The 218417-nt window shown below is 68.4% G+C and carries 225 protein-coding genes and 4 tRNA genes (1 of these 229 running past the window's edge); 101 read left to right on the top strand and 128 right to left on the bottom strand.

The window, feature by feature from the left end; translation table 11 throughout:
• The 10 genes from ACLBWH_RS09685 to ACLBWH_RS09640 all read right to left on the bottom strand — a co-directional run.
• Positions 1–129 carry the beginning of a hypothetical protein gene (locus ACLBWH_RS09685; protein ID WP_447798479.1) on the bottom strand. 228 nt of this gene lie to the left of the window's left edge, so the window shows 129 of its 357 coding nt (coding positions 1–129); its start codon is at positions 127–129; its stop codon lies beyond the left edge, outside the window.
• Positions 126–542, bottom strand: a complete 417-nt coding sequence (locus ACLBWH_RS09680; protein ID WP_447798477.1) for a hypothetical protein — start codon at positions 540–542, stop codon at positions 126–128. Before ACLBWH_RS09680 ends, ACLBWH_RS09685 begins: the two co-directional genes overlap by 4 nt.
• Positions 543–577: 35 nt before the next feature.
• Positions 578–1306, bottom strand: a complete 729-nt coding sequence (gloB, locus tag ACLBWH_RS09675) for a hydroxyacylglutathione hydrolase (protein WP_447798476.1) — start codon at positions 1304–1306, stop codon at positions 578–580.
• Between the two features lies 1 nt (position 1307).
• A complete protein-coding gene (locus ACLBWH_RS09670) occupies positions 1308–1757 on the bottom strand; it encodes a VOC family protein (protein WP_447798474.1) in 450 nt (149 codons plus the stop codon).
• Between the two features lie 108 nt (positions 1758–1865).
• Complete coding sequence (locus tag ACLBWH_RS09665; protein ID WP_447798472.1) at positions 1866–2654, bottom strand: hypothetical protein; 789 nt, start codon at positions 2652–2654, stop codon at positions 1866–1868.
• The gene (locus tag ACLBWH_RS09660) at positions 2651–3364 is read right to left on the bottom strand and encodes an alpha/beta hydrolase (protein WP_447798470.1); all 714 of its coding nucleotides are present in this window, start codon (positions 3362–3364) and stop codon (positions 2651–2653) included. The genes ACLBWH_RS09665 and ACLBWH_RS09660 overlap by 4 nt, the downstream gene beginning before the upstream one ends.
• Before the next feature lie 101 nt (positions 3365–3465).
• Entirely contained in the window at positions 3466–3669 is a 204-nt protein-coding gene (locus tag ACLBWH_RS09655) for a helix-turn-helix transcriptional regulator (protein ID WP_322850326.1), read from the bottom strand.
• Positions 3666–4112 carry a hypothetical protein gene (locus tag ACLBWH_RS09650; protein ID WP_322850327.1) on the bottom strand — a complete coding sequence of 149 codons (447 nt, stop codon included), beginning with the start codon at positions 4110–4112 and terminating at the stop codon, positions 3666–3668. The genes ACLBWH_RS09655 and ACLBWH_RS09650 overlap by 4 nt, the downstream gene beginning before the upstream one ends.
• A 75-nt stretch (positions 4113–4187) precedes the next feature.
• Positions 4188–4424, bottom strand: coding sequence for a DUF6356 family protein (locus tag ACLBWH_RS09645; protein WP_322850328.1), 237 nt, complete (start codon positions 4422–4424; stop codon positions 4188–4190).
• A gap of 24 nt (positions 4425–4448) precedes the next feature.
• On the bottom strand, positions 4449–5876 hold the full coding sequence (locus tag ACLBWH_RS09640) for a Mur ligase family protein (protein ID WP_447798468.1): 1428 nt from the start codon (positions 5874–5876) through the stop codon (positions 4449–4451).
• Between the two features lie 65 nt (positions 5877–5941).
• Between ACLBWH_RS09640 and ACLBWH_RS09635 the strand changes: the two genes are divergently transcribed.
• The 5 genes from ACLBWH_RS09635 to ACLBWH_RS09615 all read left to right on the top strand — a co-directional run bounded on the left by ACLBWH_RS09635 (position 5942) and on the right by ACLBWH_RS09615 (position 13177).
• Positions 5942–6757, top strand: a complete 816-nt coding sequence (locus tag ACLBWH_RS09635; protein WP_322850330.1) for an LD-carboxypeptidase — start codon at positions 5942–5944, stop codon at positions 6755–6757.
• A 206-nt stretch (positions 6758–6963) separates the two neighbouring features.
• A complete protein-coding gene (gene thrS, locus ACLBWH_RS09630; protein ID WP_447798465.1) occupies positions 6964–8955 on the top strand; it encodes a threonine--tRNA ligase in 1992 nt (663 codons plus the stop codon).
• Between the two features lie 10 nt (positions 8956–8965).
• Positions 8966–9532: a Uma2 family endonuclease gene (locus tag ACLBWH_RS09625; protein WP_447798463.1), complete on the top strand. Its 567-nt coding sequence runs from the start codon at positions 8966–8968 to the stop codon at positions 9530–9532.
• Positions 9533–9604: 72 nt separating this feature from the next.
• Positions 9605–10138 carry a translation initiation factor IF-3 gene (gene infC, locus ACLBWH_RS09620; protein ID WP_037534495.1) on the top strand — a complete coding sequence of 178 codons (534 nt, stop codon included), beginning with the start codon at positions 9605–9607 and terminating at the stop codon, positions 10136–10138.
• 204 nt (positions 10139–10342) lie between these two features.
• Positions 10343–13177, top strand: a complete 2835-nt coding sequence (locus ACLBWH_RS09615) for a TonB-dependent receptor (RefSeq protein ID WP_447798461.1) — start codon at positions 10343–10345, stop codon at positions 13175–13177.
• Between the two features lie 84 nt (positions 13178–13261).
• Here ACLBWH_RS09615 and ACLBWH_RS09610 read toward each other — a convergent pair whose 3' ends face one another.
• From ACLBWH_RS09610 to ACLBWH_RS09595, 4 genes are all read right to left on the bottom strand, one after another.
• A complete protein-coding gene (locus ACLBWH_RS09610) occupies positions 13262–16006 on the bottom strand; it encodes a [protein-PII] uridylyltransferase (RefSeq protein WP_447798459.1) in 2745 nt (914 codons plus the stop codon).
• A 217-nt stretch (positions 16007–16223) separates the two neighbouring features.
• Positions 16224–18803, bottom strand: a complete 2580-nt coding sequence (gene mutS, locus ACLBWH_RS09605) for a DNA mismatch repair protein MutS (protein ID WP_447798814.1) — start codon at positions 18801–18803, stop codon at positions 16224–16226.
• Between the two features lie 28 nt (positions 18804–18831).
• Positions 18832–19104 carry a type II toxin-antitoxin system RelE/ParE family toxin gene (locus ACLBWH_RS09600; RefSeq protein WP_447798457.1) on the bottom strand — a complete coding sequence of 91 codons (273 nt, stop codon included), beginning with the start codon at positions 19102–19104 and terminating at the stop codon, positions 18832–18834.
• On the bottom strand, positions 19097–19285 hold the full coding sequence (locus tag ACLBWH_RS09595) for a hypothetical protein (protein ID WP_038662940.1): 189 nt from the start codon (positions 19283–19285) through the stop codon (positions 19097–19099). The genes ACLBWH_RS09600 and ACLBWH_RS09595 overlap by 8 nt, the downstream gene beginning before the upstream one ends.
• 88 nt (positions 19286–19373) lie before the next feature.
• On the opposite strand from ACLBWH_RS09595, the gene ACLBWH_RS09590 reads away from it, so the two are divergent.
• A complete protein-coding gene (locus tag ACLBWH_RS09590) occupies positions 19374–21632 on the top strand; it encodes an NADP-dependent malic enzyme (protein ID WP_322850336.1) in 2259 nt (752 codons plus the stop codon).
• Between the two features lie 124 nt (positions 21633–21756).
• Here the strand turns inward: ACLBWH_RS09590 and ACLBWH_RS09585 are convergent, their stop codons facing one another.
• Both ACLBWH_RS09585 and ACLBWH_RS09580 read right to left on the bottom strand, forming a co-directional pair.
• Positions 21757–22545 (bottom strand): SDR family oxidoreductase, encoded by a 789-nt coding sequence (locus ACLBWH_RS09585; RefSeq protein ID WP_322850337.1) that lies wholly within the window; start codon positions 22543–22545, stop codon positions 21757–21759.
• A gap of 51 nt (positions 22546–22596) precedes the next feature.
• Positions 22597–23742 carry an acyl-CoA dehydrogenase family protein gene (locus ACLBWH_RS09580; RefSeq protein ID WP_322850338.1) on the bottom strand — a complete coding sequence of 382 codons (1146 nt, stop codon included), beginning with the start codon at positions 23740–23742 and terminating at the stop codon, positions 22597–22599.
• Between the two features lie 508 nt (positions 23743–24250).
• Between ACLBWH_RS09580 and ACLBWH_RS09575 the strand changes: the two genes are divergently transcribed.
• A complete protein-coding gene (locus ACLBWH_RS09575) occupies positions 24251–24811 on the top strand; it encodes a CHAP domain-containing protein (RefSeq protein ID WP_322850339.1) in 561 nt (186 codons plus the stop codon).
• Between the two features lie 140 nt (positions 24812–24951).
• Here ACLBWH_RS09575 and msrB read toward each other — a convergent pair whose 3' ends face one another.
• From msrB to ACLBWH_RS09555, 4 genes are all read right to left on the bottom strand, one after another.
• A complete protein-coding gene (gene msrB, locus ACLBWH_RS09570) occupies positions 24952–25446 on the bottom strand; it encodes a peptide-methionine (R)-S-oxide reductase MsrB (protein ID WP_322850340.1) in 495 nt (164 codons plus the stop codon).
• Positions 25447–25683: 237 nt separating this feature from the next.
• Positions 25684–26685: an endonuclease/exonuclease/phosphatase family protein gene (locus ACLBWH_RS09565; protein ID WP_447798453.1), complete on the bottom strand. Its 1002-nt coding sequence runs from the start codon at positions 26683–26685 to the stop codon at positions 25684–25686.
• Positions 26686–26846: 161 nt separating this feature from the next.
• On the bottom strand, positions 26847–28073 hold the full coding sequence (locus ACLBWH_RS09560) for an ABC transporter permease (RefSeq protein ID WP_447798452.1): 1227 nt from the start codon (positions 28071–28073) through the stop codon (positions 26847–26849).
• Positions 28070–29044, bottom strand: a complete 975-nt coding sequence (locus ACLBWH_RS09555) for an ABC transporter ATP-binding protein (protein WP_416222433.1) — start codon at positions 29042–29044, stop codon at positions 28070–28072. The genes ACLBWH_RS09560 and ACLBWH_RS09555 overlap by 4 nt, the downstream gene beginning before the upstream one ends.
• Positions 29045–29093: 49 nt before the next feature.
• Here ACLBWH_RS09555 and queG point away from each other — a divergent pair, with 49 nt between their 5' ends.
• The 3 genes from queG (at position 29094) to ACLBWH_RS09540 (ending at position 32197) form a co-directional block, all read left to right on the top strand.
• On the top strand, positions 29094–30152 hold the full coding sequence (queG, locus tag ACLBWH_RS09550) for a tRNA epoxyqueuosine(34) reductase QueG (RefSeq protein ID WP_447798450.1): 1059 nt from the start codon (positions 29094–29096) through the stop codon (positions 30150–30152).
• A 439-nt stretch (positions 30153–30591) separates the two neighbouring features.
• Positions 30592–31137: a hypothetical protein gene (locus ACLBWH_RS09545; protein ID WP_447798448.1), complete on the top strand. Its 546-nt coding sequence runs from the start codon at positions 30592–30594 to the stop codon at positions 31135–31137.
• 415 nt (positions 31138–31552) lie between these two features.
• Positions 31553–32197: a hypothetical protein gene (locus ACLBWH_RS09540; RefSeq protein WP_447798446.1), complete on the top strand. Its 645-nt coding sequence runs from the start codon at positions 31553–31555 to the stop codon at positions 32195–32197.
• A 259-nt stretch (positions 32198–32456) separates the two neighbouring features.
• On the opposite strand, the gene ACLBWH_RS09535 is transcribed toward ACLBWH_RS09540, so the two are convergent.
• Both ACLBWH_RS09535 and ACLBWH_RS09530 read right to left on the bottom strand, forming a co-directional pair.
• Entirely contained in the window at positions 32457–32822 is a 366-nt protein-coding gene (locus ACLBWH_RS09535; RefSeq protein WP_447798444.1) for a hypothetical protein, read from the bottom strand.
• Positions 32819–33508 (bottom strand): EI24 domain-containing protein, encoded by a 690-nt coding sequence (locus tag ACLBWH_RS09530; RefSeq protein WP_447798812.1) that lies wholly within the window; start codon positions 33506–33508, stop codon positions 32819–32821. The genes ACLBWH_RS09535 and ACLBWH_RS09530 overlap by 4 nt, the downstream gene beginning before the upstream one ends.
• 106 nt (positions 33509–33614) lie before the next feature.
• Here ACLBWH_RS09530 and ACLBWH_RS09525 point away from each other — a divergent pair, with 106 nt between their 5' ends.
• The gene (locus ACLBWH_RS09525) at positions 33615–34613 is read left to right on the top strand and encodes an adenosine kinase (RefSeq protein ID WP_447798443.1); all 999 of its coding nucleotides are present in this window, start codon (positions 33615–33617) and stop codon (positions 34611–34613) included.
• A gap of 117 nt (positions 34614–34730) precedes the next feature.
• Here the strand turns inward: ACLBWH_RS09525 and ACLBWH_RS09520 are convergent, their stop codons facing one another.
• From ACLBWH_RS09520 to hisB, 9 genes are all read right to left on the bottom strand, one after another.
• Positions 34731–36323 carry an amino acid permease gene (locus ACLBWH_RS09520; RefSeq protein ID WP_322850348.1) on the bottom strand — a complete coding sequence of 531 codons (1593 nt, stop codon included), beginning with the start codon at positions 36321–36323 and terminating at the stop codon, positions 34731–34733.
• Between the two features lie 148 nt (positions 36324–36471).
• Positions 36472–36849, bottom strand: a complete 378-nt coding sequence (locus tag ACLBWH_RS09515) for a histidine triad nucleotide-binding protein (RefSeq protein WP_322850349.1) — start codon at positions 36847–36849, stop codon at positions 36472–36474.
• Between the two features lie 8 nt (positions 36850–36857).
• Complete coding sequence (locus tag ACLBWH_RS09510) at positions 36858–37166, bottom strand: phosphoribosyl-ATP diphosphatase (RefSeq protein WP_322850350.1); 309 nt, start codon at positions 37164–37166, stop codon at positions 36858–36860.
• 32 nt (positions 37167–37198) lie between these two features.
• Positions 37199–37354, bottom strand: a complete 156-nt coding sequence (locus tag ACLBWH_RS09505; RefSeq protein WP_322850351.1) for a hypothetical protein — start codon at positions 37352–37354, stop codon at positions 37199–37201.
• Complete coding sequence (hisF, locus tag ACLBWH_RS09500) at positions 37351–38121, bottom strand: imidazole glycerol phosphate synthase subunit HisF (RefSeq protein ID WP_322850352.1); 771 nt, start codon at positions 38119–38121, stop codon at positions 37351–37353. The genes ACLBWH_RS09505 and hisF overlap by 4 nt, the downstream gene beginning before the upstream one ends.
• 166 nt (positions 38122–38287) lie before the next feature.
• Entirely contained in the window at positions 38288–39025 is a 738-nt protein-coding gene (hisA, locus tag ACLBWH_RS09495) for a 1-(5-phosphoribosyl)-5-[(5-phosphoribosylamino)methylideneamino]imidazole-4-carboxamide isomerase (protein ID WP_447798440.1), read from the bottom strand.
• 147 nt (positions 39026–39172) lie between these two features.
• A complete protein-coding gene (hisH, locus tag ACLBWH_RS09490; RefSeq protein ID WP_447798439.1) occupies positions 39173–39778 on the bottom strand; it encodes an imidazole glycerol phosphate synthase subunit HisH in 606 nt (201 codons plus the stop codon).
• Positions 39775–40092, bottom strand: a complete 318-nt coding sequence (locus tag ACLBWH_RS09485; protein WP_447798437.1) for a YciI family protein — start codon at positions 40090–40092, stop codon at positions 39775–39777. Before ACLBWH_RS09485 ends, hisH begins: the two co-directional genes overlap by 4 nt.
• Positions 40089–40676, bottom strand: coding sequence for an imidazoleglycerol-phosphate dehydratase HisB (hisB, locus tag ACLBWH_RS09480; RefSeq protein WP_137899362.1), 588 nt, complete (start codon positions 40674–40676; stop codon positions 40089–40091). The genes ACLBWH_RS09485 and hisB overlap by 4 nt, the downstream gene beginning before the upstream one ends.
• 75 nt (positions 40677–40751) lie before the next feature.
• Here hisB and ACLBWH_RS09475 point away from each other — a divergent pair, with 75 nt between their 5' ends.
• The 6 genes from ACLBWH_RS09475 (at position 40752) to gmk (ending at position 44380) form a co-directional block, all read left to right on the top strand.
• Entirely contained in the window at positions 40752–41237 is a 486-nt protein-coding gene (locus ACLBWH_RS09475; RefSeq protein ID WP_322850356.1) for an SspB family protein, read from the top strand.
• Positions 41234–41653: a GNAT family N-acetyltransferase gene (locus tag ACLBWH_RS09470; RefSeq protein ID WP_447798434.1), complete on the top strand. Its 420-nt coding sequence runs from the start codon at positions 41234–41236 to the stop codon at positions 41651–41653. Before ACLBWH_RS09475 ends, ACLBWH_RS09470 begins: the two co-directional genes overlap by 4 nt.
• Positions 41654–41729: 76 nt before the next feature.
• A complete protein-coding gene (fumC, locus tag ACLBWH_RS09465) occupies positions 41730–43118 on the top strand; it encodes a class II fumarate hydratase (RefSeq protein ID WP_322850358.1) in 1389 nt (462 codons plus the stop codon).
• A gap of 95 nt (positions 43119–43213) precedes the next feature.
• Entirely contained in the window at positions 43214–43429 is a 216-nt protein-coding gene (locus ACLBWH_RS09460; RefSeq protein WP_322850359.1) for a hypothetical protein, read from the top strand.
• Positions 43426–43623, top strand: a complete 198-nt coding sequence (locus ACLBWH_RS09455; protein WP_322850360.1) for a hypothetical protein — start codon at positions 43426–43428, stop codon at positions 43621–43623. Before ACLBWH_RS09460 ends, ACLBWH_RS09455 begins: the two co-directional genes overlap by 4 nt.
• Before the next feature lie 100 nt (positions 43624–43723).
• Positions 43724–44380, top strand: coding sequence for a guanylate kinase (gene gmk, locus ACLBWH_RS09450; RefSeq protein ID WP_322850361.1), 657 nt, complete (start codon positions 43724–43726; stop codon positions 44378–44380).
• Here the strand turns inward: gmk and ACLBWH_RS09445 are convergent.
• The 7 genes from ACLBWH_RS09445 to ACLBWH_RS09415 all read right to left on the bottom strand — a co-directional run bounded on the left by ACLBWH_RS09445 (position 44364) and on the right by ACLBWH_RS09415 (position 50003).
• Complete coding sequence (locus ACLBWH_RS09445) at positions 44364–45056, bottom strand: ATP12 family chaperone protein (protein WP_447798432.1); 693 nt, start codon at positions 45054–45056, stop codon at positions 44364–44366. The genes gmk and ACLBWH_RS09445 overlap by 17 nt on opposite strands.
• Positions 45053–45271, bottom strand: a complete 219-nt coding sequence (locus ACLBWH_RS09440; protein WP_447798430.1) for a hypothetical protein — start codon at positions 45269–45271, stop codon at positions 45053–45055. Before ACLBWH_RS09440 ends, ACLBWH_RS09445 begins: the two co-directional genes overlap by 4 nt.
• Positions 45268–45921: an HAD-IA family hydrolase gene (locus ACLBWH_RS09435; RefSeq protein WP_447798428.1), complete on the bottom strand. Its 654-nt coding sequence runs from the start codon at positions 45919–45921 to the stop codon at positions 45268–45270. The genes ACLBWH_RS09440 and ACLBWH_RS09435 overlap by 4 nt, the downstream gene beginning before the upstream one ends.
• 438 nt (positions 45922–46359) lie before the next feature.
• On the bottom strand, positions 46360–47487 hold the full coding sequence (locus ACLBWH_RS09430) for an RluA family pseudouridine synthase (protein ID WP_447798426.1): 1128 nt from the start codon (positions 47485–47487) through the stop codon (positions 46360–46362).
• A complete protein-coding gene (crcB, locus tag ACLBWH_RS09425; protein ID WP_447798424.1) occupies positions 47484–47873 on the bottom strand; it encodes a fluoride efflux transporter CrcB in 390 nt (129 codons plus the stop codon). The genes ACLBWH_RS09430 and crcB overlap by 4 nt, the downstream gene beginning before the upstream one ends.
• Positions 47874–47953: 80 nt before the next feature.
• Positions 47954–49030: an extracellular catalytic domain type 1 short-chain-length polyhydroxyalkanoate depolymerase gene (locus ACLBWH_RS09420; protein WP_447798422.1), complete on the bottom strand. Its 1077-nt coding sequence runs from the start codon at positions 49028–49030 to the stop codon at positions 47954–47956.
• Positions 49031–49283: 253 nt separating this feature from the next.
• A complete protein-coding gene (locus ACLBWH_RS09415) occupies positions 49284–50003 on the bottom strand; it encodes a hypothetical protein (RefSeq protein ID WP_447798420.1) in 720 nt (239 codons plus the stop codon).
• A 109-nt stretch (positions 50004–50112) separates the two neighbouring features.
• Here ACLBWH_RS09415 and ACLBWH_RS09410 point away from each other — a divergent pair, with 109 nt between their 5' ends.
• On the top strand, positions 50113–50334 hold the full coding sequence (locus tag ACLBWH_RS09410; RefSeq protein ID WP_038662840.1) for a hypothetical protein: 222 nt from the start codon (positions 50113–50115) through the stop codon (positions 50332–50334).
• A 63-nt stretch (positions 50335–50397) separates the two neighbouring features.
• Here the strand turns inward: ACLBWH_RS09410 and ACLBWH_RS09405 are convergent, their stop codons facing one another.
• The 8 genes from ACLBWH_RS09405 to ACLBWH_RS09370 form a co-directional block, all read right to left on the bottom strand.
• Positions 50398–50823, bottom strand: coding sequence for an OsmC family protein (locus ACLBWH_RS09405; protein WP_447798810.1), 426 nt, complete (start codon positions 50821–50823; stop codon positions 50398–50400).
• A 98-nt stretch (positions 50824–50921) separates the two neighbouring features.
• The gene (locus ACLBWH_RS09400; protein ID WP_038662836.1) at positions 50922–51227 is read right to left on the bottom strand and encodes a glycine zipper 2TM domain-containing protein; all 306 of its coding nucleotides are present in this window, start codon (positions 51225–51227) and stop codon (positions 50922–50924) included.
• An 85-nt stretch (positions 51228–51312) separates the two neighbouring features.
• Positions 51313–51465, bottom strand: a complete 153-nt coding sequence (locus ACLBWH_RS09395) for a hypothetical protein (protein ID WP_447798418.1) — start codon at positions 51463–51465, stop codon at positions 51313–51315.
• Positions 51466–51521: 56 nt separating this feature from the next.
• Positions 51522–51848 carry a 5'-nucleotidase gene (locus ACLBWH_RS09390; RefSeq protein WP_447798416.1) on the bottom strand — a complete coding sequence of 109 codons (327 nt, stop codon included), beginning with the start codon at positions 51846–51848 and terminating at the stop codon, positions 51522–51524.
• 57 nt (positions 51849–51905) lie between these two features.
• Positions 51906–52508 carry a TIGR02466 family protein gene (locus ACLBWH_RS09385; RefSeq protein ID WP_447798415.1) on the bottom strand — a complete coding sequence of 201 codons (603 nt, stop codon included), beginning with the start codon at positions 52506–52508 and terminating at the stop codon, positions 51906–51908.
• A 13-nt stretch (positions 52509–52521) separates the two neighbouring features.
• Complete coding sequence (gene pth, locus ACLBWH_RS09380; protein WP_447798413.1) at positions 52522–53088, bottom strand: aminoacyl-tRNA hydrolase; 567 nt, start codon at positions 53086–53088, stop codon at positions 52522–52524.
• 259 nt (positions 53089–53347) lie between these two features.
• Positions 53348–54031, bottom strand: a complete 684-nt coding sequence (locus tag ACLBWH_RS09375; protein ID WP_322850373.1) for a 50S ribosomal protein L25/general stress protein Ctc — start codon at positions 54029–54031, stop codon at positions 53348–53350.
• 386 nt (positions 54032–54417) lie between these two features.
• Positions 54418–55338, bottom strand: coding sequence for a TraB/GumN family protein (locus ACLBWH_RS09370; RefSeq protein WP_447798411.1), 921 nt, complete (start codon positions 55336–55338; stop codon positions 54418–54420).
• 95 nt (positions 55339–55433) lie between these two features.
• Here ACLBWH_RS09370 and ACLBWH_RS09365 point away from each other — a divergent pair, with 95 nt between their 5' ends.
• The 11 genes from ACLBWH_RS09365 to ACLBWH_RS09315 all read left to right on the top strand — a co-directional run bounded on the left by ACLBWH_RS09365 (position 55434) and on the right by ACLBWH_RS09315 (position 68073).
• Positions 55434–56303 carry a glycine--tRNA ligase subunit alpha gene (locus ACLBWH_RS09365; RefSeq protein WP_447798409.1) on the top strand — a complete coding sequence of 290 codons (870 nt, stop codon included), beginning with the start codon at positions 55434–55436 and terminating at the stop codon, positions 56301–56303.
• 171 nt (positions 56304–56474) lie between these two features.
• The gene (gene glyS / locus ACLBWH_RS09360) at positions 56475–58625 is read left to right on the top strand and encodes a glycine--tRNA ligase subunit beta (RefSeq protein WP_447798407.1); all 2151 of its coding nucleotides are present in this window, start codon (positions 56475–56477) and stop codon (positions 58623–58625) included.
• Positions 58626–58700: 75 nt separating this feature from the next.
• A complete protein-coding gene (gene ppdK / locus ACLBWH_RS09355; protein ID WP_447798405.1) occupies positions 58701–61358 on the top strand; it encodes a pyruvate, phosphate dikinase in 2658 nt (885 codons plus the stop codon).
• 187 nt (positions 61359–61545) lie between these two features.
• On the top strand, positions 61546–62253 hold the full coding sequence (locus ACLBWH_RS09350) for a CoA transferase subunit A (protein WP_447798404.1): 708 nt from the start codon (positions 61546–61548) through the stop codon (positions 62251–62253).
• Positions 62250–63197 carry an HAD family acid phosphatase gene (locus ACLBWH_RS09345; protein ID WP_447798402.1) on the top strand — a complete coding sequence of 316 codons (948 nt, stop codon included), beginning with the start codon at positions 62250–62252 and terminating at the stop codon, positions 63195–63197. Before ACLBWH_RS09350 ends, ACLBWH_RS09345 begins: the two co-directional genes overlap by 4 nt.
• The gene (locus ACLBWH_RS09340; RefSeq protein ID WP_322850380.1) at positions 63194–63517 is read left to right on the top strand and encodes a DUF5076 domain-containing protein; all 324 of its coding nucleotides are present in this window, start codon (positions 63194–63196) and stop codon (positions 63515–63517) included. The genes ACLBWH_RS09345 and ACLBWH_RS09340 overlap by 4 nt, the downstream gene beginning before the upstream one ends.
• On the top strand, positions 63517–64167 hold the full coding sequence (locus tag ACLBWH_RS09335; RefSeq protein ID WP_447798400.1) for a CoA transferase subunit B: 651 nt from the start codon (positions 63517–63519) through the stop codon (positions 64165–64167). Before ACLBWH_RS09340 ends, ACLBWH_RS09335 begins: the two co-directional genes overlap by 1 nt.
• 3 nt (positions 64168–64170) lie before the next feature.
• Positions 64171–64857, top strand: a complete 687-nt coding sequence (locus ACLBWH_RS09330; RefSeq protein WP_322850382.1) for a glutathione S-transferase family protein — start codon at positions 64171–64173, stop codon at positions 64855–64857.
• A gap of 67 nt (positions 64858–64924) precedes the next feature.
• Complete coding sequence (leuC, locus tag ACLBWH_RS09325; RefSeq protein ID WP_447798398.1) at positions 64925–66364, top strand: 3-isopropylmalate dehydratase large subunit; 1440 nt, start codon at positions 64925–64927, stop codon at positions 66362–66364.
• A 118-nt stretch (positions 66365–66482) separates the two neighbouring features.
• The gene (gene leuD / locus ACLBWH_RS09320) at positions 66483–67112 is read left to right on the top strand and encodes a 3-isopropylmalate dehydratase small subunit (RefSeq protein WP_447798396.1); all 630 of its coding nucleotides are present in this window, start codon (positions 66483–66485) and stop codon (positions 67110–67112) included.
• Complete coding sequence (locus tag ACLBWH_RS09315) at positions 67075–68073, top strand: NADPH:quinone oxidoreductase family protein (RefSeq protein WP_447798394.1); 999 nt, start codon at positions 67075–67077, stop codon at positions 68071–68073. Before leuD ends, ACLBWH_RS09315 begins: the two co-directional genes overlap by 38 nt.
• A gap of 4 nt (positions 68074–68077) precedes the next feature.
• On the opposite strand, the gene ACLBWH_RS09310 is transcribed toward ACLBWH_RS09315, so the two are convergent.
• Entirely contained in the window at positions 68078–68218 is a 141-nt protein-coding gene (locus ACLBWH_RS09310; RefSeq protein ID WP_322850386.1) for a hypothetical protein, read from the bottom strand.
• Between the two features lie 171 nt (positions 68219–68389).
• Here ACLBWH_RS09310 and ACLBWH_RS09305 point away from each other — a divergent pair, with 171 nt between their 5' ends.
• The 8 genes from ACLBWH_RS09305 to nadA all read left to right on the top strand — a co-directional run bounded on the left by ACLBWH_RS09305 (position 68390) and on the right by nadA (position 74265).
• Positions 68390–68719, top strand: coding sequence for a DUF1476 domain-containing protein (locus ACLBWH_RS09305; protein ID WP_447798392.1), 330 nt, complete (start codon positions 68390–68392; stop codon positions 68717–68719).
• The gene (locus ACLBWH_RS09300) at positions 68719–68949 is read left to right on the top strand and encodes a BolA family protein (RefSeq protein ID WP_322850388.1); all 231 of its coding nucleotides are present in this window, start codon (positions 68719–68721) and stop codon (positions 68947–68949) included. The genes ACLBWH_RS09305 and ACLBWH_RS09300 overlap by 1 nt, the downstream gene beginning before the upstream one ends.
• Positions 68950–68960: 11 nt before the next feature.
• The gene (grxD, locus tag ACLBWH_RS09295; RefSeq protein ID WP_322850389.1) at positions 68961–69287 is read left to right on the top strand and encodes a Grx4 family monothiol glutaredoxin; all 327 of its coding nucleotides are present in this window, start codon (positions 68961–68963) and stop codon (positions 69285–69287) included.
• 300 nt (positions 69288–69587) lie between these two features.
• Positions 69588–69956 carry a BlaI/MecI/CopY family transcriptional regulator gene (locus ACLBWH_RS09290; protein WP_322850390.1) on the top strand — a complete coding sequence of 123 codons (369 nt, stop codon included), beginning with the start codon at positions 69588–69590 and terminating at the stop codon, positions 69954–69956.
• Positions 69953–71494 (top strand): M56 family metallopeptidase, encoded by a 1542-nt coding sequence (locus ACLBWH_RS09285; RefSeq protein ID WP_447798389.1) that lies wholly within the window; start codon positions 69953–69955, stop codon positions 71492–71494. The genes ACLBWH_RS09290 and ACLBWH_RS09285 overlap by 4 nt, the downstream gene beginning before the upstream one ends.
• Positions 71495–71620: 126 nt before the next feature.
• Positions 71621–72478, top strand: coding sequence for an MBL fold metallo-hydrolase (locus tag ACLBWH_RS09280; protein ID WP_447798388.1), 858 nt, complete (start codon positions 71621–71623; stop codon positions 72476–72478).
• Positions 72475–73206 carry a DUF4230 domain-containing protein gene (locus ACLBWH_RS09275; RefSeq protein WP_322850393.1) on the top strand — a complete coding sequence of 244 codons (732 nt, stop codon included), beginning with the start codon at positions 72475–72477 and terminating at the stop codon, positions 73204–73206. The genes ACLBWH_RS09280 and ACLBWH_RS09275 overlap by 4 nt, the downstream gene beginning before the upstream one ends.
• 45 nt (positions 73207–73251) lie before the next feature.
• Positions 73252–74265, top strand: coding sequence for a quinolinate synthase NadA (gene nadA, locus ACLBWH_RS09270; RefSeq protein ID WP_447798386.1), 1014 nt, complete (start codon positions 73252–73254; stop codon positions 74263–74265).
• 3 nt (positions 74266–74268) lie between these two features.
• Here nadA and ACLBWH_RS09265 read toward each other — a convergent pair whose 3' ends face one another.
• The gene (locus ACLBWH_RS09265; protein WP_322850395.1) at positions 74269–74415 is read right to left on the bottom strand and encodes a hypothetical protein; all 147 of its coding nucleotides are present in this window, start codon (positions 74413–74415) and stop codon (positions 74269–74271) included.
• A gap of 77 nt (positions 74416–74492) precedes the next feature.
• On the opposite strand from ACLBWH_RS09265, the gene nadC reads away from it, so the two are divergent.
• The 3 genes from nadC (at position 74493) to ACLBWH_RS09250 (ending at position 76581) form a co-directional block, all read left to right on the top strand.
• On the top strand, positions 74493–75341 hold the full coding sequence (nadC, locus tag ACLBWH_RS09260) for a carboxylating nicotinate-nucleotide diphosphorylase (RefSeq protein ID WP_447798384.1): 849 nt from the start codon (positions 74493–74495) through the stop codon (positions 75339–75341).
• A 62-nt stretch (positions 75342–75403) separates the two neighbouring features.
• Complete coding sequence (locus ACLBWH_RS09255; RefSeq protein ID WP_447798382.1) at positions 75404–75871, top strand: hypothetical protein; 468 nt, start codon at positions 75404–75406, stop codon at positions 75869–75871.
• Positions 75865–76581: a ribonuclease T2 family protein gene (locus tag ACLBWH_RS09250; protein WP_447798380.1), complete on the top strand. Its 717-nt coding sequence runs from the start codon at positions 75865–75867 to the stop codon at positions 76579–76581. Before ACLBWH_RS09255 ends, ACLBWH_RS09250 begins: the two co-directional genes overlap by 7 nt.
• 3 nt (positions 76582–76584) lie before the next feature.
• Here ACLBWH_RS09250 and ACLBWH_RS09245 read toward each other — a convergent pair whose 3' ends face one another.
• The 7 genes from ACLBWH_RS09245 to aroA all read right to left on the bottom strand — a co-directional run bounded on the left by ACLBWH_RS09245 (position 76585) and on the right by aroA (position 82993).
• Entirely contained in the window at positions 76585–77013 is a 429-nt protein-coding gene (locus tag ACLBWH_RS09245; protein ID WP_447798379.1) for a DUF4112 domain-containing protein, read from the bottom strand.
• 5 nt (positions 77014–77018) lie between these two features.
• On the bottom strand, positions 77019–78452 hold the full coding sequence (locus ACLBWH_RS09240) for an ABC transporter substrate-binding protein (RefSeq protein WP_447798377.1): 1434 nt from the start codon (positions 78450–78452) through the stop codon (positions 77019–77021).
• A gap of 2 nt (positions 78453–78454) precedes the next feature.
• Positions 78455–78538: transfer RNA gene (locus tag ACLBWH_RS09235), tRNA-Leu, on the bottom strand.
• 63 nt (positions 78539–78601) lie between these two features.
• Positions 78602–78880, bottom strand: a complete 279-nt coding sequence (locus ACLBWH_RS09230; protein WP_322850464.1) for an integration host factor subunit beta — start codon at positions 78878–78880, stop codon at positions 78602–78604.
• Positions 78881–79012: 132 nt separating this feature from the next.
• The gene (gene rpsA / locus ACLBWH_RS09225; protein WP_322850401.1) at positions 79013–80734 is read right to left on the bottom strand and encodes a 30S ribosomal protein S1; all 1722 of its coding nucleotides are present in this window, start codon (positions 80732–80734) and stop codon (positions 79013–79015) included.
• Between the two features lie 268 nt (positions 80735–81002).
• The gene (gene cmk / locus ACLBWH_RS09220; RefSeq protein ID WP_447798375.1) at positions 81003–81665 is read right to left on the bottom strand and encodes a (d)CMP kinase; all 663 of its coding nucleotides are present in this window, start codon (positions 81663–81665) and stop codon (positions 81003–81005) included.
• Positions 81662–82993, bottom strand: coding sequence for a 3-phosphoshikimate 1-carboxyvinyltransferase (gene aroA / locus ACLBWH_RS09215; RefSeq protein ID WP_447798373.1), 1332 nt, complete (start codon positions 82991–82993; stop codon positions 81662–81664). Before aroA ends, cmk begins: the two co-directional genes overlap by 4 nt.
• A gap of 121 nt (positions 82994–83114) precedes the next feature.
• On the opposite strand from aroA, the gene ACLBWH_RS09210 reads away from it, so the two are divergent.
• Entirely contained in the window at positions 83115–83435 is a 321-nt protein-coding gene (locus ACLBWH_RS09210; RefSeq protein WP_037534617.1) for a TIGR02300 family protein, read from the top strand.
• Between the two features lie 83 nt (positions 83436–83518).
• Positions 83519–83594: transfer RNA gene (locus ACLBWH_RS09205), tRNA-Ala, on the top strand.
• Between the two features lie 244 nt (positions 83595–83838).
• Here ACLBWH_RS09205 and ACLBWH_RS09200 read toward each other — a convergent pair.
• Positions 83839–84054, bottom strand: a complete 216-nt coding sequence (locus ACLBWH_RS09200; RefSeq protein ID WP_037534615.1) for a cold-shock protein — start codon at positions 84052–84054, stop codon at positions 83839–83841.
• Positions 84055–84350: 296 nt separating this feature from the next.
• Here ACLBWH_RS09200 and ACLBWH_RS09195 point away from each other — a divergent pair, with 296 nt between their 5' ends.
• The gene (locus ACLBWH_RS09195; RefSeq protein WP_322850404.1) at positions 84351–84569 is read left to right on the top strand and encodes a hypothetical protein; all 219 of its coding nucleotides are present in this window, start codon (positions 84351–84353) and stop codon (positions 84567–84569) included.
• A 177-nt stretch (positions 84570–84746) separates the two neighbouring features.
• On the opposite strand, the gene ACLBWH_RS09190 is transcribed toward ACLBWH_RS09195, so the two are convergent.
• The 9 genes from ACLBWH_RS09190 to ACLBWH_RS09150 form a co-directional block, all read right to left on the bottom strand.
• Positions 84747–86093 (bottom strand): PQQ-dependent sugar dehydrogenase, encoded by a 1347-nt coding sequence (locus ACLBWH_RS09190; protein ID WP_447798371.1) that lies wholly within the window; start codon positions 86091–86093, stop codon positions 84747–84749.
• Positions 86094–86341: 248 nt separating this feature from the next.
• On the bottom strand, positions 86342–86827 hold the full coding sequence (locus tag ACLBWH_RS09185; RefSeq protein WP_447798369.1) for a hypothetical protein: 486 nt from the start codon (positions 86825–86827) through the stop codon (positions 86342–86344).
• Between the two features lie 28 nt (positions 86828–86855).
• Entirely contained in the window at positions 86856–87764 is a 909-nt protein-coding gene (locus tag ACLBWH_RS09180; RefSeq protein ID WP_322850407.1) for a hemolysin family protein, read from the bottom strand.
• Between the two features lie 10 nt (positions 87765–87774).
• Entirely contained in the window at positions 87775–88287 is a 513-nt protein-coding gene (gene ybeY, locus ACLBWH_RS09175; RefSeq protein ID WP_447798366.1) for an rRNA maturation RNase YbeY, read from the bottom strand.
• Positions 88284–88679 (bottom strand): type II toxin-antitoxin system VapC family toxin, encoded by a 396-nt coding sequence (locus ACLBWH_RS09170; protein ID WP_447798365.1) that lies wholly within the window; start codon positions 88677–88679, stop codon positions 88284–88286. The genes ybeY and ACLBWH_RS09170 overlap by 4 nt, the downstream gene beginning before the upstream one ends.
• Entirely contained in the window at positions 88676–88924 is a 249-nt protein-coding gene (locus tag ACLBWH_RS09165) for a type II toxin-antitoxin system VapB family antitoxin (protein WP_447798363.1), read from the bottom strand. The genes ACLBWH_RS09170 and ACLBWH_RS09165 overlap by 4 nt, the downstream gene beginning before the upstream one ends.
• Before the next feature lie 50 nt (positions 88925–88974).
• Positions 88975–89973, bottom strand: coding sequence for a PhoH family protein (locus tag ACLBWH_RS09160; RefSeq protein ID WP_447798361.1), 999 nt, complete (start codon positions 89971–89973; stop codon positions 88975–88977).
• Positions 89974–90089: 116 nt separating this feature from the next.
• Positions 90090–91430 carry a tRNA (N6-isopentenyl adenosine(37)-C2)-methylthiotransferase MiaB gene (gene miaB, locus ACLBWH_RS09155; protein ID WP_447798359.1) on the bottom strand — a complete coding sequence of 447 codons (1341 nt, stop codon included), beginning with the start codon at positions 91428–91430 and terminating at the stop codon, positions 90090–90092.
• 240 nt (positions 91431–91670) lie between these two features.
• Positions 91671–92228: a DUF4142 domain-containing protein gene (locus tag ACLBWH_RS09150; protein WP_447798358.1), complete on the bottom strand. Its 558-nt coding sequence runs from the start codon at positions 92226–92228 to the stop codon at positions 91671–91673.
• A 171-nt stretch (positions 92229–92399) separates the two neighbouring features.
• On the opposite strand from ACLBWH_RS09150, the gene ACLBWH_RS09145 reads away from it, so the two are divergent.
• Positions 92400–93200, top strand: a complete 801-nt coding sequence (locus tag ACLBWH_RS09145) for a MipA/OmpV family protein (RefSeq protein ID WP_447798356.1) — start codon at positions 92400–92402, stop codon at positions 93198–93200.
• Positions 93201–93213: 13 nt separating this feature from the next.
• Here the strand turns inward: ACLBWH_RS09145 and ACLBWH_RS09140 are convergent, their stop codons facing one another.
• The 7 genes from ACLBWH_RS09140 to ACLBWH_RS09110 form a co-directional block, all read right to left on the bottom strand.
• A complete protein-coding gene (locus tag ACLBWH_RS09140) occupies positions 93214–93933 on the bottom strand; it encodes a lysophospholipid acyltransferase family protein (protein ID WP_447798355.1) in 720 nt (239 codons plus the stop codon).
• 602 nt (positions 93934–94535) lie between these two features.
• The gene (locus tag ACLBWH_RS09135; RefSeq protein WP_037534772.1) at positions 94536–94958 is read right to left on the bottom strand and encodes a Fur family transcriptional regulator; all 423 of its coding nucleotides are present in this window, start codon (positions 94956–94958) and stop codon (positions 94536–94538) included.
• A 63-nt stretch (positions 94959–95021) separates the two neighbouring features.
• On the bottom strand, positions 95022–95489 hold the full coding sequence (gene rimI, locus ACLBWH_RS09130; protein ID WP_447798354.1) for a ribosomal protein S18-alanine N-acetyltransferase: 468 nt from the start codon (positions 95487–95489) through the stop codon (positions 95022–95024).
• Positions 95489–96130, bottom strand: a complete 642-nt coding sequence (gene tsaB, locus ACLBWH_RS09125; RefSeq protein WP_447798353.1) for a tRNA (adenosine(37)-N6)-threonylcarbamoyltransferase complex dimerization subunit type 1 TsaB — start codon at positions 96128–96130, stop codon at positions 95489–95491. Before tsaB ends, rimI begins: the two co-directional genes overlap by 1 nt.
• A gap of 357 nt (positions 96131–96487) precedes the next feature.
• On the bottom strand, positions 96488–97081 hold the full coding sequence (locus tag ACLBWH_RS09120; RefSeq protein ID WP_447798351.1) for a malonic semialdehyde reductase: 594 nt from the start codon (positions 97079–97081) through the stop codon (positions 96488–96490).
• On the bottom strand, positions 97081–97653 hold the full coding sequence (locus ACLBWH_RS09115; protein ID WP_322850465.1) for a NifU family protein: 573 nt from the start codon (positions 97651–97653) through the stop codon (positions 97081–97083). Before ACLBWH_RS09115 ends, ACLBWH_RS09120 begins: the two co-directional genes overlap by 1 nt.
• Positions 97654–97755: 102 nt before the next feature.
• The gene (locus tag ACLBWH_RS09110) at positions 97756–98550 is read right to left on the bottom strand and encodes an aspartyl/asparaginyl beta-hydroxylase domain-containing protein (protein ID WP_447798349.1); all 795 of its coding nucleotides are present in this window, start codon (positions 98548–98550) and stop codon (positions 97756–97758) included.
• 152 nt (positions 98551–98702) lie between these two features.
• Between ACLBWH_RS09110 and ACLBWH_RS09105 the strand changes: the two genes are divergently transcribed.
• Both ACLBWH_RS09105 and ACLBWH_RS09100 read left to right on the top strand, forming a co-directional pair.
• Positions 98703–101579, top strand: coding sequence for a M16 family metallopeptidase (locus ACLBWH_RS09105; RefSeq protein ID WP_447798347.1), 2877 nt, complete (start codon positions 98703–98705; stop codon positions 101577–101579).
• A gap of 63 nt (positions 101580–101642) precedes the next feature.
• Entirely contained in the window at positions 101643–102017 is a 375-nt protein-coding gene (locus ACLBWH_RS09100; protein ID WP_447798346.1) for an endonuclease domain-containing protein, read from the top strand.
• Positions 102018–102604: 587 nt separating this feature from the next.
• Here the strand turns inward: ACLBWH_RS09100 and ACLBWH_RS09095 are convergent.
• Genes ACLBWH_RS09095 through ACLBWH_RS09085 form a run of 3 tightly spaced genes read right to left on the bottom strand, consistent with a single transcriptional unit; the run spans position 102605 to position 107217 of the window.
• Positions 102605–104389: an AMP-dependent synthetase/ligase gene (locus ACLBWH_RS09095; RefSeq protein WP_447798344.1), complete on the bottom strand. Its 1785-nt coding sequence runs from the start codon at positions 104387–104389 to the stop codon at positions 102605–102607.
• Between the two features lie 43 nt (positions 104390–104432).
• The gene (gene ggt, locus ACLBWH_RS09090) at positions 104433–106151 is read right to left on the bottom strand and encodes a gamma-glutamyltransferase (RefSeq protein WP_447798342.1); all 1719 of its coding nucleotides are present in this window, start codon (positions 106149–106151) and stop codon (positions 104433–104435) included.
• 40 nt (positions 106152–106191) lie between these two features.
• Positions 106192–107217 (bottom strand): quinone-dependent dihydroorotate dehydrogenase, encoded by a 1026-nt coding sequence (locus tag ACLBWH_RS09085; RefSeq protein ID WP_447798341.1) that lies wholly within the window; start codon positions 107215–107217, stop codon positions 106192–106194.
• A gap of 301 nt (positions 107218–107518) precedes the next feature.
• Between ACLBWH_RS09085 and ACLBWH_RS09080 the strand changes: the two genes are divergently transcribed.
• The 7 genes from ACLBWH_RS09080 (at position 107519) to ACLBWH_RS09050 (ending at position 113741) form a co-directional block, all read left to right on the top strand.
• Positions 107519–107980, top strand: coding sequence for an SUF system Fe-S cluster assembly regulator (locus ACLBWH_RS09080; RefSeq protein ID WP_447798339.1), 462 nt, complete (start codon positions 107519–107521; stop codon positions 107978–107980).
• A gap of 2 nt (positions 107981–107982) precedes the next feature.
• On the top strand, positions 107983–109467 hold the full coding sequence (sufB, locus tag ACLBWH_RS09075; RefSeq protein ID WP_038661488.1) for a Fe-S cluster assembly protein SufB: 1485 nt from the start codon (positions 107983–107985) through the stop codon (positions 109465–109467).
• Positions 109468–109565: 98 nt separating this feature from the next.
• Positions 109566–110309 carry a Fe-S cluster assembly ATPase SufC gene (gene sufC / locus ACLBWH_RS09070; protein ID WP_322850425.1) on the top strand — a complete coding sequence of 248 codons (744 nt, stop codon included), beginning with the start codon at positions 109566–109568 and terminating at the stop codon, positions 110307–110309.
• 337 nt (positions 110310–110646) lie between these two features.
• Entirely contained in the window at positions 110647–111720 is a 1074-nt protein-coding gene (locus ACLBWH_RS09065) for a SufB/SufD family protein (protein ID WP_447798337.1), read from the top strand.
• The gene (locus tag ACLBWH_RS09060) at positions 111717–112919 is read left to right on the top strand and encodes an aminotransferase class V-fold PLP-dependent enzyme (RefSeq protein ID WP_447798335.1); all 1203 of its coding nucleotides are present in this window, start codon (positions 111717–111719) and stop codon (positions 112917–112919) included. The genes ACLBWH_RS09065 and ACLBWH_RS09060 overlap by 4 nt, the downstream gene beginning before the upstream one ends.
• Before the next feature lie 10 nt (positions 112920–112929).
• On the top strand, positions 112930–113388 hold the full coding sequence (locus ACLBWH_RS09055) for an SUF system Fe-S cluster assembly protein (RefSeq protein ID WP_322850428.1): 459 nt from the start codon (positions 112930–112932) through the stop codon (positions 113386–113388).
• Positions 113388–113741, top strand: coding sequence for a HesB/IscA family protein (locus ACLBWH_RS09050; RefSeq protein WP_322850429.1), 354 nt, complete (start codon positions 113388–113390; stop codon positions 113739–113741). Before ACLBWH_RS09055 ends, ACLBWH_RS09050 begins: the two co-directional genes overlap by 1 nt.
• A 47-nt stretch (positions 113742–113788) precedes the next feature.
• Here the strand turns inward: ACLBWH_RS09050 and ACLBWH_RS09045 are convergent, their stop codons facing one another.
• Complete coding sequence (locus ACLBWH_RS09045; protein WP_447798332.1) at positions 113789–114940, bottom strand: N-acetyltransferase; 1152 nt, start codon at positions 114938–114940, stop codon at positions 113789–113791.
• 144 nt (positions 114941–115084) lie between these two features.
• On the opposite strand from ACLBWH_RS09045, the gene ACLBWH_RS09040 reads away from it, so the two are divergent.
• Positions 115085–116188, top strand: coding sequence for a fatty acid desaturase family protein (locus tag ACLBWH_RS09040; protein ID WP_447798331.1), 1104 nt, complete (start codon positions 115085–115087; stop codon positions 116186–116188).
• A gap of 55 nt (positions 116189–116243) precedes the next feature.
• A complete protein-coding gene (locus tag ACLBWH_RS09035; RefSeq protein ID WP_447798330.1) occupies positions 116244–116783 on the top strand; it encodes a hypothetical protein in 540 nt (179 codons plus the stop codon).
• Between the two features lie 274 nt (positions 116784–117057).
• Here the strand turns inward: ACLBWH_RS09035 and lptG are convergent, their stop codons facing one another.
• The 8 genes from lptG to obgE all read right to left on the bottom strand — a co-directional run bounded on the left by lptG (position 117058) and on the right by obgE (position 126452).
• A complete protein-coding gene (gene lptG / locus ACLBWH_RS09030; protein ID WP_322850433.1) occupies positions 117058–118149 on the bottom strand; it encodes an LPS export ABC transporter permease LptG in 1092 nt (363 codons plus the stop codon).
• A complete protein-coding gene (gene lptF, locus ACLBWH_RS09025) occupies positions 118146–119342 on the bottom strand; it encodes an LPS export ABC transporter permease LptF (RefSeq protein ID WP_322850434.1) in 1197 nt (398 codons plus the stop codon). The genes lptG and lptF overlap by 4 nt, the downstream gene beginning before the upstream one ends.
• 80 nt (positions 119343–119422) lie before the next feature.
• A complete protein-coding gene (locus ACLBWH_RS09020; protein WP_322850467.1) occupies positions 119423–121303 on the bottom strand; it encodes an ATP-binding protein in 1881 nt (626 codons plus the stop codon).
• A gap of 144 nt (positions 121304–121447) precedes the next feature.
• Positions 121448–122722: a serine palmitoyltransferase gene (spt, locus tag ACLBWH_RS09015; RefSeq protein ID WP_447798328.1), complete on the bottom strand. Its 1275-nt coding sequence runs from the start codon at positions 122720–122722 to the stop codon at positions 121448–121450.
• Entirely contained in the window at positions 122719–122967 is a 249-nt protein-coding gene (locus ACLBWH_RS09010) for an acyl carrier protein (RefSeq protein ID WP_447798326.1), read from the bottom strand. Before ACLBWH_RS09010 ends, spt begins: the two co-directional genes overlap by 4 nt.
• A gap of 42 nt (positions 122968–123009) precedes the next feature.
• Positions 123010–123912 (bottom strand): SDR family oxidoreductase, encoded by a 903-nt coding sequence (locus ACLBWH_RS09005; RefSeq protein WP_447798324.1) that lies wholly within the window; start codon positions 123910–123912, stop codon positions 123010–123012.
• A gap of 145 nt (positions 123913–124057) precedes the next feature.
• Positions 124058–125161, bottom strand: a complete 1104-nt coding sequence (gene proB / locus ACLBWH_RS09000; protein ID WP_322850438.1) for a glutamate 5-kinase — start codon at positions 125159–125161, stop codon at positions 124058–124060.
• A gap of 244 nt (positions 125162–125405) precedes the next feature.
• Entirely contained in the window at positions 125406–126452 is a 1047-nt protein-coding gene (gene obgE, locus ACLBWH_RS08995) for a GTPase ObgE (RefSeq protein ID WP_447798322.1), read from the bottom strand.
• A gap of 122 nt (positions 126453–126574) precedes the next feature.
• Here obgE and ACLBWH_RS08990 point away from each other — a divergent pair, with 122 nt between their 5' ends.
• Entirely contained in the window at positions 126575–127561 is a 987-nt protein-coding gene (locus tag ACLBWH_RS08990) for a helix-turn-helix domain-containing protein (protein WP_447798320.1), read from the top strand.
• 326 nt (positions 127562–127887) lie between these two features.
• On the opposite strand, the gene ACLBWH_RS08985 is transcribed toward ACLBWH_RS08990, so the two are convergent.
• Complete coding sequence (locus ACLBWH_RS08985) at positions 127888–128472, bottom strand: TetR family transcriptional regulator (protein WP_447798807.1); 585 nt, start codon at positions 128470–128472, stop codon at positions 127888–127890.
• A 67-nt stretch (positions 128473–128539) separates the two neighbouring features.
• On the opposite strand from ACLBWH_RS08985, the gene ACLBWH_RS08980 reads away from it, so the two are divergent.
• Positions 128540–129391, top strand: a complete 852-nt coding sequence (locus ACLBWH_RS08980; protein ID WP_322850441.1) for a metal-dependent hydrolase — start codon at positions 128540–128542, stop codon at positions 129389–129391.
• Positions 129392–129442: 51 nt separating this feature from the next.
• Positions 129443–130099 carry a YoaK family protein gene (locus tag ACLBWH_RS08975; protein ID WP_322850442.1) on the top strand — a complete coding sequence of 219 codons (657 nt, stop codon included), beginning with the start codon at positions 129443–129445 and terminating at the stop codon, positions 130097–130099.
• Here the strand turns inward: ACLBWH_RS08975 and ACLBWH_RS08970 are convergent.
• The 4 genes from ACLBWH_RS08970 to hspQ all read right to left on the bottom strand — a co-directional run bounded on the left by ACLBWH_RS08970 (position 130096) and on the right by hspQ (position 131926).
• Complete coding sequence (locus ACLBWH_RS08970; protein ID WP_322850443.1) at positions 130096–130638, bottom strand: GNAT family N-acetyltransferase; 543 nt, start codon at positions 130636–130638, stop codon at positions 130096–130098. The genes ACLBWH_RS08975 and ACLBWH_RS08970 overlap by 4 nt on opposite strands.
• 174 nt (positions 130639–130812) lie before the next feature.
• Entirely contained in the window at positions 130813–131082 is a 270-nt protein-coding gene (gene rpmA, locus ACLBWH_RS08965) for a 50S ribosomal protein L27 (RefSeq protein ID WP_037534549.1), read from the bottom strand.
• A 29-nt stretch (positions 131083–131111) separates the two neighbouring features.
• Positions 131112–131408: a 50S ribosomal protein L21 gene (gene rplU / locus ACLBWH_RS08960; RefSeq protein ID WP_017979337.1), complete on the bottom strand. Its 297-nt coding sequence runs from the start codon at positions 131406–131408 to the stop codon at positions 131112–131114.
• A 137-nt stretch (positions 131409–131545) separates the two neighbouring features.
• Positions 131546–131926: a heat shock protein HspQ gene (gene hspQ, locus ACLBWH_RS08955; RefSeq protein ID WP_322850444.1), complete on the bottom strand. Its 381-nt coding sequence runs from the start codon at positions 131924–131926 to the stop codon at positions 131546–131548.
• Positions 131927–132051: 125 nt separating this feature from the next.
• Here hspQ and ACLBWH_RS08950 point away from each other — a divergent pair.
• Positions 132052–132141: transfer RNA gene (locus ACLBWH_RS08950), tRNA-Ser, on the top strand.
• A gap of 175 nt (positions 132142–132316) precedes the next feature.
• On the top strand, positions 132317–132781 hold the full coding sequence (locus ACLBWH_RS08945; RefSeq protein ID WP_447798317.1) for a hypothetical protein: 465 nt from the start codon (positions 132317–132319) through the stop codon (positions 132779–132781).
• A gap of 21 nt (positions 132782–132802) precedes the next feature.
• Here ACLBWH_RS08945 and ACLBWH_RS08940 read toward each other — a convergent pair whose 3' ends face one another.
• Positions 132803–133978, bottom strand: a complete 1176-nt coding sequence (locus ACLBWH_RS08940; RefSeq protein ID WP_322850923.1) for a helix-turn-helix transcriptional regulator — start codon at positions 133976–133978, stop codon at positions 132803–132805.
• Between the two features lie 322 nt (positions 133979–134300).
• Here ACLBWH_RS08940 and ACLBWH_RS08935 point away from each other — a divergent pair, with 322 nt between their 5' ends.
• From ACLBWH_RS08935 to ACLBWH_RS08915, 5 genes are all read left to right on the top strand, one after another.
• Positions 134301–135860 carry a beta strand repeat-containing protein gene (locus ACLBWH_RS08935; RefSeq protein ID WP_447798315.1) on the top strand — a complete coding sequence of 520 codons (1560 nt, stop codon included), beginning with the start codon at positions 134301–134303 and terminating at the stop codon, positions 135858–135860.
• Positions 135861–135927: 67 nt separating this feature from the next.
• The gene (locus tag ACLBWH_RS08930) at positions 135928–136281 is read left to right on the top strand and encodes a hypothetical protein (protein ID WP_447798313.1); all 354 of its coding nucleotides are present in this window, start codon (positions 135928–135930) and stop codon (positions 136279–136281) included.
• Positions 136278–136976, top strand: coding sequence for a C39 family peptidase (locus ACLBWH_RS08925; RefSeq protein WP_447798312.1), 699 nt, complete (start codon positions 136278–136280; stop codon positions 136974–136976). Before ACLBWH_RS08930 ends, ACLBWH_RS08925 begins: the two co-directional genes overlap by 4 nt.
• Position 136977: 1 nt before the next feature.
• Positions 136978–137685 carry a hypothetical protein gene (locus tag ACLBWH_RS08920; protein WP_322850919.1) on the top strand — a complete coding sequence of 236 codons (708 nt, stop codon included), beginning with the start codon at positions 136978–136980 and terminating at the stop codon, positions 137683–137685.
• A gap of 29 nt (positions 137686–137714) precedes the next feature.
• Positions 137715–139058, top strand: coding sequence for a hypothetical protein (locus ACLBWH_RS08915; RefSeq protein ID WP_322850918.1), 1344 nt, complete (start codon positions 137715–137717; stop codon positions 139056–139058).
• Positions 139059–139071: 13 nt separating this feature from the next.
• On the opposite strand, the gene ACLBWH_RS08910 is transcribed toward ACLBWH_RS08915, so the two are convergent.
• From ACLBWH_RS08910 to cobA, 6 genes are all read right to left on the bottom strand, one after another.
• Complete coding sequence (locus tag ACLBWH_RS08910; protein ID WP_447798310.1) at positions 139072–140700, bottom strand: histidine kinase famiy protein; 1629 nt, start codon at positions 140698–140700, stop codon at positions 139072–139074.
• A gap of 101 nt (positions 140701–140801) precedes the next feature.
• Positions 140802–141560 (bottom strand): phosphoadenylyl-sulfate reductase, encoded by a 759-nt coding sequence (locus tag ACLBWH_RS08905; RefSeq protein ID WP_447798309.1) that lies wholly within the window; start codon positions 141558–141560, stop codon positions 140802–140804.
• Positions 141553–141984, bottom strand: coding sequence for a DUF934 domain-containing protein (locus tag ACLBWH_RS08900; protein WP_322850915.1), 432 nt, complete (start codon positions 141982–141984; stop codon positions 141553–141555). Before ACLBWH_RS08900 ends, ACLBWH_RS08905 begins: the two co-directional genes overlap by 8 nt.
• A complete protein-coding gene (locus tag ACLBWH_RS08895) occupies positions 141977–143608 on the bottom strand; it encodes a nitrite/sulfite reductase (RefSeq protein ID WP_447798307.1) in 1632 nt (543 codons plus the stop codon). Before ACLBWH_RS08895 ends, ACLBWH_RS08900 begins: the two co-directional genes overlap by 8 nt.
• A 510-nt stretch (positions 143609–144118) precedes the next feature.
• A complete protein-coding gene (locus ACLBWH_RS08890) occupies positions 144119–144415 on the bottom strand; it encodes a DUF2849 domain-containing protein (protein WP_447798306.1) in 297 nt (98 codons plus the stop codon).
• On the bottom strand, positions 144412–145203 hold the full coding sequence (gene cobA / locus ACLBWH_RS08885; protein WP_447798304.1) for a uroporphyrinogen-III C-methyltransferase: 792 nt from the start codon (positions 145201–145203) through the stop codon (positions 144412–144414). Before cobA ends, ACLBWH_RS08890 begins: the two co-directional genes overlap by 4 nt.
• Positions 145204–145480: 277 nt before the next feature.
• Here cobA and ACLBWH_RS08880 point away from each other — a divergent pair, with 277 nt between their 5' ends.
• Positions 145481–146194: an EAL domain-containing protein gene (locus ACLBWH_RS08880; RefSeq protein WP_322850952.1), complete on the top strand. Its 714-nt coding sequence runs from the start codon at positions 145481–145483 to the stop codon at positions 146192–146194.
• Here the strand turns inward: ACLBWH_RS08880 and ACLBWH_RS08875 are convergent.
• The 4 genes from ACLBWH_RS08875 to ACLBWH_RS08860 form a co-directional block, all read right to left on the bottom strand.
• On the bottom strand, positions 146139–146711 hold the full coding sequence (locus tag ACLBWH_RS08875) for an AAA family ATPase (protein WP_447798301.1): 573 nt from the start codon (positions 146709–146711) through the stop codon (positions 146139–146141). The genes ACLBWH_RS08880 and ACLBWH_RS08875 overlap by 56 nt on opposite strands.
• 44 nt (positions 146712–146755) lie before the next feature.
• The gene (locus ACLBWH_RS08870) at positions 146756–146947 is read right to left on the bottom strand and encodes a hypothetical protein (protein WP_447798300.1); all 192 of its coding nucleotides are present in this window, start codon (positions 146945–146947) and stop codon (positions 146756–146758) included.
• 430 nt (positions 146948–147377) lie between these two features.
• A complete protein-coding gene (gene astD / locus ACLBWH_RS08865) occupies positions 147378–148790 on the bottom strand; it encodes a succinylglutamate-semialdehyde dehydrogenase (RefSeq protein ID WP_447798298.1) in 1413 nt (470 codons plus the stop codon).
• Between the two features lie 143 nt (positions 148791–148933).
• Positions 148934–150292, bottom strand: a complete 1359-nt coding sequence (locus ACLBWH_RS08860) for a protein adenylyltransferase SelO family protein (RefSeq protein WP_447798297.1) — start codon at positions 150290–150292, stop codon at positions 148934–148936.
• A gap of 37 nt (positions 150293–150329) precedes the next feature.
• On the opposite strand from ACLBWH_RS08860, the gene ACLBWH_RS08855 reads away from it, so the two are divergent.
• Genes ACLBWH_RS08855 through ACLBWH_RS08845 form a run of 3 tightly spaced genes read left to right on the top strand, consistent with a single transcriptional unit; the run spans position 150330 to position 153545 of the window.
• Positions 150330–151187 carry an alpha/beta fold hydrolase gene (locus ACLBWH_RS08855; protein ID WP_447798295.1) on the top strand — a complete coding sequence of 286 codons (858 nt, stop codon included), beginning with the start codon at positions 150330–150332 and terminating at the stop codon, positions 151185–151187.
• Positions 151184–152368: a DUF418 domain-containing protein gene (locus ACLBWH_RS08850; RefSeq protein ID WP_447798294.1), complete on the top strand. Its 1185-nt coding sequence runs from the start codon at positions 151184–151186 to the stop codon at positions 152366–152368. Before ACLBWH_RS08855 ends, ACLBWH_RS08850 begins: the two co-directional genes overlap by 4 nt.
• Before the next feature lie 43 nt (positions 152369–152411).
• Entirely contained in the window at positions 152412–153545 is a 1134-nt protein-coding gene (locus ACLBWH_RS08845; RefSeq protein WP_447798292.1) for a glycosyltransferase family 4 protein, read from the top strand.
• 139 nt (positions 153546–153684) lie between these two features.
• On the opposite strand, the gene ACLBWH_RS08840 is transcribed toward ACLBWH_RS08845, so the two are convergent.
• On the bottom strand, positions 153685–154143 hold the full coding sequence (locus ACLBWH_RS08840) for a hypothetical protein (protein WP_447798290.1): 459 nt from the start codon (positions 154141–154143) through the stop codon (positions 153685–153687).
• Positions 154144–154314: 171 nt separating this feature from the next.
• On the opposite strand from ACLBWH_RS08840, the gene ACLBWH_RS08835 reads away from it, so the two are divergent.
• Positions 154315–155718 (top strand): NAD(P)H-dependent flavin oxidoreductase, encoded by a 1404-nt coding sequence (locus ACLBWH_RS08835; protein ID WP_447798288.1) that lies wholly within the window; start codon positions 154315–154317, stop codon positions 155716–155718.
• A 16-nt stretch (positions 155719–155734) separates the two neighbouring features.
• Entirely contained in the window at positions 155735–156196 is a 462-nt protein-coding gene (locus ACLBWH_RS08830; protein WP_447798287.1) for a hypothetical protein, read from the top strand.
• Positions 156197–156221: 25 nt separating this feature from the next.
• On the opposite strand, the gene ACLBWH_RS08825 is transcribed toward ACLBWH_RS08830, so the two are convergent.
• Together ACLBWH_RS08825 and ACLBWH_RS08820 are read right to left on the bottom strand one after the other, a co-directional pair.
• Positions 156222–156419, bottom strand: a complete 198-nt coding sequence (locus ACLBWH_RS08825; RefSeq protein WP_038661201.1) for a hypothetical protein — start codon at positions 156417–156419, stop codon at positions 156222–156224.
• 93 nt (positions 156420–156512) lie between these two features.
• Positions 156513–157505, bottom strand: coding sequence for a 2-hydroxyacid dehydrogenase (locus tag ACLBWH_RS08820; protein WP_447798285.1), 993 nt, complete (start codon positions 157503–157505; stop codon positions 156513–156515).
• 99 nt (positions 157506–157604) lie between these two features.
• On the opposite strand from ACLBWH_RS08820, the gene ACLBWH_RS08815 reads away from it, so the two are divergent.
• A complete protein-coding gene (locus ACLBWH_RS08815; protein WP_447798806.1) occupies positions 157605–158093 on the top strand; it encodes an SH3 domain-containing protein in 489 nt (162 codons plus the stop codon).
• Between the two features lie 41 nt (positions 158094–158134).
• On the opposite strand, the gene ACLBWH_RS08810 is transcribed toward ACLBWH_RS08815, so the two are convergent.
• Complete coding sequence (locus ACLBWH_RS08810) at positions 158135–159322, bottom strand: acetyl-CoA C-acyltransferase (protein WP_447798283.1); 1188 nt, start codon at positions 159320–159322, stop codon at positions 158135–158137.
• A gap of 429 nt (positions 159323–159751) precedes the next feature.
• Here ACLBWH_RS08810 and ACLBWH_RS08805 point away from each other — a divergent pair, with 429 nt between their 5' ends.
• The 6 genes from ACLBWH_RS08805 to ACLBWH_RS08780 all read left to right on the top strand — a co-directional run bounded on the left by ACLBWH_RS08805 (position 159752) and on the right by ACLBWH_RS08780 (position 164623).
• Complete coding sequence (locus tag ACLBWH_RS08805) at positions 159752–159964, top strand: hypothetical protein (protein ID WP_447798281.1); 213 nt, start codon at positions 159752–159754, stop codon at positions 159962–159964.
• 1 nt (position 159965) lies between these two features.
• Positions 159966–160718 (top strand): prepilin peptidase, encoded by a 753-nt coding sequence (locus ACLBWH_RS08800; RefSeq protein WP_447798279.1) that lies wholly within the window; start codon positions 159966–159968, stop codon positions 160716–160718.
• Positions 160715–161143 carry a hypothetical protein gene (locus ACLBWH_RS08795; RefSeq protein WP_447798277.1) on the top strand — a complete coding sequence of 143 codons (429 nt, stop codon included), beginning with the start codon at positions 160715–160717 and terminating at the stop codon, positions 161141–161143. Before ACLBWH_RS08800 ends, ACLBWH_RS08795 begins: the two co-directional genes overlap by 4 nt.
• 129 nt (positions 161144–161272) lie before the next feature.
• Entirely contained in the window at positions 161273–162691 is a 1419-nt protein-coding gene (locus tag ACLBWH_RS08790; protein ID WP_447798275.1) for a carbohydrate porin, read from the top strand.
• A 96-nt stretch (positions 162692–162787) separates the two neighbouring features.
• Positions 162788–163750 carry a class II fructose-bisphosphatase gene (gene glpX, locus ACLBWH_RS08785; RefSeq protein WP_322850894.1) on the top strand — a complete coding sequence of 321 codons (963 nt, stop codon included), beginning with the start codon at positions 162788–162790 and terminating at the stop codon, positions 163748–163750.
• A gap of 138 nt (positions 163751–163888) precedes the next feature.
• Positions 163889–164623: a CPBP family intramembrane glutamic endopeptidase gene (locus ACLBWH_RS08780; protein ID WP_447798804.1), complete on the top strand. Its 735-nt coding sequence runs from the start codon at positions 163889–163891 to the stop codon at positions 164621–164623.
• On the opposite strand, the gene ACLBWH_RS08775 is transcribed toward ACLBWH_RS08780, so the two are convergent.
• The 4 genes from ACLBWH_RS08775 to ACLBWH_RS08760 form a co-directional block, all read right to left on the bottom strand.
• Positions 164595–165356, bottom strand: coding sequence for an ABC transporter permease (locus ACLBWH_RS08775; RefSeq protein WP_447798273.1), 762 nt, complete (start codon positions 165354–165356; stop codon positions 164595–164597). The two genes, ACLBWH_RS08780 and ACLBWH_RS08775, sit on opposite strands and share 29 nt — an antisense overlap.
• Positions 165353–166282 carry an ABC transporter ATP-binding protein gene (locus ACLBWH_RS08770; protein WP_447798271.1) on the bottom strand — a complete coding sequence of 310 codons (930 nt, stop codon included), beginning with the start codon at positions 166280–166282 and terminating at the stop codon, positions 165353–165355. Before ACLBWH_RS08770 ends, ACLBWH_RS08775 begins: the two co-directional genes overlap by 4 nt.
• 264 nt (positions 166283–166546) lie before the next feature.
• A complete protein-coding gene (locus ACLBWH_RS08765; protein ID WP_447798269.1) occupies positions 166547–167260 on the bottom strand; it encodes a DsbA family protein in 714 nt (237 codons plus the stop codon).
• Complete coding sequence (locus ACLBWH_RS08760) at positions 167257–168609, bottom strand: M48 family metalloprotease (RefSeq protein ID WP_447798267.1); 1353 nt, start codon at positions 168607–168609, stop codon at positions 167257–167259. Before ACLBWH_RS08760 ends, ACLBWH_RS08765 begins: the two co-directional genes overlap by 4 nt.
• 361 nt (positions 168610–168970) lie before the next feature.
• Between ACLBWH_RS08760 and ACLBWH_RS08755 the strand changes: the two genes are divergently transcribed.
• Genes ACLBWH_RS08755 through ACLBWH_RS08745 form a run of 3 tightly spaced genes read left to right on the top strand, consistent with a single transcriptional unit; the run spans position 168971 to position 173386 of the window.
• Positions 168971–171490 (top strand): penicillin-binding protein 1A, encoded by a 2520-nt coding sequence (locus ACLBWH_RS08755; protein ID WP_447798266.1) that lies wholly within the window; start codon positions 168971–168973, stop codon positions 171488–171490.
• A 55-nt stretch (positions 171491–171545) separates the two neighbouring features.
• Positions 171546–172673, top strand: a complete 1128-nt coding sequence (gene prfB / locus ACLBWH_RS08750) for a peptide chain release factor 2 (protein ID WP_322850888.1) — start codon at positions 171546–171548, stop codon at positions 172671–172673.
• Positions 172670–173386, top strand: a complete 717-nt coding sequence (locus ACLBWH_RS08745) for a class I SAM-dependent methyltransferase (protein WP_447798264.1) — start codon at positions 172670–172672, stop codon at positions 173384–173386. Before prfB ends, ACLBWH_RS08745 begins: the two co-directional genes overlap by 4 nt.
• Before the next feature lie 183 nt (positions 173387–173569).
• Here ACLBWH_RS08745 and ACLBWH_RS08740 read toward each other — a convergent pair whose 3' ends face one another.
• Positions 173570–173959, bottom strand: a complete 390-nt coding sequence (locus ACLBWH_RS08740) for a JAB domain-containing protein (RefSeq protein WP_322850886.1) — start codon at positions 173957–173959, stop codon at positions 173570–173572.
• Positions 173960–174037: 78 nt separating this feature from the next.
• Here ACLBWH_RS08740 and ACLBWH_RS08735 point away from each other — a divergent pair, with 78 nt between their 5' ends.
• Both ACLBWH_RS08735 and ACLBWH_RS08730 read left to right on the top strand, forming a co-directional pair.
• Entirely contained in the window at positions 174038–174832 is a 795-nt protein-coding gene (locus ACLBWH_RS08735; protein ID WP_447798262.1) for a thymidylate synthase, read from the top strand.
• Complete coding sequence (locus tag ACLBWH_RS08730; RefSeq protein ID WP_447798260.1) at positions 174829–175293, top strand: dihydrofolate reductase; 465 nt, start codon at positions 174829–174831, stop codon at positions 175291–175293. Before ACLBWH_RS08735 ends, ACLBWH_RS08730 begins: the two co-directional genes overlap by 4 nt.
• A 77-nt stretch (positions 175294–175370) precedes the next feature.
• Here ACLBWH_RS08730 and ACLBWH_RS08725 read toward each other — a convergent pair whose 3' ends face one another.
• Positions 175371–176519 (bottom strand): saccharopine dehydrogenase family protein, encoded by a 1149-nt coding sequence (locus ACLBWH_RS08725; protein WP_447798258.1) that lies wholly within the window; start codon positions 176517–176519, stop codon positions 175371–175373.
• A gap of 122 nt (positions 176520–176641) precedes the next feature.
• Complete coding sequence (locus ACLBWH_RS08720) at positions 176642–178411, bottom strand: ABC transporter transmembrane domain-containing protein (protein WP_322850882.1); 1770 nt, start codon at positions 178409–178411, stop codon at positions 176642–176644.
• A gap of 174 nt (positions 178412–178585) precedes the next feature.
• On the opposite strand from ACLBWH_RS08720, the gene ACLBWH_RS08715 reads away from it, so the two are divergent.
• Positions 178586–179818: a polyhydroxyalkanoate depolymerase gene (locus ACLBWH_RS08715; RefSeq protein ID WP_322850881.1), complete on the top strand. Its 1233-nt coding sequence runs from the start codon at positions 178586–178588 to the stop codon at positions 179816–179818.
• Between the two features lie 40 nt (positions 179819–179858).
• Here ACLBWH_RS08715 and ACLBWH_RS08710 read toward each other — a convergent pair whose 3' ends face one another.
• From ACLBWH_RS08710 to ACLBWH_RS08700, 3 genes are all read right to left on the bottom strand, one after another.
• Complete coding sequence (locus ACLBWH_RS08710) at positions 179859–180341, bottom strand: pyridoxamine 5'-phosphate oxidase family protein (protein WP_447798256.1); 483 nt, start codon at positions 180339–180341, stop codon at positions 179859–179861.
• A gap of 351 nt (positions 180342–180692) precedes the next feature.
• Complete coding sequence (locus ACLBWH_RS08705) at positions 180693–181871, bottom strand: acetyl-CoA C-acyltransferase (RefSeq protein WP_447798254.1); 1179 nt, start codon at positions 181869–181871, stop codon at positions 180693–180695.
• Between the two features lie 59 nt (positions 181872–181930).
• A complete protein-coding gene (locus tag ACLBWH_RS08700) occupies positions 181931–182365 on the bottom strand; it encodes a MaoC family dehydratase (RefSeq protein WP_416222447.1) in 435 nt (144 codons plus the stop codon).
• A 183-nt stretch (positions 182366–182548) separates the two neighbouring features.
• Between ACLBWH_RS08700 and putA the strand changes: the two genes are divergently transcribed.
• The gene (gene putA / locus ACLBWH_RS08695; protein WP_447798252.1) at positions 182549–185500 is read left to right on the top strand and encodes a bifunctional proline dehydrogenase/L-glutamate gamma-semialdehyde dehydrogenase PutA; all 2952 of its coding nucleotides are present in this window, start codon (positions 182549–182551) and stop codon (positions 185498–185500) included.
• Positions 185501–186013: 513 nt separating this feature from the next.
• Here the strand turns inward: putA and ACLBWH_RS08690 are convergent.
• Together ACLBWH_RS08690 and ACLBWH_RS08685 are read right to left on the bottom strand one after the other, a co-directional pair.
• Positions 186014–187219: a mechanosensitive ion channel family protein gene (locus ACLBWH_RS08690; RefSeq protein ID WP_447798251.1), complete on the bottom strand. Its 1206-nt coding sequence runs from the start codon at positions 187217–187219 to the stop codon at positions 186014–186016.
• Positions 187220–187230: 11 nt separating this feature from the next.
• The gene (locus ACLBWH_RS08685; protein ID WP_447798249.1) at positions 187231–188247 is read right to left on the bottom strand and encodes a DNA topoisomerase IB; all 1017 of its coding nucleotides are present in this window, start codon (positions 188245–188247) and stop codon (positions 187231–187233) included.
• A gap of 111 nt (positions 188248–188358) precedes the next feature.
• On the opposite strand from ACLBWH_RS08685, the gene ACLBWH_RS08680 reads away from it, so the two are divergent.
• Complete coding sequence (locus tag ACLBWH_RS08680; protein ID WP_447798248.1) at positions 188359–188925, top strand: type 1 glutamine amidotransferase domain-containing protein; 567 nt, start codon at positions 188359–188361, stop codon at positions 188923–188925.
• A 114-nt stretch (positions 188926–189039) separates the two neighbouring features.
• Here the strand turns inward: ACLBWH_RS08680 and ACLBWH_RS08675 are convergent, their stop codons facing one another.
• The 3 genes from ACLBWH_RS08675 to ACLBWH_RS08665 form a co-directional block, all read right to left on the bottom strand.
• Positions 189040–190080 (bottom strand): acyltransferase family protein, encoded by a 1041-nt coding sequence (locus ACLBWH_RS08675; protein WP_447798247.1) that lies wholly within the window; start codon positions 190078–190080, stop codon positions 189040–189042.
• 115 nt (positions 190081–190195) lie between these two features.
• The gene (locus tag ACLBWH_RS08670; protein ID WP_322847462.1) at positions 190196–191554 is read right to left on the bottom strand and encodes a putative O-glycosylation ligase, exosortase A system-associated; all 1359 of its coding nucleotides are present in this window, start codon (positions 191552–191554) and stop codon (positions 190196–190198) included.
• Positions 191547–191741: a hypothetical protein gene (locus ACLBWH_RS08665; protein ID WP_447798245.1), complete on the bottom strand. Its 195-nt coding sequence runs from the start codon at positions 191739–191741 to the stop codon at positions 191547–191549. The genes ACLBWH_RS08670 and ACLBWH_RS08665 overlap by 8 nt, the downstream gene beginning before the upstream one ends.
• Positions 191742–192452: 711 nt before the next feature.
• Here ACLBWH_RS08665 and ACLBWH_RS08660 point away from each other — a divergent pair.
• The 3 genes from ACLBWH_RS08660 (at position 192453) to ACLBWH_RS08650 (ending at position 196085) form a co-directional block, all read left to right on the top strand.
• Positions 192453–193688, top strand: coding sequence for a TIGR04063 family PEP-CTERM/XrtA system glycosyltransferase (locus ACLBWH_RS08660; protein WP_447798243.1), 1236 nt, complete (start codon positions 192453–192455; stop codon positions 193686–193688).
• Positions 193685–194422, top strand: coding sequence for a hypothetical protein (locus ACLBWH_RS08655; RefSeq protein ID WP_447798241.1), 738 nt, complete (start codon positions 193685–193687; stop codon positions 194420–194422). Before ACLBWH_RS08660 ends, ACLBWH_RS08655 begins: the two co-directional genes overlap by 4 nt.
• 94 nt (positions 194423–194516) lie before the next feature.
• A complete protein-coding gene (locus ACLBWH_RS08650; protein WP_447798239.1) occupies positions 194517–196085 on the top strand; it encodes a spinster family MFS transporter in 1569 nt (522 codons plus the stop codon).
• Positions 196086–196286: 201 nt separating this feature from the next.
• Here ACLBWH_RS08650 and ACLBWH_RS08645 read toward each other — a convergent pair whose 3' ends face one another.
• Together ACLBWH_RS08645 and thpR are read right to left on the bottom strand one after the other, a co-directional pair.
• The gene (locus ACLBWH_RS08645; protein ID WP_322847467.1) at positions 196287–196823 is read right to left on the bottom strand and encodes a superoxide dismutase family protein; all 537 of its coding nucleotides are present in this window, start codon (positions 196821–196823) and stop codon (positions 196287–196289) included.
• A 77-nt stretch (positions 196824–196900) separates the two neighbouring features.
• Positions 196901–197419 carry an RNA 2',3'-cyclic phosphodiesterase gene (thpR, locus tag ACLBWH_RS08640; protein ID WP_447798236.1) on the bottom strand — a complete coding sequence of 173 codons (519 nt, stop codon included), beginning with the start codon at positions 197417–197419 and terminating at the stop codon, positions 196901–196903.
• Positions 197420–197553: 134 nt separating this feature from the next.
• Here thpR and ACLBWH_RS08635 point away from each other — a divergent pair, with 134 nt between their 5' ends.
• The 4 genes from ACLBWH_RS08635 (at position 197554) to ACLBWH_RS08620 (ending at position 200579) form a co-directional block, all read left to right on the top strand.
• A complete protein-coding gene (locus ACLBWH_RS08635; protein ID WP_322847469.1) occupies positions 197554–198303 on the top strand; it encodes a Bax inhibitor-1/YccA family protein in 750 nt (249 codons plus the stop codon).
• Between the two features lie 79 nt (positions 198304–198382).
• Positions 198383–199162, top strand: a complete 780-nt coding sequence (locus ACLBWH_RS08630) for a transglutaminase-like domain-containing protein (RefSeq protein ID WP_447798235.1) — start codon at positions 198383–198385, stop codon at positions 199160–199162.
• Between the two features lie 69 nt (positions 199163–199231).
• Positions 199232–199507 (top strand): hypothetical protein, encoded by a 276-nt coding sequence (locus tag ACLBWH_RS08625; protein ID WP_322847471.1) that lies wholly within the window; start codon positions 199232–199234, stop codon positions 199505–199507.
• 517 nt (positions 199508–200024) lie between these two features.
• A complete protein-coding gene (locus ACLBWH_RS08620) occupies positions 200025–200579 on the top strand; it encodes a hypothetical protein (RefSeq protein WP_322848038.1) in 555 nt (184 codons plus the stop codon).
• 15 nt (positions 200580–200594) lie between these two features.
• Here ACLBWH_RS08620 and ACLBWH_RS08615 read toward each other — a convergent pair whose 3' ends face one another.
• The 3 genes from ACLBWH_RS08615 to ACLBWH_RS08605 all read right to left on the bottom strand — a co-directional run bounded on the left by ACLBWH_RS08615 (position 200595) and on the right by ACLBWH_RS08605 (position 202232).
• A complete protein-coding gene (locus ACLBWH_RS08615) occupies positions 200595–201323 on the bottom strand; it encodes an extensin-like domain-containing protein (protein ID WP_447798233.1) in 729 nt (242 codons plus the stop codon).
• Positions 201323–202069 (bottom strand): NUDIX hydrolase, encoded by a 747-nt coding sequence (locus ACLBWH_RS08610; protein ID WP_447798232.1) that lies wholly within the window; start codon positions 202067–202069, stop codon positions 201323–201325. The genes ACLBWH_RS08615 and ACLBWH_RS08610 overlap by 1 nt, the downstream gene beginning before the upstream one ends.
• An 87-nt stretch (positions 202070–202156) precedes the next feature.
• A tRNA-Ala gene (locus ACLBWH_RS08605) sits at positions 202157–202232 on the bottom strand.
• 247 nt (positions 202233–202479) lie between these two features.
• Here ACLBWH_RS08605 and ACLBWH_RS08600 point away from each other — a divergent pair.
• Both ACLBWH_RS08600 and ACLBWH_RS08595 read left to right on the top strand, forming a co-directional pair.
• Positions 202480–203712 (top strand): DUF2171 domain-containing protein, encoded by a 1233-nt coding sequence (locus ACLBWH_RS08600; protein WP_447798231.1) that lies wholly within the window; start codon positions 202480–202482, stop codon positions 203710–203712.
• Positions 203713–203821: 109 nt separating this feature from the next.
• Positions 203822–204811: an NADP-dependent oxidoreductase gene (locus ACLBWH_RS08595; RefSeq protein ID WP_447798229.1), complete on the top strand. Its 990-nt coding sequence runs from the start codon at positions 203822–203824 to the stop codon at positions 204809–204811.
• Positions 204812–204824: 13 nt separating this feature from the next.
• Here ACLBWH_RS08595 and ACLBWH_RS08590 read toward each other — a convergent pair whose 3' ends face one another.
• Complete coding sequence (locus tag ACLBWH_RS08590) at positions 204825–206456, bottom strand: hypothetical protein (RefSeq protein WP_447798227.1); 1632 nt, start codon at positions 206454–206456, stop codon at positions 204825–204827.
• 193 nt (positions 206457–206649) lie between these two features.
• Positions 206650–209418 carry an Rne/Rng family ribonuclease gene (locus ACLBWH_RS08585; protein ID WP_447798802.1) on the bottom strand — a complete coding sequence of 923 codons (2769 nt, stop codon included), beginning with the start codon at positions 209416–209418 and terminating at the stop codon, positions 206650–206652.
• Positions 209419–209891: 473 nt separating this feature from the next.
• Between ACLBWH_RS08585 and ACLBWH_RS08580 the strand changes: the two genes are divergently transcribed.
• A complete protein-coding gene (locus ACLBWH_RS08580; RefSeq protein ID WP_322847477.1) occupies positions 209892–211136 on the top strand; it encodes an N-acetylmuramoyl-L-alanine amidase family protein in 1245 nt (414 codons plus the stop codon).
• Positions 211137–211357: 221 nt separating this feature from the next.
• On the opposite strand, the gene ypfJ is transcribed toward ACLBWH_RS08580, so the two are convergent.
• On the bottom strand, positions 211358–212272 hold the full coding sequence (gene ypfJ / locus ACLBWH_RS08575; RefSeq protein ID WP_322847478.1) for a KPN_02809 family neutral zinc metallopeptidase: 915 nt from the start codon (positions 212270–212272) through the stop codon (positions 211358–211360).
• Positions 212273–212376: 104 nt separating this feature from the next.
• On the opposite strand from ypfJ, the gene ACLBWH_RS08570 reads away from it, so the two are divergent.
• On the top strand, positions 212377–213162 hold the full coding sequence (locus ACLBWH_RS08570; protein ID WP_447798225.1) for a 3-hydroxybutyrate dehydrogenase: 786 nt from the start codon (positions 212377–212379) through the stop codon (positions 213160–213162).
• Positions 213159–213773, top strand: coding sequence for a DUF4893 domain-containing protein (locus ACLBWH_RS08565; RefSeq protein WP_447798224.1), 615 nt, complete (start codon positions 213159–213161; stop codon positions 213771–213773). Before ACLBWH_RS08570 ends, ACLBWH_RS08565 begins: the two co-directional genes overlap by 4 nt.
• Positions 213774–213873: 100 nt before the next feature.
• On the opposite strand, the gene ACLBWH_RS08560 is transcribed toward ACLBWH_RS08565, so the two are convergent.
• Positions 213874–214518 carry a hypothetical protein gene (locus tag ACLBWH_RS08560; RefSeq protein ID WP_447798222.1) on the bottom strand — a complete coding sequence of 215 codons (645 nt, stop codon included), beginning with the start codon at positions 214516–214518 and terminating at the stop codon, positions 213874–213876.
• A gap of 99 nt (positions 214519–214617) precedes the next feature.
• Here ACLBWH_RS08560 and ACLBWH_RS08555 point away from each other — a divergent pair, with 99 nt between their 5' ends.
• From ACLBWH_RS08555 to ACLBWH_RS08545, 3 genes are all read left to right on the top strand, one after another.
• Positions 214618–215034, top strand: a complete 417-nt coding sequence (locus ACLBWH_RS08555) for a DUF2946 family protein (protein WP_447798221.1) — start codon at positions 214618–214620, stop codon at positions 215032–215034.
• Positions 215035–215102: 68 nt separating this feature from the next.
• Positions 215103–217142, top strand: a complete 2040-nt coding sequence (locus tag ACLBWH_RS08550) for a TonB-dependent receptor (RefSeq protein ID WP_447798219.1) — start codon at positions 215103–215105, stop codon at positions 217140–217142.
• Positions 217139–218242, top strand: a complete 1104-nt coding sequence (locus tag ACLBWH_RS08545) for a PepSY-associated TM helix domain-containing protein (protein ID WP_447798217.1) — start codon at positions 217139–217141, stop codon at positions 218240–218242. The genes ACLBWH_RS08550 and ACLBWH_RS08545 overlap by 4 nt, the downstream gene beginning before the upstream one ends.
• Positions 218243–218417 lie beyond the last annotated feature (175 nt).

The following is a 218417-nucleotide window of genomic DNA, read 5'->3' as shown; positions in this document are numbered from 1 at the left end:
CGACGGCCCCTGCATCGACGACAGGCTGATGCAATTGGCGGGAGCCTCCGCCACCCGCCCGGCGAGGGGATCGGACTTGGCGGCGAGCAGCGGCAGCGCCAGTGTGGCGATCAGCAGCGGGCGGATCATTTGCCGTCTCGGCTGTAGCGGACGAACGGCCCGAACGAGCAACTGCCGGTGAACGTGCGCGATGCCGAATCGACCGTCGTGGCGATGTCGCCCTGGCACAATTGGCCGGTGACCGTACGGGTGATGAGGATGTCGCCGCGCGCGATCCGCTCGCAGCCGCCGGCGGTATCGCTGCGGTATTTCACCCCGTTGCTGGCGACATAGACGATCGTCGGGCCGAAAGCCTTGACTTGCGTGCTCGGGAAGGGCGGCATGCACGTTCCCGACCTGCCCGGCGTCAGCCCGGCCAGTTCCTTGGCCAGATCGGTGGCGGCGACGGCGCTCGCCTGCTCCGCGGCGGCGACTTGCTTCGGGGTCTGCGTACAGCTCGCCGCACAGACGGCGAGCAACGCGACGAAAGGTCTCACGGTCATCATCAGCACGTCTCCTGCACCGCGACCGGAACGTTTCAGCCGCGGAAATTATCCTTTAGTTCACGTAGCTTGGCGAACTCCGCGGCGTCGGTGGCACGCAGGAAGGGGTTGGTCGCTCGCTCCAGCGCGATCGTCGTCGGCACCGTTGCCTCGCCCGCCGCGCGCGCCGCATCGACCGCCGTCATCCGCGTCGCCAGCGCGGCATTGTCCGGCTCGACGGTCAGCGCGAAGCGACCGTTCGACTGGGTATATTCGTGGCCGCAATAGACCTGCGTCGCGTCGGGCAGCGTCGCATAGCGCTGCATGTTGGCGAACATCTCCGCCGGCGTGCCTTCGAACAGTCGCCCGCAGCCGAGCGCGAACAGCGTATCGCCGGTGAAGATCGCCTCCGCCCCGGCGAGGTGGAAGGCGATATGGCCGGCGGTGTGGCCCGGCACGTGCCACACGCTCGCCACCTCGGTGCCGATCCGTACCACGTCGCTTTCGCCGACGGTCGCGTCGAGCGTCGGGATCTTGGCGGCCTCCGCAGCGGGGCCGGTGATCCGCGCGCCCGCCGCCTGCAACGCGGCATTCCCGCCGGTATGGTCGGGGTGCCAGTGCGTCGTCCACACCTGGTCGATCGTCCAGCCCCGCTCGGCGGCGGCGGCCTGCACCGGTGCCGCCTCGCCCGGATCGACCGCCACCGTCTCGCCGCTCGCGGGATCGTGGAGCAGCCAGGCGTAATTGTCGGTCAGCACGGGGACGCGGACGATCGCCAGCGTCATGTCACCAGCTCCCGGTGTTCGGCATCGACGACCAGGGCTCGGCAGGGGCCAGCGCATCGCCGGCCTGGAGCAGCTCGATCGAGATGCCGTCGGGAGTCTTCACGAACGCCATATTGCCGTCGCGCGGCGGCCGGTTGATCGTCACGCCGGACTCCATCAGCCGCTGGCAGCTGTCGTAGATATCGTCGACGCGATAGGCGAGATGGCCGAAGTTGCGGCCACCGGTATAGGTCTCCGGCGGCGTACCGTCCTCGGCGGGCCAATTGTAGGTCAGCTCGACCTCGGCGCGGCGATCGCCGATCGTGCGGTCCTCGGCGGTGGCGAGGAAGATCAGCGTGAAGCGTCCCGCCTCGTTTTCGATCCGCCGCACTTCCTCGAGCCCGAGGACGCGGAAGAAGGCGATCGTCGCGTCGGGATCGCTGACGCGGATCATCGTGTGGAGATACTGCATGCGGGAGTCCTGCGGTTGATGGTCCGGATTTAAGACGCCAACGCACGGCGCGCCAGAGGGTGTCCGGGCGAAGTCTCCGAACGCCGCGCGCTCGCACGCGCGAAGACGTTACCGCCCCGCCGGCACCTTGGCGGACACCGGCGCGTCGCCGAACTGCGCCAGCGCGGCGCGCGCATGCTGGCCCGCCGGGGCATTGGGGGCGAGCCGCGCCGCCTCCGCCCAGGCGGCGCGTGCGCCCGCTTCGTCCTGCGTCGAGGCGGCGATATTGCCGGCTTCGAGCTGCACCGAGGCGTCGTCGGGCGAGCGGCGCAGCGCCTCGGCGATGTCCGTCTTCGCGCGCGTCACGTTGCCCATGCGCCGCGCCAGCGTCGCCGACAGCAGCCAGGCGAGCGGATCGTCGCCCGCCCCGGCGAGCGCCAGATCGATGTCGCGTCGCGCCGCCGGCAGCTCGCCCGCGGCGACGAGGACGCGCGCATGGTCGAGCTGCGCCTCGCCGAGCGCCAGCCCCTCCAGCGTCCCCGCGACCAGGGCGGTGTCGAGCGCCGCGCGGGCGCCGGGGACGTCGCCCGCCGCCAGCCGCGCATTGCCCGCCTGCGCCCAATAATTGGCGGCGCGCTTGTCGTGCGCCGCGTCGGCAGCCTTGGCGGCGGCGGTGAATTCGGTCGCGGCGGCGGCGAACTCGCCCTGCTGCGCCAGCGCCAGCCCGGCGCACTGCCGGGCAAACCACGCGCCCCCGCCCGTCGCCCAGCGCGTCGCCTCGGCCCGTGCCGCGGCGGGGTCGCTGACCGCGAGCTGGCGGCAGCGATCGTAGCGCGCCTCGCGCGGATCGACGTTGGGGACAGTCGCCTTCGGTGCGGGCGCGGCGGCGGCCTGCAACGCGGCCAGGATCAGGATCATCGAAACACATCCTCGGTCGCCCGGACGATCAGCGCGATATCGGACGCGCGCGACAGCCGGTGGTCACCGTCCTTGATCAGCAGCGTCTGCACGTCGGCTGAACGGATCATCTCGCCGAGCCGCACGGTGCGATGCCACGGCACGTCCTTGTCCGCCTGGCCCTGCACCAGCCGCACCCGGCCGTCGACCGGGATCGTCCCGAACATCAGCCGATTGGCCTCGCCCGACTGGAAGAAGGCGCGCGTATAGACGGTCGGCGCCGGGCCGTAGGGATTGGCGCGCTCCAGCCGTCCCTCGGTGAGGATCGCCATCTTCTCTTCGGTGGTAAAGCCCCAGTCGGTGAAATCGGGCGCGGGCGCGATGCCGACCAGCCCGACCACCTGTTCGGCGCGCAGCTTGGCGACGAGCAGCATCAGCCAGCCGCCCAGCGATGAGCCGACCAGCACCACCGGCCCGGTCGCGACCTGATCGAGCATCGCCAGCACGTCGTCGCGCCAGCCGGCGAGCGTCTGCTCCTCGAACGCGCCCTCGCTCTGCCCGCAGCCGCCGTAATCGAAGCGCAGGAACGCGCGGCCCCCGGCGCGCGCCCATGCCTCCAACGCCAGCACCTTGGCGCCCTGCATGTCGGAGGCATAGCCCGGCAGGAAGACGATCGTCGGCCCGGTGCCGGGCGTGTGGTGATAGGCGAGGCGGGGGCGCGGGTCTGTCATGCCGGCTGTGTATCGCGCGCGGCGCGGCGCGTCATCCTCGCCCGTCCGCGTCCTTGAGGAACGCCGTCACTGCGAGGCGCAGGGCGAGATGTCGGATCATGTCATTGCTCCTTCGACGGACTGACGAAAATGTCTTCGATGGCGAGGCCGAACAGTTCGGCAATCCGGAATGCGAGCGGCAGGGACGGATCGTAGCGGCCCGTCTCGATCGCATTGACGCTTTGCCGGCTGACATCGAGGTGCTCGGCGAGGTGCTGTTGCGACCAGCCGCGATCGCTCCGCAGGTCGCGCAGGCGGTTGGTCACGGCCGCTCCCCCGTCATCCGGTCGCGTACGCCCATCGCGCACTGGATCAGCCCGAAGGCGGCGCAGAACAGGGGAAAGGCGAGGAAGGTCGGGAAATGCGGCACCACCGCATTCATTTCAAGAAAGCCCCAAACGGTGGTGATCGTCAGCAAGACGCCGGTGCCGCCGATCATCGCGAGGATCAGCCGATGGCGGACGAATTCGTCGCGCTCCTCGCTCAGATACAGGCCGATCACCCCGATCGCCGCCACCAGCGGCAAGGCCGGCAGCACCGACAGCAGCACGAGCAACGCGCCGGACGGGTGATGATCGCGGAAATAGCCGGTCACCGCGAACAGGATCACGACATAGGCGGCCATCGTCGGCAGAAACCGCCGTACGTAGCGCCGCTGCGCCGGATTGCGTTGCTGCTCGCCCCGCCGCTCACGCCACATCTCGAACATGATCCGTCCTCCTTCGACTCGTTGTGAAGGAAGCTTTACATGGAAAGGACGCTTTACGTCAAGCGAGCTTGACAGTCAGATGACGAATTCCACCGTATGCGTCTGCGCGGTGTCGCCGCGCTTGGCGACCATCTCGGCGTGGAGCGCGGCGATCGTGCGGCTGCCGGTGGTGGTGAAGACGAACGGCAGCACACCGTGGATCAGTGCGGCGACACCGCCGCCGATCATGCGCAGCCCGAACCGCGTCGCGACGCCGCAATGCTCGATATAGCTTTCCCCGACCGATGCCGGATGCTGGGTGAAGAGCTTCATGACGCGTACCTCCTGCCCGCCGGTCTAGCCGCGCGCGCGCAGCGACTCCAGCATGTCCGCGGCGAGCAGGCTCAGCGTGTCGTCGCGCGCGCCCATCACGACGATCCGATCGCCCGCGCGTGCCTCGGCGACCAGCATCGCTGCCGCCGCCGCGCGATCGGCGACGTGGCGCGCGTCGCGGCCGGCGGCGGCGAGGTCGGCGACGATGTCGGCGCTGGTCACCTCGCGCGCGACGGTGCCGCCGTGATAGACCGGGTCGGGCAGCACCAGTACGTCGCCCGGCGCCAGCTTGCCCGCCAGCGTCTCGACCAATTCGCGGCGCATCACCTTGAGCGGGCCGTAACCGTGCGGCTGGAACAGCAGCAGCAGCCGGCCGGGAAAGGCGTGCAGCGTGTCGAGCGTCGCGGCGATCTTGTCGGGGTTATGGCCGAAATCGTCGATCACCGCGACGCCGCCCGCCTCGCCGACCAGGTCGAAGCGGCGGCGCAGGCCGGTGAAGCCGCCGATCGCCGCGGCGGCAACGGTGAGCGGCACGCCGGCGGCGACCGCGGCGGCGATCGCGGCGAGCGCGTTGGATACGTTGTGGCGCCCCGGCACCTGCAACCGCACCGCGATCGGCGCACCGCCGCCGGCGATGAGGTCGAAGCTCACCGAGAACGGCGCCTCGACGATCGCGCGCGCGGCGAAATCGGCGTCGCGATCGAGCCCGAAGCTCGCGACCTGCGCCGCCGGCAGCGCCGTGGCGAGCGCCGCCGCCTCGGCATTGTCGATGTTGACGATCGCGGTCTCCGCGCGCGCGATGAAGCCGGCGAACAGGCTGCGCAACTCCTCCAGCCCCTTGTGGTCGAGGCTGACGTTGTTGAGCACCGCGATCCGCGGCCGATAATGCGCGATCGACCCGTCGCTCTCGTCGACCTCGCTGACGAACGCCTCGCCGTTGCCGACCAGCGCGCTGGCGAAGGGCGCTTCGGGGCGCGCGAAATTTTTCATCACAGCGCCGTTCATGACCGTCGGGTCGCGACCGGCGGCGTGGAGGATCCAGCCGATCATGCCGGTGACGGTCGACTTGCCGCTGGTGCCGGCGACGCCGATCGGCAGCGCGCTCTGGTTGAACAGCGCGCTGAGCAATTCCGCCCGACTCGCCCGCGCGCAACCGAGCCGCGTCGCCGCGACGATATCTGCAACGCTGTCCTCGACCGCGGCGGAGGCGACGACGATCTGCTCCGCCGACACCACGCCGCTGCCGTCTTGTGGGAACAGCGCGATGCCGCGCGCGCGCAACGCGTCGAACTTGGCGGGGACGCGGCCCTGGTCGAGCCCGCGATCGGAGCCGGCGACGATCGCGCCGCGCCCCGACAGGATCGTCGCCAACGGCATCATCCCCGATCCGCCGATACCGACGAGGAAGAAGCGCTTGCCCGCCACCGGGCCGGAAAGATTGCCGTTCGCCATGATGCTGCGCTATCGACGCGGCCGCGTAGGGGCAAGGCTCTGCGACGAGGCGGAGCGACGAGACGATGCGGATAGGGGTGGTGGCGCCGGCGAGCATCGGCAACAAGGATGCCGAGGCGCCGTTCATCGCCTTCGCTGCTTTGGCCTATCCCGAGGTCGATCTGGTCGTCCATCCGCAATGCTGGGAGACCGCAGGCCATTTCGCCGGCGACGACGCGCGGCGTGCGGCGGCCTTCCTCGAATTCGCCAACGATCCCGGCTTCGACGCGATCTGGTTCCTGCGTGGCGGCTATGGCTCGAACCGCATCCTGCCGCTGGTGATGCCGCAACTCGGCCCGGCGGCGCGGCACAAGAGCTATCTCGGCTATTCCGACATGGGGTTCCTGCTCGGCGCGCTCTACGCGCGGCGGATCGGCCGGCCCTGCCATGGCCCGATGGCAAGCGACATCCGCCGCCGGCAAGGCGACCAGACGATCGCGCGGTCGCTCGGCTGGCTGGCACGCGGCGACCGGCAGGGGCTGGAGCCGGGGCTCGATGGCCGCCCCGCGGCGGCGTTCAACCTGTCGATCCTCGGCGCGCTGATCGGCACGCCCTATCTGCCCGACCTCACCGACCATGTCCTGCTGATCGAGGAAGTGTCGGAGCCGATGTACAATATCGACCGGCTGCTGTTCCACATGGGCCATGCGACGCAGCTCAAGGGGATTGCCGGCGTCCGCCTCGGCGCGGTGACCGCGGTCCAGCCCAACGAGCCCGAATGGGGCGATACGCTGGAGTTCATGATCCGGCGCTGGTGCGGGGATCTCGGCGTGCCGTATCTCGGCCGGGCGGAGATCGGCCATACCCAGACCAATTGCGTCGTGCCGTTCGGTATCGCCTGAATCCGCCCCGGTACGGGGAGGGGGGACCGCTCGGCGCAGCCAAGTGGTGGAGGGGGCTCGCCGCAGACGCTGCGCTCGTGGAGGCCCCCCTCCGTCACGGCTGCGCCGTGCCATCTCCGCGTGCCGGGGAGGAATTACGGCAACGCTTGCCTATATACCCCGCGGCGCTTTATTCGCGGCTCCCTTAACCAACCTGAAAGTCCATCATGTCCGCCATGTTCCGTATCACGCTGCCCGACGGTTCCGTCCGCGAGGTTGCGCCCGGGACTACCCCGGCGGACGTCGCCGCTGCGATCGGTCCCGGCCTCGCCAAGGCGGCGCTCGCCGCGCGGATCGATGGGCAGGTGCGCGATCTCAACCGGCCATTCGAGGGCGACACCAACCTCGCTCTCGTCACCGCGAAGGACGAGGCGGACGCGCTCGAACTCGTCCGCCACGATCTCGCGCATGTGATGGCCGAGGCGGTGCAGCATCTGTTCCCCGGCACGCAGATCACCTTCGGCCCGGCGACCGACGACGGCTTCTATTACGATTTCGCGCCGAAGGACCGCCCCTTCACCGAAGAGGACCTGCCCGCGATCGAGGCCGAGATGCGCCGCATCATCGCGAAGAACGAGCCGTTCACGCGCGAAGTGTGGACGCGCGAGCAGCTCATCGAAACTTGGGAAAAGCAGGGCGAGACCTTCAAGGCCGAATGGGCCGCCGAACTGCCCGACAACGAGGAACTGACGATCTATCGTCAGGGCGCATGGCTCGACATGTGCCGCGGGCCGCACATGGCGTCGACCGGCAAGCTCGACCCACAAGCGTTCAAGCTGACGCGCGTGTCGGGCGCCTATTGGCGCGGCGACCAGAAGAACGCGATGCTGAGCCGCATCTACGGCACCGGCTGGCTCAACAAGAAGCAGCTCGACCAGCATCTCTTCATGCTGGAGGAGGCGGCGAAGCGCGACCATCGCAAGATCGGCCAGGAGATGGACCTGTTCCACCTCCAGTCGGAAGCGCAGGGTTCGGTGTTCTGGCATCCCAAGGGCTTCCTCCTGTGGCGCCAGCTCGAAGCCTATATGCGCCGCCGGCTCGACGCCGCCGATTACGCCGAGGTGAAGACGCCGCAGCTGATGGACGCCAAACAGTGGGAGCAGTCCGGCCACTGGGGCAAATATCGCGAGAATATGTTCGTCGTGCCCGACGAGGTGCCCAATACCGAGGATGAGGGCGCGGTCCTGTCGGGCGAGGGCGATCTGATGGCGCTCAAGCCGATGAACTGCCCGGCGCACGTGCTGATCTTCAAACAGGGGATCAAATCGTATCGCGACCTGCCGGTCCGCATGGCCGAATTCGGCTGCTGCCACCGCAACGAGCCGCACGGCGCGCTGCACGGCATCATGCGCGTCCGCCAGTTCACGCAGGACGACGCGCATATCTTCGTGCGCGAGGACCAGTTGGTCGACGAGGTGCGCAAGTTCTGCGAGCTGCTCGACTCGGTCTACCAGCATCTCGGCTTCGATTCTTACGCGATCAAGCTGGCGCTGCGGCCCGAGAAGCGCTTCGGCTCGGAGGAGATGTGGGACTGGGCGGAACAGTCGCTGCGCGACGCGGTCGCCGCGACCGGCCGCGACACGCCCGAATATGGCTGGGAGGAACTGCCGGGCGAGGGCGCCTTCTACGCGCCCAAGCTCGAATTCCACCTGACCGACGCGATCGGCCGGACGTGGCAGGTCGGCACGATCCAGACCGACACCGTGCTGCCCGAGCGACTCGACGCCAGCTATGTCGGCGAGGACGGCAATCGCCACCGCCCGATCATGCTCCACCGCGCGATCCTCGGCACGTTCGAGCGGTTCATCGGCATATTGATCGAGCATCACGCCGGCCGCTTCCCGCTCTGGCTGTCGCCGGTGCAGGCGGTGGTGGCGACGATCGTCTCGGATGCCGACGGCTATGCCGAAGACGTGGCGGCGACGCTGCGCAAGGCGGGTATCCGCGTCGAGACCGACCTGCGCAACGAGAAGATCAACTACAAGGTGCGCGAACATTCGGTGGCGAAGGTCCCGGTGCTGCTCGTCGTCGGCAAGCGCGAGGCGGAGGAGGGCAAGCTCGCCGTCCGCCGCCTCGGCAGCCAGGCACAGCAGATCGTGACGGTCGACGAGGTGGTCGCTATGCTGCGCGAGGAGGCGACTCCGCCCGATCTGCGCTGATGGAGGTGTCATGACGATCCTGCAGGCGATCCATGCCGGTACGATCCCACAGCGGCTCACCGTCGATCAGGTCTATGACCTGACCGCCGCGGGCGTGTTCGCGGAAGACGACAATTTCGAGCTGATCGACGGGGAGATCGTACCGATGGCGGCGGCGAAGGCGGATTGGCACGAGCTCATGAAGTCGCGGCTGACACGGGCGTTCGTGCGGGCCCTGCCGGACGACCTGCGGCTGTTCGTCGAGCCCTCGGTTACGCTGTCGCCGGTCCGGCTCCTCGAACCCGATCTGGCGATATGGGCCGTCGGTGGCCTGCCGCGACAGGTTAGGGGGCCGGATCTCGTGCTGGTGATCGAGGTCGCCGACAGCTCGCTGGGTTACGACCTGCGCGTCAAGGCGCCGCTTTACGCGGAACACGGCGTTCGCGATTACTGGGTGGTCGACGCCGTACGACAGACGATCCGCGTTCATCGTGCGCCGGTTGACGGGATGTATACCGACGTCGAGGAGTTCGAAGCCGACCAGCCGGTGGCCGCGTTGCTCGCCGGCGTGACGATCCGATTGAATGACCTCGACTAGCCTTCAAATCTGCTCGGTATTCGCCTATATAGCGAGCAAACCACCACAGGAGCTATACCCATACGTCCTCCCATGATGCGCCGACCGAATCAGGCGCCGCCAATGAATGGCCCTCGTTTCAACGAGTGGATAGTCAGCCCCAAGGTCCGCGTGATCGACCATGAGGGCGAGAATCTTGGCGTGATGTACACGCGCGAGGCGATGGCGCAGGCGCAGGAACTCGGCCTGGATCTGGTCGAGGTGTCGCCGAACGCCGATCCGCCCGTCGCCAAGTTCCTCGACGTCGGCAAGTTCAAATACGAGGCGCAGAAGAAGGCGAACCTCGCCCGCAAGTCGCAGAAGACGCAGGAGATCAAGGAGATCAAGATGCGTCCGAACATCGACGACCACGATTACGACACCAAGATGAAGAAGGTCGTCGAGTTCATCGAAGAGGGCGACAAGGTCAAGGTCACGATGCGCTTCCGCGGTCGCGAGCTGAGCCACGGCCAGCTCGGCATGGCGGTGCTTCAGCGCGTCGCGGAGCAGGTCGCCGAGGTCGCCAAGGTCGAGGCCTATCCGCGCATGGAAGGCCGTCAGATGCTGATGGTGCTCGCGCCCAAATAATCCCGCCGATCCGGCACCTGCCGCGACGTCAAGGATTTTTCGAACACCGGGTCCGGCAACGGGCCCGGTGTTGCGCATTGGCGACACTTGGTTCGAAAATGCGAACCCCAACCACAAATTACTAGACGCTCACACCTGCGCGACCCTAGCCTCAAAAGAAAACCCGATATTCGAAAATCGAAATCGGCAGAGGAGAGGATGACCATGCGCCTTACTGCGTATCTGCTGTCGGCAGCGACGATCGCAATTGCCTCGCCCGTCATGGCGCAGAACAATTCGCCCGAACCGTCGAGCCCGGCGACCCAGACCACCTCGCCGACCGCGGCGGGGTCGGTCGCGCAGGACGAGGGCGATCAGGGGGATATCGTCATCACCGCGCAGGGCCGCGCCCAGGCGCTGTCCGACGTGCCCGTGGCGGTGTCGGCGATCACTGCGGAGACGTTGCAGAATTCGGGTGCCAGCGACATCCGCCAGCTCAACCAGCTCGCACCCTCGCTGCTGGTGTCCTCGACCGGGTCGGAATCGAACGGCTCGGCGCGTATCCGCGGCATCGGCACGGTCGGCGACAATCCCGGGCTGGAAAGCTCGGTCGCGGTGTTCATCGACGGCGTCTACCGCTCGCGCTCGGGCATCGGCCTCACCGAACTCGGCGAGATCGACCGCGTCGAGGTGCTGCGCGGTCCGCAGGGCACGCTCGGCGGCCGCAACTCCTCCGCCGGCCTGATCAGCATCATCAGCAAGGCACCCTCGTTCCAAGGCTTCAGCGGCGGTGCCGAGGCGACCTACGGCAATTACGATTTCTACCGTTTCTCCGGCAACCTCAACCTGCCGCTCAGCAAGACGATCGCGGCGCGGATCGACGGCGTCTACGTCAAGCGCGACGGCTTCTATCGCGATTATACCAACAACACCGACGTCAACGACCGCAACCGCTACTTCCTGCGCGGCCAATTGCTGTTCGAGCCGAGCACCGACGTCACCTTCCGCCTGATCGGCGACTATACGCATCGCGACGAGAAATGCTGCGCCGCCACCTATGTCGACCGCAGCGTCAACGAGGCGGTGGGCAATCTCAACAATCCCGCCGCATCGGTCAACGCCGGCCTCGCGGCGGGCGCCAACGGCAACAACATCGTCAACGTCATCCGCGACCTCGGCCAGCCGCTCGGCCTGGTCACCAGTCCCGGCTACAGCCGAGACGTGTCGGTGAGCGCCGGCCGCAGCTTCGCCGGCATCACCAAGGATTGGGGCGTCTCCGGTCAGCTCGACTGGACCTTCGGCACCACCAAGCTGACCTCGATCACCGCATACCGCGATTACGATTCGGATCAGGGATCGGACACCGACTATAGCCGCGTCGACATCCTCTATCGCGCCGCCAACGGCGATTCGGCGCGCCGCTTCCGCACCTTCACACAGGAACTGCGCCTCAACGGCTCGCTGTTCGCCGACAAGCTCGACTGGCTGGTCGGCGGCTTCTTCGCCAACGAGGATCTGCGCGTTCTCGATAACCTGCGCTTCGGCAGCCAATATGGCCGTTTCGCCACCTGCCGCCTCGTCTCGGGCAGCGCGCTCGCCCAATTCTACGCGCCGGGCAACACGGGCTGCCTCAGCGCGACCGGCCGCGCGGTGCTCAGCGGGGTCGTGCCGGGCGTCGCTTCGCCGTTCGGTGCGGCCGGGCGGACGATCGTCGGTGCGATCGACACGCTCGACGGCATCAACGACAAGGGCTCGACCCGCGACGTCTACAACCAGAACAGCCGCAACTGGGCGATCTTCACCCACAATATCTTCCACGTCACCGACACCGTCGATCTGACGCTCGGCGCGCGCTACACCAACGAGCGCAAGAAGTTCGACGCGAGCTTCACCAACGACAACGTCGGTTGCGTCACCACCCAGAACTCGCTGTTGCCGCTGCTGGCGAACCCCGGTCTGGCGGCGACCGCCGCCGGCATCATCGGTCTCGCCTGTCAGGGCAACAACACCGCCGAGCTGAACGGCGTGTCGATCAACAGCCGGCGCAAGGAAGACCGTTTCACCGGCACCGCGATCCTGTCGTGGAAGCCGATCGACGACCTGCTGCTCTACGGCAGCTATTCGCGTGGCTATAAGGCAGGCGGGTTCAACCTCGATCGTTCGGCGCTCAAACAGCCGGTGCAGACCTTCGCGCAGCTCGGCGGCGCGCAGGCGCTTGCCAACTCCCTCCAGTTCGCGCCCGAGACGGTCAATTCGTTCGAGGTCGGCGCGAAATACGGCACCGGTCCGTTCACCTTGTCCGCCGCGGCATTCATCCAGGACTTCAGCAACTTCCAGCTCAACACCTTCAACGGCACGGTCTTCCTCGTGCAGAACATCAACGGCTGTTCGTCGAGCCTCAACGGCGGCGACCGCGACCAGAGCAAATTCCCGGCGGCGAGCAACTACAATGCCGCGGCGACCAGCAGCGGCGTCTGCCCGTCGGGCGACGTCGGCTATGGCGTCCGCGCCAAGGGCGTCGAGCTGGAGGCGTCGCTCGTCCCGGCACGCGACTTCCGCGTCAGTCTCGGCCTGACCGTCACCGACACCAAATACCGCAACCAGCTGGTCGGCAGTTCGTCGGGCGCGCCGCTCGACCAGGCGCTACGCCTGTTGCCGGGGCGGACTTTGTCCAACTCGGCGGACATCGTCGCGACCTCGTCGGCGTCGTGGACGCCGCAGCTCGGCGGCGGCTATTCGGCGCTGTTCTACGTCGATACGCGCATGACCAGCGACTATAACACCGGGTCCGACCTGTTCCCGCAGAAGGCGCAGGACGGCTATGCCATCGTCAACGCCCGCATCGGCCTGCGCATGCCGGACGAGCGGATCAGCCTGGAATTCTGGGGCCAGAACCTGACCAACGTCGATTACGCGCAGGTCGCGTTCAATTCGCCGTTCCAGGAAGGCGCGGCGAATGCGGCGTTCCAGGATCCGCAATATCCCGGCGGTCGCCAGCTCTTCTCGCAATATCTCGCCGAGCCGCGCACCTATGGCGCGACGATCCGCGCACGCTTCTGATCCGCAGCGGCAACGGAGAATAGCCCGTTGCCGCCCGCATTACCGGGGGAGGGGGCCGGCCGCAGCGATGCGCGCCGGCCCTTTTTACGCCGCCATCTCGACCATCTCGCCGATCGCCGCGGTGCGCAGCCGGCGTTCCAGCGTCTTCAGCCGCGCCGCGGCGGTGATCCGGTCGCCGGTCAGGTCGGTGACGTAGAACGTGTCGACCGCGCGCTCGCCATAAGTGGCGACATGCGCCGAATGCAGCGTCACCTTCGACTGGAACAGCGCCTGTGCGAGCTGGTTGAGCAGCGCCGGCCGGTCGCGCGCATTGACCTCGATCACCGTGAAGCGGTTCGAGGCGTGATTGTCGATCAGCACGTTGGGCTCGATCTCGAACGCATCCGCGCGCGTTCGCGCCGCCGGCTTGGCGACGAGCCGGTCGGTCAGCTTGCCGCGATTGGCGAGCGCATCCTCGATCGCCATCTTGAGCCGTTTCAACTGGTCGAGATCGTCGAACGGCCGCCCGAACGGGTCCTGGACGAGGAAATTGTCGATCGCCATGCCGTCGCGCGTGGTGTGGATGCGCGCGTCGATGATGTTGCCGCCCGCGACATGGATCGCGCCGGCGATCCGGTAGAACAGGCCGGGATGATCGGCGGCGTAGATCGTCACCAGCGTCGCGCCGCGCGTCGCATAGACCTGCGCGTCGATCGACAATTGCGCCTCGCCCGCGGCGGCGATGAAACGGGCGTTGTGCGCGAGCACGTCGTCGGGCTCGGCGATCCAATAGGCCTCGGGGAAGCGGCGGACGAAGGCTGCGAACCGCTCCGGCTCCCAGCCCAGCGTCGCCTGTAGCGTCTCCTGCCGCGTCGCGATCCGCTCGGCGCGCCCGCGCTGCTTGTGGCCGAGCCGCAGCACCTCCTCCGCGCCCTCGTAGAGGTCGGCGAGCAACTGGCGCTTCCAGCCGTTCCAGGTGCCCGGCCCGACCGCGCGGATATCGACGATGGTCAGCACCAGCAGCAGCCGCAGCCGCTCGGGGCTCTGCACCACCTCGCAGAAGTCGAGGATCGTCTTGAAATCCGACAGATCGCGCTTGAACGCGGTCGCCGACATCAGCAAATGCCAGCGCACCAGCCACGCCACCGTCTCGGTCTCGGCGGGCGACAGGCCGAAGCGCGGGCAGAGCCGTTCCGCCACCTCCGCGCCGAGGATCGAATGGTCGCCGTCGCGCCCCTTGGCGATGTCGTGCAGCAGCACCGCGACATAGAGCACGCGCCGCGACACGATATGCTTGATGATCGCCGAGGCGAGCGGGTGGTCGTCCTTGAGCTCGCCCTGGTCGATCCGCGCCAGCAGCCCGATCGCGCGAATCGTGTGTTCGTCGACGGTGTAATGGTGGTACATGTCGAACTGCATCTGCGCGACGACGCGGCCGAAATCGGGCACGAACCGGCCGAACACGCCCGCCTCGTTCATCCAGCGCAGCACCAGTTCGGGATCGCGTGGGGACGTCAGCACGTCGAGGAACAGCGCATTGGCGCGGGGATCGCGGCGGTGGCGCGCGATCAGCTTGGCGTCGCGCGCCGCGGCGCGCATGGCGAGCGGATGGATCTCGACCCCGTGCAGGTCGGCGAGCTGGAAGATCTCGATCAGCCGCACCGGGTCTTCGCTGAAATACTCGTCGCGCGGCAACGCCAGCCGGCCGCGATCGAGCACGAAGCCGTGCAATTTGTCCGGCCGCCGCCGGATCGTCGGCAGCCCGAACCGCCGCCCGCGCGCCGCGAACCGTTCGTCGAGATGCGCCAGGAATACACCCGTCAGGTTGCCGACCGTCTTCGCCTGGAGGAAGTAATATTGCATAAAACGCTCGACCGCCGGCTTGCCGGGCCGGTCGGAGAAGCGCATCCGCGTCGCGATCTCGCGCTGCACGTCGAAGGTCAGCCGGTCCTCGGCGCGGCGCGAAACGCTGTGCAAATGGCAGCGCACCGCCTGCAGGAAATTGTCGGCACGGTGGAACAGGCGATATTCCGCCTTGGTCAGCAGGCCGACCTCGACCAGATCGGCCCCGCGCTGGACGTCGTGGATGTATTTGCCGATCCAGAACAAGGTGTGGAGGTCGCGCAGCCCGCCCTTGCCCTCCTTGACGTTGGGTTCGACGACATAGCGTGTGTCGCCCATCTTGCGGTGGCGCGCGTCGCGTTCGGCGAGCTTGTCGGCGATGAACTGGCGTTCGGTGCCATGCTGCACCTCCGCCTTGAAGCGCTTCGCCGCCTCGTCGTAGAGCGTGACGTCGCCGGTGACGTAGCGGGCCTCGAGCAGGGCGGTGCGGATCGTCACGTCGCCCTTCGCCTGCCGCACCATCTCGTCGAGCGAACGGCTGGAATGGCCGACCTTCAGCGCGAGGTCCCACAAGGCGTACAACATCGATTCGATGACCTGCTCCGCCCATGGCGTCTGCTTGCCCGGGGTCAGGAAGCCGATGTCGACATCGGAAAAGGGCGCCATCTCGGCCCGGCCGTAGCCGCCGACCGCGATCAGCGTCAGCCGCTCGCCCGTCGTGGGATTGGGCAGCGGGTGGAGGCGCTGCGTCGCGAGATCGAACAGCAGGCGCAGCAACTGGTCGGTGAGATAGGCCTGCGCGTTCGACGCCTCCAGCCCGCGCGACGGATGCGTCGCGAGCCGGCGCTGGATCTCGGCGCGTCCCTCGGCGAGCGCCTCCTTGAGGATCGCGGTTGCCTGGGTGCGCAGACCGATGCCGCCGCCCTCGATCGCGGCGATCCGGTCGGCGAGCGCGCGGCGATCGACGATCGCGCGGCGGTTGGGGAGGTGGTCGAAACGGCGCTGCATGGCGGCGGGGTATAACCGCGAGAGGGTTAAGGGGACATGGGGTTTGGGGGAGGGTGCTAAAGTCCTCCCCCGCCAGGGGGAGGTGGCACGCCGAAGGCGTGACGGAGGGGGAGGACAGGGCGGGAGAGAAGTAATGAAGCTCCCACCCTGTCCTCCCCCTCCACCACTCGGCTTACGCCGAGCGGTCCCCCTCCCCCTTGCGGGGGAGGACTTGGGCTTACCCCTCCCGCGCCAGCGCCTTCAGCCGATACAGCGTGTCGAGCGCCTCGCGCGGGGTCAGCGCGTCGACGTCGAGCGATTCCACCTCCGCGCGGATCGCGTCGCACGTCTGCTCCTCCGCCACCTGCGCCGCGGCGAACAGCGGCAGATCGTCGAGCCCCGCCGCCAGCCCGCCGGTCTTGGCGCGGCCCGCCTCCAGCTTGGCCAGCACCGCCTTCGCGCGCGCCACCGTCGCCGGCGGCATCCCCGCCAGCCGCGCGACGGCAAGGCCGTAGCTCCGGTCCGCCGGCCCGGTGCTGAGCTCGTGGAGCAGCACCAGCTCGCCCTTCCACTCGCGCGCGCGGACGTGGTGCAGCGTCAGCGCCTCGCAGCGCTCCGCCAGCCGGGTCAGTTCGTGGTAATGCGTCGCGAACAGGCAGCGGCAGCGATTGTCCTCGTGGATCGCCTCGACCACCGCCCAGGCGATCGCCAGACCGTCGTAGGTCGAGGTGCCGCGACCGACCTCGTCGAGGATGACGAAGCTGTTGGGCGTCGCCTGCGCGAGGATCGCCGCGGTCTCGACCATCTCGACCATGAAGGTCGACCGGCCCCGCGCGAGATTGTCCGACGCGCCGACGCGGCTGAACAGGCGGTCGACCATGCCGAGCGTCGCCTTCGTGGCGGGAACGTAGCTGCCGGTCTGCGCGAGCACCGCTATCAGCGCATTCTGGCGCAGGAAGGTCGATTTGCCGCCCATGTTCGGCCCCGTCACCAGCCACAGCCGCGAATCGGGGGTGAGCGTGCAGTCGTTGGCGACGAACCGGTCGCCCGATTTCGCCACCGCCGCCTCGACCACCGGATGCCGCCCGCCGACGACGTCGAAACAGGGATGGTCGGCGAGCGCCGGCCGCGCCCATTGCCCCTCCGCGGCACGCTCGGCGAGCGCGGCGGCGACGTCGATCCGGGCGAGCGCGTCGGCGGTGGCGGCGATCGCCTCGCGATGCGCGAGTGCGGCGGCGGTCAACTCCTCGAGGTGCGCGGCCTCGGCGGCGAGCGCATGCGCACCCGCCTGCGACACGCGCGCGGCGACCTCGTGCAGCGCCGGTGTGTTGAAGCGGACGACGCCCGCCAGCGTCTGGCGATGGGTGAAGCCGCTGTCGGGCTTCATCAGCGGATCGGCGGACCGCGCCGGCACCTCGACGTGATAGCCGAGCACGTTGTTGTGACGTATTTTGAGCGTGGCGATGCCGGTCGCCGCCTTCATCTCCGCCTCCAGCGCGGCGATCGCACGGCGGCCGCCCGCGCCGGTGTCGCGCAATTCGTCGAGTGCGACGTCATAGCCCGCGGCGATATAGCCGCCGTCGCTCGCCTCGATCGGCGGCGCGGGGACGAGCGCACGCTTGAGCAGGTCGATCAGCGCGCCGTGGCCGCGCAGCCGCGGCATCACCCGCTCCAGCAGCGCCAGCGGCGCGTCGATCTGCGCCAGCCGTTCGCCGAGATGCCACGCGCCGTCGAGCCCGTCGCGAAGCTGCCCCAGATCGCGCGGTGACCCGCGTCCCGCCGCCAGCCGCCCGAGCGCGCGACCGATATCGGGCAGCGCTCGCAGCGCCGCACGGACCTGCTCGCGCTGGCCGGTGGCGTCGTGGAAATGCTGGACGAGATCGAGCCGCGCATCGATCGCGGCCTTGTCCATCAGCGGCGCGCCGAGGTCGCTCGCCAGCAGCCGCGCGCCGGCGCCCGTCACCGTCCGATCGATACAGTCGAGCAGGCTGCCCTTGCGCTGGCCGCCGGTGGTGCAGGTCAGTTCGAGGCTCTCGCGCGTCGCCGCGTCGATCGCCATCGTCTCGGCGGCCTGGCTGAGCCGCGGCGGGCGCAGGAAGGGCAGGGCGCCCTTGGCGGTATGCTCCAGATAGGCGATCAGCCCGCCCGCCGCGGCGAGCCCGGCGCGGCTGAACTGGCCGAACCCGTCGAGCGTCGCGACGCCGAACAGCGTCTTCAGCCGCGTCTCGCCGCTGCCGCTGTCGAACGTCTGCTTCGGCCGCAACGTCGTCGCCGCCTCCGCCTGTTCGGCCGCCTCCGATGCGACCACCTCCGCCGCGCCGAGACGCGCCAGCTCGGCACCGAGCGCATCGAGCGAGCAATCGATCACCTCGAACCGTCCGGTCGAAACGTCGGCGGCGGCCAGCGCCACCGCGCCCGCCGCCTCGCCGATCGCGACGCACCAATTGTCGCTGCGCGAATCGAGCAATGCCTCCTCGGTCAGCGTGCCGGCGGTGACGACGCGGACGATACCGCGCGATACCAAGGCCTTGTAGCCGCCGCGCGCCTTGGCCTCGGCGGGCGTCTCGGTCTGCTCGGCGATCGCGACGCGATGGCCCGCCTTGATGAGGCGTTGCAGATAGGCGGTGGCGGCATGGATCGGGACGCCGCACATCGGGATCTTGTCGCCGTCATGCTCGCCGCGCGAGGTCAGCGCGATGTCGAGCACGCCGCTGGCGATGCGCGCATCGTCGAAGAAGAGCTCGAAAAAATCGCCCATGCGATAGAAGAGGAGGCAATCCTCCGCCTCGGCCTTCAGCGCGAGATATTGCGCCATCATCGGGGTGGGGGTGGTCATTGGGGAAAGATCAATCCAGAAGGCGGGCGCCGTGGCGGACGGAGAGGATGTGAACGGCCTCGTCCACGACGTGATAGCGAATGATGTACGGCGGTACCGAGGTCAATTCCCGCAAGCCGTCGCCGGTCGGCCGTCCCCGTCGAGGAAAATCAACCAGACTTTGCCCGAGTGCGATCAGACGACTGCCGGTTTTCGCGGCAGCGCTGGCATCGAAACGTTTGATGTAGACAATGATCGCATCGATGTCATCGAGCGCCTCTTGGCGCCAGATGACGCTAGCCATCCTGTTGCGCAAGCCATTCCGCGAAAGGCACCTGGCCCGGCTCGCCCCAGGTCCGCAGCCATTCGCCGACTACGACATGATCGACGCCGTATCCCGACGCATAGCCGGCCTTCGCCCGGACGAAGTCATCGCGCGTCGGTCGGCGCGCATTACGGGGCGGTATCTGTGCCTCGGGCGTCATGCGAGCAACATAACCCCTACCGCCGCGGGTTGAAAGCCCGGCCCGAACCGGTCAAGAGCCGTAGCGTCAGCCCGTCAGAGAGGTCCCCATGTCCGACGAAGCGTCCGTCCAATTCTCCGAGCGCGAGGCGCTGCTGTTCCATTCGGAGGGGCGTCCCGGCAAGATCGAGATCATCGCCTCCAAACCGATGGCGACGCAGCGCGACCTCGCGCTCGCCTATTCGCCCGGCGTCGCGGTGCCGGTGCAGGCGATCGCCGACGATCCCGCGATGGCCTATGACTATACCGCCAAGGGCAATCTGGTCGCGGTGATCTCGAACGGCACCGCGATCCTCGGCATGGGCAATCTCGGCGCGCTCGCGTCCAAGCCGGTGATGGAAGGCAAGGCGGTGCTGTTCAAGCGCTTCGCCGACGTCGATTCGATCGACATCGAGCTGAAGACCGAGGACGTCAACCGCTTCATCGACGCGGTCGAGCTGATGGAGCCGACCTTCGGCGGCATCAACCTCGAGGATATCAAGGCGCCCGAATGTTTCATCATCGAGCAGACGCTGCGCGAGCGGATGAACATCCCGGTCTTCCATGACGACCAGCACGGCACCGCGATCATCGCTTCGGCGGGGCTGATCAACGCCTGCCTGCTCACCGGCCGCCGGCTGTCGGACGTCAAGCTCGTCGTCAACGGCGCGGGGGCGGCGGCGATCGCCTGTACCGAGCTGATGAAGGCGATGGGCGTGCGCCACGACAACGTCATCATGTGCGACAAGACCGGCGTCATCTACCAGGGCCGCGAGGACGTGAACCAATGGCAGTCGGCGCATGCCGCCAACACCACCAAGCGCACGCTGACCGAGGCGCTGGAGGGCGCGGACGTGTTCCTCGGCCTGTCCGCCGCAGGCGCGCTCAAGCCCGAGATGGTCACGCATATGGCGCCGTCGCCGATCATCTTCGCGATGGCCAATCCCGAGCCGGAGATCCGCCCCGAACTCGCCAAGGCGGCGCGCCCCGATGCGATCGTCGCCACCGGCCGGTCGGATTACCCGAACCAGGTCAACAACGTGATCTGCTTCCCCTTCATCTTCCGCGGCGCGCTCGACGTGCGGGCGACCGGCATCAACGATGCGATGAAGATCGCCGCCGCCAATGCGATCGCCGAACTGGCGCGCCAGCGCGTGCCCGAGGAAGTGGCGGTCGCTTACGGCGTGCAGCACAGCTTCGGCCCCGAATATATCATCCCGTCCCCGTTCGACCCGCGGCTGATGGAATTGGTGCCGTCCGCGGTCGCCAAGGCGGCGATGGATTCGGGCGTGGCGATCAAGCCGATCCTCGACATGGACGCCTATCGCCAGACGCTGCGCGCGCGGCTCAACCCGACCACCTCGGTGCTCAGCCTCGCTTATGAGGGTGCGCGGGCGCGGCCGAAGCGCGTGCTGTTCGCCGAGGGCGAGGAAGAGGTGGTGCTGCGCGCCGCCATCTCGTTCAAGGAAGGCGGCTATGGCACGCCGGTGCTGGTCGGCCGCGACGACGTCTACGACCGGTTGAAGGCGCTGGGCGTCGCCAACCCGCAGGAGTATGAGGTCCACAACAGCCGGCATTCGCCGCTGGTCCCGAAGATGGTCGATTTCGTCTACGGTCGGCTGCAGCGGCGCGGTTATCTGCGCCGCGACGTCGAGCGGATGATCAACCAGGATCGCAACGTCTTCGGTGCGGCGCTGCTGCAATTGGGCGAGGCCGACGTGATGATCACCGGTATCACCCGCACCTGGGCCGAATCGATGCGCCAGGTGAAGCGCGTGATCGATCCCGAGGCGGGGCGCACTCCGTTCGGCATCCACGTCCTCGTCGGCCAGAGCCACACCGTGTTCATCGCCGACACGACGGTCAACGAGCGGCCGACCGGCGAACAGCTCGCCGATTTCGCCGAACAGACCGCGCAGGTTGCGCGCCGCATGGGCCACGAACCGCGCGTCGCGATGCTGAGCTATTCGACCTTCGGCAATCCCAAGGGCGCCTGGGTCGACAATATCCGCGAGGCGGTGGGCGTGCTCGATCAGCGCAAGGTCGGCTTCGAATATGAAGGCGAGATGCCGCCCGACGTCGCGCTCAACCCGCGCCAGCTCGCCAATTATCCGTTCGCGCGCCTGTCCGGGCCGGCCAACATCCTGATCATGCCGGGCCTGCAATCGGCGCATATCTCGGCCAAATTGCTCCGCGAGCTGGGTGGCGACAGCGTCATCGGCCCGATGCTGATCGGCATGGAAAAGCCGGTGCAGATCGCGCCGATGACCTCGACCGCCAGCGAGCTGGTGACGCTCGCGGTGCTCGCGGCGGGCGGCATCGCGCGCTAGTCGCGGGGCGGGGTGCGGCTCGGCCTCACGCTCCGCCGCCTTCGGCGTCTTTTCCCTCTCCCGCCGGGAGAGGGAAGGAGGCGCGAAGCGCCGGGAGGGTGAGGGTGATGCGCGTTGGTCGCGCCTAGGCGTCGATGCTGGTCCCCACCGCGGCGTGGACCAGCCCGCCGTCGACGGTGATCGTCTCGCCGACGACATAATCGCCCGCGCGGCTGGCGAGATAGATCGCCGCGCCCGCCATATCCTCGTCCACCCCGATGCGGCCGGCAGGGATGCCGCGCGCGATGGTGTCGCCGTGGTCGCGGGCGGCCTTGTTCATGTCACTCGGGAAGGCGCCCGGCGCGATCGAGGTGACGTTGATCGCATCGCGCACCAGTCGCGCCGCCATCCGCTTGGTGAGATAGATCAGCGCCGATTTCGACGCGTGATAGCTGTACGTCTCCCACGGATTGAGCCGCTGGCCGTCGATCGAGGTGATGTTGATCACCTTGGCGGGCCGCGCCGGCGTTCCCGCCGCCTTGAGCAGCCCGTACAGCGCCTGCGTCAGGAAGAAGGGGGATTTGACGTTGAGGTCCATCACCTTGTCCCAGCCGGCCTCGGGAAATTCCTCGAACGGTACGCCCCAGGCGGCGCCGGCATTGTTGACGAGGATGTCCAGCCGCTCCTCGCGCTCGCCGAGCTGTGCGGCGAGCGCCTTGCAGCCGGCGACGGTGCTGACGTCCTGCGGCAGCGCGATGCAATCCGGTCCGAGTTCGGCGGCGGCGGCCTCGCAGATGTCGGCCTTGCGCGAGGAGATATAGACCTTCGCCCCCTGCGCGACGAAGCCCGCCGCGATCATCTTGCCGATACCGCGACTGCCGCCGGTGACGAGCGCGACCCGGCCGTCGAGCCGGAAGAGGGTGTTGGTGTCCATATGTCTCTCTCCTTTGTCGTCACCCCGGCTCGAGGCCGGGGTGACGGATGTTCACCCGCCGCGCTTCATCGTCTCGCGGGCGATGATGACCTGCTGGATCTGGCTGGTGCCTTCGTAGATGCGGAACAGGCGGACGTCGCGATACAGCCGCTCGATGCCGTAATCGGCGATATAGCCGGCGCCGCCGTAGATCTGCACCGCCTTGTCGGCGACGCGGCCGACCATCTCGCTGGCGAAATATTTCGCCGCCGCCGATTCGAGCACGACATCGTCGCCGCGATCCTTCGCCGCGGCGGTCTCCATCACCATCGCCCGAGCGACCAGCGCCTCGGTCTTCATGTCGGCGATCATGCCCTGGATGAGCTGGTGGCTGGCGATCGGCTGGCCGAATTGCGTGCGGCTGCCGGCATAAGCGACGCTGTCGGCGATCAGCCGCTCGGCGACGCCGACGCAGACCGCGCTGATGTGCAGCCGGCCGCGGTCGAGCACGCGCATCGCGATCTTGAACCCCTCGCCCTCGGCGCCCAATCGGTTGGCGGCGGGGACGGGGACGTCGTCGAAATGCACGTCGGCGACCTTCGCGCCTTTCTGCCCCATCTTCTTCTCGGGTTCGCCGATGCTGATGCCGGGCAGGTCCTTGGGCACCAGAAAGGCCGAGACACCGCGACCGCCTTTCTCTTCGCCGGTGCGCGCCATCACCGTGAACAGCTGCGCGCGATCGGCATTGGTGATGTAGCGCTTGGTGCCGGTCAGCCGGTAGACGTCGCCGTCCTTGACCGCGCGCGTCTTCACCGATCCCGAATCGCTGCCGACATCGGGTTCGGTCAGCGCGAAGCTGGTGACGATCTCGCCGCTGGCGATCTTCGGCAGCCACAGCGCCTTCTGTTCGGGGGTGCCGGCCATCACCAGCCCCTGGCTGCCGATGCCGACGTTGGTGCCGAAGGTCGAGCGGAAGGCGGGGGTCGTCCGCCCCATCTCGATCGCGACGCGGCATTCCTCGACCATGTCGAGCCCGAGCCCGCCATAATCCTCCGCGATCGACAGGCCGAACAGGCCCATGTCCTTCATCTCGGCGACGATCCCCTCCGGGATCGCATCCGCCGCCTCGACCTCCGCCTCCAGCGGGCGGAGCCGTTCGGCGACGAACCGCCGGACGGTGTCGATCAGCGCTTCGAAGGTATCGGGGTCGAGGGCCATGTCGCTTCCACTGCCATTTGATCGGCCGAGAGGTAATGCGATGCGACGGACGCTGCAAACCCGAAATTCTAAAAGTCGCATCCTCTCCTATAGTATCGCCATACTGGGATGGCGGGCACCGACCATCTCCACCCCGTTGCGCCAGACCCGTTCCGGGGTCCACCCCGCGGCGAGGAGAATGGCAGGAGGAGCGGGCCGCACGCCCGCGGGCCGGTGGACCCTGGAACCAGTCCGGGGTGACGGGGCAGTAGAAGCGATCGATCGCGCCTCGGGGACGCCGCTCTTGCGCCGCGCTGTCACCAGCAGCGAAAACGACAGGAAACCACCCCGATTCCGCCTCTTTACGCCGTTCATCCGCCAGAAAGGGACAGGGCTGCGGACACGGTTCGTCGTCTCGTCGGCGCCGCAACACCGTTCGTCTCTTATGGTTCCCGCGGCCATTGGAGAAAAGCAAAGTCGCTTGTAGCGACATCCTCGACAAACGGGTTTTCGACCGGGGGGTCAGCAAATGACTGTAAAGACGTGGGCAGCGCGTGTTGCGCTGGTGATTTCGTGCGGCCTGATGACTGCCACCCCGGCGATGGCACAATTCTGGCAGTGCGCGCCTTATGCCCGTGAGATCTCCGGCATCGATTTGCACGGCAATGCCAATACCTGGTGGGGCCAGGCCGCCGGCCGCTACGAGCGGGGCCATGCGCCCAAGGTCGGCGCGGTGCTCGCCTTCCAGTCGACCCACCGCATGCGCGTCGGCCATGTCGCGATGGTGTCGCAGGTCGTCAGCGACCGCGAAGTGCTGCTCACCCACGCCAATTGGTCGCGCCCCGGCGGCATCGAGCGCAACGTCCGCGCCGTCGACGTCTCCGCCGCCGGCGACTGGAGCGAAGTCAAGGTCTGGTACGGTCCCAACGGCGGCCTCGGCACGTCGAGCTATCCGACCAACGGCTTCATCTATTCGGGCCACGCCCCCGCCGCGGATACGGACGCCGCACCGGCAGCCGCCCCCGCCATCGACACCAGCATCATCGCCACCGCCGCCGCCGTTCCGGTGGTGCCCGTCTCGGGGCAGTAAGCGCAACGCCCCTCCGATCGTCATCCCGGCGAATGCCGGGACCCACGGACACGGGCGGCGCGACGGAGCGCGAAACGACGGCGATCACCGCAACCATGGGTCCCGGCATCCGCCGGGATGACGAAGGGCCGGCGGCTCCCTCAACCCGCGCGGAACGTCATCGCCACACCGTTCATGCAATAGCGTTTGCCGGTCGGCTTCGGCCCGTCGTCGAAGACATGGCCCAGATGCCCGCCGCACTGCCGGCAATGCACCTCCACCCGTTGCATCATCAGCGATCCGTCGGTGCGCGTCGCCACCGCATGCGGCAGCGGCGCGTAGAAACTCGGCCAGCCCGTACCGCTGTCGAACTTGGTCTGCGAGGCGAACAACGGCAGCGCACAGCCCTTGCACGCGAAGCGCCCGGCGCGATGCTCGTCGTTGAGCGGACTGCTGAACGGACGCTCGGTGCTCTCGTGGCGCAGCACCGCCCATGCCTGATCGCCGAGCTTCTTGCGCCACGCGGCATCGCTCATCGCGACGGGGAAGCGCTCGGCTGCGGCGGCAGGCGCGCTGCGGCAGCCCCATAAGGCCGCCCCGGCGATACCGGCGGCAGCGAACGACAGAAGCGAGCGGCGGGAAGGATCGTGAACCATTACCGTGATATAGATATCCGCACGGTCCCCCGCATCCCCTGCACGGGCGGAACAATGGGGCGCGGGAGCCATTACCCCCGTTCCGTCACCCCGGACTGGTTCGGAGGTCCACTTTGCGGCGGGGAGGGCGGCCCGAGGCTCCGGCCGCGGACCTGTGGCCAGGTGGACCCCGGAACGGGTCCGGGGTGACGAAGCGCTGTGGCCAACCGCCCGGACCCCACCCGGCCCGCGGCGGGATCAGGCGCCGATGCCGAAGCTGCGCATCACGCCGATATGATCCGACAGCCGGTCGCCATCGGCGAGCGTTCCGAAGCTGCGCGTCTGCCCTTCGGCGGCGATCGTGCCGCGATAGGCGACGACGGTCTTGGCATGCGCGAGCGTCGGCGTCGGCGCGATCGCCCGGCACGATGCGCCACAGGCGGTTTCCGACGCGGCGATCGTCAGGCCGTCGCCGGCGACCAGCGCCTGCGCCAGATAGGCCTGACGCTCGGGATCGTTGCCGACGTTGAAGTCGCCGGCGAGCACCACCGAGGCGCCACCGCCGCCGACCGCGCCGATGAACGCGCGCAGCGCATCGGCCTGGCGCTGATAGGCGAACAGGCTGCGGTCGTTGCCGACGCCCGAGGCGGCGCGCGCGTTGAGATGCGTGTCGACCACCACCAGCGGCGCGGCGCGGCCGGGCACGCGCAGCGCCACCGCCAGCATCCCCTTGTTGGCGAGGCAATCGTAGCCCGCGCAGGCGAAGCGCGGATAGGCGACGCGCTTGGCCCAGAGGATCGGATAGTCGGAGAAGATGGCGAGGCCGCTGTCCTCGCGCGCGCCCTCGGTCTCGCCATGCCACAGGCTGGCCCTGGCGACGAAGGCGCGCTCGGCCGGGGTCGTCGCCGGGGCGCCCGCTTCGTCGGCGCTGGGGCCGTAGGCGACGTAGCGGTAACCGGCGTTGGTGCCGATCGCCTTCTGCGCGTCGCCGAACGCCTCCTGCACCGCGACCACCTGCGGCCCGTCGCCGCGATCGTGCATCGCGCGCAGCTCGGCGGCGATCGACGCGGCGGCGGCGCCGCGTCCGTGGGTCAGCGGCCAGGGCAGGCCCTCGACATTGTAGGACAGCAAGGTGACCGGTCCGGCGGCGGGGGCGGCGTGGAGCACGTTGCGCTCCACCGCCATCACCGGCCTGGGCTCGGCGAGACCGGTGACGAGCAGCACCGTCGCCAACATCACCACCCCAGGTATCCGCCGCATCGTCGCCACTCCCCTTATGCCGGAACCTTATCTAGGCTCGAGCGTGTGACGCGGTGACGTAGGCGCGATGACAAGCGCGTCATCTGCGGAATTATTCTTGCGGCGTCGCTCCCGACCGTTCGTTCGCCAGCCCCGTCGATACCCGTTACCGGGCGACGCGATCAGCCCGCCCGGCGCTTCCAGAACGGCTTGGCGCTGCCCGATTGCAGCACGCCGCGGCGGAACAGGCGCGCGCCGAGCGTGATGAAGATCGTCACCCACAGCAATTGCCATGCGATCGCCGCGACATGCGGCCACCAGTCCGGCGAGGTCGCGGCACGCCCGGCCATCGCGAACGGCGACGACAGCGGGAAGAGCTGCGCGGCGGTGGCGACCCAGCTGTCCGGCCGGCTGGTGCCGGCGAGCGCCAGCGCCAGCATCCCCATCTGCACGATCGAGATCGGCAGCGCGAGCATCTGGATCTCGCGCGGCGTCGATGCCTGCGCGCCGACCACCAGAAAGGCCGAGCCGAGCAGCAGATAGGCCATCGTGAAATAGACGAGGAACAGCGCGACGAACGCCGGCATGCCGACCGCCGCCTGGATCGCCAGCGACGACGCCACCTCGGGCGGCAGCAGCATGCCGAGCCGCGAAATGATCGTCCCCCAGAACACAACGAACAGCACCGCGACCCCGAACATGCCGAGCAGCTTGCCGAGGAACACGCTCTCCAGCGGCACCGCGGCGGCGAGCACCTCGATCACCTTGTTGTTGCGCTCCTCGGCCATCGTGCCGACCACCTGGCTGGCGAGGAACAGGTTGAGCAGGAACACGCCGAACACCGCGAACGAGGCGGACTGGCGGCGATTGCCCGCCGATCCCCGCGGCCGTTCGGTCGGCGTCTTGGTCGCGGTGATCCGCGTCGGCGTGCCGCCCAGCCGCTCCGCCGCGATCGTCTCGGCGGCAAGCAGCGCGAGATAATCCGCGGCGCGGCCGCCGCGCGGCCCGTACAGCACCTGCGGCCGGTCGAGCGCGCCGTAAAGCACCGCGCTCGCCTCGAACGCGTCGCTGGCGAAGGCGGCGTGCGCCTGTGCGGCGGGATCGCGATCGGGCCGCTGCGTGACGAGCACCGGCGGCGCCTCGTCGTCGCGGCGGAAGGCGGTGCGCAGCCGCGTGTCCGCCGCCGCCATCGTCCGCGCCGTGGCATCGGGCAGAATCGCGACGATCCGCGACTTGTCGGCGCGGCTGTCCGCGACGCTCGCCGCGCCGATGCCGCCGATCGCCGAGAACGAGCCGAGCAGCACCGGCGCGAGCAGGAACAGCAGGAAGACGGGCGTGAACACGGTCGCGACGAAATCGCGCCGCGCGATCGTCAGCGCCTGGCGGAAGGTGCGAACCGCATTGCTCATGCCGCCTCTCCCGCGTCGGTCGCCTTGCCGACGATGCGGACGAAGGCGTCGTGCAGCCCGGGTCGCTCGATCGACAGTCCGCCGATGCCGTAGCCGCGATCGATCAGCGTCACCAGCAACCCCTCGATCCCCTCCGCCGGAAGCTGGAAACGCCAGCCGGCCCCGCCCTGCACCCCAGCGTCCGCCACCGCGTCATGCGGCAGCACTTCGGCGATGGCCGCATCGGGGTGCGTCGGCAGATAGCGTACCCGGCTCGGCAGCGTGCCGCGCGCGTCGTCCACCGTCCCCTCGAACCGCCGCTTGCCGCCGGCGATGATCGCCAGCCGGTCGCAGACGCGCTCGGCGTGCGCCATGATATGCGTCGAGAACAGCACCGTCGCGCCGCGGTCGCGCTCGGCGAGGATGAGCGCCTCCAGCTTTTCCTGATTGACCGGATCGAGCCCCGAAAACGGCTCGTCGAGCACCAGCAGATCGGGCCGATGCACCACCGAGCCGAGCAATTGCACTAGCTGCGCCATGCCCTTGGACAATTTCTTGATCTTCTCGTCGACCGCATGGCCGAGCCCCGCCGCCTCCATCAGCTCGGCGGCGCGCGCACGCCCCGTCCGCCGGTCGAGTCCGCGCAGCGCGCCCATGAAGGCGATCGCGTCGCGCGCCTTCATCGACGGATACAGGCCGCGCTCCTCGGGCAGATAGCCGACCCGGTCGCTCGCCTCGCGCGGCGCGAAATGGCCGAGCACCGATCGTCGCCCCTCGTCGGGCTCGATGATGCCGAGCAAAGTGCGCAGCGTCGTCGTCTTGCCCGCGCCATTGGGCCCGAGCACGCCGTAGATCGCGCCGCGCGGCACCGCCAGATCGATCCCGTCGACGACGCGCCGCTCGCCGAAGCGCTTCACCAGATGCTCGGCGAACACCGCCAGATCGTCAGCCAAACACCCGTCCCCCGTCCGACCCCAGGCTGCGCCACGCATCCCGAACGCGATGCGTGTGTTGCCGTGGCGCTTGTGGTAGCGGGCGGAGGTGTCCCAACACAAGCAGCAAGCCGAAATCGAACGCCGGATCAAGGCGAAGGCGGCCGAACTCGGCTTCGTCGCCTGCGGCATCGCGCGCGCCGATGCCGCGCCGCGGACCGCCGGGCGCTTACGCGAATGGCTCGCCGAAGGGCGCCACGGCGACATGATCTGGATGGAGGAGCGCGCGCATCACCGCGGCTCGCCCGCCGGGCTGTGGCCCGAGGTGCGCAGCATCGTCGCGCTCGGCATGAGCTACGCCCCCGCCGCCGATCCGCTGCGGCTGGCCGGGGAGGGCGAGCGTGGCCGCATCTCGGTCTATGCGCAGGGCGGCGATTATCACGACGTCATCAAGAAGGCGCTGAAGGCGCTCGGCCGCTGGCTGGCACAGGAGGCGGGCTGCGACCTCAAGGTCTTCGTCGACACCGCGCCGGTGATGGAAAAGCCCTTGTCGGAGGCGGCCGGGCTCGGCTGGCAGGGCAAGCACACCAATCTGGTCAGCCGCGCGCATGGCAGCTGGCTGTTCCTCGGCGCGATCTACACGACGCTCGACCTCGTACCCGACGTGCCGGGCCGCGACAGTTGCGGCTCGTGCGACGCCTGCCAGCGCGCCTGCCCGACCGACGCCTTTCCGACGCCCTATCGGCTCGATGCGCGCCGCTGCATCTCCTACCTGACGATCGAGCATGCCGGCCCGATCCCGCACGAATTCCGCGCCGCGATCGGCAACCGCATCTACGGCTGCGACGACTGCCTCGCGGTCTGCCCGTGGAACAAGTTCGCGGCGACCGCGGCGGCGAACATCGCCTTCCACCCCCGCGCCGAACTCACCACCCCCGCGCTCGCCGACCTGCTCGCGCTCGACGACGCCGACTTCCGCCAGGTCTTCGCCGGCTCCCCGATCAAGCGCATCGGCCGGGGCCGCATGGTCCGCAACGCCGCGATCGCCGCCGGCAACAGCGGTGAGCCGGCATTGCTGCCGGTGCTGGAGCGACTGTGCGGCGACGACGACCCGGTGGTGGCAGAAGCCGCGGGCTGGGCGGCGGATCGACTGCGTACGCTGGGGTGAAGTTTGATCGCTGTCGGTGGATGACGAACGGTCCGCGTTCGTCGAGGCGAGGGGCGATTTGGGGCATCCGACTGCTATTTCCGAAAGCGATCGTTGATCGGAGATAATGAGGGTTAGCTGACCGGCGCGTTGCTCGACAGGTTCACCAACCACGACACTATTCTGACCGGAAACGGTGCCGGCTGCCGCCTCACACAGCCAAGGGACGCCGGCGCCGACTCCAAAGTAAAACCAAGCCAGTGATTTCGTCCGCCGGGCACCGGCGACATCCTGAGTCCCTAACTCCCGGGTCAGGGCGGCAACGAATTGCGAGGCGCCCTGATCAACATGCTCCTCATCTTGTCAGTGCGCACATCGACTGAGCAGTTTTTTTGCTCCGCCGTTAGCGCAAGATGTTGTTTACATAAGAAATATTATTTACGGAATATGCAAAATACAAATGGATTTTTATCGGCTTTCATGTTCAATTAGGTTTATTGTTTCGATCGGAGATGGTGCCGTGCTGATTGTCGCACTGCTTTCTTTGATGGGCCTTGCTAATCAAATGCCGAACAAAGAACGTCGCGAAGCGATGTTTGATGACATTTGGAGTAAGGCTATCCCACGATTTGAGCATCGCGAGATCGCGCGTGGAATACGTCGACCGATAATAAGTGAACTTCATCATGCGGTGGGCTCCCGCCCAAAAGTTAAATCAGATTTAGCAGACGAGGCGAAAATCTCAGCAACCTTCGGTAGAAACGGGGTGGGGCCTGACAAATACAATTACCATCGTTTCACATGCAGGCGTGGTCTTTGTGAAATTGTGATAATTACCAGTAGAGTTTTGCCAGATAATAGGGCGGGCAGGATATTTGAGGGAATTAATAGATCAAGCGGGTATCTTTGCCCCAAAAGTCGATGTGTTGCTGTCGCAATAATGGCAGCGGGCAAATGGAAGGTCGATGGCACGTCACTATTAATTTATTTTGTTCCCCGAGGTTGAAGCTTTTTATAATAGGGAGTAAGTATCGTGATGATCAAAACGTCATTCGTCGCAATATCCTTATTTTGGGCAGTTGCGGGTTATGCTCAGTGGTACCGCGATCCAAACTGCAAATATTGTGATCTACAGTCCGCAATGGGGGATTGGTATCAATGTACGCAGGCGAGTAGTAATCATGGCAGTCGGGCGACCGGGCCATACAAGGATTGCAAAACTACAGCACGCCAAGTAGACCGTCAGGGATACTCTACGAATGAATGCACCGGTTCGGAAAAATGCGGCCCCGACCCCGAGTCAAGCATGATTGGGAAGACGCAATATTTTGCCGTCAATCTACAAAAATCCTGTCACGGTGCCCTACTGAAAGGTCACCTCCGAGTCTCGGCGACAATTCGCAGTGAAAAGGCCTAGAGCAGTGGCCAGACTGAAGCTTTTTGTTGGAGTGGGAGTGGCGCTGGCTGGCGTCGCGGGCTATTGGCTGAGTAGGCCATCCCCAGCATTATTAACCAGCCCAGACAAAGTAGCCATTGTCCCTGGTGCTATACGCCACACTACAGAGGAGGGTTTGGCTCGACCGGAGACGGTCAAGATGCGGGGATCGGGTCCGGACAACGAGCAGGATTTTCGGGAAGCTTCACGCAGCCGCATTTCGCAGCAGATTCTCCCGCTGCTCAATCGCACCGGAACGGAAGGAAGAATTATTCACGATAGATTGGTGACGGAGCGCCGTGACGATATTTGGGCGAGCAAAGCAGAGGGCAATATACATACCGCTTACGACCGGCTCAAGGCAGTCGGCGAGGCGGGGCGCCCCGTTGACATTCAATGCGCGGCAACACTCTGCGAAGTTTCTGGTGATTTGGAGGACAGACCGGGAGGTAAGGGCAGCGACGCAATGGCATCCGTTCAGGCATTCGAGTTGATTCGCGCAATGGCGGCAGACGGTTACGACTGGCAGACGACAATCATCGGCAAGGGATTTGACGGCCGGCAAATGTTTGTAACCTACTTCAACCGAGCTTCTCCAAGAAATCTGAAGATCGCTCCATCCCATTCCTAAGGAAAAGTCGTCGGCGTTAGATTTGCAAGAAGAAAAGGTCGATCGTGAATAGTTGAACGCGGCTGGCGTTCTGCAAGCCGTGGATGACACGAAAATGTTATCGCTGCCCTGTCCTACAGCGCTGCTATGCACTATCTCCCGCTGTGAAATCCGCTATGTCTCATTTCCGCTCTGTCTCATCGGTGCAGAATTAGAAACGATCAGGGGGTGATCGTTTCCATTAAGGTGTCCATCTTGTCCAAGTCGAACGCAGGCTGACCTATTTTCCGCCGTCGCGGCGGGTCAGTGCGGCGACGCAGCTCGCGCGGTCGATCGTGCTGCCGTCGGGCTCGCGCGCGTCGAGATAAGTGACGCGCGGCGCTTCCGATCCCTTGGGGTAGAGATAGGCGTCGAGCACGCAGATCGGTCCGGCGAACTGGAGCTTGCGCGCGGCGCCCTCGCGGATGTCGGCGTCGGGCTTGCCGAACAGCGTCACCAGCCCCGCCTCGTCCTGGCCGATCACGCGTTCCAGCCCGGCGCTGGTATAGGGGACGACGGGGCGGCTCACCACCGCCGGTGCGACCGCGCCCGGCGCGGCGCAGGCGCCCGCGAACAGCGCCAGTCCCAATGCCGCCAGTGCCTTCATGCGCGCGTCCCCCGTCGCGACGCGTGGAACAGATGCGTCGCCATCGCCGCGCCGAGGATCGGCGCGACCAGATTGACGAGCGGAACCACGAACAGCCCGGTGCCGACAAGCCCCAGCACGAAACGCTGCGCGCGCGTCGCCCCGCGCCAGCCCCGCATCGTCGCATCGTCCATATGCCGGCTCGCCACCATCTCGCCGAGGTCGCGGCCGAGCAGCACCGCATTGACCAGGAAGAAGGCGATCGCCGGCCCGATCGCGGTGAACAGCAGCGCGAGATAGACCGGCACCATCAGCAGGTTGAGCGCCACCGCGCGCCCTGCCGAGCCGAGCCCCATGCGCAGCGACCGCGCGAGGCGCACCGGCCGCGCCGCGGCGTGCGCGGCGGGATAATGGCGCGCCTCGACCGCGGCGACCACCTCGTCGCCGAAGACGCCGAGCACCGCCACCGCGATCACCCGGAACAGCAGCCATGCGCCGAGGATCAGCAGCACCACCACCGCCGCACCGGCGAGGCCACCGCCATATCCGTCGCCGACCCACGCCGCGAACAGCGTCCGCAGCCCCGCATAGAGCGCGGCGTCCAGCGCGGCGAAGATCGTCAGCGTCACCAGCAGCGACTTGCCGAGCACGCGCAATATGGCGGGCTGGCCGAGCTGGCCGATCGAGAGGGTGAGGGCGCGCAGCATCGCGCCGGGGTGGCGGGCGACGGCGCGCGCGTCAACCTCCGCCACGTTGCGTGGGGGGGCGGCTGGCCCTAGGGACGGCCTTTACGTTTTCCCCGGAGCCCTATCCTTGTCCCAGCCCAAATATGACGTGGTCGCGATCGGCAATGCGATCGTCGACGTGCTTTCCCAGGCCGACGACGCCTTCATCGATTCGATCGGCGTCGCCAAGGGCTCGATGCAATTGATGTTCTCGCCCGAGGATGCCGATGCGCTCTACGCCAAGATGGGGCCGGGCCGCGAGGTGTCGGGCGGCTCGGCGGCGAACACCGTCGCGGGGATCGCGGCGCTCGGCGGGCGCACCGCGTTCATCGGTCAGGTCGCCGACGACCAGCTCGGTGAGGTCTTCGCGCACGACATCCGCGCCGCCGGCGTCGATTTCGCCACCGCGGTCCGCCCCGGCCAGCCGACCACCGCGCGCTGCCTGATCTTCGTCACGCCCGACGGCCAGCGGACGATGAACACCTATCTCGGCGCCTCGCAATTCCTGCCCGAGAGCGCGCTCGACCTGTCGGTGATCGAGGATGCGGCGATCCTCTATCTCGAAGGCTATCTCTGGGACCCCGAAGAGCCCCGCGCCGCGATGCGGGCGGCGATCGAGGCGGCGCGCAAGGCGGGCCGCAAGGTCGCCTTCACACTGTCCGACGTGTTCTGCATCGGCCGTCACGGCGGCGACTTCCGCCAGCTGATCGCCGACAACCTGATCGACATCCTGTTCGCCAACGAGGGCGAACTGACTGCGCTCGCCGAGACCGAGGATTTCGACGCGGCGGTCGCCAGGCTCTCGGCGCAGGTGCCGACCCTGGTGGTGACCCGCGGCGAGGCGGGCGCCTGCGCGATCCAGCACGGCACCCGCGCCGAGGTGACCGCGGAGCCGATCGCCAAGGTGGTCGATACGACTGGCGCGGGCGACCTATTCGCGGCGGGCTTCCTCCACGGCCAGGCGCAGGGCAAGGGGCTGGAACAGTCGCTCAAGCTCGGCGCGATCTGCGCGGCGGAGATCATCAGCCACTTCGGCGCCCGCCCCAATGTCGACATGAAAGCCCTCGCCGCCGCCAAGCTCGGCTGAGGCCCGCGCTCCCCCTCCCGACGGGAGGGGGAGCGGACGGCGCGTTTCCGCGCCTTCGCGCGCATGAAAAAGGCCGGGGGATCGCTCCCCCGGCCCGGTATGTGAAAGCGACCCCGATCAGTCGACCGGCTTGGCCAGCTCCGGCTGCATCGCCGGATCGTCGACCGTGTCGAAGATCCCGCGGCCGACGTACGACCGGCTGCGGCTGTACCCGAAATAGATCACCAGCCCGATCAGCCCCCAGCAGGGCAGGACCAGCTTGGCGGTCAGCGGCAGCGACAGATAGAGGCCGACGCAGCCGATGATCGCCAGCGGCGCGACGATGAACACCGCCGGCGTGCGGAACGGCCGCTTGCGACCCGGATCGGTCCGGCGCAGCACCATCACCGACACCGCCACCATGAAGAACGCGAACAGCGTCCCCGCGTTGGAATAATCGGCGAGCTTGCCGACCGGCAGCACCGCCGCCGCGACCGCCGCGGCGATGCCGGTGACGACCGTGACGACGTGCGGCGTGCGGAACTTGGGATGCACCGACGCCAGTTTCTCGGGCAGCAGGCCGTCGCGCGCCATGGTGAAGAAGATGCGCGTCTGGCCGAACATCATCATCAACACCACCGACGGCAACGCCAGCACCGCGGCGAGGCCGACGAGCCGGCCGATCGCCGGCCAGCCGATCGTGTCGAGGACATGGACCAGCGCCTCCTTCGAACAGACCAGCGGCTCGATCGCGCCGGTGGCGACGATCGATGCGCAACGGCCGGCCATCTCGGCCGATCCGGGGGCGAGCACCTGACCGGCGGTCATCACCGGCTGCGCGCCGATCGCGCCGATCGCGCCGCTGGCGACGAGCAGGTAGAAGATGGTGCAGATGATGAGGCTGCCGATCAGCCCGATCGGCACGTTGCGCTGCGGGTTCTTGGTTTCCTCGGCGGCGGTCGAGACCGCGTCGAAGCCGACATACGCGAAGAAGATCGACGCCGCGGCGCCGAACACGCCGACGCCACCGGTCGGCAGGAACGGATCGAAGTTGGTCGCCTTGGCGACCGGGATGGTCAGGGCGACGAAGGCGGTGAGCGCGGCGATCTTGATCAGCACCAGCACCGAATTGACCCGCGCGCTCTCGGTCGTGCCGATGATCAGCAGCCAGGTGACGAAGCCGACGACGATCACCGCAGGCACGTTGACCCAGCCGCCGACCGCCATCGCGGTCTGCAGATCGACGTTCGGCGTCGCGCCGAACGCGACCTGCATGTGCGCCATCAGCGCATCGGCATTGCTGATCGATGCGGGAAAGGCGACGCCGAGACCCCGCAACAGGCCGACCGCATGGTTCGACCAGCCGACCGCGACCGCGCTCGCGCCGACCGCATATTCGAGGATCAGCGCCCAGCCGACCATCCAGGCGAGCAATTCACCGACGACCGCATAGGAATAGGTATAGGCCGATCCCGACACCGGCACCATCGAGGCGAGCTCGGAATAGCAGAGCGCCGCGACCGCGCAGACGAAGCCAGCGACGACGAACGACAGCAACATGCCCGGGCCGGCCTTCTGCGCGGCTTCCGAGGTGAGAACGAAGATACCGGTGCCGATGACGGCGCCGATCCCCAACATGGTCAACTGGAACGCGCCGAGCGAGCGGTGCAGCCCGCGTTTTTCGGCGGTGGCGAGAATGGCGTCGAGTGGTTTGACGCGCCCGAAAATCATGCAGCTCTTCCCCCCATATGCGCACGGTCGTTGATCGCCGCCGCATGGTGAAGCAGCCGATGCTAACCCCAAATGGGACAGGTGCAATCCCTTATCTCGGCAAGGCACCCCGGAAGGCGTCCGTGGCGGGGACGGGCGCGCGGCGGGCTCAACCCGCCAGCATCGGTCCCAGCGGCTTGCCGCCGAACAGATGGACGTGGAGGTGCGGCACTTCCTGCCCGGCGTCGCCGCCGATATTGGCGAGCAAGCGATAGCCCGGCGCGACGAGACCGTGTTCGCGCGCGACATGACCGATCGCGCGGACGAAGCCGGCGATTTCCGCCTCCGATGCGCGTGCGCCGAAATCGTCCCACGACACGTACGGCCCGCGCGGGATCACCAGGATATGGACCGGCGCGACCGGCGCGATGTCGTGGAAGGCCACCGCATTATCGTCCTCATACACCCGCTTCGACGGAATCTCGTCGCGCAGGATCTTGGCGAAGACGTTCTGGTCGTCATAGGGCAGGGTAGCGTCGATCGGCATAGATCCTCCTAGCGCGAGGCTTTCTCGTCATGGCCCGACACGCCTTCGCGGCGGGCGAGTTCGGCGCGGACGTCGTCCAGCCCCAGTCCGGCATCGGCGAGCAGGACCAGCAGATGGAAGACGAGGTCCGCGGCTTCCGACGCGAGTGTATCGGGTTCGGCGAGCGCCGCGATCACCGTCTCGGTGGCTTCCTCGCCGACCTTCTGCGCGATCTTCGGCCGTCCCTTGGCGAACAGGCTGGCGACATAGGAGCTGCCGGGTTCGGCGGCGTCGCGGCGGGCGCGGATGGTGGCTTCCAGGCGGTCGAGCGGGTCCATGGCCCCCGCTTGGCGCGGGAGGAGGGTCCGGGTCAATCCTTCCTGGTGAACCGTCGCCGCAACGCCCGCCGGACGAGCCAAACGCCGACCGCCGCGACGACGAACAGCGCGAGGTCCGACCATTCGGGACCGGTCTTGCGATGGACGATGCCGGAATGGCCGCCCGCGACCGAGAGGAGCGGGATCATGCCGCGAGCGGGCGGCGCACCGGAATCCCCGCCGCCGCCAGCGCGTCGTGCGCATCGGCGACGCTCGCCTCGCCGAAGTGGAAGATCGACGCGGCGAGCACCGCGCTGGCATGGCCGTCGCGGATGCCGGCGACGAGATCGTCGAGCCCGCCGACGCCGCCGCTCGCCACCACCGGTACGCTGACCCGGTCGGCGATCGCGCGGACCAAGGCGAGGTCGTAACCGCTGCGCGTGCCGTCGCGGTCCATCGAGGTGACCAGCAACTCGCCCGCACCCAGCTCGGCGAGGTGCAGCGCATGGTCGATCGCGTCGAGCCCGGTCGGCCGACGGCCGCCGTGGGTGAACACCTCCCAGCGCTCCCCGACGCGGCGTGCGTCGACCGAGGCGACGCAGCATTGGCTGCCGAACCGCTCGGCGATGTCGGCGACGACCTCGGGCCGCGCGACCGCGGCGGAATTGACCGCGACCTTGTCCGCACCGGCGAGCAGCAGCGCGCGCGCATCCTCGGCGCTGCGCACGCCGCCTCCGACGGTCAGCGGCATGAAGCATACCGCCGCGGTGCGCCGCACGACGTCGAGGATCGTCCCGCGATCCTCGTGGCTGGCGGTGATGTCGAGGAAGCAGAGTTCGTCGGCACCGGCGGCGTCATAGGCGCGCGCCTGTTCGACCGGATCGCCGGCGTCGCGCAGCTCGACGAAATTGACGCCCTTGACGACGCGACCGTTGGCGACGTCGAGACAGGGGATCACGCGGGCGCGAACGGTCATGCGGCAGCCCTCGAGTAGGTTGGTTCACGCGAAGACGCGAAGACGCGAAGAGGGCGTACCCCAAGCAGGCGCTGGCGGTCGGCAGACCATATTCTGCCTTCGGCGATGGCAGGCCAGCGCTTCCGTACACCGGACATCGTCGCGTCTTCGCGTCTTCGCGCGATCATCATTCCGCCCCCTGCGCGACGCTCAGCGCGGCGGCGAGATCGAGCCGCCCGTCGTAGAGCGCGCGGCCGGTGATGACGCCCTCGACGCCGTCGCGGACGTGGAGCGCGAGGACGTGGATTTCGGCGATGCCCTTGACGCCGCCGCTGGCGATCACCGGGATCGACACCGAGCGGGCGAGATCGACCGTCGCCTCGACGTTGCAGCCCTTTAGCAGCCCGTCGCGGCCGACGTCGGTGAACAGGAGCGACGCAACACCCGCATCCTCGAAGCGACGGGCGAGGTCGACGACGCTGGTGGTCGAAACGTCCGCCCAGCCCTTGGTCGCGACCATGCCGTCGCGCGCATCGACCGCGACGACGACGCCGCCGGGAAAGTCGCGCGCGGCACCGCGGACGAACTCGGGGTCCTCCAGCGCCGCGGTGCCGATCACGACGCGCGACACGCCGAGGTCGAACCAGCGTTCGACGCTGGCGCGGTTGCGGATGCCGCCGCCGAGCTGGACGTGGCCGGGGAAGCGCTCGACGATGCCGCGTACCGCCTCGCCGTTGACCGATTCGCCGGCGAAGGCGCCGTCGAGGTCGACGACGTGGAGATGCTGCGCACCGGCTTCGGCGAACAGCATCGCCTGTGCGGCGGGATCGTCGCCATAGACGGTGGCACGATCCATATCGCCCTCGGCGAGGCGCACGACCTGACCGCCCTTGAGGTCAATGGCGGGGAAGACGATGAGGCTCATATCATTCCTCCCTCGCTTTAGCGGGGGAGGGGGACCGCCGGCCGTAGGCCGGTGGTGGAGGGGGCGTTTCCGCAACCGCGGACCTTACCGTATCCTCCCCCTCCGTCAGCTTCGCTGCCACCTCCCCCTGGCGGGGGAGGACTGAAGTCATGGCCGCCATGCGAGAAACCTTTCAAGCATCGCCAGCCCGTAACGCTGGCTCTTTTCGGGGTGGAACTGCACGCCGAGCATCGTGTCGCGCGCGATCGCCGCGGTAACCGGACCGGCATGGTCGCTGGTCGCGATCACGTCCTCGCCCTCATAGGCATAGCTGTGCAGGAAATAGGCCTCGCCCGCGGGCACCAGCGGATGATCGCCCAGCGGCACGACGTCGTTCCAGCCCATATGCGGCACCTTGGCGTCCATCGTGCCGGGTTCGAGCCGCCGCACGCGCCCGCGCACCCAGCCGAGCCCGCGATGCTGCCCCATCTCTTCGCCCACGTCCGCCATCAGCTGCATCCCGACGCAGACGCCGAGGAACGGCGCGCCTTCCTGCCGGACGCGGCGCTCCATCGCCTCGACCATGCCGGGCACGCCGCGCAACGCAGTGGCGCAGGCGCCGAACGCGCCGACGCCGGGCAGCACGATACGGTCGGCCTTCGCCACCACATCGGCATCCGCGGTGACGGTCAGATCGGTCGCCCCCGCTGCGCGCAACGCATTCTCGACCGAATGAAGATTGCCCGCGCCGTAATCGATCAGCGCGATGGTCATGACAGCAGGTCGGCGAGCGGCGTCGCCGCCATGCTGGCGGTGAACGGGATGATCTCCGCCGTCGCGAGCCCGCGCGATACGAACGGGTCCTTGGCGATCAGCTCCTCGGTCACTTTCTTGCCGCCGATCGCGATGATGATGCCGCCGGTGCGCGGTTGCTTGCGGCCGGAGGCGAGCAGCATCCCGTTGGCGTAGGCATCCGAGAGCCAGTCGACATGATCGCTCATCGCCGCGTCGATCGCGTCGAGATCGTCACCATAGGTCAGCGATACGACGCACATGCTGGTGCCGGGGCGGACGAAGGGCTCGCTCACAACACGCCCTTGGTCGAAGGGATCGCATCCGCCTTGCGCGGGTCGATCTCGACCGCGGTACGCAGCGCACGGGCGAGGCCCTTGTATGCCGCCTCGACGATATGATGGTTGTTGCTGCCGTACAGCGTCTCGACGTGGAGCGTGATCCCCGCGGTCTGCGCGAAGCTGTGGAACCAATGTTCGATCAGCTCGGTGTCGAGCTCGCCGAGCCGCGAGACGGTGAAGGCGGTCTTCCACACCAGCCACGGCCGCCCCGAAATGTCGAGCGCGACGCGGGTCAGCGTCTCGTCCATCGGCGAAAGCGCGTCGCCGTAGCGGCGGATGCCGCGCTTGTCGCCGAGCGCCTGCGCCACCGCCTGGCCCAGCGCCAGCGCCGAATCCTCGACGGTGTGGTGGCCGTCGATGTGGAGGTCGCCGTCGACCTTGAGGTCGATGTCGATCAGGCCGTGGCGGCTGAGCTGTTCGACCATATGGTCGAGGAAGCCGATGCCGGTCTTGATCGAATAGACGCCGGTGCCGTCGAGGTTGACGGTGACGTCGATCCGCGTTTCGGCGGTGGAGCGGTTGATCGTGGCGATGCGCATGTCGGCTCGTCCCATAGGAGCGTGCGTCGTCACGCACAATCTTGACCCGACCGGGCGATACGCTACCCAAGGGGCATGACCGACGGCCTTCCCGATAGCCTTATCCCGTATGACGAGATCGTCCAGGAGGCGCTGCGTGCCGTGGTGGGCCGCGTGCTCGGCTCCGTCGCCGAATCGGGCGGCCTGCCCGGCGAGCATCATTTCTACATCACCTTCAAGACGCAGGCGCCCGGCGTCGACATCCCGCAGCGGCTGATCGAACGCTTCCCGGACGAGATGACGATCGTGTTGCAGAACCGCTATTGGGACCTGCTGGTCGACGAACGGAAGTTCTCGGTCGGCCTGAGCTTCAACCAGGTGCCTTCGAAGCTGGTCATTCCCTATTCGGCGATTACCGGCTTCCACGATCCGGCGGTCAATTTCGAGCTGCGCTTCCAGGCGACCGAAGACCCGAGCGACGGGCCTGAACCACATGACGAGGCCGAAAACGACGGCCCCACCGCGACGCCGGCAGCGGACGGCTCGAACGTGGTGAGCGTGGACTTCAAGCGGAAGAAGTGAGCGTGATCGAGGTCGTCGCCGTGCCCGGAGATACGGAGCGCGACGCGATCCTCGCGCCGCTAGTCGCGTTCAACGATGCCGCGGTCGGCCCTACCGAGCGCCATCCTGTCGCGATCGTCATCCGCAGCGACGATGGCGCGATCGCTGGCGGCCTATGGGGCATGGCGAGCTATCGCTGGCTGTTCGTGCAATATCTAGTGGTGCCGGCATCGATGCGGGGGCACGGGCACGGCAGCGCGTTGATGCTCGCCGCCGAGTCCGAGGCGAAGCGGCTCGACTGCGTCGGCCGGTGGCTCGACACGTTCAGTTTTCAGGCGCGGGGCTTCTACGAGAAGCTGGGCTATCGCTGCTTCGGTCAGATCGACGACTATCCGCCCGGTGAGGCACGGTTCTTCCTGTCGAAGCGGATCGCCTGACCCGGCATCGGTGTACTTGCCAGAGGCGTGTCGCACGCCCTTGAATCAAGCGACCCCGCATTTGATATTATGTCGCATGAGCACCCGCACCGAAACCGATTCGATCGGCCCGATCGACGTTCCCGCCGACGCCTATTGGGGCGCGCAGACCGAGCGTAGTCTCGAGAACTTCCCGTTCGGACCGCGCGAGCGGATGCCGGTCGAGATCGTCCATGCGCTGGCGATCGTGAAGCAGGCGGCGGCGCGGGTGAACCGGCGGCATGGCCTCGCCGCCGAGAAGGCGGACGCGATCGAGGATGCGGCCGAGGAGATCGCCGCGGGCAGGCTCGACGACCAATTCCCGCTGGTCATCTGGCAGACCGGCAGCGGCACGCAGTCGAACATGAACGTCAACGAGGTGATCGCCGGCCGCGCCAACGAGCAGCTCGCCGGCACGCGCGGCGGCAAGACGCCGGTTCATCCCAATGACGACGTCAATCGCGGCCAGTCGTCCAACGACAGTTTCCCCACGGCGCTCCACGTCGCAGCGGCGCTGGCGGTAACGCGGCAGCTTTATCCCGCGCTCGACCGGTTGCACGCTGCGCTGGCCGCCAAGGCACGGGAATGGAACGATCTGGTCAAGATCGGCCGCACGCATCTTCAGGATGCGACGCCGCTGACGCTGGGGCAGGAATTCTCCGGCTATGTCCAGCAGCTCGCCAACGCCCGCGACCGAATCGCGGGCACGCTGGAGCGCAACATCATGCCGCTTGCGCAGGGGGGCACCGCGGTCGGGACCGGGCTGAACGCCCCCGAGGGCTTCGCCGAAGACGTGGCGGCGGAGATCGCGGCGCTCACCGGCCTGCCGTTCATCACCGCGCCCAACAAGTTCGAGGCGCTGGCATCGAACGACGGGCTGGTCGATCTGCATGGCACGCTCAACGTGCTCGCGGTGGCGCTGACCAAGATCGCCAACGATATCCGCCTGCTTGGTTCGGGGCCGCGATCGGGCCTGGGCGAATTGGAATTGCCAGCCAACGAGCCGGGTAGCTCGATCATGCCGGGCAAGGTCAATCCGACGCAGGCCGAGATGCTGACGATGGTCGCCGCGCAGGTGATGGGCAACAACGTCGCGGTCACCGTCGGCGGGTTGCAGGGGCATATGGAGCTCAACGTCTTCAAGCCGCTGATCGGCGCCAACGTGTTGCGGTCGATCGCGCTGCTCAGCGTCGGGATGCAGAGCTTCGCCGAGCGGACCGTCGACGGGCTGAAGGCGAATCGCGAGCGGATCGGGCAATTGGTCGAGCAATCGCTGATGCTCGTCACCGCGCTCGCGCCCGAGGTCGGCTATGACAATGCCGCCAAGATCGCCAAGCATGCGCATCAGAAGGGGCAGACGCTGAAACAGGCGGGGCTCGAACTGGGGCTGGTCGACGAGGCGACGTTCGATCGGCTGGTGCGACCGGAGACGATGATCGGGTGCTGACCCCGTCCGCGGGTAAGTGCCGGAACGGTTCCGTTACGAGGAACTTCCCCGGCGTTCGCGCGCTTCCATGGCCGCAACGCTAAGAGGGGACGGACGTGAGCACCACCACCACGGGCGCGCTGATTGGCGCCGCGATCGATTCGATGTCTGGTGACGACGATGGCGTCGCCGACGGCGCGATCATCGGTGCGGTGACCGCCAATGTGCTGAAGGTCGTGCTGCCGCTCGCCGTCACTTACGCGGTGGGCTGGGCCGTGCTGCGCGGCGCAGCGGAACTGAAAGACCAGATTTTCGGAAAGGTGGAAGCATGATCGGCAAGATTATCGGTGCGCTCGTCGGGCGCGAAATGGGTCGTCGCGAGGGCCAGAACGGCCTGAAGGGTGCGGCGATCGGTGCATTGTCGATGGGTGCGATGCGGCGAATGGGGCCGCTCGGCCTGCTGATCGGCGGCGGCTATGTCGCCAAGAAGGCCTATGACCGTCGCCGCCAGTCGCGCGACATCTGATCGGTGATCCTCCCGCGCCCGACGCGGGGGGACGGCCGCTTTCTCGACTTTTCAGCCGGCTGCGCTTGACGCCTGGCCCCGGCAGACGCCACTAGCGCGCATGCCGACGACCCATTCCGCCGACCCGCACCATTTTCGCCGTCGTGGCGTCCTGTTCGTGCTGTCCTCGCCATCGGGTGCGGGCAAGTCGACCATCGCGCGCAAATTGCTCGCCGACGAACCCGAACTCGGCATGTCGGTGTCGGTGACGACGCGCGCGATGCGGCCCGGCGAGGTCGACGGCAAGGATTATCATTTCGTCGATATCGAGGAATTCCGCCGCATGGTCGCGGCGGACGAGTTCCTGGAATGGGCGCACGTCTTCGACCACCGCTACGGCACGCCGCGGGCGCAGATCGAGACGCTGCTCGCCGCGGGCAAGGACGTGCTGTTCGACATCGACTGGCAGGGCGCGCAGCAATTGTTCCAGATCGCCGGCGGCGACGTGGTGCGGGTGTTCATCTTCCCGCCCTCGATGGAGGAGCTGCGCGCGCGGCTGACCAACCGCAACACGGATACCGCCCAGGTGATCGAGGCGCGGATGGCGCGCGCCGCCAATGAGGTAAGCCATTGGGATGGCTACGATTACGTGCTGGTCAACGACGATGTCGAGCAATGCTTCCAGGGGGTGAAGACGATCCTGGCCGCCGAGCGGCTGAAACGGTCGCGGCAGACCGGGCTGATCGGCTTCATCCGCAAGCTCACCCGGACGGCCTGAGCGCGGCGAGAAAGGCGACCGCGGCGTCATAGTCGCGCCGCTTGTTGGCCAAAGCCTGGACCGCGAGCGAATCCGCGCCCCAGAGTTCGGCCTGGAAATCCTCGTCGATATTCGCCGCGGTCCACAAGGTGTCGGGGTCGCCGGCCTGCTCGACCAGCGCCAGCGCGAGGATAAGCGATCCGGTGATCGTCACCACCGGCGACAGGCCGGCGAGGCGGAAGGGATCGAGCGCCGCCACCGCCTCGCCGAGCCGGGCCAGCGTCGCGGGCGGCTGTGGGCGGTGCATGACGCCGGCGGTCGTTTCGAAATGCACGTCGTAGCGCGCGCGCGCCCAGTCCAGCCACGGGTCCCACGCCGCCTGCTGCCGCGCGATCAGCGCATCGGGCGACAGCGCGCGATAATAGAGCAGGTCGCTCTCGCCATAGGCGGCGAGGCCGGCGGCGAAGCTGGCGGGATCGGGCACGACCCGGTCGATCGCGGCGTTGGCGAGGCCGGTCAGCGGCATCGCGCGCGGATCGATCGTCTCCACCACCGCGCGCCATTCGTCGGCGATCGCGGCGGCGAGCGCATCGGTCGGCAACGCGAGCGGCACGCGGCCGGGGGTGCGCACCGGCCGGCCGTCGAGCGTGACGACGCGGTCGGCATCGATCGTCACGTCGGTCCAGAAGCGCTTCATGGCCTGGGCGTCCGCCAGCGGTGCGCGAGGCTCGCCGGCACGATCGCGATCACCGCGAGCGCGGACAGCGTGATCGCGACGCCGAGCACCTTGACCGGCCAGTCGTGCGAGCGGGCGGCGAGCACCAGCCCGAACACCGCGCCGGCGCTGCCCGCCAGCCGGCTGCCGACCATCGCCAGCCAGCGCTTGCGCGCGCGCGTGTCGCCGGGGGTCACGCCAGGATCTCCAGCAGCGCCGCGGTGCGCGTCGCGACGACCTGGGCGCCACCGCGGACCAGATCGTGGACGTCGTGATAGCCCCAGGCGACGCCGACCGCGCGCGCGCCGGCGGCCTTGGCCATCGCCATGTCGAAGCTGGTGTCGCCGATCATCGCGGTCTGCGCAGGCGTCGCGTCGACCTCCGCCATCGCGGCGAGCAGCATCGCCGGATCGGGCTTGGAGGGGTGGCGGTCGGCGGTCTGAAGGGTGACGAAGCGATCGGTGAGGCCGTGGTGTTCGAGCACGCGGGCAAGGCCGCGATCCGATTTGCCGGTCGCCACGCCGAGCTGCCAGCCGCGCGCCGCCAGCGTCTCGATCACCGCGGCGATGCCCTCGAACAGCGGCTCTTCGGTCATCGCGCCGCTGGTGCGCAACTCAAAGAACGCCTCCTTGTAATCGGCCGCCATCTTGCGGTGGAGTGCGTCGTCGGCGTCGGGCAGCAAGGCGCGGACTGCCTCGACCAGGCTCAATCCGACGATGCGGCGGATCGCCGCGCGCGGCGGCGCGGGCAGGTCGGCGATGCGGAACGTCGCCTCCATCGCCTGGCAGATGTTGGCCTGGCTATCGACGAGCGTGCCGTCGCAGTCGAATACGGCGAGTTTGGTCATCGCATCGCCGTAGCGGGCGCCGGTGGAGCGGTGAAGAGGGTGTTGGGCGACATGGACAACATGGACACCTTAACGGAAACGATCGGGGGGTATCGTTTCCGTTTTTGATATGATGGGGGCGGGATATCCCAACGGCGTGAAGGGGCCTTCGTGCTGCCGCGCGGGCGGGACGATGAGGGCGGGCGGGGTGTGCATGGTTCGGGCATACGCCGGTCGACGGGGGTAGGACAGACGTTCGTGTTTATCGTGCTATGCGAGCGGCTTGGTAGGCCGTGGAGATTTGGAACGGTGTCCGACACGTACGACGGCCCTCCCAACTGGGCCCCGGCCTTCGCCGGGGTACAGGCTTACGGGTAATGGGGTGACGTTCGCGAGCGTCCCGACTCGTCTCCGGTGACGCGGTGAGGGGGGCGCGCCTCGTCGGTAGCGCGCCCCGGCTCAGTCCGGGCTGCCGCGGCGGCGGCGTTCGCCGCGGTGTTCCTTGCGCATCGATTTGGCATGCGCCTTGGCGCGCTGCTTGAGCACCGCCTTGGGGGGCGGGCCTTTTTTCGGTTCATCGAAGGGCATGGCGTCGCCCTTGGCGATGTCGAAACCCAGCGTGGCGAGGCTCTCGGCGAAATGCGTCGGCAGGTCCGCGGTCTCGTCGATGCTGCCGCCGTCGGGATGGTCGACGCGGATGCGGCGGCTGTGCAGGTGCATCTTGCGGCTGACGCCGCCGGTCAGGAACGCCGCGGCGCCGCCGTATTTGCCGTCGCCGACGATCGGATGGCCGATCGCCGCCATATGGACGCGAAGCTGGTGGGTGCGGCCGGTGAAGGGCTGCAGCTCGACCCAGGCGCAGCGGTTGCCGGCGCGCTCGACGACGCGATAGCGGCTGCGCGCGGCCTGGCCGTTCTCCTCGTCGACGTGCATCTTCTCGCCGCCGGTGCCGGGCTGCTTGCCGATCGGCAGGTCGACCATGCCGTCGTCGATCGACGGCACGCCGACGACCAGCGCCCAATAGACCTTCCGCGCGGTGCGGCCCGAGAAGGCCTTGGCGAAGAAGGCGGCGGCGCGGCTGGTGCGCGCGACGAGAAGCGCGCCCGACGTATCCTTGTCGAGCCGGTGGACGAGCTTCGGCCGCCCCTCCGCATCATATTGCAGCGCGTCGAGCAGGCCGTCGACATGCTCGGACGTCTTGGTGCCGCCCTGCGTCGCGAGGCCGGGCGGCTTGTTCAGCACGAGCGCCTGGAGATCCTTGTGGATCACCATCTCGCGCGCATAGGCGATCTGCTCCTCGCTCAGCGGCGGGCGTTCGCGCTTGGGACGGGGGGCGTCGGGCGTATCCTCGATCACCGGTTCGGGCGGCGGCACGCGCAGCGTCTGGCCGGCCTTGATCCGGTCGCCCGGCGTGACGCGCGAGCCGTCGACGCGCAACTGGCCGGTGCGCGCCCATTTGGCGACGGTGGTGAAGCTCGTTTCGGGCAGGTGGCGCTTGAACCAGCGGTCGAGGCGGATGCCGTCGTCGTCATAGCCGACGTTGAACTGGCGGACACCGTCGCGGGTGTCGTTCTTGGCGTCGCTCATGCGCTGGCTCCGGCGAGCAGGGCGCGGGTCGCGGCGAGGCCGGCGAACAGCGCGACGATCGATCCGATCACCGACACCAGCACATAGCCGAAGGCGGGGGCGAGCGCGCCACGCTCGATCATCGTCACGGCGTCGAGGCTGAAGCTGGAGAAGGTGGTGAAACCGCCGAGCACGCCGACGCCGAGGAACAGCCGCCACGGCTCGGCGAGCCCGCCGGCGCGGGCGAGGATCGCGGTGAGCACGCCCATCAGCAGTCCGCCGACGAGATTGACGGCCAATGTGCCGTAGGGAAACTCCGGCCCAAGCGCGGTGAGCGCGGCGCGGCCGGTGAGATAACGCGCGGCGGAGCCGAGGGCACCGCCGATCATGACGAACAGAAGAGGCATGATGCCAGCCCTAGAGAAGTATTGGGTACAAGGGAATGCGGGGGTTTGGTGTCGCGCGCGCTGTGGGGCGTGGGGGCGCCCTAGCGCAGCAATCCGGCGGCGCGGAGCGCGTCGTTGATGACGCCGGCGACGCCGGCCGGTTCGCGCGACGGCGTGGCGATCCGGGTCAGTCTGGCGTTGCCGCGCGACGGGGCTGCGATCGCCGGGGCGATGCCCCAGAAGGCGGCGATGCGGCGGGTCGAGGACAGGCCGACGTCGAGCATGAACGGACCCGGCGTGCCGCACGCCTCCGGCCCGTGGGCGGCGATCGGGGTGCCGTGGCCCATGCCGTGGATGCGGTGATCCTCGATCACCACCCGGCCGGCGCCGTCCTGCCAGCCGCGATAGGCGTGGTTGCCCTGCGTCGCCTCGACGTCGGGCCGCGCCGCGACCTGATGCAGCGCGCGCCATTGCGTCAGCAGCGCCTCGGCATTGGTCTGGTCGACCGTCGCGTCGGCGTCGCCGTGCCAGATCGATAGCGTCGGCCAGGCGCCGCGATGCGCCGAGGCGTCGCGCGCCAGCGTGCCGAGCGCGGCGGCGTCTGGCATGTTGTGGCCGCGCATCCGGTCGAGCGCCTGCATCACGCCGCTCGCGGTGCCATAAGGCAGGCCGCCGAGGATCGCGCCGCCGGCGAACAGCTCAGGATAGGTCGCCAGCATCACCGCGGTCATCGCGCCGCCCGCGGACAGGCCGTTGACGAAGACGCGGGCGGGGTCGACGTCGTGCGCGTCGATCATCGCCGCGATCATCTCGCGGATCGAGAAGGCCTCGCCATGGTCGTGGCTGACATCCTCGGGCGCGAACCAGTTGAAGCAGAGATTGGGGTTGTTGGCGCGCTGCTGTTCCGGGAAGAGCAGGACGAAGCCGTGTTCGTCGGCGAGCTGCGACCAGCCGGCACCGGCGTCGTAACCCGCGGCGGTCTGCGTGCAGCCGTGCAGCACGACGACCAATGCCGGCTTCGCCGTCACCGATCCGGGGACATAGGTGCGCGCGAGCAGATTGCCGGGATTGCGGCCGAAGCCGGTGAGCTGGCCGAGGCGATCGCCGCCGCCCGTCCACGGCTGCTGCTGGCCCTGCGCCGCGGCGAGCCGGCTGATCGTGTCTGACAAACGTCGCATGCGCGCACTCCGAAAGGGACAGGACCGCCACCAAGCGTGTGATGCTGCATTGCACAATATGGTCGGGCGGGGTGGGATAGCAAGCCGGCAGGTGCGTTGCCGTCCCATCCTCGGCCGCTCCTGTCGGAGGAGGGGCGATCTAGGCGGGATCGACGTTCAGCTCGCGGACGATGACAATTCCTTCCCCTGGCGGGGGAGGACTTACATTACGACGATGAAGGTCGATCCCGCCTAGGCAGAATGTCGATCACGCCTACCGGACGATGAGGTCGACCTGGCTGCCGCCGGCGGGGTCGGGGCTGACGTAGACGACATAGGCGGCGTCGCCGCGGGTGCCGCCGAGGACGTGTTGCGCGCCCGATGCCTGATGCTCGGCCGAATAGCCGGCGCGGGTGACGCGCGCGTTATACCAGTCGAGGATGCGGCCGACCGGGGCGCTGCTCGCGAAGCTGACGACACGCAGGCCGCAGGCGTCGTTGCCCGCCGCCTCGCGGACGCGGGCGTCGGGGTAGAGCGGCACCGCCGCGGGCAGGCGGTTGGCCCAGCCCGCCGAATAGGTGACACGTGCGGCGCAGGGCGCGCCGGCCGCCGATTGCCGCCTGGCGAGTTCGCCGAGGGTCAGCGCGCCGTCCGCCTTGCGGCAGGCGGGACAGTCGGCCTTGGCGGCGGGGGTCGGCTTGAGGTCGGCGGCGGCGACACGGTCGGGGGTGGCGATCACCGGTTCGGGCGGCGCGGACAGCGGATCGGGGCGGCTCGGCGGGCGGACGACGTTGGTGTTGGCGCTCTGCGTCAGCGCCGGATCGACCATGATCTGGTCGCGCAACGCCGCGGTCAGCGCGGGATCGCGCTGGTTGCCGGGGCCGGCGGCGGTGAGTTCCTGGTCGAGGCTGTCGAGATCCTGCTGCGAGGCAGGCTGCTTGCTACACGCGGTCAGCGCCAAAGCGAGCAGGAGAAGGGGGCGAATCGCAGTCACCACAATGACATGGCGCAGGTGCCGTTAAGGCGCCACCGGCGATTCTGGTTAACACTACGTCACGCCGGCCCGGCTTGTCCCGTGCGGGGACGGGGGCCATATCCGGGCGATGCTCAATATCGTCTCCATCGCGATCGGGTTCGTCACTTTGGTGCTCGGGCTGGTCGCGTTCATCCCGCTGCTCGGCTGGATGAACTGGCTCGTCATTCCGATCGGCATCGTCGGCGCCGCGTTCGGCGCGCTGTCGTCGTCGAACGGCGGGCGCAACCTCAATCTGGTGTTGATCGTGATCTTCGCGATCCGGCTGAGCCTGGGCGGCGGGATCTTCTGACCGGCGCCTAGCCCTTGCCACGGTCGCCGCGCCCCCCGGCCGTAGCCGGGGGACGGGCCGGGATCAGCCGAAGGTGGTGGCGAGCGTGATCTCACAGGTCAGCACCTTGGAGACGGGGCAGCCTGCCTTGGCCTCGTTGGCGATCCGCTCGAACTCGGCCTGATCGATGCCCTCGACATGGCCGGTGAGGGTCAGCGCCGATCTGGTGATGGTGAAGCCGTCGCCGTCCTTGTCGAGCGTCACCTTGGCGTCGGTCTTGAGATTGCCCTGGCTGTGGCCCGCACCCGCCAGGGCGAAGGCGAGCGCCATCGTAAAGCAGCCGGCATGCGCGGCGGCGATCAGTTCTTCCGGATTGGTGCCGGCGCCATCCTCGAAGCGGGTGTTGAAGCCGTATTGCGAATCGGACAGCACGCCCGACTGGGTCGTGATCTTGCCCTTGCCGTCCTTGCCGAGGCCCTCGTAGCTCGCCGAAGCGCTGCGCGTTACCATCTCATCGATCTCCATATCGGGGTAGGTCGCAGGGGATACGCAAAAGGGGCGCCGCGAGTTGCCTCGCGACGCCCCCGTCGACCTAAAAAGGTCTCGGCTCAGCGGCAGCGACGCTTGCCGCCGCGATCGATCTCGCGACCGAGCAGGCCACCGGCGACCGCGCCGCCCAGCGTGCCGACCGTCCGGTCACCGCGGGTGTCGATCGTCCGGCCGAGCAGCGCACCGCCGACCGCGCCGACCACGGCACCGGTGGTGCCGTCGGGCTTGCGGCAGCGAATGCGGCCGCGATCGTCGCGCCATTCGCGATACTTATGCCGCTGCGCATCGGCCTTCGACACCGGCACGATCATCGTCGCCGGCACCACCATCGCCGCACAGCCCATCGCAAGCATCAGATTCCGCATTGTTACACTCCCGTTCTGTGAAAATCGTGTTGCATCAACGTCATCTTGTTAGGCGCGGTTGCATGAACCTGAAACAACGTTCCGTTCAGGAAACGATCGGGGGTTCGGGGGGCTCGTCCGCCTTCGCCGCCAGACGCTTGCGGTAGCGGTTGGCGATAAGCGTCGCGCCCAGGACGAAGCCGCCGGGAGCGAGCAGGACTACGGCGGCGAGGCCGATCTGCTGTTTGGTGAACCGCATGGGGACGGTGGTAGCGGCAGGAGATGAACGGTGAATGAGGGCGCGGACGCGCGCGGTCAGAACGGCATCTTGAGCCGGAGCATCGCCCGGGGCGCGCTCTGACCGCCGGGCAGGCTGCCTTGTTCCGCCTCGGCCGAGAGGCGGGTCTTGCCGAGCGTCGTGGCGGCGCGGATCGGGCGTTCGGCGTAGCGGGTTTCGTCGAGCCGTTGCAGGCGGTCGGCGCCCGCCGCACGGCCGCAGACGACGATGTCGCCACGCCGGTCGGGGGTGGAGCAGGGAACGGCATCCGGCGTCGATGCGGGTTTGACCGGGCGGAGCTCGGCGGGCAGCGGCGGTCCCGCTACCGGTGCCGCCTGCAAAGCCATCATGATCGCCAGCCGCATCGTGTCGCCTCCCGATGCGGCGAAGCTGCCGGGCAATTGCGGCAGCCGCGTGACGGCTCAGCGATAATTGAAGCTGATGCTGATCCGCTCGCCCTTGGCGGCATTGGGGACGACCTCGTGGCGCAGCCAGCTTTCCCACAGGAAGACGCTGCCCGGCTTGGGCTCGGCATAGACGAAGGTGGCGTGGCTCTCGTCGGCGTCGGCGCGGCGGGTGGGGGCGGCCATCATCATCGGCAGCCGCGGGTCCTCCAGCTTGAGCGCGCCCGCGCCCGGCGGCGTCGCGACATAGATCGTGCCGCTGACCGCGCTGTGCGGATGGATATGGCCCGAATGAGTGCCGCCGGGCTTGAGGACGTTGACCCACAGGCTGTCGAGCTTGAGCTTGCGGCCGCCGAGATCGAAGGCGCAGGCATCGGCGAAGCGCGCGACATGCTTGTTGAGCAGCTTGACGAGGTCGGCGAAGCGCGGGTCGCGCGACGGCAGATCGTTGAGCGAGGCGTAGGAGGTATAGCCGCGATAGCCGTGCGCCTTCGACCAGGCGACGCCGGCGCGATCCTCGCGCGCGAGGTCGAGGCAGGCATCCTCCAGCTCTTCGAGCAGCGCGGCGTCGCCGAGATCGTCCTCGTAGAAGCGGGTGGCGAACAGGGTGCGGACGGTCATTGTGCGAGCCTCGCTATGCTAGTCTTAGGGCGACGTCGTTCATGAAGCGGACGTCGTCGTCCGCGGCGAGCCACGGCGCCTCGGCCCCGATCGCGCCGAGCATGTCGGCGAGCGGATCGAGTTCGGCCTTGGCGTAATTGCCCAGCACATAGCCGGTGACGCGGTCCTTGTGGCCGGGATGGCCGATACCGATCCGCACGCGGCGGAAATCGGGGCCGAGATGCTGATCGGTCGAGCGCAGCCCGTTATGCCCGGCGGTGCCGCCGCCGCGCTTCACCTTGACCTTGAACGGGGCGAGGTCGAGCTCGTCGTGGAAGACGGTGAGCGCGTCGGGGCCGAGCTTGTAGAAGCGCAGCGCCTCGCCGATCGCGCGGCCGCTCTCGTTCATGAAGGTGGCGGGCTTGAGGAGGAGCACCTTCTGGTTGCCGACGCGGCCTTCCTGCGTCCAGCCCTGGAACTGCTTCCGGACCGGCGCGAAGCCGTGCATGTCGGCGATCAGATCGACCGCCATGAAGCCGACATTGTGCCGGTGCATCGCATATTGCGGTCCCGGATTGCCGAGCCCGGCCCAGATCTGCATGACGTGTGGTCCTTGTTCGCTCTTGGCGGAGATAGGCGGCTACCCCACCCTCGTCATCCCGGCGAACGCCGGGACGCATGGTTTCGGGACGCTGGTGGTGCGGACACCATCAGCCGCCCGTGTCCATGGGTCCCGGCTTTCGCCGGGATGACGAAGGCGGGACGACGCGCGGCTGCGCTGCCTCGGCCACACGAAAAAGGGCAGGGGAGCGTTGCCGCCCACCTGCCCCGGTTCCGACGCCGCCGGAGCGGCACCCAGCTTAGTTCTTCTGGGTGGTGATCTTGTCGTCGTCGTTGTCGTCGTCGTTCGGCTCGGCTTCGGCAGCAGCCTCGGCGGCCTGGGTCTCGGCGACCTCGGCGTCGAGCGCCTCGTCCTGCGCGGTCGGGACGGTCGGCGGCACGATCGTGGCGATCGCGAAATCGCGGTCGTCGATCGCCGGCGTCGCGCCCTTGGGCAGCTTCACGTCGCTGATGTGGATCGAATCGCCGATCTCGAGGCCCTTCAGCGAGATGGTGATCTCGCTGGGGATGTCGGCGGCGTCGACGACCAGTTCGATCTCGTGGCGCGTGATGTTGAGCACGCCGTTACCGCGCTTGATGCCGGGGGCATCGTCTTCGTCGGTGAACACGATCGGCACCGCGACGGTGACTTCGGTGTGCTCGCCGATGCGCAGGAAATCGACGTGGATCGGGCGATCGGTGACGGGGTGGAAGGTCACGTCCTTGGGCAGCGTGCGCTGGCCGTCGATCATGATCACCGAGGTCATAAAATGACCGGTCATCAGCGCCTTCATCAGCGCCTTTTCCTCGAGGTGGATCGAGGTGGGTTCTTTGTTCTGGCCGTAAATTACAGCGGGGACGCGGCCGTCACGACGCAGCGCCCGGGAGGCTCCCTTGCCAACCCGGTCGCGCGTCTCGGCTGCGAGCGTAATGGAGTCGCTCATGCAGATAACCTTCCGAAACGTGCTAAAGTGTCTTTTCCGCGCCACGCCTCCAGGGATGACCATGGCTGGAAGCGGCGGCGCTTAGCCGATGAGGGCGGGAAAGACAAGGTGGGCAAGTCCTCCCTCGCGCAGCGGGAGCGCAGGGTTGGATTGCCCCCGGCAATCCAAGATCATGCCGGGGGCATGATCGACCCTGCGCTGGGGACCGCCCGCGTTAGCGGGTGGTGGAGGGGGTGTTTCCGCATACGACCAAGCTTACCGTATCCTCCCCCTCCGTCACCGCTTCGCGGCGCCACAGTGCCGGGTCGGTCATGCCCCCGGCATGACCTTGAACGGCCGGGGGGCCGTTCAACCCGGCACTCCCTGGCGGGGGAGGAATTGTGGTATCAGTATTTCACCCGTTCGGCCTTCACGCCCAGTTTCGCCAATTGCGCCTGCACCGACTCCGGTCCCGCGAGGTGCCCCGCACCGACCGCGATGAACACCGTCCCCGGCCGCGCCATGCGTTGCTTGATCCACGTCGCCCAGCGCGCGTTGCGGTCGGTGAGGAGGACCTTGGCGACCTCGGGCGAGCTTTTCAGTTCGTCGTTCATCTCGCGTGCCAAGGCGTCGGGGTCGCCCTTCGCCCAATCGTCGACCATCGAGGCCATCTGGTCGTCGAGCTTGGGCAGTTCGTCGACCGTGCTGACGAGGAAGTCGAGCTGCGCCTTGTCCGACAGGCTGCCGAAGAAGCCCAATTGCTGTTCGGGCGTCTCCAGTCCGGTGAGCGGCTTGTTGGCCTGTTTCGCGGCGGCGGTGATGACCTGTTCGGGGCCGTTGTCGCTGTCGTAGCCGAGCTTCGACAAAGGCGCGACCGAGAGCTGCGTCGCCGCCAGCCACGGCTTGAACTTGTCGAGCGCGTTCGCGGGCAGGCCGAGGTCGGTCACCGCCTTGGTGAAGGCGGCGCGCTTGGCCTCGGGCAGGCGCTGCGTCAGCGGCGGCGTGCCGGGCGCGGCGACGCCGGTCGCCTGCACCAGCCCCTGCATCGCCGCGGCGTCGGGCATGACGATCTCCAGCTTGACCTCGTCCGACCGGTCGAACGCGGTCTTCACCGCCTCGTCGAACCAGGTGAGGCCCGGCTTGAGCACGTGGATCGTCCCGAACAGATAGACGGTCGTGTCCTTGTCCCTGACCACCCAGAGCGCCGGATCGGCGTCGTTGGCGGCGCGCGCCGGCTGGGCGGGCTGCTGCGCGCAGGCGGGGAGCGACAGGCAGAGCGCGAGCGCCGACAGCGCGGGTCGAAGGGCCGGCCGAAGAATTGGTATCATGCGGGGACGCTCATCCATGACTAAGGTGAGGGCCTAGCTAATGCCGCGCCGCACCACTTGCTAGACGCGGCCTCATCGGCCAAAGCCTCGGGACGATGGCCGCCACACCGCTTTCCTTCCAGAAGATGATCCTGACGCTCCACGATTACTGGAGCGACCGGGGATGTCTGATCCTGCAACCGTATGACATGGAAATGGGCGCGGGGACGTTCCACCCGGCGACGACGCTGCGCGCGCTCGGTCCCGATACGTGGAACGCCGCCTTCGTCCAGCCCAGCCGCCGGCCGACCGACGGCCGCTACGGCGAGAACCCCAACCGGCTGCAGCATTATTACCAATATCAGGTGATCATGAAGCCGTCGCCGCCCGACCTGCAGGAGCTGTACCTCGGCAGCCTCGCGGCGATCGGCGTCGACATGGCGCGCCACGACATCCGCTTCGTCGAGGATGATTGGGAATCGCCGACGCTGGGCGCCTGGGGGCTGGGCTGGGAGGTCTGGTGCGACGGGATGGAGGTGACGCAATTCACCTATTTCCAGCAGATGGGCGGGTTCGACATGAAGCCGGTCGCGGGCGAGCTGACCTACGGACTCGAACGGCTGGCGATGTATATCCAGGACGTCGACAACGTCTACGACCTGGCGTTCAACGACAACGGCGTGAGCTATGGCGACGTCTTCCTCGAGAACGAGCGGCAGATGTCGAAATGGAATTTCGAGGTCGCCGATACCGCGGCGCTGTTCGACCTGTTCAAGAAGGCCGCGGCGGAATGCGGGAACAGCCTCGCCGCCGGCCTGCCGATCCCGGCGTACGAGCAGGCGATCAAGGCGAGCCACACGTTCAACCTGTTGCAGGCGCGCGGCGTGATCTCGGTCGCCGAGCGGCAGGCGTACATCGGCCGCGTCCGCGACCTCGCCAAGGGCGCCTGCGCGGCGTGGATGGACAAGAACGGATGGGCGGCGTGAGCGGGTTTGTCGCATTCCTCCCCCGCAAGGGGGAGGGGGACCGCCACGCGTCAGCGTGGTGGTGGAGGGGGAGGACGACGGTGTCTTCTCCAACTGCGCTCCACCCTTTCCTCCCCCTCCGTCAGCCTGACGGCTGCCACCTCCCCCTGGCGGGGGAGGAATGAGAAGATCATGACCGATTTCCTGCTCGAACTTCGTTCCGAAGAAATTCCTGCGCGGATGCAGGACAAGGCGCGTGACGATCTCGCGCGGCTGTTCGCCGCCGAGCTGGGCAAGGCGGGGCTCGCCGCCGGATCGCTCGTCACCTATGCGACGCCGCGGCGGCTGGTGCTGATCGCGCGCGACCTGCCCGCCGAGACGCAGGCGGTGTCGGAGGAGCTGAAAGGCCCCAAGGCGAGCGCGCCGCCGCAGGCGCTGGACGGGTTCCTGCGCAAGACGGGGCTGACCCGCGAGCAGCTCGTCGAGCGCGACGGCGTGCTCTATGCGGTGACCGACAAGCCCGGGCGTGCAGCGACCGCGGTGCTCGGCGAGGCGATTTCGGCGATCATCCGCAGCTTTCCGTGGCCCAAGTCGATGCGCTGGGGGGCGGCCTCCGCCTCGACCGAGTCGCTGCGCTGGGTGCGGCCGCTGCACGGCATCGTCGCGCTGTTCGGCGAGGAATTGGTCGAGGTCGAGATCGCCGGCATCCGCTCGGGCTTCGCGACCTTCGGGCATCGCTTCCACCATCCGGGGCAGATCACGATCGGCTCGGCGGCGGATTATGTCGAGAAATTGCGCGCCTGCCATGTCATCGTCGATCAGGACGAGCGCCGCGTGCTGATCCGCGAACGCGCCGAGGCGCTCGCCGCCGAGGCGGGGCTGGTGCTGGTCGAGGACGAGGGGCTGGTTTCGGAGAATGCCGGGCTGACCGAATGGCCGGTGCCGTTGCTCGGCCGCTTCGATGCGGACTTCCTCACCGTGCCCCCCGAGGTGATCCAGCTCACCGCGCGGGTGAACCAGAAATATTTCGTCTGCCGCGATGCGGACGGGGCGCTCGCCAATGCCTTCGTCTGCACCGCCAATATCGCGGCGACCGACGGCGGCGCGCAGATCGTCGAGGGCAACCGCAAGGTACTCGCGGCGCGGCTGTCCGATGCGCGCTTCTTCTACGAGACCGATCTCAAGACGCCGCTCGAAACGCAGGCGGGTAAGCTGGCGAACATCGTCTTCCACGAGAAGCTCGGCACGGTGGCCGACAAGGTCGATCGCGTGGCGAAGCTGGCGCGGTGGCTGGTGGAGGAGGGGATAACCCTCCCCGGCACGGGGAGGGGGACCGGCGAAGCCGGTGGAGGCTGGGTGCCACAGGCGGCATCGCCCGAGGAAGCCCCCCTCCACCACCGGCCTGCAGCCGGCGGTCCCCCTCCCCGTGCCGGGGAGGAGCGTGCTGCGCTCGCCGATATGGCGGAGCGGGCGGCCCGGCTCGCCAAGGCGGACCTCGTCACCGGAATGGTCGGCGAATTTCCGGAATTGCAGGGGCTGATCGGCGGCTATTACGCCGCCGCGCAGGGCGAGCCGCGTGCGGTCGCCGAGGCGGTGCGCGATCATTACAAGCCGGTCGGGCAGGGCGACGACGTGCCGACCGCGCCGGTGACGGTGGCGGTGTCGCTGGCGGACAAGCTGGATAGCATCACGCAATTCTTCGCCGCCGACCTGCGGCCGAGCGGGTCGAAGGATCCGTTCGCGCTACGGCGGTCTGCGCTCGGCGTGGTCGCGCTGATCCTCGACAACGGTCTGCGCTTTCCACTCGGCCGCGCGGTCGATCGCGAGGTGCTCGACTTCTTCGCCGACCGCCTCAAGGTGCAGCAGCGCGAGGCGGGCGTCCGTCACGATCTGATCGACGCGGTGTTCGCGCTCGGTGGCGAGGACGATCTCGTCCGGCTGCTGGCGCGCGTTCACGCGTTGCAGGCGTTCGTCGCGACCGAGGACGGCGCCAATTTGCTCGCCGGCTACAAGCGTGCGGCCAATATCCTCAAGAAGGAAGGCTATGCGGCCGGCGGCGATGACGTCGCACAACCGCTCGCCTACACCCCCGAACCCGCCGAGGCGGCGCTGATCGCCGCGCTCGATGCGGCCGAGCCTGCCGCCGCCGCGGCGGTGGCGGCGGAGAATTTCGCGGGGGCGATGGCGGCGCTCGCGTCGCTGCGTGCGCCGATCGATGCGTTCTTCGAGGGCGTGATCGTCAACGATCCCGATCCCGCCAAGCGCGCCGCCCGGCTCGCTTTGCTCGACCGGGTGCGTGCGGCGGTGCATGCCGTCGCCGATTTTTCGAAGATCGAGGGATAGCGACACCTTTCTCAGGCGTACGATAGCTTACCATCCTCCCCGGGGCAGGCATCATACCGTAGCTAAGGACCAGCGATGACCCAATACGTGTACCGTTTCGGTGGCGGCGTTTCGGACGGCGGGAAGGGCGACAAGAATCTGCTCGGCGGCAAGGGCTCGAACCTTGCCGAGATGGCGTCGATCGGGCTGCCGGTGCCGCCGGGCTTCACCATCTCGACCGCGATGTGCACGACCTATTACGACGAGGGCGAGCAATTCCCACAGAGCCTGCGCGACGAGGTGGCGCAGGGGATCGCGCATATCGAGGGGATCACCGGCAAGACCTTCGGCGATGCGGGCAATCCGTTGCTCGTCTCGGTGCGCTCGGGCGCGCGCGTGTCGATGCCGGGGATGATGGACACCGTCCTCAACCTCGGGCTCAACGATGCGACGGTCGAGGGGCTCGCCGCCAAATCGGGCGACGAGCGGTTCGCGTGGGACAGCTATCGCCGCTTCATCCAGATGTATGCCGACGTGGTGCTCGAACTCGATCACGGCGCGTTCGAGGAAGCGCTGGAGATCGCCAAGGAAGACAACGGCTTCACGCTGGATACCGAGCTGAGCGCGACCGACCTCAAGGCGCTGGTCGCCGAATATAAGGGGCTGGTCGAGACGGAATGGGGCAAGCCCTTCCCGCAGGACGTCCACGACCAATTATGGGGCGCGGTGGGCGCGGTGTTCGGCTCGTGGCAATCGGAGCGGGCGAAGGTCTATCGCCGCCTGAACGACATTCCCGCCGACTGGGGAACCGCGGTCAACGTCCAGGCGATGGTGTTCGGCAATATGGGCGAGACGTCGGCGACCGGCGTCGCCTTCACCCGCGATCCGTCGAAGGGCGACCGCGCCTATTACGGCGAGTTCCTCATCAACGCGCAGGGCGAGGACGTCGTCGCCGGGATCCGCACGCCGCAATATCTGACCAAGGCGGCGCGCGAGGAGGCGGGCGCCAAGCCGGCGTCGATGGAAGAGGCGATGCCCGCGGTCTATGGCGAGCTGGCGGCGGTGTTCGACCGGCTCGAGACGCATTATCGCGACATGCAGGACATCGAGTTCACCGTCGAACAGGGCAAGCTCTGGATGCTCCAGACGCGCTCGGGCAAGCGGACCGCCAAGGCGGCGCTGAAGATCGCGGTCGATATGGCGAACGAGGGACTCATCACCCGCAACGAGGCGATCCTGCGCGTCGATCCGATGGCGCTCGACCAGCTCCTCCACCCGATGCTCGACCCCGATGCCCCGCGCGACGTCATCGCCAAGGGCCTGCCCGCCTCGCCCGGCGCCGCCTCGGGCACCGTGGTGTTCGACGCCGACACCGCCGAGAAGCGCAAGGCGGCGGGCGAGTCCGTCATTCTCGTCCGCGTCGAGACCAGCCCGGAAGACATTCACGGCATGCATGCCGCGACCGGCATCCTCACCGCGCGCGGCGGCATGACCAGCCACGCCGCGGTGGTGGCGCGGGGCATGGGCCGGCCGTGCGTCTCGGGCGCGGGATCGCTGTCGATCTCGGCGAAGGACAAGGTGATGAAGGTCGCCGGGCGCGAGGTGCGCGAGGGCGATACGATCACGATCGACGGCACCAGCGGCGAGGTGATGTTCGGTTCGGTCGCGACGGTGCAGCCCGAGCTGGCCGGCGATTTCGGCGTGCTGATGGAATGGGCCGACGGCGTCCGCCGGCTCAAGGTCCGCGCCAATGCCGAGACGCCGCTCGACTGCCAGACCGCGCGCGATTTCGGCGCCGAGGGCGTCGGCCTGTGCCGTACCGAACATATGTTCTTCGACGCCGACCGGATCACCGCGGTGCGCCAGATGATCCTCGCGCAGGACGAGAAGGGCCGCCGTGCCGCGCTGGAGAAGCTGCTGCCGGCGCAGCGCAGCGACTTCACCGCGATCTTCGAGGTGATGGCGGGCCTGCCGGTGACGGTGCGGCTGCTCGATCCGCCGCTACACGAATTCCTGCCGCACGAGGAGAATGAATTCGCCGAGGTCGCCGCGGCGGCGGGGGTCGATATCGACGAATTGAAGCGCCGCGCCACCGAGCTGCACGAATTCAACCCGATGCTGGGTCATCGCGGCTGCCGGCTGGGCGTGACCTATCCGGAGATCTACGAGACGCAGGCGCGGGCGATCTTCGAGGCGGCGCTCGACGTCGCGGAGAAATCGGGGAAGGCACCGATCCCCGAGGTGATGATCCCGCTGGTCGCGACCAAGCGCGAGCTCGACCTGATGAAGACGGTGGTCGACAAGGCGGCGCAGGTGGTGTTCGCCGAGCGTGGCAAGACGATCGACTATCTGGTCGGGACGATGATCGAGCTGCCGCGCGCGGCGCTGAAGGCGGGCGAGATCGCCGAGACGGGCGAGTTCTTCTCGTTCGGCACCAACGACCTGACCCAGACGACCTTGGGCGTCAGCCGCGACGATGCGGCGCGCTTCCTCGGCGCCTATGTCGAACAGGGCATCTACGCCAAGGACCCGTTCGTCAGCCTCGATATCGAGGGCGTCGGTGAGCTGGTGCAGATGGCGGCGGATCGCGGCCGCGCGACCCGGCCCGACATCAAGCTCGGCATCTGCGGCGAACATGGCGGCGATCCCGCGAGCATCGCCTTCTGCGAGAAGGTGGGGCTCGATTACGTCTCCGCCTCGCCGTACCGCGTGCCGATCGCGCGGCTGGCGGCGGCACAGGCGGCGCTGAAGTAAGGCTCGCCACCCCGGCCTCGAGCCGGGGTCCCGCTCCTCTAGCCGCCCGTCGATCCCGCATAAAAGCGGGACCCCGGATCAAGTCCGGGGTGACGGTGCGGATGGGGCGGGCCGGCGGGGCACTTCCATTTGACGCTGCGGCGCCCGCCCCGCTATCGCCGCGGCAACGACAGGAGAGTCACGGGCGATGAACAAGCTCTATCCCGATGCGGCGGCGGCGCTCGACGGCCTGCTGCACGACGGCATGACGATCTGCGCGGGCGGCTTCGGCCTGTGCGGCATCCCCGAACGGCTGATCGACGCGATCCAGGCGTCTGGCGTCACGGGCCTGACCATCGCCAGCAACAATGCCGGCATCGACGGCGAGGGCCTCGGCAAGCTGCTGCGCACGCGGCAGGTCAAGAAGATGATCTCCAGCTATGTCGGCGAGAACAAGGAGTTCGAGCGGCAATATCTGAGCGGCGAGCTGGAGGTGGAATTCTGCCCGCAGGGGACGCTCGCCGAGCGCTGCCGCGCCGGCGGCGCGGGCATCCCCGGCTTCTATACGAAGACCGGCGTCGGCACTCTGGTGGCCGAGGGCAAGGAGGTGAAGAGCTTCGACGGCGAGGAGTATATCCTCGAACGCGGCATCCGCGCCGACCTCAGTATCATCAAGGGCTGGAAGGCGGACGAGAGCGGCAACCTCATCTTCCGCAAGACCGCGCGCAACTTCAACCAGCCGATGGCGACCGCGGGCAAGGTCTGCGTCGCCGAAGTCGAGGAGGTGGTGCCGGTCGGCAGCCTCGATCCCGATCACATCCATCTGCCCGGCATCTATGTGAAGCGGATGATCGTTGGCAGCCCTTACGACAAGAAGATCGAGTTCCGCACGGTGCGGGAGCGCGAGGCGGCGTGATGCGGCGGGCGGGGTTCGCGCTGGCGGCGGCGGCGCTGCTCGCGGGATGCGGCGGCAAGCGGACGCATGTCGCGACGCTGCCGGCGCCGGGGCAGACCTATACCGCCGACGGCAAGCTGGTGCGGATCACCGGCCTGACCGCGCTGCCGCCGCCGAGCGGGGCGGTTGCTGGTGCGGCTGCGGATACGCGGGCGGTGCCGCCGCAGTATCAATATCTCTACGGCTCGGCGGAGGCGGCGGCGCTCAGCCGGCAGGCGTTCCGCGCGCTCGTGTCCTACGCCAGCTATCGCCGCGCGGCGGGCGACAGCGTCGTGCTCAGCCCGGGGGCGACGCTCGCCGCGCCGCAATGGCAGTCGTGCGAGGGCAAGCCGCGCGCGGCGGTGTTCGACGCGGACGAGACGGTGGTGCTCAACCTCGGGATCGAGGCGCTGGCGGCGCGCGATCCCGCCGCGCCGTTCGATCCGGCGCAATGGGCGCGCTGGGAGCGGACCGGCGCCAAGGCGGTCGCGCCGGTGCCGGGCGCGGTCGAGGCGTTCGCCGCGCTGCGCGCCGCAGACATCACGGTCATCATCAACAGCAATCGCGGCGCCGCCACCGCCGCCGGCACGGTCGCCGGGCTGAAGGCGGCGGGGCTGGGCGATTTCACGCCCGGCACCGACCTGTTCCTGCGCGACGGGCCGAGCGGCAAGGACGCGCGCCGCAGCGCGATCGCGGCGCGCTATTGCGTCGTCGCGATGGCGGGCGACCAGCTCGGCGATTTCAGCGACCTGTTCAACGCGATCCCCTCCGCCGCGGAGCGCCGCCGCGTCGCCGACAGCGGCGCGGTCGCCGATCTGTGGGGCAATGGCTGGTTCGTGCTGCCCAACCCGGTCTACGGCACCGGGCTGAAGGGCGGGTTCGACGAGGTGTTCCCCGCCGACAAACGCTGGAGCGATACGCCGTGAAGCTGTCGAAACCCCGTGCCATCCCTTTGTCCGCCATTCCCAATCTCGGCGCCAAATCGGCCGAGGTCGCGCGGATCTGGATCACCGACCGGTCGGGCTCGACCGTGGTGATCGATGCCGGCGTGCTTGCCGATGCCGAGATGTTCGGCGTGCTGATGGCCGACACGATCGGCCACGCCGCCAAGGCGCATGCGCAGGCGCTCGGCATGACCGAAGAGGAAGCGGCCGCGCTGATCTGGCGCGGCCTCGACGGCGCCCGCCCCGAACTCGATCCCGACGCCGTCGCTGAGATCGCCAACCATCCCGGAGGACTGAACTGATGGCCACGCAGATGAAGGGCTGGGATCGCAACCAGATGGCGGCGCGCGCCGCGCAGGAGCTGCGCGACGGCTATTACGTCAACCTCGGCATCGGCATCCCGACCTTGGTCGCGAACAACATCCCCGCCGGGATCACGGTGACCTTGCAGTCGGAGAACGGCATGCTCGGCATCGGGCCGTTCCCGTATGACGACGAGGTCGATCCCGACCTGATCAACGCCGGCAAGCAGACGATCAGCGAATTGCCGCAAAGCGCCTATTTCGGCAGCGAACAGAGCTTCGCGATGATCCGCGGCGGGCATATCGACCTGACGGTGCTCGGCGCGATGGAGGTGAGCGAGGGCGGCGACATCGCCAATTGGATGATCCCCGGCAAGATGATCAAGGGCATGGGCGGCGCGATGGACCTCGTCGCCGGGGTCAAGCAGATCATCGTCGTGATGGACCACAATGCCAAGGACGGCAGCCCCAAGTTCATCCCGTCCTGCACGCTGCCGCTGACCGGCAAGAACGTGGTCGATATGATCGTCACCGACCTCGCGGTGTTCCAGCGGCCGGATCACCAGTCGCGGTTCCGGCTGGTCGAGCTGGCACCGGGCGTGACCGCGGACGAGGTCGCGGCGAAGACGACGGCGGCGTACGAGGCGTAGGCGATGGGTTACGTCCTGATCACCGCCAATCGCAATTATTCCAGTTGGTCGCTGCGTCCGTGGGCGTTGATGACGGCGCTCGGCATCGCGTTCGAGGACCGGATCGAACCCTTTACGGCGGCGAACAACTGGACGGCGTTCCGCGCCTTTTCGCCAAGCGGGCAGGTGCCGGTGCTGATCGATGGCGATCGCACGATCTGGGACTCGCTGGGCATCGCGCTGTATCTCGCCGAGCGGCATGCGGGCGTCTGGCCGCAGGACGAGGCGGCGCGGGCATGGGCGATGTGCGCGGTGACCGAGATGCACGGGGGATTCGCAGCGCTGCGCAACGAGCGGATGATGAACATCGGCGTCCGGGCGACACCGCATCCGGCGTCGACCGCACTGGATCGCGATATCGCGCGGATCGCCGAATTGTGGGCGGAGGGGCTGGATCGCTTCGGCGGTCCATGGCTGGCGGGCGATCGCTTCACCGCGGTCGATGCCTTCTATGCGCCGGTCGCGTTTCGCGTTCGGACCTTCGGCATCGACGTAGGCGAGGCGGGAAGACGTTGGTGCGAAAGCCTTTTCGCGCATCCTGCGATCAAGGCTTGGGAGGCGGCGGCGCTGGCGGAAACGTGGCGTGAAGACGCGCACGAAGAGGAGATGCGCGCCTGTGGTACGATCATCGAAGACAATCGCGCCACTTAACGTCGCGGGCAACATTCTGTCGTGGAGGCTTTCGCCGGCGCATCATTTGCGTTAACTGGCCGCCATCATGGCTTCCCGACCGCAAACGCTGTACGAAAAGATCTGGGCTGCTCATGTCGTCGAACGGCGCGACGACGGCACCTGCCTCATCTATATCGACCGGCACCTCGTCCATGAGGTGACCAGCCCGCAGGCGTTCGAGGGGCTTCGCGTCGCCGGGCGGCGCGTCCGGCGGCCCGAGCTGACGCTCGCGGTGCCCGATCACAATCTGCCGACGACGCCGCGCGTCGATGCCGCCGGGCGGATGCTGCCGATCGCCGATCCCGAAAGCGCGCAACAGCTCGATGCGCTGCGCCGCAACACCGCCGAGTTCGGCGTCGATTATATCGATGCGACCGCGGCGGAGCAGGGCATCGTCCATGTCGTCGGGCCGGAACTGGGCTTCACCTTGCCCGGCACGACCCTGGTGTGCGGCGACAGCCATACCTCGACGCACGGCGCGCTGGGCGCGCTGGCCTTCGGCATCGGCACCAGCGAGGTCGAGCATGTGCTCGCGACGCAGACGCTGCTGCTCAGCCAGTCGAAGACGATGGAGGTGCGCGTCGACGGCACGCTCGGCTTCGGCGTCAGCCCCAAGGACGTGATCCTCGCGATCATGGGCAGGATCGGCGCGGCGGGCGGCACTGGCCACGTCATCGAATATACCGGCGAGGTGATCCGCGCGATGTCGATCGAGGGGCGGATGACCGTCGCCAACATGTCGATCGAGGGCGGTGCGCGCGCCGGGCTGGTCGCGCCCGATGATCTGACCTTCGCCTATCTGAAGGGGCGGCCGATGGCGCCGCAGGGCGAGGCGTGGGACAAGGCCGTCGCCTGGTGGCGCAGCCTCGCCACCGATCCCGCCGCGACCTATGACAAGAGCGTCGCGCTCGACGCAACCGACATCGCACCGGCGCTGACCTGGGGGACGAGCCCCGAGGACGTCGTGCCGATCACCGGCGTCGTGCCGGAGCCCGACAGTTTCGCCGATCCCGCCAAGCGCGCCGCGGCGCAGCGTAGCCTCGATTATATGGGGCTGACGCCGGGGACGGCGATGCAGGACGTTCCCGTCCAGCACGTCTTCATCGGCAGTTGCACCAACAGCCGGATCGAGGATCTGCGCGCCGCCGCCGCGGTCGCCGAGGGGCGCCATGTCGCCGATGGCGTGCGCGCGATGGTCGTGCCGGGATCGGGGCTGGTCAAGCGACAGGCGGAGGCCGAGGGGCTCGACCGCGTGTTCGTGCAGGCGGGCTTCGAATGGCGGGAGCCGGGCTGTTCGATGTGCCTGGCGATGAACCCCGACAAGGTGCCTGCGGGGGAACGGTGTGCGTCCACGTCGAACCGGAATTTCGTGGGTCGACAGGGGCCTGGCGCACGCACACATTTGCTGTCGCCGGCAATGGCGGCGGCAGCGGCGGTGACCGGGCGGCTCGCCGATGTCCGCGACGTGATGGGAGCGACACGATGAAGAAGGTTCTGGTGCTGCTGGTGGCCGGTGCGATGATGAGCGGCGTCGCCGCTTATGTGGCGGGGGCGCGCGTGCTCGCGCATCCGGTCAAGACCGAACGCTAAGGGCTCAATATCGCATGCAGGCCGTCACCACCGTTTCCGGGACCGCATATCCCTGGGGCGCCAAGAATATCGACACCGATATCATCATCCCGGCGCATTGGCTCAAGACCATTTCGCGCTCGGGACTGGCGCGCGGCGCGTTCGAGACGGTGCGCGCGCAGCCGGGCAACGTGTTCGACGACCCGCGCTATGCCGGTGCGCCGATCCTGATCGCCGGCGACAATTTCGGCTGCGGGTCGAGCCGCGAACATGCCGCCTGGGCGCTTGCCGACATGGGGGTGCGCGCGGTGATCGCGCCCAGCTTCTCCGACATCTTCTCGGGGAACGCGTTCAAGAACGGCATCGTGCCGGTGGTGCTGCCGCAGGAGGCGGTGGACCGGCTGGTCGAGGTGGCGAAGGACCAGCCGGTCACCGTCGACCTCGAGACGATGACGGTGACGACGCCGTACCAGGACCGCTTTTCCTTCGACCTCGACCCGTTCCGACGCCAGTGCCTGATGGAGGGGCTGGACGAGATCGGTCTGACGATGGCAAGAGATACCGCGATTTCGAAATTCGAGGGTGCGGTGGATCAGCATCGCCCCTGGATCGGGAGCAGGAGCGGTTATGCGGGCATTGCTATCGACGGCGCCGGGCGGACCTGACACTCTAGAACTAACCGAGCTACCCGATCCGGCGCCGGCCCAGGGGCAGGTGCGGATCGCGGTCAAGGCGTGCGCGATCAACTATCCCGACGTCCTGATCATCGAGGACCGATATCAGTTCAAGCCGCCGCGGCCGTTCGCACCGGGTGGCGAGATCGCCGGTGTGATCGACGCGCTCGGCGAGGGTGTCAGCGACTGGCAGGTCGGCGACCGGGTGATGGGGGTGATCGGCCATGGCGGCCTCGCGACCAGCATCGTCACCGAGCCGCAGCGCCTGTACCGCCTGCCCGACGAGCGCAGCTTTGCCGAGGGCGCGGCGCTGATTCTCACCTATGCGACCACCATCCATGCGCTGCTCGATCGCGGCCGATTGACTGCGGGGCAATCGCTGCTCGTGCTCGGCGCGGCGGGCGGGGTAGGGCTGGCGGCGATCGAGCTGGGCAAGGCCTATTGCGCGCGCGTCGTCGCGGCGGTGTCGTCCGAGGAGAAAGCGGCGGCGGCCAAAGCGGCGGGCGCCGACGAGACGATCCTCTACGGGCGCGCGCCGTTCGACAAGGACCAGTCCAAGGCGCTCGCCGAACGGTTCAAGACGGCGGGGGGGCGCGGCGGCTTCGACGTGATCTACGATCCGGTCGGGGGCGACTATGCCGAACCCGCGTTGCGCTCGATCGGCTGGGAAGGGCGCTATCTGGTGGTCGGCTTTCCCGCCGGCATCCCCAAATTGCCGCTCAACCTCACGCTGCTCAAGAGCTGCGACGTCTGCGGCGTGTTCTGGGGAGCCTTCGCCGCGCGCGATCCGCAGGCCAATGCGGCGCATGTCGCGCGGTTGTTCGATCTGTGGCGCGACGGGAAGATCGCGCCGAACGTGACCGAGACCTTTCCGTTCGAGCGCGGCGGCGACGCCATCGCCAAGATGGCGGCGCGGGGCGCGATCGGCAAATTGGTGGTCGCGGTCGACTGACCGGTCAGCGGATCGCGAAGACGATCGCGAGCATCAGCGCCCACAGGATCAGCGAGATCGCCGATCCGACGACGATGCCGGTGAGCGGCGCGGCGCGGGTCGATCCGTGCGCGTGGCCGCCAGCGGGAATGGGCCTCTTGATCATGATCCTTCTCCTGCGGTCGGGCGATGCGCCCGCCGTCTTATGTTTATCGCATCGTTAACCTTTTTGTTCCGAACCACTTAGGCCCGGCATGGGACGGTCTCCCCGGGCATCCGTTGCGCGTGCGCAGGCGCGCCCCTATGTGCGGAGGACCAAAAAATGGGGTGAGTGACGATGTCCATGTTCGACGACCGTGAGCACGCCCATGAGGCGGCGTTCGCGCGCGAGGAAGAGATGGCATTTCGCATCACCGCGCGCCGCAATCGCCTGCTCGGGCAATGGGCCGCCGCGCAGATGGGGCTGACGCCGGAAGAGACCGATGCTTATGCCAAGGCGGTGGTCCAGGCGGATTTCGAGGAATCGGGCGAGGAGGACGTCGTTCGCAAGCTGTTCGGCGACCTGACCGCCGCCGGTGTCGAGACCGACGATGCCGCGGTGCGCCGCGCCCTCGCCGAGAAGATGATCGAGGCGCGGCGGCAGCTGATGCAGGCGGAGCAGGGCTGATGCCGATGGCCGCCGACGACATCGCCGCGCTGATCCGCACCGCCATCCCCGATGCGGAGGTCGAGATCACCGATCTCGCCGGGGACGGCGACCATTATGCCGCCCGCGTCGTATCGGCGAGCTTCGCCGGTCTGCCGCTCCGCAAGCAACACCAAGCCGTTTATGCGGCGCTCGGCGAGCGAATGGGCGGCGAACTCCACGCCCTGCAGCTCAAGACCGCCGCCGCCTGAGGATGATGACCATGACTGACGATACCAACGCCCGCATCGACGCCGTCGTGAAGAACAATGCCGTGGTGCTGTTCATGAAGGGCAGCCCACTGTTCCCGCAATGCGGCTTTTCAAGCCGCGCCGTCGCGATCCTCGACCACCTCAACGTCGAATATGAGAGCGTCGACGTGTTGCAGGACCAGGGCATCCGCCAGGGCATCAAGGCCTATTCGGACTGGCCGACGATCCCGCAGCTCTACGTCGGCGGCGAATTCGTCGGCGGATCGGACATCATGATGGAGATGTACGAGAGCGGCGAGCTCGCGACGCTGCTGAAGGGCGATGCCGCCGCTGCGTGACGGCGTCCGGCCTCGCGCAAGGAATGTGGGGCAGTGTCGGCCAGCGGCGGCCGGGTGCGGGTGGGGTCGCGAGACGCGGAAAAGCGATGACCCCACCCTGCTGAAGCGTCGTGACGCTCGGCTGGCTTGCGATATGCAGACGCTATGCCAAACATTCCCGCGCACGGATTTCCGCCATTGCCAGGGTTAACGGCGGTCATATGCCGGCCCGACCTGTAAGCGATATCGACACTCGCGGTGCGCACTTGACTACGACCGTAAACGGCACGATTACACCTGTAGTCCAGCAGGAGCGTAACCGTGGTCGAACGAATCAGCGATGCCGAACATGCGGTGATGGAGGTGCTGTGGGACGAGGCGCCGCTCACCGCGCAGGACGTGGCCGAGCGTGTCGATCCTGCCCGCGGTTGGAGCGCCAATACCGTCAAGACGCTGCTCGGCCGGCTGCTCGCCAAGACCGCGATCGCGCACGAGGAGGATGGCCGCCGCTATCTCTATCGCCCGCTGGTCGCGCGCGGTGACTACGTCTCGGGCGAATCGAAGCGGCTGATCGACCGGCTGTTCGGCGGCAAATTGACCCCGCTGGTCGCGCATCTCGCCGAGCGCGACGAACTCACCGCGCAGGATATCGCCGAGATCGAGGCGCTGCTGAAGGACCTCAAGCAGTGATCGGCTGGCTGGTCGAGGCGCTGATCGCCTCCACGATCCTGATGGCGCTGGTGATGCTGGTGCGCGCGCCGGTGCGCAACGCCTTCGGACCGCAGGTCGGCTATATGCTCTGGCTGCTGCCGCTGCTGCGCCTGCTGCTGCCGCCGCTCCCCGACGGGCTGCGGCAGGCGGCGGTGACGCCGATCAGCCGGGCGAGCGAGACGATCACCATCTTCGTCGCCGATGGCGCCGCGCCGGCGACGGCGACACCCGCCGCGGCCGGACTATCGGTAGGGCCGTCGATCGGGCTGATCGTCGGCGGCCTGTGGGCGCTGGGCGCGCTCGGCTTCCTCGTCTGGCACCTCGCCGGCCATGGCCGCTTCTGCCGCCGGCTGATCGGATCGGCCGCGAGTGTAGAGGAACTGGACGGTATCCGCGTCATCGCCAGCGAGGTCGCGCCCGGTCCGCTCGCCTTCGGTATCGTGCGCCGCTACGTCGCCTTCCCGCTCGATTTCGCCGACCGCTACGACGCCGACGAACGCGAACTCGCGCTGGCGCACGAGATCGGCCACCATCAGCGCGGCGACCTGATCGCCAACTGGATCGCGCTCGCGGTGCTGGCGATCCACTGGTTCAACCCCGTCGCCTGGCGCGCCTTCCGCGCGTTCCGCGCCGATCAGGAACTCGCCAACGACGCGCGCGTGCTCGCCGGCCGCTCGGTGATCGACCGTCACGCCTATGCCTGTGCCATCGTCAAGGCGGCGCACGGCGGCGCGGTATCCGCCGCCTGTCACCTGCACACCATCGATGACCTCAAAGGGAGAATCCGCATGCTGTCCACGTCTCCGCGTTCGCGTCGTCGCCTCGTGATGGGCGGTACATTGGTATCGACGCTCGTCCTCGCCGGGCTGGGCCTCACCGCCTCGGGCACCAGCGCCGCGGCGGCGCTGAGCGGCAAGGTCGGCGATACGATCGGCGTCGATCTGCAAAGCGTTCCCGCCGTGCCGCCGGCGCCGCCCGCACCGGCCGCACCCGCGGCGCCCGCGGCGCCGGCCGTGCCGGCCGCACCGGCGGTGACCGCGAGCGGGGCGGCATCGCGCCACGTCTTCGTCCGGCAGGTCGGCAAGGACGGTAAGGTCAACACCTATACGTCGGCCGCCGACGGCAGATTCGACGATCACGCGATCCAGCAGCTCGTCGACGATTCGCTCCGCTCCGCGCCCGAGGTGACGTCGCGCCGCTGCGTCGACGGTGTCGACGGCGGCCCGCGCCAATATACGCTGACCACCGCGACGGGGAGCAAGCGCGCGATCGTCATCTGCACCAACCGGATCGGCGAGGCCGCCGCGACCGCCAGCAAGGCCGCGGTCGCGTCGATCGACGTCGCGGCGATCCGCCGCAATGCGATGGCCAGCGCGTTTGCCAGCGTCCGGGCGTCGCGGGCGAGCATCGCCGCCAATCGCGACATTCCCGAAACGGATCGCAAGGCGGCGCTCGCCGATATGGATCAGGCCCTCGCCGAATTGCGCGCGGAAACCGCGTCCGCTGAGCAGGATTGAGGGCTGCGCGGCTTGCCCGCGCAGATGGCGTGCGACCGGGAATCCGTCACTCCGGGCCTGTTCCGGGGTGACGGCGATCGGCTCCGCCTCTTGCGCTCCGTCGCGCATCGCGCCACATCCGACACAATGGCCGAGCATCCGACCGGTATCCCGATCCAGCTCGAGCCGCTCGTCACCCGTGTGCTCGCGCCCAATCCGTCGCCCTATACCTATGGCGGCACGCAGACGCATGTCGTCGGCGGCAGCGACCTGGCGGTGATCGATCCGGGACCGGACGATCCCGCGCATGTCGAGACGCTGCTGCGGGTGATCGCCGGGCGGCCGGTGCGTGCGATCGTCATCACCCATCATCACCGCGACCACAGCCCCGCCAGCCGGCCGCTCGCCGCCGCGACCGGGGCGCCGGTCGTCGGTGCCGCGCCGGTGCATGTCGCGAGCGAGACGGCCGGGCTCGATGCGGCGTTCGATGCGGCCTATGCGCCCGACCGCGTGCTGGCCGAGGGCGAGAGCGTCGCCGGCGACGGCTGGACGCTGAGCGCGATCGCGACCCCCGGCCATACGTCGAACCATCTCGCCTTCGCGCTGCCCGAGACGGGTGCGCTGTTTTCGGGCGATCACGTGATGGGCTGGGCGACCAGCGTGATCTCACCGCCCGACGGCGACATGGGGCAATATATGGCGAGCCTCGACAAGCTGCTCGGCCGTGACGATCGCATCTATTATCCCGGCCATGGCGAGGCGGTGGACCAGCCGCAGCGGCTGGTGCGCGGCATGCTGGGGCATCGCAAGCAGCGCGAGGGACAGATCCTGCGGCTGCTGCGCGAGGCGCCGCTGGCGCTGGAGGAGATGACCCGGCGGATGTACGTCGGGCTCGATCCGCGCCTGATCCCGGCGGCGCAGCGATCGGTGCTCGCGCACCTCTATGATCTTAACAAACGGCAGCGGGTGAGCGAGGAGGGCGACCTATGGCGGAGCAGCGAATGAGCGATCCAATGCCCGACGCCGCGGCACCCGCGGTCCGATCGTCGACCGGCTCGTTCCTCGGCAAGGCGGCGGGGATCATCGTGCTGCTCGCCCTCGCCGTGCTGATCGGCCTGTGGGGCGTGCAACGCTACGTCGAACGCCGGCTGTCGCCCGATCCGACCACCGTCGCCAGCGCCAGCCTGCAGGGGCTGCGCGAGCAGAACCGCCTGTCCGCCTTCGCCGCGCGCTTCGTCGCGGTGAGCACCTCGCGCCAGTCGCAGCTCGGCCTGTCGACCGAGAAGACGCTGATCATGCCCGGCCTGGTCCGTTACGAGGTCGATCTCGGCAAGCTGACGCAGCGCGACGTCGCATGGGATGCCGACAGCCGCACCTTGTCGGTACGGCTGCCGCCGATCGAGCTCGACGGGCCGCAGGTCGATCTCAACGCGATCCGCGAATATGGCAGCGGCGGCATCCTGTCGCGGCTGACCGATGCCGACACCGCGCTCGATACCGCGAATCGCCGTGCCGGGCAGGCCGAGCTGGTGCGGCAGGCGCGCGACGCGACGCCGATGAAGCTGGCGCGCGACGCGACGCGGCGTGCGGTCGAGAACAGCTTCGTCATGCCGCTGCGCGCCGCGGGGATCGACGCCACCGTCAAGGTCAGTTTCATCGACGATCCCACGGCGGCGACCGAGCGGTGGGATGCCAGCCGGTCGCTGGCGGAAGTGCTTGGCAATTCTCGGTGACGGCGGCCGTTGAGGGGCGGCGCGCAATCGCCTAACGAGGGCGTTATGGAACTGACCAACAGCTTCGCCGGACTCGACCTCCGCGCTGAGATCGAGCGCCTCCGCAAGGAGCGCAACGCGGTGATCCTCGCGCATTATTACCAGAAGCCGGAGTTGCAGGACCTCGCCGATTTCGTCGGCGACAGCCTCGACCTCAGCCGCAAGGCGCAGGCGACCGATGCCGACGTCATCGCCTTCTGCGGGGTGCGCTTCATGGCGGAGACCGCGAAGATCCTGAGCCCCGACAAGATCGTCGTGCTGCCCGACATGGATGCCGGCTGTTCGCTGGAGGACAGTTGCCCGCCCGACCAGTTCGCCGCGTTCCGCGCCGCGCATCCCGATCATATCGCGCTGACCTACATCAACTGCTCGACCGAGGTGAAGGCGCTGAGCGACGTCATCGTCACCTCGTCGTCGGCGGAGACGATCCTGGCGCAATTGCCGCGCGACCAGAAGATCATCTTCGGTCCCGACCGCAACCTCGGCGGCTATCTCCAGCGCAAGACCGGGCGCGAGATGCTGCTGTGGCCGGGCGTGTGCATCGTCCACGAGGCGTTCAGCGAAACCGAGCTGATGAAGCTCAAGGCGCAGAATCCCGGTGCGCCGGTCGCCGCGCATCCCGAATGCCCGGCGGTGATCCTCGACCATGCCGATTACGTCGGATCGACGCGCGGCATCCTGGAATTCGCCAATGCGATGCCGGGCGATACGCTGATCGTCGCGACCGAGCCGCACATCATCCACCAGATGGAAAAGGCGATGCCGCTCAAGAATTTCATCGGCGCACCGGGTGCGGACGGCAACTGCAACTGCAACATCTGCCCGTATATGGCGCTCAACACGATGGAGAAGCTCTACGTCGCGCTGCGCGACCTGACGCCGCGCATCGAAATCGAGGAGGGGCTGCGCGTCAAGGCGAAGAAGAGCCTCGACGCGATGCTGTCGATGGCCTCGGCGACGGTCGGGCAGGGCGATCTCGGTCCGACGCCGTTCCGCGTGGTGCCGGTGACCGGCGACTGATCGTCAGTGCGAGGTCGCGGTCGTCGGGGCGAGCAGGTTGCGGGCTTCGTTGATATGGATGCCGACCAGGATCAGCTCCAGCTCGTCCGCCTTCTGCAACGCGGCGGCGAGCAACTGGTGCAGTTCCTCCAGGGCCTCGCGTTCGGTCATCGCCTTGCTTCCCCGTGATTCGGCTGCGGACCCATGATGTTATGGTCCGCTACGCCATACGACAGGATCGTATACGTATGACGCGCTTTACTCTAGACGGTTTCGACCTCGACGGCTTCGTCGCCGCCACTTTGGCGGAAGATCTGGGCGACCGCGGCGACATCACCTCCGCCGCGGTGATCCCGGCAGAGGCGCGCTTCACCGGGGTGATGGACACACGCGATGCGATCGTCGTCGCCGGACTCGGCATCGCGGAAGCCTTTTTCCGGGCGCTCGATCCCGAGGTGCGGATCACCCGGCTGGTCGAGGACGGTGCCCGGGTGCCGGCGCATAGCGAGCTGATGCGGCTGGAAGGGTCGGCGCGGGCGCTGCTCACCGCCGAACGCTCGGCGCTCAACACGGTACAGCATCTGTCGGGGATCGCGACGCTGACCCGCGCCTATGTCGATGCGATCGCGGATACCGGCGCGGTGCTGCTCGACACGCGCAAGACGATCCCGGGGCTGCGCCGGCTGGAGAAATACGCGACCCGCACCGGCGGCGCGCAGAACCACCGGCTCGGGCTGTGGGATGCGGCGATGATCAAGGACAATCACATCGCGGTCGCCGGCGGCATCGCGCCGGCGGTGCAGCGTGCGGTCGCGGCGGGGATCGCGCGGATCATCGTCGAGGTCGACCGGCTCGACCAGATCGCGACGGCGCTCGATGCGGGGGCGACGCATCTGCTGCTCGACAACATGCCGCCGGCGCTGCTGCGCGAAGCGGTGGCGCTGGTCGGCGGGCGCGTGCCGACCGAGGCGTCTGGCGGGGTGCGGCTCGACACGGTGCGGGCGATCGCGGAGAGCGGCGTCACCTACGTCTCGGTCGGGCGGCTGACCCAATCGGCGCCCGCGGCGGATATCGGCCTGGATTTCACGGTGATATGAGCGGCGGCTTGCACGCCCCGGCGGGGCGGCTAGGCTGACATGAAGCAGCAAGGGGATTTGTCGTGACCAAACCGCCATCCATTGCCCGGTTCGAGCAATTCTACTGGGCGTCGGTGATACTCGGCCTGATCAACACCGCGCTCAACTGGCGCACGTCGCAGGCGGCGCTGGCGTCCAATCCGATGCTTGCGAGCATGTCGTGGCTGTTGCCGGCGATGCAGGTGCTGGGGCTGGCGATCGCGGTGCTGATCTGGTTCTTCATCGTCCGCCGGCCGAGCGTGGTCGCGAAATGGGTGCAGGTGGTGTTCGCCGCCTTCGGCGTGCTCGCGGTCGTCTCCGCGGTCGTGCTGATCGCGCTCGGCAAGTCGGCGCTCAATGCGCAGCTCGCGCTCGGGCTGGTCGCCAACATCCTCTACGTCGCCGCGGCGGTGATGTTGTTCAAGCCCGATGCCAAAACGTGGTTCGGCGAGGGGCTGGACGAAGACGACGATCTCGACGTGGTCGAAACGCCGGACGCGCCGCGATGGTGATCGCGCGGGTCGCGGTCGCCGCGTTGCTCGCGGCGGTGCCCAATGTGGTGCAGGCGCAGGCCTATCAATGCGCCGCACCGGCGAGCATCGAACGGCCGCATCCCGACCTGCCGAGCGACAGCCAGCCGCGGCGGTTGCTGCCGATCGGCGGCTACACGCTGGCGATCACCTGGGCACCGCAATATTGCCGCGATCACGACCGCGACGTCGGCGCGCGCTTCCAGTGCGGGGCGGGCAACCGGTTCGGCTTCACCCTGCACGGACTGTGGCCCGACGGCATCGGCAAGGACTGGCCGCAATATTGCCAGGCGACCCCGTTGCTGCCGCGTGGCGTGATCCAGAAGCATATCTGCAGCACCCCGTCGGCGCAGCTGATGCAGCACGAATGGTCGAAGCACGGCACCTGCATGGCCGGCTACCGGCCCGATCGTTACTTCGCGACTTCGACCAGCCTGTACGGCAAGCTGCGCTATCCCGACATGGACGCGCTGTCGCGCGCGCCGCTCACCGCCGGCGGACTGGCGGCGGCGGTCGCGCGCAGCAATCCCGGGCTCGGGCCGGACATGATGCGGGTGACGGCGAGCAAGCAGGGCTGGCTCGACGAGATCTGGATCTGCCTCGACAAGGCGTTCCGCTACCAGCGTTGCCCCGCGCACCAGGGCGGCCTGCCAAGCGATGCGACGGTGAAGATCTGGCGCGGCGGGCGCTGATCGTCAGCCGATGATCGTCGCCGTCGCCGGATGATGTTTGTCGAGGTGGCGGCGGATGATCCGCAGGTTGCGGGTGTTCGACCGGAAGAAGAAATCGGGCACCGCGCCGACGAAGGGGATGATGCCCAGCGCCCAGTCGATCCCGACGTTGCCGAACATCCGCGCCATCTGCAGCTTCGACATGCCGAGATTGCGTGCTTCCCACACCAGCCACGACCCGATGAGGGCGGCGACCGTGGTGCCGATCACGGGAACGAGATCGAGGATCACGTCGAGGCCGAGCTTGCGGTTGGTGCCGGGGATGGTGAACAGCCCCTCCATAACCCGCTCCATCGCCTCGAGCCGGATGCGGACCGAGGCGGCGTCGCGGCCGACCGGCAGGGAGTCGAGCAGCGGACGCGCGTCGAGCGGGCGGGGGCGGGTGGTGGTCATGCCTTCTAATTGGTGTCGTCGCGCAGCCGGTTCAACGGGTGCCAGGCGCGGGTGTTGGGACGCCACTGGCGCAGCCGCATCGCGACCAGCGACCAGCGCAGCGGCCGCGCGATCGGAATGAAGGGCGTATCCGTCGCCAGCGCGGCGTCGGCGGCGGCGATCAGTCGCGACCGTTCGGCGAGCGTCGGGGCTTCGCGGGCGGCGACCAGCGCACTCTGCGCGGCCTCGCCGCACAAGGCACAGGCATTGGCGAGATACCAGCGCGCGCTGTCATAGGGGGCGACCTGATCGATCAGGCGCAGCTCGGCGTCGTCGTCGGGGCCGACGCGCTGCGGCGTGATGCCGATGGTGAGCAGCGACGCGGCGACCTGCGCATAGACCAACGTCGCGCCGGGACCGGACGGCAGCGCGATCCGCAGCACCACCGGGGCGCCATAGCCGGCGACCCGCGCCTGTGCCGCGGCGACGCGCTGTTCGGGGGTGAGCAACGACCAGCCGGGCAGCGCGGGCGGTGCGGTCGAATCGAGCATGTCGGGCAGGATGCGCTCGGCCGGTTCCCAATTGGGCATCACCGCGGCGGTGACCGCGGCGCGGTCGATCGCCCCGCTGAGTGCGGCGCGGTTGGCGGGGTCGGCGAGGAACCCGTCGCGCTTGAGGATCGCGAACCCGAACAGCCCGGCGGCGGGATCGAGGCGGACGTTGGCGGGGGCGACGGACGCCAGCCCGACCAGCGGCCAGTCGCGGAAGGTGCCGCCGGCGACGTAATCGGACTCGCGCGCGGCGAAGCGGACGATGGCGCGGGCGGCGCGTTCGCCGATCAGACGGACGTCCTGTTCGGGGCGCGTCCGGCGCTGATCGTCGGGATCGGCACGGCCGGGATCGAAGGCGGGGCGGAGCAGCGGGCTGCGCGTGCCGCGGACGATGCGCATCGGCCCGGCGCCGCCAACGGTGCCGCTGCGCCACAGCGCCAGCTCGGGCTGGGCGAACAGCTTGAGCAGGTCGGGACGCGGGCGGAGCAGCCGCACCTCGATGACCTGCGGCGTCATCGTCACGATCTCGTCGACCGCGGTGAGGAAGGGGAGGAGGGGGTTGCGCGATCCCCGCGCGAGCTGGTGACGCAATTGCGCGACGACCTGATCGGCGTCGACCTTGCTGCCGTCGCTCCACTGCGCATCGCGCAGCCGGAAGATATAGCTCATCCCCTGATCGATCACGATCCAGCGTTCAGCGAGCCCCGGTTCGATCTGGCCGGCCCCGTCGAACCGCACCAGCCCCTCGGCGGTGGCGTCGAGCAGCAGCCGCGATGGCGTGTCGAGCCGCGTCCGGGCGGGATCGGCCGGGCGCGGCGGCGCGCCGATCGCGCTGACGATCACCGGCCCCGAATCGGGGCGCTGACCGCAGCCGGCCAGCGCCGACGCGCCGACGCCGAGCAGCAGCATGATGGTGCGGACGGCGGGACTCGAACCCGCACTCCAAAGGAAGCCGATTTTAAGTCGGAAGCGTCTACCGATTTCGCCACGTCCGCACACGGCTGCACGACAAGCGCAACCAGCGCCGACCGTCAACCCGCTACGGGTGGGAACCGCGATCAGACGTTGAGGCGCGCGCGCATTTCCTTGCCCGGCTTGAAATAGGGAACCCGCTTGGCCTCGACCTCGACGGTCTCGCCGGTGCGCGGGTTGCGGCCGATGCGGGCATCGCGGGCACGGGTGGAAAAGGCGCCGAAGCCGCGCAGTTCGACGCGGCCGTTGGAGGCGAGGCGCCGGGCGATCTCGTCGAAGAAGGTCGAGACGATGGCGTCGACCTCGGCTGCCGACAGGGTCGGATTGAGCTCACACAATTTTTGAACAAGTTCAGAACGGATCATCGCAAAACTCCCCCCCGGTTGATGCAACCGTGGCTTGATAGAGATCAATGGGGTCCGCGTATAGGGCCAAAATGAACTTAAACATAGAAACTTGGGCTGGAGCGGTACGAAACCACTCCAGCCCGAGCCGTCTTACTTCTTGTCGGCGTCCGCGACGCGGGCCTTGAGGGCCTCGCCGAGGATGTTGCCCAGGGTCGCGCCCGAGTCGGACGAACCGTATTGCGCAACCGCCTGCTTCTCTTCGGAGATCTGCATCGCCTTGATCGAGAAGGTGGGCTTCTTGGAACGGTCGAAGCCGGTCACCATCGCGTCGAACTTCTGGCCGACCTGGAAACGCTCCGGACGCTGCTCGTCGCGATCGCGACCCAGATCCGTGCGCTTGATGAAGCCGGTCGCGCCATCGTCACCCTGCTGCACTTCGAGGCCCGCGTCGCGGACTTCGAGCACGGTCACGGTGACCACGGCGTTCTTGTTCAGGCGATCGCCCGATGCCGCGATGCCGCCGGCCGACGGGCCGCCGCGCTCGAGCTGCTTCATGCCGAGGCTGATGCGCTCCTTCTCGGCGTCGATGTCGAGCACGACCGCCTGCACGGTCTCGCCCTTGCGGTGCAGGTTGAGGGCATCCTCACCCGACACGCCCCAGGCGATGTCCGACATGTGGACCATGCCGTCGACGTCGTTGTCCAGACCGATGAACAGACCGAATTCGGTCGCGTTCTTGACTTCGCCCTCGACGGTCGAACCGATCGGATGGGCGGCGGCGAACGCTTCCCACGGATTGTTCTGCGCCTGCTTGAGGCCGAGGCTGATGCGACGCTTGTCCTCGTCGACCTCGAGCACGACGACATCGACTTCCTGCGAGGTCGAGACGATCTTGCCCGGATGGACGTTCTTCTTGGTCCAGGACATTTCCGAAACGTGGACGAGGCCTTCGATGCCCGCTTCCAGCTCGACGAACGCACCATATTCGGTGATGTTCGTGACGCGGCCCGACAGCTTGGCGCCGATCGGATACTTAGCCGATGCGCCGTCCCACGGATCCGACTCGAGCTGCTTCATGCCGAGGCTGATGCGCTGCGTGTCCTTGTTGATGCGGATGATCTGCACCTTCACCGTGTCGCCGATCGCGATCATCTCGGACGGATGATTGACGCGCTTGTAGCTGAGATCGGTGACGTGGAGCAGGCCGTCGATGCCGCCGAGGTCGACGAACGCACCGTAATCGGTGATGTTCTTGACGACGCCGTCGATGATCTGACCCTCGGCGAGGCTCTGGATCAGGCCCGAACGCTGCTCGGCGCGGGTCTCTTCCAGCACCGCGCGACGCGACACGACGATGTTGCCGCGCTTGCGGTCCATCTTGAGGATCTGGAACGGCTGCGGGATGTCCATCAGCGGCGTGACGTCGCGGACAGGGCGGATATCGACCTGGCTGCCCGGCAGGAACGCGACGGCGCCCGACAGGTCGACGGTGAAGCCGCCCTTGACGCGGCCGAAGATCACGCCCTCGACGCGCGCGGTCTTGCTGAATTCCAGCTCGAGCTTGTCCCAGGCGGCTTCGCGGCGGGCGCGGTCGCGGCTGAGCATCGCTTCGCCATGCATGTTCTCGACGCGGTCGACATAGACTTCGACTTCGTCGCCGACCTTCAGGTCGGCCTTCTGGCCCGGTGCGGCGAATTCGCGCAGCGGCACACGGCCTTCGGACTTCAGGCCGACGTCGATGACGGCAAGGTCGTTCTCGATGGCGGTGACGGTGCCGTGAACGACACGGCCCTCGAAGCTGTCGGCACCGCCGAACATGTCATCGAGCATCGCGGCGAAATCGTCGCGCGTAGGAGTGGGCTGGGTAGCCATAGGGTTAGAGTGTCCTCGGGTTTATCTGTTTCCGGCCAAGCGGTTGGATCCGCTGGTCTTGGCTGAAAACGCCGCGGCGACCCCATGCCGGTCGCGGCATCCATTGGGCGTCGGCACGCGGAGGAATACGATGCGCTGCTTGCGAAAAGGGCGCGACCGGGCCAGCCGGACGCGCCTACCTCCACGAACATCGGCTCGCAGGACCGGCGGGCCATAACCCAAAGCCCGCGTTTTGGCAAGGTGAGCGCGCTGGCGCTCCCGGCGTTCGTCAGGCCGGGCTGGCGCCGGCGCTCGGCTGCTGGCGGGCGCGGGTGGCGGCGCGGGCCTCGACCATCGCGATCGCGCGGGCGACGCTCGCCTCGATCGTCATCTGGCTGGTGTCGAGCAGGGCGGCGTCGGGGGCCATGCTGAGCGGCGCCGCGGAGCGGGCGCTGTCGCGCGTGTCGCGGGCGCGGATGTCCATCAGCACCTTGACGAAGGTGACCTCGAACCCCTTGGCGAGCAACTCCTTGTGGCGGCGCTGCGCGCGGATCTGCGGGGTCGCCTTGACGAACAATTTGGCGTCGGCGTCGGGCGCGATCACCGTGCCGATATCGCGGCCGTCGAGCACCGCGCCGCCGGGCTGGCGAGCGAAGCGCTTCTGGCGCTGCAGCAGCGAGGCGCGCACCAGCGGATGGACCGAGACGATCGACGCGAGCTGCCCGACATCGTCGGTGCGCAGCACGGGATCGTCGAGCAACGCCTCGTCGAAGTCGCAGGCGGCGACCGCATCGGCCTCTTTGGCGGGGTTGAGCTCAAGTCGCTGCACGTTGAACGCGACGGCACGATAGAGCAGACCGGTGTCGAGATGCGGGAGGCCGTAATGCTGCGCGAGCGCCTTGGCGATGGTGCCCTTGCCCGACGCTGCTGGGCCGTCCACTGCGATGATCATGCTTCCTCCGACACTTCTTCCAATGTCTTATAGAAGACGGGATAGCTGGTCGCCACCGGAGCGACGTCGTCGATCGTGACGGGACGTGCCGCATGCAGGCCGGCCACCGTCATGCTCATCGCGATACGGTGATCGAGCCGGGAGGCGACGCGACCGCCGCCGGGGATCGCATCGCCGCCGGTGCCGGTGATCGCGAGCCCGTCCTCATATTCCTCGCAGGGGACGCCGCATGCCTCCAGCGCCGCCTTCATCGCGGCGATCCGGTCCGATTCCTTGACGCGCAGCTCGTGCGCGCCGCGCGCGACGGTGCGGCCCTTGGCGAAGGCGGCGGCGACGAAGAGCACCGGATATTCGTCGATCATGCTCGGTGCGAGATCGGGCGGCACGTCGATCGCGGTGAGCGCGGCGTGGCGGACGCGCAGGTCGGCGACCGGCTCGCCGCCGACCTCGCGCCGGTCGAGCTCGGTGATATCAGCGCCCATCAGCCGCAGCGCGGCGATCAGCCCGGTGCGGGTGACGTTGAGTCCGACGTTGCGGACGACGAGGTCGGAGCCGGGGACGATCGACGCGGCGACCAGCCAGAAGGCGGCCGACGAGGGGTCGCCGGGGACGGTGATCGTCTGCGGCTTGAGCTCGGCCTCGCCATGGATGGCTATGATGCGGCCTTCGGGACCGTCCTCGATGGTCAGGTCGGCGCCGAAACCGCGCAGCATCCGTTCGCTGTGGTCGCGGGTCGCGACCGGTTCGATGACGCGGGTGATGCCGGGCGTGTTGAGCCCGGCGAGCAGCACCGCCGACTTGACCTGCGCCGAGGCGACGGGAAGCGTATAAGTAATCGGCACCGCCGGACACATACCGCGCAGCATCAGCGGCAGCTTGCCGCCGGGGCTGGCGGTGACGTCCGCACCCATTTGCGACAGCGGTTCGATGACGCGGCCCATCGGCCGGCCGGACAGCGAGGCGTCGCCGGTGAAGGTGGCGGTGATCGGATGGCTGGCGACGAGGCCCATCAGCAGCCGCGTCGAGGTGCCGCTGTTGCCCATCTCCAGCGCGGTCGCGGGTTGCAGCAGGCCGCCGACGCCGACGCCGTCGACGCGCCAGGCGCCGTCGCCGGTGCGCTCGATCGTCGCCCCCATCGCGCGGAGCGCCGCGGCGGTGGCGAGCACGTCCTCGCCCTCGAGCAGGCCGGTGATGTGGCTGGTGCCGATTGCGAGCGCCGAGAACATCAGCGAGCGGTGGCTGATCGACTTGTCGCCGGGAACCTGGAGGGTGCCGGTGAGAGGCCCGCGCGGGGCCACGCTCAGTTCCTGGGGAAGGGGGTGCGCCATGGGCCGAGGGCTTTGACAGCCACCTTGCGCTATGGCAAGGCGCCCACCAACTCACGGGCCCAATCTACAGGCGGGGGCAACCTTTGCCTGCGACACCCAATTCCGAAAGGCACACCGCGGCATGATCAAGCCGGAATGGGGCACGAAGCGTACGTGCCCGAAATGCGCCACGCGCTTCTACGACCTCGAAAAGGACGATCCCGTCACCTGCATCAACTGCGGCACGACGTGGAATCCGGAGCCGATCCTGAAGTCCAAGCAGCCGCTGCCGTTCGAGCAGGCCAAGCCCGACACCAAGGAAGCCGATCGCGACCTGGAAGGCGAGGACGAGGATCTGGAAGCGCTGGGCGAAGAGGAAGAGCCCTCGGCCGATGACGAGGTCGATCTCGGCGGCGACGACGACCTGGGCGTGGAAGCGCCGAACGACGAAGACGAACATTGATCTGAAAAAAGGCATGGCCGGCGCGAATTCAGCGCTTGCCATGCCCCGGCGCCCCCGCTAGTGGGGCGCCTCCCGGAACGAATGGGGCCGTAGCTCAGCTGGGAGAGCGCTGCAATGGCATTGCAGAGGTCAGGGGTTCGATCCCCCTCGGCTCCACCATTCGTTCCGTTCTGTCGCTGTGGCGGCAGAGTTTCCAAAGCATCGGGTCGATCCAGCGGCTGTCACTTCGGTGACGGGCGCCGTTTTCGTTTGCGCTGTTCTTGCACGGACGGGATCGGAGGCGACGCCATCCTGAAGCGCGTGGCGATGGCGGCGGATCCGGACACAAAAAAGCCCGCGGTTTCCCGCGGGCTTTTGCGTTCAGGCCGGGCAGGGCGGTGTGACCCGCCCCGTCCGAAACCGATCAGTCGACCGGCTGAAGGTTGACGGCCGAGGTCTTGCCCCGACGGTCCTGCTCCAGGTCGTAGCTGATGCGCTGGTTCTGGTTCAGCGTCGCCATGCCGGCGCGCTCCACCGCCGTGATGTGGACGAACGCATCCGCGCCGCCCGTATCGGGTGCGACGAAGCCATAGCCCTTGTCGGCGTTGAAGAACTTTACGGTGCCGGTGATGCTGCTCATGGCAGATCCTTTCTTCTTGCGGCACGACGGTACGATTACCGACGCGCCAAATCGCGTACGAAGCAGGGAAGGAAGGAAGAGGGAGCCGCAAAGCACGCCGTAGACCGTCGATGTGCGACTCTAGCATCCCCTATATGGCGCATGCCGCGTCATTCGGCAAGGGGTGGACGTAGCTGGGCCACGAAGGCTTGCGCCGCAGCGCAGCAGGGTCCATTTGGAGAGCATCGGGCTGCTCCACTCTGCGCATGGCCCGACTGAGAGATGATATGCGCTCCCGCTGCCTATGGGAGACCCGCATGTCGCGTGCCATCAACGTCAAAGCCGCCAAGCCCGATGTCGAAGCTTTGTGCCGCAAGCACAAGGTGACGATCAGCGCGATCGAGACGCTCGCCTCGGGCGGGACGCGGGTCGTGCTGACCAACGCCGATGGCGCCGCGACGATGAACCGCGTGTTCGGCCGCAAGGTGCTGTCCGGCGCGGTGGAGCGCACGCCGCTGCGTCTGCGGACGGCATAGGATCGCAAGGGGCGGCATCGGCCGCCCCGATCATCGAGGGCACGGCGAAAGCCCCCGACTTCGGTACATCAGCGTAGTGCTCCCGCTTTCGCAGGAGCACTGGGTAATTTCGTAGAAATTTCGTCATCCGGAGACGAGGCCGCCCGGGTGTCGTCCCCGGCGACAACGTCGCGATGACTATCTGCGGGCCTCGCCTTGCTTTCCCCCGGCCACCCGCCAGATCGTGTTGCCGACGTCGTCCGCGACCAGCAGCGCGCCGGTGCGGTCGCCGGTCACGCCGACGGGGCGGCCGCGTGCCTTGCCATCCGCATCGAGGAAGCCGCTCAGCACGTCGACGGGCTTGGCGCCATCGGCGGGGAAGCCGCGTGCCGCGAAGGGCACGAACACGACCTTGTACCCCGACACCGGCTTGCGGTTCCAGGAGCCATGCTCGCCGATGAAGGCGCCCTGCGCGAAGCGGTCGCCGAGCTTGACGTCGCCGGCGAAGGTCAGGCCGAGCGCCGCGACGTGCGGCCCGAGCGCATAATCGGGGCGTTTCGAATATTGCTGCAATTCGGGCCGCGCCGGCTCGACGCGGGTGTCGGGATAGCCGCCCCAATAGAACCACGGCCAGCCGAACTGGTCGCCGAGCTCGACCTGCGTCAGATAATCGGGCGCGAGGTCGGAGCCGAGCATGTCGCGCTCGTTGACCACCGTCCACAGCTGCTTGTTGAACGGGCTGATCGCCATCCCCTGCGGGTTGCGCAGACCGGAGGCGTAGACGCGGAAGGTCTTCTCCTTGGGATAGACCTCGAGGATGTTGGCGCGGTATTTCTCGGCGTCGAGCCCGTTTTCGGCGATGTTCGACGACGAGCCGACGCCGACGAACAGCGTGCGGCCGTCGGGCGCGGCGACAAGGGTGCGCGCCCAATGGTTGCCGCCGCCGTTGAGCTGGACGACCAGTTCGGGCTTGGCGGCGATCTGCGTCGCGCCTTCGGTATAGGGCACGCGCACCACCGAATCGGTGTTGGCGACGTAGAGCTGACCGTCGAGCAGCGCCATGCCGGTCGGCGAGTTAAGCCCGGTCATGAAGACGTGGCGCTGTTCGGCGACGCCGTCGCCGTCCGCGTCGCGCAGCAGCGTGATGCGGTTGGCCGAAGGCACGCCGGCGCCGGCCTTGCCGAGCAGCAGGCCCATCACCCAGCCCTTGATGCCGCCGCCCCGGCGCGGCGGGCTGTTGGTCTCGGCAACCAGCACGTCGCCATTGGGCAGGCGATAGAGCCAGCGCGGATGGTCGAGGTTTTTGGCGAAGGCCTTGACGGTCAGGCCGGCGGCGGGGGTGGGGGTCTCGTTGCCCTGCCAGCCGACGACATCGGCGACCTTGACCGTCGGCAGCGTCTGTTCGCGCGGCGCGACGATCTGCGGTCGTTTGCCGGTCACCCGGTCGAACGGCACCTGCGCGGTATCGGGCCAGGCGAGATAGACGACCACCGCGATGGCGATCACGACAAGAAGCGCGGCGACGCGCAGGACGTGCTTGAGCATAGGGGCACGATAGGGGCGCGGGGGGCGGCGCGGAAGGGGAAAGGTGTGGGGTGCCAAAGCGCCCACCGTCCCAACCTATCTCGTCACCCCGGACTGGTTCCGGGGTCCACCCCGCGGCGGGAAGAAGGGCTGGAGGCTCGGCGTGCGCGCTCGGATCTGCTGCGACGCGCCTATATGGGCACATAGCTAACTCAGCAGGACAGATCGGGAAATCGCGAATCCGCGAAGGTCGTGATCGAAAGGAGCGATTACTTACCGGCGCGCGTCCGTTTGGCGACGATAAGGCCATGGGTGGCTTCGGCGGCGGATTGGGCGAAGGCGGCTTGCGAGTCGGTTGGGCCGCCTTTCGCATCGCTTGCGGCGAGATCGCCGACGCGGGCGTTTTCACGGCGGAGGTCACGGGCTTCGGCTTTGGAGAGCTGGCCGGATCGGTGGCCGGCGCGGATGTCATCGTGGTTCTTGGCGACCTGATAGGCGGCCGGTGAGGACGGGGTGGCGCGGATCGTTGCCCACGCCTGCGCCAGCGCCGGCGTGGGGAAGATCGCGGAGAGCCACGTGAGCGCGTGCCGGGCCGCCCTCATCCTTTCGACGCGACACGCCTTCTTCCCTCTCGCGACGGGAGAGGGAAGAGACGGCGCAGCCGTCGACAGGGTGAGGATGGGCGGGATCGTCCGCGGATCGTTCGACAAGCGTTGCATCCACACCTCCCGTCCGTTCGCACTGATGATTGCCATCGCGGCTGAACGGAGGCTGACCGCAGCCTCAATCGTCCTCGATCTCCTGCGCGACCGGTGGATGCAGGCGCAGGCGGTGGATGCGGCGTTCGTCGGCATCGAGCACCTCGAGCTTCCAGCCGCTGGGATGATCGACGCATTCGCCGACGGTCGGCACGTGCCCCGCCAGCACCGCGGCAAGCCCGCCCAGCGTGTCGACGTCGTGATCGGTCTCGCCCAAACGCGGGTCGATCAGCGTCGCGGCATCCTCCAGTTCGGCGCGCGCATCCGCATCCCAAGCGCCGCCGTCGATCGGCACGAGCAGCGCCTCGGGTGCCTCGTCATGCTCGTCCTCGATCTCGCCGACGATCTCCTCGATGAGGTCCTCGATCGTGACGAGGCCTTCGGTGCCCGAATATTCGTCGAGCACCACCGCGAGATGGACGTGGCTCGCGCGCATGTCGGCGAGCAGGTCGAGCGCGCCGCGCGACATCGGCACGTACAGCGGCTCGCGGATCAGCCCCGACAGATCGGCCGGATGCTCGGCGCCGGTGGCGAGGATCGCGAACACGTCCTTGATATGAACCATGCCGATGATCGTATCGAGCTCGCCGCGATAGACCGGCAGGCGGCTGTGGCCGGCTTCCGCGAAGATCTGGACGAGATGCGCGAAAGTGGTGGCTTCCTCGACCGCCACGATATCCGCACGGGGCACGCCGACGTCGCCGGCGTCGCGCTCGCCGAAATGGAGCAGGTTGCGCACCATCTGCCGCTCGAGCGGGGTCAGATCGCCCTTGGCGTCCGGCGCGGGATCGTCCTCGTGCCGGTCGATCGCCTCCTCCAGCTGGTCGCGGAGGGATTCTTCGTGCGTGCCGCCGAAGATCAACGTCTTCAACCCGCGCCAGATGTTCGATTCGCTGGGATCGCCGTTGCCGGCGCTACTTCGGTCGTCTGCCATGGCGGCCGTATCAGTCCTCTCGTATCAGATAGGGGTCGGCGATGCCGAGCGTGGCGAGCGCCTGACGCTCGATATCCTCCATCGCTTCGGCTTCTTCGTCCCCCATATGGTCATAGCCTAGCAGATGCAGCGTGCCGTGCACCAGCAGGTGCGTGGCATGTTCGGCGACGCTGACGCCCTTCTCGCGCGCCTCGCTCTCACAGACGCCATAGGCCATGACGATGTCGCCGAGCAGCAGCTCGCCATCGTCGCTGTTCTGGCTGACCGTGTCGATCAGATCGGGCTGGACCATCGGAAAGGACAGGACGTTGGTCGGCTTGTCCTTGTGTCGATATTGCGCGTTAAGCGTGCCCACCTCTTCATCGGAGGTGAAGCGGATGCTGATCTCGACCGTGGCGGCGGCAGTGAGCAGTTCGCCATGCGGCGTGCACTCGATCGCGGCACGGGTGGCGCGGGTGGCGAGCGCATCCCAGTCGGTATCGGCGGGCCAAGGTTCTTCGCGGGCAAGTTCGATCTGGATCATGCGAGGTCCGTATGCGAGAAATCGTCGCCCTTGTAGAGCAGGCGGGCGTCGTGCGCCTTGGCACAGGCATAAGCGAAGCAATCGCCCATGTTGAGGCGGGCGGGGTGGCGGCCCTTGCCGTAGCGGGAATGCGCCGCGATTGCGACCTGCGCTTCCGTCGCGCCGATCGGGACCATGCGCAACCCGGCTTCCCGGACGAAGCTGTCGACGGCTCTTGCGGCTTCTTCCACGTCCGTGTCTCGCAGCCGCGCTATGGCCCGCGTCGCTTCCCATGCACCGAGGGCACAATAGCGGCGGTCGTCATGCCGCTCGATCGTATCGGCAAACGCGTCCGCTTCCGGCTCGCCATCCATGATCGCGACGATGGCGGAGGCGTCGACGAAGATGGTCAATCGTCATCCTCGTCGTTGAGCGAATCGTAGAACGCCTTGTCGGCTTTCAGGCCGGTCGGTTCGCCGAGCGGGTGCTCCTCCCGCCAGATCCGCATACGCTCGCGCAACGGCAGAGCCGCCGTGTCGCGCTCCAGCTCATGCCTGAGCGCCTGCTTCACCGCAGCGGTCTTGGAGATGCCGCGACGCTGCGCGAGGAGGGTCGCGAGCGCATTCGCCTCCTCGTCCTTCACATACAATGATGCCATGGCTCAGGTCCCGGTATATCCCAAGAATTTACCGGGGATATACCGACCCGTCAACCGCCCGGTCCCTCGTATGCCTCGACGATCCGCCCCACGATCGGATGGCGGACGACGTCGGCGGCGGTGAAGCGGGTCATCGAAATGCCCTGGACGCCTTCGAGCCGCATCGTCGCATCCGCCAGCCCCGACGAACCGACGCCGCCGGGCAGATCGGTCTGGTTGGGATCGCCGCAGATCACCATCCGGCTGTTCTGGCCGAAGCGGGTAAGGAACATCTTCATCTGCGCCGGCGTGGTGTTCTGCGCCTCGTCGAGGATGACGAACGCATCCGCCAGCGTGCGGCCACGCATGAAGGCGATCGGGGCGATCTCGATCTCGCCGCTTGCGATGCGGCGCTCGACCTGCTCGGCGGGCAGGCAGTCGTGCAGCGCGTCGTAAAGCGGGCGCAGATACGGATCGACCTTTTCCTTCATGTCGCCGGGCAGGAAGCCAAGCTTCTCGCCCGCCTCGACCGCGGGGCGCGACAGGATGAGGCGCTGGACGCTGCCGGTGATGAGCTGCGACACCGCCTGCGCGACCGCGATATAGGTCTTGCCGGTGCCTGCCGGCCCGAGCGCGAAGATCATGTCGTTGGTCGACAGTTCGCGCATGTAATGCGCCTGTGCCGGGGTTCGCGGCACGATCGTCTTCTTGCGCGTGCGGATCATCACCGAGGGGATCGCGCCGCGTTCGGTGCTGACGATGCCATCGAGCGTCGGCTCGGACGCCATCGCGATCGAGGCATCGACGAGGCCGGTGTCGACCTCCTCGCCGCGTTGCAGGCGGTGATACAGGTCCTGCAACACGTCGCGGGCGAGCGCGACATGTTCGGCGCTGCCCTCCAGCCCGACGCGATTGCCGCGGGCGGTGATATAGACGCCGAGCCGGTTTTCGAGCGCGACGAGATTCTGGTCATATTGCCCGAAGAGCGTGGCGAGCAATTGCGGCTTGTCGAACAACACCTCTGCCCGGCTGCGTTCACCGGAGCGGGCGGGGACGGGCTTGCGACTCATGCGGTCCTTTCATGCCGTGATGGCATGACGGGAATGTGGGATGCGGGCGGGCGAAAGGGAAGCGGCAAAAGCCGGGTTTCCGGCGAAGCCGCGATGCCGCGCGCACCGCGGGTCCATCAGGCCGCCGCGCGCACCCGTTCCGCGCCGGCCAGCGACACCGGGCCGGCGGAGAGCAGGTCGACCGACACCATGTCGCCGATCGCCGCATCGGTGATCAGATGAACCGATTGCAGCCATGGCGACTTGCCGAGCATCTGGCCGGGGAGCTTGCCGCGGCGTTCGACCAGCACCTCGCAGCTACGGCCGACGCTCGCTTGGTTGAACGCCTGCTGATCGCGGCCGAGCGCCGCCTGCAGCCGCTGCAGCCGCTCGTCCATCACCGCATCGGGGATCGCGCCGGCCATGCCGGCGGCGGGGGTGCCGGGGCGGGGGCTGTATTTGAAGGAGTAGGCTTGGGCATATCCGACCGCCTCGACGAGTCGCAGGGTTTCGGCGAATTCCGCGTCGGTTTCGCCGGGAAAGCCGACGATGAAGTCGCCCGACAGCGCGATATCGGGGCGCACCGCGCGCACCCGGTCGAGCAGCCGCAGATAGGAGGCGGTGTCGTGGTTGCGGTTCATCGCCCTGAGGATGCGATCGCTGCCCGCCTGCACCGGCAGATGGAGGAAAGGCATCAGGCTTTCGACGTCGCCGTGCGCGTCGATCAGCCCCTGGCGCATGTCGTTGGGGTGGCTGGTCGTGTAGCGGAGGCGGGCGAGGCCGGGGATGCGGTCGAGCACGCGGATCAGGTCGTGCAGCCCGCGCCCGTCATCGTCCCAGGCGTTGACGTTCTGCCCGAGCAGCGTGATCTCGCGCGCGCCGGCGTCGACCAGCGCCCTGGCCTCGTCGACGATCGCCGCGAAGGGGCGGCTGACCTCGGCACCGCGCGTATAGGGGACGACGCAATAGGTGCAGAATTTGTCGCAGCCTTCCTGCACGGTGAGGAAGGCGGAGGGGCCGGCGCGGCGGCGCGCGGGCAGGGCGCCGAACTTCGACAGCAACGGCATGTCGGTGTCGAGGCTGGGGGTGCCGGCGGCGGCGCTCGCGACCAAGGCGGGAAGGTTGTGGTAAGCCTGCGGGCCGACGACGACGTCGACCTTGGCGCGACGGACGATCTCGTCGCCCTCCGCCTGCGCGACGCAGCCGGCGACCGCGATCATCGGCGCGGTGCGCGCGTTGAGCCGGGCGTTCTTGCGCAGCCGGCCGATGTCCGAATAGACCTTCTCGGTGGCGCGATCGCGGATGTGGCAGGTGTTGAGCACGACCAGATCGGCGGCATCGGGATCGTCGGTCGCGGTCATCCCGTCCGCGGCCATCAGTTCGGCCATGCGCTCGCCGTCGTAGACGTTCATCTGGCAGCCGAACGACTTGACGTGGAAGGTCTTGGGCGGGGCTTCGGGTTTGTCCGCGGGAGTCATGCCGGCGCGCATACAGGATGTGGGGGGTGGTCGCCAGCGGGTAACCTGTTCCTCGGCCGCCAGGGGGGCGTTTGGCGTCAGCCGAATGGTAGAGGGAGGAGGGGTGGGAGCGCGATTATCGGGTTCCGCCCCATCCTCCCCCTCCGTCAGCGCTTTGCGCTGCCACCTCCCCCTGGCGGGGGAGGAATTGGGTTACAGCGTTCCGATGGCGCTGCCTCCCCTGGCGGGGGAGGAATTGGATTACATCGTGCCGGTGGCGCTGCCCTGGGCGTGGGCGAGGTGCTTTTCGATGATCGGCACCGCGCTGGTCGCGACCTGGCGGAGCGCGGGGTCCTGGCCGTCGCTGGCATAGCCCTTGTGGAGGGCCCAGGCGGTCTTATGCGCCTCGGCCTGCTGCTGCATGTAGAGCGCGTCGAAGCCGTCGGCGGGCGCCGATTTCAGCGCCGCGATCTTCGCCGCATTGGGTGCGGACAGCGCCTTGCCGGGCTTGGCGACCTTGGGCTCGGTCTTGGGCAGCGCCGCCATTAGCGACTTGGTGGTCTGCATGTGATCGGCGATCATCTCGCGCGCGAAATCCTTGGTCGCCTGGCTCTTCGCCTTGGTAAGCGCGATCTTGCTCGACTGGATTTCGTACATGTCGCCATCGGCGGCCCAGGTGACGTAGTTCTGCGCCGGCGTTCCGGCGAGCGGCGTCGCGCCGACCTGGGTCGGGGTCATCGTGCCGGCGTCCTGTGCCAGCGCACCCGCAGATGTCGCGGCGAGGGCGATCGTACTGATACAGATCAATATCTTGCGCATGTCTATCTCCTTGAATCAAGCTGCCCAACGACTGCCGGTCAAAGCCGTTCCTCGCTTGCCTAGACTTGGCCAATTCTGTGCCCGATCGCCCTTGAAGTGAGGCAATGTTGCAAAGCCATCGGACGGTGGCATGCGGCTCGCCATTCCGCCGAAAGGCTGTACGGTCGGGTCATGACGATGATGACGCGCTCCGCCCTCACCCTGCTGATCGCCACCGGCTGCGGCGCCACGACCGCCATGGCGCAGGACGCCGAGGCCGATGCGCCACGGCGCACGCGGGTGGGGCTGGGGCCGCAACTGGTGCCGCGCTATCCGGGGTCCGATGCGATCGCGCTGCGGCCGTTCGTCGACGTGTCGCGGACGCGTGGCGACACGCCCTTCGCCTTCGAAGCGCCCGACGAAAGCGCGGGCTTTCCCATATTGCGCGGCGACCGGTTCCAGTTCGGGCCGGCGATCGGGTTCGAGGGGCGGCGGCGCAGCCGCGACGTCGGCGGACGGCTGCCGGGCGTCGGCGCCACCTTCGAACTGGGCGGCTTCGTGCAATATGCGGTGAGCGACGCGTTCCGGCTGCGGGTCGAGGCGCGGCAGGGGCTGGGCGGCCATAAGGGGCTGATCGGCGTGGTGGGCGCGGATTATATCGCGCGCGACGCCGACCGCTGGCTGTTTTCGATCGGACCGCGGGTCACGCTGGCGGGCGCCCGCTACAATCGCGCCTATTTCGGCGTCGCCGCTGCGGATGCGGCCTTCGCCGGGCTGCCGGCGTTCAAGGCGGACGGCGGCGTGCAGGCGGTGGGGGCGACCGCGGGCGCCTTGCGTCAGCTGACCCCGCATTGGGGCGTATCGGCCTATGCCAAATACGACCGGCTGGTCGGCGATCCCGGCCGTTCGCCGGTGGTGCGCGCTTTCGGTTCGCGCAGCCAGCCGTCGGCCGGGCTGGCGTTGAGCTATACGTTCGGCGCCGGCGTGCATTGACGCCGCGGCGGGTTCAGGCGGCGTCCTCGATCGCCGCCCGTGCCCGCGTGGCGATCGCCTTGCGATTGCCCGCCGCGGCGGGATCGAACGGCGCGAGCAGGTGGAGCGTCACCGGGAAGCGTCCCCGCCGGCGCAGCACGCGCAGCGCATGCGCACCGCCGGGCTCGTCGCCTACCCAGGCGAGTTCGGGCGTCGCCGCGCCGTAATCGACCCGGATCGGCTGGACGCGCACCCCCGGCGGCGGCGGGTCGAGCGCGGCGAGCAGCGCCGCCTTGAACGGCAACAGGGTGACGCCGTCGCCGGTGGTGCCTTCGGGGAAGACGGTCACCGGTCCGCCGGCGCCGATCGCGGCGCGGAGCTGCGCGATCTGAGCGGTCACCTGCAACCGGTCGTCGCGGCTGACGAAGAGGGTGCGGTTGAGCGTGCACAGCCAGCCGACCAGCGGCACGCCGCGCAACTCGCCCTTGGCGACGAAGGCGCTGCCGGTGGCGCCGGCGATGGCGAGGATGTCGATCCAGCTGAGATGGTTGCTGAGGAACACCACGTCGTTGGCGAGCGGCGTGCCGACGACGCGCACCCGCGCCCCGACGATCCGCGCAACCAGCCCGAGGAAGCGCCGCGGCCAGGGCGAGCGCCGCCGGAACAGCCGCCAGACGCCGTGCAGCGCGAGCCCGCCGAGGAGGGCGACGACGAGCGCGAGCAGGCGCGCGGCGAGGCGGAGATTGGGGATCATCGGGGTCGGGGTATTGCCGGTGTCACGACCGCTCCGTCATCCGGGGCTTTTCCCGGGGTCCATTTGGCAGCGAGGAGGATGGCTTGAAGGGAGACGGCCCGGCGGCAGCCCGGTGAACCCCGGAACGGGCCAGGACCTTTGCAGAACAACCGATGTACCCCGGCGAAGGCCGGGGCCCAGTTGGGAAAGCCACGGTAAGTCATGACCAAGCTTCGCCCAACTGGGCCCCGGCCTCCGCCGGGGTACACGCCTGGTGTGTCACGGACCGACTTTCGCGGAGGCTTCGAACGGGTCCGGGGTGACGGACCTTTCTGGGTGATCGATTGCGCTCATACCTGCCGCCGAGTGTGATTGATGTGACGAGTGACAGGTGGCTCGGAAGGCCGTTCTGCCAGGGCCGATCAACATTCGCGCAAATTCCTCCCCCGCCAGGGGGAGGTGGCATGCCGAAGGCATGACGGAGGGGGAGGACACGCAACACAAGACATCGCTTACCTCCCCCTCCGTCACGGCTTCGCCGCGCCACCTCCCCCTGGCGGGGGAGGAATTTGTTGCGCATTCCGAACGTCGATCCCGCCCTGGTCACGCAACGACCGCGCCGATCACACCTTGCGGTCGAGGCTGACGCCGTACAATTCCATGCGGTGGTCGACGAGGCGGAAGCCGAGCTTTTCGGCGATCGCTTTCTGGAGCTGTTCCAGCTCGGGATCGACGAACTCGATGACCTTGCCGGTCTCGACGTCGATCAGATGGTCGTGATGCGCCTCGGGCGAAGGCTCGTAGCGGGCGCGGCCGTCGCCGAAATCGTGGCGGTCGAGGATGCCCGCCTCCTCGAACAGGCGCACCGTGCGATAGACGGTGGCGATCGAGATGCCCGGATCGATCGCCGAGGCGCGCTCATAGACCTTCTCGACGTCGGGATGGTCCTCGGCTTCGGACAGGACGCGCGCGATGACGCGGCGCTGTTCGGTGATACGCAGGCCCTTCTGGTTGCACAGGGCTTCGAGATCGATCTTGCGGGGCATATCCCTTGTGTAGTGCAGGTGGCTTGTTGCGAAAAGCGAAACCGACTCGCAAAAAGCAGATGGTCAGATCGCGCGGCGATAGGTGTGCGCGTCGAACGCCTGACCGGTCTTGCCGCGATAGTAATTGCGCCGCTCGCCGACCTTGGCAAATCCCTGTTCGGTGTAGAGGCGGACCGCGTCATTGCCCTCGCGCACCTCGAGATGCAGGTCGGCGATGCCGTTCGCCTGCGCCTCCGCGATGACGCCGCGGAGCAGGGCGCGGGCGATGCCGCGGCGGCGCCAGGCGGGATCGACCGCGAGCAGCAGCAATTCCGCCTCGTCGGCGACGCTGCGCACCATCGCGAAGCCGGCGGCGGTGTCGTCGACATAAGCGAGCGTCAGCCGGACGCCGGGCATCGCCAGCACGCCGAGGCACTGGTTGCGCGTCCACGCCTCGCCGAAGCGCGGTTCGAACGCCGCGGTCATCAGCGCGTCGACCGCGGCGACGTCGCGCGCGTCGCCGGTGCGCAGCAGCACCTGCCGGGTCGCCATCAGCCGGGCGTCCTTCCGCCGGGCAGCTTGGCGTCGGGCGCGCGGCCGTAGAGCGGGCGCGGCGGCAGCGTCGCGAGCGCCTCGGGCAGCAGCAGCGCGTCGGCGGCATCGGGCAGGGCGGGGCGGCCGGCGAGATCGGGCGCGACCTGTTGCAGCCAGCGGATGCCGTTGCCGACGGGGTAGCGATCGCCGAGCGCGGCGATCGCCGCTTCGGGCTTCGACGAGGCGAGCGCGTCGAGCGCGACGGGGCCGGCGGCGAAGGACTGGACGAACACCTCGCCATGGCCGCCTTCCAGCATCACCGCGATCTCGCCGTGGCGGCCGGCGGCGAAATCGGCGGCGGCGATCAGCGACAGGCTGGAATAGCCCGCAACGGTGGCGTCCCAGCCGAGCGCTAGGCCGCGGGCGGCGGCGATGCCGACGCGCAGGCCGGTGAAGCTGCCCGGGCCGACATCGACCATGATGTGCGCGGCGCGGCCGCCGTCGGGCAGATCGGCGATCATCGGCAGCAATTGCTCGGCGTGGCCGCGGCCGACCTCGCGATGCTGGGCGGCGATGACCTCGCCGGCCTCGATCAGCGCGACCGAGCAGGCGGCGGTCGCGGTATCGATGACGAGGATGCGGGAAGAAGCGTCGGTCATGTTTGGAATGCTTTGCGACACACGGGCGCGGGGGACAAGCACGAGATTCGGCGCAATCCCTCCCTCGCGAAGCGGGGAAGGGGGGCGTCGCCGCATACGATCAACGTCGTCGTATCCTCCCCCTCCGTCGGGCCTCCGGCCTGCCAACTCCCCTTGGCGGGGGAGGGCTATCGCATATGCGCGTCTATGTAAGCCGGACGGGTTTCCAAAGCCACTCCGTCACCCCGGCCTTGCGCCGGGGTCCGCTTCTTCGGGCGGTGCAAAGAAGCGGGATGCCGGATCAAGTCCGGCATGACGGGGTATGTCTGTGCCAATGCACACCCGATAGCCCTGCCCCTGGCGGCAGAGAACTTAGGTTTATGCTATCGTGTTGAACCGTTCGAATCCCGGCCGCGGCAGGCGGTCGTGGAGGCTGGCGGGATCGCCATAGCCCAGCGTCGAGATGAAATTGGTCCGTACGCCCGGCCGGTCGGCGAAGAACGCCTTGTCGACCGCGCCCTGGTCGAAACCCGACATCGGCCCGGTATCAAGCCCGAGCGCGCGTGCGGCGATGATGAAATAGGCGCCCTGCAGCGTCGAGTTGCGGACGGCCGAGGCGGTGCGCAATTCGGTGTTGCCGTCGAACCACGCCTTGGCGTCGACATGCGGGAACAGCTCGGGCAGATTCTCGTGGAATTCGACGTCCATGGCGATGATGACGCTGACCGGCGCCTTGAGGATCTTGCCCTGATTGGTGTCCGAGGCGCAGGCGGCGAGCTTCGCCTTCGCCGCGTCGCTGACGCACCAGACCAGGCGTGCGGGCAATTGGTTGGCGCTGGTCGGGCCCCATTTCATCAGCTCCCAGATCGCGTGGAGCCGGTCCTCGCCCACCGGCCGGTCGGTGTAGCTGTTGAAGCTGCGCGCGGTGCGGAAGATGCGGTCGAGCGCGGTATCGGTCAGGGGCTCGGACATCAGACGGCTCGCACCTCGGTGACTTCGGGGACGTAATATTTGAGGAGCTGCTCGATGCCGCTCTTCAGCGTCGCGCTGGACGAGGGGCAGCCGGCGCAGGCGCCCTGCATGCGCAGGAACACCTTGCCCTTGTCGAAGCCGCGATAGACGATGTCGCCGCCGTCGTTCGCCACCGCGGGGCGGACGCGGGTGTCGATCAGCTCGCGGATCTGCGCGACGATGTCGGCATCGGCGGGATCGTCGGTCAGCACCGCCTCGTCGACCGGCACGCTGAAGCCGGCGCTGCCCTGGCGGAACAGCGGCATGTTGGCGGCGAAATGGTCGAGCAGGATGGCGAGCACGTCGGGCTTGAGGCTGTGCCATTCGACGCCGGGCGCGGCGGTGACCGACACGAAGTCGCGGCCGAAGAAGACGCCGGTGACGTCGCCCAGCGCGAACAGCATCTCGGCGAGCGGGCTCGACTCGGCCTCTTCGGGCGTGGCGAAGTCGCGCGTGCCGGCATCCATGACGATGCGGCCGGGCAGGAACTTGAGCGTCGCCGGGTTGGGCGTGGTTTCGGTCTCGATCAGCATGAGGGTCATGTGGACCGTGGGGGGCGGGGGATCAAGCGCAACGGCGGAAAGGGATTGTTTCCGCCGCCTCGCAATTCCTCCCCCGCGCGGGGGAGGACAGGGTCAGACTTCGAGTTGCTTCACCGCGGCGTTCCAGGCGCGGATGTTGGCGCGCGCCTCCTGCACGAAGGGCGAGCGGCGCACGACGCCGAGGAACAGGTCCGCGATCCACTTGCCGGGATTGCGCAGCGGCCGGGCGAACTGGACCAGCAGCACCACGCGCGTGCCGGCGCTGTCGTTCCACACCTCGTGGTCGTAGGTGTCGTCGAACACCAGGGTCTCGCCCTCCGCCCAGCGGACGATGCGGTCGCCGACGCGCATCCGCACGTCGCCGTCGCGCGGCACGAACAGGCCGAGGTGGCAGGTGATCAGCCCCTTGGTGACGCCGCGATGCGCCGGGATATGCGTGCCGGGCGCGAGGATCGAGAAGAAGGCGCTGTTGAGCCCCGGAATGCGCGCGACCAGCGCCTGCGTCGCCGGACAGCGCGCCAGATTGTCCTCGATCGGATAGCCATAGCCCCACAGGAAGAAGGAGCGCCATTTGTCGACCTCGGCGATCGACCGGTGGTCGGGGGAGATCGTCGCGAGGCTCGGCGCCGGCTGGCCCTGCAGCGCCACCGCCGCCGCCTCGTCGCGGATCGTGTGCCACTGGTCGCGCAGCAGCGCGGTCCAGCCGAAATGGCGCATGTCGAGCACCGGATCGTTGGCGACCAGCGACGAGGCGGCGATCATCCGGTCGAAGAGCCCACGCAAATGCTTGCCGATGCGGATGATCAGCGGCCGGCCCGGCTCCGCCGCCAGCGGCGTGCCAGAGTTTCGCCACATTGCGGGCGCCGCGTCCTTCGTGCCGATCGTCATACGCTTACCATCATCGAATCGTGCCGCGCCCAGCGCGGTCCGGCTGCCCCTGCGATCCCGGCTAGGCCCCGGCTGGGGCGAAATGATGACCGAAACGAGGAGGATACGGTCACGCTGGCGGCCTTGCCCGGCAATCGCTAGAGATGGGGGCTATGGCGTTCTTCCCCCGCGCGTTCGCGCCCGTACTCGTCCTCGCCCTCGCATCGGCGACCATCGCCCAGGTCAGGGCGCCCGCCGCCCCCGCCGCGACGACCCCCGCCGCCGCGGTCAAGGTCGATCCGACGCCGTGGCTCTACAAGGGCAGCGACCTCGCGCACGATCCCGCCTGGGTGTTCGGCACCCTTCCCAATGGCCTGCGCTATGCGGTGCGCAAGAACGGCGTGCCGCCGGGGCAGGTGTCGATCCGCGTCCGCATCGACGCGGGCTCGCTGTACGAGAAGGACAGCGAGCGCGGCTATGCGCATTTCATCGAGCATCTCTCGTTCCGCGGATCGGAATATGTCCCCGACGGCGAGGCGAAGCGGGTGTGGCAGCGGTTCGGCGCGACCTTCGGCTCGGACAGCAACGCCTCGACCACGCCGACGCAGACGCTCTACAAGCTCGACCTGCCCTCGGCGACCGACCAGACGGTCGACGAGAGCCTCAAGATCCTGTCGGGGATGATGGCCGCGCCGGCGCTGACCGACGCCGCGGTGTCGGCGGAGCGGCCGATCGTGCTCGCCGAGCGGCGCGAACAGCCCGGCCCGCAGGTCAAGCTGCAGGATGCGATGAACCGGCTGTTCTTCGCCGGCCAGCCGCTCGCCGACCGTTCGCCGATCGGCACGGTCGAGACGCTCGACGCGGCGAACGGCGCGAGCATCAAGGCGTTCCACGATCGCTGGTACCGCCCCGAGCGGGCGGTGGTGATCATCTCGGGCGACATGGATGCCGCGACGCTCGGCCAGATGGTGACGCGCCATTTCGCCGGCTGGAAGGGCAATGGCCCCAATCCCGCCGACCCCGATTTCGGCAAGCCCGACCCCGGCAAGCCGACCTCGGCGACGATGGTCGAGCCCGGTCTGCCGCCGCTGGTGACGATGGGGGTGGTGCGCCCCTGGCATTACAATGACGATACCAAGATCTTCAACCAGAAGCGGATGGTCGACACGATCGCCGCCAAGGTGATCAGCCGCCGGCTGGAACGGCGCGCGCGGGCGGGGGCGAGCTTCGTGCAGGCGGGCGTCGACCTCGACGACCGCTCGCGCTCGGCGAACATGACGTCGGTGCTGATCCTGCCGGTCGGCGACCAGTGGGAACAGGCGCTGAAGGACGTGCGCGCGGTGATCGCCGATGCGCAGAACAGCGCGCCGACACAGGCCGAGATCGACCGCGAATATGCCGATTACGAGGTCGCGATCCGCAACAGCGTCGAGACCGCGCGGGTCGAGGCGAGCGCCAAACAGGCCGACGACATGGCCGGCGCGCTCGACATCCGCGAGACGGTGACCGCGCCCGAGAACAGCTATGCGATCCTGACCGAGGCCAAGCAGAAGGGGATGTTCAACCCCGCCGCGGTGCTCGCCTCGTCCAAGAAGCTGTTCGAGGGCGACGCCACCCGCGCGCTGGTCAACACGCGCACCGCGGAGAAGGGGACGGCGGAGAAGCTCGCCGCCGCGCTCAAGGCGGACGTGTCGACGCTGACGATCAAGCGCGCCAGCCAGGCGGCGGTCGACTTCACCAAATTGCCCGCGCTGGGCGCGGCCGGCACGGTCGCGTCGCGCGAGCCGCTCGTCGGATTGCCGGCGGAAAAGGTGGTGTTCGCCAATGGCGTGCGCATGCTGGTGTTCGCCAACCCCGACGATACCGGCCGCGTGTTCGTGCGGGTGCGCTTCGGCAACGGCTATAATGCGCTGCCCGCCAACCGGCCGAGCCCGGCCTGGGCGGGCGATCTCGCGCTGATGGAGAGCGGCATCGGCACGCTGGGCCAGGACGATCTCGACCAACTCACCGCGGGGCGGCAGCTCGGCCTCGATTTCGGTATCGACGAGGACACCTTCTCGATCGCCGCGCTGAGCAGCCCCAAGGATTATGCCGACGAACTGACGCTGATCGCCGCCAAGCTCGCGCATCCGCGCTGGGACCCGGCACCGGTGACGCGCGCCAAATCGGCGGCGCTGACCGCGATCCCCGGTTACGATTCGTCGGCGGACGGCGTGTTGTCGCGCGATCTCGAAGGATTGCTGCATGCCGGCGATCCGCGCTGGGCGACGCCCGACGCCAAGGCGGTCGACGCGCTGACCCCCAAGGCGTTCCAGGCGTTCTGGTCGCCGCTGCTCGCCAGCGGCCCGATCGAGGTCGACGTGTTCGGCGACGTCAAGGCCGACGAGGCGATCGCCGCGGTCGCCAAGAGCCTCGGCGCGATCCCGCCGCGCACCGCGCCCGCCGCGGCGGCACCGCCGGTGCGCTTCCCCGCGCATGTCGCGACGCCGGTGCTGCGCTACCACAACGGCCCCGACAATCAGGCGAGCGCGGTGATCGCCTGGCCGACCGGCGCCGGGGTCGCCGACATCGCCGAGGCACGCCGCCTCGACGTGCTGGCGCAGGTGTTCAGCGACCGGTTGTTCGAGCGGATGCGGCAGGCGGCGGGGGCGAGCTACAGCCCTGGCGTCGCGAGCAACTGGCCCAAGGGGCTGCCCGGCGGCGGCCGCCTGATGGCGGTGAGCCAGGTCGCACCGGCCAATGTCGCGCTGTTCTTCCGCCTGTCGCGCGAGATCGCGGCGGATCTGGCGAAGACTCCGGTCAGCGCCGACGAACTCGCGCGCGTGAAGGGGCCGTTGCAGCAGGTCTATGCGCGCGCCGCGACGAGCAGCCTGTTCTGGCTGCGCGAGCTGTCGGGCGGGGCGTATGACGACCGCCGGCTGGAGGCGACGCGCCGCCTGGGCCGCGACTTCGGCGACGTGACGCCCGAGGTGCTGCAGGCGACCGCGGCGAAATATCTGGTGCCGGCAAAGGACTGGACGCTGGCGGTGCTGCCGCGAAAGGGGAAGTGACGGAAGTCCTCCCCCGCATGGGGGAGGGGGCGCCGCGTAGCGGTGACGGAGGGGGAGGATAAGGTGGAGCTGGGCGGCTCTAAACGGAACCGGGAACAGGCGAGGGCGCTCCGCCGCCGGTTGACGTTGCCCGAAGTCCTGTTGTGGCGGGAGCTGCGCGTGCTGCCGGTGCGGTTTCGCAAACAGGCGCCGGCCGATCCCTACGTGCTCGACTTCTACTGCGCCAAGGCGAGGCTGGTGATCGAGGTGGATGGTGAGGCGCACGATCGTGGCGACCGGCCGACGCGCGACGCGCGCCGTGATAAGTGGCTGGCGGAGCGCGGGATCGAGACGCTGCGGATACCGGCGCGGGATGTATTGAAAGACCTCGATGCGGTGATGCGGCTCATCCTCGCGGAGTTGGCCGCTCGTGGAAACGCCCCCTCCACCACCCGCTGACGCGGGCGGTCCCCCTCCCCCGCTAAAGCGAGGGAGGACTTTTGTATTCCTCCCCCGCCAGGGCAGGGCTATCGCATATGACGTTCCACGCAATGTTCCACGCAACGATGGGTACGTGACCTTTCGCGAGGTTGGCATTTTCCAATTGAGCTGCGGGCCTCCGGCGCACGATCGCAACTCAAAAATTCCATATGCGATTACCCTGCCCGCCAGGGGGAGGTGGCGCGCCGAAGGCGTGACGGAGGGGGAGGACAGGGTGGGAGCTGGGCGGCTCTGCCACCTCACCCCCGATACGGTGCGTCCAGCGGCTCGCCGTAGACGGTGCGGATCACGTTGCGGCGGATCTTGAGGCTTGGCGTCACCGGCGTGCGACGTGTTGAAAGACCTCGACGCGGTGATGCGGCTTATCCTCGCGGATTTGGCCGCCCGTGGAAACGCCCCCTCCACCACCCGGCTGCGCCGGGCGGTCCCCCTCCCCCGCTAAAGCGAGGGAGGACTTTTATATTCCTCCCCCGCCAGGGGGAGGTGGCAGCGCGAAGCGCTGACGGAGGGGGAGGGCGGGGTGGGAGCCGCGCGACCCTGCCACCTCACCCCCGATACAATGCGTCCAGCCGCTCGCCGTAGACGGTGCGGATGACGTGGCGGCGGATCTTGAGGCTTGGCGTCAGTTGCTCGTTCTCGATGCCGAACGGCTCGTCCGCCAGTACGAAGCGGCGGATGCGTTCGGTGACCGACAGGTCCTTGTTCACCCGCTCCACCGCATGGCCGATCGCGGTGCGATATTCGCTGTTCTCGGCCAGCCGCTCGAACTTGCAGGCGGTGCCGTTGGCGGCGCACCATTCCTGCGTCCATTCGGGGTCGGGGACGATCAGCGCGACCATATAGGGCCGCCGGTCGCCGGCGATCATCGCCTGCACGATCTCCGGCTGCAGCGTCAGCATCCCCTCGACCTTCTGCGGCGCGACATTGTCGCCCTTGTCGTTGATGATGAGGTCCTTCTTGCGGTCGGTGATCGCGATCCGGCCCGCCGCGTCGATCTCGCCGATGTCGCCGGTGTGCAGCCAGCCGTCCTTGAGCACGCGCGCGGTTTCCGCCTCGTTGCGCCAATAGCCGTGCATCACCAGCTCGCCGCGCACCAGGATCTCGCCGTCCTCGGCGATGCGCACCTCGGTGTCGACCAGCGGCGGGCCGACCGAATCCATGCGGATGCCCGCGCTCGGCCGGTTGCACGAGATCACCGGCGCCGCCTCGGTCTGGCCATAGCCTTGCAGGAAGGTGACGCCGAGCGACTGGAAGAACAGCCCGACCTCCGGGTTGAGCGGCGCGCCGCCCGAGACCATCGCCTTCATCCGCCCGCCGAACTTCTTGGCGATCTTCGGCTTGAACAGGGTGCGCACCAGCAATTGCGCGGGCCGGTCGGTGAGGCGCAGCGTGCCCGCATTCGCCTTCGCGCCGACGTCGAGCGCCTTCGCCAGCAGATAGGCGGACATGCCGCCCTGTTTCTCGATCGCCTTGCTGATCCGCGTGCGCAGCACCTCGAACAAGCGCGGCACGACGAACATGATCGTCGGGCGCACCTCCTCGATATTGGCGGCGAGCTTGTCGAGCCCCTCGGCATAATAGATCTGGCCGCCGAGCGAGACCGGCAGATGCTGGCCGCCGGTATGTTCATAGGCGTGGCTGAGCGGCAGGAACGACAGGAACACCTCGTCCCCCGCGCCGAAATCCTCGGCGATGACCGTCGCGCAGCCGTTGCAATTGTGCAGGATCGCGCCGTGATGCTGCATCACCCCGCGCGGCGCGCCGCCGGTGCCGCTGGTGTAGATGATGCAGGCGAGGTCGCCGCGCTGGAAGGTCGCCGCCGCCGCGGCGACCGCGGGGTCGGTCGGATGGTCGGCGATCAGCGCGTGCCAGTCGTGGAAGTCGACCCCCGCGGAGGGCGCGCGCATCGGATCGATGCCGATGACGATCTGCCCCTGGTTGGAGCGCAGCACCGCGGTGAGCACGGTGCGCGCCAGCTTGTCGGTCGAGACGATGATCCCGCACGCGCCCGAATCGGCGATGATATGCGCGTGGTCGCGTTCGGTATTGGTGATGTAGGCGGGGACGGTGACGCAGCCCGCCGCCATGATCGCGAGGTCGCTGATACACCATTCGGGGCGGTTCTCGCTGACCAGCATCACCCGGTCGCCGGGTTTCATGCCGATCGCCTTCAGCCCGGCGGCGAGGCTCGCCACCTGTCGCGCCGCTTCGGCCCAGCTCGTCGCGACCCATTGGCCGTCGCGCTTCGCCCACAGGAAGGGGGCGTCGCCGCGCTCCTTCGCCCGCGCGAAGAACATCGTGACGAGATTGGGAAAACGCTCGAGGGCCATGGTCTCTCCTGTCGCGGCCGGGCTCACCGGCCCGCCGTCGTCGTCATTCCGAAGGGCGATTGGCGACCGGCGCCATGCGGGTGGGGTCGCTGACGCTGCCGTCCTCGCCGATCGCGACGCCCTCGCTGCGCGGATCGGCGGCGCCGACCCAGCGGCCCCGTTTCCATTCGATCGCATTCGCCTTGAGCCCGAGCGGCGCGACCTGCGTGCGCTCGCCCAAGGCGGCGAGCGCGGGTTGCAGCGCGGCGGCGGCGGTGCCGGCCTCCAGCGTCGCGACCGGGCCGGGGGCGTAGACGAGGCCGAGCGCGATCGCGTCCTGCGCCGAGAGGTTCCAGTCGAGCACGCCGACCAGCGCCTTGGCGATCTGTGCGATGATCGTCGATCCGCCCGCCGCGCCGACCGCCAGACGGACCTTGCCGCTGGCGTCGTAGACGATCGTCGGCGCCATCGAGCTGCGCGGCCGCTTGCCGCCCTCGACGCGGTTGGCGACGAGATAGCCCGCATCCACCGGCACGATGTCGAAGTCGGTCAGTTCGTTGTTGAGCACGGTTCCGTCGACGATGAGCCCCGAGCCGAACGGCCCCTCGACTGTCGTCGTCACCTCGACGACGTTGCCGGCGCGGTCGGCGACGGCGAGGTCGGTGGTGCCGGCGACCTCGCTGACCGGCGCGGGGGTGCGCGCGGGCGCGCCGCGCGGCGTGCCGGCGGCGACGCTCGCCATTGTCCGGTCGGGCGCGATCAGTGCGGAGCGCGTGGCGAGATAGGCGGGGTCGAGCAGGCCGTCGACCGGTACGCGGACGTAATCGGGGTCGCCGACGTAGAGGTTGCGATCCGCATAAGCGAGGCGCGAGCTTTCGGCGAACAGATGCCAGGCGACGGGCGAATCCTTGCCGAGTTTCGCCATGTCGAACCGTTCGAGCTGCTTGAGGATCATCAGCACGGTGATCCCGCCCGACGACGGCGGCCCCATGCCGCAGATCCGGTACGTCCGGTAGGGGACGCACACTTCGGGGCGCGGCTTGGCGTCGTAGGTCGCCAGATCGCCGGCGGTCATCTTCGACGGATTGCGCGCGGCGCCGTTGACGGTCGCGACGAGCTTCGCCGCCTGCGGACCGACGTAGAAGCTGTCGGGACCCTGTTTCGCGATCCGCTGGAGCAGCGCCGCCTGCGCGGGGTTGCGGACGATGCCGTCGGCGGGGACGGTGAACAGCGTGCGCGCCGCCGGGGTCAGATAGGCGCCGTAGGATGCGATCGAATGGCGGAACCGCGGCGTCGCCTGGAAGCCGTCGCGCGCCAGCCGGATCGCCGGTTCGAACAAGCGCGCCCAGGGCAGCTTGCCCGACTGGCGATGCGCCAGCGCCATGCCGCGCAGCGCGCCGGGCACGCCGACGCTGCGCCCGCCCGGTACCGCCTCGTCGTGGCTCATGGCAACGCCGTCCGCGCCGTAGAACCAGCGCGGCGTCGCGGCCGCGGGGGCGGCCTCGCGCGCGTCGATCGTGGTGACCTTGCCGGTCCCGGCGGCATGGCTGACCCAGAAGCTGCCGCCGCCGATGCCGGAACTCTGCGGCTCGACGACGTTGAGCGCGAGCATCGTCGCGATCGCCGCATCGGTGGCGCTGCCGCCCGCTTTCAGGATCTCGACGCCCGCCGCCGCGGCGCGCGGATCGGCGGCGCTGACCATCCCGGGCGCCTGGGGTGACGGAGCCTTGGCCAGCGCCGGGGCACTGACGGCGGCGAGGGCGAGCGCGAGTCCGGTCTTCATCGCCGCAAAGCCTAACGGCTGGTCCGCCGAGAGCAAGCCGTTACGCCGCGGCGGCGGCGGCGATGTCGGCGAAACCGTCGCGGACGAGGCAGGCGTCGAGTTCGGCGAGGATGCGGCGGGCGAGGCCCGGCCCTTCGAAGACCAAGGCCGAATAGAGCTGCACGACGCGCGCGCCGGCGCGGATCCGCGCATAGGCCTCGGCGCCGCTGTCGATGCCGCCCGCGGCGATCAGCGCGATGCCGCCGCCGGTGGCGCTGCGCAGGTCGGCCAACCGCTGCCGGGCGAGCGTGGCGAGCGGCGCCCCCGACAGGCCGCCGGCCTCGCCGGCGTGCCGGCCACGCAGCGGCGGACGCGAGATCGTCGTATTGCCCATGATGATCGCGTCGAGCCCGTGGCCGATCGCGGCGCGGGCGATGCCGTCGATCGCCGCGGCGTCGAGATCGGGGGCGATCTTGAGGAACAGCGGCGTCGTGCCGCGCGCCGCGGTGCAGGCGGCGAGCAACGCGTCGAGCGCCGCACCGTGCTGGAGATCGCGCAGGCCGGGGGTGTTGGGCGAGGAGATGTTGATCGTGACGTAATCGGCGATCGGCGCCGCGGCGGAGACGCCGGCGACATAATCGGCGACGCGGTCGGTCGCGTCCTTGTTGGCGCCGACGTTGATGCCGAGTCGGCCGGTGCCGCGCTGCGCGGTCCGCGCGCGGGCGAGCCCGGCGGCGAGGCCGCCGTTGTTGAAGCCCATCCGGTTGATCACCGCGCGATCGGCGACCAGCCGGAACAGGCGCGGCTTCGGATTGCCCGGCTGGGGCAGGGGGGTGAGCGTGCCGATCTCGACCGCGCCGAAGCCGAGCCCGAACAGCCCCTCGATCGCCACGCCGTCCTTGTCGAGCCCCGCCGCGACGCCGAGCGGATTGGCGAACGCGAGGCCGCCGATGCGGGTGGCGAGCCGCGGATTGGTCTCGGCGGCGGGGGCGGGGAGTTTCGCACGCATCGCCAGCGCCTTGAGCGTGAGCGCATGCGCGCGCTCGGCATCGAGGGCGAACAGCAGCGGGCGGAGGACGTAGGACATGGGGTGGCCCATCGCACCGGTGCGGGCGAACGTCAAAATTCCTCCCTTGCTTTAGCGGGGGAGGGGGACCGCGGCCGAAGGCCGTGGTGGAGGGGGCGTTGCCGCATACGGCGACCTTCGCCGTATCCTCCCCCTCCGTCACCGCTACGCGGCGCCACCTCCCCCTGGCGGGGGAGGAGTTTGGAGGCGCCTCATCGTCCTGCCACCGTCGCCGCTTGACCGCAGCGCACAAAACCCTATCTCGCAATCGGATTGAATTGATCCGATTTGCGAAACGCTCGCAACAACACGACCGGAGCCGATGCGACTTTCCAGCCTTGCCGATTATGCGGTCGTGATGATGTCGGCCGCCGCGCGCCATTGCGGCGGCGCGGCGCGGCTCAATGCGACGCTGCTCGCCGAGGAGACCGGCGTGCCGCTGCCGACCGCGCAGAAGCTGGTCAGCCGGCTGTCGAGCGCCGGCCTGATCGAGAGCACGCGCGGCACCGGCGGCGGTTTCCGCCTCGCGCGCCCCGCGGCGGCGATCAGCCTCGCCGATATCATCGAGGCGGTCGAAGGGCCGATCCAGATGACCTCCTGCGTCGAGGGCAGTCGCCACGAATGCGGGCTGGAGGGCAATTGCCTCGTCCGGCCGCATTGGGGGATCGTCAACGAGGCGGTGCGCGGTGCGCTCGCCGGCGTCTCGCTCGCCCGACTGTCGCGCGCGCCGATCCACGATTCGATTTCCAGCCCCATTCCCGTCCTTACGGGCGAACAGGTGTAACCATGGCGACCAAGAACGCAGAGGCCTATGCGGCCGTCTCCAAGACCTACGAATGGGGCTTTTCGTCCGATATCGAACAGGACTTCGCGCCCAAGGGGCTGAGCGAGGATACGGTTCGCTATATCAGCGCCAAGAAGAACGAGCCCGAATGGATGCTCGACTGGCGGCTGAAGGCGTTCCGCCTGTGGCAGACGATGGCGGCGCCGGATTGGGCGAAGCTCAACGTGCCCCCGATCGACTATCAGGACGCATATTATTACGCCGAGCCGAAGGCGAAGCCCAAATTGGGGTCACTGGACGAGGTCGATCCCGAAATCCTGCGCGTCTACGAGAAGCTCGGCATTCCCATCGCCGAGCAGAAGATGCTCGCCGGGGTGGAGGACCTCGACGCCGAGGGCAATCCCAAGCGCCGCGTCGCGGTGGATGCGGTGTTCGACAGCGTCTCGGTCGCCACCACCTTCCGCAAGGAGCTGGAGGCTGCGGGCGTCATCTTCCGCTCGATCAGCGAGGCGATCCGCGAATATCCCGATCTCGTCCGCAAATGGCTGGGCAAGGTCGTGCCGCAGCGCGACAATTACTTCGCGACGCTCAATTCGGCGGTCTTTTCGGACGGCACCTTCGTCTACATTCCCGAGGGCGTGCGCTGCCCGATGGAGCTGTCGACCTATTTCCGGATCAATGCCGAGAATACCGGGCAGTTCGAGCGGACGCTGATCGTCGCCGACAAGGGGAGCTACGTCTCCTATCTCGAAGGCTGCACCGCGCCGATGCGCGACGAGAACCAGCTCCACGCCGCGGTGGTTGAGCTGGTCGCGCTCGACGATGCCGAGATCAAATATTCGACCGTGCAGAACTGGTATCCCGGCGACGAGAATGGCGTCGGCGGCATCTACAATTTCGTCACCAAGCGCGCGCTCTGTCAGGGCAGGAACAGCAAGGTGTCGTGGACGCAGGTCGAGACCGGTTCGGCGATCACCTGGAAATATCCGAGCTGCGTGCTGGCGGGCGAGAACAGCGTCGGCGAATTCTATTCGGTCGCGGTGACCAACAACCGCCAGCAGGCCGATACCGGCACCAAGATGATCCACCTGGGCAAGGGATCGCGCTCGACGATCGTGTCGAAGGGGATTTCGGCGGGCCGTTCGGACAATACCTATCGCGGGCTGGTGCGCGTCGGGCCGACCGCCGAGAACGTCCGCAACTTCACGCAGTGCGATTCGCTGCTGCTCGGCGACCAATGCGGTGCGCATACCGTGCCCTATATCGAGGTGAAGAACCCCTCGGCGCAGATCGAGCATGAGGCGACGACCTCGAAGATCAGCGAGGACCAGCTCTTCTACGCGATGAGCCGCGGGCTCGATCAGGAAGCGGCGGTGGCGCTGATCGTCAACGGCTTCGCGCGCGAGGTGCTGCAGCAATTGCCGATGGAGTTCGCCGTCGAGGCGCAGAAGCTGCTCGGGATCAGCCTCGAAGGCTCGGTAGGGTAAGATTGGGTGAGGGATGCGGGTGATGGTCTCGGTGAGACTTCCCCCACCCCCAAACCCCTCCCCTGAAGGGGAGGGGCTTAAGGAAGAAGATCAGAACGATGCTCAAGATTGAAAACCTCCATGCCGAGATCGACGGCAAGCCGATCCTCAAGGGCCTGACCCTCGAGGTGAACGCCGGCGAGATCCATGCGATCATGGGGCCGAACGGCGCGGGCAAGTCGACGCTCGGTTATGTCCTCGGTGGCCGCCCCGGCTATGAAGTGACCGAAGGGTCGATCACCTTCGACGGGCAGGATCTGCTGGAGCTTGCTCCCAACGAGCGTGCCGCGGCGGGCGTGTTCCTCGGCTTCCAATATCCGGTCGAGATCCCCGGCGTCAGCAACGTCCAGTTCCTGCGCGAGGCTTTGAACGCGCAGCGCGGCGTGCGCGGCGAGAAGTCGCTTTCGGGCGCCGAATTCCTCAAGCTCGCGCGGGAGGAAGCGCGCAAGCTCGACATGGATGCCGAGATGCTCAAGCGCCCGGTCAACGTCGGCTTCTCGGGCGGCGAGAAGAAGCGCAACGAGATGGTGCAGATGGGCGTCGTGAACCCCAAGTTCGCGATCCTGGACGAGACCGACAGCGGCCTCGACATCGACGCGCTGCGCATCGTCGGCGACGGGATCAACCGCATCATGCGCGCGCCCGACAAGGCGGTGCTGTTGATCACCCATTACCAGCGGTTGCTCGATTACGTGCGGCCGGACGTTGTCCATGTGCTCGCCGACGGGCGGATCGTCCGCACCGGCGGTGCGGAGCTTGCGCACGAGTTGGAGCGTGAGGGCTATGCGGGGGTGACGGCGTGATTTTCGTTCACGCGAAGGCGCGAAGGCGCGAAGAGGGCTTGGTCGGGGCGATCCTGCCGGTCGCGTTCGCGGGCGTCCTAAATTCCTCCCTCGCGCAGCGGGGGAGGGGGACCGCGCCCGCAGGGCGTGGTGGAGGGGGCGTTTCCGCATACGCCGAGCTTACCGTATCCTCCCCCTCCGTCAGGCCTTCGGCCTGCCACAGTGTCGGGTCGCACATGCCCCCGGCATGTGCTTGGATTGCCGGGGGCAATCCAACCCGACACTCCCTGGCGGGGGAGGAATTGGGGATGCTTCGCGTCTTCGCGCCTTCGCGTGACATCATTCAGCGAGCCGCCGCATGACCGCCGTTCTCGAATTGCCCACCGCGCGCGAAGAAGCGTTCCGCTGGGCCGACATGCCCGCGTTGCAGGCCGCCCGCGCGCTGACGCCGCAGTCGGCGGCGGTGCCCGCCGCGATCCTGCCCGACGCGGCGCGACTGGTGTTCGTCGGCGGCTATCTCGATCGTGATGCCAGCCGCCCCGGCGATCTCGCCATCACCGCGCAAACCGTCGGCAGCGACCACCCGCTCGGCCGCTATGCCTCAGGCGACGGCCACCGGATCACGCTCGCCTCGCGGACCGTCACCACGATCGAGATCGCCCGCGTCAATGCCGGCGAGGACAGCCAGACGCCGCTCGTCATCACGCTCGGCGAGGATGCCGTGTTGACGCTGGTCGAGAGCTTCACCGGCGCCGGCTGGACCAACACGCTGACCCGGTTCGAGCTGGGGCAGGGCGCGCGGGTGATGCGCGCCGTCCGCATCGTGCAGGACGCCGGCTTCGTCTCGACCCGCGACGAGGTGACGCTATCCGGGGCCGCCAGCTTCGTCTCGGTCGCGCTCGGCGCCACTGCGGCGGGGACGCGGCTCGACGCGGCGCTGACGCTGAACGGCGACGGCGCCTATGCCGAGCTTGGCGGTGCGCTGCTCACCCGCGACGATCAGCGGCAGGAATGCGCGGTGCGCGTCCGCCATGCCAAGCCCAACGGCCAGTCGCACCAGCTGTGGCGCGCGGTCGCGGCGGATCGCTCGACGGTCAGCCTCGCCGCCGCGGTCGAGGTGGCGCGCGATGCGCAGAAGACCGACGGCGAACAATCGCTGCGCGGCCTGCTGCTCCAGCGTACCGCGACGGTGAACCTCAAGCCCGAGCTGGAGATCTTCGCCGACGACGTGAAATGCGCGCACGGCGCGACGGTCGGCGAACTCGACGCGCGCGCGCTCTTCTACATGCAGAGCCGCGGCATCCCCGCGCCCCGCGCCAAGGCGTTGCTGACGCGTGCGTTCGTCGCGGATGCGATCGACCGGATCGCGGACGAGACGCTGCGCGAGGTGTTCGCGGCGGATGCGGACGCGTGGCTGGAGCGGACGTCATGAGCGAATCCCCCCTCGATCGCGTCGCCGATTTTCCGGCGATCCCGGCGGGCTGGGCCTATCTCGACACCGCCGCGACCGCGCAGAAGCCGCAGGTCGTGATCGACGCGATCGCGCGCGCCTATGGCGAGACCTATGCGACCGTGCATCGCGGCGTCTACCAGCGCTCGGCCGACATGACCGTCGCCTATGAGGCGGCGCGCGCCAAGGTCGCGCGATTCATCGGCGCGACCACGTCCGACGAGATCGTCTTCGTCCGCGGCGCGACCGAGGGGATCAACCTCGTCGCGCAATGCTGGGCGGCGACGCAGCTCAAGGCGGGCGACCGCATCCTGCTGTCGATGCTAGAGCATCACAGCAACATCGTGCCGTGGCAGATAGCCGCCGAGCGCGTCGGCGCGGCGATCGACGTGTTGCCGCTCACCGCCGACCAGCGCATCGACCTCGATGCGATGGAGCGGATGCTGACCCCGCACCACAAATTGGTCGCGCTCGCGCACGTCTCGAACGTGCTCGGCTCGGTGCTCGACGCGAAGCGCGCGACCGATCTGGCGCATGGCGTGGGCGCGAAGATCCTGCTCGACGGCTGTCAGGCGGTGCCGCGGATCGCGGTGGACGTCGCGGCGATCGGCTGCGACTTCTACGTCTTCTCCGGCCACAAGCTTTATGGCCCGACCGGGATCGGCGTGCTCTGGGGCCGCGGCGACCTGCTGTCGCAGATGCCGCCCTATCAGGGGGGCGGGTCGATGATCGACCGCGTCACCTTCGCTCGCACCACGTATGCGCCGCCGCCGGGGCGGTTCGAGGCGGGGACGCCGCATATCGTCGGCGCGCTCGGCCTCGCCGCGGCGATCGACTATGTCGAGGGGATCGGGCTCGATCGCATCCATGCGCATGAAACCGCGCTGGTCCGCGATGCCCGTGCGGCGCTGGGCTCGCTCAACTCGGTCCGCCTGTTCGGGCCGGAGGACAGCGCCGGCATCGTCAGTTTCGCGGTCGAGGGGGTGCATCCGCACGACGTCGGCACCATCTTGGACGAGGGCCGGGTGGCGATCCGCGCCGGCCATCATTGCGCGCAGCCGCTGATGGAGGTGCTGGGCGTCGACGCGACCGCTCGGGCGAGCTTCGCGGTCTACAACGGTCCGCAGGACATCGAGGCGCTGGTCAAGGGCGTCGAACGCGTAACTCGTATTTTTGGGTAGGGATTTTCGGATGAGCGATGCGATCCGTATCGAGGAAGTGGAGGCGGTGACGCCGGCGCCGCGCGCGCGTGTCGAGGACGTGGCGGACACTGCGCCGCGCGAACGCGATTACCTCACCGGCTTTCTCCAGCAGCAGCCGCAGGGCGATGCGCCGGGCGAGCCGGGCGGCGCGCTGTACGAGGCGGTGATCGACGCGCTCAAGGAGATCTACGATCCGGAGATCCCGGTGAACATCTACGATCTCGGCCTGATCTACGGCGTCGAGGTCGCGGACAACGGTCAGGCGGTGGTGACGATGACGCTCACCACGCCGCATTGCCCGGTCGCGGAATCGATGCCCGCCGAGGTCGAGATGCGCGTCGCCGCGGTCCCGGGGATCGCCTTCGCCGACGTCAATCTGGTCTGGGACCCGCCATGGGACCCGCAGAAGATGTCGGACGACGCCAAGCTCGAACTGGGGATGCTGTAATGGCCACGATCCTGCGCCAGCGGCCCGCGCCGCTGATCCTCACCGCCAACGCCGACGCGCGTATCGCCGACCTGATGGCGCGCGCGCCCGACGGGGCGATCGGCGTCAAGCTCTCGACGCCGCGGCGCGGCTGTTCGGGGCTCGCCTATTCGGTCGACTACGTCACCGAGGCCAAGCCGTTCGACGAGCGGATCGAGACGCCCGGCGGCACGTTGTTCGTCGACGGCGGGTCGATCCTGTATCTGGTCGGCTCGACGATGGACTGGGTCGAGGACGATTTCACCGCGGGCTTCGTGTTCAACAACCCCAATGCCAAGGGCGCCTGCGGTTGCGGGGAAAGCTTCACGGTCTGACCCGATCCTGCTCCTCCCTCGCGCCGCGGGGAAGGAGCCGGCGGGATCTACAGATCCCGCCCGTAGATGTTGTACACCTTGTTGACGCGGCTATCGATCGTCTCGGCGATCGAGCGCATCCCCTGATTGTCGTCGAGGATCCAGCCGATCTCGCCGCGGCTCGCGCCATAATGCTGGACCGACGCGACGCGGATATATTCGATCATCATGAAGGCGAGCTGGCTCGCCATCCGCGACGCCTGCAATTCCTTGACGACGCCCATCAGCGGCACGCGCATCGTGCGCACCTTGGGCTTGCGTAACCACAGCAGCAGCTTGGCCCAGCCGAACGGCAGCAGCGACCCGTTGAGCGGCTTCAGCGGCTCGTTGAGATCGGGGAGCGTGATCATGAACGCTACCGGCTTGCCGTCGAGCTCGGCGATGCGGATCAGGTCGTTGAACACGATCGGTTTGAGCTTGACGCCGACGTCCTTGATCTCGGGCGGGGTGAGCGGCACGAAGCCCCAATTGTCGCTCCACGCATCGTTGAGGATCGACAGGATGATCGCCGCCTCCTCCTCGAACTTGCGCTTGTCGACCTCGCGGACGACGATGCGGGGATTGTTTTCGCCGGACCGGATGATCCGCTTCACGATCGGCGGGAATTCCTGCGTGATGTCAAGCTCATAGGTGAAGAGCTGCTTGACTTGCTGGTAGCCCGCGCGCTCGATCCAGCCCTGATATTCCGGCTTGGCGTGGCCCATCATGATCGTCGGCGCATGATCGAAGCCCTGGACGAGGAGACCGGGCTCTTCCCATACCGACTGCGAGATCGGACCCAGCGCCCGCGTCATGCCCTGTTCGCGCAGCCAGCCCTCTGCCTTGGCGAGGAGCGTGACGAAGATATCCTCGCGCTCCGCCTCCATCGATCCCCATTGGCCGACGCCCGGCCCGAAGCCCTGGTCGGCCGGCATCGTCAGCGCGAGGGTGTCGATGTGGGCGGAGATGCGGCCGACGACGCGGCCGGCTTCGTGCGCCAGCAACAATTGCACTTTTGCGTGGCTGTACCAGCCGTTCTTTTCCGGGGTGATCAGGCCGAGCGCCTCGCCCTTCAGTGGCGGCACCCAGGCGGGATCGTCCTTGTACAGCCGGAACGGCAGGTCGACGAACGCCTTGCGCTCGCGCTTCGTGGTGACGGGGGTGATCGTCAGGTCGCTCATGTCGGGCCTCCCATTTTGGCCCGCGATCTAGCACGCCGGCGCGACAAGGCGAGTGACGTTTCCGTCATCAGTGATCGATATGTTGCAGCGCCGCAGCATCGGCGGTGTCTGTAAATGCCACGCTATCGCCACTATCTTCAGCCAATGGACCAAGCCATGGAACGCTCGCTGACCCTATCCCGCGCCCCCGTCGCCGAGGCCGCCGGGCGCGCGCCGCGTGTGCGCATCGCCGATGACAAGGCGATGCTGCGGGCGGCGGCGGAGGCGACGCGCGACCTGATCGCGCCGCGTCCCGGCATCTATTGGGCCGACCTGATCGGGTCGGTGGTGGTCGGCTATGGCGCGCTGGTCGCGGCGGTCACGGTACAGGGGACCGGATGGGTCGTGCTCGCTGCCGTCGTGTCGGCGCTGGCCTTGTATCGCGCGCTGAGCTTTATCCATGAAATCAGTCACATGAAGCATAGTGCCGTGCCCCGCTTCCGCGGCGCGTGGAATGCGCTGGTCGGCGTGCCGATGCTGGTGCCGAGCTTCATGTACGAAGGCGTGCACAACCTCCACCACGCCAAGACGCGCTATGGCACGTCGGAGGATCCCGAATATCTGCCGCTCGCGCTGATGAAGCCGTGGACGCTGCCGGCGTTCGTGGTGATCTCCGCGCTGGCGCCGCTCGGCCTGCTGATCCGCTATGCGATCCTGTCGCCGCTGTCGCTGCTGTCGCCCAAGTTCCGCACCATCGTGATGGAGCGTTATTCGGCGCTGGCGATCAATCCGTCGTTCCGCCGCCGCGCACCGGACGGCGAGGCGCGGACGATGTGGGACCGGGTCGAGACCGCGGCGAGCCTGTGGGCGATCGCGGTCGTCGTGCTCACCGCGACGGGGGTCTTCCCGCTGCGGAGCGTCGCGATAGCGCTGGCGATCGGGTCGGGCGTCGCGGTGGTCAATCAGGTCCGCACGCTTGTTGCGCATCTGTGGGAGAATGATGGCGAGCCGATGTCGGTGACCGCGCAATATCTCGATTCCGTCAACGTGCCGCCGCCCGCGCTGTTGCCGGCATTGTGGGCGCCGGTCGGGTTGCGCTATCACGCGCTCCACCACCTGCTGCCGAGCCTGCCCTATCACGCGCTCGGCGAGGCGCATCGCCGGATCACCGCGGCGGTCGAGCACGGTTCGCCCTATCACAAGGCGAGCTATGCCGGTCTGCCGGGATTGGTGAACAAGATCGTCCGGAGCACGTTCCAACCCCGGTAACCACATGACTGCGCTATAATGGGGCAGGGCGGTTATCGAAGGCGGGGGTCGGTAGATGGTCATATGGTCCGGCATCGTCGCCCTGCTCGCCGTCCCCGCGGCGGCGGCCGTCGAAGCCTTGCCGCCGGGTACGGTGACGCTCACCGTGGTGGATGACGGCAAGACCGACGGGCCCGAGGTTCCGGCGATCGCGGAGGCGGTCGGCGACGCCTTCAACTCGGCCAATTACCTCGTCCTGCCTGCCACCGGCCCGAGCCGCTATCGCGCGCGGGTCGCGATCGTCCACGAGACGCGCGGTCTGGTCGGAGCGCCGGCCGGGACCAAGGGACCCGCCGCCAGCGTCGCCAATTGGGGCGCGGGGGTGCAACTGTCGCTGCCGACCCATAAGCAGGACCTGCGCGCGCTGATCGTGACGCGCATGACGATCACGCTCACCGCGTGGCGCGATGGTCGTACCTTGTGGACGGGCAGCGCGGTGACCGCGCAGGTCGGCGGCACGCAAGCCAATGCGCCCGCCGTCGTCGGTGCGAAGCTGGCGGGCGCCTTGGTGTCGCGCATGCCGGCGGTGCTCGAGGGGCCGTTGTCGGTGCCCTGACGGCTGCGTCGGTCGGGAAGAAGGTTGGTTCACGCGGAGGCGCGGAGATGTTGCGCTCGCCGCGTCAGCGGCTCTCCTACTAAAGCTCGCAATTATAGGACCACGTCCGCCCACGCGACACCTCTCCGCGCCTCCGCGCCTTCGCGTGCAATCATCACGTCACCCGTTGATGCTCCGATTGTCGAAGCTTGGCGCAAGAATCACTTGCCCTTCGACAGGCTCAGGGCGGACGGTCGGGTGTGGGCAACTGCCACAATCAGCACCGCCAGCGTGCCTATTCCTCGGTGCGGATGAGGACTGCTTCGCCGATCAGCAGGAACAGCAGGAAGGGGGCCCAGGCGGCGAGGAAGGGCGGATAGGCGCCGAGGTTGCCCATCGCGAGCGCGAAATTGTCGGCGACGAAATAGGCGAAGCCGAGCGCCATGCCGATCACCGCACGTACGAACAATTGCCCCGACCGGGCGATGCCGAACGCCGCGACGGCGCCGAGCAGGGGCATCAGCACCGCGGACAGCGGGCTGGAGAATTTGTGCCAGAGTGTGCCTTCGAGCGCCTTGGTCGGCCGGCCGGCGTCGCGCAGGTCGCCGATCGCGGCGTGGAGCGCGGCGAAGTCGAGCCCGTCGGGATTGACCGTGCCGAGCGTGAACTGGTCGGGACGCACGCCCGGCGCGACCTTGACCGTGCCGAGGGTGCTGAGCTTGCCGGTGGCGACGTCGAAGCGCGTCGCCGGGCTGATCGCCCAGCCGTTGCCGGCGTGGCGGCCGCTCGGCGCCTTGATGATCGCGACCAGCTCGCCGCCGGTACGATCGTAGACGGTGACGTTGCCGAGCCGCACCTGTTCGCCGCGCCCGCGCACCTGCTGCACCGCGATCAGATCGTCGCCGTCGCGCACCCAGACGTTGGTCCGGTCGCCGCGGTCGATCGGCAGCGCGCCGTAATCGGCGTCCTTCCACTGGTCGAGCGTCGCGGTGGCGCGGCTGACGATCCGTTCGTTGAAGGCGAAGCTGAGCGCCGCGACGCCGAGGCTGGCGACGAGCAGCGGCGCCAGCACCTGATGCGCCGACAGCCCGCCGGCCTTCAACGCGATGACCTCGCTGTTCTGGTTCATCGTGATGAGCGTCAGGATCGTGCCGAGCAGGACCGAGAAGGGCAGCAGGAAGGCGGCGATCTGCGGCGCGCGCAGCCCGACATATTGCCACACCTGGTCCTGCGTATTGCCGGCATGCGCGAGGATCTGACCCGATTCGCTGAGCAGGTCGAGCGTCTGCAGGATCAGCAGCAGCGCGGCGAGCAGCCCGAAGGTTCGCACCAGGAACATCCGCCCCATGTAGATCGCGACGGTGCGCGACGGAAAGAAGCTGCTCATGCCGCGCGCTCCTTCTTGCGGCCGCGGCCGGGCAGATAGCGGGTGATGAGCTTGGCGAGCTTCGAGAAGGCGCGTTCGAGCGCGCCGATCGGTTGCCCGCCGGGGACATAGGCGATCTGATAATACATCCAGAGGATGATCCCGGCGAAGATGCAGAAGGGAACCCAGAGCGCGATCAGCGGATCGATCCGTCCGAGCTCGCCGATCGAGGCGGCATATTCGTTCACCTTGTGATAGGCGACGATCATCACGATCGCGAGGAACACGCCGAACCCCGAATTGGAGCGTTTGGGCGGCACGCCGAGCGCGATCGCGAGCAGCGGCAACAGGAACATCGTCGCCACCTCGACCAGGCGGAAGTGGAATTCGGAGCGGCTGCTGTCGCGCTGCTCGACGCTTTGCGCGCGATGGCCGAGCCTGGCGAGTTCGGGCAAGGTGAATTCGAGGTTGCGGCCGCCGCGCTGGCGGAAATTCTCATAGCGCGGCAGCGGGATCGGCAGATCGTGCGAGGTGAAGGTCAGCACCCGCGGCACGGTGAAATTGGGCGCCTTGTGGACGAGCGTGCCCTTGGTCAGGCGGAAGATGATCGTGTTGGGATCGTCGGTGGCGAGGAACTGGCCCGACTGGGCGGTGACCGAATAGCTGGTGCCCTTGTCGTTGTAATAGACGAAGATGCCGTCGAGCTTGCGGCCCTTGTCATGGCTCTGTTCGATGCGCAGCGTCATGCGGTCGCCGAAATGGGTGAATTCGCCGACCTTGATCGACGCGCCCAGCGCGCCGGTGCGTAGCTCGAAGCGGAGCTGTTCGTAATAATAGCGCGCCTTGGGCTGGACGAAGCCGACGATCGCGATGTTGAGCGCCGCCAGGATCAGCGCGTACATGAACGGCACGCGCAGCATCCGGGTGTAGCTCACCCCGACCGCGCGCAGCACGTCGAGTTCGGAATTGGCGGCGAGCCGGCGGAAGGCGAGCAGGATGCCGAGCAGCAGGCCGATGGGGATGCCGAGGCCGAGATATTCGGGCAGCAGATTGGCGAGCATGCGCCACACGACGCTGACCGGGCCGCCTTCGGTGGCGACGAACACGAACAGGCGCTGGATACGGTCGAGCACCAGCAGCATGGCGGCGATGGTCAGTGTCGAGAACAGCGGCAACGCGATCAGCCGGGCCATGTAGCGGTCGAGGGAAGTCATGCGGTCAGGGGCTCGGGCCGGGGCTGGGGACCGCCGGTATAGGCGCGGGTCGCGGCTACGTCAGCTAAAATTCCCGTGCCTCATTCGGCGGCTATCTGCTGCGGCGGGGCGGGGCGTTCGGTCGCCAGCGCCTTCCCGATCGCGCGTTCAAGGCCGCTCAGGGTGAACGGCTTGCGCAGCACCGGATGGCGGCCGAATTCGCTCGCATTCGCCTCACCGGCAAAGCCGGTGACGAACAGCACCGCGATATGGGGGTAACGCGGCGCGAGACCGGCGATCATCTCCGGCCCGGTCTGCCCCGGCATCAGCACGTCCGAGATGATGAGGTCGATGTCGTCGTGCCCGGCGAGCAGGGCTGGCGCCTTGAGCGGCGCGTCGCAGGCGACGGCGCGATGGCCCAGCTCCTCCAGCGCCATCATCGTCGCGGCGAGCACGCGCGGATCGTCCTCGACGACGAGCACGCGCAGCGCCTCGGCGAGCGGGGCGACGGTGACCGGCGCGGCGACTGCGGCGGGCGCGGCGGCGCCGGCGCTGGTGTCGCGCGGCAGATAGAGCGTGACGGTGGTGCCGCGCCCCGGCGCGGTCTCGATCGCGATGCCGCCGCGCAATTGCCGCACCAGCCCGAAGATCTGGCTGAGGCCGAGGCCGGTGCCCTTGCCCGCCGCCTTGGTGGTGAAGAAGGGTTCGTAGACGCGCTCGAGCACGTCGGGCGTCATGCCGGTGCCGGTATCGGTGACCGCGAGCGTGACATAGTCGCCGGCGCAGCAATCGTCGACATGATCGTCGGCGAGCGTCGCCGCGCCGGTCGCGATGACCAGCCGGCCGCGGCCGTTCATCGCGTCGCGCGCGTTGACCGCGAGGTTGAGCACCGCATTTTCGAGCTGCACGCGATCGGCGTGAACCTGCCAGCCGCGGGCGTCGTCGCGGACGACGACGGTGATCGCATCGCCGAGCGTGCGGTCGATCAGCTCGGACATGCCCGACACCAGGGCCGCCGCGGCGATCGGTTCGGGCTTGAGCGATTCCTCGCGGCTGAAGGCGAGCAGCCGCCGGGTCAGCGCCGCGGCGCGATTGGCGCCGTCGGTCGCACTGTCGAGGTGCCGCGCGACGATCGCCGGGTCATGACCGACCGCGCGCCGCGCCAGTTCGAGCCCGCCGAGGACCACCGCGAGCATATTGTTGAAATCGTGGGCGATGCCGCCGGTGAGCTGGCCGACCGCATCCATCTTCTGGATCTGGCGGACCTTGGCCTCCTGCACGCGCAATTCGTCGGTCGCCTTGGTCACCGCGGCGGCGAGTTCCTCGGCGCGTTCGCGTTCCTCCTCCGCCTCGGCGCGGGCGAGCGCGCGCTCGCCGACCGCGTGCAGCGTGAACCAGCCGAGCACCAGTGCGCCGACGACGATCAGCACGCCGAAGATCGCGAGCACCGTCGCGATGCGGCTCGACCGGTCGACGGTGCGCATCGCGTCGGCGGTGCGCTGGTCGAGCAGCGCGCGTTCGCGGCTGATGATCTGGTCGAGCGTGGTATCGATCGCGGTCAGGGTCGGCGACTGGCGCGCCTTGTAATAGCGGGCGAGCGCCTGGCTGTTCTGGCCGTAGGTGGTGCTGAGCGCGGTCAGCGACAGCTCCTCGCCGCGCTGTTCGTAGGCGCCGCGCAACCGGCGGACGCGGGCGCTCTGCTCCGGCGTGTCCATCGTCAGCCGTTCGAGCCGGCCGAGCTGCGATCCGGCGAGGCGCCACTGGTCGTAATAGAGCTGGCCCAGCTCCTTCTCGGCCTTGCCGCTGATGACGTAGCGGCCGAGCGACGCCTCGGAGCGGGCGATCGTGCCCGATACGGTGCGGGCGAGGATCATCACGTCGTAGCTGTGCGCCTGCGCCTGCAACGCGCGGTCGCGCTGGCGGTTGGCCTCGCCCAGTGTCACGATGAGCGCGACGAGAACCGCCGCGCCGAGCAGACCCATCACGACGAGCGTGATCGTCCGCCAGGTCGCGTCGCCCTCCAGGGTCCCTACGGAGACCGTTTCGGCGTCGTTGCGAGTCACGGTCGCGAGGCTAGTCCGTTTCCCGCCGCGTGGAAAGCCGCCGCGGCGTACGCCGCGGCAGGCTCAGCCGATCGCGCCCACGGCCTGTCCCGCGGCGCGAAACGCCGCCAGCACCGCGTCGAGCTGCGCTTCGCTATGCTCGGCGCACAAAGAGCAGCGCAGCAGGAAGGTGCCGGCGGGGGTCGCCGGCGGGCGCGCCATGTTGACGTAGACGCCGCCGTGCAGCAGCGCCTGCCACATCGTCACCGCCTGTTCCTGATCGTCGAGGATCACCGCGACGATCGCGCTGTCGGGTGCCTCGGTGCCGAGCTTGAAGCCCATCGCCTTGAGGCCGCCGTGGAGCTGACGCGCGTTGGCCCAAAGCTGCGCGCGCTTGTCGTGTGCGGTCATCAGCTTGCGGATAGAGGCGGCAGCGGTCGCGACTACCGACGGGGGCAGCGAGGCGGTGAAGATATAGGGGCGGCAGGCGAGGCGGATCGCCTCGAACTTCGGATGGTTCGACACGCAGAAGCCGCCGACGGTGCCGACCGATTTCGAGAAGGTGCCGACGACGAAATCGACGTCCGCCTCCAAGCCCTGATCCTCGTACACGCCGCGGCCGTTGGGGCCGTAGAAGCCCATCGAATGCGCCTCGTCGCTCAGCACCATCGCGTCGTGCTTCTTGGCGACCGCGACCATCTCGCGCAGCGGCGCGACGTCGCCGAGCATCGAATAGACGCCCTCGAGCACGACGAGCTTGCCCGCCTCCTTGGGCAGGCGGCCGAGCCGCTTGTCGAGATCCTCGACGCTGTTGTGGCGGAAGCGGACGATCTCGGCATTGCCCTGCTTGCAGCCGTCGTAGATCGAGGCGTGGCTGTCGGCATCGAGGATGACGTATTCGCCCTTGCCGACCAGCGTCGAGATCATGCCGAGATTGGCCATGTAGCCGGTCGAGAAGACGATCGCGCCGGTCATGTCGTAGAAGTCGCGCAGCGCCTGTTCGGCGTCCATATGGTCGCGGAAGGTGCCGTTGAGCATGCGGCTGCCGTTGGTGCCCGAGCCGAACTGGTCGAGCGCGGCATGGCCGGCGGCGATGACGTCGGGGTCGAACGTCATCCCCATGTAATTGTAGGTGCCGAGCAGGATCGTGTCGCGACCGGCGATCACCGCCTCGGTCGGGCTGTTCACCCGGTCCATCACGATCGCGAAGGGATCGGTGACGCCGGTGTCGATCAGCGCCTTGCGTTCGGCGATCAGGGGATCGAACTTGCTCATCAGGTCGCGCCCGGACACGTTGGCCGGCGCGACCGGGGCGGGATCGAGGTCGAGCGTTTCGGACTGCAGGCCGGTCTCGGTCATGACTCGCCCTTCAGCTTGGCGACGGCATCGGCGAGCTGGCCGATCGTCTCGATTTCCGCCTGCATGTTCATCGTGATGATGATCTCGAACTCGTCCTCGATCGCGGCGACGAAGTCCATGACGGTGAGGCTGTCCCATTCCAGATCGCCCTGGAAGGTGGTCGCCTCGGTCAGCGCGACGCCTTTCTTGTTGAAGGGTTCGATCTGGGCCTTGATCGTGTCGAGGATCTGGGTGCGGTCGGTCATCATTCTTCCTGGATGGCGGCCAAATACGGCAAGGTTGCGGCGCTATAGCAATCCGTTGGCGCGATACCATCGCGCGGTTGCGGCGAGCCCCGCCTCCGGCGAGACGGATGGCGTCCACAGATCGGCCGGCGGGCGCAGCGCGGGGCGGGCGGTCCAGTCGGGATGGGCGAGATAGTTCGCGCGATCGGCGGTGAGCTTGGCGCCCGATCCGCGCAGCATCCTGTCGAGCTTCGCGCCGAGATGGAGGACCGCCTTGGGCAGGTGCAGCGCGAGCACGCGGCGGCGACCGACCGCGCGGGCGATCGCCTGCGCCATGGCGGCGTGGGTGAGGACGTGGCCGTCGTCGACCTCGTAGAGCGCGGGCGGCAAATCGTGCGTCGCGAGCGTCAGCAGCAGGCGGGCGAGATCATCGACCGCGACCAGCGACACCTTGCCGCGCGGCGGCAGCAGCGCGAGGCCAAGCGTCGCCGCGCGGAACAGGTCGCGCATCTCCATGTCGCCGGGGCCGTAGACGCCACTCGGGCGGACGATGCTCCAGGCAAGCGGGCTGGCCCGGACCAGCGATTCGGCTTCGGCTTTCGACCAGCCGTAATTGGACAGCGCGGGTTCGCGCGCGGACAGCGAGGAGACGTGGACGAAACGGCGGACGCCGGCGGCGGTCGCGGCGGCGAGCATCGCGCGCGTGCCGTCGATATTGCCGGCGACGAAGCCGGCGCGGTCGGGCGCGTTCACCACGCCGGCGACATGGACGACCGCGTCCGCGCCGCTGGCGAGGGCGATCAGGCCGTCGGGCCGGTCGAGCGCACCGTCGATCCAGACGACGCCATCGCGTTCGGGCTGCGGCCGGCGGGTGAGCGCGCGGACGTGATGACCGGCGGCGAGCGCCTGATCGAGCAGCGCACCGCCGACGAACCCCGTCGCACCGGTGATGGCGAGAATGGTCATGTTGCCAGACCCCTAGCCGTCACCCCGGACTCGTTCCGGGGTCCACTCTGCGGCGAGGAGAACGGCAAGAGGCTCCAGCCGCACGCTCGCGGCCCGGTGGACCCCGAAACACGTCCGGGGTGACGGGGGGTATGGGGCATAGGTATCACAGCAGCGCCAGATGGTTGCGGTGGACCAGCGCGGCGCGCGGCGCGTAGCCCAAGATCGCCGCCTGATCCTCCGAACGCGTGCCGAGCAGCCGCAGCGCCTCGTCCGCCGCATATTCCGACAGGCCGCGCGCGATCGTGCCGTCCGGCCCTTCGATCGTCACCAGGTCGCCGCGGCCGAACGTCCCCTCGACCCGCGTCGCGCCAGCGGCGAGCAGGCTGCCGCCCGCCACCAGCGCGCGCGCCGCGCCCGCATCGACGTGGATGCGCCCGCGCGCGGTCAGCCCGCCCGCCAGCCACGCCTTGCGCGCCGGGGCGGCGCGTTCGGCGACGAAGAGCGTATGGCGCTGCGGTCCGGCGAGCGGATGGTCGCGCCGGCCGCTGGCGATCGCGAGATTGGCGCCGGCGCCGGTGGCGATCCGCGCCGCGGCGATCTTCGACACCATCCCGCCCGATCCCATGCCCGACGCCGATCCCGCATCGGCCATGCCGGCGACCGCGTCGATCCGCTCGACCCGCGCGATATGCTGCGCATCGGGGTTGGTGTGCGGGTTGGCGTCGTAGAGCCCGTCGACGTCCGACAGCAGCACGACGCCCTGCGCCCCCGCCGCCTGCGCAACGCGCGCGGCGAGGCGGTCGTTGTCGCCGAAGCGGATTTCCTCGGTGGCGACGCTGTCGTTCTCGTTGATCACCGGCACCACGCCGAGCCCGAGCAGCCGGCCGAGCGTGGCGGCGGCGTTGAGATAGCGGCGGCGGTCCTCGAGATCGTCGAGCGTCACCAGCATCTGCGCGGCGGTGAGGCCGTGGTCGCCGAGCAGCTCCGCCCAGGTCTGGCTGAGCGCGATCTGGCCGGTCGCCGCGGCCGCCTGCGCGTCTTCGAGGCTGGCGCGACCGCCCTTGGCGAGTCCGAGTCGCCGCGCGCCGAGCGCGATCGCGCCCGACGAGACGATCGCGACCTGCTGGCCCTCACGGGCGCGCGCGGCGATGTCGGCGACGAGCGTCGCGAGCCACGCGCGCCGCACCGCGCCGTCGGGCGCGACGAGCAACGCGGAGCCGACCTTGACGATCAGGCGCGGGCAGGTGGCGGGAGGGAAGAGGGGCATGGGTGGGGTCTTAGCGTATATTAACCTGGCAAGTCCTCCCTCGCTTCAGCGGGGGAGGGGGACCGCCCGCGTCAGCGGGTGGTGGAGGGGGCGTTTCCGCAAACGCTAAGCTCACCGTATCCGCCCCCTCCGTCACCGCTTCGCGGTGCCACAGTGCCGGGTCGGTCATGCCCCCGGCATGACCTTGAACGGCCGGGGGCCGTTCAACCCGGCACTCCCTGGCGGGGGAGGACCTGGACGGTGTTTACACCGGGGACCAGGTGATCTCGTCTTCGCCCTCGTCGTTGTCGGGGACCGCGTCGGGGCCGGGGCCGATCGCTTCGAGCAATTTGTCGAGCACCCAGTCGACGCCGGTGCCCGCCGCGCCCGACAGCGGGATCACGTCGGTGCCGCTCTCTTCCGCCAGTTCGGCGGACAGCGCCTCGATCAGCTCGTCGTCGAGCATGTCGATCTTGTTGAGCGCGACGACGTGCGGCTTGTCGACCAGCCCGCCGCCATAAGCCTCCAGCTCCTCGCGGACGATGCGGTAGCTTTCCGCGACGTCGTCGTCATTGGCGTCGACCAGATGCAGCAGCACGCGGCAGCGTTCGATATGGCCGAGGAACCGGTCGCCGATCCCGGCGCCGTCCGCCGCGCCCTCGATCAGGCCGGGGATGTCGGCGACGACGAATTCGCGGGCGTGATGGCGCACCACGCCGAGCTGGGGGCGGGTGGTGGTGAAGGCATATTCGCCGACCTTCGCCTGGGCGTTGGTCACCGCGTTGATGAAGGTCGACTTGCCGGCATTGGGCAGGCCGACGAGGCCGGCGTCGGCGAGCAGCTTGAGCCGCAGCCACACCCACGCCTCCTCATACGGCCAGCCGGTGCCGTGCTGGCGCGGCGCGCGGTTGGTCGAGGTCTTGTAGCTGGCATTGCCGCGGCCGCCGTCGCCGCCGCGCAGGAAGATCTCGCGCTGGCCGACGCGGGTGAAGTCGAGCAGCACCTCGTCCTTGTCCTCGGACAAGACCTGCGTGCCGACCGGGACCTTGATGACCAGATCGTCGCCGCCGCCGCCGGTACGGTTGCTGCCCGAGCCGCCCGAGCCGCGCGGGGCGCGGAAATGCTGCGTGTAGCGGAAGTCGATCAGCGTGTTGAGGCCGGCGACCGCTTCGAAGATGATGTCGCCGCCCTTGCCGCCGTTGCCGCCGTCGGGACCGCCATATTCGATAAATTTCTCGCGCCGGAAGCTGACGGCGCCGGGGCCGCCCGAGCCGGAGCGGACGAAGATCTTGGCCTGGTCGAGAAAATGCATGCCGCCTCTTTAGCGTCCCGGGCGGGAACGGCCACCCCCGCGGCGGCGGCGCCATCGCCGATCGGGTGCAACAAGATCATTGTGCGCGCATTTCCGCTGGCGCTAAAACCCCGCAGGTGACGATGCCGCGCGATTCCCTGACCGCCCCCGGCGCCGAAAGACTGGCGTGGCAGCGCGTCTTCAGTTCGGACGGACTGCCGGCGACGCAGGGCTATGCCTGCTGGCGCGACGCCGATATCGCCGGCCTGTCGACGCGGTTCGACACGAAGCCGCACGAGCCCTTCACCGTCTCGATGGACTGGCTCGATCTCGGCACGATCGGGATCGGGCAGGCGCGGATCACGGCGCAGGACTGGGTGCGGCGGAGCGATACGATCGCGCGCGACCAGAGCGACGATCTGGTCGTCAACGTCCGGCACCAGGGCGGCGCGCGCGGCGACATGGCGGGCCGCGACCTCGTCGCGCCGGGCGGATCGATCGTGCTGGCCGACCTCGCGCAGACGCAGGCGCATGGATCGGACGCGTCGATCAGCACCGGCTTCACGCTGCCGCGCGCGATGGCGGAGCGGATGCTGCCGGGGTCGGTGCGCAGCCTGCACGGCCATGTCATCGCACCCGAACAGGCGGCGCTGCTCGTCTCGCACCTCGCGACGTTGCGCGACACCGCCCATCATCTGCCGCTGACCAGCGGCCCGGCGCTGGCGCAGACCGTGCTCGACCTGTTCACCATCGTGCTCTCCGCCAGCCTCGGCACCGTCCCGGCGGATACCGAACTGCACGAGCGCGGCCTGTCGTTCGAACTGCGCGAGACGATCGAGCGGCAATTGGGGTCGCCCTCGCTCAACACGACGCGGCTGAGCCGTGCGCTCGGCGTGTCGCGGTCGACGCTGTACCGGCTGTTGCAGGAGGAGGGCGGGGTGCAGGCCTATATCCGCACCCGCCGTCTGGCGCGCATCGCCGAAAGCCTGCGGACGGCGGGGGACCGGCAGACGATCGCGATGCTCGCCGAGCGCTGGGGGTTCTGCGACGCCGCCTATCTCGGCCGGGCGTTCCGCGAGGTCTATGGCATCACGCCGGGCGAATATCGCGCGCAGCACACGCTGGTCTAGGCAGCGGTAACCGCCGACCGGCGTCGCGACCCCCATCGCGACACCGATCGACGGCACCGTCAGGCAGATGCCTGGAGCATCCGCCTATCCGTACATCCTCCACCCGTGGCAGCGTGCCTTGATGCGGCCGCCGCCTTCGTTCGTCCGAGCCGGCGCCGTCGGCCGTCCGACCGGCCGTGGCGTCGTGCGGGCGATCGGCCGGTCGGGCGACCTGTCGGTCGCGCGATATCGGCTGGCCGCCCCTCGTGCCGCTGTCCTACCGGGTCATCGCGCAGCGGTGCAGGGGCGGCGGCATTGACGCCGTGCCATGCGACATTGGCGATGGTTCAGCCGTCCGCCGCGAGCGGTGCGGCGAGCATCGTCGCGGCGAGCGCGCGGGCCCTGTCGCGCGGCAGGCCCAGAGTGCGCGCCATGGCCGCGCCCAAAAGCGCGTCGCCGAGCGCCATCAGCACCAGATGCAGCGTCTCGTCCTGGATCGGGCGGCTGGCGGGTTCGACGCCTGCGGCGAGCTCTTCGACCAGCGCGCGCACTGCGGACAGGATCGGATCGAGCGCGTCGCGGTTGCCGGTCAGGATCATCCAGCTCGCGAGCGCGCCGGCACCACCGCCGTCGAAGGCGTCGAACACCAGATCGACGAGCCGGCGCGGCTCGGGCTCGGCGGGCCGGTCGAGCAGCAAGGCGTCGCGGATCGTCGCGGTGATCTCCTGCGTCATCCGCGCGATCAGCGCGAGTTGCAGCCCCGCGGCCGAGCCGAAATGGTGGAGCAGATTGGCGTGGGTCCGCCCAATCCGCCCGCCGACCGCCTTCAGCGTCACCGCCTGCGGGCCGGCCTCGATCAGCAGCGCCTGCGCGGCGGCGAGCGCCGCCTCGCGGGCGTCGGCGGGGGAGAGGCGCTTGCGGAGGGTTGCGATCGACAGGTCGGGAGCCTATTTACATGAATGTCAGTACGAGGACGCGAGTCCTTTGTTGGAGGTTTCCATGGCGAAAGCAACCACGCCCGCCGATCTGGTCATCACCCCGCGCGACCGCCGCTTCGGCCGCGGCACGCGCATGGGCCGCTGGTGGCTCAACGACGATCCGATCGCGACCGCCTTCTACAATGCGCTGTCGGTGACGTTCCCCAAGGGCGAGGGCTATTTCGTCGACAGCGTGCGCAAGTTCCGCGACGGCACGCCGCCGAAGCTGACCGGCGAGATCAACGCCTTCATTAAGCAGGAGGTGATGCACACGCGCGAGCATGTCGCGTTCAACCGGCATGTCACCGATCAGGGTTACGACGTGCGGCGGCTCGACAAGGATGTCGACGACGCGCTCGCGCTGACCAAGGGGCGGCCGCCGATCGCCAGCCTTGCCGCGACCACCGCGCTCGAACATTTCACCGCGATGCTGGCGCACGAGCTGATCGCCAATCCGAAGCATCTCGCCGGCGGGGAAGAACAGCCCAAGGCGCTGTGGCTGTGGCACGCCGCCGAGGAGATCGAGCATAAGGGCGTCGCCTACGACACCTGGTTGCACGCGACCAAGGACTGGCCGCGCTTCACGCGCTGGCGGGTCAAGTCGCTGGTGATGCTGATCACCACCTGGCGGTTCTTCACCGGGCGGACGCGCGGGATGCTCGAGCTGCTGCGACAGGACGGGTTGAGCGGGCCGAAGGTGTGGGCGCGGTTGTTCTGGTATGCGTTCGGCAACCCCGGCATGGCGCGCAAGGTCGCGGGCGTCTGGGCCGCCTACTTCCTGCCCGGCTTCCATCCGTGGAAGCATGACGACCGCGTGCTGATCGGGCTGGCGGAGAGCGATTACGAAGCCGCGGTGCTGCCGCGCCCGGCGTGACGGATCGCCGCGGGCTTTAAACGCCGCGGTGAAACGCGCTAGGGTCGCGGCATGACGCGATATGGCAAGCGGTTCTGGATACTCGGTGCGGCGATGGCCGGGCTCGCCGGTTATGTCGACGCGGTCGGCTTCCTCAAATTGGGCGGGCTGTTCGTCTCGTTCATGAGCGGCAATTCGACGCGACTCGCGGTCGGGCTGGCGCTGGGGCTGCCCGTCGCCGGAGTCGCGGCGGGGCTGATCGTCGCGTTCGTCGGCGGGGTGGTGGCCGGGACGATCGTCACCGTCGCGGCGGGCGCGCGCCGCAAGCCGGCGGCGTTGATCGGCGTCACGCTGCTGCTCGCCTGCGCGGCGGCGACCGATGGCCGGGTGTCGGTCGGCGCCACCACCGCTCTGCTCGCAGCGGCGATGGGGATGGCCAACACCTTGTTCCAGCACGATGGCGAGGTCAGCGTCGGCGTCACCTATATGACCGGCGCGCTGGTCAAGTTCGCGCAGCGGCTGGCGGCGGCGATGATGGGCGGGCCGCGCTGGGCGTGGCTGCCCTATCTGTTGCTGTGGTGCGGCCTCGTCGGCGGCGCGGTGCTCGGCGCACTCGTCTATCCGCGACTCGGCACCGTCAGCATCACCGCGGCGGCCGGCGTCGCGGCATTGCTGACGGTCTATGCGGCGCTGCTCGGGCCGGCCGATCGCGCCGCGGTGAGATCCTAGGCGGCGATCGGCATCGGCTCGCATCGGTCGTCGAGGTCGATCTCGTAGCTCAGCGACGCCGCCGCCTCGCCGCGCGCCGGCGAGTGGCGCATCGCGGTCCGGCCGGTGGCGCGGAAGCCGAGCTTGCGCAGCACCGCGCCCGAGGCGGGATTGTCGGCGAAATGCCAGGCGTCGAGCCGCTGCAGCGGCAGCGCATGGCGCGCCATGTCGACCACCGCACGCCCCGCCTCGGTCGCATAGCCGCGCCCCCAGGCCGACGGCGTCAGCCAATAGCCGAGATGGGGCGCGCCCTCATGTTCCGAAATGCCGATCCCGCCGATCAAGGCCGGCGCGCCGCGATCATGCGCGACGATGAGGAATCGCGCCTCGTCGTGGCGTCGCGGCGACGCGCAGAACGCCTCGGCGTCGGCGAGGCGATAGGGGTGGGGGACGCGCAGCAGCATCCGGATGACCGCGTCATGGCCGATCGCCTGCACCAGCGCCGCGGCATCTTCCGGCCATGCCGGCCGCAACGTCAATCTCTTGGTCCTGGCGAACATTTCTCGCTCTCTCCTTGGCCGTGCCCATGCCACGCGCCTGTGACGCGGCAGGGACAAAAGGTTGGGGAGCAAGAAAAAAGGGAGCCGGGGTGACCCGTCTCCCTGATTTGGCTGGCACCGCCTGGGCGGTACGACCGGGTCACCCTGGTGGGCAACCCGGCAGGTTACCCGATGTTATTCGGCGGCTTCCGCCATAATCTGCACCGAGCAGAATTTACGGCCGAGCTTGCCCTCGTGGAACGCCACGCGGCCGTCGACGAGCGCGAAAAGGGTGTGATCCTTGCCGATGCCGACGTTGGCGCCTGGATAGAATTTGGTGCCGCGCTGACGCACGAGGATGTTGCCGGCGATCGCTTCCTGACCACCGAACTTCTTCACGCCGAGGCGACGACCGGCCGAATCGCGACCGTTGCGCGACGAACCGCCTGCTTTCTTATGTGCCATGCTGCTCTACTCCTGTTCGCGCTTGTGGCTCAGCCGACCGAGACGATCTTGAGGATCGTGTGGTTCTGGCGATGGCCATTCTTGCGGCGATAATTGTGACGGCGGCGCTTCTTGAAGACGATGACCTTCTCGCCCTTCGCCTGTGCGACGATCTCTGCAGCGACGGTCAGGCCCTCGACGCTCTTCAGCTCCGAGCCTTCGCCCGCGAGCAGGACGTCACCCAGCGTGATCGATGCGCCGGCTTCGCCGTCCAGCTTCTCGACGACGATTTTGTCTCCAGCGGCGACGCGATACTGCTTGCCGCCCGTGCGCACGACTGCGAACATGGCTTAGTCACTTCCCAAAAAACATATGCCCGCTCGGGTAGGCCCGGCGGGATGAGCGGTCGCAGCTAAGGAAATCGCGCCGCGCTGTCAACCACCCGGTACCGCGATTCTACGGTCGGGGAGCGATTCCGTTCGACTTAATGGCGATGTTCGCGACGCAGGGCGTAGCGGCCGTCGGCGAAACCGGTGAACAGGCCGGAGATCGCCGGATGATCGATCGGCTCGTCGCTTTCGTCGGCCACCAGATTCTGCTGGCTGACATAAGCGATGTAGCTCGATTCCATATTCTCGGCGAGCAGATGGTAGAACGGCTGCTCCTTGGTGGGGCGCACGCTCTCGGGAATCGCCTCATACCATTCGTCGGTATTGGAAAAGACCGGGTCGACGTCGAAGATCACGCCGCGGAAGTCGAACAGGCGGTGGCGGACCACGTCGCCGATCGAGAAGCGGGCATGGGCGATCGCGGGGACATCGATGTCGCCGAAGGGCAGCACACCGGTAGGATCGTGACGAGGCATGCGCGCAATCTAGGGGTCTTTCTGCGCCGCACAAGCGGAAGGGTGCTTGCCAGCGTAAAACGAACCCGTTAGAGGCGCGCCCTCGACCGACCGATCAGGCCTTCGCGCCTCGAAACGTCTTCTGCGGAGAGGTGGCAGAGTGGTCGATTGTACCGCACTCGAAATGCGGCGTGCCTTTGCGGGCACCGAGGGTTCGAATCCCTCCCTCTCCGCCACTTACTTGCTCCTTACAGTCTGAATTGGCCCGTCCCCCGGGTCGCGACGTATCGGTTGCCTGCGGTGGCCGTGGACAAAACGGGTACAAATGGTTAACGGCCGCGGATGGCGGCATCCTTGTTTCTCCTTCTGGCGGTGGTGTTGGCGTTTGCCGGGGGGAGCGGGCCGTGGATCATGATCGGGACGATCGTGCTGGCGGCGGCGGCGGGGACGCGGTTGCCCGATCTCGACACGCCGTTGCGGCTGCGGCATCGCAGCGCGCTGACGCACGGTATCCTGCCGCTCGCGGTCGCGCTGCTCGATCAGCGGACGTGGCCGGTCGCGGCGGGGCTGGGGTTCGGGATCGGCTTTCATCTCGCGGCGGATCTGTTTCCGAGCACGATGCGGGGTTATGCGACGATCAAGCTGCCGTTGTGGGGCTCGATCGGCGTGGTCCCGTCCTATCTGTGGATCGTGGTCAACACCGCCGCCAATCTGATCGGCGGGATCATCATGCTGGAGCGGATCGCGACGCATCGGGTGGTCGTGGGCGCGCTGGCGGCGACCGGCGTGCTCGGCGCGGCGTATCTCCTGCGGGCGCAGGGCGGGTGGCCGGCACTCGCGATCCTGGCGCTGCTCGGCTGGCTGATGACGCGATAGCGCCGCCGCCCTGCGGCGCGGTCAGCGCAGGCGGGCGTGGTTGCGGTGCGCGGTGCGGATCAGGTTGCTGAAGATCAGGCGGACGAGATCGACCTGCCGGTTGCTGCCGGTCTTGACGAACACCTGCTTGAGATAGCCGCGCGCGGTGCTGACCTTGACGTGGAGCGACTGCGCCGCCGCCGCCAGCGTCTGGCCCGAGGCGAGCAGGCAGGCGAGTTCGGTCTCGACCCGCGACAGGCGAAACAGTTTGCAGACCGGCTCGGCGAGCTGATGGATGTCGAGCCCGGGATCGACGAAGAACAGGAGCGCGCCGCCTTCGTCGGGCGTTTCCGTCGAGCGCGGTGCGCAGACGAACGACGTCACCAGCGGCGGGCCGTGATCGCGGTGCAGCATCAGCAGCGACATCGGCTCGAGCGCCGCGGTCGATCCCGAATGCGCCAGCACATGGCCGACCGCGGTGGAGAAGGCGCCGGCGTCGCCGCGATGCGTCGCCTGCACCTGGCCGCGGTGTTCGCGGATGCCGTCCTGCCGGTCCATCAGCACCCGCGCGGCATCGTTGGCGAAGACGATCTGCCCGTCGCCGGACAGCAGCACGATGCCGATCGCGATGAGGTTCAGCCCGGCGCTGACCCCCTCCGCGACGCGCCGCTCCAGCCGGGTCGATTGCCACAGGCGGAGATAGGCGGAGACGCTGGGCCATTCGCGCAGGCACGCGCGCTCGATCTCCGCGCGGCGGCCCTCGTCGACGTCGGCGAAGATCACATTGACGAAGATGGCGGCGTGGCCCGGCGTGTGCGGGACCGGGATCACCAGCGCGGCGGCGTCGTGCGGCGGCGCGAGCCGCTCACACCAGACCGGCGCCGGCGGCCTGTGCCCCGGCGCGCAGTCGATCTGGTCGGCGATGCGCAGCAAGGGCGCCGCGAAGGTGTCGCCGAGGCCGGCGGCGGCGAGGCAGCTCGGCATCCCCTGGCGCGGCGAGCCGGTCAGGGCCCAGCCGTCGGCACCGAGCGTGCGGGCGAAATGGCCGGCGATCAGGGCGATGTCGTCTGCGGTGGAGGTCGGCTGATCGTCGGTGTCCAACGTGATGCGGGCGATACGGTCGGCAACCGGTGCCGGCCCCGCCCTTGAATATAGCGTGCCCTGCTCGTCGTATGGCCGCAACACATCGCTGCGCAGCGCGGCCGTACGAAAGAGCAAGGGCAGATCTCTGTCTGCCGCCACCGAATCACCTCTCCATGCGTCGACCCGTTCGACTCTCGCCGGGCCTGTCTTTTTTACGCCGACTCATCGGTTGATCATTGACGCGCACGATAACTCATTTTGAAACAACGACAATAGGACGAATTTACCCCCTGTTTGGGGGTAAAGGCGGCCCCCAAACGGGCGGGATGATGAGCGGCAAAGGGGGGTAATCGTGAACGCAGCATTAACCCTATGACTCGATCCGGCTCGGCCAGCAGCAGCATTGCCGGGCTTACCAGGATCGCCGGGGGTTACCGGCCAACAAGGGATGCCTGCCATGAAATCGCGCCTTCTGATCGCCGCATCACTCCCCGTCTTGGCATGGACCGCCTCGGTTCAGGCGCAGACGACCCAGCCGGGCTCCACCTATTCCACGACGACGACCAACACCGGCACCGCCGCGGGCGGCGACGCGGCCAACGGTTCGTACAATGCCGACAATTCGCGCGTCGACACCAACAGCTCGACCAACACCGATGCGTCGAACCGCTCGCTGACCTACGGTTACGCGTCGAACAAGGCGGTGACCGACAATACGACGCTCACCCACACCGATACGGACAGTTCGGTCAACGACAGCAACAACACGGCGACCAACACCGACGCATCGAACCGCTCGACGACCGATGCATCGAACCGTTCGACGACGGACGCATCGAACCGGTCGACGACCAACACCAACAATTCGATGAACGACAGCAACAACACCGCGACCAACACCGCCACCGACAATTCGAACCGCTCGACCACCAACACCGACAATTCGAACCGCTCGCAGACCTCGATGGACAGCAGCGGGGCATCGGGCGCGCAGGTCGCCGCCAACAACGGCAGCACCGCGACGGACAGCCGTAACCAGTCGGTGACCAGCACCGACAATGCCGACCGGTCGTACACCGACAATTCGGACCGCTCGACCACGACGCACACCAGCACCACCAATTCGGCGGCAAGCGGCGCGCAGGTCGCGGCCAACAACGGCGCCAGCGCATCGGACAACCGCAACCAGTCGGTCACCAACACCGACAATGCCGACCGGTCGTACACCTATAACGACAATGCCGATCGCTCGACGGTGAACACCGACAATTCGGACCGCTCGACCACCAACACGACGCGCACCTCGTCCGCTTCGGGCGCACAGGTCGCCTCGAACGGCAGCGGCTCGGCAACCGACAGCCGCGATCAATCCGACAATTCGCACACGTCCAACACGACGACCAACACCGACAATTCGGATCGCTCGACCAACACGTCGACCAGCAGCGCGTCGGGCGCACAGGTCGCCTCGAACGGCAGCGGTTCGGCGACCGACAGCCGCAACCAGTCGACCACCGACAATTCCGACCGGTCGGATCGCTCGCAGAACAGCTCGGCGACGGGCGCGCAGGTGGCCGCGAGCAACGGCAACGCCACCGACAGCCGCAACCAGTCGACCAACGACAATTCGGATCGCTCCAGCCGCAACACCGCGCGCAACGAGGGCAGCGGTTCGGTCGCGACCGGCGGCGACGCCACTTATGCCGACAGTTCGTCGCGCAGCACCGGCTATGCCACTGCGGGCACCGGCGCCGCGTCGACCTCGAACGTGTTCGGCGCGAGCGCGGTCGTCTCGTCGGCGACGCTCGCCAGCTACGTCACCGGCGTCCGTGTCGATTACAACCAGACGCCGGGCGGCGCGAGCGGCGCGGTCGACAACAGCCTGACCACCGGCGACGGCGCGTTCCAGAACCTCGCCGGACTGCAGTCGCTCAACATGAACACCGGCGCGGGTGCATCGCAGAACTCGGCGGTCAACGTCAGCGTCTCGGCCGGGTCGATCAACCTCGGTCAATAAGCCGCACGGCGGAGGGGGTGGCGGTGCCGCCCCCTCCTTTTCCATCGATCGATCGGGAGACCCAGCCATGCGTATTCTCTTCATCGGCGGCATGCTGCTGATGGTCGCGACGCCCGCCATCGCCGGCGCACAGGCGGTGCCACCGGCGCCGGCGGCGAGCCCGTTCGACGCGGCGAAGCCGGTCGACGATAGCGCGCTGCATGCGGTGACCGGCCAGTCCGACCTGTCGCAGGTGATCCGCGCCCAGAACACCGGCGTGGTCAGCGGCAACAGCGTCAACGGCCATTCCGAAACCGGGACGATCAGCTTCGATTCCAGCGCGTTCCAGAATCTCAACGGACTGTCGCTGCTGAGTGCGAACACCGGGAACAACGTGTCGATCAATTCGTCGCTGAACGTGAACGTCGCGATCAACCAATGACGCGCGTGGCGATCGGTCTGGCGCTGGCGACGATGGCGGCGGGATGCACCGGCATGCCGCTGCCCGAAGGCGGCAACGGCGTGAACTTCTCGCCGACGCTCAACTTCGCCACGCCGGTGACCAGCCTGATCGGCCGCCGGTTCGAGACGGTGGTGCGCCAGCAATATGACTTCAGCTGCGGCTCGGCGGCGCTGGCGACGCTGCTGCGCTATCATTACGACGATCCGCAGAGCGAGCAGAGCGTGTTCCTCGGCATGTTCCGCGACGGCGACCAAGCGCAGATCCGGCGGCTGGGCTTCTCGCTGCTCGACATGAAACGCTATCTGGCGGCGCGCGGCATCGCCGCGGACGGCTTCAAGGTCAGCGTCGAACAGATCGCCAAGGCGGGGATACCCGGCGTCGCGTTGATCAACTTCGACGGTTATCGCCACTTCGTCGTCGTCAAGGGGATCGACGACCAGACGCTGCTGCTCGGCGACCCCTCGCTCGGGCTGCGGCGCGAGACCATCCGCCGGTTCGCGAAACAGTGGAACGGCGTGTTCTTCGTGCTGAGCGGCCGCAACGCGATCGGCCAGTCGCATTTCAACATGGCCGCCGATCTGGTCCGCGCGCCGCACGGCCGTCCGTTCCTGACCGCCGATCCGCTGGAGAGCGCGCAACTGGCGCTGACCCGCCCGCAACTGGGAGAGTTCTGACATGCCGATCGCCTTGCTGATCGCCGCGGCGCTCGCCGGTGCCGCCGGGCCAGGCGACGATCCGCCCGCGGTGCCCGATGCGGAGCTGGCGACGATGCGCGGCGGGCTGCTGCTGCCCAACGGGCTGAACGTCGCGATCGGTATCGACATCCAGACGCGGATCGACGGCGTGCTCGCGCTCCACACCATCTATTCGAGCGAAGGGCCGAACGCCGGCGTGCGCGTCTATACCGACGGGACGACCAGCCCCAGCGCGGTGCCCGGCACCGTCACCGTCGCGACCGGCGATCCCGATTGGCCGACCGTCTCGGTCTCGCGGACGCCGACCGGCACCACGGTGACCGCGCCGGGACCGGACGCGCCGGCCAGCGTCAACATCGTCGCCGGCCCCGCGACGGGCTGGCTGGATGCCGCCGGCCAGACGCTGGTGCCGGTCACCGCCAACGGCCCGGCGGTGGCGGCGAGTTCGGGCAGCGTGCGGCTGACCAGCGACGATCGCGGGACGCAGGTCGCGCTCGTCACCCCGGCGACCGAGATCCGCCATCTCGTCGGCCAAGCGACCGGCGCGGTCATCGCGAATACCGGCAACGATCGTGCGATCGACACGGTCAGCACGATCAACGTCAATCTGGTCGGGCTGCCGGTCGCGCTGATGAACGGCGTGCTGCTGGTCAACCGGATCGCGACCGACGCCGCCGGACAGCGCTGAACCAAAACACCTAGAGGGGATCACCATCGATGCGACCGGCCGTCTGCCATGCGTTCCTTCCACTCGGCCTGATCGCGCTGCCGGCATCGGCACAACAGACGGTGTCACCCGCCGCTGCCGCCGTGCCCGCCGCCGCAGTCGACGGCACCGACGATCTGCGCCGCACTCTGGCCGGCGAACGGCAGGAGCTGGAGCGGCAACAGCGGGCGCTGGACGAACAGCGCGCGCGTATCGATCGACTCGAAGCGCGCCTGTCCGGGCGGAGCGAGCCCGATCGGCAGGTCGCGCAGACCGCGCTGCCGCCGGGCGGCGTGCCTTTGCCCGCGTCGCCGCCGCCCGCGCCGCCGCGCAGCGCATCCGCGGGACCGCAGGTGCAGACGGTCGGCGAGGCGCCGTCCGACCAGCGGCAGGTGCAGGTCGCGGTGCTCGCCGAACAGGGCGGCATCATCACCAAGGCGGGTCGCGCCACCGTCGAGGTCAATTTCGAATATGCCCGCGCCGATCGCAATCAAGTGGTGTTCCGCGGCGTGCAGATCCCGGAGGCGGTGTTGATCGGCGTGTTCGACATCAACGAAAGCCGGCAGGACGTGCTCACCGTCGGCACGGTCGGGCGGCTGGGGCTGACCAGCCGGCTTGAGATCAACGGCCGGCTGCCGTTCGTCTATCGGTCGGACAAGTCGGTGCTGGCGCCCGTCGCCAACCCGAGCCAGCCCAATGCCGGGCAGCTCGACCGGCCGGTGAGCGGCGCCGACATCGGCGATATCGACTTCGGCCTGCGTTATCAGATCACCGACGGCCGCGACGGCGCGCCCTATCTGATCGCCGGCGTCCAGGCGGTGTCACCGACCGGGACCGATCCGTTCAAGGTGCGGCGCGACGCGCTCGGCAATGCGCTGAAGGGGGCGACCGGCGCCGGATTCTGGGGCGTGACGCCGAACCTGACCGCGATCCTGCCGACCGATCCCGCCGTGCTGTTCGCGACGCTGGGCTATACCTACAATTTCGCCCGCGACATCAACCGGCAGATCGGCGCAGCCTATATCGAGCGGGTCGCGCCGGGCAATCAGCCGTCGGCCAGCGCAGGAATCGCGATCGCGCTCAACCCGCGCACGTCGATCAGCCTCGGCTATGCGCAGACCTGGGCCTTGGGCACCAAGACGCGGGTGCGCGCATTGAACCAGACGACGCAGGCGCTGGGCGAGGCGATGACCGCGGAAAGCCGCGACCTGCAGATCGGACGGCTGCTGTTCGGCGTGAGCTACCGCACCTCGCCCTCGACGACGCTCAACTGGAACGTCGAGGTCGGCGCCACCGACGATGCCGCCGATGTCCGCACGACGCTCCGCATCCCGTTCACCTTCACCGCATATTGATCCGCGGATCGGCTCAGCCGACGCCGGTGGGACCGTCGATGACGCGGCGGACCTTGGTGGCCAGCTCGCTGCGCTTGTAGGGTTTCTGGATCAGCTCGAATTCGGCGCCGCGGGCGTCGACGCGCTCGATCGACGATTCGGCATAGCCGGTGGTGAGCAGCACGCGCATCCGCGGGCGGCGGCGCTTGACCTCGCGGGCCAGCATCACGCCGTTCATCCCGCCGGGCATGATCAGGTCGCTGAACAACAGGTCGATCGTACCGGCGCCGTCGAGCAGCTCCAGCGCCGTATCGGCATTGTCGGCGCGCAGCACGGAATAGCCGAAGTCGGTCAGCACCGCCTCGGCATAGTCGCCGACATCGGCCTGATCCTCGACCAGCAGCACCGTCTCGTTGCCGCGCTTGTCGGCGAGCGGGCGCGACGGCTGCGATCCCTGCGGTTCGACCGCGGCGGCCTCGCAGGGGAACAGCATCCGCACGGTCGTGCCGTGGCCTTCCTCCGAATAGAGGCGCAGCGAGCCGCCCGACTGTTTCATGAAGCCATAGACCATCGACAACCCGAGCCCCGTGCCCTTGCCCTGGTCCTTGGTGGTGAAGAACGGCTCGGTGACGCGGGCGAGGATTTCCGGCGACATGCCGGTGCCCTGGTCGGCGATCGTCAGCATGACGTATTCGCCCGGTTCGAGCTCGCCGAAGCCCTTGTCGCCCGCCTCGATCGTGCGGTTGCGCGCCTCGATCGTGATCGTGCCGCCGTCGGGCATCGCGTCGCGCGCGTTGAGCAGGATGTTGATCACCGCCAGTTCGGCCTGGGTGGGATCGATGCGTGCGTTGCAGATGCCGGGGCCGCGGTGGATGTCGACCTTGATCGCGCCGCCGGCGGTGCGTTCGATCAGCGGCTGCAACTGGTCGAGCAGATCGTCGAGGTTGACGACGCGGCCCTGCAGCTTCTGCTTGCGCGAGAAGGCGAGCAATTGCTGGGTGAGCGACGCGCCGCGTTCCGCCGCCTGCATCACCGCGCGCATCGAGCGCGCCGCCTTCTTGCGATCGAACTCGCCGTCGCGTTCCAGATTGGACAGGACGATGTCGCCGAAACCCTGGATTACCGTCAGCAGGTTGTTGAAGTCGTGCGCGACGCCGCCGGTGAGCTGGCCGACCGCCTCCATCTTCTGCGCCTGGCGCAGCGCGTCCTCGGCATCGCGGCGGCGGGTGACGTCGAGCTGCGACGCAAAATAATAGACCAGCTCGCCATCGGCGTCGAACACCGGCGACATGAACAGCGCATTCCAGAAGGCGGAGCCGTTCTTCTTGTAGTTGAGGATCTCGACCGAGGTCTCGTGGCGCTGCTCGATCGAGCGGCGCAGTTCGGCGATCGTGTCCCGGTCGGTATCAGGCCCCTGCAACAGGCGGCAATTGTGCCCGATCAGCTCGTCGAGACCGTAGCCGGTCATGTTGACGAACGCGGGATTGGCGAAGACGATGGGATTGTCGGGCTGGTGTGGATCGGTGACGATCATCGGCATCCGCGTCGTCGAAACCGCGGCGAAGAAGATGCCGTTCTTGTCGTCGCCCATGTCGTGGTTGACGATGCTCTGCAGGTGCGGCGGCGGGCCGCCCCGCGGTTTTTCCGGGGTACCGTCGGCCATGACGTTCCAAGCGCTAGAGTAAGGCTTGGCCTCGAGGCACCGCCGATCGAGCGGAAAAACCCACTTGGATTAGACTTGTTCCCGGACTGGCATGATCCAGATCAGAACGCGGGATCGTCGCCGGGCAGCGCCGAGACGTGGATGCCGCACTCGACCTTGTCCCAGCCGCGCCAGCGGCCGGCGCGCGGGTCTTCGCCCGGCTTGACCTTGCTGGTGCACGGCGCGCAGCCGATCGACAGATAGCCCTGCGCCTCCAGCGGGTGGCGCGGCAGGTCGTGCTCCGCGAAATAGGCGTCGAGCTGGCTTTTCGACCAATCGGCGAGCGGGTTGAGCTTGAGCCGGCCCTCGTCTTCCTCGAAGCGCGGCAGCGCGGTGCGCGTCCCCGCCTGGAAGCCCTTGCGGCCCGAGATCCACGCGTCGAACGGCGCCAGTGCGCGGCGCAGCGGCTCGACCTTGCGGATTTCGCAGCAGCCGTCGGGATCGTAGGACCAGCGCATGCCGGTCGCATCCTTCAGCCCGAGCATGCGCGGATCGGGGCGGAAGACGCGCAGGTCGGTCAGGCCAAGCCGCTCGGACAGCTCGTCGCGATAGGCGAGCGTCTCGCCGAACATCTTCTGCGTGTTGGTGAAGACGACCGGCACGTCCTTGTCGATGCTCGCCACCATGTGCAGCAGCACCGCCGATTCGGCGCCGTAGGACGAGACGGAGGCGCTGCGACCGGCAAGCTCGCCGGTCAGCAGCTCGCGCAGCATGTCCGCGGCGGGCACGCCGGCGAATCGGATCTGCATCGCGGCGGCATCGGCGGTGGTGAAGGGCGGCGCGACGTCCAACACGTCGAGCGCGCGGGCGGCTTCACCCATGACGCAGCTTCCATACTGGCACGATCGCATCGGCGGCGGGCTGGTAGCGATAGTCGTAGCGGTCGAGGCTGCGTTGCAGCGTGTCGGCATCGATCGGTGCTTCGGGGGCGAAGCTGTCGAAGCCGCAGCGGCGCATCAGCGGCACCTGGTCGACAAGCACGTCGCCCGCCGCGCGCAGCTCGCCGGTATAACCCGCCTCGCGCAACACGCGGGCGGCGCTGTAGCCGCGGCCGTCGCGGAACGAGGGGAAGCTGACCTCGACCAGCGCGAGCTGGCCGAGCTGCGGCAGCAGGGCGCGCGCATCCTCGCCGGCTTCGAGCCGCACTGCGGTGGCGTTGCTCTGGCCGAGGAAGGCGTCGAGCGTCACCGCGGGCTCGTCATGCGGTTCGTCGTCGCGGAAGCGGAGCAGGGCTGCATCAACCATAGATCGCCTCCTTGAAGGGTTCGAAGCCGATGCGGCGATAGGTGTCGAGGAAGCGCTCGCCGGGCTCGCGCGTCGCGAGATAGCGGTCGGTGACACGCTCGATCGCGTCGACGACGCCGTCCTCCGAGAAGCCGGGGCCAGTGATCTTGGCGAGGCTGACGTCATCCGCGCCCGAGCCGCCGAGCGAGAGCTGGTAGTTTTCGGTGCCCTTCTTGTCGACGCCGAGGATGCCGATATGGCCGGCGTGGTGGTGGCCGCAGGCGTTGATGCAGCCCGAGATCTTGAGCTTCAATTCGCCAAGGTCGCGCTGGCGGTCGCGATCGGCGAAGCGGGCGGCGATCTTCTGCGCCAGCGGGATCGAGCGGGCGTTGGCAAGGCTGCAATAGTCGAGGCCGGGGCAGGCGATGATGTCGGTGATGAGATCGAGGTTGGGCTCGGCGAGACCGGCTTCCGCCAGCCGCCGCCAGACTTCACCAAGGTCGCGCTTAGCGACGTGCGGCAGGACGATGTTCTGCGCGTGCGTCACGCGTAACTCGTTGAAGGAGAAACTTTCTCCCAAATTGGCGAGCAAGTCGATCTGGTCGGCGGTGGCATCGCCCGGGATGCCGCCGGCGGGCTTCAGGCTGACGTTGACGATCGCATAGCCGGGTTGCTTGTGCGCGGCGACGTTCTGGTCGAGCCAAACCGCGAAATCGGGGTCGCTGCGGTCGATCTCGGCCGGCGCATCCGCGTCGAAGGCGGGGGCGGCGAACATCGCGGTGATCCGGTCGAGCTCGGCGCGCGGCGGGTCGATACCGAGCTGCTTGACCGCAAGGAATTCCTCCTCGACCTGGCGGCGATATTCGTCCGCGCCGATCTCGTGGAGCAGGATCTTGATCCGCGCCTTGTAGATATTGTCGCGCCGGCCGTAGCGATTGTAGACGCGCAAGGCCGCTTCGAGATAGCTCATCAGATCGTCGGCGGTGACGAAATCGCGGATCAGATGGCTGATCATCGGCGTGCGGCCCATGCCGCCGCCGACATAGATCGCAGCGCCCAATTCGCCGTCGCGCGTCACCAGCTGGATGCCGATATCGTGCAGGCGCATCGCGGCACGATCCTCCTGCGCGGCGATCACCGCGATCTTGAACTTGCGCGGCAGGTAGCTGAATTCGGGGTGGAAGGTGCTCCACTGGCGGATCAGCTCGGCCCAGGGGCGGGGATCGGCGACCTCGTCCGCGGCGGCGCCGGCATATTGGTCGGCGCTGATGTTGCGGATGCAATTGCCGCTCGTCTGGATCGCATGCATCTCGACCGTGGCGAGGCGGGCGAGGATGTCGGGCGTGTCGGCGAGCTTGATCCAGTTGAACTGCAGGTTCTGGCGCGTGGTGAAATGACCGTAGCCGCGGTCGTACTCGCGCGCGATGCTGCCGAGCATCCGCATCTGGCGGCCGTCGAGCGTGCCATAGGGAATGGCGACGCGCAGCATGTACGCGTGGAGCTGGAGATAGAGGCCGTTCATCAGCCGCAACGGCTTGAACTGGTCCTCGGTGAGCTGGCCGGACAGGCGGCGCTCGACCTGATCGCGGAACTCGGCGACGCGGGCATCGACGATCGCCTGGTCGTATTGGTCGTATTTATACATGATCGGCTTTCCGGCCTGCGTGCGTGGCGAAGGCTGTTGGGTTCGCGCGAAGACGCGAAGACGCGAAGAGAAGAAGATTTTGGTTCGCGCGGAGGCGCGGAGGCGCGGAGGTGGTGCGCTGGTGACGCGTGGAATGGCAACCACCGCTCTTCGTCATCCCGGCAGAGGCCGAAACCCATGGTTGCGGTGTCGCCTGGGGGTGGGCTCGTGCCTCAACGCATTTCAACAGGCTTAGTGCTAGCGGGGTTGGGACGTGGGTGGCGCTGTCGTTCCGAGTTTCGGCGGTGACAGCGCGTCCATGGGTCCCGACTTTCGTCGGGATGACGATGGGGGTGGGGGAGGTCGGGTAGGCGATCGGGGTGGGGAAAGCGTCCGCCAGCGTCAGCCACAGTCCGGTTACCCGTCGGCCGTGCGGGGGCGAGCCGGCTACGGCAGACGCACCCCCTCCGCGCCTCCGCGCCTCCGCGCGAACCAGAACCTTCCCTGTGCGGCCTCGCGGCGTCGCGTGCGTCATATCACCCAGCTTCCCGCCGACGGATCCGCCGGCTTGAGCGTGAGGTCGGGGCGCACGGTGGGACCTAGCGCGCGAATGCGGTCCTTGATGTGCGCGGGGCGTGGGCCGTCGGCCGTGGGGATCGCGTCGATGAGATAGGGCACGTTGACGCGGCGCGCGCCTTCCTCGGTGCGGAGGATGCCTTCGCCCTCGGTGCCGACGTCGACCGCATCCTCGACGTGGCGCGACCAGCCGGTGCCGGTCCACCACACCACGTCGCCGGTGGGGAGGTCGTTGCCCGTCAGCAGCCTCATGCCGCCGTCTCCTCCGCAATGCGCGCCCAGCGGGCGAGCTTGTCCTCGGCGTCGGAGAGTTCGACGACCTCGCCGACGACGATGATCGCCGGGCTCCGCACCGCCTCGCGCGTCACCATCGCGCCGAGATCGGCGAGCAGGGTGCGGATCGCGCGGCTGCCCGCGAGCGTGCCGCGTTCGAGCACCGCGACGGGCATGTCGGGGGCGACGCCATCGGCCATCAATTTGTCGGCGATGTCGGCGGCGGTGGCGACGCCCATGTAGATCACCAGCGTGCGGCCCTGACCGGCGAGGCCCGACCAATCCTGATCGGACAAGCCCTTGCACTGGCCGGCGACGAAGCTGACCGCGCTGCTGTGGTCGCGATGGGTGAGCGGCAGCATCGCCTCCGCGGCGCAGCCCAGCGCCGCCGAGACGCCGGGGATGACCTCGACCGGCAGGCCGGCGGCGCGCACCGCCTCGACCTCTTCGCCGCCGCGACCGAAGATGAAGGGGTCGCCGCCCTTGAGGCGGACGACGATCGCGCCGGTCTTCACATGCGCGACGATGAGGGCGTTGATCGCCTCCTGCGGCAGCGTGTGGCGGGCGCGGCGCTTGGCGACCGAGATGCGCTGCGCCTGCGGCGGCGCGATGTCGAGCACGCGGGGATCGATGAGGCCGTCGTGGACGACGATGTCGGCGCTGCGCAACGCCTCGACCGCACGGACGGTGAGCAGGCCGGGATCGCCCGGACCGGCGCCGACCAGGATGACGCGCCCGCGGGCGTTGGGATCGAGAAGCGTGGCCATGTTCCGCCAGATGGGCCGGAGCGGGCGGGCGGACAAGCCAGCGTTGCTTTGGCGGGGGTTAGGGGAGCTTTCGATGGCGGGCGGACGGCCCGGCCGGATGGTGCCCCGGCCTCGTTCCGGGCGCGCGGCGGCGCGGCGGGGGCGACAGCCGCCAAAACGGATAATCGCTTATTCATGAAGCCTTAGCATCCGTGTGAATAGATTGGCTTTTATGATACAGGTCAAGCCAGCCGGATGTCAGGGATGTCGCGGCGAGGAGCATCAATTCGCCATCGCGATGGCGTTCCAGCCGATCGTCGACGTCACCACCGGGCGGCCCTTCGCCTATGAGGCGCTGGTGCGCGGCGCGGACGGCGCGGGGGCGGCGAGCGTGCTGGCGCAGGTGACGCCGGACAGTCGCTACGCCTTCGACCAGCAATGCCGGGTCGCGGCGATCGAGGGCGCGGTGGCGGCCGGAATCCTCGACACGGATGCGCGGCTGTCGATCAACTTCCTGCCCAATGCGGTCTATTCGCCGCTCGCCTGTATCCAGCTTACGCTGAAGACCGCGCATGCGACGGGCTTTCCGACCGACCGGCTGATCTTCGAATTCACCGAGAACGAGGAGATGACCGACACCGCGCACGTCAAGACGATCGTCGAATCCTATACCGCGATGGGCTTCGGCACCGCGATCGACGATTTCGGCGCGGGTCATGCCGGGCTCGGGCTGCTCGCCAAGTTCCAGACCGATTACATCAAGCTCGACATGGAGTTGATCCGCGGCATCGAGCGGAGCCTGCCGCGGCGGATGATCGTCGAGGGCGTGGTGCGGATCGCCGAGTCGCTGGGCATCGCGGTGATCGCCGAAGGAATCGAGACGATCGAGGAATATGACATGCTCTCGGGGCTCGGCATCCGCTACATCCAGGGCTATCTGCTCGCGCGGCCCGGGTTCAAATGCCTGCCGGCGGTGACCCTGCCCGAATCGCGGCGCGTCGCGGCCGGATGAGGCCGGCGGTGCGGTAGAAAGCGGCGATCGCCCGCGGGGTGGCGAGGCGGACGACGGGCAGGTCGATCGTCGCGGCCAAGGCATCGTAGCGGCGGTGGTTGGCGCGGGTAGTGGTCGCGATGTGGCACAGCATCGCCCATTTGACGCTGTCGCGGTTGCCCGCCAGCGCGCCGATCCGGTCGCGGTCGAACCAGCAGCGCGCGACGTAGCGACGCAGGCTGGTCAGGGTCGGCACGTCGAGCAGCACGACCCCGGTCGCACGCGCCAGCCGCTGCGGCAGGCAGCGTGAGTAGTTGCCGTCGATCACCCAGCGTTCATCGAGGATCGCAGCATCGTGCAGCGCGACGAACGCGGCGACCGGGCGGGGCTGCCAGTCGGTGTCGGGCAGATGGTGGAGCTGGTCGAGATGGACGACCGGCAGGTCGCGCGCCTGCCCGATCGCCTGCGCCAGCGTCGACTTGCCGCTGTTCGACGGACCCATGATGCAGATGCGCGAACCGAGAGCGGCGAGGGGCATGCGGTTATGTAGAGGATTGCGGCATGCTCGCGAAGCGCGGCGAATCAGAAGTAGCTGATCACCGACGCGCTGCCGTCGGGATTACGCGCCGCGGCGCGGGCGAGGAGTGCGCGCTTTCGTGCGGTGCGGCGGCCACCTTTGTTGCGCAGTGCATCTACGGGCATGTCCGCGACGCCGGTGAGGCGGGCGCGCTCTGCGGTTTCTGCGAGAAATGTCGTGAGATGATACGTCTGCATGCCGATGTCCGTGGCGGATCGATCGCTGCGTATAACCCGAGAGCGTGGGCGATGAATGACGTTGTCTGATCGCGTCGGGCGCTGTCTGCGCCCACGCCGTCATTTCGGACTCGTTCGAGACCTCTGCGAAAGTCGGTGTGCTCCATATTGGCATTGTACCCCGGCGGAGGCCGGGGCCCAGTTTGGCGAAGGTTTGTAATAGCTTACAGCGGCTTTCCCAACTGGGCCCCGGCCTTCGCCGGGGTACATCGGGTGTTTCGCTGAGGTCTCGGCTCGTCCCGGGGACCACGCCGCGGCGAGGAGAATGGCTGGAGGCGAGGCTGTTGCCTTGCGGCCCGGTGAACCCCGGAACGGATTCGGGGTGACGGGCTTTCGTGGTCGGCTCGATCCTCGTTGCCTGCTCCGGGTTCGTGCTTTCCTCAGTGCCGCGCTAGGCGTCGCGCAGTCCGATGCCGATGTTGGCGCGGGCGGCTTCGGCTTCGTTGCTGACCACGGGATAGGCGCAGTAATCGGCGGCGTAATAGGCGCTGGGGCGGTGGTTGCCGCTCCAGCCGATGCCGCCGAACGGCGCCGACGAGGAGGCGCCATTGGTCGGGCGGTTCCAGTTGACGATGCCGGCGCGGATGCCCGCCCAGAAGCGGTCGTAGAGCGCCGGGGTCTGGCTGACCAACGCCGCCGACAGGCCGTAGCGGGTGTTGTTGGCGAGCGCGATCGCCGCGTCGAAATCGGCGGCGCGATAGACTTGCAGGATCGGGCCGAACAGCTCGATGTCCGGATGTTCGGTCGCCGCCGTCATGTCGATCAGCGCCGGGGTGAGGAAGGGGCGGTCGGCGTCGGGGCGTTCGAGGTGGCGGATCGGGCGGCCGCCGCGCATCAGCAGGGCGAGGAAGCTTTCGCTCAACTGGTCGGCGACGTCATTGTCGATCACCGGACCCATGAACGGCTGCGGATCGTCATGCGGGCTGCCGACGATCAGCCGGCCGACCATGGCGCAGATCGCGTCGATCAGCGGCTGGTAGAGGCGATCCTCGACGATCAGGCGGCGCGCGGCGGTGCAGCGCTGGCCGGCGGTGGTGAAGGCGGACTGGATGACGAGCACCGCCGCCGAATGGAGATCGGGCGTGTCCCAGACGATGATCGGGTTGTTGCCGCCCATCTCCAGCGCGAGGATCTTCTCGGGCTTGGCGGCGAAGGCGCGGTTGAGCGCGAGGCCGGTGCGCGCCGAGCCGGTGAACAGCAGGCCGTCGATATCGGGATGGTCGGCGAGCGCCTTGCCCTCGGCGGGGCCGCCGATCAGCAGCCGGATGCAGGCTTCGGGGATGCCGGCGGCGCGGTAGCAATCGACGAGGAAGGCGCCGGTCGCGGGCGTCTTCTCCGACGGTTTGAAGACCACCGCATTGCCGGCGAGCAAGGCGGGGACGATGTGGCCGTTGGGCAGATGCGCGGGGAAATTGTACGGCCCGAGCACCGCGAGCACGCCGTGCGGCTTGTGGCGCAATGCCATGCGGCTGCCCATCGGCGATTCGAGCCGGCGCTGCGCGGTGCGTTCGGCATAGGCACTGACCGAGATGTCGACCTTGGCGATGACGCTGTCGACTTCGGTGCGCGCTTCCCAGAGCGGCTTGCCGGTTTCGCGCGCGAGCAGGTCGGCGAAGACCTCGTGGCGTTGGCGGACGACATTGCCGAAACGGCGCATCGTCTCGATGCGGACGGTGAGCGGTTGCGCGGCCCAGCTCGCCCAGCCGGCGCGGGCGGCGGCGACCTCGTCATCGGCGTCGCCGATCGCGCCGCTCCACAGCTCGGCGCCGGTGGCGGGTTCGTGGGAGATGATCGCGTCGGCCATGCGTACCCTGTCTGTGCTGTCCAACGGGTTAGGCGAATGGCGGCGGGGCGGCAAGGTGGGGGCGGGGGAGTCGCGAGTGCGCCGTGTCCTCCCCCTCCGTCAGCACTTCGTGCTGCCACAGGGGAAGGAAAGGGAGACCTTCGTTACGCCAGCGCCTCGCCCATCCCGCGGATCGCGGCCACCTTCGCCTCCAGTGCGCGCCAGTCGTCGGCGTCGGCGATCGGGGACCAGATCGCCTCGACCTCGTCGATCAGCATGCTGCAGGGTTCGCCTTGCCAATAGCGGTGGCTGCGGTCCTTGCGGGGGGCGTAGGCGGCGAGGGCGTCGCGGAACGGCTGCCACGCCGCGCCGTAGCCGGCGGGCAGCGTGCCGCCGAAGACGTCGAAGAAGAAGCGGTCGAGCGGCGCGGCCGACGCGTGCAGCGCGCGTTCCATCGCCTGGACGAGCGCGCGGTCGTCCTCCGGCGTGCGCGGCAGGACGCCGAGCCGCCAGAGCAGCGCCGCGGTGATCTGCGGCTGGTAGCGGGGCGCGAAGGTCTCGAGCGTGGCGATCAGCGGATCGCTCTCGGCGATCAGGCGCAGCGAGGCGGCGAGCTGCATCACGTCCCAATGGATCGCCTCGGGCTGGCGGCCAAAGGCGTAGAGGCCGGCATGGTCGAAATAGGCGGCGGTGAAGCCGGGGTCCCAGGTCGGGGCGAAGCGCCACGGGCCGTAGTCGAAGCTCTCGCCGGTGACGTTGATATTGTCGCTGTTGAGCACGCCGTGGACGAAGCCGGCCGCCATGTAGTGCGCCGCGAGCGCCGCGGTGCGGCCGACGACATGGTCGAGCAGGCGCAGCGGATCGTCCGAATCCTCGCCGTAGAGGTTGGCAAGGACGTAGCGGACCAGTGCGCGCATGCCCGCCTCGTCCTGGTGATAGGCGAGCCGCTGGAAGCTGCCGATGCGGATATGGCCGTGGTTGAGGCGCACCAGCACCGCCGAGCGCGTCGGCGAGGGCTCGTCGCCGCGCATCAATCGCTCGCCGGTCTCGATCAGCGACAGCGTGCGGCTGGTCGGGACGTTCAGCGCCTCGAGCATCTCGGTCGCGAGGATCTCGCGCACGCCGCCCTTCAACGTCAGCCGGCCGTCGCCCGAGCGGCTGTAGGGGGTGGTGCCCGATCCCTTGGTGCCGAGGTCCATCAGCCGGCCGCCGGCATCGCGCAATTGCGCGAAGGTGAAGCCGCGGCCGTCGCCGATGTCGGGATTGTACTGGCGGAACTGGTGACCGTGATAGCGCAGCGCCAGCGGCTGCGGCAGCGTGCCGGGGAGGGGGGCGAAACGGCCGAACGCCTGCGTCCATTCGACGTCGGTGAGCGTGTCGAGGCCGACCTCGGCGGCGGCGCGGTCGTTGCGGAAGCGCAGCCGCGTCTCGGGGAAATCGGCGGCGGCGACCGGATCGGACAGCGTCGGCCCGAGATCGAGCAGCGCGGATGCGGGGCGGTATGCTTGCGGGTTGATGGGCATGTGTGGATATGGAGGTCGCCAACCGCAGGACGCAACCATGGCCGCTTATGAAAACTGCTATTGGCTGTCGGCCGACGGGCTGAAGCTGCATTATCGATTCTACCCGGGCGACGAGCGCCTGCCGCCGGTGCTGTGCCTGCCCGGCCTGACCCGCAACGCGCGCGATTACGATGCGCTGGCCGCCCGGCTGGCGGGGCGGCGGCAGGTGATCGCGGTCGACTTCCGCGGTCGCGGCAAGAGCGAATACGCCAAGGACCCGATGACCTATGCGCCCGCGACCTATGTCGCGGACGTGCAGGCGCTGCTCGCCGAGCGCGGCATCGCGCGCGTCGTCGCGGTCGGCACCTCGCTCGGCGGGATCGTGACGATGCTGCTCGCGCAGGCGGGGGCGGGGATCGCCGCCGCGCTGCTCAACGACGTCGGGCCGGAGATCGAGGCGAGCGGGATCAGCCGTATCCGCGGCTATGTCGGCAAGGGCAGCAGCTGCCCGACCTGGATGCACGCCGCGCGGACGCTGCAGGACGCGCATGCCGACGTCTATCCCGACTGGAAGATCGAGGATTGGCTGGCGATGGCCAAGCGCATCTACCGCCTCAACAGCAGCGGGCGCATCGTGCTCGATTACGACCTCAAGATCGCCGAGCCGTTCAAGACGCCGGGCAACGAGAGCGGGCCGGACATGTGGGCTGCGCTGTCGGCGTTGCGTGCGGTGCCGGTGCTGATCGTGCGCGGCGGCCGGTCCGACGTGCTGGCGCAGCCGGTGGCGGAGCGGATGCTCGCGGCGCTCGACCAGGCCGAATTGGTGACGCTGCCCGGCGTCGGCCATGCCCCGACGCTGAGCGAGGCGGCGTTGCACGACCCGATCGACCGGCTGCTGGAGAAAGCGCTGTCGTGACGCCCGCCGGCGACGAGCCGGATGGGGCGCCGCGGCTCGTCCTGCTCGACATCCTGCGCGGCGTGGCGATCCTCGCCATCCTCTTCCTCAACGTCAGCGAGATGGGCGCGTCGATGACCGCCAATTGGTCCGACATCCGCCACATCGGCTGGAGCGGCGCCGATCAGGCGGCGTGGTGGGCGCAGACCGTGCTGGTCGAAGGCACGGCGCGGGCGCTGCTCGAAATGCTGTTCGGGGCGGGGATGCTGATCCTCACCGAGCGGATCGCGGCGGCGAGCGACAATCCGCTGGCGGTGGCGCTGCGCTACGGGTGGCGCAATGTCGTGCTGTGGGCGCTGGGCATCGCGCATATGTTCCTGCTGCTGTGGCCGGGCGATATCCTGCACACCTATGCGGTGGCGGCGCTGGTCGCCTGTGGTTTCCGGACGCTGCCGACGCGGGCGCTGTTCGTCGTCGGCCTGTCTTACGCCGCGTTCACGCTGGCGACCGGGCTGACCACGCAGGTACCGGCGGCGGTGCACGCGCAGATGGCGGCGGCCAATGCCGCGGCGGTGACGCGCGAGGATGCCTTCGGCCACGGCACGCGCGCGCAATGGACCGCCGGGCAGCGGCGGGTCGGCTTGGAGCGGCTGGGCGGCGAGGAGGTCGTCTACGTCTGGGAGGCGGCGGCGACGATGCTGATCGGTGCGGGCCTGTTCCGGCTGGGGGCGCTGCAGGGCGGCTGGTCGCGGCGGCGATACTGGCGGATGCTGGCGTGGGGCTATGGCGTCGGCCTGCCGCTGCGCCTGTACGGCGCGTGGGAGGCGACGCGGTTCGACGGGCGGGTCGCGATCGCATGGATGTGGGATGATGTCGCGCGGCTGGCGATGACGCTGGGGCATGTCGCGCTCGTCGCGTTGCTCGCATCGCGGGCGCGGTGGCTGGCGCCGTTCGCGGCGGCGGGGCGGACCGCGCTGACGCTGTACGTCGCGCAGACGCTGATCGTGTCGTGGCTGGTGTTCTCGCCCTACGGGCTGGGGCTGTACGGGCGGCTGGGCTGGGCGGCGATGATGGCGCTGGCGCTGGCGGTCGACGCGCTCTTGCTGTGGCTAGCGGTTCACTGGGTGCGGCGGTTCCGCATCGCGCCGGTCGAATGGGCGTGGCGGTCGGTGGTCGAACGGCGGTGGCTGCCGCTGCGGTAAACCGTTCTTCCGCGAACCCCGCCGCGCCGCTACACGACACGATATGCTGCAACCCGTTCATATCCTGCACCTGCATTCGAGCTTCAGCCTGGGCGGCAAGGAGGCGCGGGCGGTGCGGTTGATGAACGCGTTCGGCGATGCGGCGCGGCATACGATCGTCAGCGGCGTGCCCGACCAGCTCGGCGCGCGCGACGCGATCGCCAAGGGCGTGCGCTACGAGATCGCGCAGGACCCGCCGGCGCTCACCGGGCGGCCGTCGGTGGCGCGCTACGAGGCGCTGGCGCGGTTCATGCGGCGCTTCGATCTGGTGCTGACCTACAATTGGGGCGCGATCGACGGGGTGATGGCGCGGCGGGTGTTCCCCAAGGGCGCGCCGCCGCTGGTCCATCACGAGGACGGCTTCAACGCCGACGAGGCCCGGGGGCTGAAGATCGAGCGTAACGTCTACCGCCGCATCGCGCTGGGCGCGGCGCATGCGCTGGTGGTCCCGTCCGAGGTGCTGGAGGAGATCGCGCGGCGGACGTGGAAGCAACCGGCGACGCGCCTTCACCGCATCGCCAACGGTATCGATACCGCGCTGTATGCGGGCAAGCCGGAGCTGCGCGCGATCCCCGGCTTCGTGCCCAACGGTAAGGACGTGGTGATCGGCGCGCTGGCCGGCCTGCGCGAGGTCAAGAACCTGCCGCTGCTGGTGCGTGCCTGCGGCGGGATCGCGGGTCGGTTCCGGCTGGTGATCGTCGGCGAGGGGCCGGAGCGGGCGGCGATCGAATCGACCGCGGCGGCGATGGGGATCGCGGATCGCGTGGTGATGCCGGGGTTCCTGGGGCGGCCGCATCGCTTCGTCGGCCATTTCGATATCATCGCGCTCTCCTCGGCGAGCGAGCAATTCCCGATCAGCGTCGTCGAGGGAATGGCGGCGGGCCTGCCGGTGGTGAGCACGCCGGTCGGCGACGTGCCGCGGATGGTGGCGGCGGAGAATGCGCCCTTCGTCACCGGCGGCGACGAGGTGCTGCTGCGCGACGCGTTGCAGGCGCTGGTCTCCGATGCGGCGCTGCGGTCGCGGGTCGGCGCGGCGAACCGCGCGAAGGCGCGCGCCGAGTTCGACGAGGGCGCGATGATCGCGCGGTACAAGGCCTTGTATGGCGCGGCGATGGGGCGGCGGGGGGCGTTGGGATAGGGTTGGTGTTCGCTTCGCGGCTCAACGCGAGCCTTCTGCAACGCTAGGCCCTTTACCCGCCGGGGTGCAGTCCGGGTGTGGGGCGGAGCGGCTTTCCCAATGCTCCCGCGCGAGCGGAGCGCGGCGGCCGTCGACGGGCTCATACCTCCTCGGCGAGTTCCTCGCTGAGTCGCGTGGCGAAGTGGAGCGAGGCGGCGGCCTCGCCGGAGGATGCGAGCGCGAGGTCGGCGGCGCCTTGCAGCAGGCCGTCCTCGACTTCGGGTTCCTGCGCCTCGGCGGCGGCGATGGTCGCGGCGAGAATGTCGCGCGCGCCGGTTTCGCCATAGGTCAGCGCGAAGGCGTCGAGCGCGGCAGCGAAACAGGCGCGGTCGCTGACCGGGGCGGCGCCATGCTGCTGGAGCGAGGCGCAGGCGGCGCCGAGGACATAGGCGCGCGACCAGGCCGAACCGGTCGGCCCGTGATCGGGCAGCGCACCAGCGACGCAGCCGAGCCGTGCGAATTGCGGCAGCAGCAGCGTGCCGAGCGGCGAGCTCGGCGGCACCGGCAGCAGCGCACCCGGCGCACGCCGCGGCGCGATCAGGTGATTGAGGACCCCCATCGGTGTAACCTTCCCCTCGCGTGATGCGTCGATCGGGAGGGTGTGGCGCAACGGGGTTAACCGCGGCCTAAGGCGCGACGGACGGCGCCGACGGGCGCGCAATTTCTTCGCTTCCCGGCATCCTTCTTGTATAGCCGGTCGTATTTACCCCCGGATGAGGTGCATTTTTCCGTGTTCAAGGGCCTGAAGCCGATTGTCTATAATGGCCGCGAGGTCTGGCCGCTCGTCGAGGGCGGCAAGGGCGTCGCTGCGACCAATCACGCTTCCGCAGGGGCTTGGGCCGCCGCAGGCGGCATCGGCACCGTGTCCGCGGTAAATGCCGACAGCTACGACCCCGAGGGCAAGATTATCCCGCAGGTGTATCGCGCGCTGACCCGCCGCGAACGGCACGAGGAACTGGTCGAATATGCGATCGAGGGCGCGGTGCAGCAGGTGCATCGGGCCTATGAGATCGCCGGCGGCCAGGGTGCGGTCAACATCAATGTGCTGTGGGAGATGGGCGGCGCCCAGCGCATCCTGCACGGCGTGCTGGAGCGGACGCGCGGCATGGTCGCGGGCGTCACCTGCGGCGCCGGCATGCCCTACAAGCTGTCCGAGATCACCGCCTCCTACGGCGTATCCTATCTGCCGATCGTGTCGTCGGGCCGGGCGTTCCGCGCCTTGTGGAAGCGTGCTTATTCGAAGGCGTCGGAATGGCTGGCGGCGGTGGTCTACGAGGACCCGTGGCTCGCCGGCGGCCACAACGGCCTGTCGAACGCCGAGGACCCGCTGAAGCCGCAGGACCCGTTCCCGCGCGTCGCCGAGTTGCGCGCGGTGATGCGTGAGGGCGGTATCCCCGACAGCACGCCGATCGTGATGGCGGGCGGCGTCTGGTACCTGCGCGACTGGAACGACTGGATCGACAATCCGGAACTCGGCACGATCGCCTTCCAATATGGCACGCGGCCGCTGCTGACGCAGGAAAGCCCGATCCCGCAGGATTGGAAGGCCAAGCTGACCCAGATCGAGGAAGGCGAGGTGCTGCTGCATCGCTTCTCGCCGACCGGTTTCTATTCGTCGGCGGTGCGCAACCCGTTCCTGCGCAATCTTGAGGCGCGGTCGGAGCGGCAGATCGCCTTTTCGACGCAGGAGGCGGGCGATCACGTCTTCCAGCTCGACGTCGGCGTGAAGGGCAAGAATTTCTGGGTGACGCGCAACGACCTGCTGCGTGCGCGCCAGTGGTTCGGCGAGGGCTATACCGATGCGCTGAAGACGCCGGACAATACGCTGGTCTTCGTCACTCCGGTGGAAAAGGGGATCATCCGCAAGGATCAGGCGGATTGCATGGGCTGCCTGTCGCAATGCTCGTTCTCGAGCTGGGCGGATACCGACACCAATTCGACCGGGCGGCTCGCCGACCCGCGCAGCTTCTGCATCCAGAAGACGCTGCAGGACATCGCGCATGGCGGCGACATCAACCAGAATCTGATGTTCGCCGGACATGCGGCGTATAATTTCAAGCGCGATCCGTTTTACTCCAACGGCTTCGTGCCGACGGTGAAGCAATTGGTCGATCGCATCCTGACCGGGGACTGAGCGGACCGTCGGCGCGATGGACGCGGCGGTCGAGACGGCATTGATCGCGGTGGCGCAGGCGATGCGCGCCGCGATCGCGCCGTGGTGGATCATCGGCAGTGCGGCGGTGGTGCTGCTCGGCGGCGATACCGCGGTGGCCGATATCGATCTGCTGACCGGCGAGCGGGACGCGCGGGCGCTGGCGGCGCGGCTGGGCGTGGCGTTGGCGGCGAGCGATGCGCATCCGCGCTTCCGGTCGCAGGTATTCGCGCGTTGGCCGCGGGGCGATCGCGACGTCGAGATCATGGGCGGCCTGATGCTCGCCGAAGATTCGGGCTGGGCGGCGCTGGTGCCGGCGACGCGGGTGGCGGTCGCGGTCGGTGACGAGACCGTGTTCGTGCCGGCGCGGGAGGAGATGATCGCGATCCTCACGCGCTTCGGGCGGGACAAGGATCGCGCGCGGGCGCGCATCCTCGAATGTACGGGAGCGCCGGGTTGAGGCGCTCGACGCTCCCGAACCTCGCTTAGTCGGCGACGGTGCCGACGACCGCGCCGCCGGCGCCACCGACCGCCGCACCCTTTTCGACGCTGCCGCCGGTCGCGGCGGCGACGCCTGCGCCACCCGCGGCGCCGATGCCGGCACCCTTGAGCGTCGAACAGGCCGACAGGCTGATCGCGGAGCCGAGCAGGAGCGCGGAGACGGCGAGCGGCTTGATCTTCATCGTTGATTTCCCTTGCTGATTTGAAGCCGCATTAATGGTGCGGCGCAGCAGGATGTTCCGATCGGCAACATTTTGTCACAATCGAATGGCGGTTCAGGCCCAGCCGTCGAGCACCTGATCGGGCGGGCGATGGCCGTCCGCCCACATGCGGATGTTCTGGATGACGCGCTCGCCCGACGCCTGCCGCCCTTCGAGCGTCGCCGAGCCCATATGCGGGGTCATCACCACATTGGGCAGCGCGAGCAGCCGCGGATCGATGCGCGGCTCGTGCTCCCACACGTCGAGCCCGGCGCCGGCGAGGCGCCCCGCCTCCAGCGCGTCGACCAGCGCGCCCTCGTCGAGGATGCCGCCACGCGAGGTGTTGATGACGTAGACGTGGGGCCGCATCAGCCCAATGCGGCGGCGATCGATCAGGTCGCGGCTGTCGGCGTTGAGCGGCGTGTGGATGCTGACGATGTCGGCGAGCCCGAGCAGGGCGTCGAGATTGGCATGGAAGGTCGCGCCCAGCTCCGCCTCGACCACCGCGGGCAGGCGGCGGCGGTTGTGATAATGGATCGACAGGCCGAAGGCGCGCGCGCGCCGCGCGACCGCCTGGCCGATGCGCCCCATGCCGACGATGCCGAGCGTCTTACCGCCGATCCGGTGGCCGAGCATGCCGCCGGGGCTCCAGCCGTGCCATTCGCCCGCGCGCACCAGCTTCTCGCCCTCGGCGAGCCGCCGCGGCACCGAGACGATCAACGCCATCGCCATGTCGGCGGTATCCTCGGTCAGCACGCCGGGCGTGTTGGTCACGATGATGCCGCGCGCGCGCGCCGCCTTCAGCGCGATATGGTTCACGCCGGCGCCGTAATTGGCGATCAGCCGCAGCCGGTCGCCCGCGCCCGCGATCAGCGCGGCGTCGATCTCGTCGGTGACGGTGGGGACGAGCACGTCGCAATCCGCCATCGCGGCGGCGAGCTGGTCGCGCGTCATCGCCGCATCGCCGCGGTTGTTGGTCGTGTCGAACAGCGCCTCGAGCCGGTCCATCACCGTGTCGGCAAGCTCGCGGGTGACGATCACCCTGGGGGTCCTGCGGGGCTCTGGCATCGCGGCATCGGCTTGGCGGAGCGCGCCGGTCGCGTCAACGGATCGTTGCTCCTGCCCGCGTCCGCGCTAGAGAGGGGTTCCAGTTTGAGGAATGTTATGATGCGCCATTGGGCTTTAGCGGTCGCGGGACTGGCGATGCTGGCGGCCGACGGCGGTGCGCTGGCCGCCGAGGCGAAGAAGACGCTGCCCTATTATGCGTCGATCAACGCCGGTCGCGCGCGGATGCGTACCGGCCCGGACAAGACCTATCCGGCGAGCTGGCTGTACCAGCGCGCCGATTTGCCGGTGCGCGTCGTCGCGACGTTCAAGCAATGGCGCAAGGTCGAGGACCCCGACGGTACGCAGGGCTGGATGCTCGCCGCGCTGCTGAGCGAGCGACGGACGGCGATCGTCCGCGGCGCGCAACCGGTCGAGATGCACGAACGTGCGTCGACGGGCGCGAAGCTGCTGTGGCGCGCCGCCCCCGGCGTCGTCGGGCGGCTGAGCGCGTGCGGCGGTGGCTGGTGCCGGTTCGACGTGCGCGGGCAGGCGGGCTTCGTCGAGGTGGGGAGCCTGTGGGGCGTGGAGCCGGCGGAACGACTCCCCTGATCCGCCGGGCGCCCCCCTCCCACGCAGGGAGGGGAGGCGCGTCAGTGCATCAGTTCGACCGCCATCGCGGTGGCCTCGCCGCCGCCGATGCACAGCGACGCCATCCCGCGGCGCTGGCCGTTGGTCTGCAACGCCGACAGCAGGGTGGCCAAGATGCGTGCGCCGCTCGCGCCGATGGGATGGCCGAGCGCGCAGGCGCCGCCGTGGACGTTGAGGCGGGCGGGGTCGATGCCGAGATCGTGGATCGCGATCATCGACACCACCGCGAACGCCTCGTTGACCTCGAACAGGTCGATGTCGTCGCGGCTCCAGCCGGCACGCTCCATCGCCTTGCGCATCGCGAAGACCGGCGCGGTGGTGAATTTGGCGGGATCGTGCGCATGCGCGGCGTGCGCGACGACGCGGGCGATCGGGGTGAGGCCGAGCCGCTCGGCGACGCTGGCGCGGGTCATCACCAGGGCGGCGGCACCGTCGGAGATCGACGAGGCGTTGGCGGCGGTGATCGTGCCCTCGCGCGAGAAAGCGGGCTTGAGCGTCGGGATCTTGGCGACGTCGCCCTTTGCCGGCTGTTCGTCGAGCGCGACGGTGGTCGAACCCTTGCGACCCTTCACCTCGACCGGCACGATCTCGCGATCGAACGCGCCAGACCCTTGCGCCTTCTGCGCGCGGTGCAGCGATTCGATCGCATAATCGTCCATCGCCTTCCGGGTGAACTGATAATCGGCGGCGGTATCCTCGGCGAAATTGCCCATCAGCTTGCCGGGCTCATAGGCATCCTCGAGCCCGTCGAGATACATATGGTCGTAGAAGGTGTCGTGGCCGATACGCGCGCCGCCGCGATGCTTGCGCGAGAGATAGGGCGCGTTGGTCATGCTCTCCATCCCGCCGGCGACGAGCAGGTCGACCGATCCCGCGGCGAGCGCATCGGCGGCCATGATCGCGGCCTGCATGCCCGATCCGCACATCTTGTTGACCGTCGTCGCCTCGACATGCGTGCCGAGCCCGGCACCGATCGCCGCCTGCCGCGCGGGGGCCTGGCCGAGGCCGGCGGGAAGGACGCAGCCCATGTAGATACGCTCGATCGCGTCCGCCGAGGCGCCGGCACGATCGACCGCGGCCTTCACCGCGGCGGCGCCGAGTTCGGTCGCCGAGGCGCCGGCGAGCGCACCCTGGAACGAGCCCATCGGCGTGCGGGCGTAACTGACGATGACGACGGGATCGGTGGACATACGCTCTCCGGTGTTTCTAGTTGGAGGCGATCTAGGGTGCGGCAGGGGGCGGGGCAATGACGGGATACGGCGGGTCCAGCGTTGCTGCGGGTCGGCACAATGACGGCGGGACCGACGGCCCTGTCCATTCCTCCCCCGCCAGGGAGTGCCGGGTTGGATTGCCCCCGGCAATCCAAGCACATGCCGGGGGCATGTGCGACCCGGCGCTGTGGCGCGGCGTAGCCGTGACGGAGGGGGAGGAAAGGGCGGAAGTTTCGTTATCTGGGCTTCCACCCTTTCCTCCCCCTCCACCATTCGGCTTGCGCCGAACGGTCCCCCTCCCCCTGGCGGGGGAGGAATTGTGGAGGGGGATACATTTCCGCGCCCGCTCGCTCAGCCGTCATGGAAGAATTTATCGAGCCAATACGGTGGTTTGCGTCAATCAGCGGGATGATTGCGGCGACGATCGTAGCGTTGGACTGGGGGCGGCGCGACACGGGTTGGGCGATGGTGCTGTTCTGCCTGTCGGCGGTCGCCTGGCTGATCGGGGCGGCGCTGATGCGCGACTGGGCGCTGGGGTCGCAGAACGTCGTGCTGCTGCTGATCGATCTGCTCGGCGTCTATCGCTACCTCATCCGCGATCCCGATCCCGAGGAGGCATAACGTGAGCGCCGTCGGCTGGGCGGCGCTGCTCGGCGGGCTGGGCGCGATCTTCGGCAGTTTCATCGCGGCGCTGGTGATCCGCTGGCCGGCGGGGCGGTCGATCGCGCGCGGGCGGTCGGCGTGCGACGCCTGCGGGCGGACGCTGGGGCCGGCCGAGCTGGTGCCGATCGTCAGCTTCGTGGCGCAGCGCGGACGATGCCGGGGCTGCGGCGCGCGGATCGATCCCGCCCATCTGTGGATCGAGCTGGCGGCACTCGCGATCGGCGTGCTGGGGGGGGCGGTGGCGCCCGGTTGGGCCGGCGTGGCGGGGGCGGTGTTCGGCTGGCTGTTGCTGGCGCTGGCGGCGCTGGACATCGTCGCCTTCTGGCTGCCCGACCGGCTGACCGCGCTGCTCGCGCTGGCCGGACTGGCGAGCGGCGAGGCTGGGCTGATGCCGGACCTCGCGGATCGGCTGATCGGCGGGATCGCGGGCTATGCGGCGCTCGCCGGGATCGCGCTCGGCTACAAGACGTGGCGCGGGCGCGAGGGGATGGGCGGCGGCGATCCCAAGCTGATGGGTGCGATCGGCTTGTGGCTCGGCTGGCGAATGCTGCCCGCGGTGCTGGTGATCGCGAGCCTGATCGGGCTCGGCGTCGCGCTGGTCGCGCATCTCGGCGGGCGGCGGATGGCGCGCGACACCGCGCTGCCGTTCGGCGCGTTGCTCGGCGTGGCGGCTTACCCGGCGTGGCTGGCCATGGTAACGATCGCGCCATGATCGCGCTGTTCCTCGCCGTCGCTGCCCAAGCCGCCGCTCCCGTGCCCCCCGCCGCGCCGTCCGTGCTCGGCGCGATCGGCCAGCAGCGGCTGCCGGCCAAGGGCTGCGCCGCCTATCTGTGGAACCCCGCCGATCGCCAGTTGGTGGCGATGGCGGTCGCCGATCCCGCGACGCTGCGGCTGTCGATCGGCGACAAGACGATCGACCTCGCGCGCAGCGGCGGGGAGGGGCCGGGGCGGCTCGGCTTCGCGGATGCGGCCGATTATCGCGGCGGCGATCTCAGCGTGCGGCTGTCGATGGAGATCGTGCAGCAGGACGGGCTGACCGCGGGTGCGCGCGTGCCGAGCGGGTCGTTGCAGATCGAACGGCCGGGGCAGGACGCGATCGCGGTGCCCGTCGCCGGACTGATCGGCTGCCGCAGCTAAGGCGCAGCACCGGAAGCGTTGCAGATTCGCCACGCTCCCGAAATTCGTTTCGGCTGGCGAACCAATGTCATTTCGGACCGTTGTCGATGCTGCGGGGCGCGATCCCCGTGCTGCCTCGACGGATTTTCGATGACGCTACGTTTCGCTCTCGCCAGCCTCTCCGCCGCTGCGCTGCTCGCCGGCAATGCGCACGCCCAACAGGTCGATGTCGGCGCCTCCGCGCCGCCGCCCGATACTGCCGAGGCGGGGGTGGACAGCAGCCGCGGCGATACCCAGCACCGCCCGCGCACCGCGATCACCCGGACGCGCGACACCTCGCCCTCGGCGCTGATCGGCGACACGCAGAGTGCGCCGCCGGCCGGCCTGATCGGCGACTGGCAGGAGATCCGCACCCGGCTCGGCCAGCGCGGGATCGGCGTGACCGCGCGTTATGCATCGGAGAGCGGCTACAATGTCGCGGGCGGCGACCGGAAGCTGTTCCGCGAGACCGGGCAGTTCGACGCGGGCGTGCTGCTCGATCTCGATAAGCTCGCCGGGCTCAAGGGGGGCGCGTTCCAAGGGACGGTGACGTGGCGGCGCGGGCGCAATCTGACCGCGGATGCCGGCATCGATTCGCTGCAACAGGTGCAGGAGGTCTATGGCCGCGGCCAGACCGTGCGGGTGACGCAATTGTGGTACGAACAGCGGATCGGGCCGCGCGTCGAGATCAAGCTCGGCCGTACCAATCCGGGCGAGGATTTCGCCGTCTTCTCGTGCCATTTCATGAATTTGAGCTTCTGCGGCGCGCAGCCGGGCAATCTCGTCGGCGACTATTGGCAGAATTGGCCGGTCGGCCAATGGGGCGCGCGGGTGCGCGTCGACCTGCCGCGTGACCTCTATGTGCAGGGCGGCGTCTACGAGATCAATCCGCGCAATCTCGACAACGACTTCTTCCTCTGGCGCTTCCACGGCGCGACCGGCGCGCTGATCCCGGTCGAAATCGGCTGGACGCGCGGCGGCGACGACGGGCAGGTCGGTTCGTACAAGGTCGGCGCTTGGCTCGGCACCGCGCGCGGCGACGACGTCTTGCTCGACGTCAACCGCAATCCCAGCATCGTCACCGGCCTGTCGCCGCTCCAGCACACGAGTCGCTATGGCGTCTACGGGACGATGCAGCAGCAGCTCACCGGGACGTCGAAGGACGGCAAGGCGCTGACCGGCCTGTCGATGTTCGCCAATGTCACGCAGGCGGACCGGGCGACGTCGGTGACCGACAATCAGGTCTCGCTCGGGCTGTTCTACAAGGGACTGGTGCCCGCGGTGCCGGGCGACGTGCTCGGCGTCGGCGTCGCGCGCACCAACGTCAACGGCCGCGCCGCGACCGCCGACCGGCTGGTGCCGGGAACGCCGGTGCGCCACGCCGAATATGCCGCGGAGGTCTATTACAGCATCCACCCCGCCGACTGGCTCGAGCTGCGGCCGAACCTGCAATATATCCACCACCCCGGCGGGGTGCGCGAGGCGCATGACGTCGGCGTGCTGGGGATGAAGGCGGCGATCACGCTCTAAGAGTGGCTGATGCGCCCGGCGCGGGACGCGTTGGCGCTTGTCGTTCCCGCTCCGCCGCGGTACACCGCTGTTATACACGTTAAACAGAGGTATAGCATGCAAACCGCCAGCCAGGTGCTCGATCGCGTCCTCGTCCTCGAGATGGTGCGCGTCACCGAAGCGGCGGCGATCTCCGCCTCGACGCTGACCGGGCGTGGCGACGAGAAGGCGGCGGATGCCGCCGCTGTCGAGGCGATGCGCGCCGCGCTCAACGAACTCGACATCGACGGCACCGTGGTGATCGGCGAGGGCGAGCGCGACGAGGCGCCGATGCTGTTCATCGGCGAGAAGGTCGGCACCGGCAACGGCCCGGCGATCGACATCGCGCTCGATCCGCTCGAAGGCACGACGATCTGCGCCAAGGCGGGGCCGAACAGCCTCGCGGTGCTGGCGATCGCCGAGAAGGGCGGGCTGCTCAATGCCCCCGACGTCTATATGGACAAGATCGCGGTCGGCCCGAACCTGCCCGCGGGGATCATCGACCTCGACAAGACGCCGACCGAGAACGTTACCGCGATCGCCGCCGCCAAGGGCGTCGCGCCGAGCGAGATCATTGCCTGCGTGCTCGACCGGCCCCGCCACGAGGCGCTGATCGCCGAGCTGCGCGGCATCGGCTGCGGCGTGATGCTGATCGGCGACGGCGACGTCGCGGGCGTGATTGCGACGGCCGATCCCGATACGACGATCGACGTCTATATGGGCTCGGGCGGCGCACCCGAGGGCGTGCTGGCGTGCGCAGCGCTGCGCTGCGTCGGCGGCCAGTTCAAGGGCCGGTTGCTGTTCCGCAACGACGACGAGCGCGCGCGGGCCCGCAAATGGGGCATCGCCGACCTCGACAAGCAATATGACCTCGAAGAGCTGGCCAAGGGCGATTGCATCTTCGCGGCGACCGGCGTCACCGACGGTTCGCTGCTCGCGGGCGTGCGCCGGCTCAAGGGCAAGATGACCACCGAGAGCGTGGTGATGCGCGCCTCGACCGGCACGGTGCGCTGGGTGAAGGGCGAGCATCGCACCGATTGAGCTGGGGCGGGCGACCGGTTGGTTGGCACGTTTACCCTTCCTATCGTCATCCCGGCGTTCGCCGGGATGACGATATTGGGTGAGTGCACGATACGATCATCCATGGACTTCGCGCCGTATCCGCGCTGAGTGGCCGCAATGCTCGTCGCCATCCTCCTCGTCCTGACCATCGGCTATCAGCTCGTCCTGCTGCGTCGCGGGCGGATGTTCGCCTGGGGCCGCATCGCGTTCGGCGCGCGGCATCTGCGCTGGGCGGCGACGCTGTGGCTCGGTTATGGCGTCACCGCGCTGATCGGCTTGCTCGCCGTGCAGCGGCTCGCCGGCATCGGGACGCTTCCCGACGAATTCCGGGCCCTGGCGAGCGTCGCGGGGGTGCCGCCCGGCACGATCGACGCGCAGACCGTCGCGATCGGGCTCGGCGCGGGGAGCCTGCTCGGGCTGATCCTCACCTGGTGGCGGGCGCGGCGCGGGCGGGCGCCGTGGACCGCGGGCGACGCCCGATCGGTGATGCCGACCAGCGACGCAGATCTCTGGCCCGCCGCGGTGCTGGCGCTATCGGCGGGAACCGCGGAGGAGCTGTTCTACCGCCTCTGGCTGCCGCTGATCGTCGCGATGGCGACCGGGTCCGGTCTTGCCGGGATGATCGTCGCCACCACCGCCTTCGCCGCGATGCACCGCTATCAGGGCTGGGTCGGCATGGCCGCGACCTTCGTCGGCGGCGGGCTGCTCGGCGCGCTCTATATGGGGACCGGCGCCTTGTGGGTGCCGATGGGCGTGCACGCGCTCGTCGATCTCAACGCGCTGGTGCTGCGCCCGGCCCTGTCGGCGCGGGTGCGGCGACGGCTCAGCTCTTCAGCCGCCAGCCGCTCTTGAAGATCCAGCCGATGATCGCGAGGCAGACGACGAGGAAGCCGAGCGTCACGCCGAGGCTGGCGACGATATCGATGTCGCCCTTGCCGAAGAAGCTCCAGCGGAAGCCGCTGACGAGATAGACGACCGGGTTGAACAGGCTGACCGTCCGCCACGGCTGCGGCAGCATGTCGATCGAATAGAAGCTGCCGCCGAGGAAGGTCAGCGGCGTGATCAGCAGCATCGGCACGAAGTTGAGCTGTTCGAAGCTCTTCGCCCAGACGCCGAGGATGAAGCCGAACAGGCTGAACGCGATCGCGGTGAGCAGCAGGAAGGCGACCATCGCACCGGGATGCAGCACGCGGATCGGCACGAAGAACGCCGAGGTGGCGAGGATGATGATGCCGAGCACCACCGACTTGGTCGCCGCCGCGCCGACATAGCCGAGCACCATCTCCATCGCCGAAACCGGCGCGGAGAGCAGTTCGAAGATCGTGCCGGTGAATTTGGGGAAATAGATGCCGATCGAGGCATTGCCGACGCTCTGCGTCAGCAGCGACAGCATGATGAGTCCCGGCACGATGAAACTGCCATAGCCGACGCCGTCGACGCTCTGCATGCGGCTGCCGATCGCGCCGCCGAAGACGATGAAATAGAGGCTGGTGGTGAGCACCGGCCCGACGAGGCTCTGCCACAAGGTGCGCAGCGAGCGCGCCATTTCGAAGCGATAGATCGCCCAGACGCCGTGGAGGTTCATGCGCGTTGTCCCACCAGATCGACGAAGATGTCCTCGAGGCTGGATTTTGAGGTCTCCAGGTCCTTGAAGCCGATATGCCGCTCGGCGAGTTCGCGCAGCAGCGAGGGGATGCCGGTATGTTCCTCGGTCGCGTCGAAGACGTAGCGCAGTACCTTGCCGTCGTTCTGCAAACTGAGCTGCCAGCGTTCGAGGCCCGCGGGAACGGTGTCGAGCGGCTCGACCAGGGTCAGGTCGAGCTCGCGCTTGCCGAGCTTGTGCATGAGTGCGGCCTTCTCCTCGACGAGCAGCAGCCGGCCCTTGTCGATCACGCCGACGCGGTCGGCCATCTCCTCGGCCTCCTCGATATAATGGGTGGTGAGGATGATCGTCGTGCCGCGTTCGCGCAGACCATGGACCAGCTTCCACATATCGCGCCGCAGCGCGACGTCGACGCCGGCGGTGGGCTCGTCGAGGAACAGGATCTCGGGTTCGTGCGCCAACGCCTTGGCGATGAGCACGCGACGCTTCATCCCGCCCGAAAGCTCCATGATCTTGGCGTCGCGCTTGTCCCACAGCGACAGGTCGCGCAACACCTGTTCGATATAGGCGCTGTGGCCCGAGCGGCCGAACAGCCGGCGCGAGAAGGTGACGGTGGCGAGCACCGTCTCGAACATGTCGACCGACAGTTCCTGCGGCACGAGGCCGATGCGGCGCCGGGCGGCCTTATAGTCGGTGATCGCATCGTGGCCGGCGACCTGGATCGTCCCGGTCGAGGGCGTGACGATGCCGCAGACGATGCTGATCAGCGTCGTCTTGCCGGCGCCGTTGGGACCGAGCAGCGCGAAGATCTCGCCCTTGTTGATCGTCAGATCGACATTGTGAAGCGCGGTGAAGCCGCCCTTGTACGTCTTGGAGACGCCGGCGATGGCGAGAATCGGTTCTGGCATTGAGGTCCCCCGGAGTGGGCCGGAGATAGGACGGGGGGTGTCGGTTGGTAAGGGGCTGATGTCTTTGGGGTTACCGTTCGTTTTCGTCATCCGGCGGATGCCGGGATGACGAAGGGGGAGGATGTTGCTCCAACACCTCGTCATCCCGGCGAAAGCCGGGACCCATGGTGGTGGTCGGCTGCCGTAGCGCGCCGACGCCGATGGCGCCGTGTCCATGGGTCCCGGCTTTCGCCGGGATGACAATGAGGGCTGGATAGCGCCGGTCTATTTCCCCCGCGCGGCGGCGATCGCCTTTTCCAGTTCCTCGACCGGCAGCGCGCCGGACAGCACGCGATTGCCGACGACCCAGCTCGGCGTGCCGTTCATGTCGAGCTTGGCGGCAGTCGCCATGTTCTTGGCGATTTCGGTATCGATCGTGCCGGTGTCGAGCGCCGCCAGCGTCACCCCTGCCTTCGCAGCGGCACCCTTGATCGACGCGTCGCTGACCGGCCCGCCCGCGTAGAGCGCGTCGTGGAAGCCGAGGAACTTGCCCTGCTGCGCCGCCGCGAGGCTGGCGCGTGCCGCGACGCGGCTTTCGTCGGAGAGGATCGGCAGGTCGCGATAGACGATGCGCAGGTTCGGATCACGCTTGAGCAGATCGGCGATCATCGGCAACGACGCGCGACAATAGCCGCAATTGTAATCGAAATATTCGACGAGGGTGACGTCGCCCTTGGGATTGCCGGCCCAGGCGCTGCCGAACGGCGTCAGGATCGCGTCGCGGTTGGCGGCGACCGTCTCGCCCGACTGGCGCTCCTGCAAGACCTGCATCGCCTGCGGGATGATCTCGGGATGGGCGAGGACGTAATCGTGGACGACGCGCTCGATCCGCGCCTGGTCGGCGCCCCCCGGTGACGTGAAACGCTCGGAACTCCATACGGCGCCGGCGCCGATCAGGCCGCCGAGCAATGCCGTCAGCGGCAGGGTATAACGGCTCATCGTTTCTTATATTTCTTCGGATTGTCGTCCATGTCGTTCTGCGCGGCCATCGCAATGTCTTGCGCGCGGATCCAATCGGACGTGTTGGCGGGAAGGTTGGCGAGCGCGTAGCGCGCGCTCTGCGCGGCAGTGCGGTGATCGCCCTCCATGCTGGCGCGTTCGGCGGTGGCGAGCGCGGCACGCGGCGTGTCGCCGGTCAGTTCATAAGCGGTGCCGAGCTGATACCAGGCGAAGGGATTTTCGTCGTCGCGTCCGACCGCGACGCGCAGCACCTTGATCGCCTCGGGGTAATTGGCCTTGTTCTCGGTCGCGATCAGCGCGTGGCCGAAGGTGGTGGCGATCAGCGGATTGTTGCGCGACCCGTCGGTGGCGGCGCGCAGCGGTGCGATCGCATCGACGGGGCGACCGGCCTCGAGCAGGATCTGGCCGCGGATCTCCTGGAAATAGGGATCGTCGGGCCTGGCCTTGATCAGCGCGACCGATTCGGCGTCCGCCTTGTCGGGATAGCCGGCCTTATGCCACGCATAGGCACGCGCGTAATGCGCGTAGATGCTGCCGTCGCTCTCCGGAAAATCCTTCAGCGTGCGGTCGGGCGTCATCACATAGCCCTCCAGCTTCGCCTTCACGCGGCGGAAGCGTTCCTCCAGCGCCGGGTCGGACGGTTTGCTCCACGCCGGCGAATTCTGCAGCACCGCGGTGAGATTGGCGATCCGCTCGCCCGACAGCGGGTGGGTCTGCATGAACGGATCGATATTCTCGACGCCGTAACGATATTCCTGCTGCTGCAACGTCTTGAAGAAGCTGAGCATGCCCTTGCCGGTGATCCCGGCGGTGGTGAGGAAGCGCGCGCCGGCGGCGTCGGCGGAGGATTCCTGCGTGCGGCTGAACGAGAGATATTTGGCCATGCCGGCGGACTGGCCGAGCGCCATGATCCCCGCGCCCGCCTCGCCCGCGCCGGCCGCGACCGCGGCGAGTCCGAGCACCATCGACAGCAGCGTGATGTGCATCGCCGGCTTCATGCCGTTGTCGGCGAGGACGACATGGCCGTCGGCGATATGGCCCAGTTCGTGCGCGATCACGCCCTGCACCTGGTTGGCGTTGACCGCCGCCTGCAGCAGGCCGGAGTGGACGTAGACGGTCTGGCCGCCGGCGACGAAGGCGTTGATCGAGTCGTCGTTGATCAGCACGACCTTGACGTCGCGCGGCGACAGGCCGGCGGCCTTGACCAGCGGCACCGACATATCGCTGAACATCGCCTCGGTCTCGGCATCGCGGAGGATCGACTGCGCCTGCGCGGGGGCGGCGGAGATCAGCGCGGCGGCGGCGGCGGCGAGGGCGAGACGTTTCATGCTGGGGATTGTCCGGGCGGTCACGGGCGCGAGTATAGGCGGGGCGAGGGGCGGGGTCACGGCGAAAGCGGTGGGGGCGTGGGGCTGAACGGGGGATGAGTGGGAGGACATTCCTCCCCCTCCACCATTCGGCTGACGCCGAACGGTCCCCCTCCCCCTGGCGGGGGAGGAATTGAGGAACCCAATCTTGTTCGTCATCCCGGCGAAGGCCGGGACCCATGATGGCGAGCCGCCGGCGTGTCGCGCTACCGTGCATGGCGCCGCGCCCATGGGTCCCGGCTTGCGCCGGGATGACGAATGGGAGCGGGTGGAGTGAGGGTGGCAACCGGGCGCGAACCTGCTACACGCCGGCGCCTGAACCATGGCGTCCGAAGCTTCCCGCACCTCCCGATTCACCGCTTTTCGCGATCAAGGCGGACTGCGCGGCGTCGTGCGTCGCGTCTGGCGGCGCTGGTGGGTCAAGGGGCTGGCGATCCTCGCGCTGCTCGCGGCGATCGGCTATGGCGTCCTGTGGGTGACGATCCTGCGCGACCTGCCCTCGGTCGACCAGCTGCGCACCTACGAACCGCCGCTGCCCACCAACGTCCGCGGTATCGACGGTACGCCGATCCAGTCCTACGCCCGCGAACGCCGCGTCGAACTGAGCTTCGGCGAATATCCGCCGCTGCTCGTCCGCGCCTTCCTCGCCGCCGAGGACAAGACCTTCTTCGAGCATCACGGTGTCGACTATCCGGGCCTCGGCGGCGCGGTGATCGATTACGCGCGCAAGTTCGGCACCGGCCGGCGCGCCAAGGGCGGTTCGACCATCACCCAGCAGGTCGCCAAGAACCTGCTGATCGGCAACGCCTATTCGCCGACGCGCAAGCTCAAGGAGGCGATCCTCGCCTATAAGATCGAGGATACGCTGACCAAGCCGCAGATCCTCGAACTGTATCTCAACCAGATCGCGCTGGGCCGGAACGCCTTCGGCGTCGAGGCGGCGAGCCACGCCTATTTCGACAAGGAACTCGACGAACTCGACCTCGCGCAGCTCGCCTATCTGGCGATCCTGCCCAAGGGGCCGTCGAACTACGATCCCGTCCGCCACGCCGATCGCGCGATGACGCGGCGCAATTACGTGCTCGGCGAGATGCTGCGCAACGGCTTCATCACCCAGGCGCAGCACGATCAGGCGGCCGCCGAACCGCTCGGCACGATCCTGCGCCGCACCCCCAAATTCGAGCGCGTCGGCGGCTATTTCGTCGAGGAAGTGCGCCGCCAGCTCATCGGCAAGTTCGGCGAGACCGCGCGCGACGGTCCTTATGGCGTCTATCAGGGTGGGCTGTGGGTGCGTACCTCGCTCGACACGCGGTTGCAGGATCTCGCCGCGGAGGCGCTGCGCGACGGCCTGCTGCGCTACGATCGTGGCCGCGGCTGGGCCGGGCCGATCGCGCACAAGGACGTCGACGGCGACACCTGGCTGCAAACCCTGCTCAACACCAATATCGGGCTCGATTACAGCGACTGGCGCGCGGGTATCGTGATCGCCCGCGACGGCGAGGCATGGCAGATCGGTTTCGCCGATGGCCAGACCGGTCGCCTGCCGCGCTCGGGCGCGCAGATGCCGGTACGCGGCAAGGGCGGCACGAGCTTCGGCGCGATCGAGCCGGGCGACATCATCGCGGTGGCGCCGGCGGGCAGTGAATACAGCCTGCGCTCGGTCCCCAAGGTGTCGGGCGGCTTCGTCGTCGAGGAACCGGCGACCGGCCGCGTGCTGGCGATGCAGGGCGGCTTCGACAGCCGGTTGCAGGCGTTCAATCGCGCGACGCAGGCGCTGCGCCAGCCCGGCTCGACGATCAAGCCGATCGTCTATTCCGCCGCGCTGGAGAATGGCATGACGCCCGCGTCGATCATCATCGACGGGCCGTTCTGCGTCTATCAGGGCGCGCGGCTCGGGCAGAAATGCTTCCGCAACTTCGGCAATATGCGCGCCGCCGGGCCGCATACGATGCGCTGGGGCATCGAACAGTCGCGCAACCTGATGACCGTGCGCGCCGCCGCGACCACCGGCATGCCGAAGGTGGTCGACGTGATGAAGCGGATGGGGGTGGGCGATTACCAGCCCTATCTGGCCAATGCGCTCGGCGCGGGCGTCACCACGGTCAGCCGTATGGTCAACGCTTATGCGACGCTCGCCAACAACGGCCGTGCGCACAGCCAGACGCTGATCGACTTCGTGCAGGACCGCCACGGCAAGGTCATCCTGCCAGAGAATTGGCGCGCCTGCGACGGCTGCAACGCGCGCGACTGGGACGGCAAGGCGATGCCGCGCCCCGGTGACCGCGCGCGGCAGGTGATCGATGCGATGACCGCCTATCAGATGGTCCATATCACCGAAGGCGTGATCCAGCGCGGCACCGCGGTGGTGCTGCGCGATCTCGACCGGCCGATGTTCGGCAAGACCGGAACGACGACCGGCCCGACCGACGTCTGGTTCGTCGGCGGTACGCCGCAGTTCATCGGCGGGCTGTACGTCGGCTACGACACGCCGACCAATCTCGGCGGCTATGCGCAGGGCGGCACGTTCGCCGCGCCGATCTTCAAGGAATTCGCGGTCAAGGCCTACGAGGGGCTCGAGAAGATCCCGTTCCGCGCGCCTGCCGGCATCCGCATGGTCCGCATCGACCGCGCGAGCGGGCGACCGGTCTACGGCACCTTCCCGACCGATGCCGATCCCAAAGCGGCGGTGATCTGGGAGGCGTTCAAGCCGCAGAGCGAGCCGCGCCGCGCGATCCATCGCGGACCCGCCCCGGCCGCCGCGGCGGCGACCAACGCCCCCGCGCGCGCCGCCAATACGCCGCGCGACAGCGATTTCTTGCAAAGACAAGGCGGAATCTACTAGCGCCTGCTCCTACATAGGCGCTTCCTTCGCCATTCAGCTTACCCGGAGAGTTCCCATGCGCGCCGAAGCGCAGTCCCACGTCGACAGCATCAAAGAGGCACTGGCGCTGCTGCGCCGGTTCCTCGATTGGGACCGTGCGCTCCGCCGTCTCGACGAGCTCAACGCGCGCGTCGAGGACCAGGCGCTGTGGAACGACCCCAAGGCGGCACAGGAGGTGATGCGGGAGCGCCGCCGCCTCGACGAGGCGATCACCGCGACGCGCGCGATCCAGTCGGAACTCGACGACACCGTCGAGCTGATCGAGATGGCCGAGGCCGAGGGCGACACCGCGATGGAGGCGGAGGGCGTCGAGGCGCTCGCCGCGCTGGCGGAACGCGCCGACCACGACAAGATCCAGGCGCTGCTCGCCGGCGAGGCGGACGCCAACGACACCTATGTCGAGATCAACTCGGGCGCCGGCGGCACCGAGAGCCAGGATTGGGCGGGCATGCTGCTGCGCATGTATACGCGCTGGGCGGAACGCCGCGGCATGAAGGTCGAGGTGATCGACTATCACGCCGGCGAACAGGCGGGGATCAAGTCGGCGACGCTGCTGGTCAAGGGCGAGAACGCTTATGGCTATGCCAAGACCGAAAGCGGGGTGCACCGGCTGGTCCGGATCAGCCCGTACGACAGCGCGGCGCGGCGCCACACGAGCTTTTCGAGCGTCTGGGTCTATCCGGTCATCGATGACGACATCCAGGTCGAATATAACGAAAGCGACCTGCGCATCGACACCTATCGTGCGAGCGGAGCGGGCGGCCAGCACATCAACACGACCGATTCGGCGGTGCGCATCACGCACATCCCGACCGGTATCGTCGTGCAGTGCCAGAACCAGCGATCGCAGCACAAGAACAAGGCGGAGGCGTACAACCAGCTGCGCGCCCGCCTGTACGAGCGCGAACTCGCGATCCGCGAACAGGCGGCCAATGCCGAGAATGCGACCAAGACCGATATCGGCTGGGGGCATCAGATCCGCAGCTACGTGCTCCAGCCGTATCAGCTGGTGAAGGACCTGCGCACCGGCACGACCTCGACCGCGCCGAGCGACGTGCTCGACGGCGCGCTCGACCCGTTCATGGCGGCGGCGCTGTCGCAGCGCGTGACCGGCGAAAAGGTCGAGGTGGAGGACGTGGATTGAGCCTGCGCCGGACCCTGATCGTCGCGTCCGTGCTGGCGCTGGCTGCGTGCGACGGGTCCAAACCGCTGATCAAGCGCGACGAACAGCCGATGCTCTTCCCCGTGGCGGATCGCCCGGTGGCGCATATCGTGTCGGCGCGCTGGTCGAACGAGGAGGCGCGCGACCGGCTCAACGAGGCGAGCGAGGTGATGAACAAGGCGGGCATCGCCAAGGGCATGACCGTCGCCGACATCGGCGCGGGCGAGGGCTATTACACGATCCGGCTGGCGAGCCGGGTCGGCAAGGCGGGGCGCGTGCTGGCGGAGGACATCGTCGCCAGCGTGCGCGACACGCTCGCCGAGCGCGTTGCGCGCGAGGATCTGGAGAACGTCTCGGTCCGCCTGGGGGCGCCCGCCGATCCCAAGCTGCCCGATGCGAGCTTCGACCGCGTGCTGATGGTCCACATGTATCACGAGATCGAGCAGCCCTATGAGTTCCTGTGGCGGCTGCGGCCGGCGCTGAAGCCCGACGGGCTGGTCGTCGTGGTCGACGCCAATCGCCAGACGCAGAACCACGGCACCCCGCCCGCGCTGCTGCGCTGCGAGTTCGATGCGGTGGGCTATCGGCAGGTATCGATGACCGAGATGCCGTCCGCCGGCGGCTATCTGGCGACCTTCCGCGCGGTCGGCCCGCGGCCCGAGCCGGAAGCGATCAAGCCCTGCGTCCTCCGCTAGCGCGGGGATCGACATTCAGGCAAATTCCTCCCCCGCCAGGGGGAGGTGGCGCGGCGAAGCCGTGACGGAGGGGGAGGAAACGGAACAGACGTGTCGCTTACCTCCCCCTCCGTCATGCCTTTGGCATGCCACCTCCCCCTGGCGGGGGAGGAATGCTTGGGCAAACCCTGATGCCGATGCCGCCTAGATCAGCCCTGCGTCGCGCAGGCTCGTCACTTCCGCGCCCGCGATGATCAGGTGGTCGGCGAGGACGAGGTCGAGCGCTTCGGCGACCCGTGCGAGTGCGCGTGTATAGGCCATGTCGGCGGCGCTCGGCCGGATGCTGCCGCGCGGATGGTTGTGCGCCAGCACCAAAGCCGTGGCGTCGAGGCGCAGCGCCTCGGCAATGATCGCGCGGAGCGGCGGCGTCACCGTGTCGGCGTTGCCGACGAAGTCGGATCGCCCGAGAAGCGTCCATTGTGGATCAAGATACAGCACGACCGCGCGCTCGATCGCCGCATCGGCCAGCCCGACGAGCAGGACGGCGGCCGCGCGCGCATCGGCGATCACGATCGGAGCAGAGGTATCCGGCACCAGCGATCCTTGCCGCAGCGACCTGCGCTACGCAGCAAAAAGCTCGCCCAAATCGGCCGCAGGCGGTAGGCGTCGCGCATGCGGCAATATCTCGATCTCATGGACCGCGTGCTGACCAGCGGCGCGGAGCAGATGGACCGGACGGGCACCGGCACGCTGTCCGTCTTCGGCGCGCAGATGCGATTCGACCTCGCGCAGGGCTTTCCGGTGCTCACCACCAAGAAGCTGCACCTGCGCTCGATCATCATCGAATTGCTCTGGTTCTTGCGCGGCGACACCAACGTGCGCTGGTTGCAGGAGCAGCAGGTCCGCATCTGGGACGAATGGGCGGACGAGGCGGGCGATCTCGGCCCCGTCTACGGCAAGCAATGGCGGGACTGGGTGGCAGCGGACGGTCGGCACATCGACCAGATCGCGGAACTGATCGAGCAGATCAAGACGCAGCCCGCCTCGCGCCGCCAGATCGTCTCCGCCTGGAACCCCGGCGACCTCCACGCGATGGCGCTGGCGCCGTGTCATTGCCTGTTCCAGACGCATGTCGCCAACGGCCGGCTGTCGCTGCAACTCTATCAACGGTCGGCGGATATCTTCCTCGGCGTGCCGTTCAACATCGCCAGCTACGCATTGTTGACCCACATCCTCGCGCAGCAATGCGGGCTGGAGGTGGGCGAGTTCATCTGGACCGGCGGCGACTGCCATCTCTACGCCAACCACCTCGATCAGGCGCGTCTGCAACTGACGCGGACGCCGGGGCCGCTGCCGCGGCTGGAAATCCTGCGCCGGCCCGAGTCGATCGACGCTTACGCCTATGAGGATTTCGTGCTGCACGATTATGCCGCGCAGCCGCATATCAAGGCGGCGGTGTCGGTGTGATCAGCTTCCACCTGGCGCGGGCCGACAATGGCGTGATCGGCCGCGACGGCGGATTGCCGTGGCGGCTGCCCGCCGATCTCAAGCGCTTCAAGGCGATGACGCTGGGACGGCCGATGGTGATGGGGCGCAAGACGTTCGAGAGCTTTCCGGCGCCGTTGCCGGGGCGGCGGCATATCGTGCTGACGCGGGACCGGTGCTGGTCGGCGGCGGGCGCCGAGGTCGTTCATTGCGTGGACGAGGCTCTGGCGCTGGCCGGCGACGACGTCGCGGTGATCGGCGGGGCGGAGGTGTTCGCGTTGTTCCGCGATCGCGCGGACCGGATCGAGCTGACCGAGGTGCATTGTGCAGCCGAGGGCGACGTGACGATGCCGGGGTTCGACGGCTGGTGCGAGGTGGCGCGGGAGGACGTCGCCGCCGAGGGGGAGCGGCCGGCCTATAGTTTCGTGACGTTGGTGCGCTAGGAGGGCGATATCCGCCGAAGCCTGGCGATTTCGTCACCCCGGGCCCGACCCGGGGTGACGGTCGGCAGGTGGCAAGCTCACCCCGCGGTGAAGGTCAGGCCCGCCTTGTCCTGCAACCGGTCGCGCAGCGTCGTGCCGAGCAGCGCGCCGGGCGTCCAGATGCCGCCGGCGTCTTCGGTCTCTAGCAGGCAGCGTGCGGTTTCGGCGATCATCTTGCTGGTCGAGCCATAGCCGGGATCGCGATCGCCGGTGACCACCGCGTCGAAGCGCGCGCCGTCGGGCATCAGGCCGACGAACAGCAGATCGTAATGGCCGGCGTCGCGCTCCGCCTTGCTCGGGCCTTCGCCGGGCTTGGTCCCCTTGTCGCTCGCCAGCGGGTTGAGCCTGGCGATCGCATCGGCGGCGGCCTTGCCCATCTCCCCGAGCCCGGCGACCATCATCTCGTCGTAGACGAAGTCGGCGCCGTAGCGGTGGCCGAGCAGGAAATTGGTGCGGTGGACGTTCTTGGTGTTGATCGCCGCCATGATGAACGGCGCGACCCAGGTGTTGAGCGTCGCGTCGAATTCGGGGAGCAGCCCGGTCGGCTGGTGCGGGCCGGTGAAGCCCGGCGTCAGCGCGAAGGGGTTGGCGAGCAGGCCGAGGATCGACGGATCGCGCGCCGCGGCGGCGAGCGTCGCCTTGAGGCTCGCGGCGGTGCCGCCCGAGAAGCCGCCCTGCATCGCGCGGACGCGGCCCTTCACCCGCGGCGCGGGATGGCCGTATCTGGCGCGCGCGCATTCCTGCAAGGTCAGCACGCCGAGATCGAAGGGGATCGAATCGAAGCCGCAGGAGAAGACGATGCGCGCGCCGCGCGCCTGTGCGGCGGCGTGGTGCGCGTCGATCATGTGGCGCATCCACGCAGGCTCGCCGCATAGATCGACATAAGCGGTGCCCGCGGCGATACAGGCGGCGACGAGCGGCGCGCCGTAGAGCTGATAAGGGCCGACGGTAGTGACGACGACGCGCGCCGATGCGGCCATCGTCCCGAGCGAGGCAGGGTCGTCGGCGTCGGCGACGATCAGCGGCGTGTCGGCGGGCGCACCGATCAGGTCGCGCACCTCCTCCAGCTTGGCGCGGCTGCGGCCCGCCATCGCCCAGCGCGCGACCTGCTGCTGGCCGAGATATTCGGCAACGAGGCGGCCGGTGAAGCCGGTCGCGCCATAGACGATGATGTCATGGTCGCGCATGGGTCTCTCCTGTTCTGCTTTCGGTACCGGTGATGGGCGTGGTGGGGCGCGGGATCAAGATGCCGCCCGATCGTCGGTTCGTCCCCTTTGTACTTTCGCCGGGATGACGGTGAAGACGAGGGCTACGCCGCCTCGCTGAACTGCAGGCTCGCCAGCCGGGCGTATAGTCCGCCGCGGCCGATCAGCGTCGCGTGATTGCCTTCCTCGACGATGCGGCCCTGATCCATCACCACGATCCGCTGCGCGGCGCGGACGGTCGCGAGTCGGTGCGCGATGACCAGCGTCGTGCGGTTCTCCATCAGCCGTTCGAGCGCCTGCTGCACCAGCCGCTCGCTTTCGGCGTCGAGCGCGCTGGTCGCCTCGTCGAGCAGCAGGATCGGTGCGTTGCGGAGCAGCGCGCGCGCGATCGTGACGCGCTGGCGCTGGCCGCCCGACAGCCGCGCGCCGCCCTCGCCGAGGTTGGTGTCCAGCCCCTGCGGCAGTGCGCGCAGGAAATCGGCGGCATTGGCGACCTCGGCGGCGGCCCACAGTTCGTCGTCGGTCGCCTCCCATTGGCCGTAGCGCAGATTGTCGCGCGCGCTGGCGCCGAAGATCACCGTGTCCTGCGGCACCATCGCGATCTGCGCGCGGACCGCGGCGGGATCGGCCTCGCGCAGGTCGACGCCGTCTAGCAGGATGCGACCTTCCGCCGGATCGTAGAAGCGCTCGGCGAGCTGGAACAGAGTCGACTTGCCCGCACCCGACGGACCGACCACCGCCACCGTCTCGCCGGCGCGAACCGCCAGCGTGAAATCGTCGAGCGCCGCGACTTCGGGCCGGGTCGGATAATGGAAGCGGACGTGATCGAAGGTCAGCGCGCCGCTGACCGGCACCGGGAGCGGGATCGGTGCGGCGGGGCGGGTGATCTCGGGCTGCTCGCGCAGCAATTCGGCGAGCCGGCCGGCGGCACCGGCGCCGCGCAACAGGTCGCCATAGACTTCGGTCAGCGCGCCGAACGCACCCGCGACGATACCGCCGGTCAGCACGAAGGCGGCGATCGCGCCGCCGGTGATGCGGCCCGCGGCGACGTCGGTCGCGCCCTCCCACAGCACCAACGTGATCGAGCCGAAGATCAGGAAGATCATGATCGCGGTCATCACCGCGCGCAGGCCGATGCGGCGCTTGGCCGCGGCGAGGGTCGCGTCGACCGCGGCGGTGAAGCGCTGCGCCTCGCGCGGTTCCTGCCCGAACGCCTGGACGATCTTCATCGCGCCCAATGTCTCGGTGACGAGCGAGCCGACATCGGCGACGCGGTCCTGCGAGGCGCGCGAGAGGTTGCGGATGCGGCGACCGAGCACGGTCACCGGCAGGATGATCAGCGGAATGCCGAGCAGCAGCATGCCGGCGAGCTTGGGCGACAAAGCGAAGAGGTAGATCATACCGCCGACGCCGGTGAAGGTGTTGCGCAGCGCAATCGACACGGTGCTGCCGACGACGCCCTCGATCAGCGTGGTGTCGGAGGTGAGGCGCGAGGCGATCTCCGACGGGCGGTTCTCCTCGAAGAAGCGCGGCGTCAGGCCGAGCAGATGTGCCTGCACCTGCGTGCGGATGTCTGCGACGACGCGCTCGCCGAGCCAGGAGACGAAATAGAAGCGGATCGCGGTGGCGACGGCGAGCACCGCGACGATCATCAGCAGATAATGGAACGAGGAGGCCACCGATCCCGCGCCGCCGGGGGTAAAGCCGCGGTCGATCACCCGCTTGAAGCCATAAGGGATGCCGATCGTCGCCGCCGAGGTGGTGGTGAGCGCGGCGAGCGCGATGGCGAGCTGGCGCGGATAGGCGAGGACGCGATCCCATACGAGGCGCAGGTCGCCGAGGCGGCGGGAAGTCGGTAGCGGAGATTTGGCCATCCTTACCGCGCCTAGCAGGCGCAAGGGAACGGCTCAACGGCACCGACCGGCGCGGGCAGGGGCCTCGTCGGCGATCTCGGGCGTTCAGACCGATCGTGGCGATACATTGGTCCGATTGCATCAAACGTGATACGGATTACGTATACTGCAACCTTTTTGGGCGAAGATACAAGCATGCTCTACGATGCCTATGAAATGCAGCGCTCGATGCTCGCCGGGGCGAGTGCCATGGCCAGCTTCGGTGCGGACTGGATGCGCAATCCCGCCAATCCCTGGTCCTATCTGGAGGGCGGCTCGGTCGTCAGTTCGGCGCTGGAGGTGTTCGCCCACGCCTCGGCCACCCGGGGCAAGCCGGCGTTCGGTCTGACGCATACGACCGTCGCTGGCCGCGAGGTCGCGGTGACCGAGGAGATCGTGCTGCAAAAGCCGTTCGGTCAGCTCAAGCGTTTTCGTCGCGAGGGCGTCGAGGGCGGGCCGAAGCTGCTGATCGTCGCCCCGATGTCGGGCCATTTCGCGACGTTGCTGCGCGGCACGGTCGAGCGCATGCTGCCGAGTGCCGATGTCTATATCACCGATTGGCGCGATGCGAAGCTGGTGCCGCTGGACGAGGGGCGCTTCGATCTCGACGATTACATCGATTATCTCATCGCGTTCCTGGAGACGATGGGGGCCAACGAGGGCCAGGGCGGCACGCATATGCTCGCGGTCTGCCAGCCGTCCGTGCCGTGTTATGCGGCCGCCGCGCTGATGAGCGCCGATCAGAACCCGTGCCGTCCGAGTACGCTGACGATGATGGGCGGTCCGGTCGACACGCGCGAGGCACCGACCGCGGTCAATACACTGGCCACCGAACGGCCGCATGCGTGGTTCGAGCAGAATGCGGTGGTGCCCGTGCCGATGATGTATCCGGGCGGCGGACGGAAGGTCTATCCGGGCTTTCTCCAGCTTGCCGGCTTCATGTCGATGAACCTCGGCAATCACATGATGTCGCATTGGGAGATGTTCAAACATCTGGTCCAGGGCGACGAGGAGAGCGCCGACGCCACCAAGGGCTTCTACGAGGAATATCGCTCGGTCTGCGACATGACTGCGGAATTCTATCTGCAGACGGTCGAACTGGTGTTCCAGAAGCATGCCCTGCCGAAGGGCGAGATGATGCATCGCGGGCGGCGGGTCGATCCGGCGGCGATCAAGGACGTCGCGATCCTGGCGATCGAGGGGGAGCGCGACGACATTTCCGGTCTGGGGCAGACGAAGGCGGCGCTGACGCTGGCGACCAATCTGCCCGACGAGAAGAAGCGGTATTACATGGCGGAGGGTGCCGGCCATTACGGCATCTTCAACGGCTCGAAGTGGCGCAACCGCGTGGCGCCGGTGGTCGAGGAATGGATTGCGGCCAACGGGTGACCGCGAGTGACGGGGCGGCACGCGGCCGCCCCGGTTTCGATCAGGCGACCGAGTCGACCACCGCGTGGCTGCTCGATTCGTCGCCGCGAATGGTGCCGCCGAACAGCATCTTGACCCGGCCCGAGATCGAGATGTCGGTTTCCCACAATTCGGCGCTGTCGATGTCGAAGCGTAGCAGCGTCAGGTTCGGGTCCTGCCTGCCGCCCGGAAACCATGCCTCGACTTGGTTGTTCCAGAGCTTGTCGATCTGCGCCGGATCGTTGTCGGTCGCGACGGCGCCGGCGAGGCAGGCGAAGAAGTCATGCCCTTTGCCGACGAACTGCGCCATCGCGTCGCCGCCCTTGGCGATGCGGTTGTCGCGGCCTGCGAAGAAGAACAGCGTGTTGGGCTGGTCGTCGTCGATCTGCGCGGTCATCGGTTCGGAATGCTCGCCATCAACCAGGCCGATCATCACGAACGGGCTGCTGCGCAGCTTCTCGAGGAACTTGGCAGCGATTTCCTGGGGGCTGTGCTGATCGGCCATGCGTCGTCTCCTATTGGGTTGGCGGGAGAACGAGCGCAGCGGGGGTTGGTTGCGCGGTCGGACCGGTTCGGCCACGATGGTCGTCGGCGGCGATCCTGCCGCCAAACAAGGAGGTGCCATCGATGACGGTAACCGACTTGTGCCAAATCCTGGGCGTCATCATCGCCTTTGCGGCTCTGGCCGTGGAGATCGGTGACAAGCGCAGGTAGCGGCACACGGGCGGGGTTCGGGTAGCAGCCTGAACCCCAAACGTTTTGGGCCCCGACCGTAGCAGCGGTCGGAGCCCATACAAGGAGGGCATCGATGACAATGCCCGATCCGGATATACGCCGGGTCGGGCAGCGTTTCAACTCACAGCACCTCGAACAGGCCCGCTGCGCCCATGCCGCCGCCGACGCACATCGTGACGACGACATATTTGGCGCCGCGACGCTTTCCTTCGATCAGCGCATGGCCGGTCATGCGGGCGCCGGACATGCCGTAGGGATGGCCGATCGAGATCGCGCCGCCGTTGACGTTGAGCAATTCATCGGGAATGCCGAGCGTGTCGCGGCAATAGAGGACCTGCACCGCAAAGGCTTCGTTGAGTTCCCAAAGGCCGATGTCGGCCATCGTCAGCCCGTTCTTCTCGAGCAGCTTGGGGACGGCGTAGACCGGGCCGATGCCCATTTCGTCGGGCTTGGTGCCGGCGACCGCCATGCCGACGTAGCGGCCGAGCGGGGTGAGCCCGCGCGCGGCGGCGACGCTCTCCTCCATCAGCACCGCCGCGGAGGCGCCGTCGGAGAGCTGGCTGGCGTTGCCGGCGGTGATGACGCCGTCGGGGCCGACGACGGGTTGCAGCGCCTGCAAGCCTTCGAGCGTGGTGTCGGCGCGGTTGCCCTCGTCCTTGGACAGCGTGACGTCCTTGGTGCTGACCGCCTTGGTCGCCTTGTCGATGACGTTCATCGTTGCCGACACCGGCACGATCTCGTCGTCGAAGCGGCCGGCGGCCTGCGCGGCGGCGGTGCGATGCTGCGACTGGAGGCCGTAGGCGTCCTGCGCCTCGCGGGTGATGCCGTAGCGTTTGGCGACGATCTCGGCGGTCTGGAGCATCGGCATGTAGATGTCGTCGTGCATCGCGATCAACTGACGGTCGGGGGCGACGCGCATCTGCGGGGTCTGGACGAGGCTGACGCTCTCGACGCCGCCGCCGATCGCGATGTCCATGCCGTCGAGCACGATCTGCTTGGCCGCGGTGGCGATCGCCATCAGGCCGCTGGCGCATTGGCGGTCGAGCGACATGCCCGGCACCGAGGTCGGCAGGCCGGCGCGCAGGGCCGACTGGCGGGCGATGTTGCCGGCCTGATGGCCCTGTTGGAGCGCGGCGCCGATCACCACGTCCTCGACCTCGGCGCCGTCGAGACCGGCGCGCTGGACCGCGTGGCTGATCGCATGGGCGGCGAGCGTCTGGGGCGTGGTGTCGTTGAAGGCGCCGCGATAGGCGCGGCCGATCGGGGTGCGGGCGGTGGAGACGATGACGGCGGAGCGCATGGGCTAACTTTCCCTAACTTCACGCACAAGGCGTTGGGTGGATATCCAGAGAATGAAACTTAAACAAAGGCTTGGCTGATCCATTCGGCGATCAGCGCGGGCTTGTCCGCGCCTTCGATCTCGACGGTAAATTCGGTGGTCTGCTGATATTGGCCGGGCCGCTTTTGCTCGAATGCGAGCAGCCGGAAGCGGCCGCGCACGCGGCTGCCCGAGCGGACGGGGGAGAGGAAGCGGACCTTGTTGCCCCCGTAGTTGACGCCCATCTTCACGCCTGCGAGCTGCGGCGCGTCGGGCACCTTCGCGGCGAGCAGCGGCATCAGCGACAGCGTCAGGAAGCCGTGCGCGATGGTGCCGCCGAAAGGCGTCGCGGCGGCGGCGACGGGATCGACGTGAATGAACTGGTGATCGCCCGTCGCTTCGGCGAAACGGTCGATCATCGCCTGAGTCACCTCGACCCAGTCGGAGACGGTTTCGGTGCCGATCCGGTCCCGCATCTGTTCGGCGCTGATCGTCGTCACGGCAATTCCTCCGTTGGTTTCCGGCGCCGCCTTTTGGCGCCCGACATTTGGCGCTAGATGCGACGCATTCTCTAGGCGCGGGAGGGTGTCTCTCGCAAGCCTTGGCCGACCGAAAGCTTGAACATGTCCTCTGCCGTAACGTCCGATGCCCGTAAAACCATGGCGCAACTGTATCGGGCGAGCGAACCCGATGTTCTAAAACCCCTGCTCGACCGCGCCGCGACCACCGCCGATTCGCGCCGGCGGATCATCGACCACGCCTCCGGCCTGCTCGCCGACCTGCGCGCGGCGCAGAACCGCGGTTGGGTGAACCAGTTCCTGCAGGAATACCGGCTCAATTCGTCGGAAGGCGTCGCGCTGCTCAGCCTCGCCGAGGCGTTCCTGCGCGTTCCCGATCCGGAGACCGCCGACCTGCTGATCGCGGACAAACTGGGCGACGCCGACTGGCGCGCGCATGCCGGCCAGTCGAACAGCAAATTGGTCAACACCGCGACCTGGGGGCTGGTCGTCGGCCGCGTGCTGGTGGGCGAGGGGCCGTCGGGGCCGCTGCGCCGGCTGATCAGCCGGGCCGGCGAGCCGTTCGTCCGCCAGGCGGTGGGCACGGCGATGAAGAAGATGGGCGAGATCTTCGTGATGGGCCGGACCATCGACGAGGCGATGCGGCGGATGCGCAAGCCCGACAACGCGGGCTTCACCGCGAGTTTCGACATGCTCGGCGAGGCGGCGCGCACCTTCGCCGACGGCCGGCGCTATTTCGATGCGTATGTCGGCGCGATCGACGCGGTCGGCAACGATCCCGCGGCGGGCCATTCGATTTCGGTAAAGCTGTCGGCGCTGCATCCCCGCTACGAAGTGGCGCGGTGGAGCGAATGCGTGCCGGCGCTGACCGAGATGCTGGAAGCGCTGGCGGTGCAGGCGGCGGCGAAGGGCATCGCGCTGACCGTCGATGCCGAGGAATCCGAGCGGCTGGAGATGAGCCTCGACATCATCGGGTCGGTCGCGGCGCTGCCGAGCCTGAAGGGCTGGGACGGGTTCGGCATGGCGGTGCAGGCCTATGGCAAGCGCGCGCGACCGGTGGTCGCCTGGGCGAACGAGCTTGGCCGGGTGATGAACGTGCGGCTGGTCAAGGGCGCCTATTGGGATAGCGAGATCAAGCGGACGCAGGTCGAGGGGCTGGCGGACTATCCGTTGTTCACCCGCAAGGCGGCGACCGACGTGTCGTATCTGGCGGTGGCCAAGGACATGCTGGCGGCGGAGAACATCCGCCCCGCCTTCGCCAGCCACAATGCGCTGACCGTCGCGACGATCCTGGAATGGGCGGGTAATGCACGCGATTTCGAATTCCAGCGGCTGCACGGCATGGGCGACGGGCTGTACGAGCGGCTGGTGCGCGAGAACGGCTATCACTGCCGCATCTATGCGCCGGTCGGCGGGCATCGCGACCTGCTGGCCTATCTGGTGCGGCGCCTGCTGGAGAATGGCGCCAATTCGAGCTTCGTCCACCAGCTCGCCGATGCGCGGTTGAGCGAGGACGAGATCCTCGCCGATCCGGTGGCGAAGATCGCCGCGGTCGGCGGCGCGCGGCATCCGAGCATCCCGCTGCCCAAGGACCTGTTCGCGCCGGGGCATCGCAATTCGAGCGGGCTGGACCTGAGCGACGTCGCGACGCTGGACGCGACGGTGCGGGCGGTCAGGCAGCCGCTGGCGAACGGCGATGCGCCGGCCGCGATCGCGGCGGAGACGGGTGAAGCGGTTGCGGCGGCAGTCGGGCGCGCGCAGGCGGCGTTTCCGGCATGGTCGCGGACGCCGGTGGACGAGCGTGCCGCCTGTCTCGAACGGCTCGCCGACCTGATCGAGGAGAATCGCGACCGGTTGATGGCGATCTGCGTGCAGGAGGCGTTCAAGACGATCCCCGATGCGATCGGCGAGGTGCGCGAGGCGGCGGATTTCTGCCGCTATTACGCGGGTGAGGCGCGCAGCCGGTTGCGCGCGGTCGACCTGCCCGGGCCGACCGGCGAGCGCAACACGCTGCACATCGAGGGGCGCGGCGTATGGGCGACGGTGGCGCCGTGGAATTTTCCGCTGGCGATCTTCCTGGGGCAGACGGTGGCGGCGCTGGTCGCGGGCAATAGCGTCGTCGCCAAGCCGGCGCCGCAGACGCCGGAAATCGCGCGCTTCGCGGTCGAGCTGGCGCATCGTGCCGGGGTGCCCAAGGATGCGCTGGTGCTGGTGACGGGCGGGCCGGAGGTCGGCGCGGCGCTGACCGCGGACGTGCGCGTCGCCGGCGTCGCCTTCACCGGATCGACCGCGACCGCCAAGCGGATCGCGCGGACGCTGGTGGCGGACGACGATCGCCCGATCGTGCCGCTGATCGCCGAGACGGGCGGGATCAACGCGATGATCGTCGACAGCACGGCCTTGCCCGAACAGGTGGTGGCGGATGTCGTCACCTCGTCGTTTCGCTCGGCGGGGCAGCGCTGTTCGGCGCTGCGGCTGCTGCTGGTGCAGGCGGATGTCGCCGAGACGGTGATCGAGATGCTGACCGGCGCGATGGACACGCTGCGGCTGGGCGATCCCGCCGATCCCGCGACCGATGTCGGGCCGGTGATCGATCGCGCCTCCTACGACAAATTGATGGCGTATCGGGCGAGCGTGACCGAGCGGACGGTCAAGACGCTGGCGGCGCCGGCCGACGGGCTGTTCGTGCCGCCGACGCTGGTGCGGCTCGACCGGATCGAGGATCTGGATCGCGAATGGTTCGGGCCGATCCTGCACGTCGCGACCTGGGAGGCGGGCAAGCTGGAGGAGACGATCGCGCGGGTCAACGCCAAGGGCTATGGCCTGACGATGGGCCTGCACAGCCGCATCGCCCGCGCCGCCGAGGTGACCGAGGCGGCGGCGGCGGTCGGCAACCTGTACATCAACCGTTCGATGATCGGCGCGGTGGTAGGATCGCAGCCGTTCGGCGGCGAGGGCCTGTCGGGCACCGGGCCGAAGGCGGGCGGGCCGCATTACCTCTACCGCTTCTGCGCGGAGCGGGCGGTGTCGGTGGACACCACCTCGGCCGGCGGCAATGCGACGCTGCTGTCGCTCGACGAAGGGGGGATTTGAGGGGCGGGGGTGTCGGTCTGGTGGGTGTGGTAGCGGGTTGCCCCGAACCCGGGTGTATCCGTGATAGCGATGGTCTCAACGTGTAGGACGGCTACCCGCTGATGTACCCCGGCGGCGGCCGGGGCCCAGTGGGGTGAAGGTTTGTAATGACTTATCCCGGCCTTCGCCGGGGTACAGCGAGCGTTTTGCGGAGGTCGATCGGCTACGAAGACATTGTCACGCGGCGGCGCGTAGATGTCTGGCGCGGCGGTGTTCGCCGCTATATATCCCTGCTGTCCCTTTAGCCTTGAAGGAGACGGTATGGCCCGTACGACCCTGTTCCGGTCGAACCGGTGGCCGTACGCCTGCCCAAGGATGTCGCGTTTCCCGAGGGTGTTCGGGAGGGGACGATCCTGCGTGGCGGGGTTCGGCGCGTGATCGTGCCGGCCGATCGGGCTTGGGACGATTTCTTCGCCGCGCCCGGGGTCGAATTGAGCGAGCGCGAGCAGCCCGAGGCCGGCAATAGGGGCGAGTTCACGCGGGTGGACGGTCTGCGTTGCGAGGGTTGGCTGCCGGCGAAGCGACCGGCGCGTCCGCCGTCGCATGGGGCATCACCAGCGTGCCGTCGGGGGCGGCGGTGTAGTTGGTCTGCGTCGGGTAGGGGATGGATATCCCTTCCGCGGCGAAGCGGGTCATGATGCCGACCATGATGCGGTCGCGCATCGGATGGGCGGTGGCCCAATCGTCGCCGGGGATGTCGAATTGCAGCGCGAAGTCGAGGCTGGAGGCGCCGAACGTCTCGAAGCCAGAGCGGGCGACGGTGCCGCCCTCCGCCTCGACGATCTCGCGGAGTAATGCCGGGATGCGCGCGAGCGTGTCGGGCGGGGTCTCGTAGGCCGCGCCGATGGTGAAGCCGATGCGGATGTGGTCGCGTACGCTGGTGTTCTGGATTTCCTTGTCGAGCAATTGCTTGTTGCTGATGACGCGGAGCTCGCCGGTGAAGGCGCGGATGCGGGTGCTCTTGAGGCCGATCGATTCGATGACGCCGCTGGTGGTGCCGTAGCTGATCTTGTCGCTGCGGCGGAACGGGCGGTCGAAGATGATCGCCAGCGCCGCGAAGAGGTCGCCGAAGATGCCCTGCGCGGCAAGGCCGATGGCGATGCCGCCGACGCCGAGACCGGCGACGAGGCCGGTGACGTTGACGCCGAGATTGTCGAGCACGACGACGAGCGCGACCGCGAACAGCGCGACGGTGACGAGCAGGCGGATGAGGCCCATCGCGCTGAGCAGCGCCTCGCCGCTGTAATGTTCGCTGCTGGTGCGATGTTCGATCGCGCCGAGGATCAGTTCGCGCGCCCAGATCGCCGCCTGGAACACCGAGGCGACGGTCCACAGGAAATTGACCGTGGTGGCGACCTGGCTGGGGGCGCCGGCATAGCCGACTACCAGCTTGGCGGCGAGCATCACGATGAAGAAATTGCTGGTGCGGGTGATCGCGCGGCCGAGGATGGTGCCCCAGCCGCGGCGGCCGACGTCCTTACCGCACAATTTCCGGCCGAGCCGGCGCAGGCCGTGCAGCGCGATGACAATCACCGCGCCGATCGCGAAGGCGATGAGGATCTGCAGCCAATGGGTGTGCAGCCAGATCTCGCTCGCGGTGTAGAGCTCGCCGATCTGCCCCTGGACGTTGCCGGCATCGAAGATCGGCGCCTTGGCGGCGGCGGTAGCATTGGTGGACATGACGAACCTTTTCAGGCGGCGGCCTTGAGGACGGGCAGCGCGGCCGGGGTTCCCGCTTCGAGGAACGCGATGAGGCCGCGTTCCGCGCGGCTGAGATAGCGCGCCGAGCGCGGCAGGCGGAGCGCCTCGCGAAAGGCGCTCTGCCCTTTTTTCACGAGGTCGATGAGCGAGGGGTGAACGTAGCTCTTGCGCGCGATCGCCGGGGTGTTGCCGAGCCGCGCGACGACGGGTTCGAGCAGCGCCTTGAGGCTGAGGTCCGCCTCGGCCGAGGCGAGCGCCTCGAACGCGGTGACGCTGGCGCCCCAGGTGCGGAAATGCTTGGCGGTGAAGTCGCCGCCGCCGGCGCGGCGGATATAGTCGTTGACGTCGGACGAGGTCACCGGATGCGCCTCGCCGGCGGCATCGACCCAGGCGAACAGATGCTGTTCGTCGAGATCCTGCATCTTCTTGACGGTGGCGGCGAGCCGTTTGTCGGTCACCTGCATGTCGCGCTCCTTGCCCGACTTGCCCTTGTAGCGCAGCTTGAGCGTGGCGCCGCGGACCTCGCCGTGCTGCTTGCGCAGCGTCGTCGCGCCGTAGCTTTCGTTGGCCTGCGCATAGGCTTCGTTGCCGACGCGGATATGGCCGATGTCGAGCAGCCGGACGACGGCGGCGACGGCACGGTCCTTGTGCAGGCCGTGGCTGGCGAGATCGGCCTCCACGCGCTTGCGGATTTTGGGCAGGCAATGGCCGAAATCGGCGCATTTCTCGTATTTCGCCGCCTCCTGCGCCTCGCGGAAGCCGGTGTGGTAGCGATATTGCTTGCGGCCCTTCTCGTCCCAGCCGATTGCCTGGATATGGCCGTTGGCGCGCGGGCAATACCAGGCGTCGCGATAGGCCGGGGGCAGGCCGACGGCGTTGAGCCGGTCGATCTCGTCGCGGTCGGTGATGCGCGCACCGTTCGCGGCGAAATAGGCGCAGCCGTTGCGCACCTTCTTACGGGTGATGCCGGGTCTGGAATCGTCGCAATAGACTATTCGGGATGCCACCCATTGCTCCTCGTGTGCGGGTCGTCCGAAAATGCGCGGAGGTCGCCGTCTGTTCCGGAACGTGCGGCGGGCGCGACTGTTGGTGCGTCGCATCCCCACAGGAGACATGACATGGCCGACCTTGCCCAAGCGCGCGTGCTGATCCTCGCCACCGACGGTTTCGAACAGGACGAACTGTTCAAGCCGCGCCAGGCGCTGCTCGATGCGGGTGTCCAGATCAGCCTTGCCTCGATCAAGACCGATCCGATCCAGGGCGTCGTCAACGACAGCGAGAAGGGGGAGAGCATCACCCCAGACCTGACGCTCGACGACGTCGACACCGACGATTACGACGCGCTGCTGCTGCCGGGCGGCGTCGGCAATCCCGACAAGATGCGGCTGCAGGACCGGGCGATCGAGATCGTCACCGAATTCATGGAGGACGACAAGATCGTCGCGGCGATCTGCCACGCGCCGTGGCTGCTGGTCGAGGCGGACGTGGTCGACGGACGCCGGGTGACGAGCTGGCCGTCGGTGCGCACTGATCTGGAGAATGCCGGCGCCGACGTGGTCGACGAGCAGGTGGTGGTCGACGGCAATCTGATCACCAGCCGCAAGCCTGACGACATCCCGGCGTTCAACCAGGCGATCCTCGACGCGCTGGCGGAAGAGCTGGCCGACGAGAGCGAGGAGGCGTGAAGCGGAGTCCTTCCCCGGAAGGGGGAGGTGGCGCCGCAAAGCGATGACGGAGGGGAGGACAGGGTGCAGCTTCGTGATCGAGGCGTGCCGTGTCCTCCCGGTTAACGGTTCGGCTTACGCTGAACGGTCCTTTTCCGCCTGGCGGGGGACGAATAGTCGGTTGATGCGGTGTTGCGCGGGGCGCTCGATCCAGCGGTAGAGCGCCGCCGATGCGATCAGTACGAGCAGCAGGTAGAGCGCGATCAGCGGCGGGCCGAGCATGGGTGCGGCGAGCGGGAGCTTGAACGCCTTCCACAGGAGGAAGTGCGAGAGGTAGGTCGCGTAGCTGATCTCGCCGAGCCAGTGGAGCCGGCGGCCTTCGAGCGGATGGCCGGGGCGGCCGGCGGTGAGCGCCAGCAGCAGCAGGAGCGCGGCGAAGGTGGCGGGGGCGGCGAGCGTCTCCGGTGTGCCGAGCGCCCATGCGGCGGCGGTCGTCAGCGCCGCCAGTGCCGGCCAGTGTGCGCGCGGACGGCGCAGGTAGAGCGCGGCGAGCAGCGTGCCGGTGCCAAATTCCGCGAGGCAGCGGGTGAGGCCGTGGTGGGGGATGTCCTCCCCCAAGGATGCCGCGCCTTGCATCGCGGCGTGGAGGGCGAGCAACAGGACGGCGGCGAGGGCGACCAGCGCGACGCTCGGCAGCTTGCGCCAGTCGACCGCCAGCGCGAGCAGCGGGAACAGCAGATAGGCGGCGAGTTCGCAACTGATCGACCACGCCGGATCGTTCCAGCGCAGCGCATCGGTGAAGCCCCAATTCTGGATGAGCAGCAGGTGTAGCGGCAGTTCGGCGAAGGGAAAGGCGGGGTCGGTGCGGCCGGTCGCTCGGAACAGCAACGCCAGCGCCACCGCGGCGGCGAGCATCGCCGCGTGCAGCGGCCAGATGCGGGCGATGCGCTTTTGCAGGAAGCGCGGGATAGCGGCGGGATCGCGCAGCCGCGCATGCCAGCTCAGCCAGATGACGAAGCCCGACAGCAGGAAGAAGAAATCGACCGCGAGATAGCCCTTGGCGAGCACCGCCTCCACCGCGGGCGGCAGCCCGGCGATACCGCCGCGGATATGGTAGAGGACGACCAGCCACGCCGCGATGCCGCGGACGCTGGTTAGCGCGCGCAATTCGGTCATCGGTGATTTGGGGCGGCGGATGGGGTGCGCGCGGTTGCTCCGCGGAGCGGACCCCGGAACCAGTCCGGGGCGACGGGGTGGTTTGGGGTAGGGGCCGGCCTGCGCAACGGAGGGATCACGCCGTCACCGACCCTGTCGCGCGCGGTCGCCGCATCGGCACCTGCGCGGTTTCCGCGCGGCGCCGCGCAAGGTAGGAATCGAGGCCGATCTGTGCGCCGATCAGCATATAGACGAAGGGTTGGAAGGCGATCGCGATGAATGCGGCGCCGAGCAGATAGACGAGATGCGCGGTCTGCAGGGCGGCCGCCAGTGGTCCCGCCCAGCCGAACGGCCCGGCGGGGTCGCGGTAGCGGCGGCGCAGCACCTCCATGCGGACGATGCCGATCAGGCTGATGCTGAGCCACAAGGCGAGGCCGAGATAGCCCTGTTCGCCGAGCATCTCGAAATAGGCGCTGTGATAGCCGCGCGCCTTGTCGGTGACCGCCTGGTCGGACACCGCGGGGGCGGGGCCGGCGCCGTCGGTCTTCTTGATCTCGTAGCGGATGTGGTTGCCGCGATACGCCTCGAACCCGCCGCCGAACGGGTGCGATCTGGCATAGTCGATCGTCCACTGCCACACCGCGAGCCGGGTCGAGGCGGATTCGTCGGCGTCGTGGCTCTTGATCGTGCTCATCCGGTCGGTGAAGCTCGCCGGCAGGAATGGCACCGCGATCACCGCGGCGGCAGCGATCATCGTCAGATACAGCATTTTGCGCCGCGCGTTGCGCAGCGACAGCAGGGCGACGAGGACGATGCAGAGCAGCCCGGTGCGCGTCGAGGTGCCGATCGGGATCAGCAGGCAGGCGAAGATCAGGCACAGGCAGAAGCCCTTCACCTTCCAGTCGGGCCGGAAGATCGTGCCGTAGCGCATGAACCACGCGATCAGCGGCACGATCGCGATCGCGACGGTGGAGATGGTGCTGCCTTCGTAGAGGCCCGAATTGTTGTTCACCATGAGGTCGAGCTGGCCATAGCCGCCGCCGCCCGCCGCGGTCTTGATGCCGCCGACGATGATGATCGAGGCGGCGGACAGGATCATGAACAATAGCAAGGCCTCGATCCTGAGCCGCGTGCGCAGCGTCAGCGGCAGGAAGGCGGCGAAGGCGAGGCATTTCCACACCCAGTCCCATTTGTCCTTCGCATCGAGCGGGAAGTCGGCGCCGGCGGTGGTCGCCCAGCAATAAAGCAGCAGCGCGACGATCAGCCCCTGGCGCGGCGAGAAGCGGCTGTCGCTCTTGTCGTCCATCAGCAGCCAGCCGCCGACCGCCAGCGCCACCGCGATCAGCGAGATCGGCACGGTGTTGAGCAGCATGTACGTCAGCCGCTGCGGCGAGACGATGTCGATATAGACATAGGCGAGCACGAGGATGAACGGCCGCCGCAGCCCCATGCCGAAGATCGCGGCGAGGAAGGCGACGAAGACGAGGTCACGCACCGGACTGGTCGTCCGCGGGCGGGATTTGGGGAGGATTACCGCGGGCGCGCCAGTGGCGGGGCGGCGGAGCCTCCGAATCGAGATCGGTGCGCTTGAGCAGCAGCCACGCGGCGAGCAGCATCAGCCCATGGGTGAGCGCCAGCGACAGATTGTCGATCATCAGGTGGCGCGGCTCGGGTCCATTCACCGAGCCTATGGGATGGCGGGGGTTGATGCCACGTTAAGTGCGTTGCGGGTCTGGTGTTTTCGGGCGGGGTGGGGGGGGGTGGGCTGTGGGGTGTCGCTGCGATGATGACGGGCGAGTCGCTTCCACATCCGATCCGCCACCCCGGACCTTTTCGAGACTGCTGCGAAACACATGATGTACCCCGGCGGAGGCCGGGCCCAGTTGGGAAAGCCGCGGTAAGTCACCACCACCCTTCGCCCAACTGGGCCCCCGGCCTCCGCCGGGGTGCAATGCCGGGGTGAGCGCACCGACTTTCGCAGAGGTCTCGGTTCTCTCGGGGCCACCGGGCTGCGGAGCGCGGCTTGAGGCTCGAGCCTTTTTCCTCGCCGCGTGGTGGACCCCGGAACGAGTCCGGGGTGACGGCGTGGGTTTGGAGAGCGGCGGCGACACGTTTCGGGCGACGAGAAGAAGGATGGTTCGCGCGGAGGCGCGGAGGCGCGGAGGTGTTGCGTTTGTCGGGGCCGTGGCGCTTTCCATCGGGGTGTGAGAGCGGGCCACGCTTTACCGCGCGCTCCATCTCCGCGCCTCCGCGCCTCCGCGTGAACATATCTTCTTCTTACACGAAGGTGTCGGCGGTGCCGCCCGAACCCGAATGCCGGTCGGGTTCGGCACGCCGAGGCAAGGGGGCGTGGGTTGACGCGTCCTTAAGCCGGTGTGGCATAAGCGCGTGCGATGCGTATCCTTCACGTCCTCGATCACGGTTTGCCGCTGCAGAGCGGATATACGTTCCGCACGCGCGCGATCCTGAAGGCGCAGGAGCAGCGCGGCTGGCAGGTGGCGGCGGTGACCGGGCCGCGGCAGGGGGCGGTGGCGGATGCGGTGGAGGCGGAGGACGGGTTGACCTTCCACCGCACGCAGGCGGCGTTGCGGGGCGGCGTGGCAGGCGAGCTGGCGGGGATCGCGGCGTTCGCGCGGCGGATCGCGGCGGCGGTCGATTCGTTCCGGCCGGACGTGCTACACGCGCATTCGCCGGTGCTCGATGCGCTGGCGGCGCTGCGCGTCGCGCGGCGGCGGGGATTGCCGCTGGTCTATGAGATCCGCGCCTTCTGGGAGGATGCCGCGGTCGGCAACGGCACCGGGCGCGAGGGATCGGCACGGTATCGTGCGACGCGGGCGCTGGAGAGCTGGGCGGTGCGGCGCGCCGATGCGGTGGCGGTGATCTGCGAGGGGCTGCGCGGCGACCTGATCGCGCGCGGCGTCGACGGCGGCAAGATCGTCGTGTCGCCCAATGGCGTCGACATGGCGCTGTTCGGTGCGCCGGTGGCGCGTGACCCGGCGCTGGCGGCAGAATTGGGACTGGCGGATGCGGAGACGATCGGCTTCATCGGCAGCTTCTACGATTACGAAGGGCTCGACGATCTGATCGCGGCGATGCCGGCGCTGGTCGCGGCGCGGCCGCGCGCGCGGCTGTTGCTGGTCGGCGGCGGGCCGATGGAGGCGGCGCTGCGCGCGCAGGCGGCGGCGTCGCCGGCGGCCGACGCGATCCGCTTCGTCGGGCGCGTGCCGCATACCGAGGTGGAGCGTTATTATGCGCTGGTCGACGTGCTCGCCTATCCCCGCAAGGCAATGCGGCTGACCGAGCTGGTGACGCCGCTCAAGCCGCTGGAGGCGATGGCACAGGGCAAATTGGTCGCGGCCTCCGATGTCGGTGGGCATCGCGAGCTGATCCGGGACGGCGAGACGGGGACGCTGTTCGCGCCCGACGATCCCGCGGCGATCGCCGCCGCGCTCGCCGGGTTGCTCGCCGACCGCAGCGGCTGGGACCGGCGACGCGCGGCGGCGCGGGCGTTCGTCGAGCAGGAGCGTAACTGGTCGTCAAACATTTGTCGTTACGAACCGATTTACCAGCGGCTGACGGCGGCCGCGACAGTGGATGGATCATGGCAGCGTTCCCCGGCCGGTATATGAGGCGTTCGCGCGTAACCGCATGGATCGCGCCCGCGGGCGGTGCGCTCGCGGGGCTCGCCACGGCGGCGCTGTTCCTGCTCGTGCCGCAGGCGGTGCTGGAGGATTGGGTATGGCAGAGCGGGTTGCCGGCGCTGATCGCGGTGGCGGCGCCGCCGCTCGGCGACACGGCGCGTGCGGTGCTCGCGCTGGCGGGCGGCGGGCTGGCGGCGGCGGTGACGTGGTCGGCCTTGTTCCTGCTGTTCGGTGCGGGCGGGCTGTTCGCGCCGCGGCCGGCGACGGACGCGGGTGTGCCGGTGCTGCGCCGCGCTGATGCGCATCCCGACGCACCGGCGCGCCGGCCGATGTCCGCCGCCGATCTCGGTACGCCGTTGCCGCCGCCGACGCCCCCGGTGATCGAAACGGTGACATCATCGCGGGCGGTCGCGCCGATCGATGACGACATGGATGACGACGGCGGCGAGGGGGCATTGCCCGACGAGCGGGCGATCCCCGCCGATCTCGACCTGCCGCTCGCCGCTTTCCATCCCGACGCCTTGCCCGAGGTGCCGCGCGAGCCGGTGCGCCCGGTGCTGCCGCTGCGGCCGCCGGTCGCGGTGGTGAGCGCGGCGCCCGAGCCGGTCGAGGAACCCGCGGCGGTGGAGCCCGACGAACCGCCGGCACCTGCCGAGGTGCCGTCGATCGAATCCTTGCTCGACCGGCTCGAGCGCAGCACGCGGCGGCGGTTGCGCGCTTAGGTGCGGCGATGCTTTAGAATATCGGGTATCGATTTCGGGCTTATCGCGCCGCCCCGCCTCTGTTAGCCTCCGGCGAAATACGCGGGAGGGAGCGATGGCCGGAACGGTGGCGGATGCGGGCAATGGGGAGCAGCAGGCCTCGCGCTACGCCTGGTACGTGCTCGGCATCCTGTTCGTCGTCTATGTGCTCAACTTCATCGACCGGCAGGTGATCTCGATCCTCGCCGAGGACATCAAGCACGACCTCCACCTCAAGGACGAGGACCTCGGGTTCCTGTACGGCACCGCTTTCGGCGTCTTCTACGCGCTGTTCGGCATTCCGCTGGGGCGGCTGGCGGACAACTGGCATCGGGTGCGGCTGATGACGGTGGGGCTGGCCTTGTGGTCGACGATGACCGCGCTGTCGGGCTTCTCGCGTACCGGCGGGCAATTGGCGCTGGCGCGGATCGGCGTCGGCGTGGGGGAGGCGACCGCGTCGCCGTCCGCCTATTCGCTGATCTCCGATTATTTCCCCAAGCGGCTGCGCGCGACGGCGCTGTCGATCTATTCGGCGGGATTGTACGTCGGTGGCGGCGTATCGTTGTTCATCGGCGGGGCGATCGTCCAGGGCTGGAACCGGGCGTGGCCGGGCGGCGGGCCGCTGGGGCTGGTCGGCTGGCAGGCGGCGTTCCTCGCGGTCGGGCTGCCGGGGCTGATCGTCGCCGTATGGATCGCGACGCTGCGCGAGCCGATCCGCGGGCTGGTCGAGGGGCTGCCCGAGCCGGAGCGGCATCCGGCGCCGTTCCGCGCCTTTTTCCAGGAGTTGCTGACGATCATCCCGCCGCTGACGCTGATCGGCGCGGCGCGCGGCGGCGGGCGGGCGTTGCTGGTCAATCTGGCCGGGCTGGCGGTGGTGATTGGCGCGGTGACGCTGCTGATCGCGCTGGGCGAACCCAAGCCGCAATGGCTGGCGGTGGGGACGGGGGTATATGCGGTCTTCTCATGGGGCTGCGCGCTGCGGCGGCGCGATCCGGCGACCTTCGCACTCATCATCGCGACGCCGGCGTTCCTGTGCACGGTGGTGGCTTACGGGCTGAACGCCTTCCTGAGCTATGCGGCGAATTTCTGGGCGGCGCCTTATGCGTTGCGCGCGCTCGGCGAAACGCCGGCGCGGGCGGGGCTGTTGCTCGGCAGCAGCGGGGCGCTCGCCGGGTTCCTGGGGCTGACGATCGGCGGGGTGGTCGCCGACCGGCTGCGGCGGGGCAATCCGGCGGGGCGGCTGATCGTGGTGATCGTCGGCGCGTGCGTGCCGGTGCCGTTCCTGGTCGCGGCGTTCACCGCGGGCAGCGTCTGGGTGTTCTATCCGTGCCTGTTCCTCGCCGGGATCACCGCCAGCGGCGCGCTGGGATCGGCGGCGGCGACGACGCAGGATCTGGTGCTGCCGCGGATGCGCGGCACCGCGACGGCGACCTTCTTCATCGGGACGACGCTGCTCGGGCTGGCGATGGGGCCGTATCTGGCGGGGCGGATCTCGACGCTGTCGGGAAGCCTGTCGGTGGGGATGCTGTCGCTGCTCGCGGTGGTGCCGGTGACGCTGGGGTGCGCGGTGGCGGCCTATCGGCTGGTGCCGGCGGCGGAAGCGTCGCGCGAGGCGCGGGCGCGGGCGGTGGGGGAGGTTATCTAGGGGGCAGATGCTCTGCCTTCCGTTCGTCATCCCGGCGCATGCCGGGACCCATGGACACGGCGCCATGAGCGTGAGTGCGTAACCACAGTCGAGCCGCCACCATGGGTCCCGGCGTGCGCCGGGATGACGACGTGAGACCATGCTCTGGCGATGCCGGAGTGGGGCACATTCCCCCACTCCGGTCTTCGTGAACCGCGCGGCTCAGGCGGCGCCGAAGACGCCGCAGGCGATGCGGCCGCCGCTGTTGCCGGAGGGGTCGGTCATCAGATCGTCGGGGCCGGCGTGGATGACGATCGCGGCGCCGTCGGTGTCGAGCAGGCCGGCCATCGTCGCGCCGGGGACGGTCACGCCGAGCGTGCCGCGGCCGTCGGTGCCGATGATCAGATTGGGCAGGTCGCCCTCGTGCGGGCCCTGCGGGTTCATGCTGCCGTGCTTCATCGTCGTCGGGTTCCAATGGCCGCCGGCGGTGGTGAAGTCGGGCGCGTCGCAGCGGCCGGTGGTATGGATGTGCGCGCCGTGCGTGCCGGCGGGGAGGCCCTTGACGTCGACGGTGTAGCGGATGCCGCCGGCGACCTCGGTCGCGGTGGCGCGGCCGGCGTCGAGGCCGGTGGCGGTGCGCAGCGAGGCGGTGGCGCGGGCGCCGCCGGCGGTGGGGCTGCCGACCGCGACCTCCTCCTTCTGGGTGCAGGCGGCCAGCGCCAGCGAGGACAGGCCGGCGAGGATGAGGATAGCGCGCATCAAAGGTCTCCCGAGGTTTCCTTACGAACCCGGCATGACCTGCGGCGGTTCCACGGGCGGCGCAAGGGGCCAGCGCATCACCGGCGCATAGCTGGCACCCTAGCCGCCGAGGTGGCTTCGTAGAGGATCAGATGCGGCATCGCGAAGGCGGGGCTGGCGAGGCCGGCATGGACCGCGAGCCAGCCGTCGATCTCCGGCGCGGCGCCGGCGCTGCGCGGCAGGCGGGCGAGCGTGACGTGCGGCAGATAGGCGCGCCGTTCGGGCGGCAGGCCGGCACGGACGCAGGCCTGTTCGACCTTGCGGGCGAGATGGTGGAGCGCATCGCCCGGCGCGAGTCCCGCCCAGAGCGTATCGGTGCGGCCCTTGTGCGCGAAGCGGCCGACGCCGGCGATCCGCACCTGCGGCACAGGCGCGTACAGGCCGGCGAGCGCGGCGGCGACATCCTCCGCCTGCGGCCGGTCGACGTCGCCGATGAAGCGCAGGGTACAGTGGAGCTGCGCGTCGTCCTGCCAGCGCGCGTGCGGCACGCCCCCCGTCGCGGCGAGCAGGGACTGGCGAATCGCGGGGGGCGGACGCAGGGCGACGAACAGGCGCATGGCGGGACGAACGTCTCTTTGTAAAGTTCTGTTGCTTTGGAACCGAGGCTTAGCCGGTTTCGCTTGAAATAGGACCACGGCAGGCCGATATTTCGGTCATCCGACATCTGGTCGGTAAAGGAGTTTTGGATACCATGGCTAACTGGTCTGACCCCCGGCCGAGCGCCGCGCCGTTCGGGGCTCCACGCGCCGAAGCGCGCAGCAGCGCCTATGACGCGGGTCTGCGCTCGTACATGCTGTCGGTCTACAATTACATGGGATCGGGCGTGCTGCTGACGGGCATCGTCGCGCTGCTGTTCGCCTGGGGCGGGGCGTCCTCGCCGGCCGCACAGGTGTTCATGGGTGGCGGCATTCTGCGCTACGTGCTGATGTTCGCGCCGCTCGGCGTCGTGTTCGCGATGAGCTTCGGGCAGGGCCGCATGCAGACCTCGACGCTGCAGATGCTGTTCTGGGCGTTCGCGGTGCTGATGGGCCTGTCGCTGTCGACCATCTTCCTGGTCTACAGCGGTACGTCGATCGCGGGTGCGTTCTTCTCGACCGCGGCGGGCTTCGCCGGTCTCAGCCTGTACGGCTATACGACCAAGAAGGACCTGTCGGCGTTCGGCACCTTCCTGATCATCGGCCTCGTCGGCCTGATCGTCGCCAGCCTGATCAACCTGTTCCTGCAGTCGAGCGTGATGAACCTCGTCATCAGCGCGGTCGGCGTGCTGCTGTTCGCCGGTCTCACCGCCTACGACACGCAGCGCACCAAGAGCCTGTACTTCCAGGTCGCGGGTTCGGACATGGTCGGCAAGGCCGTGATCATGTCGGCGCTGTCGCTGTATCTCGACTTCATCAACATGTTCCTGTTCGTCCTTCGTCTGTTCGGCGCACAGCGCAACTAAGACCGACGTTCGATCGTCATGTCGGGAGCCCGGTGGCCGATGCCGCCGGGCTCTTTCGTTTGTCCCGAAGGAATGGCCGATGCGGATCTCGATCGAAGTCGACCTGGATTATGCGATCATGGGGCCGCCGGCCGACGTGCTGCTGCAGATCGAGGCGGCGGCGATGCCCGATCAGCGGATCGTGTCCGAGGCGCTGACGGTGTGGAGCGACACGCCGGTGGTGGCGGTGCGCGGCGAAGAGGGGATCGGCCAACGCTGCTGGATCCGCGCCGAGTCCTGGCTGAAGGCTGAATATCGCGCAATCGTCGAGATCGACCGGCAGCCGGTCGATCTCGCCCGCCTGCCGGCGACGCCGGCGCGCGCGCTCGATGGGGCTCTGGTGCCCTATCTGCTGCCGAGCCGCTATTGCCAGTCCGACCGGCTGGAAGGCTTCGTGCGCCGAGAGTTCGGCGGCATGGGCGGCGGCGCGCTGGCGGTGGCGCTCTCCGACTGGGTAGCGGATGCGCTGGAATATCGTGCCAATACGAGCAGCGGCGAGACGACGGCGATCGACACCTTCGCCAGCCGGTCGGGCGTGTGCCGCGATTACGCGCATCTGCTCGTCGCGCTGGCGCGGGCGGGGGAGATCCCCGCGCGCTGCGTCGCGGCCTATGCGCCGGGCGTCGACCCGCCCGATTTCCACGCGGTCGCCGAATTGTGGCTGGATGGGGCGTGGCGGATGATCGATGCGACGCGGATGGCGCCGGCGGAGACGATAGCGCGGGTCTGCGTCGGCCGCGACGCGACCGACATCGCGTTCATGACGGTGTTCGGCATCGCCCAATTCGTCAACCAGCGCGTGCAGGTGACCGCGGCCTGATCGGTTGACCGGCAGGAACGGAAACGATCCGGCAATCGTTGCTGCTTGGTAAACTCAGGAGGGTGTCACATGACCGGAATCGACGAAAAGGCTTTGGACAGCCTGTCGGTCGCGCCGTCGGCCAGCAACCAGGAGCGTGACCCGCGCCAGGATGCCGGGCAGGACAAATCGATCAACAAGCGTCTCGAGAAGAACCCCGGCAGCGCGGATGCGCGGCTCGACGCCGGACTGGACGAATCGATGGACGCGAGCGATCCGCCCTCGCTGACGCAGCCGGGCCACGATCGCGACCCGGCGCCCTCGTCGGGCTATGACGAGGATGCGGAGCGCGACCGGCAGGGTTGAGCTTTCCGGTGGAATGGAGCGAACGGCGGTCCCGCGAGGGGCCGCCGTTTTGCTGTGCGGTGGCTTGCGGGCGCAGCGGCGTTTTTCTCGGACGACGGGTCGCCCGGGACTTGGTCCGGGGTGACGGAGTGGATGACGCAGCGATTCGAGACCTTTGCGAACGTCGGTGTGCTCCACTTTTGCATTGTACCCCGCGGAGGCCGGGGCCTAGTTGGGCGAAGGTTTGTGATGTTTTACAGCGGCTTTCCCAACTGGGCCCCGGCCTTCGCCGGGGTGCATCCGGTGTTTCGCAGAGGTCTCCGACGAGTCCGGAGTGACCGCTGGGGGTGGCAATCGGCGGGCTCGCAACCACCACGGGCACCTTTGCGACCAAATGCACTCCGCTCGTCGCAACGGATGTTGCGCTGCAACAGCTTTCGTGATGCTTTTGTTACGTCGGACGGTCCCGCGTTAAGGATGCTGTTAACCACCATGGCGCAGGATCGGCCCGACTTCTCTGGCGGGGTGGGTGACGATCATGGGTGCCAAGAACAGACCGGCCGAAGGCGCGATGACGCTGGCGGAAATGAAGGAATTCGCGGGCTTTCCGAGTTCGACGCAGCGGTACATCCGCCGCAGCCTCGATATCGGGCTGGACCGCGACGATGCGATGACGCGCTGGTCGCGCGACATCGTCGAGGCGGCGAGCATCCGCGCGCAGGCGCGGCTGTACCGTGCGCTGCCCGAATTGCGGCAATTGGTGCCCGATGATGCCGATCTCTCCGCGGTCGAGCCGTTCCTGGCGCCGCTGGTGACGCTGGTCGGGTTCGACCTGGGGCAGGGGCGGCTGACCAGCTTCTCGGCCTTCCGCTTCCTGTACGAGCGGCTGATCGGTGCGGCGTCGCGGCCGTGGTTGCCGAGCGCGTTCTGCGCGGCGGCGGCGCTGCCGCACCTGCACCCGGAAGTGCGGCGCAAGCTGCTCCAGTCGATCAGCGAGGCGGCGGCGACCGCATCGGGCTGGTCGAACCGGCAGCCGGTGTTCTTCCCGCACTGGGTGGAGAAGGTCGATACCGGGGCGGCCCTGCCGCATTGAACTAGGGCCGCCGCGCTACCGGCACGCGCGCCATCCCGCAGCGCGATCCGCCTGATCAAGGTGCAGGTGATCGCGGTGCGCGGCGTTGTAATCGGGTGACAGCGTCGTCGCGAACAGCGTGCATGCGCCGTCGCGGACCTCGTGCAGAAATGCCGCCGTCGCGCCCCCGCCGCGCCAGTCACCGACGACGGTGATGCGGCGGCCGTCGGCGAGGCGGAAGCCGGCGATGTCGACCGCGTCGGCGGTCGCGTGCTCGCTCCAGGTGCCGGCGTCGCGGCCGTAGATGCGGCGGCAGGCGTAGCTGCCGAAGTGGTCGATCGTCACGACGCGGCTGCCGAAATGGCGTTGCGCGGCGGGCTGGACGACATTCCACTCCCACATCGAAAGTGCGGCGGCGACCGGACAGGCGACGCCGAGACCGGCGGGGCGAAAGCCGATCGCCCGCGCGCCGCCCGCGGTCAGGCGGATGCCGTCGGCATAGCCGCAATCGCCCGCGCCGCGGCGTGGCGGCAACACGGTATAGCGGACGCCGGCGCGATCGAGCAGCGCGCGGCATCGCGGGAAATCGCGAGTGAGCGCGGTGAGCTTGCGGCCGGTGAATAGGCCGACCGGGGCGCCGAGATCGAGCGGCGTCCACGGCATGTCCTGCGGTCGCCCGCGTGCGATCGCCCATAGCAGCAGCGCCGCCGCGCCGATCGCAAGCAGCGCCGCGATCCAGCCGATCGCGCGGCGCAACGCGCGCATCAGCCGCGCTGCGCCCGGGTCATCGCCTCGCCGGTGACGGGATAGCCGAGGTCGTCGGGGATGCAGAGGTACGGCACGCCGTCGCGCGTCTCGACGAACGGCGTGATGGTGCGGATCGGATAGGCGCGCGCCTGCGCGACCGCGGCGTCGTGATCGGCGAACAGCGCGAGCCGTTCGAGGGTGCGGCGGGTGGGGTAGATGATCGTCGCGCGCCCGGCATCCGCCTCGGCGAGCAGCGCGGCGGCGCCGGTCCAGACGAGGCGGACGTTCTCGGTCGCGTCGACGGTCGCCGCCGCGCCCTCCGGTGCGCGGGCGAGGAAGAAGAGCGTATCGAAGATGCGCGTCGTTCGATGATCGGGCAGCCAGCGTGCGAACGGCACCAACGCGTCGAGATCGAGCGTCAACCCGGTGTCGGCGAGGATCGCGGCGAACGCCTCGCCGCCGTGCAGCCGCGCGCGGATCGCGGCGAGCGTCGCGGCCGAGGGGGCGGGGTGGAGGCCGATGGCGAGGCCGGCCTCCTCGATCGTCTCGCGGATCGCGGCGATGCGGGCGGCGCCGTCGTCGCTCGTGCCGATCGTCGCGGCGAGCGCGTGGTCGCCGGGATCGATCCGGCCGCCGGGGAAGACCATCGCGCCGCCGGCGAAGACCATCGCCTTCGCCCGCTCGACCATCAGCAGGTCCGGCGGACCATCACGAAGGTCACGAAAGACGACGAGCGTCGCGGCGGGGATCGGTGCACTGGCCATAGACCGGTGTAACGCGGCAAGGCGCCGTTGGTAGCGCGGGCGATGTCAGGGGAGGGGCCGGCGATGGTTCGGGGAATGGCGGGGTGGTGGTGGAGCTGAGGGGAATCGAACCCCTGACCTCTGCAGTGCGATTGCAGCGCTCTCCCATCTGAGCTACAGCCCCGCACCCCGGCTCGGGCTTGCCCGAGAGCGACGCCATTAGCCGCCCCTCGTCGGCGATGCAACAGGCCCGATCGACCGATCCGAAAATTCCCCTGCGACGGACCGATCGCTGCGTGCGACGCAAAATCGTTGCGTCGCCGTAACTTCAGGAACGAAGCGCCGGCCTGATCTTTATCTGGATCAGGAGCACGGTCGCGCAGCAACGACGTGACCGGCACCCGCAGGAGCTATCCTACAAGGAGACGATCATGGTCTACGAACGCAATCCCCGCAGCAACGCACCGGGTGACACGTACGGACGCGACGACGGCCAGGGCTATGGCCGCGATTACGGATCGGGCCGCGACTACAGCTATTCGAGCGCTCGCGAATATCAGGCCGCCGGCCGGATCGACGGCGACCGCCAAGGCTATGGCGCGCGCGACTACGGCAACCAGCGCTACGATCGCTATGACGCGAACCGCGACCAGACCCGCGGGCGCGACGATTACGGCACGGCGCGCGGCGGCTATGATCGCTACGCCAACGACGGCCGCGACAGCCATGGCCGCTACGACCAGGACCGTCAGTCGGCCAATCGCTATGGCGAGCGCAGCCGCTATGGTGCGGACGCCGGCCGCGATTCCGGCGAGCGCGAATATCACGGCAGCTACGGTTCGGGCGGGCACCGGTTCGAGGATTTCGGTCCGTATCGGCATGCCGACGACGACGATTACCGCAACCGCGCGCGCGGCGGCCGGGATCATGAGCAGGGCCGGCAGGGCTATGGTCGCCAGCCGCAGGGCTATGACTACGAGGATCGCGGCTTCTTCGCCCGCGCGGGTGACGAAGTCCGCTCGTGGTTCGGCGACGAGGAAGCCGAGCGCCGTCGCGACTTCGATTCGCGGCTGGACGAGCGCGCCTATAACGATCGCGACACCGACTATCACAGCTGGCGCCGCGGTCAGATCCAGTCGCTCGACCGCGACTATGACGAATATCGCCGCGAACATCGCTCGAAGTTCGAGAATGAGTTCAGCTCGTGGCGCACCAACCGCCAGTCGCAGCGCGATCTGCTCAACAAGGTCGAGGAACATGCGGACGTCGTCGGGTCCGACGGCGAGCATGTCGGCACCGTCGACAAGGTACGCGGCGATCGCATCCTGCTGACCAAGAACGACGCCGATGCCGGCGGCCGCCACCATTCGATCCCGTCGAGCTGGCTGCAGTCGGTCGACGACAAGGTGACGCTGAGCAAGACCGCGGCGGACGCCAAGAAGGCGTGGCGCGACGAGGAGCGCAACCAGGCGCTGTTCGGCGACGATAACGACGGCACGCGCCGCGAGCCTTATGCGAACGGCCGTTCGGCCGCGACGCAGACGCAGGCGGACGGCACGCGATCGGCCTCGTCGGCGAGTGCCAGCACCAGCAGCACCGGCACCGGCACGACCGGCACCGACGGCGACAAGACGCTGAACCGGAGCTTCTCGGGCACCTATTGAGCCCGATCGAAGACCCACGCGAAGGCCCGGGCATGTCCCGGGCCTTTTGCGTTGCGATATGCAACGGGTCGGCCCAGACTGGTCGCCCGGATTTGAGGAGAATGACACGATGGCACGAGCGTGGAGCCTGACATCGCGGCCGCAGGGCCTGCCGACCAGCGACAATTTCGCGCTGATCGATCTTGATCGCCGCGACCTCGGCGATGGCGAGGTGCGGATCGCCAACAGCTGGCTGTCGGTCGATCCGTACATGCGCGGGCGGATGAACGACGTCAAGAGCTACACGCCGCCGTTCGAGATCGGCAAGCCGATGGACGGCGGCGCGATCGGCACCGTGGTCGAGAGCCGCTCGGACCGGTTCAAGGAGGGCGATACCGTCCAACATTTCGCCGGCTGGCGCGACGAGGCGGTGCTGCCCGCCGATCAGGTCCAGCCCTTGCCCGAACTCGACGTCGATCCGCAGGCCTATCTCGGCCAACTCGGCATGCCGGGGATGACCGCCTATTTCGGGTTGCTCGAGGTCGCCGGCGCGAAGGAGGGCGACACCGTATTCGTCTCCGCTGCGGCGGGTGCGGTCGGGTCGACCGTGGTGCAGATCGCCAAGGCGAAGGGCTGCCGGGTGATCGGCTCGGCGGGCGGCGCGGAGAAATGCGCCTGGGTGGAGTCGCTCGGCGCCGATGCGGTGATCGATTACAAGAGCGGCACGCCGGTGGTGAAGGCGCTCGGCGAGGTGGCGCGCAACGGCATCGACGTCTATTTCGACAATGTCGGCGGCGAGCATCTCGACGCGGCGCTGGCGCACGCCAATCTGCACGCGCGGTTCGCGGTGTGCGGGATGATCGACGTCTACAACAGCAGCAAGCCGACCGAATTGCGCTATCTGGCGCGGCTGATCGGCAACCGCATCCGGATACAGGGCTTCATCGTCAGCGACTTCAAGGATCGCTCCGCGGACTTCTATCGCGACATGGGCGGCTGGCTGAAGGACGGCAAGCTCAAGCGCAACGAGACGGTGTTCGAGGGGCTGGAGCGGATGCCGGAGGCGTTCCTGGGCCTGTTCTCCGGGGGCAATATGGGGAAGATGCTGGTCAAGCTCTGACCCGCTAGATCCATTACCCCCGGATCCGCGTCCACGGCTGCGGCTGGCGGACGTCGAGCCGGCACAGGTGGCGCAGCCTGTGTCGGCGGGCATAGGCCATCGCCCGTGCGTCGTAATCGGCGGCGCGCGGGCTGGCGAAATTCCAGTCGGGCGGGTTGAACGTCGAAAAACCATTGATCGTCGGCACCCGCCAAAGCTCGGCGAGCAGCATCGCATCGACGTTATGGGGGTAGAGCGCGTCGAGTTCGGCGTTGATATAGACCGGCTCGGTCACCCGGCTCGCCACGACGTAGAAGGCGCCGCAGCCGGTGGGCGGCGAGGGAATCGGCCAAAGCGCGGCGCGTTGCCCGCTGCGGCCGATCTGCGCGGGGGTTTCGGCGCTGAGGTTCTCGGAGACTAACAGTATTACGAGTGTCGCCGCCAGCCATGGCCGCGATCGCGCCAGCAGCGTTGCCCGCTCCCGCCATGCCGCGACTGCGATCAGCAGGAACGGCAGCGTCAGCCACAATTGGTAGCGCGATACCGTGCGAAGTCCCTTGGCACCCGGCACGAGTTCGAAGACCAGCCCCCAGGGCGAGGCGACCCAGAATTGCAACGTCAACAGCCACGCGACGATCATCGCCAATGTGAAGGCGCGCAATTCGACGGGTGCAGGTCGATCCGCCGTGACGCGCCGTCGCACGATGATCCGCCAGGCCGCGATCACCAGCAGCGCGCAGAATAGCAGCGGAAACCCCGCCTCATGCTCGCCGCCGAGGACACGGCCGGGCAACGCGGGATCGTCGGGCAGGACGGCATGAACCAGCGCCAGCAGGGGGCGGAAGATCCAGCCCCACAGATAATTGCCCGCGCCGACGTTGAGCATGTCGATCACCGGCGTGACGAGATAGCCGAGCATCTCAAAATAGGGCTCGCCGCCTGTTTCGTGGACCTTGGGCAGATACACCGCAAGGAACGGCACGGCGAAGACGGCGAACGCACCGCCGCCGCAGGCGATCGTCACCGCATGGCGGCGAATGACGTGGAGGCGCCAGTCGCCGCTGAGCACGATCCAGCAGGCCACGAACAGACAGCCGGAGAAAATCGTGAACCACGCCATGTAGTAAGAGGTGAGGAGCCACGCCGCCATCAGCGCGGCAAGGACGATCGCCAGCAGGCGGGCGCGGCCATGGCGACCATCGCGCTCGGCACGGACGGCGCCAATCGCCAGCATCATCGCGAGCGGTTGCAGCGCGACGCTTTGCAATTGTGCGTGGACGGCTTGCAGCGTGATGTTGCTCGCCACCGACCAGAGCAGCGCGACAAGCAGGGCGGCGGCACGGCCCCAGCCGAGCGTATGCGCCACGAGTCGATAGGCGGCGACGAAACCGATCGTCTTGAAGGTGAGGATGTTGAGCGTGTCGGCGTGGAAGGGGTCGGCGAACAGTCTCCAGACGGAATAGACGATCCCGTAGAGCAGATAGCCGTCGTTGTAACCGAGGGTGCCGGCGTGGGGGTAGAAGTAGAAGGTCGTATCCCACGCCGCGACGCCGCGCAGGACGTTGTGCCAATGTTCGAGGATCGCGATCTCGATGATCGCATCGCCGCGTTCGCCGAAGCCGAGATCGAAGCCGCTGAGGATTGGTACACGGAAGAACAGCGCCATTGCGACGCAATAAACGAGTGCCGCTACGCCTCCGTGGCGAAGGATACGGGGGAGGGCGGTGGACATGGCACCGTGCCTAAAGCGAGGGCGAAGTCATGTCCACAATGGTCAGCGGGCTAGCGCGGCGGTGAATTCACTGGAGGCCGTGCCGTCCGCCATCCCCGAACCGGCGGGGATGGCGGATGGCGACGGATCACGCGCCGAAGGTGCGCTGCCACCAGCCGCGACGCGGGGTTTCGCCGTTTTCGTCTGTCGTAGCGTCGGCCTCGGCGTCGGCGTCGGCGGCTTCGGGAGCCTCCTCGGCCGGCGCGGGGGTCGGTTCGGCCTGGGCGGGCGCCTCGATCGTCTCGGCCGGGGCGGCGTCGGTCGCCGCGGGCTTGCGGGTGCGGCGGCGCTTGGGCTTTTCCTCGGCGGCGGGCGCTTCGGCGGGCACTTCGGGTGCCGCCGCTTCGGTCACCGCGTCGGCGTCGACCTTTTTCTTGCGGGTCCGCTTCGGCTTGGCGGCCGGTTCGGCGGCGACCGGTTCGGGCACGGCGACCGGCGCGATGACCTCGGCCACCGGCTCGACGACGGCGTCGGTCGCAGGCGCAGCGGCGCCGCGGGCGCGGGGACGGCGGCGGGTCTTCGGCGCCTCGACCGGTGCCGCGTCCTCGACCGTCGCCGGTTCGGGGGCGTTGAGGCCGGTGATCACCGGGCCGGCATCACCCGCCTCGACGAGCGGTTCGAGATCGGCCGGGGGCAGGTCGTCGTCCGACGCCGTGGCATCGGCCTCGGCGGCCGGCGCCGTGTCGGCACCATTGTCCTGACGGCGGCCACCACGGCGACCCCGACGGCCACGGCGACGACGGCCCTCGCCCTCGGGACGATCGCCGGCATCCGTGCCGGTCGTCTCGGCCTCGTCGGCGACACCGTCCGTATCGGCATCGGCATCGATGTCGGTCTCGGTCTCGGTTCCGACGCCATCCTCGACCTCGGTGTAGGTGCCGGCCTCGTCCTGCGACGCCTCGCCATTCTCGTCCTTGCGACCGCGACGACCGCGACGGCGACGACGGCGGCCACGACCGCGGCCTTCGCCCTCGTCGTCGCTGCCCGCTTCGCGCTGCTCGGGACGGCGCCCGCCCTCGCGACGCGGCTCTTCCTCCGCCTCGACGATCTCCTCGTCTTCCTCTTCCTCCTCGATCTCCTCGGGGGCGTCGTCGTAATCCTCTTCGACGAGCGCCTCGATCTTGGGGGCGTAAGCGGGCGGCGGGCCGGAGGCCTCGACCGACATGCGTGCGCCCTCTTCTTCGCGATCGGGGATGATCTCGACCTGGACGCCGTAGCGATCCTCGATCTCGGCGATGTCGGCGCGCTTGCGGTTGAGGACGTAAATCGTCGCTTCCTGGCTGGCGCGCAGCGTCAGCAGCGAGCCGCGGCCGCGGGCGGCCTCTTCCTCGATCAGGCGCAGCGCCGACAGACCCGCCGACGAGGCGGTGCGGACGAGGCCGGTGCCCTCGCAATGCGGGCAGGCGCGGGTGGAGGCTTCGAGCACGCCGGTGCGCAGCCGCTGGCGGCTCATCTCCATCAGCCCGAAGGAGGAGATGCGGCCGACCTGGATGCGGGCGCGATCGTCCTTGAGCGCTTCCTTCATCGCCTTCTCGACCTTCCGGACATTGGAATTGTTGTCCATGTCGATGAAGTCGATGACGACGAGGCCGGCCATGTCGCGCAGGCGGAGCTGACGCGCGATCTCCTGCGCCGCTTCCAGATTGGTCGCGGTCGCGGTCTGCTCGATATTGTGCTCGCGGGTCGAGCGGCCGGAGTTGATGTCGATCGACACCAGGGCTTCGGTCGGATTGATGACGAGATAGCCGCCCGACTTCAGCTGGACGACCGGATGGTACATCGCGGCGAGCTGGTCCTCGACATGCGCGCGCTGGAACAGCGGCACGGCGTCGGCATATTGCCGGACGCGGCGTGCGTGGCTGGGCATCAGCAGCTTCATGAAGTCCTTCGCCTGGCGGAAGCCGTCCTCGCCCTCGACGATGACCTCGTCGATATCCTTGTTGTAGATATCGCGGATCGCGCGCTTGATGAGGTCGCTGTCGCCATAGACGAGCGCCGGCGCGGCCGAGCCCAGCGTCGCCTCGCGGATGCCGTCCCACAGCCGCGCGAGATAATCGAAGTCGCGCTTGATCTCGACCTTGGTGCGCTGAAGACCCGCGGTGCGGACGATGCAGCCCATCGACGGCGGCAATTGCATGTCGGCCATGATCGACTTCAAGCGCTTGCGGTCCGACGCGTTGCTGATCTTGCGGCTGATGCCGCCGCCATGCGACGTGTTGGGCATCAGCACGCAATAGCGGCCGGCGAGGCTGAGATAGGTGGTCAGCGCCGCACCCTTGTTGCCGCGCTCTTCCTTGACGACCTGGACCAGCAGCACCTGACGGCGGCGGATCACGTCCTGGATCTTGTAGCGGCGGCGGAGGTTCATGCGACGCTGACGCAGCGCCTCGACCTCTTCGTCATTGGCACTGCGCGGCTTCTTCGACGTGCCCTCCGCCGCGCCTTCGCCCTCGTCATGCTCGCCATCGTCGTGATGGTCGGCGTCGTCGAAATCGTCGTGGTCGTCGTCGCCGTGCTCGTCGCCCTCGTGATCGTCGTCGTCGCCGTCATGTTCGGCGCGCAGCGCGGCTTCCTCGGCGGCATGCTCCGCCTCTTCGCGCAGCAGCGCGTCGCGATCCTCCTTGGGGATCTGATAATAATCCGGGTGGATTTCGCTGAACGCGAGGAAGCCGTGGCGATTGCCGCCGTAATCGACGAACGCCGCCTGCAGCGACGGTTCGACGCGGGTCACCTTGGCGAGGTAGATATTGCCCTTGAGCTGCTTGCGCTCGGCGCTTTCGAAATCGAATTCCTCGATCCGGTTATTCTTGACGACGGCAACCCGGGTCTCTTCCCGGTGGCGTGCGTCGATCAGCATACGCGTGGTCATTGAATGGTCTCCGCGCGCGTGGCGCTCCTGCAACTTGGCCGCAGGGCGCGCATGCGCGTTGATAGATGGCGCCGGGCGGACCGGCGCGGGATGGTGAGAATGCGTCTGCTCGCCGCGCACGTCGGGGGGCACGGCCCTCCCACACGTCCGACACGCCGCCGGCCGAGGCCGGGCGGTGTCGAACGTTGGATAAGTGCGTCATGCGAGCGTCAACCTGGTTAAAGCCGCGCCAGGACGGCGCGGGGACCGATGCGTCGCTTGCACGAATGAAGCGCGACGCACGGGTGCAGTCCGTTGGTAGCATTGCGCTTCTCGTATCGCAACTGGCACGAATCTGCCGGACGGACGGCAAATTCATGCCGAATCGTGCATTAACCGTGCCGCGCAACCGGGCGTTGGCGCTTGCCTGTCATGACGCTCGTTCAGGCGCCGGCCAGACGCCGGCGCCCAAGGAACCTGTCATGGCTTTTCGCTGGACCGGCGCCCCCGCGGCGCGGCAAGGTCGCCCGATGTTCGCGATCGTTGCCCTGATCCTCGGCTGGTGCGCGAGCGCGCCGGCCCATGCCGCGACGGCGATCCGCAGCGTCGTGGTCGACGGCGGCCGCATCGTCGTGCGGTTCGACGGGCCGGTGATCGACGCGACGGGCATGGTGCTGCGCGGCAGCCGCCAGATCGCGGTCGACGTTGCGCAGGCGATCCCCGGTGCGGAGGTGGTCACCGGCGGGCTGGTGCGCAGCATCAGGCAGGTGCGGCAGGGCGACGGCACGCGGTTGCTGCTCGATCTCGCACGGCCGGCGGTGATCGCCGACGGCGGCTTCGATGCGGACGGCAATCTGGCGCTGTCGATCGCGCCGGCGACCGCCGCCCGCTTCGCCGCGGCGGGCGCGGCCGCGCCGTTGCGCTTCTTCGCGATCGATCTGGGCCAATGGGCACCGCGGCCGAAATACAAGCTGTCGATCCCCGTGCCGCCGCCGGCGCGCGCCGTCGCGCTGCCGCGGGTGCGCGGCGACGACAGCCGGCCGTTGGTGGTGATCGATGCCGGCCATGGCGGCGTCGATCCGGGGGCGATCAACGCGGTCACCGGGCTGCGCGAGAAGGACGTGACGTTGCGCATCGCGCGTTCGATCCGTGACGCGCTGCTGGCGAGCGGGCGGGTGCGGGTGGCGCTGACCCGCGACGACGACCGCTATCTGGTGCTGCGCGAGCGCTACGGCATCGCGCGGCGGCTGAAGGCGAGCCTGTTCATCTCGGTGCATTGCGATAGCGTCGGCAGCGGCGATGCGAGCGGCGCGTCGGTCTATACCTTGTCCGAAGTCGCGTCGGACAAGGAAGCGGCGCGGCTGGCGATGCGCGAGAACAAGGCGGACGTGATCGCCGGCGTCAATCTCGGCGATGCGGGCGCGGACGTCTCGTCGATCCTGATCGATCTCGCGCAGCGCGAGACGATGAACAGTTCGGCGAGCTTCGCGCGGCTGCTCGGGCGCGAGGCCAAGCCGCGCATCCCGACCAAGCCGGTGTTCCACCGGATGGCGTCGCTGATGGTGCTGAAGGCGCCGGACATGCCGTCGATCCTGTTCGAGACGGGCTATATCTCCAATCCGGTCGATGCGGCGTTCCTCGACAGCCCGGCGGGCCGCGAACGGATCGCGGACAGCGTGACCAGGGCGGTCGAGGTGCATTTCGCCCGGCAATTGGCGGGGCGCTGATTTCCTCCAGTCGGGGGAGGGCGATCCCGGATGAACGTCCGAGTGATTCGGACGACGTTCCAACTCCGATCCGTCACCCCGGCCCTGCGCCGGGGTGCCGCTTCTTCAAACGGCAGGAAGAAGCGGGATGCCGGATCGAGTCCGGCATGACGGGGTATATGAATGCCGTCTAAGCTCGCAATCGGTCCTATGCGATAGCGCTGGCAAGGGAGAGGAGCCCGTCAGATCGCGCCCGAGAACGTGTCGCATTGGGCGGGGTCGCCGGTCTGGATGCCGCGTTGCAGCCAGTGCATGCGCTGCGCCGAGGTGCCGTGCGTGAAGCTGTCGGGGACGACGCGGCCGGTCGATTCCTTCTGGAGCGTGTCGTCGCCGATCGCCTGCGCGGCGGTCAGCCCCTCTTCGAGATCGCCCGGTTCCATGCGGCTGCGGTTCTGCGCGGCCCAGACGCCGGCATAGCAATCCGCCTGGAGTTCGAGGCGGACCGAAGCGGCATTGCCTTCGGTCTCGCTGCCGCCGCGCTGGACGTTCTGCACCTTGTCGGACGTGCCGAGCAGATTCTGGATGTGATGGCCGAATTCGTGCGCGATCACGTAATCCTGCGCGAAATCGCCCTTGGCGCCGAAGCGGTTGGCGAGTTCGTCGAAGAAGCTGGTGTCGAGATAGATGCGCTGGTCGGTCGGGCAGTAGAACGGCCCCATCGCCGATTGCGCGGCGCCGCAGCCCGACTGGCCGTTCTGCGAGAAGAAGCGCAGCCCGGGCGCGGTAAAGCGCTGGCCGCTCTGCGCGAACAGCGCGGTCCAGGTCTTCTGCGCCGAGCTGAATGCGTCGCAGGCCGCTTTCTTGGCGGGATCCGCGGTGCAGACCGCGGTCGCCGAACCGCCTTCGGATGGCGCGCTGCGCGTCACCTGCGTGCCGCTGCCGCCACCACCGCCGACGAGGCCGCCGAGATTGCCGAGCCCGCCGAAGACCGCCATCAGCAGCAGCACGACGACGATGCCGCCGCAGCCGAAGCGGCTGCCGATCAGCGGCAACAGGCCGAACAACAGGCCGCCGCCGCCACCGCCGCCACCGAAACCGCCGCCGCGGTTCCCCTGGTCGCCGACGTCAATATTGGGATCGAAATCGTCGAGGCGCATGCAAGGCTCCGTTTAGCTTGCGTTACGAATGCCCGAACACCGCCCCCGGTTGCAACAGCGCGCGCATCGACGCAGACGGGAGCCGTAGCAGGAGAGCACGTCCCATGTTCCTCAAGGGCAAGACCGCGATCGTCACCGGGTCCACGTCGGGCATCGGCCTGGCCTATGCGCGGGCGTTCGCGGCGGAAGGCGCGGCAGTGGTCATCAACGGCTTCGGCGAGTCCGATGCGATCGAGACGGTCCGCGCCGGGCTCGCCGCGACGAGCGGCGCGGCGGCGCTGTACGATGCCGCCGACATGACGAGGCCCGACGAGATCGCCGCGCTGGTCGAGCGGGCGGTGGGCGAGACGGGGCGCGTCGATATCCTCGTCAACAATGCCGGCGTCCAGCATGTCGCGCCGATCGAATCGTTTCCGCCCGAACGGATGGAGGCGATCCTGGCGATCAACCTGACCAGCGCCTGGCATGCGATGCGCGCCGCCGTCCCGCACATGAAGGCGCAGGGCTGGGGGCGGATCATCTCGACCGCCTCGGCGCACAGCCTCGTCGCGAGCCCCAACAAATCCGCCTATGTCATGGCCAAGCACGGGCTGGTCGGGCTGACCAAGACGATCGCGCTGGAGACGGCGCAGCATGGCGTGACGGTCAATTGCATCTCGCCGGGCTATGTCTGGACGCCGCTGGTCGAGGCGCAGATCCCCGACACGATGACGGCGCGCGGGATGACGCGCGAGCAGGTGATGAACGACGTGCTGCTCGCCGCGCAGCCGACCAAGGAATTCGTGACGCCCGAGCAGGTGGCGGCGCTGGCGCTGTTCCTGTGCCGCGACGAGGCGAAGGCGATCACCGGCGCCAATCTGTCGGTCGACGGCGGCTGGACCGCGGCATGAGGGTGGGGCGCTTTCTGGCGGTGACGCTCGCCGGCGCGATGCTCGCCACCGCCGCGGTGCGCGCGCAGGACACGGGCGACAGCGACTGGCGCAAGGTCGCGACGCGGCAGGATCGCGAACGCCTGCGCGGCTGGCGCGATGCCTGGGTGCAGGCGCTGACCAAGGTGCGCGCGACGCCCGAGGGACGCGAGCGGCTCGCCGCCGACGCGGACCTGTTCGATCCCGACCGCGTGATCGAGGGGGCGGCGCTGCTGCCCGGCGTCTATCGTTGCCGGGTGCATCGGCTCGGCGGGATCGGCCCGGGCGCGCGGCCGCTGCTGAGCGGCGGCTGGACGGGCTGCCGGGTGAGCGAGACGGGGATCGTCCGCCATTTCGTCACCGACGGCGACCAGCGGGCGAGCGGCAATCTGTTCGACAGCACCGATTCGCGCACCATCTTCCTCGGCACGCTGGCGCTCGGCGACGAGGACCGGCCGATGCGCTACGGCCGCGACCGGCAGCGCGACATGGCGGGGCTGGTCGAACGGATCGGCACCGCGCGCTGGCGGCTGGTGCTGCCGTTCCCGGGCTTCCATTCGACGCTCGACGTGATGGAGATCGTGCGGGGGTAGGCGGGAGGATCAGACTCCCAAGGCCCGTTGGCCGGAGCCTGTCGAAGGGCGGGTGAGTCTCACCGTGCTTCGACAGGCTCGGCACGAACGGGGAGGGCGGTCAGTGTGCCGGTAGCGGCTGGATCATCGCGACCGGCGCCGGCGCCGACGCCACGCTTACCGGCGCCGCCGTCAACGGCGGCAGCGAGGCGAGATAGGCCTTGCCGTGCATGTGGATGACGGCGACGCGGTCGGGATTGGCCGCCGCGACCGCCTGCAGATAGGAGCGCGGCTTCTTCATCAGTTTGGGATGATCGAGACCGGTCAGGCCGGCGATGCGGGCGGCTTCCTTGACGAAGTGGATGCAGTTGCGATCGCTCAGATTGTAGCGTCCGTCGCCGGTCTTATCGTCCCAGGCGGCGATTAGGGTCAGGACCTGCGCATATTGGGCGTCGGTCAGCACCACCGAAAATTGGGCGTCGCTGGTGCCGATATAGAAGGGCCGGGAGATATCGAGCCGCCCGGCGACGCTGCCCATCAGCAACGCGGGCGAGACCGATTTGGCGGTGAAGCCGTAATTGACGTCGACCGGTGGCCCGCCGCCATCCTGGACACCGCGCAGCGTGAAGAAGGCGTGCGGGAAGCTGTTGCCCAGCTCATGGCTCCAGAAGGTGATCGTCACCGCCGCCCACGCCGGGACAGATCCGAAGAGCGTGCCGAACAGCAGCAGCGTAGCGAGGAGCGGGCGGAGCAGGGACCGATGCATGTTCTTCATGTTAGACGGAATATTAGCCGGCGGACATTACGATTATCCTACCTGATGCAAGTCGATGACAGGGGCCGCGGGCGCGCCTAAGACGTGGCCGTGACGTCGCTCCGCCGCCTGCTGCTGGATCATCGCACGCTCGCTTTGTGGCTGGCGGCGCTGGCGCTCGCGGTGCGGCTGCTGGTGCCGGCGGGGTTCATGGTCGGCAGCGTCGACGGCCGGCCGGTGCTGCAATTGTGCAGCGGCTACGGTCCGGTCGCACCGATGGCGATGGCGATGGCGCACGGCGGCCATCACGGTTCGGGTGACCATCGCGAATCCGATCACCCCGCCACCGACATGCCCTGTCCCTATGCCGGGCTGGCGCAGGCGGCGACGGCGCCGGTCGACCCGGTGTTGCTGGTGCTGGCGATCGCCTTTGCCATGGCGCTCGGCGTGCGCGCGACGCGCTGGCCGGCGTTGCGCGACCGTGCCCATCTGCGGCCACCGATGCGCGGACCGCCGCGCCTCTCCTGATCCATCCACAACGACACTGACGGTGCGGCCCGGGAGAGGGCACGCGCCAGGATCGGGAATTGCCTGCAATGATCATTCTACGAACCGCTACGGCGGCGGGCGTCGCGCTCGCCCTCGTCCCCGCGCTCGCGACCCCGGCAAGGGCGCAGAGCCACGATCACGACGCCGACCGGAACGACACCGGTTTCTCGATCGGCGACATCGTCGTCACCGCGCGCGACATGGCGCGATCGACCAGCAACATCATCACCTCGATCGACCGCCTCGGCGGCGACGTCGCGCAGCGGCAGAGCGTCGACAATACGTGGGAGCTGTTCGCGCGGTTGCCCGGCGTCTCGCTGACCGACTTCAACCAGGGGACGACCTCTGGCCGGTTCTCGATCCGCGGCTTCAACGGCGAGGGCGAGATCAACGCGGTCAAATTGCTGATCGATGGCGTGCCGAGCAACGCAAACGACGGCAGCATGCCGTTCATCGACGCGGTGATGCCGCTCGACATCGCGCAGGTCGAGCTGGTCCGCGGCACCGCCGATCCGCGTTACGGCCTGCATGCGATCGCCGGCAGCGCCGATATCGCGACGCGGATCGGCGGCGATTATCTCGACGCGCGTGGCCTCGGCGGCGCGTTCGGCACCGCGGAGGGGCAGCTTTCCGCGGGGGTCGAGACGGGCAGGTTCAGCCAGAATTACTTCGTCGGCTATCGCCACAGCGACGGGTTTCGCGACCATGCCGGGCTCGACCGGGTGAGCCTTGCGGGCAAATGGTTCTACGATTGGGGTGCGGTGCGGCTCGGCGGGATCGCGCGCTACGCGCAGGTCGAAGCGCAGGAGCCGGGCTATCTCACCGACGCCGACGCTTATGGCGACCGGCGCCGCTCCTATCCGGTTTCGGCGAGCGACGGCGGGCGGCGGCAGATGAGCCAATATAGCCTGCACCTCGATGCCGATCTGACCGATACGCTGGCGTTGAGCGCCAAGGGCTATGCCAACGGGTTGCACGACGACCGGTTCGTGCGGTTCTCGGCGACGGTGGCGCAGCAGCGGCGGCTGGCACGCGAGGACCAATATGGCGCGCTCGCGACGCTCCATTACCACCCCAAGGTGGCGTTCCTGCACCGGCTGATGCTCGAAGCGGGCGGCGACGTGCAGGTGCAGGACAATCAGAGCCTGCGCTGGCTGACCGCGAGCCGCATCATCACCAGCCAGACGCGCGATCAGGCGTTCGGGCTGACCGTCGCGGGCGGCTATGCGCAGGCGGTGATCGAGCCGGTCGCGTGGCTGAGCATCACGCCGGGCTGGCGGTTCGACACCGTCTCCGGAACGCTGCGCAACCGGATGAACGGGCAGCGGTATCCGATCAACGATTACGGCACGATCAGCCAGCCCAAGCTGAGCGTCGCGATCACGCCGCTCGCCGGCGTCACCGCTTACGGCAATTACGGGCGGACGTTCCAGATCGGCGTGGGTGCCGGCGCCTATAAGGTGCCGCCGCGTACCACCGACCTCGCGCCGTCGATCAACGAGGGCTGGGAGGCGGGCGTCAAGCTGGCGCGCGGGCGCTGGCTGGAGGCGCGCGTTGCGCTGTGGCAGCAGACCGCGAGCGGCGAGATCAAGCGACGGCTCAACGATCCCTCCGGCGACAGCGACAATCTCGGCGCGACGCGGCGGCGCGGGCTCGACGTGCAGGTCAGCGTCACGCCGGTGAAGGGGGCCAATCTGTGGGGCGCCTATTCGTACCAGCGGGCGCGGATCGTCACCCCCGATCCGGCGACGCCGTCGCAGGCGGGCAATTGGATCGACCATGTGCCGCAGAATCTGTTCTCCGGCGGCGTCGACGTCGTGCCGGCGGCGCGGTGGCGGGTGTCGCTGTGGGGCAATGGCCAGTCGAGCTACGAACTGACGCCGGCCAACACCTTGCCGCGCTACGGCGCCTATCTGGTGGTCACCGGCGAGGTGGCGTGGCGGGTGCTGCCGCAGCTCGAAGTCGCCGCGCAACTCAAGAACATCGGCAACCGGCGTTACGAATATGTCTGGTACGACGGAACGCAGGTGCTGCATTCGCCGGCGGACAGCCGCGCGCTTTATGGCAGCGTGCGGCTGACGCTGTGAGGGCGCGGGTCGTCGTCCGGCGCATCCATTTGTGGCTGGGGCTGACCGTCGGGGCGCTGTTCGCGCTGACCGGGCTGACCGGGAGCGTGCTGGTCTTCTACACCGCGATCGACGGCGCGCTGCATCCGGGACTGGCGCGCGTCGCGGCGGGCGGGCGGCCCGCGTCGTGGCAGGCGGTCTATGACGCGCTGCGCCGTGCGGAGCCGGAGCGGACGGGCGCGTGGCGGATCGAGGTGACGCCCGACGGCGGGCCGATCCCGGTGCGCTATTACCAGCCCGTCGAGACGCGGGGGCGGGCGTTCGCGCCGATGATGCTGTGGCTCGATCCGGTAAGCCTTCACGTCGTACGACGCGGCTATTGGGGCGATTACTGGACGACGTGGATCTACGATCTCCATTACCGGCTGCTGCTGGAGGCGCCGGGGGCGATCGTGATGGGGATCGCGGGGATCGTCATGCTGGCGATGCTGGTCAGCGGCTTGTGGGCGTGGTGGCCGCGGCCGGGCGGCTGGCGACGCTCGCTGGCGTGGAAGCGCCGCGCCGTGCGGTCGCGGCGCCTGTACGACTGGCATAAATGGGCGGGGATCGGCGGGGCCTTGGTGCTGATCGTCGTGACGGTGACGGGGGCGATGCTCGATCTGCCCGATCAGGTGCGTCCCGTGGTGGCGCGGACCTCGCCGTTGTTCGTGCCGCCCAAGCTGGTCGGCGTGCCGCGGGCGGGGGGCTTCCTGCCGCTCGACGATCTGGTGCGGCGGGCGGAGCGGGTGCTGCCGGGCGGCGCGCTGGCGTGGATCGAGACGCCGGCGGGTGCGCGCGGCGTGGTGCGCGTCAATCTTGCGCTGCCCGGCGAGCCGAGCCGGCGCTTTCCGCGCAGCAACGTGTGGCTCGATCCCTATGACGGGCGGGTGCTGGCGGTGCGCGACGCGCGGCGGGACAGCGGGGGCGACGTGCTGCTGACGTGGCTGCATCCGTTGCACGACGGGGAGGCGTTCGGATTGGTCGGGCGGTGGCTGGCGTTCGCGTCGGGGCTGTTGCCGGCCGTGCTGTTCGTCACCGGGGTCTGGCGGTGGCGGGTGCGGGCGCGTTCCGCTGCCGCGTAGAGAGGAGTTCACGCGAAGGCGCGAAGGCGCGAAGCGCAGAAGGACTTTGTTCGCGCGGAGGCGCGGAGATGTAACGTAATTCCTCCCCCGCCAGGGGGAGGTGGCATGCCGCAGGCATGACGGAGGGGGAGGTAAGCGACACGTCTGTTCCGTGTCCTCCCCCTCCGTCACGGCT

Source organism: Sphingomonas sp. M6A6_1c (assembly GCF_053345135.1).
The sequence above is the reverse complement of the archived record's forward strand: the minus strand, read 5'-3'. Positions and strand labels throughout refer to the sequence as shown.

What these genes read in the sequence shown, in the direction of transcription:
- astD (WP_447798298.1), bottom strand. Translation starts at nt 148,790, where the DNA reads ATGGCCGACGCGATCATCTCCCACGAACCCGCCACCGGCGCCGAGCTG.
- ACLBWH_RS09195 (WP_322850404.1), top strand. Translation starts at nt 84,351, where the DNA reads ATGTCGCGTGCCATCAACGTCAAAGCCGCCAAGCCCGATGTCGAAGCT.
- ACLBWH_RS09190 (WP_447798371.1), bottom strand. Translation starts at nt 86,093, where the DNA reads ATGCTCAAGCACGTCCTGCGCGTCGCCGCGCTTCTTGTCGTGATCGCC.
- ACLBWH_RS09510 (WP_322850350.1), bottom strand. Translation starts at nt 37,166, where the DNA reads ATGGACCCGCTCGACCGCCTGGAAGCCACCATCCGCGCCCGCCGCGAC.
- ACLBWH_RS08820 (WP_447798285.1), bottom strand. Translation starts at nt 157,505, where the DNA reads ATGCCAGAGCCCCGCAGGACCCCCAGGGTGATCGTCACCCGCGAGCTT.
- ACLBWH_RS08705 (WP_447798254.1), bottom strand. Translation starts at nt 181,871, where the DNA reads ATGCGCTCCGCCGTCATCGTCTCCACCGCCCGCACCCCGATCGGCCGC.
- ACLBWH_RS09430 (WP_447798426.1), bottom strand. Translation starts at nt 47,487, where the DNA reads ATGAGCGACGCCAAGAACGACACCCGCGACGGTGTCCGCCAGTTCAAC.
- cmk (WP_447798375.1), bottom strand. Translation starts at nt 81,665, where the DNA reads ATGATCATCGCAGTGGACGGCCCAGCAGCGTCGGGCAAGGGCACCATC.
- ACLBWH_RS09105 (WP_447798347.1), top strand. Translation starts at nt 98,703, where the DNA reads ATGGCGTTCTTCCCCCGCGCGTTCGCGCCCGTACTCGTCCTCGCCCTC.
- ACLBWH_RS08825 (WP_038661201.1), bottom strand. Translation starts at nt 156,419, where the DNA reads ATGAAGATCAAGCCGCTCGCCGTCTCCGCGCTCCTGCTCGGCTCCGCG.
- hisF (WP_322850352.1), bottom strand. Translation starts at nt 38,121, where the DNA reads ATGACCGTTCGCGCCCGCGTGATCCCCTGTCTCGACGTCGCCAACGGT.
- ppdK (WP_447798405.1), top strand. Translation starts at nt 58,701, where the DNA reads ATGACCCAATACGTGTACCGTTTCGGTGGCGGCGTTTCGGACGGCGGG.
- ACLBWH_RS08855 (WP_447798295.1), top strand. Translation starts at nt 150,330, where the DNA reads ATGGCCGCTTATGAAAACTGCTATTGGCTGTCGGCCGACGGGCTGAAG.
- ACLBWH_RS08770 (WP_447798271.1), bottom strand. Translation starts at nt 166,282, where the DNA reads ATGCCAGAACCGATTCTCGCCATCGCCGGCGTCTCCAAGACGTACAAG.
- ACLBWH_RS09390 (WP_447798416.1), bottom strand. Translation starts at nt 51,848, where the DNA reads ATGCGGCTGGCGATCATGATGGCTTTGCAGGCGGCACCGGTAGCGGGA.
- ACLBWH_RS09010 (WP_447798326.1), bottom strand. Translation starts at nt 122,967, where the DNA reads ATGACCGACCGCACCCAGATCCTCGACACGATCAAGGCCCAGATCGAA.
- ACLBWH_RS08615 (WP_447798233.1), bottom strand. Translation starts at nt 201,323, where the DNA reads ATGCGCGCGTTGCGCCGCGCGATCGGCTGGATCGCGGCGCTGCTTGCG.
- ACLBWH_RS09645 (WP_322850328.1), bottom strand. Translation starts at nt 4,424, where the DNA reads ATGAAGCTCTTCACCCAGCATCCGGCATCGGTCGGGGAAAGCTATATC.
- ACLBWH_RS09280 (WP_447798388.1), top strand. Translation starts at nt 71,621, where the DNA reads ATGGCCGAGCATCCGACCGGTATCCCGATCCAGCTCGAGCCGCTCGTC.
- ACLBWH_RS09005 (WP_447798324.1), bottom strand. Translation starts at nt 123,912, where the DNA reads ATGACCATTCTCGCCATCACCGGTGCGACGGGGTTCGTCGGCGGTGCG.
- ACLBWH_RS09585 (WP_322850337.1), bottom strand. Translation starts at nt 22,545, where the DNA reads ATGGACACCAACACCCTCTTCCGGCTCGACGGCCGGGTCGCGCTCGTC.
- ACLBWH_RS09625 (WP_447798463.1), top strand. Translation starts at nt 8,966, where the DNA reads ATGACGATCCTGCAGGCGATCCATGCCGGTACGATCCCACAGCGGCTC.
- ACLBWH_RS09535 (WP_447798444.1), bottom strand. Translation starts at nt 32,822, where the DNA reads ATGAAGGCACTGGCGGCATTGGGACTGGCGCTGTTCGCGGGCGCCTGC.
- ACLBWH_RS09140 (WP_447798355.1), bottom strand. Translation starts at nt 93,933, where the DNA reads ATGATCCCCAATCTCCGCCTCGCCGCGCGCCTGCTCGCGCTCGTCGTC.
- ACLBWH_RS09560 (WP_447798452.1), bottom strand. Translation starts at nt 28,073, where the DNA reads ATGAGCAATGCGGTTCGCACCTTCCGCCAGGCGCTGACGATCGCGCGG.
- ACLBWH_RS09250 (WP_447798380.1), top strand. Translation starts at nt 75,865, where the DNA reads ATGGTGATCGCGCGGGTCGCGGTCGCCGCGTTGCTCGCGGCGGTGCCC.
- sufB (WP_038661488.1), top strand. Translation starts at nt 107,983, where the DNA reads ATGGCGACCAAGAACGCAGAGGCCTATGCGGCCGTCTCCAAGACCTAC.
- miaB (WP_447798359.1), bottom strand. Translation starts at nt 91,430, where the DNA reads ATGACTCCCGCGGACAAACCCGAAGCCCCGCCCAAGACCTTCCACGTC.
- infC (WP_037534495.1), top strand. Translation starts at nt 9,605, where the DNA reads ATGATGCGCCGACCGAATCAGGCGCCGCCAATGAATGGCCCTCGTTTC.
- glyS (WP_447798407.1), top strand. Translation starts at nt 56,475, where the DNA reads ATGACCGATTTCCTGCTCGAACTTCGTTCCGAAGAAATTCCTGCGCGG.
- ACLBWH_RS09185 (WP_447798369.1), bottom strand. Translation starts at nt 86,827, where the DNA reads ATGGCAATCATCAGTGCGAACGGACGGGAGGTGTGGATGCAACGCTTG.
- ACLBWH_RS08645 (WP_322847467.1), bottom strand. Translation starts at nt 196,823, where the DNA reads ATGCGCGCTATCCTCATCCTCGCCGGCCTGTCCTCGCTGGCGCTGGCC.
- crcB (WP_447798424.1), bottom strand. Translation starts at nt 47,873, where the DNA reads ATGCCTCTTCTGTTCGTCATGATCGGCGGTGCCCTCGGCTCCGCCGCG.
- ACLBWH_RS09200 (WP_037534615.1), bottom strand. Translation starts at nt 84,054, where the DNA reads ATGAGCAGCATCACCGGCACCGTAAAGTTCTTCAACGCCGACAAGGGC.
- ACLBWH_RS08790 (WP_447798275.1), top strand. Translation starts at nt 161,273, where the DNA reads ATGACGCTACGTTTCGCTCTCGCCAGCCTCTCCGCCGCTGCGCTGCTC.
- ACLBWH_RS09065 (WP_447798337.1), top strand. Translation starts at nt 110,647, where the DNA reads ATGACCGCCGTTCTCGAATTGCCCACCGCGCGCGAAGAAGCGTTCCGC.
- ACLBWH_RS08890 (WP_447798306.1), bottom strand. Translation starts at nt 144,415, where the DNA reads ATGAGGCTGCTGACGGGCAACGACCTCCCCACCGGCGACGTGGTGTGG.
- ACLBWH_RS08870 (WP_447798300.1), bottom strand. Translation starts at nt 146,947, where the DNA reads ATGCAGACGTATCATCTCACGACATTTCTCGCAGAAACCGCAGAGCGC.
- ACLBWH_RS09115 (WP_322850465.1), bottom strand. Translation starts at nt 97,653, where the DNA reads ATGCTGATCGAGACCGAAACCACGCCCAACCCGGCGACGCTCAAGTTC.
- ACLBWH_RS09350 (WP_447798404.1), top strand. Translation starts at nt 61,546, where the DNA reads ATGAACAAGCTCTATCCCGATGCGGCGGCGGCGCTCGACGGCCTGCTG.
- ACLBWH_RS08760 (WP_447798267.1), bottom strand. Translation starts at nt 168,609, where the DNA reads ATGAAACGTCTCGCCCTCGCCGCCGCCGCCGCCGCGCTGATCTCCGCC.
- ACLBWH_RS09165 (WP_447798363.1), bottom strand. Translation starts at nt 88,924, where the DNA reads ATGGCATCATTGTATGTGAAGGACGAGGAGGCGAATGCGCTCGCGACC.
- ACLBWH_RS09095 (WP_447798344.1), bottom strand. Translation starts at nt 104,389, where the DNA reads ATGGCCCTCGAGCGTTTTCCCAATCTCGTCACGATGTTCTTCGCGCGG.
- ACLBWH_RS08610 (WP_447798232.1), bottom strand. Translation starts at nt 202,069, where the DNA reads ATGGCCAGTGCACCGATCCCCGCCGCGACGCTCGTCGTCTTTCGTGAC.
- ACLBWH_RS09395 (WP_447798418.1), bottom strand. Translation starts at nt 51,465, where the DNA reads ATGCGGTTCACCAAACAGCAGATCGGCCTCGCCGCCGTAGTCCTGCTC.
- ACLBWH_RS08895 (WP_447798307.1), bottom strand. Translation starts at nt 143,608, where the DNA reads ATGTATAAATACGACCAATACGACCAGGCGATCGTCGATGCCCGCGTC.
- ACLBWH_RS08880 (WP_322850952.1), top strand. Translation starts at nt 145,481, where the DNA reads ATGGCGTTCCAGCCGATCGTCGACGTCACCACCGGGCGGCCCTTCGCC.
- ACLBWH_RS08925 (WP_447798312.1), top strand. Translation starts at nt 136,278, where the DNA reads ATGACGCGCGTGGCGATCGGTCTGGCGCTGGCGACGATGGCGGCGGGA.
- ACLBWH_RS09590 (WP_322850336.1), top strand. Translation starts at nt 19,374, where the DNA reads ATGTCCGACGAAGCGTCCGTCCAATTCTCCGAGCGCGAGGCGCTGCTG.
- ACLBWH_RS08660 (WP_447798243.1), top strand. Translation starts at nt 192,453, where the DNA reads ATGCGTATCCTTCACGTCCTCGATCACGGTTTGCCGCTGCAGAGCGGA.
- lptG (WP_322850433.1), bottom strand. Translation starts at nt 118,149, where the DNA reads ATGAGCAGCTTCTTTCCGTCGCGCACCGTCGCGATCTACATGGGGCGG.
- ACLBWH_RS08675 (WP_447798247.1), bottom strand. Translation starts at nt 190,080, where the DNA reads ATGACCGAATTGCGCGCGCTAACCAGCGTCCGCGGCATCGCGGCGTGG.
- ACLBWH_RS09160 (WP_447798361.1), bottom strand. Translation starts at nt 89,973, where the DNA reads ATGAGTCGCAAGCCCGTCCCCGCCCGCTCCGGTGAACGCAGCCGGGCA.
- proB (WP_322850438.1), bottom strand. Translation starts at nt 125,161, where the DNA reads ATGCCCCTCTTCCCTCCCGCCACCTGCCCGCGCCTGATCGTCAAGGTC.
- ACLBWH_RS08980 (WP_322850441.1), top strand. Translation starts at nt 128,540, where the DNA reads ATGGCGAAAGCAACCACGCCCGCCGATCTGGTCATCACCCCGCGCGAC.
- hisA (WP_447798440.1), bottom strand. Translation starts at nt 39,025, where the DNA reads ATGAGCCTCATCGTCTTCCCCGCCATTGACCTCAAGGGCGGTCAGGTC.
- ACLBWH_RS09120 (WP_447798351.1), bottom strand. Translation starts at nt 97,081, where the DNA reads ATGTCCGAGCCCCTGACCGATACCGCGCTCGACCGCATCTTCCGCACC.
- ACLBWH_RS08725 (WP_447798258.1), bottom strand. Translation starts at nt 176,519, where the DNA reads ATGCGCGACCATGACATCATCGTCTATGGCGCGACCGGCTTCACCGGC.
- spt (WP_447798328.1), bottom strand. Translation starts at nt 122,722, where the DNA reads ATGACCGAGACCGGCCTGCAGTCCGAAACGCTCGACCTCGATCCCGCC.
- ACLBWH_RS09515 (WP_322850349.1), bottom strand. Translation starts at nt 36,849, where the DNA reads ATGCCGATCGACGCTACCCTGCCCTATGACGACCAGAACGTCTTCGCC.
- hspQ (WP_322850444.1), bottom strand. Translation starts at nt 131,926, where the DNA reads ATGCCTCGTCACGATCCTACCGGTGTGCTGCCCTTCGGCGACATCGAT.
- ACLBWH_RS08625 (WP_322847471.1), top strand. Translation starts at nt 199,232, where the DNA reads ATGACCGGAATCGACGAAAAGGCTTTGGACAGCCTGTCGGTCGCGCCG.
- ACLBWH_RS09040 (WP_447798331.1), top strand. Translation starts at nt 115,085, where the DNA reads ATGGACCAAGCCATGGAACGCTCGCTGACCCTATCCCGCGCCCCCGTC.
- ACLBWH_RS09410 (WP_038662840.1), top strand. Translation starts at nt 50,113, where the DNA reads ATGCTCAATATCGTCTCCATCGCGATCGGGTTCGTCACTTTGGTGCTC.
- grxD (WP_322850389.1), top strand. Translation starts at nt 68,961, where the DNA reads ATGACTGACGATACCAACGCCCGCATCGACGCCGTCGTGAAGAACAAT.
- ACLBWH_RS08600 (WP_447798231.1), top strand. Translation starts at nt 202,480, where the DNA reads ATGGTCTACGAACGCAATCCCCGCAGCAACGCACCGGGTGACACGTAC.
- ACLBWH_RS08970 (WP_322850443.1), bottom strand. Translation starts at nt 130,638, where the DNA reads ATGTTCGCCAGGACCAAGAGATTGACGTTGCGGCCGGCATGGCCGGAA.
- ACLBWH_RS08845 (WP_447798292.1), top strand. Translation starts at nt 152,412, where the DNA reads ATGCTGCAACCCGTTCATATCCTGCACCTGCATTCGAGCTTCAGCCTG.
- ypfJ (WP_322847478.1), bottom strand. Translation starts at nt 212,272, where the DNA reads ATGCGCCTCGACGATTTCGATCCCAATATTGACGTCGGCGACCAGGGG.
- ACLBWH_RS09020 (WP_322850467.1), bottom strand. Translation starts at nt 121,303, where the DNA reads ATGGGTCTGCTCGGCGCGGCGGTTCTCGTCGCGCTCATCGTGACACTG.
- ACLBWH_RS08860 (WP_447798297.1), bottom strand. Translation starts at nt 150,292, where the DNA reads ATGCCCATCAACCCGCAAGCATACCGCCCCGCATCCGCGCTGCTCGAT.
- ACLBWH_RS09505 (WP_322850351.1), bottom strand. Translation starts at nt 37,354, where the DNA reads ATGATCCCGCTCCTCTCGGTCGCGGGCGGCCATTCCGGCATCGTCCAT.
- ACLBWH_RS09530 (WP_447798812.1), bottom strand. Translation starts at nt 33,508, where the DNA reads ATGCTGCGCGCCCTCACCCTCTCGATCGGCCAGCTCGGCCAGCCCGCC.
- msrB (WP_322850340.1), bottom strand. Translation starts at nt 25,446, where the DNA reads ATGGTTCACGATCCTTCCCGCCGCTCGCTTCTGTCGTTCGCTGCCGCC.
- ACLBWH_RS09050 (WP_322850429.1), top strand. Translation starts at nt 113,388, where the DNA reads ATGGCCACGATCCTGCGCCAGCGGCCCGCGCCGCTGATCCTCACCGCC.
- hisB (WP_137899362.1), bottom strand. Translation starts at nt 40,676, where the DNA reads ATGCGCATCGCCACGATCAACCGCTCCACCGCCGAAACGCGGATCGAC.
- ACLBWH_RS08990 (WP_447798320.1), top strand. Translation starts at nt 126,575, where the DNA reads ATGCCGCGCGATTCCCTGACCGCCCCCGGCGCCGAAAGACTGGCGTGG.
- ACLBWH_RS09305 (WP_447798392.1), top strand. Translation starts at nt 68,390, where the DNA reads ATGTCCATGTTCGACGACCGTGAGCACGCCCATGAGGCGGCGTTCGCG.
- ACLBWH_RS09445 (WP_447798432.1), bottom strand. Translation starts at nt 45,056, where the DNA reads ATGAAGCGCTTCTGGACCGACGTGACGATCGATGCCGACCGCGTCGTC.
- ACLBWH_RS09145 (WP_447798356.1), top strand. Translation starts at nt 92,400, where the DNA reads ATGACGATGATGACGCGCTCCGCCCTCACCCTGCTGATCGCCACCGGC.
- ACLBWH_RS09315 (WP_447798394.1), top strand. Translation starts at nt 67,075, where the DNA reads ATGCGGGCATTGCTATCGACGGCGCCGGGCGGACCTGACACTCTAGAA.
- ACLBWH_RS09245 (WP_447798379.1), bottom strand. Translation starts at nt 77,013, where the DNA reads ATGACCACCACCCGCCCCCGCCCGCTCGACGCGCGTCCGCTGCTCGAC.
- ACLBWH_RS08840 (WP_447798290.1), bottom strand. Translation starts at nt 154,143, where the DNA reads ATGGGGGTCCTCAATCACCTGATCGCGCCGCGGCGTGCGCCGGGTGCG.
- ACLBWH_RS09670 (WP_447798474.1), bottom strand. Translation starts at nt 1,757, where the DNA reads ATGCAGTATCTCCACACGATGATCCGCGTCAGCGATCCCGACGCGACG.
- ACLBWH_RS09055 (WP_322850428.1), top strand. Translation starts at nt 112,930, where the DNA reads ATGAGCGATGCGATCCGTATCGAGGAAGTGGAGGCGGTGACGCCGGCG.
- ACLBWH_RS08905 (WP_447798309.1), bottom strand. Translation starts at nt 141,560, where the DNA reads ATGGGTGAAGCCGCCCGCGCGCTCGACGTGTTGGACGTCGCGCCGCCC.
- ACLBWH_RS08560 (WP_447798222.1), bottom strand. Translation starts at nt 214,518, where the DNA reads ATGCATCGGTCCCTGCTCCGCCCGCTCCTCGCTACGCTGCTGCTGTTC.
- nadA (WP_447798386.1), top strand. Translation starts at nt 73,252, where the DNA reads ATGGAACTGACCAACAGCTTCGCCGGACTCGACCTCCGCGCTGAGATC.
- ACLBWH_RS09060 (WP_447798335.1), top strand. Translation starts at nt 111,717, where the DNA reads ATGAGCGAATCCCCCCTCGATCGCGTCGCCGATTTTCCGGCGATCCCG.
- rpsA (WP_322850401.1), bottom strand. Translation starts at nt 80,734, where the DNA reads ATGGCTACCCAGCCCACTCCTACGCGCGACGATTTCGCCGCGATGCTC.
- ACLBWH_RS09420 (WP_447798422.1), bottom strand. Translation starts at nt 49,030, where the DNA reads ATGCGACGTTTGTCAGACACGATCAGCCGGCTCGCCGCGGCGCAGGGC.
- ACLBWH_RS09180 (WP_322850407.1), bottom strand. Translation starts at nt 87,764, where the DNA reads ATGGCAGACGACCGAAGTAGCGCCGGCAACGGCGATCCCAGCGAATCG.
- ACLBWH_RS09660 (WP_447798470.1), bottom strand. Translation starts at nt 3,364, where the DNA reads ATGACAGACCCGCGCCCCCGCCTCGCCTATCACCACACGCCCGGCACC.
- ACLBWH_RS09435 (WP_447798428.1), bottom strand. Translation starts at nt 45,921, where the DNA reads ATGACCAAACTCGCCGTATTCGACTGCGACGGCACGCTCGTCGATAGC.
- ACLBWH_RS09385 (WP_447798415.1), bottom strand. Translation starts at nt 52,508, where the DNA reads ATGACCGTCCGCACCCTGTTCGCCACCCGCTTCTACGAGGACGATCTC.
- ACLBWH_RS08975 (WP_322850442.1), top strand. Translation starts at nt 129,443, where the DNA reads ATGACGCGATATGGCAAGCGGTTCTGGATACTCGGTGCGGCGATGGCC.
- ACLBWH_RS08945 (WP_447798317.1), top strand. Translation starts at nt 132,317, where the DNA reads ATGATCGGGACGATCGTGCTGGCGGCGGCGGCGGGGACGCGGTTGCCC.
- obgE (WP_447798322.1), bottom strand. Translation starts at nt 126,452, where the DNA reads ATGCATTTTCTCGACCAGGCCAAGATCTTCGTCCGCTCCGGCTCGGGC.
- ACLBWH_RS09240 (WP_447798377.1), bottom strand. Translation starts at nt 78,452, where the DNA reads ATGCTGCTGCTCGGCGTCGGCGCGTCGGCGCTGGCCGGCTGCGGTCAG.
- ACLBWH_RS08680 (WP_447798248.1), top strand. Translation starts at nt 188,359, where the DNA reads ATGGCCGACCTTGCCCAAGCGCGCGTGCTGATCCTCGCCACCGACGGT.
- ACLBWH_RS08650 (WP_447798239.1), top strand. Translation starts at nt 194,517, where the DNA reads ATGGCCGGAACGGTGGCGGATGCGGGCAATGGGGAGCAGCAGGCCTCG.
- ACLBWH_RS09520 (WP_322850348.1), bottom strand. Translation starts at nt 36,323, where the DNA reads ATGATTTTCGGGCGCGTCAAACCACTCGACGCCATTCTCGCCACCGCC.
- ACLBWH_RS08565 (WP_447798224.1), top strand. Translation starts at nt 213,159, where the DNA reads ATGAGGGTGGGGCGCTTTCTGGCGGTGACGCTCGCCGGCGCGATGCTC.
- hisH (WP_447798439.1), bottom strand. Translation starts at nt 39,778, where the DNA reads ATGACCATCGCGCTGATCGATTACGGCGCGGGCAATCTTCATTCGGTC.
- ACLBWH_RS09545 (WP_447798448.1), top strand. Translation starts at nt 30,592, where the DNA reads ATGGATTTTTATCGGCTTTCATGTTCAATTAGGTTTATTGTTTCGATC.
- ACLBWH_RS09405 (WP_447798810.1), bottom strand. Translation starts at nt 50,823, where the DNA reads ATGGTAACGCGCAGCGCTTCGGCGAGCTACGAGGGCCTCGGCAAGGAC.
- ACLBWH_RS09210 (WP_037534617.1), top strand. Translation starts at nt 83,115, where the DNA reads ATGATCAAGCCGGAATGGGGCACGAAGCGTACGTGCCCGAAATGCGCC.
- lptF (WP_322850434.1), bottom strand. Translation starts at nt 119,342, where the DNA reads ATGACTTCCCTCGACCGCTACATGGCCCGGCTGATCGCGTTGCCGCTG.
- thrS (WP_447798465.1), top strand. Translation starts at nt 6,964, where the DNA reads ATGTCCGCCATGTTCCGTATCACGCTGCCCGACGGTTCCGTCCGCGAG.
- ACLBWH_RS09150 (WP_447798358.1), bottom strand. Translation starts at nt 92,228, where the DNA reads ATGCGCAAGATATTGATCTGTATCAGTACGATCGCCCTCGCCGCGACA.
- ACLBWH_RS08655 (WP_447798241.1), top strand. Translation starts at nt 193,685, where the DNA reads ATGAGGCGTTCGCGCGTAACCGCATGGATCGCGCCCGCGGGCGGTGCG.
- tsaB (WP_447798353.1), bottom strand. Translation starts at nt 96,130, where the DNA reads ATGACCGACGCTTCTTCCCGCATCCTCGTCATCGATACCGCGACCGCC.
- ACLBWH_RS09045 (WP_447798332.1), bottom strand. Translation starts at nt 114,940, where the DNA reads ATGAGCGACCTGACGATCACCCCCGTCACCACGAAGCGCGAGCGCAAG.
- ACLBWH_RS08635 (WP_322847469.1), top strand. Translation starts at nt 197,554, where the DNA reads ATGGCTAACTGGTCTGACCCCCGGCCGAGCGCCGCGCCGTTCGGGGCT.
- ACLBWH_RS08570 (WP_447798225.1), top strand. Translation starts at nt 212,377, where the DNA reads ATGTTCCTCAAGGGCAAGACCGCGATCGTCACCGGGTCCACGTCGGGC.
- prfB (WP_322850888.1), top strand. Translation starts at nt 171,546, where the DNA reads ATGCGCGCCGAAGCGCAGTCCCACGTCGACAGCATCAAAGAGGCACTG.
- fumC (WP_322850358.1), top strand. Translation starts at nt 41,730, where the DNA reads ATGAGCACCCGCACCGAAACCGATTCGATCGGCCCGATCGACGTTCCC.
- ACLBWH_RS09565 (WP_447798453.1), bottom strand. Translation starts at nt 26,685, where the DNA reads ATGCGGCGGATACCTGGGGTGGTGATGTTGGCGACGGTGCTGCTCGTC.
- leuC (WP_447798398.1), top strand. Translation starts at nt 64,925, where the DNA reads ATGGCTTCCCGACCGCAAACGCTGTACGAAAAGATCTGGGCTGCTCAT.
- ACLBWH_RS08710 (WP_447798256.1), bottom strand. Translation starts at nt 180,341, where the DNA reads ATGGCCGATCAGCACAGCCCCCAGGAAATCGCTGCCAAGTTCCTCGAG.
- thpR (WP_447798236.1), bottom strand. Translation starts at nt 197,419, where the DNA reads ATGCGCCTGTTCGTCGCCCTGCGTCCGCCCCCCGCGATTCGCCAGTCC.
- ACLBWH_RS08620 (WP_322848038.1), top strand. Translation starts at nt 200,025, where the DNA reads ATGGGTGCCAAGAACAGACCGGCCGAAGGCGCGATGACGCTGGCGGAA.
- ACLBWH_RS08755 (WP_447798266.1), top strand. Translation starts at nt 168,971, where the DNA reads ATGGCGTCCGAAGCTTCCCGCACCTCCCGATTCACCGCTTTTCGCGAT.
- ACLBWH_RS08830 (WP_447798287.1), top strand. Translation starts at nt 155,735, where the DNA reads ATGGACGCGGCGGTCGAGACGGCATTGATCGCGGTGGCGCAGGCGATG.
- ACLBWH_RS09275 (WP_322850393.1), top strand. Translation starts at nt 72,475, where the DNA reads ATGAGCGATCCAATGCCCGACGCCGCGGCACCCGCGGTCCGATCGTCG.
- ACLBWH_RS09110 (WP_447798349.1), bottom strand. Translation starts at nt 98,550, where the DNA reads ATGACGATCGGCACGAAGGACGCGGCGCCCGCAATGTGGCGAAACTCT.
- leuD (WP_447798396.1), top strand. Translation starts at nt 66,483, where the DNA reads ATGCAGGCCGTCACCACCGTTTCCGGGACCGCATATCCCTGGGGCGCC.
- ACLBWH_RS08935 (WP_447798315.1), top strand. Translation starts at nt 134,301, where the DNA reads ATGAAATCGCGCCTTCTGATCGCCGCATCACTCCCCGTCTTGGCATGG.
- ACLBWH_RS08875 (WP_447798301.1), bottom strand. Translation starts at nt 146,711, where the DNA reads ATGCCCCTCGCCGCTCTCGGTTCGCGCATCTGCATCATGGGTCCGTCG.
- sufC (WP_322850425.1), top strand. Translation starts at nt 109,566, where the DNA reads ATGCTCAAGATTGAAAACCTCCATGCCGAGATCGACGGCAAGCCGATC.
- ACLBWH_RS08585 (WP_447798802.1), bottom strand. Translation starts at nt 209,418, where the DNA reads ATGCTGATCGACGCACGCCACCGGGAAGAGACCCGGGTTGCCGTCGTC.
- cobA (WP_447798304.1), bottom strand. Translation starts at nt 145,203, where the DNA reads ATGGCCACGCTTCTCGATCCCAACGCCCGCGGGCGCGTCATCCTGGTC.
- ACLBWH_RS09650 (WP_322850327.1), bottom strand. Translation starts at nt 4,112, where the DNA reads ATGTTCGAGATGTGGCGTGAGCGGCGGGGCGAGCAGCAACGCAATCCG.
- pth (WP_447798413.1), bottom strand. Translation starts at nt 53,088, where the DNA reads ATGCAGATCTGGGCCGGGCTCGGCAATCCGGGACCGCAATATGCGATG.
- ACLBWH_RS08700 (WP_416222447.1), bottom strand. Translation starts at nt 182,365, where the DNA reads ATGCGGGACCGGATCGGCACCGAAACCGTCTCCGACTGGGTCGAGGTG.
- ACLBWH_RS09640 (WP_447798468.1), bottom strand. Translation starts at nt 5,876, where the DNA reads ATGGCGAACGGCAATCTTTCCGGCCCGGTGGCGGGCAAGCGCTTCTTC.
- ACLBWH_RS08815 (WP_447798806.1), top strand. Translation starts at nt 157,605, where the DNA reads ATGCGCCATTGGGCTTTAGCGGTCGCGGGACTGGCGATGCTGGCGGCC.
- ACLBWH_RS09300 (WP_322850388.1), top strand. Translation starts at nt 68,719, where the DNA reads ATGCCGATGGCCGCCGACGACATCGCCGCGCTGATCCGCACCGCCATC.
- ACLBWH_RS08930 (WP_447798313.1), top strand. Translation starts at nt 135,928, where the DNA reads ATGCGTATTCTCTTCATCGGCGGCATGCTGCTGATGGTCGCGACGCCC.
- ybeY (WP_447798366.1), bottom strand. Translation starts at nt 88,287, where the DNA reads ATGATCCAGATCGAACTTGCCCGCGAAGAACCTTGGCCCGCCGATACC.
- ACLBWH_RS08720 (WP_322850882.1), bottom strand. Translation starts at nt 178,411, where the DNA reads ATGGCCAAATCTCCGCTACCGACTTCCCGCCGCCTCGGCGACCTGCGC.
- ACLBWH_RS08735 (WP_447798262.1), top strand. Translation starts at nt 174,038, where the DNA reads ATGCGGCAATATCTCGATCTCATGGACCGCGTGCTGACCAGCGGCGCG.
- ACLBWH_RS09035 (WP_447798330.1), top strand. Translation starts at nt 116,244, where the DNA reads ATGGTCATATGGTCCGGCATCGTCGCCCTGCTCGCCGTCCCCGCGGCG.
- ACLBWH_RS08580 (WP_322847477.1), top strand. Translation starts at nt 209,892, where the DNA reads ATGGCTTTTCGCTGGACCGGCGCCCCCGCGGCGCGGCAAGGTCGCCCG.
- ACLBWH_RS08630 (WP_447798235.1), top strand. Translation starts at nt 198,383, where the DNA reads ATGCGGATCTCGATCGAAGTCGACCTGGATTATGCGATCATGGGGCCG.
- ACLBWH_RS09615 (WP_447798461.1), top strand. Translation starts at nt 10,343, where the DNA reads ATGCGCCTTACTGCGTATCTGCTGTCGGCAGCGACGATCGCAATTGCC.
- ACLBWH_RS08595 (WP_447798229.1), top strand. Translation starts at nt 203,822, where the DNA reads ATGGCACGAGCGTGGAGCCTGACATCGCGGCCGCAGGGCCTGCCGACC.
- ACLBWH_RS09375 (WP_322850373.1), bottom strand. Translation starts at nt 54,031, where the DNA reads ATGAGCGACTCCATTACGCTCGCAGCCGAGACGCGCGACCGGGTTGGC.
- ACLBWH_RS09310 (WP_322850386.1), bottom strand. Translation starts at nt 68,218, where the DNA reads ATGATCAAGAGGCCCATTCCCGCTGGCGGCCACGCGCACGGATCGACC.
- ACLBWH_RS08765 (WP_447798269.1), bottom strand. Translation starts at nt 167,260, where the DNA reads ATGAGCCGTTATACCCTGCCGCTGACGGCATTGCTCGGCGGCCTGATC.
- ACLBWH_RS08805 (WP_447798281.1), top strand. Translation starts at nt 159,752, where the DNA reads ATGATTGCGGCGACGATCGTAGCGTTGGACTGGGGGCGGCGCGACACG.
- ACLBWH_RS09475 (WP_322850356.1), top strand. Translation starts at nt 40,752, where the DNA reads ATGACCGACGGCCTTCCCGATAGCCTTATCCCGTATGACGAGATCGTC.
- rimI (WP_447798354.1), bottom strand. Translation starts at nt 95,489, where the DNA reads ATGGCGACCCGGCAGGTGCTGCTGCGCACCGGCGACGCGCGCGACGTC.
- ACLBWH_RS08915 (WP_322850918.1), top strand. Translation starts at nt 137,715, where the DNA reads ATGCGACCGGCCGTCTGCCATGCGTTCCTTCCACTCGGCCTGATCGCG.
- ACLBWH_RS08590 (WP_447798227.1), bottom strand. Translation starts at nt 206,456, where the DNA reads ATGGCGCTGTTCTTCCGTGTACCAATCCTCAGCGGCTTCGATCTCGGC.
- ACLBWH_RS08910 (WP_447798310.1), bottom strand. Translation starts at nt 140,700, where the DNA reads ATGGCCGACGGTACCCCGGAAAAACCGCGGGGCGGCCCGCCGCCGCAC.
- ACLBWH_RS08780 (WP_447798804.1), top strand. Translation starts at nt 163,889, where the DNA reads ATGCTCGTCGCCATCCTCCTCGTCCTGACCATCGGCTATCAGCTCGTC.
- rpmA (WP_037534549.1), bottom strand. Translation starts at nt 131,082, where the DNA reads ATGGCACATAAGAAAGCAGGCGGTTCGTCGCGCAACGGTCGCGATTCG.
- mutS (WP_447798814.1), bottom strand. Translation starts at nt 18,803, where the DNA reads ATGATGGCGCAATATCTCGCGCTGAAGGCCGAGGCGGAGGATTGCCTC.
- ACLBWH_RS09230 (WP_322850464.1), bottom strand. Translation starts at nt 78,880, where the DNA reads ATGATCCGTTCTGAACTTGTTCAAAAATTGTGTGAGCTCAATCCGACC.
- gmk (WP_322850361.1), top strand. Translation starts at nt 43,724, where the DNA reads ATGCCGACGACCCATTCCGCCGACCCGCACCATTTTCGCCGTCGTGGC.
- ACLBWH_RS08550 (WP_447798219.1), top strand. Translation starts at nt 215,103, where the DNA reads ATGATCATTCTACGAACCGCTACGGCGGCGGGCGTCGCGCTCGCCCTC.
- ACLBWH_RS08810 (WP_447798283.1), bottom strand. Translation starts at nt 159,322, where the DNA reads ATGTCCACCGATCCCGTCGTCATCGTCAGTTACGCCCGCACGCCGATG.
- ACLBWH_RS09330 (WP_322850382.1), top strand. Translation starts at nt 64,171, where the DNA reads ATGGGTTACGTCCTGATCACCGCCAATCGCAATTATTCCAGTTGGTCG.
- ACLBWH_RS09635 (WP_322850330.1), top strand. Translation starts at nt 5,942, where the DNA reads ATGCGGATAGGGGTGGTGGCGCCGGCGAGCATCGGCAACAAGGATGCC.
- aroA (WP_447798373.1), bottom strand. Translation starts at nt 82,993, where the DNA reads ATGGCGCACCCCCTTCCCCAGGAACTGAGCGTGGCCCCGCGCGGGCCT.
- putA (WP_447798252.1), top strand. Translation starts at nt 182,549, where the DNA reads ATGGCGCAACTGTATCGGGCGAGCGAACCCGATGTTCTAAAACCCCTG.
- ACLBWH_RS09135 (WP_037534772.1), bottom strand. Translation starts at nt 94,958, where the DNA reads ATGCCCCGCAAGATCGATCTCGAAGCCCTGTGCAACCAGAAGGGCCTG.
- ACLBWH_RS08795 (WP_447798277.1), top strand. Translation starts at nt 160,715, where the DNA reads ATGATCGCGCTGTTCCTCGCCGTCGCTGCCCAAGCCGCCGCTCCCGTG.
- ACLBWH_RS09365 (WP_447798409.1), top strand. Translation starts at nt 55,434, where the DNA reads ATGGCCGCCACACCGCTTTCCTTCCAGAAGATGATCCTGACGCTCCAC.
- ACLBWH_RS09580 (WP_322850338.1), bottom strand. Translation starts at nt 23,742, where the DNA reads ATGGCCCTCGACCCCGATACCTTCGAAGCGCTGATCGACACCGTCCGG.
- gloB (WP_447798476.1), bottom strand. Translation starts at nt 1,306, where the DNA reads ATGACGCTGGCGATCGTCCGCGTCCCCGTGCTGACCGACAATTACGCC.
- ACLBWH_RS09555 (WP_416222433.1), bottom strand. Translation starts at nt 29,044, where the DNA reads ATGCGTGGCGCAGCCTGGGGTCGGACGGGGGACGGGTGTTTGGCTGAC.
- ACLBWH_RS09665 (WP_447798472.1), bottom strand. Translation starts at nt 2,654, where the DNA reads ATGATCCTGATCCTGGCCGCGTTGCAGGCCGCCGCCGCGCCCGCACCG.
- nadC (WP_447798384.1), top strand. Translation starts at nt 74,493, where the DNA reads ATGACGCGCTTTACTCTAGACGGTTTCGACCTCGACGGCTTCGTCGCC.
- ACLBWH_RS08775 (WP_447798273.1), bottom strand. Translation starts at nt 165,356, where the DNA reads ATGAACCTCCACGGCGTCTGGGCGATCTATCGCTTCGAAATGGCGCGC.
- ACLBWH_RS08690 (WP_447798251.1), bottom strand. Translation starts at nt 187,219, where the DNA reads ATGTCCACCAATGCTACCGCCGCCGCCAAGGCGCCGATCTTCGATGCC.
- ACLBWH_RS09575 (WP_322850339.1), top strand. Translation starts at nt 24,251, where the DNA reads ATGACTGTAAAGACGTGGGCAGCGCGTGTTGCGCTGGTGATTTCGTGC.
- ACLBWH_RS09680 (WP_447798477.1), bottom strand. Translation starts at nt 542, where the DNA reads ATGACCGTGAGACCTTTCGTCGCGTTGCTCGCCGTCTGTGCGGCGAGC.
- ACLBWH_RS08900 (WP_322850915.1), bottom strand. Translation starts at nt 141,984, where the DNA reads ATGGTTGATGCAGCCCTGCTCCGCTTCCGCGACGACGAACCGCATGAC.
- ACLBWH_RS09600 (WP_447798457.1), bottom strand. Translation starts at nt 19,104, where the DNA reads ATGGCTAGCGTCATCTGGCGCCAAGAGGCGCTCGATGACATCGATGCG.
- ACLBWH_RS09610 (WP_447798459.1), bottom strand. Translation starts at nt 16,006, where the DNA reads ATGCAGCGCCGTTTCGACCACCTCCCCAACCGCCGCGCGATCGTCGAT.
- ACLBWH_RS08715 (WP_322850881.1), top strand. Translation starts at nt 178,586, where the DNA reads ATGCTCTACGATGCCTATGAAATGCAGCGCTCGATGCTCGCCGGGGCG.
- ACLBWH_RS09265 (WP_322850395.1), bottom strand. Translation starts at nt 74,415, where the DNA reads ATGACCGAACGCGAGGCCCTGGAGGAACTGCACCAGTTGCTCGCCGCC.
- ACLBWH_RS09335 (WP_447798400.1), top strand. Translation starts at nt 63,517, where the DNA reads ATGGCCACGCAGATGAAGGGCTGGGATCGCAACCAGATGGCGGCGCGC.
- ACLBWH_RS09455 (WP_322850360.1), top strand. Translation starts at nt 43,426, where the DNA reads ATGATCGGCAAGATTATCGGTGCGCTCGTCGGGCGCGAAATGGGTCGT.
- ACLBWH_RS09080 (WP_447798339.1), top strand. Translation starts at nt 107,519, where the DNA reads ATGCGACTTTCCAGCCTTGCCGATTATGCGGTCGTGATGATGTCGGCC.
- rplU (WP_017979337.1), bottom strand. Translation starts at nt 131,408, where the DNA reads ATGTTCGCAGTCGTGCGCACGGGCGGCAAGCAGTATCGCGTCGCCGCT.
- ggt (WP_447798342.1), bottom strand. Translation starts at nt 106,151, where the DNA reads ATGAAGACCGGACTCGCGCTCGCCCTCGCCGCCGTCAGTGCCCCGGCG.
- ACLBWH_RS09400 (WP_038662836.1), bottom strand. Translation starts at nt 51,227, where the DNA reads ATGCGGAATCTGATGCTTGCGATGGGCTGTGCGGCGATGGTGGTGCCG.
- ACLBWH_RS09595 (WP_038662940.1), bottom strand. Translation starts at nt 19,285, where the DNA reads ATGACGCCCGAGGCACAGATACCGCCCCGTAATGCGCGCCGACCGACG.
- glpX (WP_322850894.1), top strand. Translation starts at nt 162,788, where the DNA reads ATGCAAACCGCCAGCCAGGTGCTCGATCGCGTCCTCGTCCTCGAGATG.
- ACLBWH_RS09085 (WP_447798341.1), bottom strand. Translation starts at nt 107,217, where the DNA reads ATGTCCTACGTCCTCCGCCCGCTGCTGTTCGCCCTCGATGCCGAGCGC.
- ACLBWH_RS09370 (WP_447798411.1), bottom strand. Translation starts at nt 55,338, where the DNA reads ATGATACCAATTCTTCGGCCGGCCCTTCGACCCGCGCTGTCGGCGCTC.
- ACLBWH_RS08920 (WP_322850919.1), top strand. Translation starts at nt 136,978, where the DNA reads ATGCCGATCGCCTTGCTGATCGCCGCGGCGCTCGCCGGTGCCGCCGGG.